Origin of the sequence: Streptomyces atratus, assembly GCF_014648655.1 — a bacterium.
Taxonomy (GTDB): domain Bacteria; phylum Actinomycetota; class Actinomycetes; order Streptomycetales; family Streptomycetaceae; genus Streptomyces; species Streptomyces atratus.
Genome location: NZ_BMRN01000007.1, coordinates 1 through 228,121, shown reverse-complemented (window position 1 = coordinate 228,121; position 228,121 = coordinate 1). Strand labels below are relative to the sequence as shown.

209 protein-coding genes, 1 tRNA gene and 2 pseudogenes (1 of these 212 cut by a window edge) are annotated in these 228,121 nt (G+C 69.8%); 79 read left to right on the top strand and 133 right to left on the bottom strand.

The window, feature by feature from the left end:
• Positions 1-380, bottom strand: the 5' portion of a protein-coding gene (locus IEZ15_RS14940; protein WP_189277184.1) for an antibiotic biosynthesis monooxygenase. It extends 334 nt beyond the left edge of the window; 380 of the gene's 714 nt are visible here — the first part of the coding sequence; the start codon lies at positions 378-380; its stop codon lies off the left edge, out of view.
• A 136-nt stretch (positions 381-516) separates the two neighbouring features.
• Between IEZ15_RS14940 and IEZ15_RS14935 the strand changes: the two genes are divergently transcribed.
• A complete protein-coding gene (locus IEZ15_RS14935) occupies positions 517-1,650 on the top strand; it encodes a lipid II:glycine glycyltransferase FemX (RefSeq protein ID WP_189277182.1) in 1,134 nt (377 codons plus the stop codon).
• 159 nt (positions 1,651-1,809) lie between these two features.
• Positions 1,810-2,253 (top strand): GNAT family N-acetyltransferase, encoded by a 444-nt coding sequence (locus IEZ15_RS14930; RefSeq protein ID WP_189277180.1) that lies wholly within the window; start codon positions 1,810-1,812, stop codon positions 2,251-2,253.
• A gap of 28 nt (positions 2,254-2,281) precedes the next feature.
• Here IEZ15_RS14930 and IEZ15_RS14925 read toward each other — a convergent pair whose 3' ends face one another.
• Entirely contained in the window at positions 2,282-2,974 is a 693-nt protein-coding gene (locus IEZ15_RS14925) for a DUF4232 domain-containing protein (RefSeq protein WP_189277178.1), read from the bottom strand.
• A gap of 146 nt (positions 2,975-3,120) precedes the next feature.
• Here IEZ15_RS14925 and dapA point away from each other — a divergent pair, with 146 nt between their 5' ends.
• The gene (dapA, locus tag IEZ15_RS14920; protein WP_189277176.1) at positions 3,121-4,005 is read left to right on the top strand and encodes a 4-hydroxy-tetrahydrodipicolinate synthase; all 885 of its coding nucleotides are present in this window, start codon (positions 3,121-3,123) and stop codon (positions 4,003-4,005) included.
• Here dapA and dapD read toward each other — a convergent pair.
• Complete coding sequence (gene dapD, locus IEZ15_RS14915) at positions 4,002-4,991, bottom strand: 2,3,4,5-tetrahydropyridine-2,6-dicarboxylate N-succinyltransferase (protein ID WP_114243905.1); 990 nt, start codon at positions 4,989-4,991, stop codon at positions 4,002-4,004. The two genes, dapA and dapD, sit on opposite strands and share 4 nt — an antisense overlap.
• A 9-nt stretch (positions 4,992-5,000) precedes the next feature.
• Positions 5,001-5,441 (bottom strand): hypothetical protein, encoded by a 441-nt coding sequence (locus IEZ15_RS47035; RefSeq protein WP_373302565.1) that lies wholly within the window; start codon positions 5,439-5,441, stop codon positions 5,001-5,003.
• 105 nt (positions 5,442-5,546) lie between these two features.
• Between IEZ15_RS47035 and IEZ15_RS14905 the strand changes: the two genes are divergently transcribed.
• Positions 5,547-6,434, top strand: a complete 888-nt coding sequence (locus IEZ15_RS14905; protein ID WP_189277173.1) for a winged helix-turn-helix transcriptional regulator — start codon at positions 5,547-5,549, stop codon at positions 6,432-6,434.
• A gap of 60 nt (positions 6,435-6,494) precedes the next feature.
• Here the strand turns inward: IEZ15_RS14905 and IEZ15_RS14900 are convergent, their stop codons facing one another.
• Positions 6,495-7,031 (bottom strand): TetR/AcrR family transcriptional regulator, encoded by a 537-nt coding sequence (locus IEZ15_RS14900; RefSeq protein ID WP_189277171.1) that lies wholly within the window; start codon positions 7,029-7,031, stop codon positions 6,495-6,497.
• Positions 7,031-7,351: a DMT family transporter gene (locus IEZ15_RS14895; protein ID WP_093899538.1), complete on the bottom strand. Its 321-nt coding sequence runs from the start codon at positions 7,349-7,351 to the stop codon at positions 7,031-7,033. Before IEZ15_RS14895 ends, IEZ15_RS14900 begins: the two co-directional genes overlap by 1 nt.
• Positions 7,352-7,542: 191 nt before the next feature.
• On the opposite strand from IEZ15_RS14895, the gene IEZ15_RS14890 reads away from it, so the two are divergent.
• Entirely contained in the window at positions 7,543-8,565 is a 1,023-nt protein-coding gene (locus IEZ15_RS14890) for a DUF7847 domain-containing protein (RefSeq protein ID WP_189277169.1), read from the top strand.
• 6 nt (positions 8,566-8,571) lie between these two features.
• Here the strand turns inward: IEZ15_RS14890 and IEZ15_RS14885 are convergent, their stop codons facing one another.
• The 10 genes from IEZ15_RS14885 to IEZ15_RS14840 all read right to left on the bottom strand — a co-directional run bounded on the left by IEZ15_RS14885 (position 8,572) and on the right by IEZ15_RS14840 (position 17,165).
• The gene (locus IEZ15_RS14885; protein WP_189277327.1) at positions 8,572-8,958 is read right to left on the bottom strand and encodes a VOC family protein; all 387 of its coding nucleotides are present in this window, start codon (positions 8,956-8,958) and stop codon (positions 8,572-8,574) included.
• A gap of 42 nt (positions 8,959-9,000) precedes the next feature.
• On the bottom strand, positions 9,001-10,395 hold the full coding sequence (locus IEZ15_RS14880; protein ID WP_189277167.1) for a hypothetical protein: 1,395 nt from the start codon (positions 10,393-10,395) through the stop codon (positions 9,001-9,003).
• Positions 10,396-10,536: 141 nt separating this feature from the next.
• Entirely contained in the window at positions 10,537-10,890 is a 354-nt protein-coding gene (locus tag IEZ15_RS14875) for a metal-sulfur cluster assembly factor (protein ID WP_093899505.1), read from the bottom strand.
• Positions 10,887-11,342 (bottom strand): Fe-S cluster assembly sulfur transfer protein SufU, encoded by a 456-nt coding sequence (gene sufU, locus IEZ15_RS14870; RefSeq protein WP_114243911.1) that lies wholly within the window; start codon positions 11,340-11,342, stop codon positions 10,887-10,889. The genes IEZ15_RS14875 and sufU overlap by 4 nt, the downstream gene beginning before the upstream one ends.
• A gap of 26 nt (positions 11,343-11,368) precedes the next feature.
• Positions 11,369-12,625 (bottom strand): cysteine desulfurase, encoded by a 1,257-nt coding sequence (locus IEZ15_RS14865; protein ID WP_189277165.1) that lies wholly within the window; start codon positions 12,623-12,625, stop codon positions 11,369-11,371.
• Positions 12,622-13,386: a Fe-S cluster assembly ATPase SufC gene (gene sufC, locus IEZ15_RS14860; RefSeq protein WP_189277164.1), complete on the bottom strand. Its 765-nt coding sequence runs from the start codon at positions 13,384-13,386 to the stop codon at positions 12,622-12,624. Before sufC ends, IEZ15_RS14865 begins: the two co-directional genes overlap by 4 nt.
• Positions 13,387-13,393: 7 nt before the next feature.
• Positions 13,394-13,711, bottom strand: coding sequence for a bifunctional 3-phenylpropionate/cinnamic acid dioxygenase ferredoxin subunit (locus tag IEZ15_RS14855; RefSeq protein WP_093899509.1), 318 nt, complete (start codon positions 13,709-13,711; stop codon positions 13,394-13,396).
• Positions 13,711-14,892 (bottom strand): Fe-S cluster assembly protein SufD, encoded by a 1,182-nt coding sequence (gene sufD, locus IEZ15_RS14850; RefSeq protein ID WP_189277162.1) that lies wholly within the window; start codon positions 14,890-14,892, stop codon positions 13,711-13,713. The genes IEZ15_RS14855 and sufD overlap by 1 nt, the downstream gene beginning before the upstream one ends.
• Positions 14,893-14,961: 69 nt before the next feature.
• Positions 14,962-16,383: a Fe-S cluster assembly protein SufB gene (gene sufB / locus IEZ15_RS14845; RefSeq protein WP_114243915.1), complete on the bottom strand. Its 1,422-nt coding sequence runs from the start codon at positions 16,381-16,383 to the stop codon at positions 14,962-14,964.
• Positions 16,380-17,165: a helix-turn-helix transcriptional regulator gene (locus IEZ15_RS14840; protein ID WP_229845898.1), complete on the bottom strand. Its 786-nt coding sequence runs from the start codon at positions 17,163-17,165 to the stop codon at positions 16,380-16,382. The genes sufB and IEZ15_RS14840 overlap by 4 nt, the downstream gene beginning before the upstream one ends.
• Before the next feature lie 100 nt (positions 17,166-17,265).
• Here IEZ15_RS14840 and IEZ15_RS14835 point away from each other — a divergent pair, with 100 nt between their 5' ends.
• From IEZ15_RS14835 to IEZ15_RS14825, 3 genes are all read left to right on the top strand, one after another.
• A complete protein-coding gene (locus tag IEZ15_RS14835; protein ID WP_114243917.1) occupies positions 17,266-18,192 on the top strand; it encodes an ABC transporter ATP-binding protein in 927 nt (308 codons plus the stop codon).
• On the top strand, positions 18,189-18,956 hold the full coding sequence (locus IEZ15_RS14830; protein ID WP_189277160.1) for an ABC transporter permease: 768 nt from the start codon (positions 18,189-18,191) through the stop codon (positions 18,954-18,956). Before IEZ15_RS14835 ends, IEZ15_RS14830 begins: the two co-directional genes overlap by 4 nt.
• Before the next feature lie 76 nt (positions 18,957-19,032).
• On the top strand, positions 19,033-20,046 hold the full coding sequence (locus IEZ15_RS14825; protein ID WP_189277158.1) for a COX15/CtaA family protein: 1,014 nt from the start codon (positions 19,033-19,035) through the stop codon (positions 20,044-20,046).
• A 106-nt stretch (positions 20,047-20,152) separates the two neighbouring features.
• Here the strand turns inward: IEZ15_RS14825 and IEZ15_RS14820 are convergent, their stop codons facing one another.
• A complete protein-coding gene (locus IEZ15_RS14820; RefSeq protein ID WP_189277156.1) occupies positions 20,153-20,509 on the bottom strand; it encodes a hypothetical protein in 357 nt (118 codons plus the stop codon).
• 99 nt (positions 20,510-20,608) lie between these two features.
• The gene (locus IEZ15_RS14815) at positions 20,609-21,562 is read right to left on the bottom strand and encodes a heme o synthase (RefSeq protein WP_189277154.1); all 954 of its coding nucleotides are present in this window, start codon (positions 21,560-21,562) and stop codon (positions 20,609-20,611) included.
• Positions 21,563-22,006: 444 nt separating this feature from the next.
• On the opposite strand from IEZ15_RS14815, the gene tkt reads away from it, so the two are divergent.
• From tkt to IEZ15_RS14785, 6 genes are all read left to right on the top strand, one after another.
• Entirely contained in the window at positions 22,007-24,109 is a 2,103-nt protein-coding gene (tkt, locus tag IEZ15_RS14810; RefSeq protein ID WP_189277152.1) for a transketolase, read from the top strand.
• A gap of 34 nt (positions 24,110-24,143) precedes the next feature.
• The gene (gene tal, locus IEZ15_RS14805; RefSeq protein WP_189277150.1) at positions 24,144-25,262 is read left to right on the top strand and encodes a transaldolase; all 1,119 of its coding nucleotides are present in this window, start codon (positions 24,144-24,146) and stop codon (positions 25,260-25,262) included.
• 5 nt (positions 25,263-25,267) lie between these two features.
• Entirely contained in the window at positions 25,268-26,800 is a 1,533-nt protein-coding gene (zwf, locus tag IEZ15_RS14800) for a glucose-6-phosphate dehydrogenase (protein WP_114243923.1), read from the top strand.
• A complete protein-coding gene (gene opcA, locus IEZ15_RS14795; RefSeq protein WP_189277147.1) occupies positions 26,797-27,810 on the top strand; it encodes a glucose-6-phosphate dehydrogenase assembly protein OpcA in 1,014 nt (337 codons plus the stop codon). Before zwf ends, opcA begins: the two co-directional genes overlap by 4 nt.
• Entirely contained in the window at positions 27,807-28,589 is a 783-nt protein-coding gene (pgl, locus tag IEZ15_RS14790) for a 6-phosphogluconolactonase (protein ID WP_114243925.1), read from the top strand. The genes opcA and pgl overlap by 4 nt, the downstream gene beginning before the upstream one ends.
• A gap of 81 nt (positions 28,590-28,670) precedes the next feature.
• Positions 28,671-29,027: a VOC family protein gene (locus IEZ15_RS14785; protein WP_189277145.1), complete on the top strand. Its 357-nt coding sequence runs from the start codon at positions 28,671-28,673 to the stop codon at positions 29,025-29,027.
• A 9-nt stretch (positions 29,028-29,036) separates the two neighbouring features.
• On the opposite strand, the gene IEZ15_RS14780 is transcribed toward IEZ15_RS14785, so the two are convergent.
• The 14 genes from IEZ15_RS14780 to IEZ15_RS14715 form a co-directional block, all read right to left on the bottom strand.
• Positions 29,037-30,608, bottom strand: coding sequence for a PH domain-containing protein (locus tag IEZ15_RS14780; protein ID WP_189277143.1), 1,572 nt, complete (start codon positions 30,606-30,608; stop codon positions 29,037-29,039).
• On the bottom strand, positions 30,605-31,108 hold the full coding sequence (locus IEZ15_RS14775) for a PH domain-containing protein (RefSeq protein WP_114243927.1): 504 nt from the start codon (positions 31,106-31,108) through the stop codon (positions 30,605-30,607). Before IEZ15_RS14775 ends, IEZ15_RS14780 begins: the two co-directional genes overlap by 4 nt.
• 4 nt (positions 31,109-31,112) lie before the next feature.
• Positions 31,113-32,789: a glucose-6-phosphate isomerase gene (pgi, locus tag IEZ15_RS14770; protein WP_189277140.1), complete on the bottom strand. Its 1,677-nt coding sequence runs from the start codon at positions 32,787-32,789 to the stop codon at positions 31,113-31,115.
• Positions 32,790-32,944: 155 nt separating this feature from the next.
• A complete protein-coding gene (locus tag IEZ15_RS14765; protein WP_072483070.1) occupies positions 32,945-33,280 on the bottom strand; it encodes an RNA polymerase-binding protein RbpA in 336 nt (111 codons plus the stop codon).
• Positions 33,281-33,389: 109 nt separating this feature from the next.
• Positions 33,390-33,626: a preprotein translocase subunit SecG gene (gene secG, locus IEZ15_RS14760; protein ID WP_114243929.1), complete on the bottom strand. Its 237-nt coding sequence runs from the start codon at positions 33,624-33,626 to the stop codon at positions 33,390-33,392.
• Positions 33,627-33,740: 114 nt separating this feature from the next.
• Positions 33,741-34,517 carry a triose-phosphate isomerase gene (gene tpiA / locus IEZ15_RS14755; protein WP_114243930.1) on the bottom strand — a complete coding sequence of 259 codons (777 nt, stop codon included), beginning with the start codon at positions 34,515-34,517 and terminating at the stop codon, positions 33,741-33,743.
• 6 nt (positions 34,518-34,523) lie between these two features.
• The gene (locus tag IEZ15_RS14750; RefSeq protein ID WP_189277138.1) at positions 34,524-35,735 is read right to left on the bottom strand and encodes a phosphoglycerate kinase; all 1,212 of its coding nucleotides are present in this window, start codon (positions 35,733-35,735) and stop codon (positions 34,524-34,526) included.
• Positions 35,736-35,843: 108 nt separating this feature from the next.
• Entirely contained in the window at positions 35,844-36,851 is a 1,008-nt protein-coding gene (gap, locus tag IEZ15_RS14745) for a type I glyceraldehyde-3-phosphate dehydrogenase (protein ID WP_114243932.1), read from the bottom strand.
• 259 nt (positions 36,852-37,110) lie between these two features.
• Positions 37,111-38,100, bottom strand: a complete 990-nt coding sequence (whiA, locus tag IEZ15_RS14740; protein WP_030919772.1) for a DNA-binding protein WhiA — start codon at positions 38,098-38,100, stop codon at positions 37,111-37,113.
• The gene (locus IEZ15_RS14735; RefSeq protein ID WP_114243933.1) at positions 38,091-39,125 is read right to left on the bottom strand and encodes a gluconeogenesis factor YvcK family protein; all 1,035 of its coding nucleotides are present in this window, start codon (positions 39,123-39,125) and stop codon (positions 38,091-38,093) included. The genes whiA and IEZ15_RS14735 overlap by 10 nt, the downstream gene beginning before the upstream one ends.
• Positions 39,122-40,093: an RNase adapter RapZ gene (rapZ, locus tag IEZ15_RS14730; protein WP_093899529.1), complete on the bottom strand. Its 972-nt coding sequence runs from the start codon at positions 40,091-40,093 to the stop codon at positions 39,122-39,124. Before rapZ ends, IEZ15_RS14735 begins: the two co-directional genes overlap by 4 nt.
• Positions 40,090-42,225 carry an excinuclease ABC subunit UvrC gene (uvrC, locus tag IEZ15_RS14725; RefSeq protein ID WP_189277136.1) on the bottom strand — a complete coding sequence of 712 codons (2,136 nt, stop codon included), beginning with the start codon at positions 42,223-42,225 and terminating at the stop codon, positions 40,090-40,092. The genes rapZ and uvrC overlap by 4 nt, the downstream gene beginning before the upstream one ends.
• Before the next feature lie 119 nt (positions 42,226-42,344).
• Positions 42,345-43,229 (bottom strand): hypothetical protein, encoded by an 885-nt coding sequence (locus IEZ15_RS14720; RefSeq protein ID WP_189277134.1) that lies wholly within the window; start codon positions 43,227-43,229, stop codon positions 42,345-42,347.
• A gap of 4 nt (positions 43,230-43,233) precedes the next feature.
• A complete protein-coding gene (locus IEZ15_RS14715; protein WP_189277132.1) occupies positions 43,234-43,872 on the bottom strand; it encodes a papain-like cysteine protease family protein in 639 nt (212 codons plus the stop codon).
• A gap of 231 nt (positions 43,873-44,103) precedes the next feature.
• Here IEZ15_RS14715 and IEZ15_RS14710 point away from each other — a divergent pair, with 231 nt between their 5' ends.
• A complete protein-coding gene (locus IEZ15_RS14710) occupies positions 44,104-45,030 on the top strand; it encodes a hypothetical protein (RefSeq protein WP_189277130.1) in 927 nt (308 codons plus the stop codon).
• Positions 45,031-45,049: 19 nt separating this feature from the next.
• On the opposite strand, the gene IEZ15_RS14705 is transcribed toward IEZ15_RS14710, so the two are convergent.
• Positions 45,050-45,478 carry a Rieske (2Fe-2S) protein gene (locus IEZ15_RS14705; RefSeq protein ID WP_114243938.1) on the bottom strand — a complete coding sequence of 143 codons (429 nt, stop codon included), beginning with the start codon at positions 45,476-45,478 and terminating at the stop codon, positions 45,050-45,052.
• A gap of 422 nt (positions 45,479-45,900) precedes the next feature.
• On the bottom strand, positions 45,901-48,960 hold the full coding sequence (uvrA, locus tag IEZ15_RS14700; protein ID WP_114243939.1) for an excinuclease ABC subunit UvrA: 3,060 nt from the start codon (positions 48,958-48,960) through the stop codon (positions 45,901-45,903).
• A gap of 175 nt (positions 48,961-49,135) precedes the next feature.
• Between uvrA and IEZ15_RS14695 the strand changes: the two genes are divergently transcribed.
• Together IEZ15_RS14695 and IEZ15_RS14690 are read left to right on the top strand one after the other, a co-directional pair.
• Entirely contained in the window at positions 49,136-49,825 is a 690-nt protein-coding gene (locus tag IEZ15_RS14695) for a maleylpyruvate isomerase family mycothiol-dependent enzyme (RefSeq protein WP_189277128.1), read from the top strand.
• Positions 49,826-49,835: 10 nt separating this feature from the next.
• Complete coding sequence (locus IEZ15_RS14690) at positions 49,836-50,492, top strand: MBL fold metallo-hydrolase (RefSeq protein WP_189277126.1); 657 nt, start codon at positions 49,836-49,838, stop codon at positions 50,490-50,492.
• A 123-nt stretch (positions 50,493-50,615) separates the two neighbouring features.
• Here IEZ15_RS14690 and IEZ15_RS14685 read toward each other — a convergent pair whose 3' ends face one another.
• The 5 genes from IEZ15_RS14685 to IEZ15_RS14665 all read right to left on the bottom strand — a co-directional run bounded on the left by IEZ15_RS14685 (position 50,616) and on the right by IEZ15_RS14665 (position 57,751).
• The gene (locus tag IEZ15_RS14685; RefSeq protein WP_114243947.1) at positions 50,616-51,620 is read right to left on the bottom strand and encodes a TerC family protein; all 1,005 of its coding nucleotides are present in this window, start codon (positions 51,618-51,620) and stop codon (positions 50,616-50,618) included.
• Between the two features lie 264 nt (positions 51,621-51,884).
• Positions 51,885-53,837 carry a TerD family protein gene (locus IEZ15_RS14680; protein ID WP_189277124.1) on the bottom strand — a complete coding sequence of 651 codons (1,953 nt, stop codon included), beginning with the start codon at positions 53,835-53,837 and terminating at the stop codon, positions 51,885-51,887.
• A 133-nt stretch (positions 53,838-53,970) separates the two neighbouring features.
• Entirely contained in the window at positions 53,971-54,549 is a 579-nt protein-coding gene (locus IEZ15_RS14675; protein WP_073747806.1) for a TerD family protein, read from the bottom strand.
• 131 nt (positions 54,550-54,680) lie between these two features.
• Entirely contained in the window at positions 54,681-56,801 is a 2,121-nt protein-coding gene (gene uvrB / locus IEZ15_RS14670) for an excinuclease ABC subunit UvrB (protein WP_114243949.1), read from the bottom strand.
• A gap of 62 nt (positions 56,802-56,863) precedes the next feature.
• The gene (locus tag IEZ15_RS14665; RefSeq protein ID WP_189277122.1) at positions 56,864-57,751 is read right to left on the bottom strand and encodes an MHYT domain-containing protein; all 888 of its coding nucleotides are present in this window, start codon (positions 57,749-57,751) and stop codon (positions 56,864-56,866) included.
• A 215-nt stretch (positions 57,752-57,966) separates the two neighbouring features.
• Between IEZ15_RS14665 and IEZ15_RS14660 the strand changes: the two genes are divergently transcribed.
• From IEZ15_RS14660 to IEZ15_RS14650, 3 genes are all read left to right on the top strand, one after another.
• The gene (locus IEZ15_RS14660) at positions 57,967-58,917 is read left to right on the top strand and encodes a glycerophosphodiester phosphodiesterase (RefSeq protein WP_189277120.1); all 951 of its coding nucleotides are present in this window, start codon (positions 57,967-57,969) and stop codon (positions 58,915-58,917) included.
• Positions 58,918-58,976: 59 nt separating this feature from the next.
• A complete protein-coding gene (locus IEZ15_RS14655) occupies positions 58,977-59,519 on the top strand; it encodes a methylated-DNA--[protein]-cysteine S-methyltransferase (RefSeq protein ID WP_189277118.1) in 543 nt (180 codons plus the stop codon).
• A 108-nt stretch (positions 59,520-59,627) separates the two neighbouring features.
• Positions 59,628-60,974 carry an MFS transporter gene (locus IEZ15_RS14650; protein ID WP_189277116.1) on the top strand — a complete coding sequence of 449 codons (1,347 nt, stop codon included), beginning with the start codon at positions 59,628-59,630 and terminating at the stop codon, positions 60,972-60,974.
• A gap of 4 nt (positions 60,975-60,978) precedes the next feature.
• Here IEZ15_RS14650 and IEZ15_RS14645 read toward each other — a convergent pair whose 3' ends face one another.
• Entirely contained in the window at positions 60,979-61,341 is a 363-nt protein-coding gene (locus IEZ15_RS14645; protein WP_093896042.1) for a cupin domain-containing protein, read from the bottom strand.
• Positions 61,342-61,474: 133 nt separating this feature from the next.
• On the opposite strand from IEZ15_RS14645, the gene IEZ15_RS14640 reads away from it, so the two are divergent.
• A complete protein-coding gene (locus IEZ15_RS14640; protein ID WP_189277113.1) occupies positions 61,475-62,512 on the top strand; it encodes a pseudouridine-5'-phosphate glycosidase in 1,038 nt (345 codons plus the stop codon).
• Positions 62,509-63,405 carry a carbohydrate kinase family protein gene (locus tag IEZ15_RS14635; RefSeq protein ID WP_189277111.1) on the top strand — a complete coding sequence of 299 codons (897 nt, stop codon included), beginning with the start codon at positions 62,509-62,511 and terminating at the stop codon, positions 63,403-63,405. The genes IEZ15_RS14640 and IEZ15_RS14635 overlap by 4 nt, the downstream gene beginning before the upstream one ends.
• A gap of 34 nt (positions 63,406-63,439) precedes the next feature.
• Here the strand turns inward: IEZ15_RS14635 and IEZ15_RS47030 are convergent.
• The 3 genes and pseudogenes from IEZ15_RS47030 to IEZ15_RS14625 all read right to left on the bottom strand — a co-directional run.
• Positions 63,440-63,642, bottom strand: a pseudogene (locus IEZ15_RS47030) (uridine kinase); the annotation flags it as partial.
• 246 nt (positions 63,643-63,888) lie between these two features.
• On the bottom strand, positions 63,889-64,386 hold the full coding sequence (locus IEZ15_RS14630) for a cupin domain-containing protein (RefSeq protein WP_114243956.1): 498 nt from the start codon (positions 64,384-64,386) through the stop codon (positions 63,889-63,891).
• Between the two features lie 103 nt (positions 64,387-64,489).
• Positions 64,490-65,158, bottom strand: coding sequence for a winged helix-turn-helix transcriptional regulator (locus IEZ15_RS14625; RefSeq protein ID WP_189277109.1), 669 nt, complete (start codon positions 65,156-65,158; stop codon positions 64,490-64,492).
• Positions 65,159-65,244: 86 nt separating this feature from the next.
• Here IEZ15_RS14625 and IEZ15_RS14620 point away from each other — a divergent pair, with 86 nt between their 5' ends.
• The gene (locus IEZ15_RS14620) at positions 65,245-66,456 is read left to right on the top strand and encodes a pyridoxal phosphate-dependent aminotransferase (protein WP_114243958.1); all 1,212 of its coding nucleotides are present in this window, start codon (positions 65,245-65,247) and stop codon (positions 66,454-66,456) included.
• Positions 66,457-66,469: 13 nt separating this feature from the next.
• Positions 66,470-67,087, top strand: coding sequence for a cysteine peptidase family C39 domain-containing protein (locus tag IEZ15_RS14615; RefSeq protein ID WP_189277108.1), 618 nt, complete (start codon positions 66,470-66,472; stop codon positions 67,085-67,087).
• Positions 67,088-67,523: 436 nt separating this feature from the next.
• On the opposite strand, the gene IEZ15_RS14610 is transcribed toward IEZ15_RS14615, so the two are convergent.
• Positions 67,524-68,255, bottom strand: coding sequence for a DUF7873 family protein (locus IEZ15_RS14610; RefSeq protein WP_114243959.1), 732 nt, complete (start codon positions 68,253-68,255; stop codon positions 67,524-67,526).
• Positions 68,256-68,355: 100 nt separating this feature from the next.
• Complete coding sequence (locus IEZ15_RS14605; protein WP_189277106.1) at positions 68,356-68,766, bottom strand: RidA family protein; 411 nt, start codon at positions 68,764-68,766, stop codon at positions 68,356-68,358.
• Between the two features lie 202 nt (positions 68,767-68,968).
• Here IEZ15_RS14605 and IEZ15_RS14600 point away from each other — a divergent pair, with 202 nt between their 5' ends.
• Positions 68,969-69,481 (top strand): DUF3574 domain-containing protein, encoded by a 513-nt coding sequence (locus IEZ15_RS14600; RefSeq protein ID WP_189277104.1) that lies wholly within the window; start codon positions 68,969-68,971, stop codon positions 69,479-69,481.
• Between the two features lie 33 nt (positions 69,482-69,514).
• On the opposite strand, the gene IEZ15_RS14595 is transcribed toward IEZ15_RS14600, so the two are convergent.
• Positions 69,515-70,063 carry an HXXEE domain-containing protein gene (locus IEZ15_RS14595; protein ID WP_229845891.1) on the bottom strand — a complete coding sequence of 183 codons (549 nt, stop codon included), beginning with the start codon at positions 70,061-70,063 and terminating at the stop codon, positions 69,515-69,517.
• An 81-nt stretch (positions 70,064-70,144) separates the two neighbouring features.
• Here IEZ15_RS14595 and IEZ15_RS14590 point away from each other — a divergent pair, with 81 nt between their 5' ends.
• The gene (locus IEZ15_RS14590) at positions 70,145-70,723 is read left to right on the top strand and encodes a TetR/AcrR family transcriptional regulator (RefSeq protein ID WP_189277102.1); all 579 of its coding nucleotides are present in this window, start codon (positions 70,145-70,147) and stop codon (positions 70,721-70,723) included.
• A gap of 89 nt (positions 70,724-70,812) precedes the next feature.
• Entirely contained in the window at positions 70,813-71,124 is a 312-nt protein-coding gene (locus tag IEZ15_RS14585) for a hypothetical protein (protein ID WP_189277100.1), read from the top strand.
• Positions 71,125-71,144: 20 nt separating this feature from the next.
• Here IEZ15_RS14585 and IEZ15_RS14580 read toward each other — a convergent pair whose 3' ends face one another.
• From IEZ15_RS14580 to IEZ15_RS14570, 3 genes are all read right to left on the bottom strand, one after another.
• Entirely contained in the window at positions 71,145-72,461 is a 1,317-nt protein-coding gene (locus IEZ15_RS14580; protein ID WP_189277098.1) for an SWIM zinc finger family protein, read from the bottom strand.
• Entirely contained in the window at positions 72,458-75,406 is a 2,949-nt protein-coding gene (locus IEZ15_RS14575) for an SCO1167/SCO6262 family helicase (protein WP_189277096.1), read from the bottom strand. The genes IEZ15_RS14580 and IEZ15_RS14575 overlap by 4 nt, the downstream gene beginning before the upstream one ends.
• A gap of 189 nt (positions 75,407-75,595) precedes the next feature.
• Entirely contained in the window at positions 75,596-76,567 is a 972-nt protein-coding gene (locus IEZ15_RS14570; protein WP_189277094.1) for a slipin family protein, read from the bottom strand.
• 259 nt (positions 76,568-76,826) lie between these two features.
• Here IEZ15_RS14570 and IEZ15_RS14565 point away from each other — a divergent pair, with 259 nt between their 5' ends.
• The gene (locus tag IEZ15_RS14565) at positions 76,827-77,174 is read left to right on the top strand and encodes a hypothetical protein (RefSeq protein WP_114248926.1); all 348 of its coding nucleotides are present in this window, start codon (positions 76,827-76,829) and stop codon (positions 77,172-77,174) included.
• On the opposite strand, the gene IEZ15_RS14560 is transcribed toward IEZ15_RS14565, so the two are convergent.
• The 4 genes from IEZ15_RS14560 to IEZ15_RS14545 form a co-directional block, all read right to left on the bottom strand.
• Entirely contained in the window at positions 77,158-77,382 is a 225-nt protein-coding gene (locus IEZ15_RS14560) for a hypothetical protein (RefSeq protein ID WP_189277092.1), read from the bottom strand. The two genes, IEZ15_RS14565 and IEZ15_RS14560, sit on opposite strands and share 17 nt — an antisense overlap.
• A gap of 5 nt (positions 77,383-77,387) precedes the next feature.
• On the bottom strand, positions 77,388-77,843 hold the full coding sequence (locus tag IEZ15_RS14555; RefSeq protein ID WP_189277090.1) for a DoxX family protein: 456 nt from the start codon (positions 77,841-77,843) through the stop codon (positions 77,388-77,390).
• 105 nt (positions 77,844-77,948) lie between these two features.
• The gene (locus tag IEZ15_RS14550; protein ID WP_189277088.1) at positions 77,949-78,644 is read right to left on the bottom strand and encodes a class I SAM-dependent methyltransferase; all 696 of its coding nucleotides are present in this window, start codon (positions 78,642-78,644) and stop codon (positions 77,949-77,951) included.
• 128 nt (positions 78,645-78,772) lie between these two features.
• Positions 78,773-79,891, bottom strand: a complete 1,119-nt coding sequence (locus IEZ15_RS14545) for an ADP-ribosylglycohydrolase family protein (protein ID WP_229845890.1) — start codon at positions 79,889-79,891, stop codon at positions 78,773-78,775.
• An 82-nt stretch (positions 79,892-79,973) separates the two neighbouring features.
• Here IEZ15_RS14545 and IEZ15_RS14540 point away from each other — a divergent pair, with 82 nt between their 5' ends.
• Entirely contained in the window at positions 79,974-80,252 is a 279-nt protein-coding gene (locus IEZ15_RS14540; protein WP_114243967.1) for a DUF6343 family protein, read from the top strand.
• A 69-nt stretch (positions 80,253-80,321) separates the two neighbouring features.
• Here the strand turns inward: IEZ15_RS14540 and IEZ15_RS14535 are convergent, their stop codons facing one another.
• From IEZ15_RS14535 to IEZ15_RS14520, 4 genes and pseudogenes are all read right to left on the bottom strand, one after another.
• Positions 80,322-80,690 (bottom strand): tetratricopeptide repeat protein, encoded by a 369-nt coding sequence (locus IEZ15_RS14535; protein ID WP_114243968.1) that lies wholly within the window; start codon positions 80,688-80,690, stop codon positions 80,322-80,324.
• Positions 80,691-80,758: 68 nt separating this feature from the next.
• The gene (gene coaE / locus IEZ15_RS14530; RefSeq protein ID WP_189277085.1) at positions 80,759-81,361 is read right to left on the bottom strand and encodes a dephospho-CoA kinase; all 603 of its coding nucleotides are present in this window, start codon (positions 81,359-81,361) and stop codon (positions 80,759-80,761) included.
• Between the two features lie 39 nt (positions 81,362-81,400).
• On the bottom strand, positions 81,401-82,339 hold the full coding sequence (locus IEZ15_RS14525) for a PAC2 family protein (protein ID WP_189277082.1): 939 nt from the start codon (positions 82,337-82,339) through the stop codon (positions 81,401-81,403).
• A 99-nt stretch (positions 82,340-82,438) separates the two neighbouring features.
• A pseudogene (locus IEZ15_RS14520) lies at positions 82,439-82,844 on the bottom strand (FAD-dependent oxidoreductase); the annotation flags it as partial.
• A 337-nt stretch (positions 82,845-83,181) separates the two neighbouring features.
• Between IEZ15_RS14520 and IEZ15_RS14515 the strand changes: the two are divergent.
• Positions 83,182-84,144 carry a right-handed parallel beta-helix repeat-containing protein gene (locus IEZ15_RS14515; protein ID WP_189277080.1) on the top strand — a complete coding sequence of 321 codons (963 nt, stop codon included), beginning with the start codon at positions 83,182-83,184 and terminating at the stop codon, positions 84,142-84,144.
• A gap of 93 nt (positions 84,145-84,237) precedes the next feature.
• On the opposite strand, the gene rpsA is transcribed toward IEZ15_RS14515, so the two are convergent.
• Positions 84,238-85,749, bottom strand: a complete 1,512-nt coding sequence (gene rpsA / locus IEZ15_RS14510; protein WP_114243973.1) for a 30S ribosomal protein S1 — start codon at positions 85,747-85,749, stop codon at positions 84,238-84,240.
• Between the two features lie 397 nt (positions 85,750-86,146).
• Here rpsA and IEZ15_RS14505 point away from each other — a divergent pair, with 397 nt between their 5' ends.
• Together IEZ15_RS14505 and hrpB are read left to right on the top strand one after the other, a co-directional pair.
• The gene (locus IEZ15_RS14505; protein ID WP_189277078.1) at positions 86,147-86,971 is read left to right on the top strand and encodes a class I SAM-dependent methyltransferase; all 825 of its coding nucleotides are present in this window, start codon (positions 86,147-86,149) and stop codon (positions 86,969-86,971) included.
• 64 nt (positions 86,972-87,035) lie between these two features.
• The gene (gene hrpB, locus IEZ15_RS14500) at positions 87,036-89,528 is read left to right on the top strand and encodes an ATP-dependent helicase HrpB (protein ID WP_189277076.1); all 2,493 of its coding nucleotides are present in this window, start codon (positions 87,036-87,038) and stop codon (positions 89,526-89,528) included.
• 106 nt (positions 89,529-89,634) lie between these two features.
• On the opposite strand, the gene pgfA is transcribed toward hrpB, so the two are convergent.
• The 3 genes from pgfA to IEZ15_RS14485 form a co-directional block, all read right to left on the bottom strand.
• Positions 89,635-90,645, bottom strand: coding sequence for a cell envelope lipid trafficking protein PgfA (gene pgfA, locus IEZ15_RS14495; protein WP_114243976.1), 1,011 nt, complete (start codon positions 90,643-90,645; stop codon positions 89,635-89,637).
• A gap of 37 nt (positions 90,646-90,682) precedes the next feature.
• A complete protein-coding gene (locus IEZ15_RS14490) occupies positions 90,683-90,823 on the bottom strand; it encodes an SPW_0924 family protein (protein ID WP_189277074.1) in 141 nt (46 codons plus the stop codon).
• Between the two features lie 146 nt (positions 90,824-90,969).
• Positions 90,970-92,634 (bottom strand): lytic transglycosylase domain-containing protein, encoded by a 1,665-nt coding sequence (locus IEZ15_RS14485; RefSeq protein ID WP_189277072.1) that lies wholly within the window; start codon positions 92,632-92,634, stop codon positions 90,970-90,972.
• Between the two features lie 186 nt (positions 92,635-92,820).
• On the opposite strand from IEZ15_RS14485, the gene IEZ15_RS14480 reads away from it, so the two are divergent.
• Positions 92,821-93,660: a DUF4184 family protein gene (locus IEZ15_RS14480; protein WP_189277070.1), complete on the top strand. Its 840-nt coding sequence runs from the start codon at positions 92,821-92,823 to the stop codon at positions 93,658-93,660.
• 53 nt (positions 93,661-93,713) lie between these two features.
• On the opposite strand, the gene polA is transcribed toward IEZ15_RS14480, so the two are convergent.
• On the bottom strand, positions 93,714-96,425 hold the full coding sequence (gene polA / locus IEZ15_RS14475; RefSeq protein ID WP_189277069.1) for a DNA polymerase I: 2,712 nt from the start codon (positions 96,423-96,425) through the stop codon (positions 93,714-93,716).
• A 158-nt stretch (positions 96,426-96,583) separates the two neighbouring features.
• Here polA and IEZ15_RS14470 point away from each other — a divergent pair, with 158 nt between their 5' ends.
• From IEZ15_RS14470 to IEZ15_RS14440, 7 genes are all read left to right on the top strand, one after another.
• Entirely contained in the window at positions 96,584-98,923 is a 2,340-nt protein-coding gene (locus IEZ15_RS14470) for an FdhF/YdeP family oxidoreductase (protein ID WP_229845889.1), read from the top strand.
• A gap of 80 nt (positions 98,924-99,003) precedes the next feature.
• The gene (locus IEZ15_RS14465) at positions 99,004-99,474 is read left to right on the top strand and encodes a PaaI family thioesterase (RefSeq protein ID WP_114243981.1); all 471 of its coding nucleotides are present in this window, start codon (positions 99,004-99,006) and stop codon (positions 99,472-99,474) included.
• A gap of 669 nt (positions 99,475-100,143) precedes the next feature.
• The gene (locus IEZ15_RS14460) at positions 100,144-101,352 is read left to right on the top strand and encodes a branched-chain amino acid ABC transporter substrate-binding protein (protein WP_189277323.1); all 1,209 of its coding nucleotides are present in this window, start codon (positions 100,144-100,146) and stop codon (positions 101,350-101,352) included.
• Between the two features lie 104 nt (positions 101,353-101,456).
• Positions 101,457-102,386: a branched-chain amino acid ABC transporter permease gene (locus tag IEZ15_RS14455; protein ID WP_037699258.1), complete on the top strand. Its 930-nt coding sequence runs from the start codon at positions 101,457-101,459 to the stop codon at positions 102,384-102,386.
• Between the two features lie 5 nt (positions 102,387-102,391).
• Entirely contained in the window at positions 102,392-104,188 is a 1,797-nt protein-coding gene (locus IEZ15_RS14450) for a branched-chain amino acid ABC transporter permease (RefSeq protein ID WP_189277067.1), read from the top strand.
• Positions 104,189-104,193: 5 nt separating this feature from the next.
• A complete protein-coding gene (locus IEZ15_RS14445) occupies positions 104,194-105,090 on the top strand; it encodes an ABC transporter ATP-binding protein (protein ID WP_189277321.1) in 897 nt (298 codons plus the stop codon).
• Positions 105,087-105,803 (top strand): ABC transporter ATP-binding protein, encoded by a 717-nt coding sequence (locus IEZ15_RS14440; RefSeq protein WP_189277064.1) that lies wholly within the window; start codon positions 105,087-105,089, stop codon positions 105,801-105,803. The genes IEZ15_RS14445 and IEZ15_RS14440 overlap by 4 nt, the downstream gene beginning before the upstream one ends.
• A gap of 74 nt (positions 105,804-105,877) precedes the next feature.
• On the opposite strand, the gene IEZ15_RS14435 is transcribed toward IEZ15_RS14440, so the two are convergent.
• Positions 105,878-106,540, bottom strand: coding sequence for an ANTAR domain-containing response regulator (locus IEZ15_RS14435; RefSeq protein WP_189277062.1), 663 nt, complete (start codon positions 106,538-106,540; stop codon positions 105,878-105,880).
• Positions 106,541-106,642: 102 nt separating this feature from the next.
• Here IEZ15_RS14435 and IEZ15_RS14430 point away from each other — a divergent pair.
• Both IEZ15_RS14430 and IEZ15_RS14425 read left to right on the top strand, forming a co-directional pair.
• A tRNA-Leu gene (locus tag IEZ15_RS14430) sits at positions 106,643-106,715 on the top strand.
• Between the two features lie 111 nt (positions 106,716-106,826).
• Positions 106,827-107,606, top strand: a complete 780-nt coding sequence (locus tag IEZ15_RS14425; protein ID WP_189277060.1) for a helix-turn-helix domain-containing protein — start codon at positions 106,827-106,829, stop codon at positions 107,604-107,606.
• A gap of 8 nt (positions 107,607-107,614) precedes the next feature.
• Here the strand turns inward: IEZ15_RS14425 and pyk are convergent, their stop codons facing one another.
• Both pyk and IEZ15_RS14415 read right to left on the bottom strand, forming a co-directional pair.
• Entirely contained in the window at positions 107,615-109,048 is a 1,434-nt protein-coding gene (gene pyk / locus IEZ15_RS14420; RefSeq protein ID WP_189277058.1) for a pyruvate kinase, read from the bottom strand.
• A 125-nt stretch (positions 109,049-109,173) separates the two neighbouring features.
• Entirely contained in the window at positions 109,174-109,878 is a 705-nt protein-coding gene (locus IEZ15_RS14415) for an SIMPL domain-containing protein (protein WP_189277056.1), read from the bottom strand.
• 167 nt (positions 109,879-110,045) lie between these two features.
• Here IEZ15_RS14415 and IEZ15_RS14410 point away from each other — a divergent pair, with 167 nt between their 5' ends.
• Entirely contained in the window at positions 110,046-111,857 is a 1,812-nt protein-coding gene (locus IEZ15_RS14410) for a bifunctional metallophosphatase/5'-nucleotidase (RefSeq protein ID WP_189277053.1), read from the top strand.
• A gap of 94 nt (positions 111,858-111,951) precedes the next feature.
• On the opposite strand, the gene IEZ15_RS14405 is transcribed toward IEZ15_RS14410, so the two are convergent.
• The 5 genes from IEZ15_RS14405 to pepN form a co-directional block, all read right to left on the bottom strand.
• A complete protein-coding gene (locus tag IEZ15_RS14405) occupies positions 111,952-113,370 on the bottom strand; it encodes a lysine N(6)-hydroxylase/L-ornithine N(5)-oxygenase family protein (RefSeq protein WP_189277051.1) in 1,419 nt (472 codons plus the stop codon).
• Positions 113,367-114,764 carry a pyridoxal phosphate-dependent decarboxylase family protein gene (locus IEZ15_RS14400; RefSeq protein ID WP_189277049.1) on the bottom strand — a complete coding sequence of 466 codons (1,398 nt, stop codon included), beginning with the start codon at positions 114,762-114,764 and terminating at the stop codon, positions 113,367-113,369. Before IEZ15_RS14400 ends, IEZ15_RS14405 begins: the two co-directional genes overlap by 4 nt.
• Positions 114,765-114,970: 206 nt before the next feature.
• Positions 114,971-117,163, bottom strand: coding sequence for a hypothetical protein (locus IEZ15_RS14395; RefSeq protein WP_189277047.1), 2,193 nt, complete (start codon positions 117,161-117,163; stop codon positions 114,971-114,973).
• Between the two features lie 190 nt (positions 117,164-117,353).
• Positions 117,354-117,989 carry a DUF3800 domain-containing protein gene (locus IEZ15_RS14390; RefSeq protein ID WP_189277045.1) on the bottom strand — a complete coding sequence of 212 codons (636 nt, stop codon included), beginning with the start codon at positions 117,987-117,989 and terminating at the stop codon, positions 117,354-117,356.
• 382 nt (positions 117,990-118,371) lie between these two features.
• Positions 118,372-120,876, bottom strand: a complete 2,505-nt coding sequence (gene pepN, locus IEZ15_RS14385; protein WP_189277042.1) for an aminopeptidase N — start codon at positions 120,874-120,876, stop codon at positions 118,372-118,374.
• A 152-nt stretch (positions 120,877-121,028) separates the two neighbouring features.
• Here pepN and IEZ15_RS14380 point away from each other — a divergent pair, with 152 nt between their 5' ends.
• The 5 genes from IEZ15_RS14380 (at position 121,029) to IEZ15_RS14360 (ending at position 124,877) form a co-directional block, all read left to right on the top strand.
• Positions 121,029-121,565: a MarR family winged helix-turn-helix transcriptional regulator gene (locus tag IEZ15_RS14380; RefSeq protein WP_189277040.1), complete on the top strand. Its 537-nt coding sequence runs from the start codon at positions 121,029-121,031 to the stop codon at positions 121,563-121,565.
• Between the two features lie 99 nt (positions 121,566-121,664).
• The gene (locus IEZ15_RS14375) at positions 121,665-122,405 is read left to right on the top strand and encodes a PP2C family protein-serine/threonine phosphatase (protein WP_189277038.1); all 741 of its coding nucleotides are present in this window, start codon (positions 121,665-121,667) and stop codon (positions 122,403-122,405) included.
• 176 nt (positions 122,406-122,581) lie between these two features.
• Positions 122,582-123,418: an alpha/beta fold hydrolase gene (locus IEZ15_RS14370; RefSeq protein ID WP_189277036.1), complete on the top strand. Its 837-nt coding sequence runs from the start codon at positions 122,582-122,584 to the stop codon at positions 123,416-123,418.
• On the top strand, positions 123,411-123,965 hold the full coding sequence (locus IEZ15_RS14365; RefSeq protein ID WP_189277034.1) for a TetR/AcrR family transcriptional regulator: 555 nt from the start codon (positions 123,411-123,413) through the stop codon (positions 123,963-123,965). The genes IEZ15_RS14370 and IEZ15_RS14365 overlap by 8 nt, the downstream gene beginning before the upstream one ends.
• Positions 123,966-124,061: 96 nt before the next feature.
• Positions 124,062-124,877 carry a hypothetical protein gene (locus IEZ15_RS14360; protein WP_189277032.1) on the top strand — a complete coding sequence of 272 codons (816 nt, stop codon included), beginning with the start codon at positions 124,062-124,064 and terminating at the stop codon, positions 124,875-124,877.
• 116 nt (positions 124,878-124,993) lie between these two features.
• On the opposite strand, the gene IEZ15_RS14355 is transcribed toward IEZ15_RS14360, so the two are convergent.
• Both IEZ15_RS14355 and IEZ15_RS14350 read right to left on the bottom strand, forming a co-directional pair.
• Positions 124,994-125,332 (bottom strand): chorismate mutase, encoded by a 339-nt coding sequence (locus IEZ15_RS14355; RefSeq protein WP_114243997.1) that lies wholly within the window; start codon positions 125,330-125,332, stop codon positions 124,994-124,996.
• 65 nt (positions 125,333-125,397) lie between these two features.
• Complete coding sequence (locus IEZ15_RS14350) at positions 125,398-126,291, bottom strand: helix-turn-helix domain-containing protein (RefSeq protein ID WP_189277030.1); 894 nt, start codon at positions 126,289-126,291, stop codon at positions 125,398-125,400.
• 230 nt (positions 126,292-126,521) lie between these two features.
• Between IEZ15_RS14350 and IEZ15_RS14345 the strand changes: the two genes are divergently transcribed.
• Complete coding sequence (locus IEZ15_RS14345) at positions 126,522-128,336, top strand: glycoside hydrolase family 35 protein (RefSeq protein ID WP_114243999.1); 1,815 nt, start codon at positions 126,522-126,524, stop codon at positions 128,334-128,336.
• A 22-nt stretch (positions 128,337-128,358) separates the two neighbouring features.
• On the opposite strand, the gene IEZ15_RS14340 is transcribed toward IEZ15_RS14345, so the two are convergent.
• Positions 128,359-129,135 carry a S1 family peptidase gene (locus tag IEZ15_RS14340; protein WP_189277029.1) on the bottom strand — a complete coding sequence of 259 codons (777 nt, stop codon included), beginning with the start codon at positions 129,133-129,135 and terminating at the stop codon, positions 128,359-128,361.
• Between the two features lie 237 nt (positions 129,136-129,372).
• Here IEZ15_RS14340 and IEZ15_RS14335 point away from each other — a divergent pair, with 237 nt between their 5' ends.
• On the top strand, positions 129,373-130,311 hold the full coding sequence (locus tag IEZ15_RS14335) for a hypothetical protein (RefSeq protein ID WP_189277027.1): 939 nt from the start codon (positions 129,373-129,375) through the stop codon (positions 130,309-130,311).
• A 93-nt stretch (positions 130,312-130,404) separates the two neighbouring features.
• On the opposite strand, the gene IEZ15_RS14330 is transcribed toward IEZ15_RS14335, so the two are convergent.
• Positions 130,405-131,394 (bottom strand): SDR family oxidoreductase, encoded by a 990-nt coding sequence (locus IEZ15_RS14330; protein ID WP_189277025.1) that lies wholly within the window; start codon positions 131,392-131,394, stop codon positions 130,405-130,407.
• Between the two features lie 86 nt (positions 131,395-131,480).
• On the opposite strand from IEZ15_RS14330, the gene IEZ15_RS14325 reads away from it, so the two are divergent.
• The 4 genes from IEZ15_RS14325 to IEZ15_RS14310 are packed head-to-tail and all read left to right on the top strand — an operon-like array spanning position 131,481 to position 134,921.
• Positions 131,481-132,224: an enoyl-CoA hydratase family protein gene (locus tag IEZ15_RS14325; RefSeq protein WP_189277023.1), complete on the top strand. Its 744-nt coding sequence runs from the start codon at positions 131,481-131,483 to the stop codon at positions 132,222-132,224.
• 23 nt (positions 132,225-132,247) lie between these two features.
• Positions 132,248-133,120 carry a CoA transferase subunit A gene (locus tag IEZ15_RS14320; protein ID WP_114248930.1) on the top strand — a complete coding sequence of 291 codons (873 nt, stop codon included), beginning with the start codon at positions 132,248-132,250 and terminating at the stop codon, positions 133,118-133,120.
• Positions 133,117-133,857, top strand: a complete 741-nt coding sequence (locus IEZ15_RS14315; RefSeq protein WP_189277020.1) for a CoA-transferase subunit beta — start codon at positions 133,117-133,119, stop codon at positions 133,855-133,857. The genes IEZ15_RS14320 and IEZ15_RS14315 overlap by 4 nt, the downstream gene beginning before the upstream one ends.
• The gene (locus tag IEZ15_RS14310) at positions 133,857-134,921 is read left to right on the top strand and encodes an NAD(P)H-dependent flavin oxidoreductase (protein WP_189277019.1); all 1,065 of its coding nucleotides are present in this window, start codon (positions 133,857-133,859) and stop codon (positions 134,919-134,921) included. The genes IEZ15_RS14315 and IEZ15_RS14310 overlap by 1 nt, the downstream gene beginning before the upstream one ends.
• Before the next feature lie 174 nt (positions 134,922-135,095).
• Here IEZ15_RS14310 and IEZ15_RS14305 read toward each other — a convergent pair whose 3' ends face one another.
• The 5 genes from IEZ15_RS14305 to IEZ15_RS14285 form a co-directional block, all read right to left on the bottom strand.
• Positions 135,096-136,769 carry a DEAD/DEAH box helicase gene (locus IEZ15_RS14305; protein WP_114244006.1) on the bottom strand — a complete coding sequence of 558 codons (1,674 nt, stop codon included), beginning with the start codon at positions 136,767-136,769 and terminating at the stop codon, positions 135,096-135,098.
• Positions 136,770-136,946: 177 nt separating this feature from the next.
• Positions 136,947-137,150 carry a cold-shock protein gene (locus IEZ15_RS14300; RefSeq protein ID WP_003969786.1) on the bottom strand — a complete coding sequence of 68 codons (204 nt, stop codon included), beginning with the start codon at positions 137,148-137,150 and terminating at the stop codon, positions 136,947-136,949.
• Positions 137,151-137,498: 348 nt separating this feature from the next.
• Positions 137,499-138,656: an acetyl-CoA C-acetyltransferase gene (locus IEZ15_RS14295; protein ID WP_189277017.1), complete on the bottom strand. Its 1,158-nt coding sequence runs from the start codon at positions 138,654-138,656 to the stop codon at positions 137,499-137,501.
• Positions 138,657-138,687: 31 nt separating this feature from the next.
• Positions 138,688-139,299 (bottom strand): TetR/AcrR family transcriptional regulator, encoded by a 612-nt coding sequence (locus IEZ15_RS14290; protein ID WP_114244008.1) that lies wholly within the window; start codon positions 139,297-139,299, stop codon positions 138,688-138,690.
• Between the two features lie 30 nt (positions 139,300-139,329).
• Positions 139,330-140,112 carry an SDR family oxidoreductase gene (locus tag IEZ15_RS14285; RefSeq protein WP_189277015.1) on the bottom strand — a complete coding sequence of 261 codons (783 nt, stop codon included), beginning with the start codon at positions 140,110-140,112 and terminating at the stop codon, positions 139,330-139,332.
• Between the two features lie 93 nt (positions 140,113-140,205).
• Here IEZ15_RS14285 and IEZ15_RS14280 point away from each other — a divergent pair, with 93 nt between their 5' ends.
• Genes IEZ15_RS14280 through IEZ15_RS14270 form a run of 3 tightly spaced genes read left to right on the top strand, consistent with a single transcriptional unit; the run spans position 140,206 to position 143,269 of the window.
• Positions 140,206-141,087, top strand: a complete 882-nt coding sequence (locus tag IEZ15_RS14280; RefSeq protein WP_189277013.1) for an enoyl-CoA hydratase — start codon at positions 140,206-140,208, stop codon at positions 141,085-141,087.
• Positions 141,087-142,232 carry an acyl-CoA dehydrogenase family protein gene (locus IEZ15_RS14275; protein WP_189277318.1) on the top strand — a complete coding sequence of 382 codons (1,146 nt, stop codon included), beginning with the start codon at positions 141,087-141,089 and terminating at the stop codon, positions 142,230-142,232. Before IEZ15_RS14280 ends, IEZ15_RS14275 begins: the two co-directional genes overlap by 1 nt.
• A complete protein-coding gene (locus tag IEZ15_RS14270) occupies positions 142,232-143,269 on the top strand; it encodes an acyl-CoA dehydrogenase family protein (RefSeq protein ID WP_189277011.1) in 1,038 nt (345 codons plus the stop codon). The genes IEZ15_RS14275 and IEZ15_RS14270 overlap by 1 nt, the downstream gene beginning before the upstream one ends.
• Here IEZ15_RS14270 and IEZ15_RS14265 read toward each other — a convergent pair.
• The 3 genes from IEZ15_RS14265 to IEZ15_RS14255 all read right to left on the bottom strand — a co-directional run bounded on the left by IEZ15_RS14265 (position 143,249) and on the right by IEZ15_RS14255 (position 145,162).
• Entirely contained in the window at positions 143,249-143,755 is a 507-nt protein-coding gene (locus IEZ15_RS14265; RefSeq protein ID WP_189277009.1) for a pyridoxamine 5'-phosphate oxidase family protein, read from the bottom strand. The genes IEZ15_RS14270 and IEZ15_RS14265 overlap by 21 nt on opposite strands.
• A gap of 103 nt (positions 143,756-143,858) precedes the next feature.
• On the bottom strand, positions 143,859-144,422 hold the full coding sequence (locus tag IEZ15_RS14260) for a HutD/Ves family protein (RefSeq protein WP_189277007.1): 564 nt from the start codon (positions 144,420-144,422) through the stop codon (positions 143,859-143,861).
• Positions 144,419-145,162 carry a vWA domain-containing protein gene (locus IEZ15_RS14255; protein ID WP_189277005.1) on the bottom strand — a complete coding sequence of 248 codons (744 nt, stop codon included), beginning with the start codon at positions 145,160-145,162 and terminating at the stop codon, positions 144,419-144,421. The genes IEZ15_RS14260 and IEZ15_RS14255 overlap by 4 nt, the downstream gene beginning before the upstream one ends.
• A 138-nt stretch (positions 145,163-145,300) precedes the next feature.
• Between IEZ15_RS14255 and IEZ15_RS14250 the strand changes: the two genes are divergently transcribed.
• Positions 145,301-146,224 carry a rhomboid family intramembrane serine protease gene (locus IEZ15_RS14250; protein ID WP_189277003.1) on the top strand — a complete coding sequence of 308 codons (924 nt, stop codon included), beginning with the start codon at positions 145,301-145,303 and terminating at the stop codon, positions 146,222-146,224.
• A 117-nt stretch (positions 146,225-146,341) separates the two neighbouring features.
• On the opposite strand, the gene IEZ15_RS14245 is transcribed toward IEZ15_RS14250, so the two are convergent.
• From IEZ15_RS14245 to IEZ15_RS14235, 3 genes are all read right to left on the bottom strand, one after another.
• Positions 146,342-147,820 (bottom strand): glutamate synthase subunit beta, encoded by a 1,479-nt coding sequence (locus tag IEZ15_RS14245; RefSeq protein ID WP_189277001.1) that lies wholly within the window; start codon positions 147,818-147,820, stop codon positions 146,342-146,344.
• Complete coding sequence (gene gltB, locus IEZ15_RS14240; RefSeq protein WP_114244018.1) at positions 147,813-152,399, bottom strand: glutamate synthase large subunit; 4,587 nt, start codon at positions 152,397-152,399, stop codon at positions 147,813-147,815. Before gltB ends, IEZ15_RS14245 begins: the two co-directional genes overlap by 8 nt.
• Before the next feature lie 444 nt (positions 152,400-152,843).
• Positions 152,844-153,578: a VIT1/CCC1 transporter family protein gene (locus tag IEZ15_RS14235; RefSeq protein WP_114244019.1), complete on the bottom strand. Its 735-nt coding sequence runs from the start codon at positions 153,576-153,578 to the stop codon at positions 152,844-152,846.
• 264 nt (positions 153,579-153,842) lie between these two features.
• Here IEZ15_RS14235 and IEZ15_RS14230 point away from each other — a divergent pair, with 264 nt between their 5' ends.
• The 7 genes from IEZ15_RS14230 to IEZ15_RS14200 are packed head-to-tail and all read left to right on the top strand — an operon-like array spanning position 153,843 to position 161,707.
• Positions 153,843-155,039, top strand: a complete 1,197-nt coding sequence (locus tag IEZ15_RS14230; protein WP_373302564.1) for an ADP-ribosylglycohydrolase family protein — start codon at positions 153,843-153,845, stop codon at positions 155,037-155,039.
• Positions 155,039-156,313, top strand: a complete 1,275-nt coding sequence (locus IEZ15_RS14225; protein ID WP_229845888.1) for an ADP-ribosylglycohydrolase family protein — start codon at positions 155,039-155,041, stop codon at positions 156,311-156,313. Before IEZ15_RS14230 ends, IEZ15_RS14225 begins: the two co-directional genes overlap by 1 nt.
• On the top strand, positions 156,258-157,445 hold the full coding sequence (locus IEZ15_RS14220; RefSeq protein WP_189276999.1) for an ADP-ribosylglycohydrolase family protein: 1,188 nt from the start codon (positions 156,258-156,260) through the stop codon (positions 157,443-157,445). Before IEZ15_RS14225 ends, IEZ15_RS14220 begins: the two co-directional genes overlap by 56 nt.
• The gene (locus tag IEZ15_RS14215) at positions 157,442-158,815 is read left to right on the top strand and encodes an ADP-ribosylglycohydrolase family protein (protein ID WP_189276997.1); all 1,374 of its coding nucleotides are present in this window, start codon (positions 157,442-157,444) and stop codon (positions 158,813-158,815) included. Before IEZ15_RS14220 ends, IEZ15_RS14215 begins: the two co-directional genes overlap by 4 nt.
• On the top strand, positions 158,812-159,696 hold the full coding sequence (gene rbsK, locus IEZ15_RS14210) for a ribokinase (RefSeq protein WP_189276995.1): 885 nt from the start codon (positions 158,812-158,814) through the stop codon (positions 159,694-159,696). Before IEZ15_RS14215 ends, rbsK begins: the two co-directional genes overlap by 4 nt.
• Positions 159,693-160,892 (top strand): CaiB/BaiF CoA transferase family protein, encoded by a 1,200-nt coding sequence (locus IEZ15_RS14205; protein WP_114244023.1) that lies wholly within the window; start codon positions 159,693-159,695, stop codon positions 160,890-160,892. The genes rbsK and IEZ15_RS14205 overlap by 4 nt, the downstream gene beginning before the upstream one ends.
• Positions 160,889-161,707, top strand: a complete 819-nt coding sequence (locus IEZ15_RS14200) for an HpcH/HpaI aldolase/citrate lyase family protein (protein WP_189276993.1) — start codon at positions 160,889-160,891, stop codon at positions 161,705-161,707. Before IEZ15_RS14205 ends, IEZ15_RS14200 begins: the two co-directional genes overlap by 4 nt.
• Before the next feature lie 291 nt (positions 161,708-161,998).
• Here IEZ15_RS14200 and lgt read toward each other — a convergent pair whose 3' ends face one another.
• The 11 genes from lgt to hisI form a co-directional block, all read right to left on the bottom strand.
• On the bottom strand, positions 161,999-162,985 hold the full coding sequence (gene lgt / locus IEZ15_RS14195; RefSeq protein ID WP_189276991.1) for a prolipoprotein diacylglyceryl transferase: 987 nt from the start codon (positions 162,983-162,985) through the stop codon (positions 161,999-162,001).
• Positions 162,986-163,084: 99 nt separating this feature from the next.
• Positions 163,085-163,921 carry a DsbA family protein gene (locus IEZ15_RS14190; protein ID WP_189276990.1) on the bottom strand — a complete coding sequence of 279 codons (837 nt, stop codon included), beginning with the start codon at positions 163,919-163,921 and terminating at the stop codon, positions 163,085-163,087.
• A gap of 75 nt (positions 163,922-163,996) precedes the next feature.
• A complete protein-coding gene (gene trpA, locus IEZ15_RS14185) occupies positions 163,997-164,809 on the bottom strand; it encodes a tryptophan synthase subunit alpha (protein ID WP_189276989.1) in 813 nt (270 codons plus the stop codon).
• Complete coding sequence (gene trpB, locus IEZ15_RS14180; protein WP_189276988.1) at positions 164,806-166,086, bottom strand: tryptophan synthase subunit beta; 1,281 nt, start codon at positions 166,084-166,086, stop codon at positions 164,806-164,808. Before trpB ends, trpA begins: the two co-directional genes overlap by 4 nt.
• Positions 166,087-166,223: 137 nt before the next feature.
• Entirely contained in the window at positions 166,224-166,439 is a 216-nt protein-coding gene (gene trpM / locus IEZ15_RS14175; protein ID WP_373302390.1) for a tryptophan biosynthesis modulator TrpM, read from the bottom strand.
• Between the two features lie 8 nt (positions 166,440-166,447).
• Complete coding sequence (gene trpC / locus IEZ15_RS14170) at positions 166,448-167,257, bottom strand: indole-3-glycerol phosphate synthase TrpC (protein ID WP_093894906.1); 810 nt, start codon at positions 167,255-167,257, stop codon at positions 166,448-166,450.
• Positions 167,258-167,372: 115 nt separating this feature from the next.
• On the bottom strand, positions 167,373-167,822 hold the full coding sequence (locus IEZ15_RS14165) for a DUF2752 domain-containing protein (RefSeq protein WP_229845887.1): 450 nt from the start codon (positions 167,820-167,822) through the stop codon (positions 167,373-167,375).
• A gap of 168 nt (positions 167,823-167,990) precedes the next feature.
• On the bottom strand, positions 167,991-168,239 hold the full coding sequence (locus IEZ15_RS14160; RefSeq protein WP_114244030.1) for an HGxxPAAW family protein: 249 nt from the start codon (positions 168,237-168,239) through the stop codon (positions 167,991-167,993).
• Between the two features lie 127 nt (positions 168,240-168,366).
• Positions 168,367-169,026, bottom strand: coding sequence for a TIGR02234 family membrane protein (locus tag IEZ15_RS14155; protein WP_189276986.1), 660 nt, complete (start codon positions 169,024-169,026; stop codon positions 168,367-168,369).
• A 14-nt stretch (positions 169,027-169,040) separates the two neighbouring features.
• Complete coding sequence (locus tag IEZ15_RS14150) at positions 169,041-170,534, bottom strand: anthranilate synthase component I (protein WP_114244032.1); 1,494 nt, start codon at positions 170,532-170,534, stop codon at positions 169,041-169,043.
• Between the two features lie 11 nt (positions 170,535-170,545).
• Complete coding sequence (hisI, locus tag IEZ15_RS14145) at positions 170,546-170,929, bottom strand: phosphoribosyl-AMP cyclohydrolase (protein WP_093894911.1); 384 nt, start codon at positions 170,927-170,929, stop codon at positions 170,546-170,548.
• A gap of 84 nt (positions 170,930-171,013) precedes the next feature.
• Here hisI and IEZ15_RS14140 point away from each other — a divergent pair, with 84 nt between their 5' ends.
• The gene (locus IEZ15_RS14140) at positions 171,014-171,646 is read left to right on the top strand and encodes a TIGR03085 family metal-binding protein (RefSeq protein WP_114244033.1); all 633 of its coding nucleotides are present in this window, start codon (positions 171,014-171,016) and stop codon (positions 171,644-171,646) included.
• 16 nt (positions 171,647-171,662) lie between these two features.
• Here the strand turns inward: IEZ15_RS14140 and IEZ15_RS14135 are convergent, their stop codons facing one another.
• The 10 genes from IEZ15_RS14135 to hisD form a co-directional block, all read right to left on the bottom strand.
• Positions 171,663-172,907 carry an MFS transporter gene (locus IEZ15_RS14135; RefSeq protein ID WP_189276985.1) on the bottom strand — a complete coding sequence of 415 codons (1,245 nt, stop codon included), beginning with the start codon at positions 172,905-172,907 and terminating at the stop codon, positions 171,663-171,665.
• Between the two features lie 26 nt (positions 172,908-172,933).
• The gene (locus IEZ15_RS14130) at positions 172,934-173,521 is read right to left on the bottom strand and encodes an ArsR/SmtB family transcription factor (protein WP_114244035.1); all 588 of its coding nucleotides are present in this window, start codon (positions 173,519-173,521) and stop codon (positions 172,934-172,936) included.
• Positions 173,522-173,693: 172 nt separating this feature from the next.
• Complete coding sequence (gene hisF, locus IEZ15_RS14125) at positions 173,694-174,449, bottom strand: imidazole glycerol phosphate synthase subunit HisF (RefSeq protein ID WP_114244036.1); 756 nt, start codon at positions 174,447-174,449, stop codon at positions 173,694-173,696.
• On the bottom strand, positions 174,446-174,844 hold the full coding sequence (locus IEZ15_RS14120; RefSeq protein ID WP_114244037.1) for a RidA family protein: 399 nt from the start codon (positions 174,842-174,844) through the stop codon (positions 174,446-174,448). Before IEZ15_RS14120 ends, hisF begins: the two co-directional genes overlap by 4 nt.
• Positions 174,841-175,566: a bifunctional 1-(5-phosphoribosyl)-5-((5-phosphoribosylamino)methylideneamino)imidazole-4-carboxamide isomerase/phosphoribosylanthranilate isomerase PriA gene (priA, locus tag IEZ15_RS14115; protein ID WP_189276984.1), complete on the bottom strand. Its 726-nt coding sequence runs from the start codon at positions 175,564-175,566 to the stop codon at positions 174,841-174,843. Before priA ends, IEZ15_RS14120 begins: the two co-directional genes overlap by 4 nt.
• Positions 175,566-176,207, bottom strand: a complete 642-nt coding sequence (gene hisH / locus IEZ15_RS14110) for an imidazole glycerol phosphate synthase subunit HisH (RefSeq protein WP_189276982.1) — start codon at positions 176,205-176,207, stop codon at positions 175,566-175,568. Before hisH ends, priA begins: the two co-directional genes overlap by 1 nt.
• 10 nt (positions 176,208-176,217) lie before the next feature.
• Positions 176,218-176,385: a CG2302 family histidine operon protein gene (locus IEZ15_RS14105; protein WP_164493121.1), complete on the bottom strand. Its 168-nt coding sequence runs from the start codon at positions 176,383-176,385 to the stop codon at positions 176,218-176,220.
• Positions 176,382-176,984, bottom strand: a complete 603-nt coding sequence (gene hisB / locus IEZ15_RS14100; protein WP_114244039.1) for an imidazoleglycerol-phosphate dehydratase HisB — start codon at positions 176,982-176,984, stop codon at positions 176,382-176,384. Before hisB ends, IEZ15_RS14105 begins: the two co-directional genes overlap by 4 nt.
• Positions 176,981-178,108 (bottom strand): histidinol-phosphate transaminase, encoded by a 1,128-nt coding sequence (locus tag IEZ15_RS14095; RefSeq protein WP_189276980.1) that lies wholly within the window; start codon positions 178,106-178,108, stop codon positions 176,981-176,983. Before IEZ15_RS14095 ends, hisB begins: the two co-directional genes overlap by 4 nt.
• Entirely contained in the window at positions 178,105-179,427 is a 1,323-nt protein-coding gene (hisD, locus tag IEZ15_RS14090) for a histidinol dehydrogenase (protein ID WP_189276978.1), read from the bottom strand. Before hisD ends, IEZ15_RS14095 begins: the two co-directional genes overlap by 4 nt.
• Before the next feature lie 139 nt (positions 179,428-179,566).
• Between hisD and IEZ15_RS14085 the strand changes: the two genes are divergently transcribed.
• From IEZ15_RS14085 to ybaK, 4 genes are all read left to right on the top strand, one after another.
• Entirely contained in the window at positions 179,567-181,168 is a 1,602-nt protein-coding gene (locus IEZ15_RS14085; protein ID WP_189276976.1) for an oxidoreductase, read from the top strand.
• Between the two features lie 268 nt (positions 181,169-181,436).
• Positions 181,437-182,474, top strand: coding sequence for a hypothetical protein (locus IEZ15_RS14080; protein WP_189276974.1), 1,038 nt, complete (start codon positions 181,437-181,439; stop codon positions 182,472-182,474).
• 5 nt (positions 182,475-182,479) lie between these two features.
• On the top strand, positions 182,480-183,223 hold the full coding sequence (locus IEZ15_RS14075; RefSeq protein ID WP_189276972.1) for an LON peptidase substrate-binding domain-containing protein: 744 nt from the start codon (positions 182,480-182,482) through the stop codon (positions 183,221-183,223).
• A 32-nt stretch (positions 183,224-183,255) separates the two neighbouring features.
• Positions 183,256-183,759 (top strand): Cys-tRNA(Pro) deacylase, encoded by a 504-nt coding sequence (gene ybaK, locus IEZ15_RS14070; RefSeq protein WP_114244045.1) that lies wholly within the window; start codon positions 183,256-183,258, stop codon positions 183,757-183,759.
• Positions 183,760-183,933: 174 nt separating this feature from the next.
• On the opposite strand, the gene IEZ15_RS14065 is transcribed toward ybaK, so the two are convergent.
• The 4 genes from IEZ15_RS14065 to IEZ15_RS14050 form a co-directional block, all read right to left on the bottom strand.
• A complete protein-coding gene (locus tag IEZ15_RS14065) occupies positions 183,934-184,671 on the bottom strand; it encodes an ABC transporter permease (protein WP_189276970.1) in 738 nt (245 codons plus the stop codon).
• A 34-nt stretch (positions 184,672-184,705) separates the two neighbouring features.
• Entirely contained in the window at positions 184,706-185,593 is an 888-nt protein-coding gene (locus IEZ15_RS14060; protein WP_189276968.1) for an ABC transporter permease, read from the bottom strand.
• Between the two features lie 28 nt (positions 185,594-185,621).
• A complete protein-coding gene (locus tag IEZ15_RS14055; protein ID WP_114248935.1) occupies positions 185,622-186,596 on the bottom strand; it encodes an ABC transporter ATP-binding protein in 975 nt (324 codons plus the stop codon).
• A gap of 154 nt (positions 186,597-186,750) precedes the next feature.
• Positions 186,751-188,022: an NYN domain-containing protein gene (locus IEZ15_RS14050; RefSeq protein ID WP_114244047.1), complete on the bottom strand. Its 1,272-nt coding sequence runs from the start codon at positions 188,020-188,022 to the stop codon at positions 186,751-186,753.
• Between the two features lie 224 nt (positions 188,023-188,246).
• Between IEZ15_RS14050 and IEZ15_RS14045 the strand changes: the two genes are divergently transcribed.
• Positions 188,247-188,426 carry a hypothetical protein gene (locus tag IEZ15_RS14045; RefSeq protein ID WP_189276966.1) on the top strand — a complete coding sequence of 60 codons (180 nt, stop codon included), beginning with the start codon at positions 188,247-188,249 and terminating at the stop codon, positions 188,424-188,426.
• 97 nt (positions 188,427-188,523) lie between these two features.
• On the opposite strand, the gene dnaE is transcribed toward IEZ15_RS14045, so the two are convergent.
• Positions 188,524-192,066 (bottom strand): DNA polymerase III subunit alpha, encoded by a 3,543-nt coding sequence (gene dnaE / locus IEZ15_RS14040; RefSeq protein ID WP_114244049.1) that lies wholly within the window; start codon positions 192,064-192,066, stop codon positions 188,524-188,526.
• Positions 192,067-192,456: 390 nt separating this feature from the next.
• Between dnaE and IEZ15_RS14035 the strand changes: the two genes are divergently transcribed.
• The 5 genes from IEZ15_RS14035 to IEZ15_RS14015 all read left to right on the top strand — a co-directional run bounded on the left by IEZ15_RS14035 (position 192,457) and on the right by IEZ15_RS14015 (position 198,497).
• A complete protein-coding gene (locus tag IEZ15_RS14035) occupies positions 192,457-193,785 on the top strand; it encodes a DUF2252 domain-containing protein (RefSeq protein WP_114244050.1) in 1,329 nt (442 codons plus the stop codon).
• Positions 193,786-193,850: 65 nt separating this feature from the next.
• Positions 193,851-194,573: a hypothetical protein gene (locus IEZ15_RS14030; RefSeq protein ID WP_189276964.1), complete on the top strand. Its 723-nt coding sequence runs from the start codon at positions 193,851-193,853 to the stop codon at positions 194,571-194,573.
• A gap of 49 nt (positions 194,574-194,622) precedes the next feature.
• Positions 194,623-195,444, top strand: a complete 822-nt coding sequence (locus tag IEZ15_RS14025; RefSeq protein WP_189276962.1) for a thioredoxin domain-containing protein — start codon at positions 194,623-194,625, stop codon at positions 195,442-195,444.
• A 92-nt stretch (positions 195,445-195,536) separates the two neighbouring features.
• Positions 195,537-197,198, top strand: a complete 1,662-nt coding sequence (locus tag IEZ15_RS14020; protein WP_189276960.1) for an alkaline phosphatase D family protein — start codon at positions 195,537-195,539, stop codon at positions 197,196-197,198.
• Between the two features lie 285 nt (positions 197,199-197,483).
• A complete protein-coding gene (locus IEZ15_RS14015; RefSeq protein WP_229845886.1) occupies positions 197,484-198,497 on the top strand; it encodes a zinc metalloprotease in 1,014 nt (337 codons plus the stop codon).
• 50 nt (positions 198,498-198,547) lie between these two features.
• Here IEZ15_RS14015 and IEZ15_RS14010 read toward each other — a convergent pair whose 3' ends face one another.
• On the bottom strand, positions 198,548-199,117 hold the full coding sequence (locus IEZ15_RS14010; RefSeq protein WP_114248937.1) for a dienelactone hydrolase family protein: 570 nt from the start codon (positions 199,115-199,117) through the stop codon (positions 198,548-198,550).
• A gap of 46 nt (positions 199,118-199,163) precedes the next feature.
• On the opposite strand from IEZ15_RS14010, the gene IEZ15_RS14005 reads away from it, so the two are divergent.
• Positions 199,164-200,288: a mechanosensitive ion channel family protein gene (locus IEZ15_RS14005; RefSeq protein WP_114244054.1), complete on the top strand. Its 1,125-nt coding sequence runs from the start codon at positions 199,164-199,166 to the stop codon at positions 200,286-200,288.
• Between the two features lie 17 nt (positions 200,289-200,305).
• On the opposite strand, the gene IEZ15_RS14000 is transcribed toward IEZ15_RS14005, so the two are convergent.
• Entirely contained in the window at positions 200,306-201,892 is a 1,587-nt protein-coding gene (locus IEZ15_RS14000; protein ID WP_114244055.1) for a Na+/H+ antiporter, read from the bottom strand.
• On the opposite strand from IEZ15_RS14000, the gene IEZ15_RS13995 reads away from it, so the two are divergent.
• The gene (locus IEZ15_RS13995; protein WP_189276956.1) at positions 201,884-202,855 is read left to right on the top strand and encodes a glycoside hydrolase family 95-like protein; all 972 of its coding nucleotides are present in this window, start codon (positions 201,884-201,886) and stop codon (positions 202,853-202,855) included. The genes IEZ15_RS14000 and IEZ15_RS13995 overlap by 9 nt on opposite strands.
• Positions 202,856-202,922: 67 nt before the next feature.
• Here IEZ15_RS13995 and IEZ15_RS13990 read toward each other — a convergent pair whose 3' ends face one another.
• Genes IEZ15_RS13990 through IEZ15_RS13975 form a run of 4 tightly spaced genes read right to left on the bottom strand, consistent with a single transcriptional unit; the run spans position 202,923 to position 205,828 of the window.
• A complete protein-coding gene (locus IEZ15_RS13990; protein ID WP_189276954.1) occupies positions 202,923-203,399 on the bottom strand; it encodes a GNAT family N-acetyltransferase in 477 nt (158 codons plus the stop codon).
• Entirely contained in the window at positions 203,396-204,337 is a 942-nt protein-coding gene (locus tag IEZ15_RS13985; RefSeq protein ID WP_189276952.1) for an RluA family pseudouridine synthase, read from the bottom strand. Before IEZ15_RS13985 ends, IEZ15_RS13990 begins: the two co-directional genes overlap by 4 nt.
• 23 nt (positions 204,338-204,360) lie before the next feature.
• On the bottom strand, positions 204,361-204,951 hold the full coding sequence (lspA, locus tag IEZ15_RS13980; RefSeq protein ID WP_114244059.1) for a signal peptidase II: 591 nt from the start codon (positions 204,949-204,951) through the stop codon (positions 204,361-204,363).
• Between the two features lie 58 nt (positions 204,952-205,009).
• Positions 205,010-205,828: a TraR/DksA family transcriptional regulator gene (locus tag IEZ15_RS13975; protein ID WP_114244060.1), complete on the bottom strand. Its 819-nt coding sequence runs from the start codon at positions 205,826-205,828 to the stop codon at positions 205,010-205,012.
• Positions 205,829-206,369: 541 nt separating this feature from the next.
• Here IEZ15_RS13975 and ileS point away from each other — a divergent pair.
• On the top strand, positions 206,370-209,519 hold the full coding sequence (ileS, locus tag IEZ15_RS13970; RefSeq protein ID WP_189276949.1) for an isoleucine--tRNA ligase: 3,150 nt from the start codon (positions 206,370-206,372) through the stop codon (positions 209,517-209,519).
• Between the two features lie 299 nt (positions 209,520-209,818).
• Here the strand turns inward: ileS and IEZ15_RS13965 are convergent, their stop codons facing one another.
• The 16 genes from IEZ15_RS13965 to rsmH form a co-directional block, all read right to left on the bottom strand.
• Positions 209,819-210,979: a DivIVA domain-containing protein gene (locus IEZ15_RS13965; RefSeq protein ID WP_189276947.1), complete on the bottom strand. Its 1,161-nt coding sequence runs from the start codon at positions 210,977-210,979 to the stop codon at positions 209,819-209,821.
• 49 nt (positions 210,980-211,028) lie between these two features.
• Entirely contained in the window at positions 211,029-211,313 is a 285-nt protein-coding gene (locus IEZ15_RS13960) for a YggT family protein (RefSeq protein WP_072483208.1), read from the bottom strand.
• A gap of 70 nt (positions 211,314-211,383) precedes the next feature.
• Entirely contained in the window at positions 211,384-212,001 is a 618-nt protein-coding gene (locus tag IEZ15_RS13955) for a cell division protein SepF (protein ID WP_114244064.1), read from the bottom strand.
• A gap of 126 nt (positions 212,002-212,127) precedes the next feature.
• Positions 212,128-212,847, bottom strand: a complete 720-nt coding sequence (locus IEZ15_RS13950; RefSeq protein ID WP_189276945.1) for a YggS family pyridoxal phosphate-dependent enzyme — start codon at positions 212,845-212,847, stop codon at positions 212,128-212,130.
• Between the two features lie 6 nt (positions 212,848-212,853).
• Positions 212,854-213,603: a peptidoglycan editing factor PgeF gene (pgeF, locus tag IEZ15_RS13945; RefSeq protein ID WP_189276943.1), complete on the bottom strand. Its 750-nt coding sequence runs from the start codon at positions 213,601-213,603 to the stop codon at positions 212,854-212,856.
• The gene (gene ftsZ / locus IEZ15_RS13940; RefSeq protein WP_189276941.1) at positions 213,600-214,814 is read right to left on the bottom strand and encodes a cell division protein FtsZ; all 1,215 of its coding nucleotides are present in this window, start codon (positions 214,812-214,814) and stop codon (positions 213,600-213,602) included. The genes pgeF and ftsZ overlap by 4 nt, the downstream gene beginning before the upstream one ends.
• A gap of 277 nt (positions 214,815-215,091) precedes the next feature.
• Complete coding sequence (locus IEZ15_RS13935; protein ID WP_189276939.1) at positions 215,092-215,886, bottom strand: cell division protein FtsQ/DivIB; 795 nt, start codon at positions 215,884-215,886, stop codon at positions 215,092-215,094.
• Between the two features lie 51 nt (positions 215,887-215,937).
• Complete coding sequence (gene murG, locus IEZ15_RS13930; RefSeq protein ID WP_093894948.1) at positions 215,938-217,032, bottom strand: undecaprenyldiphospho-muramoylpentapeptide beta-N-acetylglucosaminyltransferase; 1,095 nt, start codon at positions 217,030-217,032, stop codon at positions 215,938-215,940.
• 6 nt (positions 217,033-217,038) lie between these two features.
• Positions 217,039-218,481 (bottom strand): putative lipid II flippase FtsW, encoded by a 1,443-nt coding sequence (gene ftsW / locus IEZ15_RS13925; protein ID WP_189276937.1) that lies wholly within the window; start codon positions 218,479-218,481, stop codon positions 217,039-217,041.
• 111 nt (positions 218,482-218,592) lie between these two features.
• Positions 218,593-220,017 carry a UDP-N-acetylmuramoyl-L-alanine--D-glutamate ligase gene (gene murD / locus IEZ15_RS13920; protein ID WP_189277310.1) on the bottom strand — a complete coding sequence of 475 codons (1,425 nt, stop codon included), beginning with the start codon at positions 220,015-220,017 and terminating at the stop codon, positions 218,593-218,595.
• The gene (gene mraY / locus IEZ15_RS13915) at positions 220,014-221,084 is read right to left on the bottom strand and encodes a phospho-N-acetylmuramoyl-pentapeptide-transferase (RefSeq protein ID WP_114244071.1); all 1,071 of its coding nucleotides are present in this window, start codon (positions 221,082-221,084) and stop codon (positions 220,014-220,016) included. Before mraY ends, murD begins: the two co-directional genes overlap by 4 nt.
• On the bottom strand, positions 221,081-222,487 hold the full coding sequence (locus IEZ15_RS13910; RefSeq protein WP_189276935.1) for a UDP-N-acetylmuramoyl-tripeptide--D-alanyl-D-alanine ligase: 1,407 nt from the start codon (positions 222,485-222,487) through the stop codon (positions 221,081-221,083). The genes mraY and IEZ15_RS13910 overlap by 4 nt, the downstream gene beginning before the upstream one ends.
• A 4-nt stretch (positions 222,488-222,491) precedes the next feature.
• Complete coding sequence (locus IEZ15_RS13905; RefSeq protein ID WP_189276933.1) at positions 222,492-224,219, bottom strand: UDP-N-acetylmuramoyl-L-alanyl-D-glutamate--2,6-diaminopimelate ligase; 1,728 nt, start codon at positions 224,217-224,219, stop codon at positions 222,492-222,494.
• Positions 224,220-224,237: 18 nt separating this feature from the next.
• Positions 224,238-226,220, bottom strand: a complete 1,983-nt coding sequence (locus tag IEZ15_RS13900; RefSeq protein ID WP_189276931.1) for a peptidoglycan D,D-transpeptidase FtsI family protein — start codon at positions 226,218-226,220, stop codon at positions 224,238-224,240.
• Positions 226,221-226,224: 4 nt separating this feature from the next.
• Positions 226,225-226,809 (bottom strand): cell division protein FtsL, encoded by a 585-nt coding sequence (ftsL, locus tag IEZ15_RS13895; protein WP_114248939.1) that lies wholly within the window; start codon positions 226,807-226,809, stop codon positions 226,225-226,227.
• Between the two features lie 49 nt (positions 226,810-226,858).
• Entirely contained in the window at positions 226,859-227,824 is a 966-nt protein-coding gene (gene rsmH / locus IEZ15_RS13890) for a 16S rRNA (cytosine(1402)-N(4))-methyltransferase RsmH (RefSeq protein ID WP_114244075.1), read from the bottom strand.
• Positions 227,825-228,121 lie beyond the last annotated feature (297 nt).

The following is a 228,121-nucleotide window of genomic DNA, read 5'->3' as shown; positions in this document are numbered from 1 at the left end:
CACCCCGGCTCCCGCCCGTCCCCCTCCCTCGGCAGCGCGGAGCGGTACGGCTCGAGGGTGTGCAGCCCGAGCCGCCGGATGCCCGGCACAGCGGCGTCGATGTCCGCGTTGCGTTCGTCCCGGCCGTGCCGGAAGAAGTCCTGATACGCCTGCTCCCCACTCCACTGGGTGTAGTGGAACAGCGTTTTCCCGTCCTCACCGACATGGACGGTGTACGAGAGCAGACCCGGATGCGGCCACTCACGGCTGTCCCACGCCGTACGAATGGCCTCGACCGTCTCCCGCTGCCGCTCGGGGGTGCCGACATCCCAGGTGCTCGCCTTGACGAGTCCGACGTCGTTACGGGCAAGATCGGGACGGGATTCGAATTGCACACTCATGACGGGTCCTCCTGAATGGTGCACCCATGCGGTGCGCCGCTGCCGACCACACTGGTACGTCAAGTGCGCTTGAGGTCAACAACACTCCCCCGTTGACGCCGTCAGGCCATCGCCAGGACAACGAACGGAGAACCGCATGAAGCTGCGTCTCAAGGCGATCACCCGCGAGGAGCATCTGGCGTTCGTCGCGAGCCGGCCCGCCGTGAGCCATATGCAGGTTCCGTCGTGGGGCGATGTGAAGCCCGACTGGCGCGCGGAGAGCATCGGCTGGTTCGACCGGGACGGCACCGGCCCGGAACGGATCGTCGGATCCGGGCTCGTCCTCTACCGGCCGATCCCCCGGGTGCGGCGCTATCTGGCCTATCTGCCGGAGGGCCCCGTCATCGACTGGCACGACGCCGCTCTGAGCCGGTGGCTGGATCCGATGCTGGCGCACCTGAAGGAGCAGCGTGCGTTCTCGGTGCGCATGGGCCCACCGGTGGTCGCCCGGCGCTGGGACGCCGGGACCATCAAGGACGCCATCGCCGACCCGGCCACCGGACGGCTGCGCGACGTGGAGGCGGATGTGAACGAGCCGCAGGCCGCCCAGGTCGTGGAGCAGCTGCGCCGACTGGGCTGGCAGCAGAGCGAGGAGGGCGGCGAGGACGGTTTCAGCGCCGGACAGCCCCGGTACGTCTTCCAGGTGCCGTTCGCCGGGCAGTCGCTGGAGGAGATCCGGAGCAATCTGAACCAGCAGTGGCGGCGCAACATCAAGAAGGCGGAGAAGGCGGGTGTCAAGGTCGTCGAGGGCGGCTACGAGGACCTTCCGGCCTTCTACGATTTGTACCGCGAGACGGCCGAGCGCGACCGCTTCATCCCCCGCCCGCTCGTCTACTTCCAGCGCATGTGGACCGCGCTGCGGACCGAGGACCCCGACCGGATGCGGCTCTATCTCGCCCATCACGACGGCGAAACGCTCGCCGCGGCGACGATGCTGACCGTCGGGAACCACGTCTGGTACTCCTACGGCGCCTCGACCGGCCGCAAGCGCGAGGTCCAGCCGAACAACGCCATCCAGTGGCGCATGATGAGCGACGCGCACGAGAGGGGCGCGGCCGTCTACGACCTGCGCGGCATCACCGACACCCTGGACGAGAGCAACCATCTCCTGGGCCTGCTGCGCTTCAAGGTCGGCACCGGCGGCCGGGCAGCCGAGTACATCGGCGAGTGGGACCACCCGATCAACAAGATGCTCCACAAGGCCTTCGCCCTCTACATGGCGCGCCGCTGACCCCGCCGGCTCCAGGGAACGTCGACGGCATCCCGTTCCTGGACGGGACGGAGCCGGCGGCGCGGGCCCCCTGGGTCACGCACACCGTGCCGGCCGGCTGCGCGGCCGCACCGGTGCCCGGGCACTGAGCGCTCCGGCGCCCGTGCCAGACTCCGCGGCGTGATCCTTCGCACCGCCACCCGTGCCGACCTGCCTGCAGTTCTTGCCCTCCTCGAAGACGAGGAGCGGGTCGTCGACCCGGCCTCGGTCGTGGTCGACGACGCGTACGAGAAGGCCTTCGCCGCCATCGAGAGCGACCCGCGCAACGAGATGCTCGTGCTGGTCGACGGCGACACCGTCCTGGGCTGCCTGCAGGTGACCTACATACCGGGGCTCGGCAAGCACGGCGAGGAGCGAGCGCTGATCGAGGCGGTACGGATCAGGGCCGACCGTCGGGGCGGCGGACTGGGCCGGGAGCTGATGAAGCAGGCCGTCGACCGGGCCCGGCTGCGCGGGTGCGGGCTGATGCAGCTGACCAGCAACAAACGGCGCACAAACGCGCACCGGTTCTACGAGTCGCTGGGCTTCGCCCGCAGCCACGAAGGCTTCAAGCTCGCTCTCTGATTTCCTTTTCGATTCCCTTTTCGCCGGGCTACCGGGACGGTTCGGTCCGCCAGGCGGTCATGTTCAGCTCGTCGAGCAGCCGTACGTCGCTTCCCTCCAGCGGGAAGGTGCGCGCTTCCAGGCCGGGGGCCGGTGCGATCTCCAGCGCGTCGCCCTCGATGAGGTCGCCCCCGGTCGGGGTGGAGACCCAGGCGAGGAGCGACCGCATCGTCTCTCCCGGCTTCAGCATGACCTCCTTCGGGCCCGGGTCGCTCCCCATGTAGGAGGAGCCCGGATTCACCGGTACCGGCAGCGGGTCACCGGCGTCGTCCAGGGCCCGGACGGACGGATACCCGTCGACGCGGTACGGCTTGCTGCCGCAGTTGGCGAGGGTGAGGCCGACGGCGCGGTGGCCCAGCGCGGCCTCGACCTCGCCCATGTCGACGACGACTCCGGAGGACGGGCAGCCGGCGCCCGTGGTGGGCGTGGGGGCGGGCCCCTGCGCCGACGGAGGCGGCGGCCGGTCGGGGAGCGCGGCGGAGATGCTGGGAAACGGTGACGGCAGCTTGTCGGCGTGCACCCCGTACGAGGCGCTCGGGGTGGGCTCCGGCTCGCCCTCGCCCGCCGGCACGAGAAACCCGGCGCATCCCGAGAGTGACAGGCCCAGCGCCCCGGCCATGAGCACGGCCGCCGTCGGCCGCCGTCTCCCGGCCCTCGCCCGTTTCGGTTCCCGCACGCTCATGACCCCGCCCCCGTGTCGGTCTGCCGCATAGGCGTTCGATCATGCCAGAGCACGGAGCCCCCTCCCGCAATTGTTGAGCATTTCTTCCTCTTCACCCCAAGAAGAACTAAGTGGACCTTCATGGTTCGGCCACCGACACTTCGGGGATGACAGCACCTGCAGCCCCCTTCGGCCGCGCGCTCTGCGCGATGATCACGCCGTTCACCGCTTCCGGCGCGTTGGACCAGGACGCCGCCCGGAAGCATGCCGCCTCGCTGGTCGCCGACGGCTGCGACGGTCTGGTGCTCAGCGGCACCACCGGCGAGTCCCCGACCACCACCGACGCCGAGAAGACCGCACTGCTGCGGGCGGTCAGGGCGTCGGTCGGCGACGGCGTGCCGATCGTCGCCGGGGTCGGCAGCTCGGACACCCGGCACACCGTGGCCCTCGCCCAACAGGCCGAACAGGCGGGCGCGGACGGCCTGTTGGTGGTGACGCCGTACTACAGCCGACCGCCGCAGGCCGCCGTCGAGGCGCACTTTCGCCGCGTCGCCGACGCGACCGGCCTTCCGTTGATGCTGTACGACATCCCCGGCCGCACCGGCACGCGCATCGAGCCGGAGACCCTGCTGAGGCTCGCGGAGCACCCGCGCATCGTGGCCGTGAAGGACTGCGCGTACGACCTGCTCGGCTCCACGAAGGTGATCGGCGCGACCTCGCTGGCGTACTACTCGGGCTGCGAGGAGCTGAATCTGCCGTTGTACGCGGTGGGCGCGGCGGGCTATGTCAGCACGGTCGCCAATGTCGTGCCCCGGCAGCTGAGGGCGGTCCTGGACGCCTTCGACGCCGGGGACACCGCGGAGGCCGCCCGGCTCAACCGGCTGACCGTACCGCTCGCCGAGCTGATGATGGCGTCCGGACTGCCCGGCACGGTCACGGCGAAGGCGCTGCTCGACGCCGGACCGGTCCGGGAACCGCTGCAGCCCGCCGGGCGCGAGGCGGCCGACGGGCTGCGGAGGGCGTACGAGGAACTCCTCGCCGCCACGAGCTAGTTGTGGCTGTGCAGGATGTCGTTGAGGCCGCCCCAGACCGCGTTGTTCGGGCGGGCCTCGACGGCACCGGTGACCGAGTTGCGGCGGAAGAGGATGTTCGAGGCGCCGGAGAGCTCACGGGCCTTGACGATCTGGCCGTCCGGCAGCGTGATGCGGCTGCCGGCCGTGATGTAGAGCCCTGCCTCGACGACGCACTCGTCGCCGAGCGCGATCCCGACACCGGCCTCGGCGCCGATCAGGCAGCGCTCGCCGATGACGATGCGCTCCTTGCCGCCGCCGGAGAGGGTGCCCATGGTGGAGGCGCCGCCGCCGATGTCGGAGCCGTTGCCGACGACGACACCGGCGGAGATCCGGCCCTCGACCATCGACGTGCCGAGGGTGCCCGCGTTGAAGTTGACGAAGCCCTCGTGCATGACGGTGGTACCGGAGGCGAGGTGCGCGCCGAGCCTGACCCGGTCGGCGTCGGCGATCCGGACGCCCTTCGGCGCGACGTAGTCCGTCATCCGGGGGAACTTGTCGACCGAGGTGACCTGGAGGTGCAGGCCCTCGGCGCGGGCGTTCAGCCGCACCTTCTCCACGTCGTCGACGGCGACCGGGCCGAGCGAGGTCCAGGCGACGTTGGTGAGGAGGCCGAAGAGGCCGTCCAGGTTCTGACCGTGCGGCTGGACGAGGCGGTGCGAGAGGAGATGCAGGCGCAGGTACGCGTCGTGCGCGTCGAGCGGCTTGTCGTCGAGCGAGGCGATGACCGTACGTACGGCGACGATCTCGACACCGCGGCGGGCGTCCACGCCGATGGCCTTGGCGGCGCCCTCGCCGAGGAGGCTGACGGCCTGGTCGGGGGTGAGCCGTTCGGTTCCGGCCGGGCCGGGCTCGGCGGTGAGCTCGGGGGCGGGGAACCAGGTGTCGAGAACGGAACCGTCGCCGGCGATGGTGGCGAGGCCAGCGGCGACGGCGCCGGTGGTGCGAGCAGGAGTCGTGTCGGTCATGACACGAACCTAACCGGCGAGGCGCCGCCGGAGCCAACCGGTCTCGCCGGATGGTCGCGCGCGGTCCCCGGGAGCGCACGACCACCCGGTCAGCCGGGCTGCGCCTGCCGTTCGGGTGCCGGTGCGGGAGCTTCCTCGCGCACCGGCCCGCGCAGCCGCCGCACCGCCGGCACCGCCACCCCCCGCACCACCCGCCAGTACCGCGCAGGCCGGCCAGAGCAGTCCCGGCGCGGCAGCGCAGAGGGCGCCGCCGATCGGCGGCGCCGGCACCTGGCCGATGCCGCCGACACCAGCGATCACTCCGGCTTGCGGGCCGGTCAGTCCGCGCGGGCCGGTCAGATAGATGAAGAGATAGACGAAAGTGAAGCTGACGACTCCGTTGAGAAAGGAACCGAAGGCCAGCAGCCGTACCGTGCGCGGTACGTCCCGCACGATCCCGGAGAACCTCATCCGCAGCGCCCTCCCAAGTGAGTCTCTCTTGGGAACGGACTATGGCATCATGCTTTCCTACAGGTCAATCAGGTAAGACAGGCCGGGAGACCGACGGAGGAGCCCATGCCCCAGCGCACCAGCCTGGCCGGCGCCGACTGCGCGATCGCCCAGGCGCTCGATGTCGTCGGCGACTGGTGGACCCTGCTGATCGTGCGGGACACGGCGCGCGGGGTGCACCGCTTCGACGCGCTCCAGGAGGAGCTGGGCGTGTCCCGCAAGGTGCTGACCGAGCGGCTGCGACTGCTGGTCGACGCGGGAGTGCTGTCCCGGGAGCCGTACCAGGACCGGCCACCCCGGTACGAGTACCGGCTCACCCGGCGTGGACGCGCACTGCTGCCCGTACTGATCGCGCTCCAGGACTGGGGCGACACCTGGGTGATGGGAGACGGGGAGATGATGGCAACGGCCACGGAGGCGTCGAAGGAGGCGGCCCGGGTGCAGGCCCTGGTGGGCACACGCCTGCCCGAGCTGCAACTGCTGGACTACGACGGCGTGTTGCGCGACCCGGTCGCCGACACCCCGTACACCGTCCTGTACTGCTTCCCCAGCGCCTACGCCCGCCGGGACGCCTATCCGCCGGGCTGGTCCGAGATCCCGGGTGCGAGCGGCTGCACCCTCGAATCCTGCACGTACCGCGACCAGTTGGCCGAGTTCACGGCGGCGGGTGCGACCGTGCACGGGGTGTCCACCCAACGCCCGGACGAGCAGCGGGCGTTCGCGGACGCGGAGCGGCTGCGTTTTCCGCTGCTGTCCGACGCGGAGCTGGAGCTGACGGCGGCGCTGCGACTGCCGACATTCCGTGCGGCGGGGACCAGCCGGCTGAAGCGGCTGACGCTGGTGGTGGACGGGTACCGGACGATCCGCGAGGCGTTGTACCCGATCACGGACATCGAGGCGAGCGTGCGGGCGGCGCTGACCGCGATCCGAAGGGCAGGTCCGGCCGGCGAGTGAGGGGCACTTGCGGCCGGAGCGGCCCGGAAACCGAAGCCGTCGGGCTTGAGGCCGGAGCCATCAGCCGGCGACGCGCCCCAGCATCTCCCGCGCGTACGCCTCGTCGTACTCCCCGCCGGTGAGCAGCACCTGCAGACAGATCCCGTCCATGAGCGCGATCAGCGCCCTCGCCGTGGCCGGATCGGTCCGCCGGGACAGCAACTCGGCCGTGCCGTCCGTCCATTCGGCGGCGACGGGCCGCAACGCGGGTCTGCGGAGGGCTGCGAGGTACAGCTCGTACTCCAGCTCCGCCCGCCCGCGCCCACCGGAGAAGTACTCCCCCAGCAGCCCGGCCAGTTCCCCGGCGAGGTCGGCGGCCGGGTCGGTCAGGGCCTCGCACTCCCGCATGACCTCGGCGAAGTTCTCGTTCGACCGGCGCAGGGCCGCGATCAACAGCTCGTCCAGCGACGCGAAGTGATACGTCGTCGAGCCGAGCGGCACATCGGCCTCGGCCGCGACGGAGCGGTGGCTGAGCCCCGCGATGCCCTTGGCGCCGACCACCCGGATCGCGGCATCGATGATGCGTCCGCGCCGCTCGGGGTCGTAACGGCGTGTCATCAGTGGGCCCCTCCCAGATTCAGCACCACCACTCCGGCGATGACCAGCGCTATGCCCGCCAGCTTGACCGGATTGCCGGACTCCCCCATGAAGAGGATGCCGATGGCGGCGACCGCGGCGGTCCCGATCCCGGCCCAGATGGCATAGGCGGTGCCCATCGACAGCGTCTTCAACGTCTGGGCGAGCAGCGTGAAGGCTATGAGATAGCCCGCGACGGTGATGAGGGAGGGCCAGAGCCGGGTGAAGCCCTCGCTGTATTTCATGGCCGTCGTGCCGGCCACTTCCGCCGCGATCGCCGCGGCGAGCAGTCCATATCCCATGTGTACGAGTGTACGCATCGCTGTTCGCACCACAGTACGGCAGCTTTGCGCCATCCGGGACGCTACGGTGTCCCGACCGGCACACAGGACGACAACACAACGGAGCAGCAGTGGCGCAGGATGCAGGGTGGGGCGGCGGTCCGCCGTACGGCGGAGCACCGTACGGAGGGCCACCGGGATGGGGTGGCTGGATGCCGCCGCCGAAGCCCGGGGTGATACCGCTGGCACCTCTGAAGCTCGGGGACATACTCGGCGGCGCCTTCAGCACGATGGGGCGTTACTGGAAGCAGCTGTTCGGCATCGGTGTGGCCGTGTACGGCGGGGCGCTGGTGGTCGTGGGGGCGGCGGCCCTGATCGCGTACTCCGCCGTCAGTGACCATCTGCGGCGGCTCATCTCGCTCAGCGCCGAGGAGGATCCGTCGTCGACCGACCTCACACCGGTACTGATCGCCCTCGGCGCCGTCTGGCTGGTCGCCATGGTCTCACTCATGATCAGCACAGCCATGATGTACGCCGCCGTTCCCGCGGTCCTGCAGGAGGCCGTACTGGGCAGGCCGACGACCTTCTCCGTCATCTGGCGCCGGGCCTGGGCCCGCGTGCCGGCGTTGATCGGAACGGTGATCCTGACGGCTCTGATCGCGATGATCCCGGTGGTGCTGGCGGTGATCGGCTTCCTCGCCCTCATGATCGGCGCGATCACACTGGCGGACGGGGCCGGCACCGCGGTGTGGACCTCGCTCGGCTTCCTGGGCGCCCTGGCCACCGCGCCCGTGGCGGCCTGGCTCTGGGTGAAATTCAGCCTGGCCCCTTCGGCCGTGGTCTTCGAGGGGCAGCGCCCTGTGGCGGCACTGCGCCGCTCGTCGCAGCTGGTGCGCGGCGACTGGTGGCGGATCTTCGGGATCAGCCTGCTGGCCTTCGCCATGGCGGCGGCTGCGAACTACATCATCCAGATCCCGTTCTCGTTCCTCGGCATGTTCTCCGGGGTGATCGGGGGCGCGACCCTGGACGACGACCCGAACCCCGCGTCGATCGTCTTCGCGATGAGCGGCTATGTGGTGATCCTCCTGCTGGGACAGCTGATCGGTCAGCTCGTCTCGGCGACGTTCCCGCAGCTGGTGACCGGGCTCCTCTACGTCGACCGGCGCATGCGTACGGAGAACCTGGGCCCGGTCCTCGCCGGGGCGGCGGCCGTACCGCCGCAGTACGGCCCCTAGGGCCGCTCAGTCGATGAGCGAGTTCTTCGGGGTGAGCACACAGAACTCGTTCCCCTCGGGGTCCGCCGGCAGCACCCGGCTCACATCCGCGCGCTGCCCGATGTCGACCCGCCGTGCCCCGAGCCCGATGATGCGCTCGACCTCGACGGCCTGGTCATCGGGGGCGAGGTCGATGTGCAGCCGGTTCTTGACCGTCTTCTTCTCCGGCACGGGGACGAAGGTGATACCGGGAACCGCGGACTTGTCGGCGCCGATGACGATTTCGTCGTCGGCCTCGAAGAGCACCTCCCAGTCGAGCACTTGGCACCAGAAGCGGGCGAGCGACGGAAGATCGTGGGCGTCGACGACGATGCCGTAAAAGGAAACGGCCGTGCCCGCCGGTCTGCCCGGCAGGCACGGCCGTTCACCACTCGAATCGCGAAGCCGCCCGTCGCGTCAGCCGCCGACGGTGAACCAGACCGCCCGGGACTTCTTCCACTCGGCGCGGTCGAGGTCCTTCGCCTCCGTGCCGTCCCCGTACAGATCGGCCGATCCGGCGTCCGTGATCAGCTGTGCCCGGGCGCCCGGAACCGTCAGGTCCGGAACGTCGACGACGGCCTCCCAGCCGCCCGGGTCGACGGTCGGCAGATCGGCCCGCTTGACCGGCGCGTGCGCGGCGACACCGTCCCATGTGTAGAGGGCGTACGGGTCGGAGTTGTCGTCGGCCGCCCAGGAACCTGCCACGATCAGATACTGATCGGCGGCGTTCTTGCGGATGTCCCGGATGCTGAGCCCGCCGAGGTCCAGCTCGATCGGCGTACCGATGACCGCCTTCGCCCCGCTGCCGGCCACCCTGTCGAAGTTGGTGACAGGCACGATCAGGGCCTTGCCCCCTTCCTTCGGCGGCACGAGAGGCGCCCGGAAGCCGAGGTACGCGGTGGTCGTCGAGCCGGGCGCGAACTCCAGGCCCTCGATGTTGAACCCGTCGATCTGCTTGGGCGCTTCACCGTCCGCCGTACCCGCGGCGAAGCCGTACCGGTTGCCGTTCGCCCTGTCCCAGGCGACGAGGTCGTCACGGAGCTTGCTGTACGAACCGCCCACCGTCAGCCGGGTGGCGGCCCCCGACCCGGTCACCGTCGTGGTGAAGACGGTGTTGCGGTCGGACTTGTACTCACCGTCCTTGTTGTTGCCGAGCGAACCGGTCCAGTAGATGGTGTTCCCGACCCGGGCCGCACCCTCGATGTCGATCTCCTTGTCCGCCCCGAGCGCCGAGCCGACGTCCCAGCTCCTCACGGGCGCACCGGATGCCGAACGGCTGTACAGCCGCAGCGTGTTGGACTCGTCATCGGCCACGACCGCGTACCCGCCGCCGACGTCGACGGCGGCCGAGGCGTCCGAGGACCCGGTGAGGTAGCGCGTTTCTGCGGAGTTCCGCACGGCGGCGGACGCTGCGTAGTGCAGCGTCTTGGTGGCGGTCTTGCCGCCGAGCCCGGTGACCTTGATCGTGAGGTCCGTGTAGCCGCGCGCGTGCGCGGCGACCGCGAGCTGCCGGGTGGCACCGGTCCCCGTCACGGTCACATCACCGGTTCCGGCGACGGACGGCTTGGAGCTGGCGGAAGCCGCCACACCGAGCGCGGTGACATCGGCACCGCTCTGCGCGACGGTGACGGTGACCACGGGGTCGCCGGTCGAACCGACGGCTCCGGAGAGGTAGGAGACCGAGAGCCCGATCGTCGGCGTTCCATAACTCGCGGCGTGTGCGGGGGTGTTGACCCCCAGAGCGGCCAGCACGAGAACACCGCACGCGGCGGCGGCCGCCCGGCGGTTCTGGAGCGAAAGCTGATGCAGCACAGCGTGCCTCTCGTCGGCGTGATGTCGAGGAGTAGGTTGCGGTTCCCGCGCCAACGGCGGTGACACATCAGGCGTACAGCAGACGAACAACGCCGAACGGCCCCCGGCAGAAGCCAGGGGCCGTTCGGCGGTGCAAATGGCTCAGACGTTGAAGCCGAGCGCGCGCAGCTGCTCGCGCCCGTCGTCCGTGATCTTGTCCGGGCCCCACGGCGGCATCCAGACCCAGTTGATCCGCAGCTCGCTGACGATGCCGTCGGTCGCGGACTTCGCCTGGTCCTCGATCACATCGGTCAGCGGGCAGGCCGCGGACGTCAGGGTCATGTCGAGGGTGGCGATGTTGGCGTCATCGATGTGGATGCCGTAGATCAGGCCCAGGTTGACGACGTCGATGCCCAGCTCGGGGTCGACGACGTCGTACAGGGCCTCGCGGACCTCCTCCTCGGAGGCCGGCTTGGTCGTCAGGCCCTCGTCGGGTGTCACCGTGTTCTCGCTCATGCCGTCTTCCCTTCGGACAGCGCTTTCGCCGTCGCGTCCTTCCACGCCATCCAGCTCAGTAGCGCGCACTTGACCCGGGCCGGGTACTTCGAGACACCGGCGAACGCGACCGCGTCCTCCAGTACCTCCTCCATCGCGTCGTCCGGCTCCAGCTGGCCCTTCGACTGCATCAGTTCCAGGAAGGTCTCCTGGATCTTCTGCGCCTCGCCCAGCTCCTTGCCGACCAACAGGTCGTTCAGCACGGATGCGCTGGCCTGGCTGATGGAGCAGCCCTGACCCTCGTACGACACATCGGTGATGGTCTCGCCGTCGTACTTCACCCGGAGAGTGATCTCGTCGCCGCACGTCGGGTTGACGTGGTGCACCTCGGCGTCGCCGTCCCGCAGGCCGCGCCCGTGGGGGTGCTTGTAGTGGTCCAGGATCACTTCCTGGTACATGGAATCAAGCTTCACCAGTCAACCCTCAGCCGCTGTGCCTATTAACCGAAAAAGTTCCGTACGTGTTCCAGACCGTCCACCAGGGCGTCGACCTCGGAGGGCGTGGAGTACAGATAGAAAGACGCTCGCGTCGTCGCAGGAATTCCGAACCGCAGGCAGACCGGCCGTGCGCAGTGGTGTCCGACCCGGACCGCGATGCCCTGCTCGTCGAGTACCTGGCCCACGTCGTGGGGGTGGATGTCGCCGAGCGTGAAGGAGATCGTGGCGCCGCGGTCCTCGGCCGTCGCAGGACCGATGATCCTGAGGTCCGGGACCTCCAGGAGCCGCTTCACCGCGTACTCGGTGATCGCGTGCTCGTGCTGGTAGATCTTCTCCATGCCGATCGCCGAGAGGTAGTCCACGGCCGCGCCGAGGCCGACGGCCTGGGCGATCGGGGGCGTACCGGCCTCGAACTTGTGCGGCGCGGGGGCGTACGTCGACGAGTGCATCGACACGGTCTCGATCATCTCGCCGCCACCGAGGAACGGCGGCAGGTCCTCCAGGAGCTCCTGCCGTCCCCAGAGCACGCCGATGCCGGTCGGGCCGACCATCTTGTGACCGGTGAAGGCCACGAAGTCCGCCTGGAGCGCCTGCACGTCGAGCACCATGTGCGGGGCGGCCTGCGAGGCATCGATGCAGACCAGCGCGCCGACCTGCTGGGCACGGCGGATGATCTTCTCGACCGGGTTGATCGTGCCCATGATGTTCGAGACCAGGGTGAAGGTGACGATCTTCGTCTTCTCCGTGATGATCTCGTCGATGTTGGACAGGTCGAGGCGGCCGTCGTCGGTGATGCCGAACCACTTCAGCTTCGCGCCGGTGCGCTGCGACAGCAGCTGCCACGGCACGATGTTGGAGTGGTGCTCCATCTCCGTGGTGACGATCTCGGTGTCGTGGTCCACCCGGTAGGGCTCATCGGCCCAGCCGAGCATGTTGGCCACGAGGTTGAGCGACTCGGAGGCGTTCTTGGTGAAGATCACCTCGTTGCGGCTGGGCGCGTTGATGAACGCGGCGATCTTGTCACGGGCGCCCTCGTACAGCGCCGTGGCCTCCTCCGCGACCGTGTACACACCGCGGTGCACATTGGCGTTGTGCCGCTCGTAGTACTCGTTGAGGGCGTCAAGCACCTGGCGCGGCTTCTGCGAGGTCGCCGCACTGTCCAGGTAAACGATCTTCTTCCCGTCGTGGACCGTACGATCCAGCAGGGGGAAGTCCTTGCGGATCGCCTCGGTGTCGAGCAGGCCCGGCAGCTGTGTCACGCGGAAGCGCCACCCTTCACATATGCCTCGTAGCCCTCGTTCTCCAGCTTGTCGGCGAGCTCGGCGCCGCCGGACTCGGCGATGCGGCCGTTGGCGAAAACGTGCACGAAGTCGGGCTTGATGTAGCGGAGGATCCGCGTGTAGTGCGTGATCAGCAGGGTGCCGACCTCGCCGGACTCGCGGACCCGGTTGACACCCTCGGAGACGATGCGCAGGGCGTCGACGTCCAGACCGGAGTCGGTCTCGTCGAGGATCGCGACCTTCGGCTTGAGGAGCTCCAGCTGAAGGATCTCGTGGCGCTTCTTCTCACCGCCGGAGAAGCCCTCGTTGACGTTGCGCTCGGCGAACGCCGGGTCCATCTGGAGCTGGGACATCGTCTCCTTGACCTCCTTCACCCAGGTACGCAGCTTGGGCGCCTCGCCGCGGACGGCGGTGGCGGAGGTACGCAGGAAGTTGGAGACCGAGACACCGGGGATCTCGACCGGGTACTGCATCGCGAGGAACAGACCGGCGCGGGCGCGCTCGTCGACGGTCATCTCCAGGACGTCCTCGCCGTCCAGAGTCACCGAACCACGGGTGATCGTGTACTTGGGGTGACCCGCGAGGGAGTACGCGAGGGTGGACTTGCCGGACCCGTTGGGGCCCATGATGGCGTGGGTCTCGCCCTGCTTCACGGTCAGGTCGACGCCCTTGAGGATCTCCTTCGTGGCGTTGTCGGCCTCGACGGAGACGTGCAGGTCGCGGATTTCAAGCGTTGCCATGGGTGACTCAGGACTCCTGGGTGACGGAGACGAGCACATCGTCCCCTTCGATCTTGACGGGGTATACGGGGACGGGGCGCGTCGCGGGAAGGCCGGACGGCTTGCCGGTACGGAGGTCGAAGCTGGAGCCGTGCAGCCAGCACTCGATCATGCAGTCCTCGACCTCGCCCTCGGACAGTGAGACGTTCGCGTGCGAGCAGATGTCGTTGATCGCGAACACCTCGCCCTCGGTACGGACGACGGACACCGGGATGCCGTCGAGCTCCACCCGCTTCGGGGTGTCGTCCTCCAGCTCACTCAGCGCACAGGCTTTGACGAAGGCCATCAGACGGAAGCCTTCAGCTCGGTCTCGATCTTGTCGAGCAGCCGCGCCTCGACGTCCGGCAGACCGATCTGCTGGACGAGCTCGGCGAAGAAGCCGCGCACGACGAGCCGACGGGCCTCCTCGGCCGGGATGCCGCGGGACATCAGGTAGAAGAGCTGCTCGTCGTCGAAGCGGCCGGTCGCGGAGGCGTGACCGGCGCCGACGATCTCGCCGGTCTCGATCTCCAGGTTCGGCACCGAGTCGACCCGCGCGCCGTCCGTGAGGACGAGGTTGCGGTTCATCTCGTAGGTGTCGGTGCCCTCGGCCCTGGCCTGGATGAGCACGTCACCGATCCACACCGCGTGTGCGCCGTCGCCCTGGAGCGCGCCCTTGTAGGCGGCGTTGGACTTGCAGTGCGGGGTGTTGTGGTTGACCAGGAGGCGGTGCTCCTGGTGCTGGCCCTTGTCGGTGAAGTACAGGCCGAAGAGCTCGGCCTCGCCGCCGGTGCCCGCGTAGCTGACGCGCGGGTGGAGACGGACGAGGTCACCGCCGAAGGTGACCACGATCGACTTGAACGAGGCGTCCCGGCCGACCAGCGCATTGTGCTGGCCGACGTGGACGGCGGTCTCGTCCCAGTCCTGCACGGAGACGACGGTGAGCTTCGCGCCGTCACCGAGGACGTAGTCCACGTTGGCGGCGAGCACCGCGTCACCGGTGTGGTCGATGACGACGACGGCCTCGGCGAAGGCACCCAGCTCGACGAGCTGGTGGCCGTAGGCCACGCCGCCCTCGCCGTGCACCGCGATGCGGATCGGCTCGGCGAGCACGGCCTCCTTGGCGACCGTGACGACGGACGCCTGCTCGAAGGACGTGTACGCCTGGGCGGCGACGCGGTCCACCGGGGTGCCGGCCTTCCCGAGCCGGGCGTCGTCGCGGCCGACGGTCTCGACCGTGACACCCTCGGGGGCCTCGATCGCGACCTTCACACCGCCACCGGTGGCAACGGCCGTGCCGTCATGCAGCCCGCGCAGCCGCTCCAGCGGCGTGAACCGCCACTCCTCCTCACGGCCGTGCGGGACCGGGAAGTCCGCTACGTCGAAGGACGGGGGCGCGCTCATGCGCGTGGCGACGGTCGACTCGGCGGCCACCGCGATGGACCCGGTGGTGGTGGACCCCGCCGGAATGTTCTGAGCCTCAGCCATGGCTGTCGTAGTGCTCGCTTTCTCTGTCAAAAGTCGGGGGATTCGGTCGTCAGGGTGTGCTGGGCCCTGTTAGCCGACCGAGCCCTCCATCTGCAGCTCGATCAGCCGGTTGAGCTCGAGGGCGTACTCCATCGGCAGCTCCTTCGCGATCGGCTCGACGAAGCCGCGCACGATCATCGCCATCGCCTCGAACTCCGTCAGACCGCGGCTCATCAGGTAGAAGAGCTGGTCCTCGGAGACCTTGGAAACGGTCGCCTCGTGCCCCATCGACACGTCGTCCTCGCGGACGTCGACGTACGGGTAGGTGTCGGAGCGCGAGATCGTGTCGACCAGCAGCGCGTCACAGAGGACGTTGGACTTCGCACCCGGCGCGCCCTCGCCGATCTCGATCAGACCGCGGTAGGAGGTACGGCCGCCGCCTCGCGCCACCGACTTGGAGACGATGTTGGAGGAGGTGTTCGGCGCCATGTGGACCATCTTGGCGCCGGCGTCCTGGTGCTGTCCTTCGCCCGCGAAGGCGATGGACAGGGTCTCGCCCTTGGCGTGCTCGCCCATCAGGTAGACGGCCGGGTACTTCATGGTGACCTTGGAGCCGATGTTGCCGTCGACCCACTCCATGGTCGCGCCCTCGTAGGCCACAGCGCGCTTGGTGACCAGGTTGTAGACGTTGTTCGACCAGTTCTGGATCGTCGTGTAGCGGCAGCGGCCGCCCTTCTTCACGATGATTTCGACGACCGCGGAGTGCAGCGAGTCGGAGGAGTAGATCGGCGCGGTGCAGCCCTCGACGTAGTGGACGTAGGCGTCCTCGTCGACGATGATCAGCGTCCGCTCGAACTGGCCCATGTTCTCCGTGTTGATACGGAAGTAGGCCTGCAGCGGGATGTCGACGTGGACACCCTTGGGCACGTAGATGAACGAGCCACCGGACCACACGGCCGAGTTCAGCGAGGCGAACTTGTTGTCGCCGACCGGGATGACGGTGCCGAAGTACTCCTTGAAGAGCTCCGGGTGCTCCTTCAGCGCGGTGTCGGTATCGAGGAAGATGACGCCCTGCTCCTCCAGGTCCTCACGGATCTGGTGGTAGACGACCTCGGACTCGTACTGCGCGGCGACACCGGCGACCAGTCGCTGCTTCTCCGCCTCCGGGATGCCGAGCTTGTCGTAGGTGTTCTTGATGTCCTCGGGCAGGTCCTCCCAGGACTCCGCCTGCTTCTCCGTGGACCGCACGAAGTACTTGATGTTGTCGAAGTCGATGCCCGAAAGGTCGGAGCCCCAGTTCGGCATGGGCTTCTTGTCGAACAGCCTGAGGCCCTTGAGGCGCAGCTTCAGCATCCACTCGGGCTCGTTCTTCTTCGCCGAGATGTCGCGGACGACATCCTCGGAGAGTCCGCGCTTGGCTGCGGCGCCTGCCGCGTCGGAGTCGGCCCAGCCGAATTCGTACGTACCCAGACCCTCGAGCTCAGGGTGGGCAGTCTCCGTAGGGAGCGTCATGCGGGGTTCCTCCCGGCCGTGCTTGCAGATGCTGAATTGGTGGTCTGTGGTGCTGAGTGGCCGCTGCGCGGAATGTACGTCGTACACACACCGTCGCCGTGGGCGATGGTGGCCAGACGCTGCACATGCGTCCCGAGGAGGCTGGAGAAGAACTCCGTCTCCGCCTCGCACAGCTGCGGATACTGCTCGGCGACATGAGCGACCGGGCAGTGGTGCTGGCACAGCTGCTCGCCCCGCTGCGGGCCGGGCGCGCTACGCGCCGTAGCAGCGTACCCGTCGGCGGACAAGGCCTTGGCCAGCGCCTCGGTGCGCGCCTCGGGATCCGCGGCCTCGATCGCCGTGCGGTACGCCTCGGACTGGGCCGCGATCCTGGCCCGGGCGAAAGCGACGACCGCTTCGTCGCCCGAGGTCTCGGCGATCCAGCGCAGCGCGTCCGCGGCGAGCTTGTCGTAGGACTGGTCGAAGGCGTCCCGCCCGCAGTCGGTGAGGGCGAACGCCTTGGCCGGGCGGCCACGGGTCCGCGCCCCGTACACCCGCTGTTCGCGGGCTTCGACGACGCCGTCGGAGACGAGTGCGTCGAGATGGCGGCGGACCGCGGCCTGGGTGAGGCCCAGGCGCTTCGCCAGCTCGGCAACGGTGGACGGGCCATGGTCCAGGATGGAGCGCGCGACCCGGTTGCGCGTCGAGCGCTCGCCGGTCGCGAGTTCCTCCTGCGGTGATTCCCGCTTGGCCTCGCCGTATTTCACAACGCCATTGTTGCGTAATTCATCGGGCCCTGACAACCACGGTCCGAAACGACCTGCGGTGCCGTTCATCACTTAGGGTTACCTAATTCGGCCCCGGGAGACGGGCCTTTCCCGCCCCTGCCTAGACTTACCGGCCATGAAGAGCGAGTCCGTCGTACAGGTCAGGAACCTGGTGAAGCGGTACGGCCCCAAGACCGCTGTGGACGGCCTCGACCTGTGTGTACGCACCGGCACGGTCACCGCCGTCCTCGGTCCCAACGGCGCCGGCAAGACCACCACCATAGAAACCTGCGAGGGCTACCGCCGTCCGGATGACGGGACGGTACGGGTCCTCGGCCTCGACCCGGTCACCGAGGCCGCGAAGCTCCGCCCCCGGGTCGGTGTGATGCTCCAGTCGGGCGGCGTCTACTCCGGCGCACGTGCCGACGAGATGCTCCGCCACATGGCGAAACTCCACGCCGATCCGCTGAATGTCGACGCTCTGATGGAACGCCTCGGCCTCGGCAGCTGCGGCCGTACGACCTACCGCCGGCTCTCCGGCGGCCAGCAGCAGCGGCTCGCCCTGGCGATGGCCGTCGTCGGCCGCCCCGAACTGGTCTTCCTGGACGAGCCGACCGCCGGCCTGGACCCGCAGGCCCGCCGCTCCACCTGGGATCTCGTACGGGAGCTGCGGGCCGACGGCGTGTCGGTCGTCCTCACCACGCACTTCATGGACGAGGCCGAGGAGCTCGCCGACGACGTCGCCGTCATCGACGCGGGCAAGGTCATCGCCCAGGGCAGCCCCGAGGCGCTCTGCCGCGGCGGCGCCGAGAACACCCTGCGCTTCACCGGCCGCCCCGGTCTCGACCTCGGCTCCCTCCTGAAGGCACTGCCCGACGGCACGGAAGCGGCCGAGCTCACTTCCGGCACGTACCGCATCAGCGGCGACGTCGACCCGCAGCTGCTGGCCACCGTCACCTCCTGGTGCGCGCAGCACGGAGTGATGCCGTCCGGCATCTCCGTGGAGCGTCACACCCTGGAGGACGTCTTCCTGGAACTGACCGGCAAGGAGCTGCGCGCATGAGCGCCGGTACGTACACCCCGCAGGCGGGCGCCGCCCCGCTGTCCCGCATGATCACCGCGCAGACCGCGCTGGAGACGCGGATGCTGCTGCGCAACGGCGAGCAGCTGCTGCTGACCGTGATCATCCCGACGCTGCTGCTGGTGCTGTTCAGCGCAGTCGACATCGTGGACACGGGGGCGGGCAGGTCCGTCGACTTCCTGACGCCGGGCATTCTCGCGCTCGCCGTGATGTCCACGGCCTTCACGGGCCAGGCCATCGCCACCGGTTTCGAGCGGCGGTACGGGGTGCTCAAGCGGCTCGGTGCCTCGCCGCTGCCCCGCTGGGCGCTGATGACCGCCAAGACGCTTGCGGTACTGGTCACCGAGGTGCTGCAGGTGGTCCTGCTCACGGTGATCGCGTTCGCGTTCGGCTGGTCGCCGCACGGCAACCCCTTCGCCGTCCTGATGCTGCTCGTGCTCGGCACCGCGGCCTTCTCCGGGCTCGGGCTGCTGATGGCCGGGACGCTGAAGGCGGAGGCGACCCTCGCAGCGGCCAATCTGGTCTTTCTGCTGCTGCTGGTCGGCGGCGGAGTGATCGTGCCGCTGGACAAGTTCCCGGACGCGGTGCAGTCGGTGCTGGGGCTGCTGCCGATCGCGGCGCTGTCGGACGGACTGCGGGATGTGCTCCAGCACGGCGCGTCGATGCCGTGGAGCGACCTCGGCATCCTCGCGGTGTGGGCGGTGCTCGGGCTGGGCGCGGCGGCGAAGTTCTTCCGCTGGGAGTGAGCCGGCGGACGCGCTCCGTCGACGTTTCGGGGTAACTCGTCCCCCTCGTGAAAGCTTGCACAAGCCGCCGCCTACGATGGTGCGCGTGCCCAAGCTGACCCGAGCCGAAGTCGCTCAAGCCGCGCGGAACCCGCTCCTCTACATCGCCGAGCGATGGACTCCGTCCCCCCGCACGGTCCGCCGTGCGGCCATGTCGGCCGTCGTCATGGCCGTGCTCATCGTCGTGACCGGCGGCGCGGTACGGCTGACCGGCTCCGGCCTCGGCTGCCCGACCTGGCCCAAGTGCACCGACGAGAGCCTGACGACGACGAGCGCGATGGGCTTCCACGGCGCCATCGAGTTCGGCAACCGGATGCTGACGTACGTCCTTTGCGCGGCGGTCGGGTGGGCGATCATCGCCGCCCGGTCCGCGAAGCCCTGGCGGCGCAGCCTCACCCGGCTCGGCTGGGCGCAGTTCTGGGTGGTCATGGGCAACGCGGTGCTCGGCGGCATCGTGGTGCTGGTCGGCCTCAACCCGTACACCGTAGCCGCACACTTCCTGCTCTCCACGGCGCTGCTCACCGTCGCGATGGTGACCTGGCAGCGGGTCCGTGAGGGCGACGCGGCGCCCCGTCCACTGGTGGGCAAGGCGGTGTCCCAGCTGACCTGGCTCCTCGTGGTCGTGGCGGGGCTGCTGATCGCGGTCGGCACGGTCGTCACGGGCGCCGGACGGCACGCGGGTGACTCCAGCGACGTCCACCGCATTCCGATCGACTGGAAGATGATCACGCAGCTGCACGCCGATCTGGCCTGGGCCGTGGTGGCGCTGACCGTCGCTCTCTGGTTCGTGCTGAAGGCCGTGGACGCGCCGGTCGGTCCGCTCCACCGCGCCCGTGATCTCTTCCTGGTGCTGCTGGGGCAGGGCGTGATCGGTTACGTCCAGTACTTCACGGACACCCCGGAGATCCTCGTCGGCCTGCACATGCTCGGCTCGTGCCTGGTGTGGATCGCGGTCGTGCGGGTGCTGCTGTCGCTGCGTGAGCGCCCGGTGGCCGTCGCCGCAGTACCCGGCCCTGCCGCCGAGCAGCCGGAGCCCGCTGCGGCGGGCTGAGCGCGGGACAGCCCCGGGCGCCCGATGGCCGCCCTCATACGTCGATCGCCGGACGGGCCTGCATTCACAGGCCCGTCCGGCGATCGACGTATGAGGGTCCGTTCGGTCAGGCCTTGTTGGAGGGGCCGCCCAGCTGAATGCCGGCCATCCGCGTCCACTCGTACGGGCCGGTGTGGACCTTCGCGGCGAACTCCCCGTCGAAGGACTCGTGCATCGTGATCCCGGCCTTCCGAGTGGCGCTCTCGGCGATCGCGTACGACGGTGCGACCAGATCGCCCCAGCCGCCGTCCTCGCCCACGAGAACGATGCGAGTGCCCATCTGCCCGATGTAGGCGAGCTGCCCCTCAGCACCGCCGTGCGCCTTGGAGAAGGCGCCGATCTGCTTGGCGAGCTTCGCCGCCCTGCGCTCCGCGCGGGCCGCCTGCTTGCCGCTCTCCACCTGGGTCTCTGCCGTCTCTGCCATGCTCAGGATGCTACCGATGGGTAGATCGACTGGCGACGGGCGGGGCACGTGGCATGGACCACGTACCCCGCCCGTCGGCAGGAATCGATGAAGCCGGAACTACCTCAGGAAGGGGTCGATCGCGACGGCGACGAACAGCAGCGACACATAGGTGATCGACCAGTGGAACAGTCGCATTTCCTTGAGCTTGGCGCCGGACACCCCGGCCTTCGCCCGGTTCTGCAGGCCGTGCGCCTCCCAGAGCCAGAACCCGCCGGTCAGCAGCGCCACGGCCGTGTAGAACCAGCCGGTGTAGCCGAGCGGGGTCAGCAGCAGCGACACCGCCACCATCACCCAGCTGTAGATGACGATCTGGCGGGCCACCACGCGATTGGACGCGATGACCGGGAGCATCGGTACGCCGACACGGGCGTAGTCGTCCTTGACCTTCATCGACAGCGGCCAGTAGTGCGGCGGCGTCCAGAAGAAGATGACGGCGAAGAGGATGACCGCAGCCCAGGACATCGAGTTGGTCACGGCGGACCAGCCGATGAGGACCGGCATGCAGCCCGCGATGCCGCCCCAGACGATGTTCTGCGAGGTGCGCCGCTTCAGCAGCATCGTGTAGACGACGACGTAGAACAGCAGCGCACCGAGTGCGAGCGCGGCCGACAGCCAGTTGACGAGCAGTCCGAACCAGAGCGTGGAGATCACCGCGAGGGCGAGCCCGAAGGCCAGGCACTCGCGCGGGCTCACCATGCCGGTGACCAGCGGACGCTGCGACGTACGGTCCATCAACGCGTCGATGTCGCGGTCGATGTACATGTTCAGTGCATTGGCACCGCCCGCGGAGAGATATCCCCCGATGGTGGTGGTGAGGACGAGCCACAGATCGGGTACACCCTGAGCGGCCAGGAACATCACCGGAACAGTGGTGATCAGCAACAACTCGATGATCCGAGGCTTGGTCAACGCCACGAATGCCTTGACACGGGCCCCGAACGGGCGATGGCCCCCTGGGCTGGGAGTCAAGGCGACCCCTGCGGGTCGGGACTCGACGGCCGTCACGCACACCCCTGACAGAGAAATCCCAGCAAGCTCCGGGCGTGAAGGCCCAGTAAAGACTTGCGCGAACCAGACCACTGTAGACGTTGGGGACAGGCCGCCCTTCGCTGGGGTGGGTCGTGTTGAAGTGGCGCAGAAGTAAGGGGACACGCTCATCGGAGTGGCATATGAGGGGCCTCGCCCACCGGGGCGCCGCGTAGGTAGGGGGACACGCTCGTCGGAGGGCCCGGACGCAGCCGGACGCGCTCATCGGAGGGCCCAGAAGTGGGGGCGCGCGCTCATCGGAGTAGCGCATAAGTGAGCCGTGGCGCTCATACGGGAGGCGAACTCCGCGGGCCGCCTGCACCCTGGAAAGCAGCCGGAAAATGCTCGTTCCGACGGGGGTAGGCTCGACAACGCCCGGTGCGGTCACAGTCACCGGTTTACAACAGTGGAGAGGAGCCCTGACTCAGGGTGAGCACCAAGCCGACCACCACAGACCTCCAGTGGACCGAATTGGACCAGCGGGCCGTGGACACTGTCCGCGTCCTTGCCGCCGACGCCGTACAGAAGGTCGGAAACGGCCACCCGGGCACGGCGATGAGCCTGGCTCCCGCCGCGTACACCCTCTTCCAGAAGGTGATGCGGCACGACCCCGCCGACGCGGAGTGGACCGGTCGCGACCGGTTCGTGCTCTCCGCGGGTCACAGCAGCCTGACCCTCTACATCCAGCTCTACCTGGCCGGCTACGGCCTGGAGCTCGATGACCTCAAGGCTTTCCGTACCTGGGGCTCGAAGACCCCCGGTCACCCGGAGTACGGCCACACCACCGGCGTCGAGACGACCACGGGCCCGCTGGGCCAGGGCGTCGCCAACGCGGTGGGCATGGCCATGGCCGCCCGCTACGAGCGCGGCCTGTTCGACCCGGAGGCGGCCCCCGGTACCTCTCCGTTCGACCACATGGTCTGGGTCATCGCCGGCGACGGCTGCCTCCAGGAGGGCATCTCCGCGGAGGCGTCCTCGCTGGCCGGGCACCAGAAGCTCGGCAACCTGGTCCTGCTGTGGGACGACAACCACATCTCCATCGAGGGCGACACGGAGACCGCGGTCTCCGAGGACACCCTGAAGCGGTACGAGGCGTACGGCTGGCACGTCCAGCGCGTCGACCAGCTGCCCAGCGGTGACCTGGACCCGGCGGGTCTGTACAAGGCGCTGCAGGCCGCCAAGGCCGAGACCGGGCGCCCGTCGTTCATCGCGGCCCGCTCGATCATCGCCTGGCCCGCCCCGAACGCCCAGAACACCGAGGCCTCGCACGGATCCGCGCTGGGTGACGAAGAGGTCGCCGCGACGAAGAAGGTCCTCGGCTTCGACCCGGAGAAGTCCTTCGAGGTCTCCGACGAGGTCATCTCCCACACCCGTGAGGCGCTGGACCGCGGCCGCGAGGCCAAGGCCGAGTGGGAGAAGGCGTTCGCCGCCTGGCGCACCGCCAGCCCGGAGCGCGCCGCCGAGTTCGACCGGATCTCCGCGGGCGAGCTGCCCACGGGCTGGGAGGACAAGCTTCCGGTCTTCGAGCCGGGCAAGAGCGTCGCCACCCGTGCCGCCTCCGGCAAGGTGCTCCAGCAGCTCGGCGAGGTCGTCCCCGAGCTCTGGGGCGGCTCCGCCGACCTCGCGGGCTCGAACAACACCACGATCGACAAGACGTCGTCGTTCCTCCCGACGGGCAACCCGCTGCCCGGCGCGGACCCGTACGGCCGCACGATCCACTTCGGTATCCGCGAGCACGCCATGGCCGCGGCCATGAACGGCATCGCACTGCACGGCAACACCCGCATCTACGGCGGCACCTTCCTGGTCTTCTCCGACTACATGCGCAACGCCGTGCGACTGTCCGCACTGATGCACCTGCCGGTGACGTACGTGTGGACGCACGACTCGATCGGTCTCGGCGAGGACGGCCCGACCCACCAGCCGGTGGAGCACCTGGCCTCGCTGCGCGCCATCCCGGGGCTGAACATCGTCCGCCCGGCCGACGCCAACGAGACCGCCATCGCCTGGCGCGAGATCCTGCGCCGCTACACGAAGGTGTTCGGCAAGGGTGCCCCGCACGGTCTGGCGCTGACCCGCCAGGGCGTGCCGACGTACGAGGCGAACGAGGACGCGGCCAAGGGCGGATACGTGCTCTTCGAGGCCGAAGGGCCCGAAGGGCAGAACACGCCGCCCCAGGTCCTCCTGATCGGTACGGGCTCCGAGGTGCACCTCGCCGTCGAGGCGCGCGAGGAGCTGCAGGCCGCCGGTATCCCGACCCGTGTGGTCTCGATGCCGTCGGTCGAGTGGTTCGAGGAGCAGGACCAGGCTTACAAGGACGATGTTCTTCCGCCGTCCGTGAAGGCCCGGGTCGCGGTCGAGGCCGGTATCGGTCTGACCTGGCACCGGTACGTCGGAGACGCCGGCCGGATCGTCTCGCTGGAGCACTTCGGCGCCTCGGCCGACGCCAAGGTCCTCTTCCGCGAGTTCGGCTTCACGGGCGAGCACGTCGCCGCCGCCGCGCGGGAATCTCTCGCCGCCGCCGCACGCTGACGCCCTTATACGACTAGTAGGAGATGCAATTCTCATGACAGACGCACTCAAGCGCCTCTCCGACGAGGGCGTGGCGATCTGGCTCGATGACCTGTCGCGCAAGCGGATCACCTCGGGCAACCTTGCCGAGCTGATCGACCAGCAGCACATCGTGGGCGTCACCACCAACCCGTCGATCTTCCAGAAGGCGATCTCGCACGGCGACGGTTACGAGCAGCAGCTCACCGACCTGGCCACCCGCAAGGTCACCGTCGACGAGGCCATCCGCATGATCACGACGGCCGACGTACGGGACGCCGCGGACATCCTGCGTCCTGTCTTCGACGCCACGGACGGCCAGGACGGCCGGGTCTCCATCGAGGTCGACCCGCGCCTGGCCCACCACACCGATGCCACGGTCGCCGAGGCCAAGCAGTTGGCCTGGCTGGTGGACCGGCCCAACACGCTCATCAAGATCCCGGCGACGAAGGCCGGTCTCCCGGCGATCACCGAGGTCATCGGCAAGGGCATCAGCGTCAATGTCACGCTGATCTTCTCGCTGGAGCGCTACCGCGAGGTCATGGACGCCTACCTGGCGGGCCTGGAGAAGGCGAAGGCCGCGGGCCTGGACCTCTCCAAGATCTACTCGGTGGCCTCGTTCTTCGTGTCCCGGGTGGACTCCGAGATCGACAAGCGGCTCGACGCGGTCGGCACCCCGGAGGCCAAGGCGCTCAAGGGCAAGGCGGCTCTCGCCAACGCCCGGCTCGCCTACCAGGCGTTCGAGGAGGTCTTCTCGTCGGACCGCTGGGCCGCCCTGGACAAGGCGCAGGCCAACAAGCAGCGTCCGCTGTGGGCCTCGACCGGTGTCAAGGACCCCGCGTACAAGGACACCCTTTACGTCGACGACCTGGTCGCCCCCGGCACGGTGAACACCATGCCCGAGGCCACCCTGGACGCCACGGCGGACCACGGGCAGATCACGGGCAACACCATCGCCGGCACCTACGAGCAGGCACGTGCCGAGCTCGACGCCGTCGCGAAGCTCGGGATCTCCTACGACGATGTCGTCCAGCTTCTAGAGGACGAGGGCGTCGAGAAGTTCGAGGCGTCCTGGATCGACCTGCTCAACTCGACCGAGGCGGAGCTCAAGCGCCTCGCCCCTTCGGAGGGCTGACCACCTTGTCTGGTGTTCCCGGAGCCAACCCGCTTCGTGACCCCCAGGACCGACGGCTCCCGCGCATCGCGGGACCGTCGGGCCTGGTGATCTTTGGCGTCACGGGCGATTTGTCCCGTAAAAAGCTGATGCCCGCCGTCTACGACCTGGCCAATCGCGGCCTGCTGCCGCCGGGCTTCTCACTCATCGGCTTCGCGCGCCGCGAGTGGCACGACGAGGACTTCGCACAGGAGGTCCACGACGCCGTCAAGCAACACGCGCGTACGCCGTTCCGCGAAGAGGTCTGGCAGCAGCTCATCCAGGGGATGCGCTTCGTCCAGGGCAACTTCGACGACGACGAGGCCTTCGAGACGCTGAAGGCCACGATCCAGGAACTCGACAAAGCACAGGGCACGGGAGGCAACTTCGCCTTCTACCTGTCCGTGCCGCCGAAGTTCTTCCCCAAGGTCGTCCAGCAGCTCAAGAAGCACGGGCTCGCCGACCAGAAAGAGGGCTCCTGGCGGCGTGCCGTCATCGAGAAGCCCTTCGGCCACGACCTGAAGAGTGCGCAGGAGCTCAACCAGATCGTGCACGACGTCTTCCCGCCCAACGAGGTCTTCCGGATCGACCACTACCTGGGCAAGGAGACGGTCCAGAACATCCTGGCGCTGCGGTTCGCCAACACGATGTTCGAGCCGATCTGGAACCGGAGTTACGTCGACCACGTCCAGATCACGATGGCCGAGGACATCGGCATCGGCGGCCGGGCCGGCTACTACGACGGCATCGGCGCCGCCCGTGACGTCATCCAGAACCACCTGCTCCAGTTGCTGGCGCTGACCGCGATGGAGGAGCCCGGCTCCTTCCACCCGAAGGCCCTGGTCGCCGAGAAGCTCAAGGTGCTCACGGCGGTGGAGCTGCCGGAGGACCTGGGCAAGCACACGGTGCGCGGCCAGTACGTGCACGCATGGCAGGGCGGCGAGGAGGTCCTCGGCTACCTCCAGGAGGACGGTATCGACCCCAAGTCAAAGACCGACACCTACGCCGCGATCAAGCTGACGATCAACAACCGCCGCTGGGCGGACGTGCCGTTCTACCTCCGTACCGGAAAGCGGCTCGGCCGCCGGGTCACGGAGATCGCGGTCGTCTTCAAGCGCGCCCCGTATCTGCCGTTCGAGTCCGGCGCGACGGAGGAGCTGGGCGGCAACGCCCTGGTCATCCGGGTCCAGCCGGACGAAGGCGTCACCGTGCGATTCGGCTCCAAGGTGCCGGGCACCTCGATGGAGGTCCGGGACGTCACGATGGACTTCGCTTACGGCGAGTCGTTCACGGAGTCCAGCCCTGAGGCGTACGAGCGGCTCATCCTCGATGTGCTGCTCGGCGACGCCAACCTCTTCCCGCGGCACCAGGAGGTCGAACTCTCCTGGAACATCCTCGACCCGATCGAGCAGTACTGGGACAAGCACGGCAAGCCCGCGCAGTACCAGGCGGGCACCTGGGGCCCGGCCGAGGCGGACGAGATGCTTGCACGAGACGGACGGAGCTGGCGCCGGCCATGAAGATCGATCTCACGGAAACCACTTCCAGCAAGATCAACCAGGCGCTGGTGTCGGCCCGCCGTGCCATCGGCACCCCGGCCATCGGCATGGTGCTGACCCTGGTCATCGTCACCGACGAGGAGAACGCGTACGACGCGCTCAAGTCGGCCGGCGACGCCTCGCGCGAACACCCCTCGCGGATCATCGCGGTGATCAAGCGGGTCAGCCGCTCGCCGCGCAGCCGCCGGGACGCCCGGCTCGACGCCGAGGTGCGGGTCGGCTCCGACGCGGGCACCGGCGAGACCGTCGTCCTGCGTCTCCACGGCGAGCTGGCCAACCACGCCCAGTCGGTGGTCCTGCCGCTGCTGCTGCCGGACGCCCCGGTCGTGGTCTGGTGGCCCGAGGGCGCTCCCGAGGATCCGGCGAAGGACCCGCTGGGCGCGCTCGCCCAGCGCCGGATCACGGATGCGTACTCGGCGGAGAATCCGGGTGACGAACTCGCGGTGCGCGCCCGGTCGTACTCCCCGGGCGACACCGATCTGTCCTGGACCCGCATCACGCCGTGGCGCTCGATGCTGGCGGCCGCGCTCGACCAGCAGCAGGTCGAGGTCGTCTCGGCGACGGTCGAGGGCGAGTCGGAGAACCCGAGCTGCGAGCTGCTCGCCATGTGGCTGGCGGACCGGCTCAAGGTTCCGGTGGAGCGCACCCAGTCCGGCGGCCCCGGTCTGACGGCCGTGCGGATGCAGACCAGGAACGGCGTCATCGTCCTGGACCGCCCGGACGGTTCGCTGGCCACGCTCTCGATGCAGGGCCAGCCGGACCGTGCGGTGGCGCTCAAGCGGCGGGACACCGCCGAGCTCCTCGCCGAGGAGCTGCGGCGCCTGGACCCGGACAACACCTACGAGGCGACGGTGAAGTTCGGCGTGGAGAAGCTCGGCGGACCTGCGGAGCCGAAGCCGGCCGAGCCCGCCCCCGCTGCCGCCCCTGCCGCTGCGAAGAAGACCGCGGCCAAGAAGGCGGCGGCGAAGTGAGTGCCCCTCAGCTTGTCGTGCACCGCGACAAGGAGCTGATGGCGCAGGCCGCCGCGGCCCGGCTGATCACGAAGATCGTGGACGCCCAGGCCGCGCGCGGTCACGCCTCGGTGGTCCTCACCGGCGGGCGCAACGGCAACGGCCTGCTGGCCGCACTCGCCGACGCGCCCGCCAGGGACGCGATCGACTGGTCGCGGCTCGACCTGTGGTGGGGCGACGAGCGGTTCCTGCCGGAGGGTGATCCGGAGCGCAATGTCACGCAGGCCTTCGAGGCCCTGCTGGCCTCGGTGCCGCTGACCCCGTCCCGGGTGCACGCGATGCCCGCTTCGGACGGCCCCTGCGGCAACGACGCCGACGCGGCAGCGGCCACGTACGCCGGTGAACTGGCCGCGGCGGCCGGTCCGGAGGACCACGGTCCGGTGCCGACGTTCGATGTGTTGATGCTGGGCGTCGGCCCGGACACGCATGTCGCGTCGCTCTTCCCGGAGCTGCCCGCGGTGCGGGAGACCGAGCGCACCGTCGTCGGTGTGCACGGCGCTCCCAAGCCGCCGCCCACCCGCATCTCGCTCACGCTGCCCGCGATCCGGGCGGCGCGTGAGGTGTGGCTGCTCGCCGCGGGCGAGGACAAGGCGGAGGCCGCGGAGATCGCGCTCTCGGGCGCCGGGGAGATCCAGGCCCCGGCAGCCGGTGCGTACGGACGCAGCCGCACTCTGTGGCTGCTGGACGCGGCGGCGGCCTCGCGGCTGCCGCGCGCGCTGTATCCGCCGGCTTCTCCCTGAGCGGTCGTCAGTACCGTTGTACGCAGGCCCGGTTCGCTCTTCGGAGCGGCCGGGCCTGCGGCGTGAACGGCTCGGCCCAGGATGCGTATCGGAACCGTGGCGATGGGTGCGTCGGACGTACGGCGCGCGGCGGCCTGCTGGGAGGCGGCGCTCGGCCATGTGGAGCGCGAGCCCTGGCAGGACGACTGGGTGGTGCTGGTCCCGGCCGATGGACACGGCGTCGGGCTGTCCCTGGGGCGGAGCGATACGCCGGTGCAGGAGGTCCCCCGGGTCCATCTCGACCTGTGCACCGAGGAGCGGGACACCCAGGTGGACCGGCTGGTCGCACTCGGCGCGGCGCGGGTCGACCGGGAGCTGTACCCGGACGACCCGGATTCCGTGGTGCTCGCCGACACCGAGGACAACAGGTTCTGCGTCATCGACACGACACACGGCTGACCGTCGCGGTCACCGGGCCGGCGGGGTGCGCTCCAGGAAGGGCTCCAGCAGGCCGGGGACGGCCTCGGACGCGAAGTCGAGGCCCTCGCTCGCATCCGCGTCGTACGCCGTGTACGCGCCTGCTCCGGCGGCCGTCGTCGCGGTGAGGCTCAGCACCCCGGACCGCCGCTGGAAGTACGTCTGCCTGACCGTCCAGCCGATGACACCGGCCCGTTCCAGCGCGGCGGTCGAGCGCCGGACCGTGCCGGACCGGACCACCAGGTAGTCGCCGCTGATGGCGTGCCCCAGGCCGCGGTACGCGTCCCGGGCGAGGAACACCCCAACGGGCAGCCCCACGACGGCGCAGGCGAACGCGATCCAGAACAGGACGGGTGTCAGCAGCACACCCAGGAGGGCCAGGACGAGTACGGGCGCGGTGACGGCCCAGAACGCCCGGCGCAGCCGGCGACCGCGGGCCGCGAGGGGGTGCCCGGTCAGCGGAGCGCCGGTCGGGGACGTGGTCTCGCGCAGGACGTCGGCGGCGACCTTGTCGGCGACGGGCCGGGGTGCGGCGGGCAGCAGGGTGTTGTGGTCGCCGTGCTGCTCCTCGTCGTCCTTGGCCAGTCCGGTGGTGATCGCGTCGACCCGGGCTGCGCCGCACAGCCGGATGCCGAGCGGTTCGACGAGGTCGACGCCGCGCAGCCGCCGCTCCTCGATGGAGACGGACCGGGAGGTCAGCAGGCCGCGCCGGATGCGCAGCGTGCCGCCGGGTTCGCGCTCCAGCCGGTAGCTCCACCACATCTCGACCCACAGGCCGAGCGCGCCGACGACACCGGCGACCACTGCGGCGGCGGCGAGGATCACGATCATGGCGAGCAGTGAGGTGTCCCGGAACCGGTCGCCGATCCAGTCGATCACCTGCCCCTGGGCCCCGAACCAGTCGCTGACCTGCATCACCGCACCGGCCGCCGCACCGCCGAGCGCGGGGGCGACGAAGGAGACCGGTGCGTAGCGGATCCAGCGCGGGTCGAGGGCGGCGAGCTCGCCCTCGCGATGAGTGCCCGGGGTGTCGCCGGCTGCACGTTCCAACAGCTCGAGGCGGAGCCGTTCGCCCTCGGACCTGGGGACCGGGTCGAGCTCCAGGGTGGATTCGTTGCCGGAGTGCTCGCCGGTGCCGATGCGGACGCTGACCAGGCCGAGGACCCGTTGCAGCAGATGGGCGGTGAGGTCGACGCTGCGGATGCGTGTCCGGGCCAGTGAGCGCTTCTTGACCAGCAGCAGCCCGGTGTGGAGCTCGACCCGCTCGGCGCCGATGCGGTAGCGGGTGCGGCGCCACCGTACGTAGTCGCCGGCCGCGGCGCAGCCGATCAGCACGATCGCACCGGCCAGCACCCAGGCGACCGCGTGCCCGAACCCGAACCGTCCGGAGAGGCCGAGCGTGGTGGGCACGGCCGCACCGGCCGCCACCCCGGCCGTGACGAGTGCGTTGACGAGGACCGTACGCCGGTCCAGCCGCCGCCAGTCGGCAGCGGTGGCCGCCTCGGGGCCGGTGACGCCGCCCTCGCCCTCGGCGTCCGGGGCAACGGCCGCCTCCGAGCTCATGTGGCGTCCCCGGGGGTTTCCTGGGTGATCCGGGTCAGCCGCTCGGCCAGCTCGGCCGCCAGTTCGTGTCCCAGTCCCTCGATCCGCACCGCGCCCTTGGACGATGCCGTGGTCACGGTGACCGTCGCGAGCCGGTAGAGCTGTTCGAGCGGGCCGCGCACGGTGTCCACGGTCTGGATCCGGGACATCGGCGCGATCCGCCACTCCTGCCGGATGACGCCGGTTCTGACGTACACCGCTTCGTCGGTGACCTCCCAGCGATGGGTGCGGAACCACCAGAGGGGGAAGAGGACGGCGCATCCGATGCCGAGGACGGCGAGGATCGCGGCGGGCAGCAGCAGCCAGAACCGGGCGGGTTCGATGAACGCGCCCAGCACGGCCAGCACGACCACCGGCACCGCGGTCAGCAGCAGCCACTGCGCCCGCCACCAGCCGACGGCCCTCGGGTCCAGTGTGTTGTTCGGCGGCCTCAGCCGCACCGTCCGCTCCCCCGTGGTCATCGGCTCAGCGCCCCCTGCGGGCGCGGTACGCCTGGACGAGCGCGGCGGTCGAGCTGTCCAGCTGCTCGCCCCCCTCCGCCGCGGCAGCGGCCGATGTCGACGTCCCGGTCAGCACCGGCTCGATCTTCTTGGCGAGGACCTTGCCGAGTTCGACGCCCCACTGGTCGAAGGAGTCGATGTTCCAGATGGCTCCCTGGACGAAGACCTTGTGCTCGTACAGCGCGATCAGCTGGCCGAGGACGGACGGCGTCAGCCTGTCGGCCAGGATCGTCGTCGTGGGGTGGTTGCCCTTGAAGGTCTTGTGCGGAACCAGCTCCTTGGCGACGCCCTCGGCGCGGACCTCGTCCGGCGTCTTGCCGAAGGCCAGCGCCTGGGTCTGGGCGAAGAAGTTGGCCATCAGCAGATCGTGCTGGGCGACCAGACCGGGCAGCAGGTCGGCGACCGGCTCGGCGAAGCCGATGAAGTCGGCCGGGATGACCTTGGTGCCCTGGTGGATCAGCTGGTAATAGGCATGCTGCCCATTGGTGCCGGGGGTGCCCCAGACGACCGGTCCGGTCTGCCAGTCGACCGGATTGCCGTCCCGGTCCACGGACTTGCCGTTGGACTCCATGTCCAGCTGCTGCAAGTACGCGGTGAACTTGGACAGATAGTGGCTGTAGGGCAGTACGGCATGCGACTGCGCGTCGAAGAAAGCGCCGTACCAGACACCCAACAGGCCCAGCAGCAGGGGGACGTTGTCCTCGGCGGGGGCGGTGCGGAAGTGCTCGTCGACGAGGTGGAAGCCGTCGAGCATCTCGCGGAACCGGTCCGGGCCGATGGCGATCATCAGCGAGAGTCCGATGGCGGAGTCGTACGAGTAACGGCCGCCGACCCAGTCCCAGAACTCGAACATGTTGGCGGTGTCGATGCCGAAGTCCGCGACCTTCTCGGCGTTCGTGGACAGCGCCACGAAGTGCTTGGCGACGGCGTCCTGATCGGCCTTCAGACCGGTCAGCAGCCAGTTGCGGGCCGAGGTGGCGTTGGTGATGGTCTCGATCGTGGTGAAGGTCTTCGACGCGATGACGAAGAGCGTCTCGGCCGGGTCGAGATCGCGCACGGCCTCGTGGAGGTCGGCGCCGTCGACGTTCGACACGAAGCGGACGGTGAGCGAGCGGTCCGTGAAGGAGCGCAGCACCTCGTACGCCATGGCGGGGCCGAGGTCGGAGCCGCCGATGCCGATGTTGACGATGTTCTTGATGCGCTTGCCGGTGTGACCGGTCCACTCCCCCGACCTGATGCGGTCGGAGAAGGCCGCCATCTTGTCGAGTACGGCGTGCACGGCGGGCACCACGTTCTCGCCGTCGACCTCGATCACCGCATCGCGCGGGGCACGCAGCGCGGTGTGCAGGACGGCGCGGTCCTCGGTGGTGTTGATCTTCTCGCCGCGGAACATCGCGTCCCGCAGCTCGGCCACGCCGGTGGCCGCGGCGAGCTCGCGCAGCAGCCGGAGCGTCTCGTCGGTGACCAGGTGCTTGGAGTAGTCGACATACAGATCGCCGACCCGGAGGGTGTATCCGGTGCCGCGCTCCGGGTCGTCCGCGAAGAGCTGCCGCAGATGTGTCGCCCCGAGCTGCTCGCGGTGCTTGCCCAGAGCGGTCCACTCGGGCGTCTGGTTGAGCCTGGTTCGGCTTGGTGTATTCATCCCGGATATCAGCCCACTTCTTCTCGTGCCTGCAGATGCCCCGCTGCCCTTCCAACTTAATTGATCAGAGGGGTTGACGAGGCAATGGCGGGCTGCGGCACGGCAAAGGCAGTCCGGCCGGACACCCCGTGAGGTGTCCGGCCGGTGAACAACAACTAGATCTCACCCCGGAGTTTTGCCAGGGCCTCGGCGAGGATGGCCTCGCCGTCCGCATCGCTGCGCCGCTCACGTACGTACGCGAGGTGCGTCTTGTACGGTTCGGTGCGCGGCGGGTCCGGCGGGCTGTCCCGGTCCTGGCCGGCCGGGAAACCACAGCGCGGGCAGTCCCAAGTCTCCGGTACCTGCGCGTCACTGGCGAAGCTCGGCTGCGTCTCGTGCCCGTTCGAGCACCAGAAGGAGATGCGGAGGCGCGGCGCGGACTCGCCCCGCTCGGCCTCCCCCATCGGCCCCGCTCCGACCCGGCTTCCCCGGATCGCGTTGCCACTTGCCACGGTCGTAACTCCCTGCGTGATGGTGCTCGAAGATGCCCCAGTCTACGTAAGGCCCAACGCGCGTCCAGTGAAAGGAGTTACACCCTCACCGGGAATCGCGTACGACGGGTCAGTTGTCCAGCTTGATCAGCAGACCAAGCACAACAATGCACGCGAACCAGGCCAGACCGATGAACACGGTGATCCGGTCGAGGTTCCGCTCGGCGACCGAGGAGCCGCCCACGGACGACTGCATACCGCCACCGAACATGTCGGAGAGGCCGCCGCCCTTGCCCTTGTGCATCAGCACCAGCAGCATCAGCAGCAGGCTGAAGACGATCAGGGCGATCTCGAACGCCAAAATCACGGCTGGTCCCTACTTTCCGGAATTCTCTGGACTGCATGTGCGAACAGCGGGGGCCGGGAGGCTATACCCTCCTCGGCCCCCGCAAGGGTACGACGGATCCGCGCTACCGCATACTCACTGGTCGCGGAAGCGGACGATCTTGACGAACTCGTCGGTGTCCAGTGCGGCCCCGCCGATCAGCGCGCCGTCCACATCGGGCTTCGCCATGATCTCGGCGACGTTCCCGGACTTCACCGAGCCGCCGTACTGGATACGGACCGTGTCGGCCAGTTCCTGCGAGTACAGCTCGGCGAGGCGGCTGCGGATCGCCCCGCAGACCTCCTGGGCGTCGTCGGAGCCGCAGACCTTGCCGGTCCCGATGGCCCAGACCGGCTCGTACGCGATCACGATCGACTCGGCCAGCTCGGCGGGGATGTCCTTGAGACCACCGTCGACCTGCGCGAGCGTGTGCGCGACGTGGTTGCCCGCCTCACGGACCTCCAGCTCCTCGCCGACACAGAGGATCGGGGTCAGGCCGTGCTTGAAAGCGGCCTTCACCTTGGTGTTGCAGATCTCGTCGGTCTCGCCGTGGTACTGGCGGCGCTCGCTGTGGCCGACGGCGACATAGGTGCACTTCAGCTTGGCGAGCATCGGGCCGGAGATCTCCCCGGTGTATGCGCCGGAGTCGTGCGCCGAGATGTCCTGCGCGCCGTACTTGATCTTCAGCTTGTCGCCGTCCACCAGGGTCTGCACGGAACGCAGGTCGGTGAAGGGCGGCAGGACTGCGACCTCGACGGCGTCGTAGTCCTTGTCGGCCAGGGCGAAAGCGAGCTTCTGGACGTGTGCGATGGCCTCGAGGTGGTTGAGGTTCATCTTCCAGTTGCCCGCCATCAGCGGGGTACGGGTGCTCATGAAAAGTCAGTCCTCCAGTGCGGCGAGGCCGGGAAGCGTCTTGCCCTCGAGGTATTCGAGGCTGGCGCCGCCACCGGTCGAGATGTGTCCGAATGCGTTCTCGTCGAAGCCCAGGATGCGGACGGCCGCGGCGGAGTCGCCACCGCCGACGACACTGAAGCCCTCGGAGTCGACGAGGGCCTGGGCGACGGCCCGGGTGCCCTCGGCGTAATCAGGGTGCTCGAAGACGCCCATCGGGCCGTTCCAGAAGACGGTGACGGCGTCGGCGAGCTTCGAGGCGTACAGCTTGTTGGTCTCGGGGCCGTTGTCCAGGCCCATGAAACCGGCCGGGATGGCGTCCGCGGGCACGGTGCGGTGCTCGGTCGGAGCCTTGGCCTTGAGGTCCGGGAACTGCTCGCAGACCACGACGTCGACGGGGAGCACGAACTCCACGCCCTTGTCCTCGGCGCGCTTGAGGTATTCCAGCACCGCCGGGATCTGGTCCTCCTGGAGGAGGGAGCTGCCGACCTCGTGGCCCTGGGCCTTGAGGAAGGTGTACGCCATGCCGCCGCCGATGAGGATGCGGTCGGCGCGCTCCAGCAGGTGGTCGATGACGCCGAGCTTGTCGGAGACCTTGGAGCCGCCGAGCACGACGGCGTACGGGCGCTCGACGTTCTCGGTGAGCTTCTTCAGGACGCCGACCTCTGTGGCGATCAGGTCGCCCGCAGCGTGCGGCAGCCGGGCCGGGAGGTCGAAGACCGAGGCGTGCTTGCGGTGGACAGCCCCGAAGCCGTCGCCCACGTACACATCGGCGAGTTCGGCGAGCTGGTCGGCGAACGCGCCGCGCTCGGCGTCGTCCTTCGACGTCTCACCGGGGTTGAAGCGGAGGTTCTCGATGACGGCGACCCGGCCGTCGGTGAGCGCGGCGACCGTGGCACGGGCGGACTCGCCGACCGTGTCGGTCGCGAAGGCGACGTCGGCGCCGATCAGCTCGCCGAGCCGGGCGGCGGCGGGGGCCAGGGAGAAGGCCGTGTCCGGGGCGCCCTTGGGGCGGCCCAGGTGCGAGGCGACGATGACCCGCGCACCGGCTGCGGCGAGCTTCTCCACGGTCGGCTGAACGGCGCGGATGCGGCCGTCGTCGGTGATGGTGGTGCCGCTCAGCGGCACGTTGAGGTCGGCGCGGACGAATACGCGCTTGCCGGTGACCCCTTCGGCGAGAAGTTCGTCGATGGTCTTCATGTTGCTGGACTCCTTGGAGGACGAGGAAGCATGCAACGGGGCTCGGACGGCGCCGCGTTGCGCCGTCCGAGCCCCGTGCTCACATCGAGGTGCCTGCCGATTCGACGGTCAGAGCTGGCTGCCGACGAACACGGTCAGGTCGACGAGGCGGTTGGAGTAGCCCCACTCGTTGTCGTACCAGCCGATGACCTTGACCTGCGAGCCCTCTGCCATGGTCAGCAGGGAGTCGAAGGTGCAGGAGGCCGGGTCCGAGACGATGTCCGAGGACACGATCGGGTCCTCGGTGTAGAACAGCTTGCCCTTGAGCGGGCCTTCCTCGGCGGCCTTCTGGAAGGCGGCGTTGACCTCGTCGCGGGTGACCTCGCGCTCCAGCGTGATGACCAGGTCGGTGACCGAACCGGTCGGAACGGGGACACGCATGGCCATGCCGTCGAGCTTGCCCTTGAGCTGCGGGAGCACGAGAGCGGTTGCCTTGGCGGCACCGGTCGTGGTCGGGATGATGTTCTCCGCGGCGGCGCGGGCGCGACGCAGGTCGGAGTGCGGGAAGTCCAGGATGCGCTGGTCGTTCGTGTACGCGTGGACCGTCGTCATGAGGCCCTTGACGATGCCGAAGTTCTCGTCCAGCACCTTGGCCATCGGCGCGACACAGTTGGTGGTGCAGGAGGCGTTGGAGATGACGTGGTGGTTGGCCGCGTCGTACTTCTCCTCGTTGACACCCATCACGATGGTGATGTCCTCGTTCTTGGCCGGGGCCGAGATGAGGACCTTCTTGGCGCCACCCGCGATGTGCTTCTCGGCGTCGGCCTTCTTGGTGAAGATGCCGGTCGACTCGATGACGATGTCGACGCCCAGCTCACCCCAGGGGATGTCGGCCGGGTTGCGCTCGGAGAGCACCTTGATGGTGTGGCCATCGACGGTGATGCTGTCGGCGGTGTGGCTGACCTCGGCCTTGAGACGGCCCAGGATCGTGTCGTACTTCAGAAGGTGTGCCGTGGTCGCGGTGTCACCCAGGTCGTTGACAGCCACGATCTCGATGTCCGCACCTTGCTCCAGCAGCGCGCGGAAGTAGTTACGACCGATGCGGCCAAAGCCGTTGATGCCTACGCGGATCGTCACGAACCGATCTCCTCGTTAGGTACGCGGGGTTTACACCCCGGCGAGTTGTATGAGATGTCCCCGACCGCCTCCGACCCTACCTCTCCGACGGCCCCGGGGTGACATCGAGCGGGGCCGCAAGAACCGCCGAGGCCCGTACTCCTCGGTTGGAGTACGGGCCTTTGAATACTCGGCCGTACTTGCAGTGATGTTTACGGAACGTCAACATTCCTGGGAATGCCGCATGTTCTGTATTCGGCCGACTTCATGGCCTCGCGGGTCAGCCCACCAGGCCGTCGGCGAGCTCCTCGCTGAGGGTGGATTCCGTGCCCGGGATACCCAGATCCTGGGCCCGCTTGTCGGCCATCGCCAGCAGCCGTCGGATCCGGCCGGCGACCGCGTCCTTGGTCAGCGGCGGGTCGGCGAGCGCGCCCAGCTCCTCCAGGGATGCCTGCTTGTGCTCCATGCGCAGCCGTCCGGCCGCCGCGAGGTGCTCGGGCACCTCCTCGCCCAGGATCTCCAACGCGCGCCCCACCCTGGCGCCCGCGGCGACCGCGGCCCGCGCGGAACGGCGCAGGTTGGCGTCGTCGAAGTTGGCGAGCCGGTTGGCGGTGGCGCGGACCTCGCGGCGCATCCGCCGTTCCTCCCAGGCCAGCACCGACTCATGGGCGCCGAGCCGGGTGAGCAGGGCGCCGATCGCGTCGCCGTCACGGACGACGACCCGGTCCACCCCGCGCACCTCGCGGGCCTTCGCCGCGATGGAGAGCCTGCGGGCCGCGCCGACCAGCGCGAGCGCCGCCTCCGGGCCCGGGCAGGTCACCTCCAGCGAGGAGGAGCGGCCCGGCTCGGTGAGCGAGCCATGTGCCAGGAAGGCCCCGCGCCAGGCGGCCTCGGCATCGCAGGTGGCCCCCGAGACCACCTGCGGGGGCAGGCCGCGGATGGGACGGCCGCGGCCGTCCACCAAGCCGGTCTGGCGGGCCAGCTGATCGCCACCCGCCACCACCCGTACGACATAGCGGGAGCCGCGCCGCAGCCCGCCGGGAGCCATCACGATCAGTTCCGAGCTGTGCCCGAAGATCTCGAGAATGTCCCGCTTCAGCCGGCGCGCCGCCATTGCGGTGTCCAGCTCCGCCTCGATCACAATCCGGCCGCTCACCAGGTGCAGCCCACCCGCGAACCGAAGAATCGCCGAGACTTCTGCCTTCCTGCAGCAGGTCCGGGTCACGGGAAGCCGAGAGATTTCGTCCTTCACCGCCGGCGTCATCGCCATGGGCCGATCCTTCCATGCATCCGAAAAATACGGTCGTACGCGGCGGCCAACAGCTCCGGATCATGGATCGGAACGCCGTCGGGTGAGGCCACCGGCGCCAGCTCGACCGCGGCGCCGAGCCGCTTGGCGGCGTCGGCGAGGGACTCACGATCGGGCACGGCGGCTTCGTCGGCCAGCACCACGTCCATGGCGAGTTTAGGGGCGTGTCGTCCCAAAACCTCCAAATGACGCTGCGGAGAGAAGCCATCAGTTTCGCCGGGTTGCGGTGCGAGGTTGAGCGAGAGGACCTTGCGGGCCTTGGTCTCGATGAGCGCGTCGAGCAGTTCCGGGACGAGCAGATGCGGGATCACGGAGGAGAACCAGGACCCCGGGCCGAGCACCACCCAGTCCGCGTCGAGGACCGCCGCGACGGCCTCGGGAACGGCCGGCGGGTCGTTCGGGACGAGGTGGACGGACTGCACCTCGCCCGGGGTGAGCGCCACGGTGGCCTGGCCGCGCACCGTGTCCACGTCGTCCGGGCGGGCCGGATCGTGTCCCCGTACGAGCGCCTGGAGCTCCAGCGGCACGGCGGACATGGGCAGTACCCGGCCGTGCGCCCCGAGGAGCTTGCCGACCAGGTCCAGGGCCTGGACATGGTCACCGAGCTGCTCCCACAGGGCGACGATCAGCAGATTGCCTACCGCGTGCTCGTGCAGATCGCCCTTGGACTGGAAGCGGTGCTGGATGACCTGGGCCCAGGTCTGGCCCCAGTCGTCGTCACCGCACAGGGCGGCGAGCGCCTTGCGCAGGTCGCCGGGCGGCAGGACGCCGAGCTCCTCGCGGAGCCGGCCGCTGGAGCCGCCGTCGTCGGCGACGGTGACCACGGCCGTGAGATCGCCGGTGATCCGGCGGAGCGCCGCGAGCGACGCGGACAGGCCCATGCCGCCGCCGAGGGCGACGACCTTGGGCTGTGCGCCGCGCTTGCGGCCGGAGATCGCAGAGGTGGCTCTGCGCAGCCGCCGCAGGCGCAGATTACGGCTGGTCACTCGCGCCCCATGTCCCGGTGGACGAGGACGGTCTCGATGCCTTCGGTCGCGAGCCTGGCCGCGAGCTTCTCGGACATGGCGACCGAGCGGTGCTTGCCGCCCGTGCAGCCGACGGCGATCGTCACATAGCGCTTGCCCTCGCGGCGGTACCCGGCGGCGATGAGCTGGAGCAGCTCCGTGTACTGGTTGAGGAATTCCTTGGCGCCCGGTTGGTCGAAGACGTAGGCGGAGACCTCTTCGTTGAGCCCGGTGAACGGGCGCAGCTCGGGGACCCAGTGCGGGTTGGGCAGGAAGCGGCAGTCGACCACCAGGTCGGCGTCGACCGGCAGGCCGTACTTGAAGCCGAACGACATCACCGTGGCGCGCAGCTCCGGCTCCTCGTCGCCGGCGAACTGGGCATCCATCTTGGCGCGCAGTTCGTGCACATTGAGGCTGGAGGTGTCGATCACCAGGTCGGCGTCGCCGCGCAGCTCACGCAGCAGGTCGCGCTCGGCGGCGATGCCGTCGACGATCCGGCCGTCGCCCTGGAGGGGGTGCGGGCGGCGGACCGACTCGAAGCGCCGGACCAGTGCGTCGTCGGAGGACTCCAGGAAGACGATGCGCCGGGTGACGTGCTTTGCCTCCAGGTCCGCGAGGGACTCGCGGAGGTTGTCGAAGAAGCGGCGGCCCCGCACGTCGACGACGACGGCGATCCGGGCCACATTGCCCTGCGAGCGCGCGCCGAGCTCGACCATGGTGGGGATCAGTGCGGGCGGCAGGTTGTCGACGACGAACCAGCCGAGGTCCTCCAGACACTTGGCCGCGGTGCTGCGCCCGGCGCCCGACATCCCCGAGATGATCACCAGCTCGGGGATGGCCGCATTCCCGTCACCCGTCTCGATCGTGGTGCCCGTACTCACGTGTCCTGCTCCGTCTGCTCGGTCGGTGCTGTTGTGCTCGACTTCGTGTTCGTGTTCGTGCTCAGTCATGTCGTGCTGCCCCCGTCGTCATCTTCAATGATCTCTCCTGTCGCCGTGTTCACGGCGGGCGTGGCCGGGGCAGCCGAGGCCAGGGCGACAGCCACCGATTCCGCAGTCCTGCGGCCTATCCCCGGAACCTCGCAGATCTCGTCGATTGTCGCCTGCTTCAGCTTCTTCACGGAGCCGAAATGCTTGATCAACGCCTGTTTCCGGGTCTCGCCGAGGCCGGCGACGGCATCCAGGGGGCTGGAACGGATGCGCTTGGCCCGCTTGGCGCGCTGATACGTGATCGCGAAGCGGTGCGCCTCGTCACGGACACGCTGGAGGAGATAGAGGCCCTCGCTGGAGCGGGGCAGGACGACGGGGTCGTCGTCCTCGGGCAGCCAGACCTCTTCGAGGCGCTTGGCGAGGCCGCAGACGGCGATGTCGTCGATCCCGAGCTCGTCGAGGGCGCGCTTGGCGGCGGCGACCTGCGGCTGGCCGCCGTCGACCACGACGAGCTGCGGCGGATAGGCGAACCGCTTGGGACGGCCGTCGTCCTCGCGGGGCTCGGTGTCCGGATCGGGGGCGGTGTCCGGATCGGGGGCGGTGTCCGGATCGGGGGCGGTGTCCGGGACGGGAGTGGTGCCTGCGTCGGGGATGGTGTCCAAACCGGCCGGGCCGGTCAGGGCTGCCGGGGCGGTTTGCGGGGCCGGGACGGGTCCGGTTGGCGCGGGGGTCTCCTCCCACTCCCCCGTCCGCTCCTTCTCCTGGAGATACCGCTTGAAGCGGCGGCCGATCACCTCATGCATCGAGCGGACGTCGTCCTGGCCCTCGAAGCCCTTGATCTGGAAGCGGCGGTACTCGCTCTTGCGGGCAAGACCGTCCTCGAAGACGACCATGGAGGCGACCACGTCGTCGCCCTGGAGATGCGAGATGTCGAAGCACTCGATGCGCAACGGAGCCGTGTCGAGGCCGAGCGCCCCGGCGATCTCCTCCAGGGCGCGGGAGCGGGTCGTCAGGTCGGAGGCGCGCTTGGTCTTGTGCAGCCCCAGGGCCTGCTGGGCGTTGCGCTGGACCGTCGCCATCAGGTCCTTCTTGTCGCCGCGCTGCGGGATCCGCAGGCTGACGTGGGAGCCCCTGCGGTCGGCGAGCCACTGGGCGACCGCGTCGGGGTCCTCGGGGAGGGCCGGGACGAGGACCTCCTTGGGGACGGAATCGCCCGCCTCCTCGCCGTACAGCTGCTGCAGGGCGTGCTCGACCAGGCCCGAGGTGTCGACGTTCTCGACCTTGTCGGTGACCCAGCCGCGCTGGCCGCGCACCCGGCCGCCGCGCACATGGAAGATCTGGACGGCGGCTTCGAGCTCGTCCTCGGCGACCGCGATCAGGTCGGCGTCGGTCGCGTCGGCGAGGACGACGGCGCTCTTCTCCATGGCCCGCTTGAGGGCCTCCACATCGTCGCGGAGCCGGGCCGCCCGCTCGTACTCCATCTCTTCGGCCGCCGCCATCATGTCCTTCTCCAGGCGGCGGATATACGTGCCGGTGCGGCCGGCCATGAAGTCGCAGAAGTCGCCCGCCAGTTCGCGGTGTTCCTCAGGGGTGACCCGGCCGACGCAGGGAGCCGAGCACTTGCCGATGTAGCCGAGGAGGCACGGGCGGCCGGTCCTGGCGGCGTTCTTGAAGACTCCGGCGGAGCACGTACGCACCGGAAAGACCCGAAGCATCAGGTCGACCGTCTCGCGGATCGCCCAGGCGTGCCCGTACGGACCGAAGTAGCGCACGCCCTTCTTCTTGGCTCCGCGCATGACCTGGACGCGCGGGAATTCCTCGTTGAGCGTGACCGCGAGATACGGATAGCTCTTGTCGTCGCGGTACTTGACGTTGAACCGGGGGTCGAACTCCTTGATCCAGGAGTACTCCAGCTGGAGCGCCTCGACCTCCGTGGAGACGACGGTCCACTCCACCGAGGCGGCCGTGGTGACCATCGTGCGCGTACGCGGGTGGAGCGCGGCCAGGTCCTGAAAGTAATTGGCCAGGCGCTGGCGCAGGTTCTTGGCCTTTCCGACGTAGATCACCCGGCGGTGTTCGTCGCGGAATTTGTAGACCCCCGGGGAGTCGGGGATCTGTCCCGGCTTGGGGCGGTAGCTGGAGGGGTCTGCCATGCGTCCCACCCTACTTGCGGGCAGTGACAGTGCGGCCTGCTCGGCAGTGGTGCCGTGCTCCGGGGCGCGGGTTGAGGGAGCGCCCCCCGGAGCACGGGGTCAGCGGGTGCCGTTGCCGGTCACGGGGTTTCCCGGTGGTGGCGGTTGCGCAGTGCCGTGATGCCGCCGAGGGCGAGCACGGCGAGGGCACCCGCTCCGGCGGCGGCCGACGTGGCGGTCGGGGCCGTGCCGGAAGCCGTGCTCGCGACAGCCACCCGGTGGGTTGCGTCGGCGCTTTCCCGGGGGCCGGAAGCGGTGGCGGACGGTGCGTAGCCCCCCGCCTTGCCGGAGCGGTCGTAACCGGAGCCGGGGAGCTTGTCGCCGTAGGCCTCCCGTACCCGGGCGCGGTAGGCGGCGAGTGTGGTGCCGTGGGCGCCGACCGCGCGGACCGCGTCCTGGTCCAGCGGGAGCACCTCGGCCCCCCTCTGGACGTACCAGGCGTCGATCTGCGGCTCGCGGAAGACCGTCCCGCCGGGGAGCTTGTGGGCGCCGGCGGCGGCGTACCGCGTCTCGTCGTCGCCGGTGGCGATGTTCACCACCTGCCGGCCGCCGTCCTTCCCTTCCTTCGGAAGGGTCCACAAGGACGCCTTCTGGCCGTCCGAGGAGACGGCCGTGGTGGCGAGGTAGTCCAGTCTGGCGACGGGCGCTCCCGGTTTCCCGGCGACGAAGTCCGGATCGAGGGTGCGTACGGGGACTGCGGCGCCCTCGATGCGCGGCGCGGCCGCCGACCTTGCGATCTTGCCTTCGCGGGCGAAGAACCGGGACAGGGTGTCCAGGGTCGCGGGGTCGGTGGCCGCTCGACGGGCGGCGGCCAAGGCGGCCGGATCGGCTGCGGGGCCGGTGGCGGCGGCCGCCTGCGGGGTCGTGACGGTGAGCAGGGCGGCGCCTGCAAGAACGCCCGTGGCGGCCAGGGCGGCAGCTGCGGACCATGCGGTGCGTGCGGTGCGTGCGGTCTTGGAGATCATTGCGTCACGCTCCGATCCGGTACAGCGAGTGGGTCCAGGAGAACTCGTTGTTGCTCACGTACCAGGCGTGCGAGGCCCAGTTGTAACGGTTGCTGGAGGGCCATGGATCGCCCCAGTAGACCCAGCTGTTCGCGTCGTCGTACCCGTACAGGACATGCATGTGGCCACCGCCGGCCGACCACTGGATGCGGGTCTCCACGGGGCGTCCTGCGGCGATCTCGGCCTGGACGGTGGAGTGGCGCAGCCAGCCGGTGACGTACGAACCGGGGTTGATGCCGGCCCGGTCGAGACCGTCCTGGACATTGCCGAGCGTGGCCTGCGAGTTGGGGCACTCGTAGCCCTGGGAGCGGCCGAAGGCGGCGTTGCAGAACTGGTTCTGCGAGTAGTTGCGGCCGAACCAGGTGGCGATGGTGTTGCCGGCTGCCGCCCAGCACCAGTTGGTCTTCTGCTGGGCCTGCATGGTGATGTTCAGGCGCTGGGTGGCGGCGATGCCGCCGTCTGCGGCAGCGGTGCCCTGTACTGCCGAGGCAGTCGTGGTGGGGGTCTGCGCTGCTGAGGCGGTCGTCGTCGGTACGGCAAGCAGTACGGCGGCAAGGACGGCCGTGATCGGGAGTCGTCCCGGTCGAACACTTCGGTTGCGCATTGCGTTCCTCCCAATGCAGGGGGTGTGTGATCACAGGAGCGCGTCCGGACGCTTTTCGAGGAGCATCAACCGTTGTCGGGGACGGGTCAACACGCTTCAATGCGGGGGAACATCGCGGTGTGAACGGCATGGCGGATATGTGAACGGATCTCCCCCGGCCACCTGCGGCACCGCCCCCGCCGATGCGGTCTCCCCACCCCGCGTCGTGAACGTTCACCTGGAGGACCTCCCATGCAGCACACCGAGGCCGAGCTGGCGCAGGTGCTGCACACCGGCCCGTTCCATCTGGCACTGCGCACCGCACTCTCGGTGCGCGGGCTGCCGCTCCAGCGGGTGCAGCACCATCTCGCACACCGCGGGGTCAAGGTCGGTGTGACCAGCCTGAGTTACTGGCAGCAGGGGGTCAGGCGCCCGCAGCGCACCGAGTCCCTGCGGGCTGTGAAGGCATTGGAGGAGGTGCTGGAGCTGCCGGGGAACTCGCTGCTCCGCCTGCTGGAGACCGGGAACGGCCGTGTGGACGCCGACCGTCCGGCCGCGCGCTCGTACCGTTCCCTGATGGAGGCGTCCGGCGCGGTGGAGCGGTTGCTCGCCACGATGGGGTCACCGATGGACGGCGGGCTGCACACCGTGGGGCATCACGAGCGGATACGGATCGGGCCCGGCCGGGAACTGCGGCAACGGGAGTCGCAGCATGTGGTGCGCGCGCACCGGGACGACATCGACCGCTATCTCGCCGTCTACCGGGGTGATCCGGGCTGCGATCCGGCGCGGGTGGAGGTGGCGGCCCGGGAGAACTGCCGGACGGGGCGGGTCCGCTGGGACCGGGAGACGGGAGTGCTCGTCGCGGAGCTGCTCTTCGACACCCGGCTGAGGGCGGGAGACACGTACCTCTTCGGCTACGGCTTCGACGACGCCACGGGAGGGCCGTGCGGCGAGTACGTGCGCGGCTTCAGCTTCGGCGGCGGACAGTACGTGCTGCAGGTGGGCTTCGACGAGGCAGCGCTGCCGGTACGGTGCCGGAGCTTCACCCAGGTCTCGGCGGGGGCGCCACGCGGCGCCCGTGCGGATCTCACGCTCACCGGCCGGCACCGGACCGTTCACCTGGTGGAGCAGGGGGTACGGCCCGGCCTGGTCGGCATCGACTGGGACTGGGAGTGAGTCCGTCCCCGGCAGCGCGTCAGGCGTCGGGGCCCGCGACGAGCTTTCCGCCCTCGATCCGGACCGGGACCGAGGACAGCGGCGCGGTCGCCGGGCCTTGCATCGCCTTACCGGTCGTCGTATCGAAGCGGCTGCCGTGGCAGGGGCAGTTCCCCACGTTGTCCTCGACCTTGTCCAGCAGGCAGCCCGCGTGGGTGCACTGGGCGCTGAACGCCTTGTACTGGCCCTTGGCCGGGCACGTGACGATGACCCGCTGGTCGCGGTAGAGCTTGGATCCGCCGACCGGAACCTCTTCCGCCGCGCCGAGCTGGACGGGGGCGGTCGGCGTCGGCGTCTCGGCATGACCGAGCTTCGATTCGGTCGAGCAGGCGGCCACTCCAAGCCCGGCAGCGCCGGCGAGAGCGGCACCCTTCAGCACGGTACGGCGGGCGGCGGGCTGGCCGGGCATGCGGTCTCCACTGGTCAGGGGGGCAGGATGCAGAGGGGTTACCGGGGGCGGCTGAGGCACCGGGAGCACCAGGGGTACCCGCGGGCATCAGCGCCATCGGTGACAGAACCGACGATACCGGCGGAGATCAGGGGGTCGGTGGCCGGGCCACCCAAGTCCGGTTGTCCCTGGTCAGAGGGCCAGGGGCGATGGGACGGGAGGAACGGGGGCGTATGGGCAGAGGCGCGCGGGCGGACCGGGCCGCTCCTGGGACGAGCGGGCGGACCGGGGTACCTGGGGACGTGCGGGGGTGGGAGCGGCGCAGGCCTCACCGAGTTCCGGTGGGCGTGCAGCCGTACCGGGGCCTGCGGCAAGGGGCGCACCGTACCGACAGAAGCGGCGGCCTCCGATTTCCGGGGGTCGCCGCTTCTGTAGCGGTGTCGTCAGGCCTTGCGCGCGCGGGTCGCCTGCTTCGCCGCGGGCTTCTTCGCCTCAGCCGTCTTGGCGGTCTTGGCGGTAGCGGACTTGGCGGCCTGGCCCGCGCTCGTCCTGGCCGTGGCCGTCTTCCTGACCGGGGCCGACTTCGCAGCGACCGTCTTCTTCGTGGTCACCTTCCGCACGGGCTGACGTGCCGCGGGCACCGAGGCTTCGCTCACCCGGTCCGGGTCCAGGATGCCCTGGAGGAACTTGCCGGTGTGGCTGGCCGGAACCCCGGCGACCTGCTCCGGGGTTCCCTCGGCGACGACCAGACCACCCCCGTTGCCCCCTTCGGGGCCCATGTCGATGACCCAGTCCGCGGTCTTGACCACATCGAGGTTGTGCTCGATGACGATCACCGAGTTGCCCTTGTCGACCAGCCCGGAGAGCACCTTGATGAGCTTGCTGATGTCCTCGAAGTGCAGACCCGTGGTCGGCTCGTCCAGGACGTAGACCGTGCGGCCGGTGGAGCGCTTCTGCAGCTCGCTCGCGAGCTTCACACGCTGTGCCTCGCCGCCGGAGAGCGTCGGCGCGGACTGGCCGAGCCTGACGTATCCGAGGCCTACCTCGTGGAGCGTGCGGAGGTGACGGGCGATCGTCGGGACGGCCTCGAAGAACTCCAGGCCCTCCTCGATCGGCATGTCCAGCACCTCGGCGATGGACTTGCCCTTGTAGTGGACCTCCAGGGTCTCCCGGTTGTAGCGCGCTCCGTGGCAGACCTCGCACGGGACGTACACATCCGGCAGGAAGTTCATCTCGATCTTGATGGTGCCGTCGCCGGAGCAGTTCTCGCAGCGGCCGCCCTTGACGTTGAAGGAGAAGCGACCCGGCAGATAGCCGCGCACCTTCGCCTCCATCGTCTCCGCGAACAGCTTGCGGACATGGTCGAAGACGCCGGTGTACGTGGCCGGGTTGGACCGGGGCGTACGGCCGATGGGCGACTGGTCGACGTGCACCACCTTGTCGACCTGGTCGTCCCCGTCGACCCGGGTGTGGCGGCCGGGCACCGACTTGGCGCCGTTCAGCTCGCGTGCCAGGTGGGTGTAGAGGATGTCGTTGACCAGCGTCGACTTTCCGGAGCCCGAGACACCCGTGACGGCCGTGAGCACGCCGAGCGGGAAGGAGACGTCGATGTCCTGGAGGTTGTTCTCCCGGGCACCGTGCACCGTGAGCCTGCGTGACGGGTCGACGGGGCGCCGGATGTCGGGCATCGCGATCGACTTCCTGCCGGTCAGATACTGACCGGTGATCGACTCACCGTTGCCCAGCAGTTCCTTGAGCGATCCGGAGTGGACCACCTTGCCGCCGTGCTCACCGGCGCCGGGGCCGATGTCGACGACCCAGTCGGCGACCTTGATGGTGTCCTCGTCGTGCTCGACGACGATGAGCGTGTTGCCCATGTCACGGAGCCGGACCAGGGTCTCGATCAGCCGGTGGTTGTCCCGCTGGTGCAGACCGATGGACGGCTCGTCCAGCACGTAGAGCACGCCGACGAGTCCGGAGCCGATCTGGGTGGCGAGCCGGATGCGCTGGGCCTCGCCGCCGGACAGAGTGCCTGCCGCGCGGTTCAGCGAGAGGTAGTCGAGGCCGACGTCGACCAGGAACCTCAGCCGCTCGTTGACCTCCTTCAGCACCCGTTCGGCGATCTTCTTGTCGCGGGCGTTCAGCTTCATCCGGCCGAGGAATTCGGCGCACTCGCTGATCGACATCGCGGAGACCTCGGCAATGGACTTCTCCATCACCGTGACCGCGAGGACGATCGGCTTGAGCCTGGTGCCCTCACAGGTCGGGCAGGGCACCTCGCGCATGTAGCCCTCGAAGCGCTCCCGGCTGGAGTCGCTCTCGGCCTCGGAGTGCCGCCGCTTGACGAACTGCACCGCACCCTCGAAGGCGGGGGTGGTGTAGGCGCGCTCGCGACCGTAGCGGTTGCGGTAGCGGACCTCGGTCTGGATCTTGTGGCCGTGGAGCAGGGCCTTCTTGGCGCGCTGCGGCAGCCCGGCCCACGGGATGTCCGTACGGAATCCGAGGGCTGTGGCGAGCGCGCCGATCAGCCGCCCGAAGTACTCCTTGGTGTGGCCGTGCGACCAGGGGTGGATCGCGCCCTCGTCGAGCGATTTCTCCTCGTCGGGGACGATCAGCTCGGGGTCGACCTCCATCCGCGTGCCGATTCCCGTGCAGTCGGGGCAGGCGCCGAAGGGCGAGTTGAAGGAGAAGGAGCGCGGCTCCAGCTCCTCGAAAGAGAGGTCGTCGTACGGGCAGTAGAGGTGCTCGGAGTACATCCGCTCACGCTCGGGGTCGTCCTCGGGGAGGTCGACGAAGTCGAGCACGACCATGCCGCCGGAGAGCCCGAGCGCGGTCTCGACCGAGTCGGTCAGCCGGCGCTTGGCGCTGTCCTTCACCGTGAGGCGGTCGATGACCACCTCGATGGTGTGCTTCTCCTGCTTCTTCAGCTTGGGCGGCTCGGAGAGCTGGATGGTCTCGCCGTCGACCCGGGCCCTGCTGTAGCCCTTGGTCTGCAGATCGGCGAAGAGGTCGACGAACTCGCCCTTGCGCTCACGCACCAGCGGCGAGAGCACCTGGAAACGGCTGCCCTCGGGAAGACCGAGCACCTTGTCGACGATGGCCTGCGGCGACTGGCGCGAGATGGGGCGGCCGCACTCGGGGCAGTGCGGCTTGCCGATCCGGGCGAAGAGCAGCCGGAGGTAGTCGTAGACCTCCGTGATGGTGCCGACCGTCGAGCGCGGATTGCGCGAGGTCGACTTCTGATCGATGGAGACGGCGGGCGAGAGGCCCTCGATGAAGTCGACGTCCGGCTTGTCCATCTGGCCGAGGAACTGGCGGGCGTACGAGGAGAGGGACTCCACGTAGCGTCGCTGTCCCTCGGCGAAAATCGTGTCGAACGCGAGAGACGACTTGCCCGACCCGGAAAGCCCGGTGAAGACGATGAGGGAGTCGCGGGGGAGGTCGAGCGAGACGTTCTTGAGGTTGTGCTCGCGAGCGCCACGGACGATGAGACGGTCGGCCACGCCGGTCCGCACCTTTCTGGAGAGAAGTGGGGGAACTGAGCCCCTGTCCCAGGGTATGGGGGGCGCCACAGCGATGTACGAAGCTTTCGACTCCGAGCGTATAGCACGCGCATTCGATTTACGGACGGCCACGGACTCCTTCACCCGAATGAGTGGCGAGGCTAGGCTCAGCCTCATGATTGATCATGCGCACGACCTGGGCGCCGTACGTGAAGCGACCGACCGGCTGCTCAGCGCCACCGGAAAATTGGACGGCGCCGCACTTGCCGAGCCGTCGCGATTGCCGGGCTGGAGCCGCGGCCATGTCGTTGCGCACCTCTCTCGTAACGCCGACGCGCTCGTAAATGTTCTCCAGGGCCGGCCGATGTACGCAGACAGCGAAACCCGCGACCGCGACATCGAGCGGGACGCACCCCGGCCGAAGGCCGAGCAGCTGGCCGACCTGGCCGAGAGCGCGGCCCGCTTCATGGACGCCGCCTCGGCCCCGGCCGACTGGTCCCGCACGGTCACGCTGCGCAACGGCGTGACCGACTCGGCCTCCCGGATCCCCTTCCGCCGCCGCGTCGAGGTCGAGCTGCACCATGTCGACCTGGGTATCGGCTACGAGCTGGAGGATCTCCCGGACGAGTTCGTCACCCGGGAGATCGACTTCCTCGCCGAGCGGTTCGGCGGGCACCCCGATGTCGTGTCCACGGGTGTGGCCGACGACAAGGGCCGGACCTGGACGACGGGCGGCGGCGCGGAAGGCGGTCCAGTCACGGTCCGCAGTACGGCCGCCGAGCTGCTCGGCTGGCTCTGCGGACGCCGTGACGGCTCGGCGCTGACCGTCGAAGGCGGCCCCCTTCCCGCACTGCCCCCGCTATAGGCTGAGACGTATGACGTACAGCGGAACGGTCAAGGTCGGCGGGCGTGCGGATGTACACGAGTTGACGGATCTGATGATCTCCAAGGTCGCCGTCGGCCCGATGAACAACAACGCCTATCTGCTGCGCTGCCGGGCCACCGGCGAGCAGCTCCTGATCGACGCGGCCAACGAGGCCGGGACCCTGCTGCGGCTGATCGGTGACGACGGCATCGCCTCCGTCGTCACCACCCATCGGCACGGCGACCACTGGCAGGCGCTCGGCGAGGTGGTGGCGGCCACCGGCGCGCGTACGTATGCCGGGCGGTACGACGCCGAGGGCATCCCGGTCCCGACCGATGTCCTGGTCGACGACAACGGCACGATCCTGGTGGGCCGGGTCGCCCTGACCGCACGTCACCTCGTCGGTCACACCCCGGGCTCCATCGCGCTGGTCTACGACGACCCGCACGGCGCCCCGCATCTGTTCACCGGGGACTGCCTCTTCCCGGGCGGGGTCGGCAATACGCACAAGGATCCCGAGGCCTTCGCGAGCCTGCTCCACGATGTGGAGACCAAGCTCTTCGACCAGTTGCCCGACGAGACCTGGGTCTATCCGGGCCACGGTCACGACACCACGCTCGGCGACGAGCGTCCGCAGCTGCCGCAGTGGCGCGCCCGCGGCTGGTGACGGCAGCCGCGGGGGCGCTCTCCACCCGTACAGACACCGGCCGGGGCGGGCAACGGACAGTTGCTCGCCCCGGCCGGTGCCGGTTCCTGCCCGGCCGGACGACCGCCGGGCCGTCCGCCGCGGTCAGGCGTCGATGCTGGAACCCTTTTCCGCGGCCTTGTCCGCCTCCGCGGCCGTCTCGGCCTGCTCCTGCTTCTTGTTGGCGATGAGACTGGTGATCGTGGTGATCACCAGCACGCCGCAGATGACGCCGAGCGAGACCGGGATGGAGATCTCGGGGACGTGCACTCCGGACTCGTGCAGTGCGTGCAGCACCAGCTTCACGCCGATGAAGCCGAGGATGACCGAGAGGCCGTAGCTGAGGTGGACCAGCTTCTTCAGCAGCCCGCCGATCAGGAAGTACAGCTGCCGCAGCCCCATCAGAGCGAAGGCGTTGGCGGTGAAGACGATGTACGGGTCCTGGGTCAGGCCGAAGATCGCGGGGATGGAGTCCAGGGCGAACAGCACATCGGTGGTGCCGATGGCGAGCATGACGACCATCAGCGGCGTCAGGACGCGCTTGCCGTTGTTGCGGATGAAGAGCTTGGTGCCGTGGTACCGGTCAGCGACCCCGAAGCGGCGCTCGATCGTCTTGAGGAGTCGGTTCTCCTCGAACTCCTCCTCTTCCTCGTCGGCCCGCGCCTCCTGGATGAGCTTCCAGGCGGTGTAGATCAGGAACGCGCCGAAGATGTAGAAGACCCACGAGAAGTTGGCGATGACGGCGGCACCGGCAGCGATGAAGACCGCTCGCAGCACCAGCGCGATCAACACGCCGACGAGCAGCACCCGTTGCTGGAGGTGGGAGGGGACCGAGAACTTCGCCATGATCAGGACGAAGACGAAGAGGTTGTCGACACTGAGCGACTTCTCGGTGATGAAGCCGGCGAAGAACTCGCCCGACGCCTGGCTCTCACCGAAGACCAGCAGGCCGAGTCCGAAGAGCGCGGCCAGCGCGATCCAGATGATCGTCCAGATCCCGGCTTCCTTGGTCGTCACATCATGGGGTTTGCGCCCGATGAAGAAGTCGACGGCAATAAGGGCTGACAGACCAAGAATGGTCAGCACCCAGAGGGTCCATGAAACGTCCACTGCGCCTCCGGCAGTTCGCTACGGCTACTGATCAGCGTCGTCGCTGCCGGAGGTCTCTTCCACCCGGGCGCACGGGCTGCGCACCACGGGCCGGCGCCCCGGGACCGGTCACAGTCCGTACTGACGGGCACGCCGCGTATGGGAGTACTCCCCTCCGCCCAAAGAACAGTACAGGGAGCACCAAGGAAAGGTAAAGGGAAGGGTAAAGATCTTTCAAAAGAGCAGGTCAGGGGCGCTGATACGGAGTCGCTTCCGCTCCAGGGCTCAGGGGCGCCGGGGGTGTCGGGCCGCGGCCACCCTGGCGAGCACCTGCTCAAGGACCCGGCTGCCGGGCGGCATTCCCAGCGGCTCGTACGTCCAGGCGTGGCCCACCCAGGGATCGGCCAGGTGGTCGTCGGCGACCGGCGTGATCCGGAGCAGCGAGCGCCACAGCGGGTCGAGCACCGGCCCGTACGCGCCGGCGTCCTCGCGGTCCGCGACCATCAGCAGATGGACGCCGACCGAGGGCCCCTCGTCTGCGAGGTAGCGCAGCTGGGTGACCGCCCGGTCGTCGAAGCCGTGCGGGAAGTCGTTGACGATCAGCAGCTGTTCACCCGTGTCGAGGTCCGGCGGAAGCGAATCGGCGGCGCCGGCCCGGATCGCCATCTGCACCAGGTCGACGCGCCGGGTGAGCTGCGCAAGGACCGAGGCCACTCCCCCGGCTCCGGCGGCGGGCGGCCCGGCGAGGGCCCCGGATTCGACCAGGGGGGCAAGCGCTCCGGCCGCCGAGCCCGCGGGGTCGATGACATGGACGGAGAACTCGTCGGCCGGGTAGACGGCCAGCAGCCGGGCCGCGTGCGCGACCGCGTTCTCCATGGCCAGGCGGCGCAGTTGGGCGGTGTCCATCAGGGCTGCGGCCTCGGAGGCCGTACGGCCGCTGTCGACCCAGATCCCTCGTTCCAGAGGGAGCCGGACCAGTAGCGGGATCCGCAGGTCGGGACTCTCGGGCAGATGGAGGTCGCCGATGCGCAGCGCCATGGGGGTCTCCATCGGGACGCGATAGGCGTGCCAGACGGGGTTGTCCCATCCCGCGTACGCGGCGGGGAGCGCGGGTTCCACGACGGCGGACTCGGCGGCGAGCTGGGCGAGGTCGCGATCGAGGACCTCGCGAGCCCGGGCGGTCAGCTCGTCGCGCTTGGCACGGGCCTGTTCGCGGGCCCGGTCGCCGGCGCCGCCGATCCGGTTGCGCGGGTCGGACAAGGACCGGTCGAGCTCCTGGTCCATGCGGGACTCTGCGAAGTCGACGGCGCTGCGGTACGCGGCGGTGGTGCGGGCCAGGTCCTCGAACATGCCCCATATCTGGTTGTAGAGGCGCTCCTCCATGGACCAGCCGGTCGCATCCCCGGCGACGGGCCGGGCGGCGTGGCCCGGCTCGGCGGGCGGGGCGGCGGGAGGGGGCGGCGGGGGTGCAGATGCCTGACGGCGCGGGTGCGCGTAGTTGATGGGGCCGCCCGTCGTGGCCGCGGACGGCGGGGTGATGGGCTCGGCGAGCGGCTCGGGGGGCTGGGTGGCCGTCGGCGGTGCGACGGGATGCCTGCGGCCGTCCGAGGGCGGTACGGGGCCCGTGCCGTGACCGACCCGGTCACTGTCCGGGGTGCGCGGCGGGGGCGGTGCGACCGAGCGGGCCATCGCGCGGGCGACGGCGTCCTGGATCGAGTGGGCCAGCTCGGCCGCCTGCGTCAGGCCCTGGTCGGCGAGCATGGCGGCGAGGCCGCCCGCGTAGCCCTGACCGACGGCGCGGACCTTCCAGGCACCCTGGCGGCGGTAGAGCTCCAGGGCGGTGACGGCGGACTCGGTGTCCAGGCCGGTGAGGGTGAAGGTGGCGATCTCGCTGCCTTCGAGCCCGGTCACGGCGACGAACGGCGAGGCGACCGCGCCGAACCGGACCGGTCCGCCGACGCCCGTGGGCAGGGCCAGCAGCACGGTGACCCGGTGCACCGAGGCCGGCAGGGCGTCGAGGTCCACGGCGAGCCGGTGTTCGGCGGCGGCCTGTCCGGACACCTCGAGCCCGGGCAGCTGCGGCGATCCCGGATGGGCGACCCACTCGGTGCCGTGCACGGTGCCGTCCTCGTCGCCGAGCGTGGCACCGGCCACGACGGGCGTGCCGGCCGATACCCGGATCTCCAGACGGGTCTGGGGCAAGGTGTGGTTCTGCCCCCGGACCAGCTCGGCCGTCATTGCCCTGTCCCCTCGATGAGTTGCTGCCGCGTGGTGCGGTGTCGTGCGGTGCGGCGCGATGTGGTGCAGCTCCCGGCGGCCGATGCCTCCGGGAGCTGCGCGTACCGATGTCGGCCGGCTGGTCCGGCCGTGCCTACAGGTGCGGCAGGATCGCCGGCATCAGGTCCTGGAAGGTGCGGCCGTTGGCCGGGTTGCCGAGGGCGGTCATCTGCCACCCGTTCCCCGAACGGTGCACCTTCGCCATGATCTGGGCCGTGTACTGCCCGCCGCCGTCCAGCGTGTAGCGGGCGAGCTCCTGGCCGTTGGTCTCGTCGACGATGCGACAGAAGGCGTTCTGCACCTCCTGGAACGTCTGGCCGGTGAAGGAGTTCACCGTGAAGACGATCTGGTCGATGTGGACCGGCACCCGCTGCAGATCGACGAGGATCGCCTCGTCGTCGCCGCCCGAACCGGCGCCGCCGACCAGGTTGTCCCCGGTGTGCTTGACCGAGCCGTCGTCACTGACGAGGTGACGGAAGAAGACCACATCGACCGGCTGCTTGTCGGCGAACAGCACCGCCGAAGCGTCGAGGTCGATCTCCCTCGTACGTGAACCGAACAGACCGCGGCGCGGAGCCGCCTGCCAGCCGAGCCCCATCCGTACCGCGGTCAGGGTCCCCCCGTCGCTCTTCTGCAGGCTGATGGCCTGACCCTTGGTCATATTGACCGTCACGCGCTGTCCCCTCTCCGCTTGCCCCGCAACCGTCCGTGCGCGGTTTTCCAGCACCCTACGCAGTCACGCCGCACGCGTGGTCACTTGGGGCGTTTTTGTGTCGGTCCTGCAACACACCAGGTGCGACGCGGTCAGGCGAGGCCCGCCTCCCGCATCTGACGCAACTCCTTCTTCAACTCACCGACCTCGTCACGCAGTCGGGCCGCCACTTCGAACTGCAGGTCAGCGGCGGCTGCCCGCATCCGGTCGGTCATCTCCTCGATGATTCCGGCGAGTTCGGTGGCGGGCCGGTCGGTGACCACCGCGCCATTACCCCCGGCCTTCTTGGAGCCTGCCGTCTTGACGCCCAGCGTGGGAACGGGAGCCTTGGCACCCTTCGTCTGGCGATAGCCGGTGCCGAGCAGCTGCTCGGTGTCGACCTCCTCGCGGGCGATCGTCGCAACGATGTCGTTGATCTTCTTGCGCAGCGGCTGCGGGTCGAGGCCGCGCTCGGTGTTGTAGGCGATCTGCTTCTCGCGACGGCGATTGGTCTCGTCGATGGCCTGCGCCATAGCCGGGGTGATCTTGTCCGCGTACATATGGACCTGTCCCGACACGTTACGGGCGGCGCGCCCGATGGTCTGGATCAGGGACGTCCCCGAGCGCAGGAAGCCCTGCTTGTCCGCGTCGAGGATGGCGACCAGCGACACCTCGGGCAGGTCGAGGCCCTCGCGCAGGAGGTTGATGCCGACCAGTACGTCGTACTCACCGGAGCGCAGCTCGCGCAGCAGCTCGATGCGGCGCAGGGTGTCGACGTCGCTGTGCAGATAGCGGACCTGGATGCCGAGCTCCAGGAAGTAGTCGGTGAGGTCCTCGGCCATCTTCTTGGTGAGGGTGGTGACCAGGACGCGCTCGTCCTTCTCGGCGCGCGTGCGGATCTCGTGCACCAGGTCGTCGATCTGGCCCTCGGTGGGCTTGACGACGACCTCCGGGTCGACGAGGCCGGTGGGGCGGATGATCTGCTCCACGAAGCCGTCGCCCCTGGAGAGCTCGTACTTCCCGGGTGTGGCGGAGAGGTAGACCGTCTGGTTGATCCGGCGCAGGAACTCCTCCCACTTCAGCGGGCGGTTGTCGAGCGCGGAGGGGAGCCGGAATCCGTGGTCGACGAGGGTCCGCTTGCGGGAGGCGTCGCCCTCGTACATGGCGCCGATCTGCGGCACGGTGACATGCGACTCGTCGAGGACGAGGAGGAAGTCCTCGGGGAAGTAGTCGAGGAGGGTGTTGGGGGCGGTGCCGGGTGAGCGGCCGTCGAAGTGCATCGAGTAGTTCTCGACGCCGGAGCAGGTGCCGATCTGCCGGAGCATCTCGATGTCGTACGTGGTGCGCATCCGCAGCCGCTGGGCCTCCAGCATCTTGCCCTGCTTCTCCAGCTCGGCGAGGCGCTGTTCCAGCTCCTGCTCGATTCCGTTGACCGCCTTCTCCATGCGCTCGGGACCTGCGACGTAGTGGCTGGCCGGGAAGACGTGGAGGGACCGGTCCTCGCTGATGACCTCGCCGGTGAGGGGGTGGAGGGTGGAGAGCGCCTCGATCTCGTCGCCGAACATCTCGATCCGGACGGCGAGCTCCTCGTAGACCGGGAAGATCTCGATGGTGTCGCCGCGGACGCGGAAGGTGCCGCGGGTGAACGCCAGGTCGTTGCGGCTGTACTGGATCTCGACGAAGCGGCGCAGCAGCTGGTCGCGGTCGATCTCGTCGCCGACCTTGAGCTGGACCATCCGGTCCACGTACTCCTGGGGCGTACCGAGGCCGTAGATGCAGGAGACGGAGGCCACCACGACGACATCGCGCCGGGTGAGCAGCGAATTCGTCGCGGAGTGGCGCAGTCGCTCGACCTCCTCGTTGATCGAGGAGTCCTTCTCGATGTAGGTGTCCGACTGCGGGACGTACGCCTCGGGCTGGTAGTAGTCGTAGTACGAGACGAAGTACTCGACGGCGTTGTTGGGCAGCAGCTCGCGGAACTCGTTCGCCAGCTGGGCCGCGAGCGTTTTGTTCGGCGCCATCACGAGGGTGGGGCGCTGCAGTTTCTCGATCATCCAGGCGGTGGTCGCCGACTTGCCGGTGCCGGTCGCGCCGAGCAGGACGACATCCTTCTCATCCGCACGGATGCGCCGCTCCAGCTCGGCGATGGCCGCGGGCTGGTCGCCGCTGGGCTGGTAGGGACTGACGACCTCGAAAGGCGCCACCGAACGTTCGATCTTCGAAACGGGCCGCATGCAACCACCGTACGACCCACCGCTGACAACCGGGCCGGGTCAGCCGCAGTGCCGGGGCGAGGTCACCATTCTCCCGGCGGCGCGGGATCGCGCGGCCGGGAGTGGAACGACGCCGGGTCGGCATGTGTTCCGAACCGCGGGATCTGCCGCTCGGCCGGGATTCCGGGAGGCCGTCCGGCCCCGTTCATGGCCCTGGGATCGTCCCAGTCGGGGGTGCCCATCACCATCAGAGGGTCGAACATCACGACCACCGCGGCAAGGATCAGGAAGCAGCCGGGGCCGATCATCAGTGGCAGGAGGGAGGCGGCCCGCCCGTCGGCCGAAGCCGGGTCGGCGAGGGCGCCGGGGTGCAGATGGACGCTCAGCCCGGCCATGCCCGTGTAGTGCATGCCGCTCACCGCGACGCCCATCACGACGCTGGCACCGAGACTCGGCAGAAAGCCGTGGATGGAGACGGCCGCCCAGAGTGCGGTCGTGGCGGCCACCACGGCTATGACGACGGAGAGGGCCACGGTGAAGGTTTCGTACTCGAACTGTCCCTCAAGACGCATTCCGGCCATGCCCAGGTAGTGCATGGTGGCCACGCCCAGCCCGGTGATGGTGCCGCCCGTCACCATTGCCATACGGGTGGCGCCCCGGTACCCGACGATGAAGATGCCGATGGCGACCATGCCGATCGCGACGGCGAGGCTGGCGAAGGTGATCGGCTTGTCGTAGCTGATGGGCACCCCCTCGACGGAGAAGCCGATCATCGCGATGAAGTGCATCGTCCAGATGCCGGAGCCTATGGAGGTCGCACCGAGGGCCAGCCAGCCGGCCTTGAAGGAACGCTCGGTGCGCAGCGAACGGGTCGTACATCGCAGCCCGAGGGCCGCACCGAGACAGGCCATGAGGAAGGCCGCGACGGGTGTCACCGCTCCGTAGCTGAAACCGTCGATCGTGCCCTGCATGCTCGTACGCCCTTCGCGGAAGCCCAGGTTCGGGGGTGACCCCAAGACTCGAGGCCCGGCAGACAAACAGAAGAGCTGCATTTTATCGACATGGAAATCGGCCCGTGACCCGGTCTCAAGAGCGGCGTTCACGTTGTGGCCATCCTTCGCCTGTCCCTCGTTGGGGGGCGGCTGTCACTCTCGGCCCGTCCGTAACTCTGACGCAAGGAGTACACGTGTACGCACGCACCGCAACCGCCGCCGTCGCTGCCGCCGCCCTCGTGGGTGCCGGCGCGTTGCTGATGTCGACCGCCGATACGCAGACCACGGGCAGGGGCACGGCCACGGCCGGGCACACGGGCACGGGCACGAGCATCCGGACCGTGAGCGCCCGGACCGCGGAGGCGAAGCCGGTCGCCCCGGTCGTCTTCGCCCACCGGGGCGCTTCGGCCTATGCGCCGGAGAACACCCTGGCCGCCGTCGACAAGGCCGACGCCCTCGGCTTCGACTGGGTGGAGAACGATGTCCAGTTCACCAAGGACGGTGTGCTGGTGGTCGTGCACGACACCGACCTGAAGCGGACCACCGACGTCGAGGAGGTTTTCCCGGACCGTGCCCCGTGGGCGGTCAAGGACTTCACGGCCGCCGAGATCGCCCGGCTGGACGCAGGCAGCTGGTTCGGTCCGCAGTTCGCCGGAACCCGGGTGCCCACCCTCAAGCAGTACCTGGACCGGATCGAGCGAAACCACCAGAAGCTGCTGCTGGAGATCAAGAGCCCGGAAATCTACCCGGGCATCGAGAAGGAGACCCTGCGGGTGCTGAGCCAGCAGGGGTGGCTCGACCGCAAGCACGTCAAGAACAGGCTCGTCATCCAGAGCTTCGGCGCGGACAGCGTGAAGAAGGTGCACCAGCAGCGCCCGGACGTCACGACCGGCTTCCTCGGCACCCCCGCAGTGGCCGATCTGCCCTCGTACGCAACGTTCACCGACCAGATCAACCCCTCGTACACGTCGATCTCCGCCGACTACGTGAAGGCGGTGCATGCGCTGAAGGGCGCACACGACAAGAAGCTCCGGGTCAACACCTGGACGGTCAACGACGCGGCGACCGCGGCGAAGGTGGCTGGCTTCGGCGTCGACGGGATCATCACCAACACTCCCGATGTGGTGCGCGGGGCCACGGGCTGACAGCTCGGGCGCCCCGTCGCCGCGGCCCGTTGTCAGTGGCCGGTCGTACGGTGGTTCCCATGAACAGCAACGGGGTCGTCGAGTGGGCCGTCGTCGAGAGCGACATCGGCCCGCTGCTGCTTGCCGTGACGGACACGGGGCTGGTGAGCGTGATCTTCCACGCCCGTCCCGAGGTGCGGGAGAAGGCGGTCGGGCAGTTGCGGTCGCGACTCGGTGCGGAGCCGGTGGAGAGCCCCGGCTCCGCACGGCTCGCCGAGCCGATACGCCAGCTCGCGGCGTATTTCGCGGGCTCGTTGCGGGAGTTCTCGCTCGATGTGGACTGGTCGCTGACCTCCGGCTTCAACCGCCAGGTGCTCCGCGAGCTGGCGGCCGGGGTGCCGTACGGGGCGGTCGTCGGATATGGGGACCTCGCCGAGCGCGTGGGGCAGCCGGGGGCGGCTCAGGCGGTCGGGGCCGCCATGGGGTCCAATCCGCTGCCGGTGGTGGTGCCGTGCCATCGGGTGGTGGAGAGCGACGGCGGACTCGGCGGGTTCGGCGGCGGCCTCGAAACCAAGCGGAAGCTGCTGGCTCTGGAGGGCGTGCTGCCCCAGCCGCTGTTCTGAGTCCGTCGTGGAGACCGACTCCCCGCACCGGGGCACCGGGTCCGTGCGCGGTCCGTGCCCTGACGGAACCCGGTTTCGTACCTGCGTACGGGCTGGCACACTGCGCCAGTGACCAACACCCTCGATGCACCTGACACCCCCGCCGGCCGGGTGACGGCGGCCGAGCTGCCCGGATTGCGGCGCAGAACGTCCGCAGTGCTCATAGCCAGCCAGATTCTCGGCGGCCTCGGCGTTCCCATCGGTATCGCCCTGGCCCCAGTCCTGGCCACGGAGGTGAGCGGCTCCGACGCGCTGTCCGGTCTGGCCCCGACCGCGTCGGTGACGGGTACCGCGCTGCTCTCGCTGCCGCTGGCCGCGCTGATGACCTCGCGCGGGCGGCGCCCCGGTCTCGTCCTGGCGTATCTGATCGGCGCGCTCGGCGCGGGGCTCGTGGTGCTGGCCACCGTCGTGGAGAGCTTCCCGCTGCTGCTGCTCGGCATGGCCGGGTTCGGTGCCGGTTCCTCGGCCAATCTGCAGGCCCGGTTCGCCGCCGCGGATCTGGTCGAGCCCGACCGGCGCGGCCGGGCGATCTCCACTGTCATCTGGGCCACGACGATCGGTTCGGTTCTGGGGCCGAACATCGCGGCCCCGGTGGGGCAGGTCTTCCGCGGCACCGCGATATCGGAGAAGGCGGGCCCGTTCTTCTTCGCGGCCGGCATCTTCCTGCTGGCCGCCGTGGTGGTGGGGGTGCTGCTGCGGCCGGATCCGCTGCTCACCGCGCGGGCGCTGGCGCCGCAGGACAACGAGTCCCCCGCAGGCCGTTCGCTGCGTGCCGGTGTCGCAGCGGTCCGGGCGTCCCCGATGGCGCGGCTGGCGCTGGTGACGGTGACCGTCTCGCACACTGCGATGGTCTCGATCATGGTGATGACCCCGGTCGATCTGGGCCATCACGGCGCCGGACTCCAGCTGATCGGGCTGGTCATCAGCGGCCACATCGCGGGTATGTACGCGTTCTCCCCGGTGATGGGCTGGCTGGCGGACCGGTTCGGCCGGCTCGCCGTGATCGGTCTGGCGGTCGGGCTGCTCTCCTGCGCCGCACTACTGGCCGGCACCGCGGGCCCCAGCCATGGTCAGACGGCGGCAGGCCTGTTCCTGCTCGGGCTCGGCTGGTCGGCCGGGCTGGTCGCCGGTTCGGCGCTGCTCACCGACTCCGTACCGCAGCCCGCCCGCGCCGCCGTGCAGGGTCTGTCGGACCTGACCATGAACACGGCGGCGGGCATCGGCGGTGCGATCGCCGGAGTGATCGTCGCCCGGGCCGGCTACGGCTGGCTGAACGCGGTCGGAGCATGTCTGCTGCTGCCGATGGCGGCGCTGGCACTGCGCCGGGCGCTCGCCCGGCCGGCCGCGCCCGTTGAGCCCGCCTCACCCGACGCAGTCGGCACATCTGCACCCACGGCACCCGCCTCGGACCTCTGAGGTTTCAGAGGCTGATGTGGTAGGCCTTGCGCAACGTCTCGTGCACGGTCCACGTCGTTCGGTCGCCCTCGCGCAGCACGCAGGCGTCACCCGGCCCGACCTCCAGCGTCGCCCCGCCCTCGACCGCCACGGTCGCGCGCCCGCTGACGACCACGAACAGCTCGTTGGCCTCCGTGTCGGTGACCACGCCCGGCGTGATCTGCCAGATCCCGCGCAGCTGCTTGCCGTCGGGCGATTCCCAGAGCACCTTGCCGGTCACTGCGGGCTCGCCCGAGACGATCTGTGCGGGGTCGAGCGGTTCCGGTTCGAGCTCGGCGTCCGGAATGTGTACGGCGAACGAGGCGGGAGTTTGATCAAGTGTGGTCATGGCCGGTCACCCTAGCGACCGCTTCGGGGCGACTCGACACCAGGACCGGGAGAACATGCGGAGGGGACGGGTGATTCGGCCGGTGTCCCGGCCGCACGTTTGAGGTCGGTGCGCCCGCGACAGGGATGTGGACATGTCACTGAATGCGTCGCACAGCGCACACTCCTACACCCCCGCCTTCTCCACCGAGGTACAGGCGGCCCTCGCCACGCACCACCCCGTCGTGGCTCTGGAGTCGACGATCATCGCCCACGGTCTGCCACGCCCCCGCAATCTGCAGGTCGCCGAGGAACTCGAAGGGCTCGTACGTTCCGCGGGCGCCGTGCCCGCCACGATCGCCGTACTGGACGGACGGGCCCACATCGGTCTGGACAAGGCCCAGTTGGAGCGGGTCGCCGCGGACCCGGCGATGCGGAAGCTGGGGCACCGGGACCTCGCGCCGGCCCTGGCGACGGGCGCGAGCGGGGCGACGACCGTGTCCGCGACGGCGTTCCTGGCCGCACACGCGGGCCTGCGCGTCTTCGCGACCGGCGGCCTCGGCGGCGTACACCGGGAGTGGACCCGGACCCAGGACGAGTCCGCGGACCTCCGGCTCCTCGCGCGGACCGGCATCACCGTGGTGTGCGCGGGGGTGAAGTCGATCCTGGACGTCCCCGCCACGCTGCAGCGCCTGGAGACGCTCGGCGTCGGAGTGCTCGGTTACGGCACCGACCGCTTCCCGGGCTTCTACCTGAACAGCTCGGGCGAACCGGTCGACTGGACGGTGCGGACGCCCGAGGAGGTCGCGGAGGTGATGCGGGCCCAGGACGCGCTCGGCGGTCCCGGGGCCGCGCTGATCGTCGCCAACCCCGTATCCGTGGAGGACCAGTTGGATCCCGCACTCCACGACCGCGTGCTGGCCGAGGCCCTTGCCGCATGCCAGGAGCGCGGCATCGTGGGCCAGGCCGTCACTCCGTTCCTACTGGACCGGCTGATGCGGGGAACCGGGGGCGCTTCGCTGGAGGCCAATCTGGCGGCCGTACGCGGAAACGTATCGCTTGCCGCGCGGATCTCCGGCGCATGGGCCGCCGCCGCACAGGAGACAGCAACGCACCGGAGCGCACCGGACACAGCAGCGCACCCGAACGCGCAGGACACGACAGCGCACCGGAACCCGGCGGTCGGCCGATGACCGACGGCGGCCTTCTCGTCGTCGGTGACGTGGTCACGGATGTCGTGGCCCGGCACGGAACGGCGCTGATCCACGGCACGGACACCTCGGCCCGGATCCGCACCGTCCCCGGCGGCGCGGGCGCCAACGTCGCCTGCTGGGCGGCGCGTTCGGGATGCCGCGACGTACGGCTGCTGGCCCGGGTCGGCGCCGACAGCGCGGCCTGGCACCGGGACGCGCTGCAGCGAGCAGGGGTACGTTGCCTGCTGGCCGTGGACGACGACGTACCGACCGCCACCGTCGTCGCCCTCGTCGATTCCGCCGCCGAGCGCACCTTCCTCACCGACAGCGGTGCCGTGCTGCGCCTCTCGCCCGACGACTGGTCACCGTCGATGCTCGACGGCATCGCCCATCTCCATCTCTCCGGGTACCTTCTCTTCGCCGCGACGAGCCGGGCGACGGCCCTGCTCGCTCTGCGGGAGGCCCGGCGACGGCAGATCCCGGTGAGCGTCGACCCGGCTTCGGCCGGCTTTCTCGCCGAGCTGGGCGTCGACCGGTTCCTGACAGCCGTGGAGGGCACGGATCTGCTGCTGCCCAATGCGGACGAGGCCCGGCTGCTCACCGGACTTCCCGAACCGGCGGACGCCGCAGCCAAGTTGAGCCTTCAGGTACCCCGGGTGATCACCACGCTCGGCGAGGGCGGAGCTCTGCTGGCCGTCGCGGGCGCGGTGACCCGGCACATCCCGGCGGTCCAGGTACGGGGTGCCGTGGACTCGACGGGCGCAGGCGATGCGTTCACCGGCGGCTTTCTCGCGGCGCACCTGTCAGGAGCGGACGACGCCTCGGCCGTGGAAGCAGGCTGCCGGTCGGCGGCGGAAGCGGTCACCACCGTGGGGGGCCGCCCCGGTCCATGACACACCGGGCTCGCCGGATCGACCCCGCCCGCTACCCCTCGGTGGACACCACCAGCACCGCACGCCCCGGACCCGCAGCGCCTGTGCGACTCGCCCGGTCAAATCCCCGGTACGGGCCGCCGGCGCACCGTCGACGGCCACCTTCGGCCAGGGGCCGGCGTCCGCCGCCTTCAGACCGCCGGCATGCACGGCGAGGGCTCCGGCCAGCCGCTCCCAGGTGATCGCTTCAAATCGCACGCATCCGTCATCACCCCCGGCATCGTGCGTCGGCGTCGGCCGTCCCGCCGGCGAGGTTCGTCCTCGCCGATCCCCGCCAGGTGGTTCTCGGCCAGGCGCACCACGCGGTCGGCGAGCAAACGCAATCCCGGTTCGATCCGCCGCCGCACAGACAGACGCCCACCGGCTGACCGCCGGTCGATGCCAATGGCGGCCGTGACGCTCTCCGGCCGACGGCCCCTCCCGGCGGCGGGCGAGCGTCGTTCGCTACTTCTTCGCGTCGCAGTCCACCGCGTCGGCGTCGTCGGAGAGCGCACTGCCCTCCGGCAGCAGATAGGTCACCCAGAGCACGACGGGTTCGGTCCCGAGGTTACGTCCGATGTGGCGGTGAGCGGATCCGGACGGTTCGATGAAGGACGAGCCGGCGGGCGTCACCTCGACCGAGCAGTCGTCCAGAGTGCGTGTCAGCGTCCCGGACTTGACGACGGCGATCAGCTGACCGCTATGGGTGTGCCAGCCGGTGGAGCCGCCCGGCTCGACGGTGATGGTCCGGAAGGTCACATCGGTGCGGCCGTTCGGGGTCTTCACCTTCAGCTTTCCCACCGATGTGCCCTTCGCGACCACCGTGCCGCTCACACCGCTGCCGGGTGTGGCGACGGCCGCCGACGGCACGAAGCCGAGCGCGGCCACGCAGCCGCCCACGACCAGGGCCTTGGCAAGTCGCCCCTGCCGTACCCGGCTCCCCTGCTGTCTGCCGACCTTCACGTGCGACTCCTCTGCCTCGGCGTCCTGGACATCCCTAACCGGACATCCCGAACGCCCCCACGCTACCCCCGAGTTGAGCCGCGGAATCCTCCCGGATTGGCGGTCACTCGCCGCGGAGTTCGGCGGCGAGCGGCCCGTCGCCCGATACCTCGATACGTTTGCCCTTGACGGCCTCGGCGAACGTCAGCTCACCCCGCCCGAGCGCCAGACAGACCTCGACGTCGAGCGCGATGCGGGCATCGACCCGGGCCGCGGGGCCATCCCCGTACACAGCCGCACCGGCCGTCACACCACCGGCACGGACATGGAACTCGCCCTCGTCCAGGTGGACTTCGACGACTCCCGCATGTGTCAGCCCGTCCAGCGAGCGCAGCAGCGGAAGTGCGAACCAGTGTGCCCGTACCGCATCGGTGGGCCGCCGCTCGGCGAGCGCGGGCGCACCCCACTCGGCGAGCGCGGCAAGTACGGGCAGCAGCCCGTGGCCACGCTCCGTCAGTTCGTACACCGAGGCCGCGGCGGGCGGCGGAAGTCGGCGGCGGGTGACCAGGCCGCTCTGTTCCATGTCCTTGAGCCGGGAGGCGAGGACGTCCGTGCTGACGCCCGGCAGGTCGGCGTGGAGGTCGGTGTAGCGGCGGGGGCCCGCCAGCAGTTCACGGACGATCAGCAGGGTCCACCGGTCGCCCACTGAATCGAGGGAGCGTGCGGTGGCGCAGAACTGGTCGTAACTCCGGCGGCGAGCCGAGCGTGTTGCGGACTGTTGCTGACGTGGCATGCGACGCAGTCTAGACATGTTGTTGGACTTTCCAAGCCCAAGCTTGGTAAAACCAAGTATCGCAATCAGGTCGGGGAGGCCACCGCATGGAATTCCGGCAGTCCAGCAAGCTCGACGAGGTCTGTTACGAGATCCGGGGGCCGGTCATCGAGCACGCCAACGCGTTGGAGGAGGCGGGTCACAGCGTGCTCCGCCTCAACACGGGCAATCCCGCGCTCTTCGGTTTCGAGGCGCCGGAGGAGATCGTCCAGGACATGATCCGGATGCTTCCGCAGGCCCACGGCTACAGCGATTCGCGCGGCATCCTGTCCGCCCGCCGGGCGGTGGTGCAGCGCTACCAGGCCATGGGTCTGACGGATGTCGGGGTCGACGACATCTTCCTCGGCAACGGCGTCTCCGAACTGATCTCCATGGCCGTCCAGGCATTGCTGGAGGACGGTGACGAGGTGCTGATCCCATCCCCCGACTATCCGCTGTGGACCGCGGTGGTGACCCTCGCGGGCGGCAAGGCCGTGCACTACACCTGCGACGAGGCCTCGGACTGGAACCCGGACCTCGCGGACATGGCGTCAAAGATCACCGACCGGACCAAGGCCGTCGTGATCATCAACCCGAACAACCCGACCGGCGCCGTCTATCCGCGCGAGGTCCTCGAAGGCATCCTCGATCTGGCGCGCAGGCACGGCCTGATGGTCCTCGCCGACGAGATCTACGACCAGATCCTCTACGACGACGCCGAGCACCACAGCGTGGCGGTCCTCGCCCCCGACCTGGTCTGCCTCACCTTCAGCGGTCTGTCGAAGACGTACCGGGTGGCGGGGTTCCGCTCCGGCTGGATGGTGGTCTCCGGCCCGCAGCAGCACGCCCGCAACTATCTGGAGGGGCTGACCACTCTCGCCTCGATGCGCCTGTGCCCCAACGCGCCCGCGCAGTACGCCATCCAGGCGGCACTCGGCGGCCGGCAGTCCATCCGGGAACTGGTCGCGCCCGGCGGCAGGCTGTACGAGCAGCGCAACCGGGCCTGGGAGAAGCTGAACGAGATTCCCGGTGTGTCGTGCGTGAAGCCGAAGGGCGCGCTGTACGCGTTCCCGCGCATCGACCCGAAGGTGCATCGAATCGTCGACGACGAGAAGTTCGTCCTGGATCTGCTGCTGCGGGAGAAGATCCAGGTCGTGCAGGGCACCGGCTTCAACTGGCCGCGGCCCGACCACTTCCGGATCCTGACACTCCCGTACGCTGACGATCTCGACGCGGCGATCAGCCGCATCGGCCGCTTCCTGACCGGATACCGCCAGTGATCGGATGCCCCCGATGACCTGCCCCGCCTGCCGCGTTCCCGTCCTCACCCAGTTCGCCTCGTTCGAGCTTGTCGGCCCGATCGTGGAGGGCGGACTCGATCCGGCCGCCGACCCTGCCTGGGCGGAGTCGGGCGCGGCATCACCGGCCGAGTATGCGCGCTGGGCAGGTCATCTGTGCGGTATGACCTGCCTGCGCATGGCGCTCGGCGCCGGGGCCCCGTCCCTGTTCGCGCTGCGCGACGGTGCGTTCAAGTACGGCGCGTACACGGAGGATGCGGAGGGGGTGATCCGGGGCCTGATCTACGCCCCCTTCGCAGAGTACGTACAGCAGGCACACGGCCTCGACGCCACGGTCCACCGCCATCTCTCGTCGCAGGAGATCCTCGGCCTGCTCGACGGCGGCCGGACGGTCATGGCCTCGGTGCACTACGGCATCCGCCATCCGCAGCGCCCGGCTCCGGGGCGGGGCGGGCATCTGGTGCTGCTGACGTCCCGTACGGCCGACGGCACCGGCGTCCACTTCCACAACCCGTCCGGCACGACGGCCACAACGCGTGCCGCGGAGCTTCCGCTGCCCGCCTTCGAGCGCTTCTTCGCGGGGCGCGGGGTGTCACTGCCCGCGGGCGTGTGACGGGACGTCCCGGGAAACGGGAGCGGGCCCGGGGGCGTAGCCGGCCCCCGAGCCCTGAAGATGCCACCCATTCGGCACGCCGACACTTTTAAGGACCCGTGTCAGGTTTATGTCGTCGCGTCCTGCCTTTAGACGACCGCAGATCGAAGCTCTGCGGGCCGGAGTCGAACCGGCATCTCGACGCCCATGGGCATGGGCCCGATTGATTCGGCGATCGGTGGCGAATGCTGAGTCTGGAGCAAGAGTCTGAGATTGATCGCGGTCTGCCTCTGCCGATTGGGCTACCCCGGCCCGTCCGTGTGCGGGGAACGCACCGAATGCCGGGAGGAGGGCTCGAACCTCCACTGGAACCGCGTCGTCACGACAAGCTTCAGTTTCAGCTTGCGCTCCTCGCGCACCCCGGCCGAAATGAGTCGGCCGGGGAATCCATGGTCGGTCACCCGAAGAGGTAACCGAATATCGCATCACCCACCCGCTGGTCGGTGACGTCCACGCCGTTGGCCTCCTCGCGGGCGAACTTCACGGCCTGCTGGAGCTTCTCCACCCGGTCCAGCAGTTCGTTGACCCGTCGCGCGGGAAGGGCTCCGGAGAACTTCACGGTCGTCCAGTACCCGATCGGAATGTCCTCGTAGTACACCTCGACCTGAGCCGGGTGCTTATCGGTGGCCTCCGCCTTCACATGGTTGCGGGGCACCTTCTTCGTACGAAGAGTCCTCACCGGCTCGGTCTTCCAGGAATCCGTCGACGGGTCCTGTGTCCAGGCCTCGGAGGCGTCGAGCACCGGCAGCTTGCGAACAAAGGTGTTGATGTCCGTCAACTGCTTCTCCAGGAAGAGCAGATACGACACCGGCACCTCGCTCACGAGTACCCGTCCGTCGACCTTCACATCCGCGCGGGCCGAACAGTTCGCCCAGTCCTTCGTGGCGGTCACATCGAAGAGCCGGGTCAGGGTCGTCGCGGTCTCCCGCAGCACGTCCTCGGCCTTGATCTGCACCAGGGTCGACTCGGGCGGCAACTGCTCGCCCTCCTCGTCCTTCGGCTGATACGTCCGGGAGATCCCGGCCAGCAGACCGGTCTTCTGAAGGCCGTGGTGCGCCGCCGTCAGGTCCTGGTGAGCCTTGGACTTGACGCCCTTCTCCACTGCGATGATCTGATTGAGTTTCGCCACATCGAGGAAGCTAGCAGCGTCGGGTCGCGCGGAACCAGAGGTTTTCGCGGTGCCGGCCGTTTCAACCGGCCCCGGGGATCCGGGCGCACGGGGCACGCGTTCAGCCGGGCAGTGCCGCGGTGAGGTCGACCTCGATCAGCTGCCCGGGGAAGCCGAGCCGAGCGACGCCGTGCAGCGTGCTCGCGGTGGTGAACGCAGGCCCGATGACCGAGGCGGTGAGCCGACGCCAGGCGGCTCCCAGGTCCGTGACGTCGTCAATGACCACGTAGATGACCGACCGGACGACCCGGGAGGGCTCGGCGCCCACGGCCGCCAGGGCAAGGACGGCATTGGCCGCCACCTGATCGATCTGGGCATAGAGGTCACCCGGACCCACCAGCGCGCCGCAGCGGTCGAGCGGACGCTGCCCGGCCAGGAACGCGGTCCGGCCCGCCTCCACCACAGTGATGTGGTGACAGCCGGGCGTGGGGTGCAGCTGGTCCGGATTGATCCGGCTGATCTCCGAAGTCATGCGGATGAGTCTGACGGCCCGGGCCACGGGGCGCAGCGGGGTTTCGGCGGGCCCACGTGCCGACCCGTACGGGTGGTTTCCGGCGGATGCCCATGTCCTGCCGCCGTCCGGCGGGGGCCGCTTGCCACAGTGAGCCGCGCGCATTCGCGCCGCAGGCTCACACAGACTCCGCCCTCGCAGGCTCCGAACGAAGGTCCCCGCCGTGCCTCGCTTCCCTCATCTCACCAGAACGAAGGGTCTCACCGGCCCGAAGCAGCACACCGCGCTCACCTCGGCCGCCGCCCTGGCCGTACTGGCTGTGGGCACGCCCGTCGCATACGCCACACTCGGCGACGATGCCCCCTCCGCCTCGAGGTCGGCGACATCGGCCGGCGCCGCGCGCGGGAAGGCCTACATCGAGACCCGGTTGTTCTTCGGCACCGAACGTCCCGACGGCGGACCGGATGTGACCGACCGCCAGTTCCTGGAGTTCATCGACGAGGAGGTCACGCCCCGCTTCCCGAACGGGCTGACCATCCAGGACGGCCGGGGGCAGTGGCGGGATTCCCACGGGGTGATCGAACGGGAGCGCAGTTACGAACTGACCCTGCTCTACCCGGCGTCCGAGGCACGCGTACGCGACGTCCAGATCGAGCGGATCCGGAACGCCTACGAGAAGGCGTTCGCCCAGGACTCGGTGGCCCGGATCGAGGAGCACACGACCGCCGACTTCTGACACCGACCATCGCCCCGGCGCGCCGCTCCCCGATCACGTTGCCGTGCGGGCCCCGTGCCCGTGCGGCCGATTGAGCCGGCGCGCCAGCCCGTGCACTCCCGCGACGGCCACCGGGAGGAGCGCCAGCGTCGCTGCCGCTGTGCCGGCGCCGCCGCTCTCGATGCCGGCCGCCTTCAGCCGGCGCACGGCCCAGAGCGAGTACGGGATGACAACGGCCGGCGCCGTGGCGACCCCCGGTGTGTAGCCGCGGTACGCCAGCGACTGCGCCATGTGGACGGCGCCGTGCAACCCGAATCCGACCAGTACGGTCCGGAAGAACGGGCTGCGGCCACCCGTGCGCGCCCCGTCCGCCGACGCTGCCGCCACCATCCCACCCATGAGGCCGATGGCGACATTGACATCCCGCTGCGAGAGTTCCATCCGCGCCCAGACCCGCTCGGGCACTTTCGGGAATCGTTCCTGGAGCCGCGGTCGGGCGGACCGAGCCCAGCCGGCCATGGTGGCCAGCTCCTCCAGGTCGTTGGCCATCCAGGCGGCGAACAGCCCCCAGGTCACCGACTTGGAAACCGTTGCCTCCGCCATACCTGGCCCCCATACGTCGCAGTACGATGACCGCACCATATAACACAACGCAACGTTGCGTTGCTTTTCCCTGGAGCACTCATGCCCGATCCGACCGTGAACCGCCGCCCGGGCAAGGGCCCTCGTGCCGCCGAAGCGATCTTCGACACCACGCTGCGCCATCTCGCGGAACGCGGCTACACCCGTCTCACCATCGAGGCCGTCGCCCAGGACTCCGGGGTCAACAAGACGACGATCTACCGCTGGTGGCCCTCGAAACCGGCGCTGTTGCGGGCGGCCATGCTCCATGCCCGGGTCCTCGACATCGACATCCCCGATACGGGCAGCCTCCGCGGTGATCTGATCGCCCTCACCGAACAGATCACCGGCCTGCTCACCGACGGGCGTACGGAACCGGTCGCCCGCGCCATGACCTCGGGTACCGGCCTGCCGGACGACGAACTCGCCGCCCTCACCCGCGACTTCTTCGCCGATCGGTTCTCCCGCGAGCAGCCGGTCTTCACCCGTGCCACCACCCGTGGTGAACTTCCCGAGAGCGCCGACCCGATGCTGCTGATGGACCTGATCGCGGGAGCGGTCTGGATGCGGGTACTGCTCCGCCGCGAACCGGTGCCGCCGGACTTCGCCCGCGATGTCGTCGATGCCGTGTTGCCTCGCTGACGGCGCCGGGAGCGGTCGCGGCCCGGTCGGGTACTGTGCCGCGGCCGGGTACGGGACCGTACACACGCACCGAACGGGGAATGATCCACATGGGCACGCCAGTACGCCACTTCACAGCGACGACGCCGGACGGTCAGGCGTTCACGGTCGACATCGAGCGTGACTTCCGGTACGACCCGTACCGCGACTTCGTGGTCTGTGCGCACTGCGACTGGTCTCCTTCGCTGCTGACGACGGAGAGGATCACCGACATGGCCTGGGAGCATCTGGCGTCGGTGCACGGCGCCGACCGGGGCCGGACCGACCAGGAGAACGAGGGGTTCCGCAAGGCACGGCTGATCGTTCTGCCGATCATCGCCGTCTTCCTGATCGGTCTCTTCGTCTATCTGCAGAGCTACTGAGACCCGGACCGGCCGGGGTTTCAGCCCCCGCTGAGTTCCGTGAGTGTGCTCACCGGGTCGGAGTCCGGGGTGGCGCGGGGCCACCAGTCGTCCTCGCCCGGCTCGGATTCGTAGCCGTACCAACGGCCGTCGTGGCCGAAGCGGAGCTGGAGTGTCCCGCTGGGGTGCGTGAGGTGGTTGCGCCAGGGGTGGAAGCGGGGGAAGTCGGCGGCGGCGAGCGCGGGGCGGGCGCGGTCGAAGGGGCCGGCCGGGGGATCCCAGGGCGTTTCGAGGACGGCCAGTCCTTCGGCGCCGCCCTGGCGCCAGGCCGCGACGGCTCGGGCCAGGTCGGTGGGGGTGCGGCCGGTGGCGTACGCCAGTTCGCGGTAGAGGGCGCGGGTGGTTGCGGTGAGTCCCGCGGTGGGGCGGGACGCGGCCAGCCGTACCGCGTCCTGCCAGGAGGTGAGGCCGGCGAGCGGGTCGAGGCCGGTGGTGAGGAGCGTGTGCGCACGGGCCGCCGCATCCGTGGCGAGGTGGTCGAGGGCGAGCGGGTCGCGGGCGCCGGGCAGGCTCGGGTACGAGGGCGGCTGCCCGGGGTGCGGCAGGACCGGGAGCGGGGCCGGGAGCGGCGGGAGGTAGCGGTCGGCGAGGGCTTCTCGGGCCGGTACGGACGGGGTGGCAGGGGCCGTGGGGCGTTCCCTGGCGGAGTGTGCGGCGTTGCGGAGGCCCAGTTCTTCGAGGAGTTCGCGCTCGCCCCGGCCGCGCAGCAGCAGCAGGACGAACGGGTCGGCGTCCAGGAGACGCGCCATCTGGTAGCACAGGGCGGCCACATGTTTGCAGGGCCAGCCGTGGTCGGGGCAGGAGCAGCCGGGGTCGAGATCGCCCGCGGCGGGCAGCAGTCCGACACCGGCCTCGGCCGCCGTGTCGACCAGCGAGTGCGGCATCTCCTTGGTGAGCAGCGCGGCAAGGTGACCGGGGCGGGCGGCGACCGCGTCCAGGAACATGTCCCAGTCGGCGTCGGTGAGCGATCGCAGACGCAGCTCGGCGCGGTAGGGGCGGGGGCGGCTGCCGTGAACGTAGGCGACGACCCGTCCGGGGGTGACGGTGATCGCTGCGACCTTGCCGCTGTCGGCGTACGTGCGGCCGCGGGAGAGCCGTCCCTCGTCCATCGACAGGGACTCCAGGGCGGCCACCCAGGCGCGGCCCCACCAGCTGTCCGCGAAGGGTTCGTCGCCGCCGGACGGGCGGGGCGGCACGGCCTCGAAGGTGCGCCGCAGATCGTCGGGGCCGGGGCGCGAGCGTGCGACGGGACGGGGCTCGGGGCGGGCGTACGCATGGGGCTGGTGACGGGGGCTCATGACGGCCTCCGGAGCGAGACGAGATCGGCCAGGTCACGATCGCTGAGCTCGGTCAGCGCGGTCTCACCGGCACCGAGGACCGCGTCGGCCAGGACTTGCTTGGACCGCAGCAGCTCGGCGATCCGGTCCTCGACCGTGCCTTCCGCGATCAGCCGGTGGACCTGCACGGGTTGCGTCTGGCCGATGCGGTACGCCCGGTCCGTGGCCTGTTCCTCGACGGCCGGGTTCCACCAGCGGTCGTAGTGGATGACGTGGGCGGCCCTGGTGAGATTCAGTCCGGTGCCCGCCGCCTTGAGGGAGAGCAGGAAGACCGGGACCTCGCCGGACTGGAAGCGGTCCACCATCCGTTCCCGCTCGGCCACCGGCGTACCGCCGTGCAGGAGTTGAGAAGGGACGGCGCGCGAGGCGAGGTGGGCGGAGAGGAGCCGGGCCATCGTCACGTACTGGGTGAAGATGAGGACGGAGCCGTCCTCGGCGAGGATCGTGTCGAGGAGCTCGTCGAGCAGGGCGAGCTTTCCCGAACGGCCGACGAGGCGGGTCGGTTCTTCCTTCAGATACTGCGCGGGGTGGTTGCAGATCTGCTTGAGCGAGGCCAGCAGCTTCATGATCAGACCGCGGCGGGCAATGCCTTCCGAGGCTTCGATGAACGCCATCGTCTCGCGGACCGCCGCCTCGTAGAGCGTGGCCTGCTCGCGGGTGAGGAAGACGGGGTGGTCGGTCTCCGTCTTGGGCGGCAGCTCGGGGGCGATGCCCGGGTCCGACTTCTTCCGGCGCAGGAGAAAGGGCCGGACCAGCCGGGAAAGCCGCTCGACCGCTTCGTCGTTGGCGAGCCCGGCAGCCGTCCCGGTGTTCTCGACGATACGGGCGTGCCGGGCCCGGAACGCCTTGAGGGGGCCCAGCAGTCCGGGGGTGGTCCAGTCGAGCAGGGCCCACAGCTCGGAGAGGTTGTTCTCCACGGGGGTGCCGGTGAGGGCGACTCTGGCCGGGGCCGGGATGGTGCGCAGCGCCTTCGCAGTGGAGGAGTGCGGGTTCTTCACGTGCTGGGCCTCGTCGGCGACGATCAGTCCCCAGCTGTGGCCGGCGAGTTGCGCCGCGCTCGAACGCATCGTGCCGTATGTGGTCAGGACGAAGCCGCCGTCGGGTTCGGCGAGTGTGCGGTCGGTGCCGTGGAAGCGGCGCACGGGGACGCCGGGGGCGAAGCGGTTGATCTCCCGGTGCCAGTTACCCAGGAGGGAGGCGGGGCAGATCACCAGGGTGGGCGCGTGGTGGGCGCGGTGCAGATGGAGGGCGATGAGAGTGATCGTCTTGCCCAGGCCCATGTCGTCGGCGAGGCAGCCGCCGAGGCCGAGTGAGGTCATCCGGTCCAGCCAGGCGAGGCCGCGCAGTTGGTAGTCGCGGAGCGTGGCGTCCAGACCGGGCGGCGGGGCGATGGTGGTGTCGTCGGCGGTGATGCGGGTACGGAGTGCGGCCAGCGCTCCGACGGGCACCGCTTCGACCTGTTCTCCGTCGACCTCGGCGCTGCCGGTCAGGGCGACGGCAAGGGCGTCGACCGGATCGAGCAGGCCGAGCTCCCGCTTGCGCGCCTTGCGTACGAGCGCCGGGTCGACGACGACCCACTGGTCCCGCAGGCGCACCACCGGCCGGTGGGCTTCCGCGAGAACGTCCATCTCCGCCTCGGTGAGCAGCTCGTCGCCCAGCGACAACTGCCAGTTGAAGGCGAAGAGCTGCTCGGCGTCGAAGAACGAGGTGCCGTCGGTGGCCGAGCCGGGAGCGGGTCGTACGACGGCGGCGGCAGTGAGGGAACGGACGAGCTCCCTGGGCCAGTGGACGCTCACCCCGGCCGCCGCCAGCCGCGCTCCGGCGTCGCTCAGCAGCTCGTACAGCTCGTCCTCTCCGAGTGCGAGCACATCGGGCACCGGCTGGTCCAGCAACCGCTCCAGCGGTGCCCAGACGCGGGCGGCGCGGCGCAGTGCGAGCACGGCGTCGATCCTGGCCCGCGGGCCGAACGGCTCCCCCACCCCGCCGTGCCACAGTGCGGCGGCGTCGACCACATAGGTCGGGTCGGCCAGGCTGTGCACCTGGGTGATGGCCGCGGCGGCGTGCCGCGCGGCGCCGGGACGGGCATCCGCGGCCGTACCGGAGGCCCCGTTGCCGTCGGGGGCTTCGCTGTCGTCGGGGCTGTCGTACGTATCGGCCGTGTCGAAGAGTTCGTACGCCGACAGGTCGAGACGCAGCGATACCCGTACACCCGCATCGAGACCGGCCGCGACCTCGACGGCCCAGTCGCGGGCTCCTGGCAGATGCTGGGCCTCACGGGCTGCAAAGGCCGCACCCATCGCGTACGCCGCGGCGGGTGTCCGGGGCAGGGCATCGGCAACCGCATCGAGGAACGCCCCGAGCAGCCACTCCGGGTCGGGGACTTGAAGCGGTGTGCGGTCCGGGAGCGGCACCGCGTGCCCCTCGACCGGCATGGCGGCTGCGATCGCCCGGAGATGAGCGATGTCCTCGGCGTCGCGCGGTCCGGCCCGCCAGGCGTCGTGGTCGTCGCCCGTCAGGCCGGGGAGCAGCCTGCCGCGCGCCACCAGGTTGAGCGCCTGGAGTGCGGCGGCACCCCAGCAGCGGGTGGCGGGGTGGGCGGACTGCTGGTGCCGGGCGCGGGCCAGCAGCGGCAGGGCGTCGGTCACGGGCAGCAGGACGGCGGGCACCGTATGCCGGCGGACACCGTCCTGTTTTCCATGCCGACGGACGACGGTGATCTCTACAGCGGTCGGACCGGGTGTCCAATCCACGGAGTCCGCGGAGTCACCCGACTCCGGGAGGGGACCGCCGTCGGGATCCCAGAAGGCGACGCGCCCGTCCCTCGGCAGCGATGCGGGCAGGAAGACAGCGGCACAGCTCAGGAGGCGGGCAGCGGACGCGTCAAGCTGATGTCGTGCCGTGGCCATCGGTCCCCTCCCGTCCCGCCCTGATCCTCTTGATCGTCTTGATCCTTATGACTCCTGCGAGTCTAGGCGGGGGGTCTGACAACCGGTCGCGCACCTGCATTCCAGCAGGTCAGATGCAATGCAGGCCTTAATACGGCCTTGTCGGCAGGCCAACTCGACCGGCCCAGGGCAGGGGGAGGCGCCGCCGGCTCAGTGCCTGGCGAGCGGCTTCGGACGAGGGGGCCGCGCGGGCGCCGTGGCCGCAGAAACAGCGGGCGCGGAAGCGGGAGGGGGCGCGGGCGCTGCGGACGGCTGCGGCTGTGCCTGCGCGGGGCGCTGTGCCTGCGCGGGGCGCTGCGGCGGCGCGGGGCGCTGCGGCGGCCGCACGGCCTGCTGCGGCTGCGTCACCTGCTTCTGCGCGGGCTGCTGCGCCCGCTCCAGGAAGCGGAGCAGCTCCACCGGGAACGGGAGCACCAGCGTGGAGTTCTTCTCGGCCGCGACCGCAACCACCGTCTGCAGCAGGCGCAGTTGGAGCGCGGCCGGCTGGGAGGACATCTCCTTCGCCGCCTCGGCGAGTTTCTTCGAAGCCTGAAGCTCGGCGTCCGCGTTGATGACGCGGGCTCGCCGCTCACGGTCGGCCTCGGCCTGACGGGCCATGGAGCGTTTCATCGTCTCCGGCAGCGACACGTCCTTGATCTCCACCCGGTCGATCTGCACACCCCACCCGACCGCCGGGCTGTCGATCATCAGCTCAAGGCCCTGATTCAGCTTCTCGCGGTTGGACAGCAGATCATCCAGATCGCTCTTGCCGATGATCGACCGCAGTGAGGTCTGTGCCATCTGCGACACCGCGAACCGGTAGTCCTCCACCTGGATCACGGCACTCGCCGCATCGACCACCTTGAAGTAGATGACCGCGTCCACCCGTACCGTGACGTTGTCCCGGGTGATTCCGTCCTGCGCGGGCACCGGCATCGTCACGATCTGCATATTGACCTTGCGCAGCCGCTCGACGCCGGGGATCACCATGGTGAATCCGGGCCCTCGCACATCGTTACGGAGCCTGCCGAGCCTCAGTACGACGCCCCGCTCGTACTGCTTGACGACCTTGGCCGCCGCCGCCAAGTACAGCGCACCCGCCGAGGCCGCCCCCACCATTGCGATTACGAGCTCCTGGACCATGACGGCCCCCTGAACGCCGGAAACAACTGAAACACGAAAATAAATCGCTGTTACCACGGTATGCCCAATATCAACCGATATGAACATTGTTTCGAGGCCCACCCGGTACGACTGTCGCCCGGCCGGCCGCGCACCGGATGCCGGGCCACCGGGGAGCAGGCAAGGTGACCAGCGTCAGCACGTTCTCCGTGGCGCATGCGGTGCTGTGGCGTACGCCGTGCTGACGGATGAGCCGGACGAGACAGACGAGGACCCGCCCATGCCCGTGATCGATCACCGGCGCCGCCGTCTCGGCATCGCAGCCGGCACCGCGCTCCTGACCCTCACCGTCGCAGGCTGTTCCGGCCTCGGCCGGACCGCGGTCGGGCCGATCACCTACACGACCGAGCGGGACGCCGTGATCATGGTGAACAGCCCTTCGGTGAAAGGCTGCCACCTGCTCGCTCCCGCTGGCGCCAAGGAAGTGAGCAATGGCACCCTGATCGACATCATTCTGTACCGCACTCCCGACTGCACCGGTCCGGGTACGACCTACCTCGCGACCACGCTCAGCGACGTCAACGGGGCCGGTGCCCTGCCGTGGCGCAGTTTCAGCACGGTCCACTGACCGGCCGCACGCAGAGCGGAAAGCCGCTGGAGGTTGTCCGCCGACGCTCGCTGCCGAAGTTGATGGAGCCGATCTCGACGGCCTGAATCACCGGGCCGCCGATGCCGGGCGTCCCGCTGATCGTGTTGCGCACCTCGCCCGCGCGCCCGCCCTCGCCCGCGGATGCCGCTCGGCGCCGGGCGGCCGACGTGGACGAGAGCCGCGCCATGGCCGCTATGCACGCCTGCGAACGAGCGCGACCAGATCCGCCGTGCGGCCCCGTCGCTCCCGGGCGATCAGGACGAGCAGCACGATGAGCAGTGCCGGCATGATCGCGTTCATCCGGTCGAGCAGCGTCAGTTGGACGATGGAGGCGCCCGCCATCAGTCCGCAGAAGGCCATGGCCGCCACTCCTGCCAGGACCGGGATCAACAGGGCAATGGCCCCCGCCATCTCCAGCCCTCCGATGGTGTACATCGCGGCCTGGTTCCAGCCCATCCGGTCGAAGGACTCGATCGCCGTCTCATGGGCGATCAGCTTGGCGAACGCGCTGAACCCGAAGAACAGGGCAAGAACGACGCGTGCGGCGGTCAGTGCGACGGCCCCGCGGCTGCGACCCCCGGGGCGAGTGTCGGCAGAGGTGGCAAGGGCGGCAGCGGGGGTGCTCCGGACCGGTGTGTACTCGGACATCTGGGTCTCCTCGGGAAGGCTTCGGGTGGCGTTGCCCACGAAGAGGTAGACCCGTCCGCGGTCCGGAACTCATCGCTTCCCGGACCGCGGATCTGCTCCGAGGAGCTACTTCGGCAGGGCCCGCACCCAGATCCCGTCATCCGTGAGATACCGGTCGACGGTCAGACCCGCCGCCTCCAGGTACCCCTCGAACTTCTCCTTCGACAGCTCCCGCGACAGGAATGTCTGGGTCCACCGCGCATCGTCGAAGAGGTACTCGGCATGTACCGAGTCCACCCCGTCCCCCACGGGCTCGGCCGAGACGATCCGTACGGTGTAGCCGCCCGGATCGACCCGCTCCCGCGGCAGGTTGGTGTGGTAGTCGGCGCCCTCGCGCTGGATGAGTACGGCCCCGCCGTCCTTGACGTGGTTCCGGCAGGTACGCAGCATCCCGTCACGCACCCGGTGCTCGCTCGTGTGCACCAGGAACGACGCGAGCATCACCACGTCGAACGTCTCGTCACCGAGGTCCAGCGACTCGATGGGGCTCTGTACGGTGCGGGCGCCGCGGATGTGCTCCAGCATCTGTGCCGACTCGTCCACGGCGGTGACGTCGAAGCCTCGCTCGATCAGCGGATGGGTCACCCGGCCCGCCCCGCAGCCCAGTTCCAGAATCCTTGCCCCGGCGGGTACGGCCGCCGTGATCACCTCGGGTTCATCGCCGACGGACAGCCGTCTGTACAGTTCGACCGCACAGCCGTCCGGCGTGATCGCGCCGGGGCCCGTCCCTGAATATCCCTCACGCACCAGTCGTCCGCTCATGTACAGCCGAACGAACGGCCGCTGACGGTCGTTCCTGCATGCGGTCTTCCCGTCACACCGAACGACAGGCGACCAGCGCGGCGGTGACGCACTGACAGGTCGTCGGCGCGCAAGGTACGGGCCGGCCGTCAGTACACCGGGTAGCGGTCGGCCGGCCACACGACCGCGTGCTCGAACTCCACGCACAGATCGTCGGCCACCTCGGTGATCATCGCTCGCCCTTCGGTCGCCACCAGCCAGGACGGCGGAAGGTGTACGTCCCCGTGGCGCGCGCCGAGCAGATTGCCGCAGACCGCACCTGTGGAGTCGCTGTCGCCCGAGTGGTTGACCGAGAGCAGCAGCGACTGGGCCACCTGATCGGCGCCCGGCAGCACGAGGGCGCAGTACACGGCGATGGCAAGGGCCTCCTCGGCGACCCAGCCCGCGCCGAGCTTCTCCACCTTCTCGGCGGTCGGCTCGCCCTCGGCGGCCAGGTCGACGGCCGCGCGCAGCGCCGCCGTCGTCTCCTCGTGCCCCGGGTGGCAGCCCAGCAGCTCCATGGCCCGCAGCACCGCACCCGCCATCGAGTCGCCCTCCAGAAGATGGGCGACGATCGCGGCGAACGCCCCGGCCGCGTACGCACCGGTCGGGTGGCCGTGGGTGATCTGCGCGCACCAGTAGGCGAGCCGGAAGCCCACTTGGGCGTCCTCGCCCACCAGTCCGAAGGGGGCGGACCGCATCACGGTGCCGCACCCCTTGGACCCGGTGTTGACGGGACCGGGCTCACCGAGCCGCCCCGTCGGTTCGGGGACATGGCCGGTCGCGAGCCCCGTCAGACAGGCGTTGCCGGGGGCCCGGCGCGCGTACAGCCAGGGCTGCTGCCTGAGCCGGCCGGTCCGTACCGGGTTGTCGCCGCCGCGGGCCGGCGGAGCAGGGTGGTTCTGGGTGTCCAGCCAGCGCAGATAGGCGTTCCGCACGATCCCGATCTCGGCGCCGCCGATGCCCTTCGACATCGCCCGGGAATGGGCCCTGATCAGTCCTTCGGCCGTGAACAGGGTCATCTGCGTATCGTCCGTGACACGTCCGACGACCCCGTCCTCGTCCGGGAGAAGCCCTTGCACACCGTGTTCACCGTGCGCGCGGCGGATACCGGCGAGCGAAAGGAACTCCACCGGATTCCCCAGGGCGTCCCCGATCGCCCCGCCCAGCAGACAGCCCCGGACCCTCGCCCTGCGGCCGGTACGGTCCCCCCACGATGTGCCGTTCACGCACGATCCCCTCAATCCGATCCGACGTCGACATGCCCCAAAGCACCGTCGCGGGTCCATCCTGGTAGGAGAGGCGATCGCCATGCGTACCGGTAATGAACCGACGACTGCACGCAGTCCTCTGCGGCTGCGGCTCTGCCTGAGTCTATGGGGGCTGGCCTGGGCCGTCTTCGGCCTGGCTGCGTTCACGCTGACCGACCGCCCGGGCTGGGCCGCGGCCTGCGGTCTGCTGCTCCTGCTGGTCCTCGTGGACATCGCGGTGATCATCCACCACATCCACCAGGGCCCGCACTACCAGCCGGGCCGCAATATCCCGCCGTACGAACCCGACCACGGCGGACGCGGCAGGTACGGGCACTGACGCGGACGCGCCGGGCCGGGACGAGCCGCCGTGCACGCCGGGTGGGCGTCAGCCCTCCGTGCGGAGCGGTCAACTCTCCGTACGGAAGCGGGCCGCCTTCAGATACTCCGGGTTCGGGTCGAGTGCCGCGGCAAGCCGGAAGTGGCGGGCGGCCCGGTCGGAGCGGCCGGAGCGCTCGAAGGTGCGGGCGAGCGCGAAGTGGGCGAAGGCGTTGTCCGGTTCGCGCTCCAGGACGAGTTCGAATTCGAGCTCGGCAGGGCGCAGTTGGGCGGCGGCGAAGAAGGCGCGGGCCCGCAGCAGCCGAGCGGCGGTGCTCTCCGGATGGGACGCGATCACCGAGTCCAGGAGCTTGACCGCGCCCCGGGGGTCGTGCGCCGCCAACAGGTGTTCGGCCGCGCGGAAGTCGATGACGTTGGTCTCCGGAGTTCTCTCGGGCACGATCGCATCATTCCCTTCGCTACCGGGTTCTCAACGCCCGGCCGCTGTCCGGTATTCCGATACGGAAATCAGCCGGCCACGGCCCGCTGGGTCAGCTCCGACCAGACCTTGCGGACCTGCGGCTCCAGTTCCTCCAGCGGTCCGTCGTTGTCGACGATCAGATCGGCCACGGCACGCCGCTGCTCCCGGGTCGCCTGCGCGGCCATGCGGGCGCGGGCCTCGGACTCGGTCATGCCGCGCAGCCGTACGAGCCGGTCGAGCTGGGTCTCGGGACTGGCGTCCACGACGACGACCAGGTCGTAGAGCGGGGCGAGGCCGTTCTCCGTGAGGAGGGGGACGTCATGGACGACGACCGAGTCGGGGCCCGCGGCCCGCTCCAGCTCGGCGGAACGGGCACCTACCAGCGGGTGGACGATGGCGTTGAGGGTGGCGAGCCGGTCGGCGTCGGAGAAGACGATCGAGCCGAGCTTCGGCCGGTCCAGGGTTCCTTCGGCGGTGAGGATGCCGGCACCGAACGCGTCGATGACGGCCGCGAGACCGGGAGTCCCCGGCTCGACGACCTCCCGGGCGATCCGGTCCGCGTCGATCAGCACCGCTCCGTATCCGACGAGCAGCCGTGACACTTCACTCTTGCCGGCGCCGATCCCACCGGTCAGGCCCACTTTCAGCATGCCGGGCAGCCTAGTACGAGGGGTGACGGGCGCGGCCGGTCAGGCGTCCCCCTCGCGCTCCGCGAGGAATCGCTCGAATTCGAGACCGATCTCGTCGGCGGACGGCAGGTCGACCGGCTCGGCGACCAGGTTGCCCCGGGTCTCGGAGCCCGCGACCGCGTCGTACTGGTGCTCAAGGCCCTCCACGAGCGAGACGAGCTCCTCGTCGCCCTGGCCGATCTGCCGGTCGATCTCCGTCTGGGTGCGGTGGGCCTCCGTGCGCAGCGCATGGGCGACGGTCGGCAGGACCAGGCCGGTCGCGGCCGTGATCGACTCCAGGGCGGTGAGCGCCGCGTCCGGGTAGGCGGAGCGGGCGACGTAGTGCGGCACATGGGCGGCGACACCGAGGACGTCGTGTCCGGCCTCCATCAGCCGGTACTCCACCAGTGCCTCGGCGGAGCCGGGCACCTGCGCCTCTTCGAAAGGATTGCGATGGCCGGGCATGAGGTCCGTGCGGTTGCCATGCGCGGTGAGGCCGACGGGACGGGTGTGCGGGACGCCCATCGGGATGCCGTGGAAGTTCACCGCGAGGCGGACACCGAGGCGTTCGACGATCTGCTCGACGGCGGCGGCGAAGCGCTCCCACTCCACGTCCGGCTCGGGCCCTGAAAGCAGCAGGAAGGGTGCTCCGGTGGCGTCCTGGACGACCCGTACGTCAAGCGTCGGGGTCTCGTAGGCCGCCCAGCGGTCGCGCCGGAAGGTCAGCAGCGGGCGCCGTGCGCGGTAGTCGACGAGCCTGTCGTGGTCGAAGCTGGCAACGACCTGGTGCGGCAGCGTTTCGAGCAGGCCGTCGACGATCTGCTCACCGGTCTCACCCGCGTCGATGTATCCGTCGAAGTGATAGAGCATGACCAGGCCGGCCGACTCCTGGGCGAGCGCCATGTCGACGACGGCCAGTCCCTTCGGCACCCATTCGTACAAACTCTGCGGATCAGGCACGGTTACCGCTCCTCCTCGTGTTCTTGGAGAAGAACGCCCGGCGGGGTACGGGCATTCCCGGACCGTGCCCCTTCACCCGGCGTTTCATGCCGGAACTTACGCGAGAACGCGGGTGTGCAGCGCCGTCACCGCGTCGAGTTCGCGACAGTGGTCGAGGGTGACCATCCACTGCGGGATCCGGGCGGGTCCCGCGTTCATGTACTGCCCGTCACTGGAGTGTGCGGTCTGCTGGTTGCCGTAGGTGTCGATGGTGGAATCGCCCCCGCGCACGGTGAAGTTGCGGCCGCCCGTACGGCTCCGGGCCTCCAGGACCGTACAGTCGTAGCCCGCCTTGCCCAGTTCGTACGCGGTGGTGAGTCCGGCGATTCCGCCGCCGACGATCACGGCCTCGGCCGCAGCCTTCCCCTTCGGCGTGAAGTCACCTTCGCCGGGTGTGTGAAAGGCAGGTTCACGGCTTGCCGCCCGGGTGGGGGGCGAGGCCGAGGGCCCCCATGGTCGCGAACATCGCGCCCGCGCCACCCGTGATCCCTGCGTTGCACAGAAACGTGCGGCGGCTCGCGCCCGGCACCACAGGCGAGTTGCGCGAAGTGCGTGTCATGCCCCGGCTCCCCTTCGGATCTCGAGGTTGCCGCGATCCCGGCAAGGGTGTGTTACGGGCCGTCAGTTACTCGTGCATCCCGCACGTTTCCCTCTGTTCGCCCCGCTCGACGCCGCCACGAACAATGGTCCAGACCTTGACATGGCCACACCTCACCCTTACCGTCACTGGGCAGCATGTTCAGAGACTCGCCCCACGTTCATGTACGAGAACTCTCGAACTCCTTTGACGGGAAGGCACCCCCATGCGTACCCGCACGCTGCTCCCCGCCCTGCTGGCCACCGCGCTCGCCACCGGCGGCCTCGCCCTCACCTCCGCCACCACCGCGGACGCGGCGACGGTCATCGATGTGAGCACCGCCGCCCAGCTCAAGTCCGCCCTCACCGCCGCGGTCCCCGGCGACACGATCCACCTGGCCGACGGCACCTACACCGGCAACTTCAAGGCGACCGCCCCCGGCACCGCCTCCGCCCGGATCACCCTCACCGGCTCCGCCAAGGCAGTCCTCACGGCCGGCGGCGGCTACGGACTCCATCTCAACGGCGCCTCCTACTGGACCGTCCAGGGCATCACCGTCACCGGCGGCCAGAAGGGCATCATGACCGACACCGCCACCGGGGTCGTGATCGATTCGGTGACCGTGCACGATCTGGACATGGAGGGCGTCCACTTCCGCAAGTCCAGCAAGAACGGCGTCATCAAGAACTCGCGGATCTACGACACCGGGCACGACGGCCGCGGCATGGGCGAGGGCGTCTACGTCGGCACGGCGGGCGATCTCTCCGACAGGAGCGACCAGGTCCAGATCCTGAACAACACGATCGGACCGGGGGTCGGCGGCGAGAACGTCGACATCAAGGAGGGCACCACCGGGGCACAGATCATCGGCAACACCTTCGACGGCAGCGGGCTGACCGGCGCCAACTACGACGACTCCTGGGTCGATGTGAAGGGCAACGACGTCCTGGTCGAGGGCAACAAGGGCTCCCGTACGACCAACAACGGCTACGAGACCCACACCCAGCAGAGCGGTTGGGGCTGCGGCACCGTTTTCCGCAACAACACCTCGGACCTGACCGGCTCCACGGGCGACAAGCAGATCGCGTTCAACGTGACCAACTACAGCGCGAGCTGTCCGACCGCCGTCCACAGCAGCAACACGGTGACCGGCGGCAAGGGCCTGACCAACATCACCGTCACTCCGTAACCGCGCCGCGGATACGAGTGAGGCCCGCTCCCCGAAGGGAGCGGGCCTCACTTTCAGCTACTGCAGCCGATCACCGGCCGGAGGGGCAGAGCGTCAGCTCTGGCCGCCCGCCAGCTTCTCGCGCAGGGCAGCCAGGGCCTCGTCCGACGCCAGGGCGCCGGAGTTGTCCGCGGACTCCGAGGAGTACGAGCCGCCACCGCTGCCGCCGGAGGCAGCCGGGGCGCCACCGGCCGGGGCAGCAGCGCCCTCGGCAGCAGCGGCCTCGTCGGCCTCGCGGGACTTGATGACCTGGGCCTGGTGCTGCTCGAAGCGCGCCTGCGCCTCGGCGTACTGCGTCTCCCACACCTCGCGCTGAGCCTCGAAGCCCTCGAGCCAGTCGTTGGTCTCGGGGTCGAAGCCCTCGGGGTAGATGTAGTTGCCCTGGTCGTCGTAGGACGCGGCCATGCCGTACAGGGTCGGGTCGAACTCGACCGAGGCCGGGTCGGCACCGAAGGCCTCGTTGGCCTGCTTCAGCGAGAGGCTGATGCGACGACGCTCGAGGTCGATGTCGATGACCTTGACGAAGATCTCGTCGTTGACCTGGACGACCTGCTCCGGGATCTCCACGTGGCGCTCGGCCAGCTCGGAGATGTGGACCAGACCCTCGATGCCCTCGTCGACGCGCACGAACGCACCGAACGGAACGAGCTTGGTGACCTTACCGGGAACGACCTGCCCGATCTGGTGCGTACGGGCGAACTGCTGCCACGGGTCTTCCTGCGTCGCCTTGAGCGACAGCGAGACGCGCTCGCGGTCCATGTCGACGTCGAGGACCTCGACGGTGACTTCCTGGCCGACCTCGACAACCTCGGAGGGGTGGTCGATGTGCTTCCAGGAGAGCTCGGAGACGTGCACGAGACCGTCGACGCCACCGAGGTCCACGAACGCACCGAAGTTGACGATCGAGGAGACGACGCCGGAGCGGACCTGGCCCTTCTGCAGGGTCGTGAGGAAGGTCTGACGGACCTCGCTCTGGGTCTGCTCGAGCCAGGCACGGCGGGACAGGACCACGTTGTTGCGGTTCTTGTCCAGCTCGATGATCTTCGCCTCGAGCTCCTTGCCCACGTAGGGCTGAAGGTCGCGGACACGACGCATCTCGACGAGCGACGCCGGGAGGAAGCCGCGGAGGCCGATGTCGAGGATGAGACCACCCTTGACGACCTCGATGACGGTACCGGTGACGATGCCGTCTTCTTCCTTGATCTTCTCGATGGTGCCCCAGGCACGCTCGTACTGAGCACGCTTCTTCGAGAGGATCAGGCGGCCTTCCTTGTCCTCCTTCTGGAGAACCAGGGCCTCGATCTCGTCGCCAACCTTGACGACCTCGTTCGGGTCGACGTCGTGCTTGATCGAGAGCTCGCGGCTCGGGATGACGCCTTCGGTCTTGTAACCGATGTCGAGGAGAACCTCGTCCCGGTCAACCTTGACGATGACACCGTCAACGATGTCGCCGTCGTTGAAGTACTTGATCGTCTCGTCGATCGCCGCGAGGAACGCGTCCGCGTCGCCGATGTCGTTGACCGCAACCTGCGGAGTGGTGGCGGTGGTCTCGGTGCTGCTCGTCATGTGGGAAAGGGCTCCGGTACGGACAGTGAGTCGTAGGTACTGCTACGCCGGGAGCCCGTATCGCCTCTGCAGAAGCCGGACAGCCCGGGAAGCACCGAACCCGCTGGGCGGGAGACGCCTCGTGAACCGAGGGGACATACAACAGACGCGAGCGCGGCCTGCTAGGTCTGAGGCGCGCAGGCCCGCAGCGCAACTTGTAGCATACGGGGGCAGTCGGGCACGGTCAATGCGCGAAGGCGCACACCGGGGGCACAACGCCCCAAATCCGGCACAATTCGTGTTCTCCGAGGCCACATCGGCCCCGGGAGATAATCGTGGGTACGGAGCCGTACTCACGGGTGCCCCTGGGGGCATACCGCGTGCGGCGGGGTGAAGGCAAACTACAACGACGGACACGATGAGCCAAGAGATCTACGCGGCCGAACCCGAAGCGACTCGCCGCGGCGCTTCGGAGGCCGAGAGCAGCCGGGCAAGTCGCGGCTGGTGGGACCGGAACGCCGACGAGTACCAGAGCGACCACGGCGCCTTCCTCGGCGACGACCGTTTCGTCTGGGGTCCGGAGGGGCTCGACGAGGCCGAGGCCGGTCTGCTCGGCCCCGCCGAGTCACTGAGGGGCCTCGACATCCTGGAGATCGGTGCGGGCGCGGCGCAGTGCTCGCGCTGGCTGGCCGCCAAGGGCGCCCGTCCGGTGGCCCTGGACCTCTCGCACCGGCAGCTGCAGCACGCGCTGCGGATCGGCGGCAGCGATGTGCCGGCGGTCCGGCTGGTGGAGGCGGACGCCGGGGTGCTGCCGTTCCGGGACGGCTCCTTCGACCTGGCGTGCTCCGCCTACGGCGCGGTGCCGTTCGTCGCCGATCCCGTGCAGGTGTTCCGCGAGGTGCACCGGGTGCTGCGCCCCGGGGGCCGCTGGGTCTTCTCGGTGACGCATCCGGTCCGCTGGGCGTTCCCGGACGAGCCGGGTCCCGAGGGGCTCTCCGTCACGGCCTCGTACTTCGACCGCACTCCCTATGTCGAGCAGGACGAGCAGGGCAATGCCGTGTACGTCGAGCACCACCGGACGCTGGGCGACCGGGTGCGGGACGTGGTGGCCGGCGGATTCCGGCTGGTCGATCTCGTCGAACCGGAGTGGCCCGCCTGGAACAACCAGGAGTGGGGCGGCTGGTCCCCGCTGCGTGGCAACCTGATCCCGGGGACGGCGATCTTCGTCTGCGTGCGGGACTGATACGGAGGCCCTGGGACCGGTCTCGGGGTACGGGAGCCCCGGTGCCTCGTACGAGACTGGGAGCGTGATCCGTACCGACGCCCTGGACCAGTTGCCCGTACGCACCGCTGTGCCCGCCCTGGAGCGGGCCCTCGACCACCGCGGCGTCGCGGTGCTGTGCGCACCGCCCGGCACCGGCAAGACGACCCTCGTACCGCTGGTCCTGGCCGGTCTGACCGGGGGTGGCCCGGTGCGCAGGGTGGTGGTCGCCGAGCCGCGGCGCATCGCGGCGCGGGCGGCGGCACGCCGGATGGCGTGGCTCATCGGTGAGCAGGCCGGCGGGCGGGTGGGCTTCACGGTCCGCGGGGAGCGGGTGGTGGGGCCCCGCACCGTGGTGGAGGTGGTGACCACCGGGGTGCTGCTCCAGCGGCTGCAGCGCGACCAGGAGCTGGCCGGGGTCGATGCGGTGATCATCGACGAGTGCCATGAGCGGCATCTGGACGCGGACACGGTCGCCGCGTTCCTTCTCGATGTGCGGGAGGCGATCCGGCCCAATCTGCGGCTGGTCGCCGCGTCCGCGACGACGGACGCGGAGGGCTGGGCACGGCTGCTGGGGGATGCTCCGGTGGTGGAGGCGCAGGGCGTTTCGCATCCGGTGGAGGTGGTCTGGGCCCCGCCCGCCGGGCCGGTGCGGCCGCCGCACGGGATGCGGGTCGATCCGGCGTTGCTGACGCATGTCGCCTCGACGGTGCGCCGGGCGCTCGCCGAACGGGAGGGCGATGTGCTTTGTTTCCTGCCCGGTGTCGGCGAGATCGGACGGGTCGCGGCGCAGCTGGCGGGGGTGGCCGCCGAGGTGCTCCAGGTACACGGGCGGGCTCCGGCGGCGGTGCAGGACGCTGTGCTGGCCGGGTCGTCCGGCAGTCGGCGGGTGGTGCTGGCGACCTCGGTGGCGGAGTCGTCCCTGACGGTGCCCGGGGTGCGGGTCGTGGTCGACTCGGGGCTGGCCAGGGAGCCGCGTACGGATCACGCCCGGGGGCTGAGCGCGCTGACGACGGTACGGGCGTCGCAGGCGGCGGGGAGGCAGCGGGCCGGCCGGGCCGGGCGTGAGGCGCCGGGGGCGGTGTACCGGTGCTGGGAGCAGGCGGAGGACGGGCGGCTGGCGCGGTTTCCGTCCCCGGAGATCAAGATCGCGGATCTGGCGGCGTTCGCGTTGCAGGCAGCGTGCTGGGGCGATCCGGACGCGTCGGGGCTGGCGCTGCTCGATCCGCCGCCCGCGGGTGCGATGGGCGCGGCACGCGAGGTGCTGACGGCGGTCGGTGCGGTGGACGCCGACGGGCGGGTGACCGACCGGGGCGTACGGATGTCCCGGCTCGGCCTGCATCCGCGGCTGGCGCGGGCCCTGCTGGACGGCGCTGCCGAGGTCGGCGGCCGCCGGGCGGCCGAGGTGGTGGCGCTGCTGAGCGAGGAGCCGCCGCGCGCATACGGGGATGATCTGGCGGCCGCGCTGCGTACCGCCCGGCGGGGCGGGGACGGCTATGCGGCGCGTTGGCGGCAGGAGGTCCGGCGGCTGTCCTCGTCGGTCAAGGACGTGGGTGGGGCTTGTGGTCCGGACGATGGAGCCGTCGGTCTGGTGGCCGCGCTGGCGTTCCCGGAGCGGGTGGCGCGGGCCCGGGGCGAGGGGACGTTCCTGATGGTGTCGGGTACGGGCGCGGAGCTGTCGGACGAGTCGGGGCTGCGCAGCGCGCCGTGGCTGGCGGTCGCGGTCGCCGACCGGCCCGCGCACGCGGCGTCCGCGCGGGTGCGGCTCGCCGCCGTCATCGACGAGGACACGGCGCGGACGGCCGCCGGGCATCTGCGGTTCGCGGGCGAGGAGGTCCGCTGGGCCGGTGGCGATGTGGTGGCCCGCAGGGTGGAGCGGCTGGGTGCCGTCGAGCTGTCGGTGCGCCCGCTGAAGGAGCCGGCGCCCGAGTTGGTGCGCGAGGCGCTGATCGAGGGTCTGCGGCGCGAAGGGCTCGGGCTGCTGCGCCGGACGCGTGAGACCGAACAGCTGCGGGATCGGCTCGCCTTTCTGCACCGGACGTTGGGTGCGCCCTGGCCGGATGTGTCGGACGGTGCGCTGCTGGACCGTACCGAGGAGTGGATGGAGCCCGAGTTGTCGCGGGCGCGGCGGCGCTCCGATCTCGCGCGGATCGACGCGGGGCAGGCGTTGCGGCGGCTGCTGCCGTGGGCGACCGGTGAGGCGGCCCGGCTGGACGAGCTGGCGCCGGAGCGGATCGAGGTGCCGAGCGGCTCCCGTATCAGGGTGGAGTACGGCGGGGCGCAGCCCGTACTCGCGGTGAAGCTCCAGGAGCTGTTCGGCCTGCAGGAGACCCCGAGGGTGGCCGGGGTGCCGGTGCTGGTCCACCTCCTCTCCCCCGCCGGCCGTCCCGCAGCCGTCACCGCGGATCTGGCGTCGTTCTGGCGGGACGGCTACCGGGCCGTGCGTGCGGAGTTGCGCGGCCGGTATCCGAAGCATCCGTGGCCACAGGACCCCACGACGGTGGAGGCGACCCGGTTCACGAAGAGGGCCCGGCGGTAGGCAGCGCGGGTGAAGGAGCGTTGGTGATCGACGACAACGCCGCGAGGTGCGTGCCCCGAGCCCCGCGACGCCGCGAAGCCTATTGCCGGGCCCTCTGGGGCGCGGCTCAGGCGGGAGTGGGTTCCGGGTCCGGGGCGGTTGCCGGTGCCCCGTCGGGCAGTTCGCCGTCCGGGCGCCGGGAGCGCGCCTCCAGCCACAGGGCGAGCGCGAGCAGGCCGGCGCCGAGGACGACGAAGCCCCAGGGCAGGTACGAGGTGAGCAGCAGGACCAGCAGGCGCTGGGACTTGACCAGGTCGACGATCGATTCGACGTAGTCCGGGCGCATCTTCACGTGCCCGGCGAACACGGTCATGGTGTCCTGCGGCATCCCCATCTTCTTGGCGTTGCGCAGCTCCTCCTTGTGGATCTCCTCGCCGTTGACCGGCGCTCCGGTGACCGGGTCGATCCAGAACATCCGCTTGGTGGTGTACCAGCGGGTCATGCCCGTCTTCGCGATCTGTTCCGTGGTGACGCCCTGGATCGGCATCTTCTTCGGCATCGGGACCTTGGTCCACGGGATGGTCTGCTCGAAGTAGTAGACGTCCATGCCGTGGAAGGTGCGGTTGCCCTTGTAGTGGATGGGCGAGCTGGTGCGGGTCTGGGCGTCGAAGTACTCGTAGTCGCGCTTCTCGGTGAGGAAGGGCCACTTGAACTCGATGCCCTCGCGCCGGACCGGGTCACCGTCGACGGATTCGCCGGTGGCGTGGACGGGGGCCTGGCTGTGGGCGTCGAAGATGTAGCGCTCGGGGATCTGGGAGACCATCTTGCCGTCCGGGCCGGCCACGAAGCTGAGGGCGTCCCAGACGACGACGTCGCGTCCGGCGCTGCGCTCGATCTTCTCGGACTCCTCGACGTTGCCCTTGAGGGTCTGCACGATGGTGACCTTGGGGACCGTCTTCACCTTCATGTTGTCGTTGTAGTCGAGGAGGGTGGCGGGCTTCGCCTCCAGCACCGTCTCCTGGTACTGGCTGGGCGGGATCTTCGCCAGCCTCGGGAAGGCGTACCAGCGCAGCAGTGGCGACATGGCGGCGAAGAAGACGGCGAAGGCCAGGAGTACGAGGCTGGCTCTGCGGCGCATGGTGGTGCCCTCCCTCAGCTTCTGTTGCTTCTTCCGGTTACTGGTTCTTGGGGCCCGGGACGGTGGTCAGCAGGGGTTTGGGCGAGGTCTCTCCGGGCGGGGCGCCGATCGTGGTGATGGTGAAGACGAGCGCGAGGGCTGCGGCCAGCCCGATGGCGGCGGCGACGAGGGCACGCATGCCGGTCCTCCCGGAGAGCACGGATCTGATGGGTCGTCAGGGTTGGGGCACCGTAGCAATGCGGGCGCGAGATGAGAACACGTGGAACAGCCCCTCTGCCGGGTGGTGGCGGAGGGGCTGTCGTGAGTGACGTGCGGCCGGGCGGGTCAGGCAGCGGGGGTTTCCGGGGCCTCGACCTTGAGCTCGATGACGACCGTGGCGCCGCCCTGGGTGGTGAGGCGCAGCTTGTACGTGCCGGCGGTGTCGTCGGCGTAGATCTTCGGGAGCTTCAGGATGCCGTCGGCGTCGGTCCTGAGGTCCGTGAGGGTACGGACCGTCTTGCCGTCCGCGTCCTTGAAGTACGGGCCCTTGTCGTTCTCCACCGGCTCCGCGGCGTTGGTGATCATGGTCGCGGTGACGGCGACACCGGTGGCGACCGCGCCCTTGTAGGTGGCCTTGACCTCGACGGTGTCGGTGAACTCGGCGCCGGGCGCGGCGGTCAGTGCCGTGTCGTCGGTCCTGGCGATCGCGTCGGCCTGTCGGGCGGTGACGGTCGCGGTGTAGGTGACGGCGGGCAGCGAGCGGCCGGTGGCGACGGCCCGCACCGTGAACTGCCCCGTCTTCTCGCCCGCCTGCAGCACCGGAGCGGTGACCGTGCCGTCGGCTCCGGTGAGGAGAGTGACCGTCTTCTTCCCGCCGGCGAAGGTGGCGTCCGTGTCACCGGCGATGGTGAAGGTCACGGACGCCTTGGCGAGCGAACCGCCGAGCTTGTTCGTGGCCCGCACCTTGATCCGCTCGGCGAACGCGCCGCCCGCAGTCGCGGTGAGCGCGCCGGTGCCGGCGTTCTCCACACGTGCGACGGTCTGGGACGGCGGGGGCGTGGGCGGGGTGGGCTTCGGACTGGTCGGAGTGGAGCCGCCCGGCTTCGGCGGCTTCGGCTTCGAGCTCGGAGGCGGGGTCGGGGACGGCGAGGCGCCGGGGGTGCTGGGGTCCGGGCTCGGGTCCGTACCACCGCCGAGGCCGGGCGGGACCACGCCGGTGCCGTCGGGGATCTCGTGGGTGCCGCGCTTGTAGTAGTCGAACCAGGAGCGGACCGTACGGAGGTAGGCGTCCGAGTGGTTGTAGCTCAGGACCGCCCGGTCGAGATCCGTGGCGATGGACAGATCGCGGGAGCCGGCGCAGAGATAACGTCCGGCGGCGAGCGCCGCGTCATAGATGTTGTTGGGGTCCTTGCGGCCGTCTCCGTTGCCGTCCTGGCCCCAGGTCGCCCAGGTGGACGGGATGAACTGCATCGGGCCGACGGCACGGTCGTGCGTCGCGTCCCCGTCGTACGCCCCGTTGTCGGTGTCCTTGATCATGGCGAAACCCCGGCCGTCGAGGACCGGGCCGAGGATCGGGGAGAACGTGGTGCCGTTCGCGTCGACCCTGCCACCGCGGGCCTGGCCGGACTCGACCTTGCCGATCGCGGCGAGCAGCTGCCACGGCAGCCGACATGCGGCGTCGCTGCCGGCAACGGTCTGTTCGGCCTTCTTGTACGCGGCCAGGATCGAAGCCGGTATGCCGGATTCCGCACTGCCGGTGACGGGCAGATCGGTGGCGGTTCCCGGCTTGTTGGGCGTGTTCAGCGGCGGCAGGTCCGTGTAGTACGGCGAGTTGCCGGTGGCCGCGGTGTCATCGGGCGAAGGTGTCGTTCCGGTGGACTGCTGATCGCCACTCCCGGTGGCCAGCGTTGCGCCAGGGCCCCCTGAGGCGGAGAGCGCCGCCACGGCGACTGCGGCCACAGCTGTCGTGGTCGCCCCCTTGCGAAGCCGGCGACCGAATTGCGCTGCCATACCTCTGGCCCCTCCCCTTCGACGGCTGTCCGCGCTCCCCAGCGCCAGGACTCAGGCGACCCTACGGCAACTTGTGCCGCCGGAACACCGTGCACTGACCGGTTCTTACCTGTTTTTCACATTCCGGACAGCAAGTTGTACGGCAGTCGTCGGGCAGGCTACGGCGCCTCACGCATACTTGCCGCCATGCCGTTCACACTCAGTCATGCCGCGGCCGTGCTGCCGGGGATGCGGCGTAACGGAACGGCGCGCGGGCCGCTCCTCGCCTCTGCCCTCGTCGCGGGTTCGTTCGCCCCCGACATGACGTACTACGCGGACACCGCGATCCCGGGCGCCATGGAATTCGGGCAGTTCACCCACTCGGTGTGGGGCGTGTTGACGGTCGATGTGCTGATCACCGCGGCCGTGGTGGCGCTGTGGCTGCTGCTGCGCGAACCGTCGGTGGCGCTGTTGCCGAGGGCCTGGCAGGGACGGGTGCATGCGTTCGTGCGAGGGCAGCGGTGCGGATCCGGCCGAGGGGCGTGGGATGTCCGGGACGGTGGGTGGTTCGTACTGTCGGCGGTCATCGGGTCCGCCACTCATGTCGTCTGGGACGCCTTCACCCATCACGACCGGTGGGGTGTGCGGTTGGTGCCGGTGCTCGACCGCAGCGTCGGCGGGCTTCCCGTGTTCCAGCTGGTGCAGTACGGCAGTTCGGCAGTGGCACTGGCCGTGCTCGCCTGGTTCACGGCTTCGGGGCTGCGGCGGACCGGGGCGCGCCCGGTCCCGCCGTCCGTGCCGGTGCTGGGCCGTCGGGGGCGGTGGTCGGCGGGGGTGCTGCTGAGCGTCTGCCTCCTGCTCGGCGTCGTGCACCGGTGCGCGCGCTGGTATGCGTACTTCGGGCACATCGACACCCCGCTGGACATCATCCCGACCGCCTGCTTCGGCGCCGGGGCGGGACTGGCGGTGGGCCTGGTGCTGTACGGGGCATGGATGCGGCTGCGGCGGTCGCGCGCTTGCGTACCCTCGGTCGCCGGACGGGCCTGATTCCTCCGGGGGGTGTCTGAACAAACCCCCGGGGCCCGTCCGGCGCCGCCGCGTCAGTGCGCTGCGGACTCCCAGTCCGTACCGACACCCACCGATACATCCAGCGGGGCGCGCAACTGCACGGCCGTGGACATCTCGTGGCGGAGGATCTCCTCCACCTGTGCCCGCTCGCCCTCGGCGATCTCCAGGACGATTTCGTCGTGGACCTGGAGCAGCATCCGGGACTTCAGCTTCGCCTCGGTCAGCGCCCGGTCGACCTGGAGCATGGCGACCTTGACGATGTCCGCGGCCGTGCCCTGAATCGGCGCGTTGAGCGCCATGCGCTCGGCCATCTCGCGGCGCTGGCGGTTGTCGCTGTTGAGGTCGGGGAGGTAGCGGCGACGGCCGAAGACCGTCTCCGTGTAGCCGGTGGCCCTGGCCTCCTCCACCACGCGGTGCAGATAGTCACGCACTCCGCCGAACCGCTCGAAGTAGGTGTCCATCAGGCCGCGCGCCTCGCCCGCCTCGATGTTCAGCTGCTGGGAGAGGCCGAACGCGGAGAGCCCGTACGCGAGTCCGTAACTCATGGCCTTGATCTTGCGGCGCATCTCCGGGTCGACGGCCGACTTGTCGACGCCGAAGACCTGCGAGGCGACCGTCGTGTGCAGGTCCTCGCCGGAAGTGAACGCCTCGATCAGGCCCGCGTCCTCGGAGAGGTGGGCCATCACGCGCAGTTCGATCTGGCTGTAGTCGGCCGTCATCAGCGTTTCGAAGCCCTCGCCGACGACGAAGCCCCGGCGGATGGCCCGGCCCTCGTCCGTACGGACCGGGATGTTCTGCAGGTTGGGGTCGGTGGAGGAGAGCCGGCCGGTCGCCGCCACCGTCTGGTTGAACGTGGTGTGGATACGGCCGTCCGCCGCGATCGTCTTGATCAGGCCCTCGACGGTGACCCGCAACTTCGCCTGCTCGCGGTGGCGCAGCATGATGACCGGCAGCTCGTGCTCGGTCTGTGCGGCAAGCCAGGCCAGGGCGTCGGCGTCCGTCGTGTACCCGGTCTTCGTCTTCTTCGTCCTGGGCAGGCCCAGCTCGCCGAAGAGGACTTCCTGGAGCTGCTTGGGCGAACCGAGGTTGAACTCGCGGCCGACCGCGGCGTGCGCCTCCTTCACCGCCTGCTGCACCGCACCGGCGAACTGCTGCTCCATGCCTTCCAGATGGGCCCGGTCGGCGGCGATGCCGTGCCGCTCCAGACGGGCCAGCAGAGCGGACGTCGGCAGCTCCATGCCGTGCAGCAGCTCGGTCGCGCCGACCTCTGCCAGCCGGGTGGTGAACGCATCGCCCAGATCCAGGACCGCGCGGGCCTGCGTCATCAGGGCGTCGGCCTCGGCCCGGTCGTCCGCGCCGAAGGCCAGCTGGCCGTCGGACGCCGCCGCGGGGGCCAGCTCCCGGCCCAGATACTCCACCGCCAGCGCGTCCAGCGCGAAGGAGCGGCGGCCGGGCTTGACCAGATAGGCGGCCAGCGCGGTGTCCATCGTGACACCGTCGACCTGCCAGCCGTGCTCGGGGAAGACCCGCATGGCGCTCTTCGCGTTGTGCATGACCTTCGGCCGCCGCGCGTCGGCGATCCACGCGGCGAACGCCTGCTCGTCGCCCTCGTCGAGCTCTGCGGGGTCGAACCAGGCCGCCGCCCCGTCGGCCGCGGCGAGCGCGATCTCGGTGACCGTGCCGCTGCCCACCGCCCAGGTGTCGACGGTCGCGACGCCGAGTGGCTGCCCGCCGTGCTCGGCGAGCCAGGGCGCCAGCTCGCCCGCGCCCAGCACCGCGCCGTCCAGTTCGATGCCCGCGGCGGGCGCCGGCGTCTCGTCCTCGGCCGCGCCCGGGTCGACGGCCAGCAGCCGCTCGCGCAGGCTCGGATTACGGATCTCCAGGACGTCCAGCACGCCCGTCACCGCGGTGCGGTCGTACGGTGCGCGCTCCAGGTCCTGCGGGGTCTTCGGCAGCTCCACGTCGCGGACCATCTCGGTCAGCCTGCGATTGAGCCGTACCGCGTCCAGGTGGTCCCGGAAATTCTGCCCGGCCTTGCCCTTGACCTCCTCGGCGCGCTCCACCAGCTCGTCGAACGAACCGAACTGGTTGATCCACTTCGCGGCGGTCTTCTCACCTACACCGGGGATGCCCGGAAGGTTGTCCGACGGGTCACCGCGCAGCGCCGCGAAGTCCGGGTACTGCTGCGGCGTGAGCCCGTACTTCTCCTCGACCTTGGCCGGGGTGAAGCGCGTCAGCTCCGAGACGCCCTTCGTCGGGTACAGCACGGTGACGTTGTCCGTGATCAGCTGGAACGAATCCCGGTCACCGGTGACGATCAGCACCTCGAAGCCGGCCGCCTCGGCCTGCGTGGCCAGCGTGGCGATGACATCGTCCGCCTCGAAGCCGTCGACCGCGAAACGGTCGGCGTGCATCGCGTCGAGCAGCTCGCCGATCAGCTCGACCTGGCCCCTGAATTCGTCCGGCGTCTTCGAGCGGTTCGCCTTGTACTCGGGGAACTCCTCCGAGCGCCAGGTCTTGCGGGAGACGTCGAACGCCACCGCGAAATGCGTCGGCGCCTCGTCACGCAGCGTGTTCGCCAGCATCGACGCGAAGCCGTACACCGCGTTCGTCGGCTGCCCCGACCCTGTCGTGAAATTCTCCGCAGGCAGCGCAAAGAACGCCCGGTACGCCAGGGAGTGCCCGTCCATCAGGAGCAGGCGCGGTCGGTTGTCTGCCGTCTTCTTCGATGCCGTCTCAGCCACGCCCCCGATCCTGCCACGGACCACTGACAATCCCGACCGGGCATGGCTCGCCGGACGCTCTGTCGGTGCCTCGTGACAGGATCGGCGGAGGAACACGTACTGCGTCACTGCGTACAGCGCACCGCGCAGGTTCGCAGCTGCTCAAAGGGGAGCACGAAATGGCCACGAAGCCGCCCACAGGTGACCCGGTCCAGGATGCGCCGCGGGTCGAGCCGGCGCAGCACGCCGCCGCCGGGCTGCCGGCCGTCGCGCACAGTCTGCTCATCGCCCAGCAGCAGATGGGGGTGCGGCGCACCGCGCAGACCCTCCTCAAGGTCAACCAGAAGAACGGCTTCGACTGCCCCGGCTGCGCCTGGCCCGAGGGCGACAAGCGGCACACGGCGGAGTTCTGCGAGAACGGCGCCAAGGCCGTCGCCGAGGAGGCGACGCTGCGCCGTGTCACCCCCGGCTTCTTCGCCGCGCACCCGGTCGCCGATCTCGCCTCGCGCAGCGGGTACTGGCTGGGCCAGCAGGGGCGGATCACCCAGCCGATGTACCTCCCCGAGGGCGCCGAGCGGTACGAGGCGGTGTCCTGGGAGCGGGCCTTCGGCATCATCGCCGAGGAGCTGGGTGCGCTCGCCTCGCCCGACGAGGCCCTCTTCTACACCTCGGGGCGCACCAGCAACGAAGCGGCGTTCCTGCTCCAGCTGTTCGCCCGCGAGTTCGGCACGAACAACCTCCCCGACTGCTCCAACATGTGCCACGAGTCCTCCGGCTCGGCGCTGACGGAGACCATCGGCATCGGCAAGGGCAGCGTCTCGCTGGAGGACCTCCACCAGGCAGACCTGATCATCGTCGCCGGGCAGAATCCCGGCACGAACCATCCCCGGATGCTCTCCGCCCTGGAGAAGGCCAAGTCCGCGGGCGCGAAGATCATTTCGGTGAATCCGCTGCCCGAGGCCGGCCTGGAACGGTTCAAGAACCCGCAGACCCCGCTCGGCATGGTCAAGGGCGCCGCGCTCAACGATCTCTTCCTCCAGATCCGCATCGGCGGCGACCAGGCCCTCTTCCGGCTCCTCAACAAGATGATCCTCCAGACCGAGGGCGCCGTCGACGCAGCCTTCGTGCGGGACCACACCCATGGTTACGAGGAGTTCGTGGCCGCGGCCCGCGAAGCCGACTGGGAACAGACCCTCGCCGCCACCGGCCTCCACCGCAGCGACATCGAAGCGGCCCTCGCGATGATCCTCGCCTCGAAGCGCACCATCGTGTGCTGGGCCATGGGCCTCACCCAGCACAAGCACTCCGTGCCGACCATCCGCGAAGTCGTCAACTTCCTTCTGCTGCGCGGCAACATCGGCCGTCCCGGCGCCGGAGTCTGCCCCGTCCGCGGCCACTCCAACGTCCAGGGCGACCGCACCATGGGCATCTTCGAACGACCCGCACCCGAATTCCTCGACGCGCTCGACAAGGAATTCTCGATCACCTCACCGCGCCACCACGGCTACGACGTCGTCCGCTCCATCCAGGCTCTGCGCGACGGCGATGCCAAGGTCTTCTTCGCCATGGGCGGCAACTTCGTCGCGGCCACTCCCGACACGGAGGTCACCGAGGCCGCGATGCACCGCGCCCGCCTCACCGTCCATGTCTCCACCAAGCTCAACCGCTCGCACGCCGTGACCGGCACCCGCGCGCTGATCCTGCCGACGCTGGGCCGTACCGACAAGGACGTCCAGGCGAGCGGCAAGCAGTTCGTCACGGTCGAGGACTCCATGAGCATGGTCCACGCCTCGCGCGGCAACCTCACCCCGGCGAGCCCGCATCTGCTGTCCGAGCCCGCCATCGTCGCCCGCCTCGCCCGCGCCGCCCTCGGCCCCGGATCGGCCACCCCCTGGGAGGAGTTCGAGAAGGACTACGCGACGATCCGCGACCGCATCTCCCGCGTCGTCCCCGGCTTCGAGAACTTCAACGCCCGCATCGCACACCCCGGCGGTTTCACCCTCCCGCACGCCCCGCGTGACGAGCGCCGCTTCCCCACCGCGACCGGCAGGGCCAACTTCACCGCCGCACCCGTCGAGTACCCCGAGCTCCCCGAAGGCAGGCTGCTGCTGCAGACCCTGCGCTCGCACGACCAGTACAACACCACGATCTACGGCCTCGACGACCGCTACCGCGGCATCAAGGGCGGCCGCCGCGTCGTCCTGGTCAACCCCGACGACGCCCGCACCCTCGGCCTGACCGACGGCGCGTACACCGACCTCGTCAGCGAATGGAAGGACGGGGTGGAGCGCCGCGCCCCCGGCTTCCGCATCGTGCACTACCCGACTGCCCGGGGCTGCGCCGCCGCCTACTACCCGGAGACCAATGTGCTGGTCCCCCTCGGCTCCACCGCCGACACCAGCAACACCCCCGCCAGCAAGTCCGTCGTCGTGCGCTTCGAGAACATCCAGGGGCAGAACGTCCAGGAGCAGACCGCCGGGCAGACCGCCCGGAGGCAGTCCGCACCCACAACCCACTAAGCGTTCGCTCAGTCGTCTGATAAGAACAATGCACACAGCAATAAAGCTATGAACCACGCAGACGATCGGAGCCGGACCCCATGGGCGAGCACACCGCACCCAAGTTCCCCCAGGAGATCATCGACGAGTACGCCGCACTCGGCGTCGATCTGCCCGCACTCTTCTCCGCCGGCCACCTCGGCGAGCGGATGGGCGTCACGATCGTCGAAGCCTCCGCGGACCGCGTCGTCGGCACCATGCCCGTCGAGGGCAACACCCAGCCGTACGGACTGCTCCACGGCGGCGCCTCCGCCGTCCTCGCCGAGACCCTCGGCTCGGTCGGCTCCATGCTCCACGGCGGCGCCGGCAAACTCGCTGTCGGTGTCGACCTGAACTGCACCCATCACCGAGGGGTACGGAGCGGACTCGTCACGGGCGTCGCCACCCCCGTACACCGCGGCCGCTCCACCGCCACGTACGAGATCGTCATCACCGATGAGGACGACAAGCGGGTCTGCACCGCCCGCCTCACCTGCATGCTCCGCAACGCACCTCAGAACGACGCCGCCTGACCGACCGAAACACATTGCACGACACCCCCGACACCACTGCCCGGCCGGACCTCATTCCGGCCGGGCAGCGCCATTCCCGCCCACAACCCCCCACGCACAAGGCATGGTTGAGCAACCGAACCGGCCAACACCCTTGACGCTACGGCTGGTTGTATGACCAACTCAGCACCCCGACCACACCCGGCGCACACCCCGCGCACACAACACCGCGTCGACCACATCGACCCAGATGTAACGCTGCGTAACAAGTGCGCAATGCGCAAACGTCTCCGCGCAGCCCTCCGAACCCGGCCCCGCAGGCGCCGGGCGGCTCACCATGCCCTCATGACGCCCCCTTGACCCCCCGACGCGCGACAGCAGCAAGATCGCTCAAGCCCCTTAGCAGAGCTGCGCGTTCTCACGATGCGGTCATTTCACCGACCGGTAAAAAGCCGTACATGTCCGCACAGCCACCTCAAGCCTTGCTCAAGGGCATAACAAGACAGTCACATCCTGCGGCGGACCCATCCCGGACCCCCACACCTGCGCCTAGAGTCACCGCCAGTCACCGCGCCGCCGGGCGCGTCTGCAGCACGGCCCTGTACCAACCAGTACGGCCCGGCGAACGACACGGCACCTCAAGCAGAGGAGGCCGCGCCAGGGAAAGGACCTTTCGTGCGACACCGTTCTTTGCTCATCCTCACCACAGTGCTCACCACAGGAGCACTGACACTCACCGCCTGCGGGTCGCGCGACGACAGCAAGAAGAGCAGCAGCGGCGACACCCAGACCGTCGTCATCGGCGTCGACGCGCCCATCACGGGCGACCTGTCCGCCCTCGGCCTCGGCATCAAGAACTCCGCGGAGCTCGCCGTCAAGACGGCCAACAAGGACAAGACCGTCCCCGGCATCAAGTTCGAGGTCAAGCCGCTCGACGACCAGGCACAGCCCTCCGTCGGCCAGCAGAACGCCCAGAAGTTCATCGACGACGACACCGTCCTCGGCGTCGTCGGCCCGCTGAACTCCGGCGTCTCCCAGTCGATGCAGAAGCCGCTCAACGACGCCAGCCTCACCCAGGTCTCCCCCGCCAACACGGGCACCGAACTCACCCAGGGCGAGAACTGGAAGACCGGCGACAAGAAGCGCCCCTACAAGACCTACTTCCGCACCGCCACCACGGACCAGATCCAGGGCGCCTTCGCAGCGAAGTACCTCTTCAACGACGCGAAGATCAAGCAGGTCTACCTCATCGACGACCAGAAGCCGTACGGCGCCGGTCTCGCCGCCTCCTTCAAGGCGACCTTCACCACCCTCGGCGGCAAGATCGTCGGCACCGACCACGTCAACCCCGACGACCGCGACTTCAACGCCGTCGTCACCAAGGTCAAGAAGTCCGGCGCCAAGGCCGTCTACTACGGCGGCGAGTACCCCGCCGGCGCACCCCTGAGCCAGCAGCTCAAGGACAGCGTCCAAATCCCCCTCATGGGCGGCGACGGCATGTACAGCGCCGACTTCATCAAGCTCAACAAGAAGGCCCAGGGCGACATCGCCACCTCCGTCGGCAAGCCCGTCGAGGAGCTCGACTCCGCCAAGAAGTTCATCGCGGACTACAAGACGGCCGGATACAAGGACGCCTACGAGGCCTACGGCGGCGGCACCTACGACGCCACCTGGGCGATCATCGAGGCCGTCAAGCTCGCCGTCGCCGACAACAACGGCAAGCTCCCCGACGACGCCCGCGCCAAGGTCCTCGACGCCATGAGCAAGGTCAAGTTCGACGGCGTCACCGGCCCCGTCTCCTTCGACGAGTACGGCGACACCACCAACACCATGATGACCGCCTACCAGGTCGACGGCGGCAAGTGGACGTCCAAGCTCAGCGAGGTCTACAAGCCCTGACCCGTGCCCTCCCGGACACGCACTGACTGACCCCAGACCGCGCGGGAGCGCTACCAGCGCTCCCGCGCGGTGCCATATCCGAACCACTCCACGGAGGCCCTGCGGTGAACGAACTGCCGCAACAGCTGGCCAATGGACTCATCCTCGGCGCGATGTACGGTCTCATCGCGATCGGCTACACGATGGTCTACGGAATCATCCAGCTCATCAACTTCGCCCACGGCGAGATCTTCATGATCGGAGGCTTCGGAGCTCTCACCGTGTACCTCTGGATGCCGGCCGGCGTCTCCCTCCTCGCAATCATCCCACTCATGATCATCGGCGGCGTCATATGCTCCGTCGCCGTCAGCACGGCCGCCGAACGCTTCGCCTACCGGCCACTGCGGGGCGCCCCCCGACTGGCCCCGCTGATCACCGCGATCGGACTCTCCCTCGCACTCCAGCAGGCCATCTGGAAGTGGTACCCCGACGCCAAGAAGGACCGCTCCTTCCCCCAGTTCAAGGGCGAAGCGATCGACATCTTCGGCGCCCACATCCAGCGCGGTGACCTCTTCGTCCTCATCACGGCACCCATCTGCATGCTCGCCCTCGGGCTCTTCGTCTCCAAGACCCGCTCCGGCCGCGGCATGCAGGCCACCAGCCAGGACCCCGACACCGCAAAGCTCATGGGCATCAACACCGACCGCATCATCGTCATGGCCTTCGCCATCGGTGCCGCGTTCGCCGCCGTCGCCGCCGTCGCCTACGGGCTCAAAAACGGCCAGATCGGCTTCAAAATGGGCTTCATCATGGGCCTCAAGGCCTTCACCGCAGCCGTACTCGGCGGCATCGGCAACATCTACGGCGCCATGCTCGGCGGCGTCGTACTCGGCATCGCCGAATCCCTCGCCACCGGCTACATGAGCAACGTCCCCGGCATGGAACTCTTCGGCGGCGGCGCCTGGAAGGACGTATGGGCCTTCGTCCTCCTCATCATCGTCCTGCTGCTCCGCCCCCAGGGCCTGCTCGGCGAACGCGTCGCGGATCGGGCGTGATACCGATGACCACCAACCACACCACCGCACCCGGGGCCGCCCCCTTCCTCGCGATCCCCGCAGCCGCGGCCCGCATCGGCACCCTCGCAGGCGCCGCCGTCGCACTCGTCGGCACCTTCCTCGCCTGGACCTGGACCAGCGAATTCCCCGGCGACCTCACCGTCACCGGCTACCCCGGCGGCCTCCAGGTCCTCACCCTCATCAGCGCCGCACTCACCCTGCTCTTCGCGCTGTCCGGATACGGCATCCGAGGCCTCGGCTGGCTCACCCCCGGCGGCACCAACAGCCCCGTCCGCCTCCTGGCGCTCGGCACCTTCGGCACCACCGGCTACACCATCGGCGCCATCGCGTACGACCTCGGCGGCGTCGTCAACCTGGAACCCGGCGCCTGGGTCAGCGGCATCGGCGCACTCATCGCCGCCGCCGCCGCACTCGGACTCCCCGGCGACCAGCCACTCCCCAACACCACAGCGGCAGGCGCCTGGCAGCGCTTCCGCAACAGCCTCGGCGCCCCGTCGGCCCCCCGCGCCAAAGCGCTCCCCGACTGGGCCGAGATCCTCATCATCGTCGTGTCGTTCGGCATCGGCCTCCAGATCTTCGCCTACGGCATCGACACCGACTACACCGAACTCTTCATCGGCTTCCTCATCACCGTCGGCTTCGGCTTCACCGCACTCCACCGGGCCGGACTCGTCTCCCGCCTCACCACGCTGACCACGAAGCACCGCAACATCACCCTCGCCGCCGCCCTCGTCGCCGCCGTCTGCTTCCCGTTCACACAGCAGAAGGAGGAATACGCGCTCATCGGCGCCAACATCCTCATCTTCGGCACCGTGGCACTCGGCCTCAACGTCGTCGTCGGCCTCGCCGGCCTCCTCGACCTCGGATACGTCGCCTTCCTCGGCGTCGGCGCCTACGCCGCCGCCCTGGTCTCCGGCTCCACCATGTCGGCCATCGGCGTCGAATTCCCCTTCTGGGCCGCCGTCCTCACCGGCGCCGCCGCCTCGCTCGTCTTCGGCGTACTCATCGGCGCACCCACACTCCGACTACGCGGCGACTACCTCGCCATCGTCACCCTCGGCTTCGGTGAAATCTTCCGCCTCACCGTCAACAACCTCAACGGCAACAGCGGCCCCGACCTCACCAACGGCTCCCAGGGCATCCCGAGCATCCCCGACCTCAACTTCTTCGGATTCGACTTCGGGCTCAAGCACGACATCCTCGGCTTCACCCTCGGCAGGTCCGCCAACTACTACCTGCTGATGCTCGTCTTCACCGCCGTAGTCGTCCTCGTCTTCCGCCGCTCCGGAGAATCCCGCATCGGCCGCGCCTGGGTCGCCATCCGCGAGGACGAGACCGCAGCCACCGCCATGGGCATCAACGCCTTCCGCCTCAAGCTGCTGGCCTTCGCCCTCGGCGCCACCCTCGCCGGCCTCGCCGGAACCGTCCAGGCACACGTCAACTACACCGTGACGCCCGAGCAGTACCAGTTCGCCGGCTCCGTACCACCCAACTCCGCATTCCTCCTCGCCGCCGTCATCCTCGGCGGCATGGGAACCCTCAGCGGACCCCTCGTCGGCGCCGCACTGCTCTACCTCATCCCGGCCAAACTGCAGTTCATGCAGGACTACCAGCTCTTCCTCTTCGGCGTCGCACTCATCCTTTTGATGCGCCTGCGCCCCGAGGGCCTGGTCGCCGACCGCAGGAAGCAGCTCGAATTCCACGAGACCGACCAGCTCGACCTACCGGAGCCACGGCAGTCCGAAGAGACCGACGCCGGCATCGCCAAGGCGGGGGCGTGACCACCATGACCACCACCACGAAGACCGCCACCACCGTCCTCGACGCGAGCGGCGTCACCATGCGCTTCGGCGGCCTCACCGCCGTACGCAACGTCGACCTCACCGTCAACGCGGGCGAGATCGTCGGCCTCATCGGCCCCAACGGCGCCGGCAAGACCACCTTCTTCAACTGCCTCACCGGCCTGTACGTCCCCACCGAGGGCAAGGTCAGCTACAAGGGCACCGTCCTGCCGCCCAAGCCCCACCTCGTCACCCAGGCAGGCATCGCCCGCACCTTCCAGAACATCCGGCTCTTCGCCAACATGACCGTCCTGGAGAACGTCCTCGTCGGACGCCACACCAGGACCAAGGAAGGCCTCTGGTCCGCCCTCCTGCGCCTCCCCGGCTTCACCAAGGCCGAGAACGCCAGCCGCGAACGCGCCATGGAACTCCTGGAGTTCATCGGCCTCGCCGACAAGGCCGACCACCTCGCGCGCAACCTCCCCTACGGAGACCAGCGCAAGCTGGAAATCGCCCGCGCCCTCGCCAGCGACCCCGGACTCCTCCTCCTCGACGAGCCCACCGCCGGCATGAACCCGCAGGAAACCCGCGTCACCGAAGAACTCATCTTCGCCATCCGCGACCAGGGCATCGCCGTTCTCGTCATCGAGCACGACATGCGGTTCATCTTCAACCTCTGCGACCGCGTCGCCGTCCTCGTCCAGGGCGAGAAACTCGTCGAAGGCACCTCCGACGTCGTCCAGAGCGACGAACGCGTCGTCGCCGCCTACCTCGGCACCCCCTTCGAAGGCGCCCCCGGCGCCGAAGAAGTCGCCGAGGTCGAAGCCGCCGAAGCAGGCGCCACCAAGACAGCCGGCAGCAGCGCCGACACCACCAGCACCGAGGAGGAGGACACCCGATGACCGCACTGCTAGAGGTCGAGGACCTCCGCGTCGCCTACGGCAAGATCGAAGCCGTCAAGGGCATCTCCTTCACCGTCGAAGCCGGCCAGGTCGTCACCCTCATCGGCACCAACGGCGCGGGCAAGACCACCACCCTGCGCACCCTCTCCGGACTCCTCAAGCCCGTCGGCGGCAACATCCTCTTCGACGGCAAACCCCTCAACAACATCCCGGCCCACAAGATCGTCTCCCTCGGCCTCGCCCACTCCCCCGAGGGACGACACATCTTCCCCCGGCTGACGATCACCGAGAACCTCCAGCTCGGCGCCTACCTCCGCAACGACAAGGCAGGCATCGAAAAGGACATCCAGCGCGCCTACGACCTCTTCCCCATCCTCGGGGAACGCCGCAAGCAGGCCGCCGGAACCCTCTCGGGCGGCGAACAGCAGATGCTCGCCATGGGCAGGGCCCTGATGTGCCAGCCCAAGCTCCTGATGCTCGACGAACCCTCCATGGGCCTCTCCCCGATCATGATGCAGAAGATCATGGAGACCATCGTCGAACTCAAGGCACAGGGCACCACCATCCTGCTCGTCGAGCAGAACGCCCAGGCCGCGCTCTCCCTCGCCGACCACGGCCACGTCATGGAGGTCGGCAAGATCGTCCTCTCCGGCACCGGCGCGGACCTCCTCCACGACGAGTCCGTCCGCAAGGCCTACCTCGGCGAGGACTGAACCCCGCCCGACCGTACGAGTAAGGCCCGCACCCCGATCGATCCGGGGTGCGGGCCTTACTCGGATACGCGCGCCTACTGGTCGCCGTCCTTCGCCGCCCGCTTCTTCTCCTCGGCATCCTCGATCAACGCCTCGGCAAGCTGCTGCATCGACAGCCGACGGTCCATCGACGTCTTCTGGATCCAACGGAACGCGGCCGGCTCCGACAGACCGTAATCCGTCTGCAGAATGCTCTTCGCGCGGTCCACCAGCTTCCGCGTCTCCAGCCGCTGCGCGAGGTCGGCGACCTCGGTCTCCAGCGCCTTCAGCTCCGCGAACCGCGACACCGCCATCTCGATGGCCGGCACCACGTCGCTCTTGCTGAACGGCTTCACCAGATACGCCATCGCTCCGGCGTCCCGCGCCCGCTCGACGAGATCGCGCTGCGAGAACGCGGTGAGCATCAGGACCGGCGCGATGGACTCCTCGGCGATCTTCTCCGCGGCAGAGATCCCGTCGAGGATCGGCATCTTCACGTCGAGGATGACCAGGTCCGGCCGGTGCTCCCGGGCGAGCTCGACGGCCTTCTGACCGTCGCCCGCCTCGCCGACGACCGCGTAGCCCTCTTCCTCCAGCATCTCTTTGAGGTCGAGACGGATGAGCGCCTCGTCCTCGGCGATGACGACGCGGGTCGTCAGCGGCGGAACGTGCGACTTGTCGTCGTCGGCTGCGGGCTGGGGCGACTCGGGGGCGGTCACTGGGGGCTCCTTGTTCAAGACAGGGGTACTGCTGCCAAGAGCCTACCTAGTTACGGTATGTTTGAGGCACGGAGGTCCTTCGGGTTCCTTCGTTTCGAAGGGGCCCCGGTAGCCCAGCGGTAGAGGCCATGGATTCAAAACCCATACAGCGTCGGTTCGAATCCGACTCGGGGCACTCCTCCTTCGATTCCAAGGTTAAGACGCCTGTTTGCGATCTTCACCCTTGTCGGTGAACGCGCCTTCGATCCTGGCGCACGCCAGCGAAGGTCGCACAAGACTCCATCGTATGGAACAGCACAATCCATCGATACGTGACGAAGCACTCGCCCTCTTGCGGAGTGGCTCCACCAATCGAGCGGTTGCAGAACTCCTCAACGTTCCTCGTGGAACAATCGGCTGGTGGCTGCACCAGGACCGCAAGCACCGCGGCGTGCAATATGAGCAGCCCACCGACTGCCCTGCATGTACGGGTCGGGGCATCGATCGCGTTGCGTACGCGTATCTACTGGGGCTCTACCTCGGCGACGGCCACATCATCTCCAAGCCCAAGCAGCACCACCTGTCGATCTTCTGCGGCGACACATGGCCCGGCCTGATCGGAGAAGCAGAATCGGCAATGCGCAGGGTGATGCCCATGCCACGCACCGGACGCCGCCAGAGAAACGGCTGCGTCGAGGTCAAGTCCTATACGAAGCACTGGACATGCGTATTCCCGCAGCACGGCCCCGGCAGGAAGCACGAGCGCCCCATCACCCTCGAACCCTGGCAGCAGGAGATCGTCGACGCCCACCCCTGGGACTTCATCCGCGGACTCATCCACTCTGACGGCTGCCGGAACATGAACTGGACGACTCGGATGGTCGGTGGCGTGCGAAAGCGGTACGAGTATCCGCGGTACTGGTTCACGAACGTCTCGGACGACATCCGGCAGCTCTACACCGACACCCTTGACAAGCTCGGCATCGAGTGGACGCACTGCACGCGCGCGGGCAAGAAGTACAACATCTCCGTCGCCCGACGGGCGTCCGTCGCTCTCATGGACGCCCACGTCGGGCCGAAGTACTGACGACCGATCTACTTCGGGCTGTCGTCCTCACCGATGTGGTGCACCCGGACCAGGTTCGTCGATCCCGGGACTCCCGGCGGGGAGCCGGCCGTGATGACCACGATGTCGCCCTTCTCGCAGCGGCCGATCTTCAGCAGTTCCTCGTCGACCTGGGCCACCATCGCGTCCGTCGATTCCACGTGCGGGCCGAGGAAGGTCTCGACGCCCCAGGTCAGGTTCAGCTGGGAGCGGGTGGCCGGGTCCGGGGTGAAGGCCAGGAGCGGGATGGGTGAGCGGTAGCGGGAGAGGCGCCTGACCGTGTCGCCGCTCTGGGTGAAGGCGACCAGGAACTTGGCGCCCAGGAAGTCGCCCATCTCGGCCGCCGCGCGGGCCACCGCGCCGCCCTGGGTGCGGGGCTTGTTGCGGTCGTTCAGGGGCGGGAGGCCCTTGGCGAGGATGTCCTCCTCGGCGGCCTCGACGATGCGGGACATCGTGCGGACCGTCTCGATGGGGTACTTGCCCACGCTGGTCTCGCCGGAGAGCATCACCGCGTCCGTGCCGTCGATGACCGCGTTGGCGACGTCGGAGGCTTCGGCGCGGGTGGGGCGGGAGTTGTCGATCATCGAGTCGAGCATCTGGGTGGCGACGATGACCGGCTTGGCGTTGCGCTTGGCGAGTTTGATCGCGCGCTTCTGGACGATCGGCACCTGCTCCAGGGGCATTTCGACGCCGAGGTCGCCGCGGGCGACCATGATGCCGTCGAAGGCGGCGACGATGCCGTCGATGTTCTCGACGGCCTGGGGCTTCTCCACCTTGGCGATGACGGGGAGGCGGCGGCCCTCCTCGTCCATGATGCGGTGGACGTCCTCGATGTCGCGCCCGCTGCGTACGAAGGAGAGGGCGATGACGTCGGCGCCGATGCGCAGGGCCCAGCGGAGGTCTTCGATGTCCTTCTCGGAGAGGGCGGGGACGGAGACGGCGACGCCGGGGAGGTTGAGGCCCTTGTGGTCGGAGACCATGCCGCCCTCGATGACGGTGGTGTGGACGCGGGGGCCGTCGACCTCGGTGACTTCGAGGGTGACTCGGCCGTCGTCGACGAGGATGCGTTCGCCGGTGGTGACGTCGGTGGCGAGGCCGTCGTAGGTGGTGCCGCAGGTGTGGCGGTCGCCTTCCATGGGTTCGACGGTGATGGTGAAGCTGTCGCCGCGTTCAAGGAGTACGGGGCCTTCGCGGAAGCGTCCGAGGCGGATCTTCGGGCCTTGAAGGTCGGCGAGGATGCCGACGCTGTGTCCGCTCTCGTCGGAGGCCTTGCGTACGTGGTGGTACCGCTCTTCGTGTTCGGCGTAGGTGCCGTGGCTGAGGTTGAGGCGGGCGATGTCCATTCCCGCTTCGACCAGTGCCTTGATCTGGTCGTATGTGTCGGTGGCGGGGCCCAGGGTGCAAACGATTTTTGCTCGGCGCATGGTTTGAGCCTAGACCTTACCTACGGGTAGTTATTTGGCCGTGCATGACGACCCAACAACCTTTGGGTGAAGGGTTATTGACAAGTGTTGAATTGTGCGGCGGGGCGCTCGGATGAGCGTTCTCTTTATAGTTTTGGCGGTGACATGGTGAAGCGAGCGTTCACCTGGGCGTAGACCGTCTGGCGTTGTGGTTCGAGGTCGAGGGCCGGGGCGGGTTCGGCGGCTGCTCCGCCGTATGCCGCGCGTCTCCGGACGCCGCCGGGTGCGACGGGCATGGCTATGGCCGGGGCGGCGTTCTCCGCGCCGAGGTCGGCGAGTTCGACCAGGGCGGTGAGGTGGGCGCCGAGGGCGTCGGCGTATTCGCGGGCGCGCTGGACGGCTTCGCGTACGGCCTGGCGGCGGGCGTTCGCGTGGGCGGGTGAGTCAGGGCGCAGGGCCCACCAGGGGCCGTTGACGCGGATCATGTCGAGGTCGGCGACGCGGGTGGTGAATTCGCCCAGTGCGGTGAAGTCGTTGAGGACGGCGGTGACATGGACGCGTCCGTGGTAGGCGCGGATTTTTTCGTCGCGGCCGCGTTGGGTGAGTTCGGGGGTGATGGAGAATGCGCCGGTTTCGAGTTTTTCGACCGCTTGTCCGTAGGACCGTGCGAGTTCGAGGACGTGGTTGTTGCGTCGGGTGAGGTCTTCGAGGGCGGCGCGGCGGTCTTTTCCGCGGGCGCTGACCGTGATGCCGATGTGGGCGGTCTCGGGGTCGACTTCGAGGCGGGCTTCGCCTCGGACGGCGACGCGGGGGTGGTCGGGGGTGCCGTAGGGCGGTGGGGTTTCGGTCATGGGTCCACTCTCGCATCCGGGTACGACAGCGGGTGGTCATCAGATCGAAACCCGCCAGGGGTGTTGCCGGGTGTGGCTCCTGGGTCATTATCTACGCGCGTTGTGCACTGCGAGAACTGAGCTGTACGAGTACTGAGCTGTATGAGAACTGAGATGTGGGAGACGAAATGCCGCTGAACCGTAGGACGTTCCTGGGCACATCGGCGGCCGCCGGTGCCGGTGTGGCGATCGTGGGTGGTTCCGCCGTTCCTGCCGCGGCCCACGGTCATGGCGATGGGCACGGCCACGGGCGTCCGCCGAAGCGGTACTCGTTCACCGTGATGGGCACCACCGATCTGCACGGGAACGTCTTCAACTGGGACTACTTCACCGACAAGGAGTTCGACGACAAGGCCCACAACGACGTCGGTCTGGCGAAGATCTCCACGCTGGTGGACCAGGTGCGCCGGGAGAAGGGCCGTCACAACACCCTGATGATCGATGCGGGTGACACGATCCAGGGCACCCAGTTGTCGTACTACTACGCCAAGGTCGATCCGATCACGGCGAAGCACGGCCCGGTGCATCCGATGGCGCAGGCGATGAATGCGATCGGCTATGACGCCGCGGCGCTCGGCAATCACGAGTTCAACTACGGCATCCCGGTGCTGCGGAAGTTCGAGGAGCAGTGCGACTTCCCGCTGCTGGGTGCGAACGCGCTGGACGCGAAGACGTTGCGGCCGGCGTTCGCCCCGTATGTCATCAAGAGGATGCGTACTCCGCACGGTCGGGATGTGAAGGTCGCGATCCTGGGTCTGACCAACCCTGGCATCGCCATCTGGGACAAGGCGAATGTCAGCGGGAAGATGGTGTTTCCCGGTCTGGAGGAGCAGGCGGCGAAGTTCGTGCCGCGGCTGCGTTCCATGGGTGCGGATGTCGTGATCGTCTCGGCGCACTCGGGCAGCAGCGGTACGTCGTCGTACGGTGATCAGATCCCGTATGTCGAGAACGCGGCGGGTCTGGTGGCCGAGCAGGTTCCGGGTATCGACGCGATCCTGGTCGGGCATGCGCATCTGGAGATCCCCGAGTACTTCGTGGAGAACAAGCAGACCGGCAAGAAGGTGGTGCTCTCGGAGCCATTGAAGTGGGGGCAGCGGCTGACGCTGTTCGACTTCGATCTGGTGTGGGAGAAGGGCCGCTGGGTGGTGGAGAAGGCGGGTTCGCGGGTGTTGAACTCCAACACCGTGGCCGAGGACCCGGAGATCACGAAGCTGCTGATGGACGAGCACGAGAAGGTCGTGGCGTACGTCAATCAGGTCATCGGCACGTCCACGGCGGCGATGACGACGGCGGAGGCGGCCTGGAAGGACGAGCCGATCATCGATCTGATCAATGTCGTCCAGGCGGAGACGGTGAAGGCGGCGCTGGCGGGTGGTGAGTACGCGGCGCTTCCCGTTCTCTCGCAGGCGTCCTGTTTCTCACGTACGGCGCAGATCCCGGCCGGGAATGTGACGATCAAGGATGCGGCGGGTCTGTACCCGTTCGAGAACACCCTTGAGGCGCGGCTGCTGACCGGTGCGCAGATCAAGGACTATCTGGAGTTCTCTGCCCGGTACTACGTGCAGACGGCGGTCGGCGCTCCGGTGGACACGGCGAAGCTGACGAACGCGGACAACACTCCGGACTACAACTACGACGCGGTGTCGGGTCTGACGTACGAGATCGACATTGCGAAGCCGAATGGTTCGCGGATCGTGAATCTGTCGTTCGAGGGGAAGCCGATCGATCCGGCGGCGCAGTTCGTGCTGGCGGTGAACAACTATCGGGCGAGCGGTGGTGGCAATTTCCCGCATGTGCCGGGTGCCAAGCAGTTGTGGGCGAACTCGGAGGAGATCCGTAACACGATCATTGCCTGGGTGCAGGCGAAGGGTTCGGTGGACGGTGCGCAGTTCGCTTCGGTGGACTGGCGTCTGACGCGGGAGGGTACGCCGGTGTTCTAGGCGTTCGCGCCTGGGTGTACTGGTGTGGGTCGGCGGCCGTCCTCTCTTTCCGGAGCGGGCGGCCGCCTTCTGTCTGTGTGTGTGGGGGCGGGTTTCAGTTGCTTTGGGCGAGGGGGATGCGGTCGGGGTCATGGGTGGGGGTGGGCGGGGTCTGGGGGGTGAGGCCGAAGGTGGTGAAGGCGGTGCGTTTCGGGAGGGGGTAGGCGTTGGTGCCGGTGAGGTTGTTGAGGATGGTGGCGCTGCGCCAGGCGGCGAGTCCGAGGTCGGGGGCGCCGACGCCGTGGGTGTGGCGTTCGGCGTTCTGTACGTAGACGTTGCCGGTGACGGTGGGGTCGAGGACGAGGCGGAACCGGTCGTCGATGCGGGGGCGTGCGGAGGTGTCGCGGCGCATGTAGGGGTCGAGGCCGGTGAGGATGCGGTCGAGGGAGCGTTCGCGGTAGCCGGTGGCGAGGATGACGGCGTCGGTGGTGAGGCGGGAGCGGGTGTTCTGCTGGGTGTGTTCGAGGTGGAGTTCGACGCGGGTGTTGGCGACGTGTCCTGCGGCGTGCAGGGAGACTCCGGGGGTGAGGGTGGCGTCGGGCCAGCCGCCGTGGAGGGTGCGGCGGTAGAGCTCGTCGTGGATGGCGGCGATGGTGTCGGCGTCGATGCCTTTGTGGAGCTGCCATTGGTGGGGGACGAGTTCGTCGCGTACGGATTCGGGCAGGGCGTGGAAGTAGCGGCTGTAGTCGGGGGTGAAGTGTTCCAGGCCGAGTTTGGAGTACTCCATGGGTGCGAAGGCTTGGGTGCGGGCGAGCCAGTGGAGCTTTTCTCGGCCTGCGGGGCGGGAGCGCAGGAGGTCGAGGAAGATTTCGGCGCCGGACTGTCCTGATCCGATGACGGTGATGTGTTCGGCGTCGAGGAGTGTTTCGCGGTGGTGGAGGTAGTCGGCGGAGTGGATGACGGGGGCGGATTCGGCTTCGGCGAGGGGTTTGATCGGGTCGGGGATGTAGGGCTCGGTGCCGATTCCGAGGGCGATGTGGCGGGTGTATGCGCGGCCGAGTGCTTCGGCTTCGCCGTCGGTGTCGAGTTGGGTGAAGTCGACTTCGAAGAGGCCGCGTTCGTTGTTCCAGCGGACGGCGTCGACCTGGTGGTTGAAGTGGAGGCCGGGGAGCTGGTCGCTGACCCAGCGGCAGTAGGCGTCGTATTCGGCGCGCTGGATGTGGAAGCGCTCGGCGAAGTAGAAGGGGAAGAGTCGGTCGCGGCTGCGCAGGTAGTTGAGGAAGGTCCAGGGGCTTGCGGGGTCGGCGAGGGTGACGAGGTCGGCTAGGAAGGGGACTTGGAGGCTGGCTCCGTCGATGAGGAGGCCGGGGTGCCAGTGGAAGGCGGGGCGCTGTTCGTAGAAGGTGGCGGTGAGGGGGTGGGGGTTGCCGGGGATGCCGTGGGCGAGAGCGGCGAGGGAGAGGTTGAAGGGGCCGATGCCGATGCCGACGAGGTCGTGTGGCCGGTCGGTCTCGGGGGTGGGCAGGTCGGTCATCGGGGGGTGCTGCCTTCTGTGAGGTCGTGGGCGAGGTGGTTGACGAGGTCGAGGAGTGTGTTGAGGTCGTCGGGGGTGGTGTGGGGGTTGAGGAGGGTGGCTTTGAGCCAGAGGCGGTTGTTTGTGTGGGCGCGGCCGAGTACGGCGTGGCCCCGGATGAGGAGGGTGCGGCGGATGGTGGCGACGGTGTTGTCGTCGGCGTCGGTGGGGCGGAAGAGGACGGTGCTGATGGTGGGGCGGTCGTAGAGGTCGAGGGTGGGGGTTTTGGCGATGAGGTCGGCGAGGTGGTGGGCGGTGGCGACGGTGTGGTCGATGAGGTCGGCGAGTCCGGTGCGGCCGAGGGCCTTGAGGGTGACGGCGATCTTGAGGGCGTCGGGGCGGCGGGTGGTGCGCAGGGAGCGGCCGAGGAGGTCGGGGAGGCCGGCTTCGGTGTCGTCGTCGGCGCTGAGGTAGGAGGCGCGGTGGTGGAGTGCGTCGAGGTGGGTGCGGTCGGGGGTGGCGAGGATGCCTGCGGATGCGGGTTGCCAGCCGAGTTTGTGCAGGTCGAGGGTGACGCTGTGGGCGCGGTCGAGGCCGTGGACCTTGCCTCGGTGGGTGGGGCTGAAGAGGAGGGGTCCGCCGTAGGCGGCGTCGATGTGGAGTTCGGCGCCGTGGGTGGTGCAGAGGTCGGCGATGTCGGCGAGCGGGTCGATCTGGCCGGTGTCGGTGGTGCCTGCGGTGGCGGTGACGAGCAGGGGGCGGTGGAGTTCGGTGAGGGCTTCGTCGAGTGCGGCGAGGTCCATGACGCCTGTGGGGGCGGGGATGACGAGGGGTGCGGGGAGGCCCAGGAGCCAGGCGGCGCGGGTGATGCTGTGGTGGGCGTTGGCGGCGCAGATGGTCTGTACGGGGCCGTTGCGTTCGCGGGCGAGGAGCAGGGCGAGTTGGTTGGCTTCGGTGCCGCCGGTGGTGACGAGTGCGTCGGGTGAGGGCTGGTGGGGGTAGATCTCGGTGGCGAGTGCGGCGGTGATGTCGGCTTCGAGGGCGGAGGCTGCGGGGGCCTGGTCCCAGGAGTCCATGGAGGGGTTGAGGGCACAGGCGGCGAGGTCCGCGGCGGCGGCGAGGGCGAGGGGTGGGGTGTGGAGGTGGGCCGCGCAGAGTGGGTCTGCGGGGTCTGCGGCGCCTTCGGCGAGGGCGCTGACGAGGGTGCGCAGTGCGTCGTGGGGGCCGGTGCCGTGGTCGGGGATGACGGGGTGGGTGGCGGTGCGCATGCGGGGGGTGACGGCGTCGGGTCCGCCTGCGGGGAGGGGGCCGTCGCGGCGGTGGGCGCCGTCGTGCAGTGCGGTGAGGACGGTGTCGATGAGGGGGCGCAGGGCGGCTGGGCCGGTGGTCGAGCCGGCGAGGGGCGGGGTGGGCATGGCTCGGTGTCCTTCTGAGGGTGCGCTCGGCGTGCGGTCACCTCAGCCTGTACGGACTCCTTGTGGTGTGCCTCGGGGGTGTGGAGATCTCAACTCGAAAGTGGGACGGATACGCTGAGAAGGACAGGTCGGCTGTCTGCTGCTGATAGCGAGATCGGGAGGCCCCGGTGGTCCGGGGCCTCCCGATCGGACGACTGCTCGTCGTGTCAGTAGTCCTCTTCTTCCGATTCCTCTTCATCGGTGGGGCGTTGAGCGGGGCGGCGATTGTAGATCAGGCTTTCGAGCGCACGCACGCTCTCGTCCAGGGTTTGCCATTCCTCATATGAGCCGAAGGGATGGAGAGTTGTGGCCCGGGACGCGGGTTCGTCCGCGAGGGTCAGGAGTGCGTTGAGGGTGGTCCTGGCGTCAACGACGGCCTGGACGAGTGCCCTTCTCTGGATGGCGAAGCGTTCACCGAGTGACAGTTCCTCATTCTCGGGCTGCTCGTTGCTTGCTTCTCGTTCTCGCGCTCTGACCGGGTCGGAGGTCAGTACCAGGCGCATCTGTGTGAGTGGCTGGACGGCAACGCCGCCTCGGTCTCTGCGTATTCTGTCAGGCTGTTCGAGGTCGACATCAGGGACGGTGTACATGCCGGACTGGTCGCGGCCGAGTGTCTGTGCGGTGGTGAATGAGTTGGCGCATTCACTATCGGGGTCGAATGCGTTGGCAGCGAAGGCGAGCTGCCACAGTCCTTCTTCGTGCTCAGCGAGTCCGGCGACGACTTGGTTGACGTCGGACCGCCAGGGCACTGTTCTACCGACTGCGGACCCTACGTTGCGTGTGATCATTTTGTCGGCGACCAGGGCGTTGCCGCCGGCCACCGCGAGGGTTTGCTGCGCGTCCCTGTCACCGGCGAGTGCCAAGGGGATGAGGGTGGTGAAGTCGTCGCACGGCACGGGTGACCAGCTGTCCATGACTCGTTTGGTCAGCACGCCGCCGTTGGCCCAGGCGTTGCGGGCCTGCTTGAGGGAGTCCGACTTCGTGCCTCGCCAGGGCAAATCAATGATCGGCCCAAGGATCTCCGCGTACCCGACAGTCTTCATGAGGCGGGTGCCCTTGATGTCCTTGGCATGCCGCTTGACCTGGTCGAAGATTTCCGGTCGGGTCAGGCTATGGGTGAGGTAGACGGCGCGCCACAGTGCCGTGCCCGGAATCCGCTGGTCGTGATAGATCTCGCGCAGGTCTTCGGGGGGCCGGTGCCCCAGTGCCAGGGCGACGATGCCGTCGAGGAGGTTCGGTCCGGCTTTGCCACCCAGGTGTACGCGTCTCAGGGCACGCGATCCGACTTCGACGTTCTGGGCGGCGGATTCCCAGGCTCTGAATTCGACGTGGACGGCGGCGAGGATGGAGCGGATCGCGTCGTCGAAGATTTCTCCGGGGGGCAGTCCCGTGTTTCCGTGGCGTCGTAGGCCGACGGCGATCTGGGCGGGGACCACGAGGGTCTGACCAAGACGCACCGACCGGTCGGCCGGCTGCTGTGGGCCCAGTCCCTTGTAGAACTCTGCGCGCAGTCCGGCCAGCGCTTCCTGCCTGCCGAGTGCCATGCGCTGGCTGAGCGGTTTTTCCGTCGCGCCGCGCCGCTGGGGCTTCTCTGCGAGAAGCAGGCGGGTGGCGGTCTCGGCGATGCGTTCGGGATCCGGGGTTTCCTGATCGGTAAGCAGGGCCCAGGCGCTGGTGAGGCGCGTAATGCCGTCGCGTACGACGAGCACGTCGATGGATTCGGTGCCGTCGGCGAATTCCAGGCGGCCGGGGTGGGCGATGACGGCTCGGGTGATCCGTCGGGACAGGATCGACTGGTCGTACGGATTCGGGTTCGCGCGGCGTGTGGCGGTGAATGTCTGCCGGAGGTGGTCCCGAAGGTGGGTGAGGTCGCGGTAGGTGTAGACGACACAGGCGTGCGGCTCCCCGTCGGGGCCGACATCGCCGTGGACTTCGGGATCACCGATCGGGAGGGCCTCCTGGCCGGTGCGTGGCTGGAGACCAGGGAAGAGTTCGGTGAGCCAGACACGGGTGTGCAGCGAGCGCAGGGTGGCGCCTTCGACGTGCTCCTCAATCAGGGCCGAGGTCTGGCCCTTCTGGGAGCGGAGCTGGGCGGCGGCGGAGGCGGGGGCGACCATGCCCCGGGCAACGGCATGCCAGGAATCCATGTCGATGGCGGTGCCCACGGAGTCGTGGCCCGCTCTGACCAGGGCTGTCCGGTCGGTGACGGAGGACAGCTCGGGAAGGCTTCGCTCGAAGCCGGAGACGGTGAATTCTTCGTCTCCGTAGAAGAAGGTGATGGTCTGCGGGCCCTGGCCCCTGTCATCCAGGCCCGCGCCTTCGTGGTCGGTCGGTTCCTGGAATCCGGTGGGGATATTCATCTGTCTCCTTCATCTGCTTGTGTTGCCCCTCCATGGAGATCAGCTTTTCCTCCAGCTGGCCTCCCGTGGTATATGGCGCTAGACTGCGAGGGCGGTCCGGGTGCCACTGGTATGTGCACCAGGTCTGCTTTCACGGACCCCGGCTGCCAGGCCGGGGTTTCGTCGTTTCGCGGTTCGATTCCACAGCGGCTCAATATCGCAGCGGCGTCTTTGCCTTGGGCAGGTAACGGCTGTACCAGTGCCACATGAAGCGCCGGTTCTCCTGCTGGGCAACGGACTGGAAGGCGGCATATGCGACCAGGTCGGCTGCCTGCAGCCAAAGAGACTCGTGCGCCGGTCGCTGCTGCGCGGGCCGGACGACGCGAGCGGGCTGAACGTCGGTATGGACCTGCCCGTAGAGAGCTTCGGTCCCGTCACCGTCCACGACGAGCGCGGCGTGCTCACCACCGGCGGCAAGCTCCCGGTCGAGCTGCCGCAGAAGCCCCTCGTACGATGCCGCCCTCGCCCTGCGCCAGTCGCCACTCACCGAGGAATGCACAGCGGTGACGGTCACTCCCGAGTGGCTCCCGATCAGGTCAAGGGCGCTCTGCGCCATGCGGTACCGGTCAAGACGGGCGGGGTTGTAACCGCCGGGCCGTCCCCGTCCGGGGATGAAGCGGGTGGCGTGGAGTTCGTAGTCGACAGGGACTCCGTGTTCGGCGAGCCATTCGGCGCGGAGGCCAAACCAGTCACGCTCAAACGCGGCTGCCTGGTGCACCGATGCGCTGACGGCCGCGTACACAGCGAGGCCTTCTCCGGGGATACCGGAGTCGTCGATGTGGATCACACGGTCGACAGGAAAATTCGCGTTGATGGCGGCGCCATCCTCTCGCTCGAATCCGACCTGAACTCAGATGTCTTGCGGCTGCACCGCTTGACCCGGGGTACGGATTCGTGCGATACGCGCTGCGTCGATCCGGAGAAGCACTCGACGGACTCTCGCTCGCCCGTCTCCGCCCATGATTCTGGTCGGAAACGTCAGCTCAAGGCTCCTGGCAGGAGCACCCAGCCATATGCCGGGCACCGTGTCACGCTCAGCCGAATGGCTCGTAACGCGTCAAGGTTAACTCGGCATCTTTCACACCGTCAATTCTCATTTTTTTTAACCCTGTTGACCTCCCGCGGCCGGAATCACGCTGCGGGAGGCCCGAGTTGGCGCAACCCGCTGGTCAGCTGCCAGTTCGCACGTTGAGGGCGCGGCGCAGGTCGTCGATCTGGTCGATGAGCTTGCGGCGCAGGGCCGGGATGAGGTCCTTGTTGTTCAGGGCCTGTTCGCCGAGGTGGAGGCTGTCGGCATCGACGGCGTACGCGGGGAAGGCGTAGCGGCCGGCGGCTTCGGCGATGGCGGGGCCGCGGCGGGCGGCGAGCCGGGTCGCCTCGGGGTAGTAGCGGGGCACGTAGTCCCGTACGAGGTCGGCCTGTTCGGGTTGCCAGAAGCCCTGGGCGGTGGCGGTGAAGAGGTAGTTGGAGAGGCTGTCGTCGTTGAACAGGGCGTGCCAGGCGGCGGCCTTGGCCTCGGGGGTGGGGAGGGCGGCCCGGCAGCGGGCGGCGCCTTCCTGTCCGGTGGCGCTGGGGTCCTGTTCGAGTTCGGCGGTGATGGCGGTTTCGTCGGTGGCGCCGAGGACGGCGAGGCGGGTGAGGATGCGCCAGCGCAGCTCGGGGTCGAGTTCGGGTCCGCCGGGCACGGTGCCGTTGGTGAGCCAGTCCTGGATGGTGTCGGGCTGGGTGGCGGCGTCGATGAGGTGGCGTACGGCGACGAGGCGCAGGCCGGGGTTGTGGCCGTCCTCGGTGCGGCGGATGAGGTCGCGGCACAGGGCGGTGAGGGTGGCGAGGGCAGCGGGGCGGTTCTCGGGGGCGAGGTAGCGGCCGGCGATCTGGGTGTCGGCGAAGGCGAGTACGCCCTGGGCGAGGGCGAGGTCGGTCTCGTGCGGGAGGTGTGCGCGGGCCGCTTCGAGGTAGGTGGTGGGGGCGAGTTCGCCGTCGCGGACCATGTCGCGGGCGGTGTTCCAGATGACGGCGCGGGTCAGCGCGTCGGGGATGCCGGACAGGTCGCGTACGACGGTGTCCCAGGACTTGGCGTCGAGGCGGACCTTGGCGTAGCTGAGGTCGCCGTCGTTGAGGACGACGAGGGCGGGGCGTCGGCCGGACAGTGCCTTGACCGTGTCGTTCTGGGGGACGTCGATCTCGAACCGGTCGCGCAGGACGAGGCGGTCGGGGCCGGGGTGGGCGTCCGGGGCGTGGTCGTATGCGCCGACGGCGATGCGGTGGGGGCGGGTGCCGTCGTGGTCGACGGTGAGGGACCACATGCCGTCGGACTCCTCGACCCGGGGGGTGAGGGTGTCGACTCCGGTGGTGCGCAGCCAGGCGTCGGCCCAGGCGTGGACGTCGCGGTCGGTGGCCGATGCGAGGTTGTCGATGAAGTCGGCGAGGGTGGCGTTGGCGAACTTGTGGCGGGCGAAGTGGGTGTTGATGCCGGCCAGGAAGTCCTTCTCGCCGAGCCAGGCGACGAGTTGGCGCAGGGCGGATGCGCCCTTGGCGTAGGAGATGCCGTCGAAGTTGAGCATCGCGGACGCGGTGTCGGGGACGGCGGCCGGGTCGGGGGCGACGGGGTGGGTGGAGGGGCGCTGGTCGGCGTCGTATCCCCAGCCCTTGCGGGCGACGCCGAAGTCGACCCAGGTGTCCGTGAATCGGGTGGCCTCGGCGAGGGTCTGGTAGCCCATGTACTCGGCGAAGGACTCGTTGAGCCAGATGTCGTCCCACCAGGCGAGGGTGACGAGGTCGCCGAACCACATGTGGGCCATCTCGTGGGCGATGACCATGCCGCGGGTCTGGCGCTCGGTGTCGGTGACGGCGGAGCGGTAGATGAACTCGTCGCGGAAGGTGACGAGTCCGGGGTTCTCCATGGCGCCCGCGTTGAACTCGGGGACGAATGCCTGGTCGTAGGAGTCGAAGGGGTAGGGCTCGTCGAACTTCTCGTGGAAGCGGTCGAAGCAGGCGCGGGTGATGTCGAGGATCTCGTCGGCGTCCGAGTCGAGGTACGGGGCCAGTGAGCGGCGGCAGTGGATGCCGAAGGGCAGTCCGGCGTGTTCGGTGGTCACGGAGTGCCAGGGGCCTGCGGCGACGGCGACGAGGTAGGTGGAGATCAGCGGGGTGGCGGCCAGGGTCCACCGGCCGTCGCCCCGGTGCTCGGCGATGCCGTTGCCGAGGACGGTCCAGCCTTCGGGGGCGGTGACGGTGAGCTCGAAGACGGATTTGAGGTCGGGCTGGTCGAACGCGGCGAAGACGCGCTGGACGTCCTCCATGAACAGTTGGGTGTAGACGTAAGTTTCGCTGTCGGTCGGGTCGGTGAAGCGGTGCATGCCTTCGCCGGTGCGGGAGTAGCGCATGGCGGCGTCGATGCGGAGTTCGTGTGCGCCGGCGGTGAGTGCGGTGAGCGGGAAGCGGTTCTCGGTGAGGTCGGCGGGGTCCAGGGGCTGTCCGTCGAGGCTGATCGAGTGCAGGGTGGCCGGCTTGAGCTCGACGAACGTGTCTCCGGCCGCGGCTGCGGTGAACTGGATGACGGTGCGGGAGTCGAAGGTCTCCTCCCCTCCGGTCAGATCGAGGTCGATCGTGTACCGGTGTACGTCGAGGAACTGGGCTCGGGTCTGCGCTTCGTCGCGCGTCAGTACGGACATGCACCCATGCTGCCGTACGGCCCGGGCGGGGCGCAGGCGGGTTCTCCCAAGGCGATCGAGGGCTCGGCGGGAAGGCTGGGCGGAAAGGATCGGTGGGTCTTTCAGGGCTAAGATTCTTACCCCTTGTGTTCTTGTACGGAGGAGTGCCCGGAATGGCGAAGAACGCGGCTTCCGCTTCCGCGAAGCGGCAGGACGCGGTGGCGTCGATCGTCGAGGACTGGCGGCGGGAGCGACCGGATCTGGATACGGCTCCGCTGGAGGTTTTCGGCCGGCTGCACCGGGCGTTTTTGCGGTACAGCGCGGCGATCTCCCGGCCGGTGGAACGCGAGGGCCTGTCGATGGCCGGGTTCGATGTGCTGACGGCGCTGCGCAGGGCAGGGGCGCCGTTCCGTCGTACGGCGGGTGAGCTGGCCGATTCCGGTTTGATCAGTTCGGCGGGGGTCACGCTGCGGATCGACCGTCTGGAGAAGGACGGGTTGATCCTGCGGGAGCGTGATGCTCAGGACCGTCGGGTGGTGCACTCGCGGCTCACGGACGAGGGTCTGTCGACGATCGACAAGTTGTTCGCGGAGCACTTGGACAACGAGCGGCGGATGCTGGCGGGGCTGACTCCCGCGGAGTGCCGGCAGCTGGCCCGGCTGCTGGAGAAGCTGGAACGGTCGGTGCTGGCGGCGCAGGAGGATGCGTAGTCGTCCCTGATCGCCGGACGGGCCCTGTGCGGCGGGACGGTCGCTCCCGATGGGCACTGCTGGGACTGCGGTGCGGCCCAGCCGTCGTTTCGCTCGCGCGTGGAGATCACGACGGACGGCGGTGCGGCAGGGATCAGCGACCGCGGCCGGCACCGCGGCATCAATGCGGACGCGATGGCACTGTCCACGGTCGGCAGTTGGACGGTCGGGGTCGTCTGCGACGGTGTGTCCATGTCGCCACGGTCGGAGCGAGCGGCCCAGGTCGCGGCCGAGGTCGGCGTGACGGTTCTGGCGGCGCGACTGCGGGAAGGTGTTCTGCCGGAGATCGCGCTCGGTGACTCCGCCAGGCGTGCGGCGCGCGCTGTTGTCGGCCTGGCGGCGTCGGCGCATGCCGCACCCGCCTGCACGTATGTCGCCGGTATCGCGGACCCGGAAGGCATCTGGAGTGCCTGGATCGGCGACAGCCGTGCCTACTGGCTGCCGGACGAAGGGCCAGGGATGGCGCTGACCGAGGACGACACGGGCCGGCACGAGGCACTCTCCGCGTGGCTGGGAGCCGACGCCGGTGAACCAGCACCGCGCATCCGGAGCTACCGGCCCTCGGTGCCCGGTCGGCTGCTGCTGTGCACCGATGGACTGTGGCGTCATCTGCCCGATGTCGCCGCACTGCGGGGCGTGCTCCCCCGCCGCCCGACCGCGTCGCCGGCCGGCAGTGACCTGCTGGAGGACACGCGGTCGATGGTCCGGTGCGCCCTTGATGCAGGCGGGCACGACAACATCACCGCGCTGCTCATCCCCGTCGCACCGGCCGCGCCCGCTGCGACCGCGACCGGCCACTAGGCAGTTTCGTTCGGATCACCCCGTGAGTGGGGTTGCCGTCAGCGCAGGAGCGGGGTGTCGGCTCTCCGGATCGGAGTCGGGGTTCCGATCTCCCTGGGTGCCGTCCACGAGGTGTTGACGAACACGGCTAATCACATTAGCTTTATGGCTATAGACATTAGCCCCGGAGGGTGGACATGACCGAGTTCTTGACGATCGGCAGCGGACAGCTCGCGTACGAAGTGACCGGCGAGGGCCCGCTGATCGTGCTGGCCCACGGCATGGGCGACAACAGGGCGGCCTACCGAGATGTGGCCTCCCGGCTCGCGGCGGCCGGACTGCGGGTCGCCGTCATGGACCAGCGCGGCCACGGTGAGTCCAGCACCGGCTGGGCGTCCTACACCCGCACCGACGCAGCGGCCGACATCCTCGCCCTGATCAGGCACCTGGGCGGCCCCGCCGTCGTCGTGGGCCACTCCTTCGCCGGCGGCGCCGCCACCATCGCCGCGGCCCAGGAGCCCGAACTGGTCAGCGCCATCGTCGAGATCAGCCCGTTCACCCGCGCACAGAAGATCAGCCCGAGCGCTCTGATGTCCCACGCCCGCTACCGCAAGGGCATGAGCCTGCTCATGGGCGCCGGCCTGCTGCGCAGCGTCGGACTGTGGAAGCGCTACCTCGACCATGCCTACCCGGGCGTCAAGCCCGCCGGCTACGCCGGCCATGTCGCCACCCTCGACGCCGACCTGCGCAGGCCCGGCCGGATGGCCGTCGTCAGCAAGATGGGCATGTCCGCGCCCACGGACGCCGGTGCCTGTCTCGACGCCATCCAGTGCCCCGCCCTGGTCATCGAGGGCACGCTCGACCCCGACTGGGCCGACCCCAGGGCCGAGGGAGAGGGCATCGTGGCCGACATGCCCGCAGGGCTCGGCCGGCTCGAGATGATCGAGGGAGCCGGCCACTACGCGCACGTCCAGTTCCCGGACGAAGTCGCCACGGCCATCCTGGCCTTCCTCAAGGTCGGCGCGCGTGGCTAGGGCAGCGCTCACCACGGATGCCGTCGTCGATGTCGCGCTGCTGATCATCGACGAAAAAGGCCCCGCCGCCCTGACCTTGTCGGCGGTGGCCGGCCGGGCAGGCGTCGCCACCCCGTCCCTCTACAAGCACGTGCGCAATCTGGCCGAGCTGCGCAGCCTCGTGTCGGCGCGGATCATGAACGAGATCGCGGACCAGGTCGGTGAGGCCGTGCTGGGCCGCTCTGCCGACGAGGCGATCCGCGCGGTCATGATGGCCTGGCGGCACTATGCGCTGCGGCACCCGCACCGCTACTCGGCGCTGATCCAGACGCCCGAGCCACGCACGGTCGAGGCCGGAACACGGCTGATCAACATCTTGCTCGCCACTTTCCGCGCGTATGGAATGGCGGACTCCGCCGCGATCCACGCAGCCCGCTGCCTGCGCGCGGCCGTCCACGGCTTCGCAGTTCTGGAGACCGAGGGCGCGTTCGGGCTCCCGGAGAAGCTGGACGAGAGTTACGACCTGTTGATCCACATGATGATCACAGGCCTGCACGCACCTCGCTGATCAGGCCAAGACGAGAGAGCTCTGACCGAACGCATCACAGAGCCGCATCATCAACGACAACCGGGCTCGGCGGGAGTATCGGGGCAGGTGGACCATATGGGGCAGACAGTGTCCGAAGCGGTGCGCGAGGCGGGGACGGGCGCGGACGTCGCACGGCGGCGGGCCGTGGGGGTCGTGCCATGGGGAGTGGCGGCGGGTGCGGTTGCCTGGTGTATCGCGGGGAGCCGGCGCGCCGCGCACATGGAGAACTACCCCTGGAACGTGTGGACTCCGATCGGTTATGGCGCGGTCAAGGGTGTGTTCCTGGGGCTGCTGGCCGGCTGGTGTGCCGTGTCGAGCCTCCGGATCGGCCGGGCGTCCTACCGGACGGAGGACAGCGGGGCTGCGCGTTTCGCCGGGCTGGTCTTCGGCGGCGGGCTGCTGGGCGGGCTGGTCCCCGGGTCGGTCCGGGACTTCATGGGTGCGCCACAGCCGCGGACCCTGTACTACTTCGACGGGCCGAGGCCCGAATCGGAGTGGTACTGGCGGCCATTGCTGTCCGAATGGCTGACCTACACGGTGCTGCCGGCACTGGGCTGCGCGGTGCTTCTGACGGTGGGTGCTCTGGTGTCCGCCCGGTCCTCGCGCCGCGAAAGCGTCGGCTGGGCGGTGCCCGCCCTGGTGGGAGCGGGACTGCTGCTCCTGCCGCACTACGCGGCCGCCGGGCTGCCCACGCCGGAGGGCAACGGGGACCATGTCAACGAGTCGGCCTCGGCCGGGCTCGTCGTCCTGGCAACGGGACTCGGTCTGCTGGTGAGTGCCTGGGTGGCGTGGTCGAGGCGCAAGCGGCCGGCCGGGCGGTCCGGCCCGTATCCGTCGCACCGGGCGGGCGAACCGCCCTCGGCTCAAGGCGAACCGCCCTCGGCTCAATGAGAGAACGAGAAGTGGAGAGCGATTACCGCCAGTCCCCCACTCCCCCGACCACCGGGAGCGCCCCCGGTGGTGACCGCCTCGGCTGTCGGCCCGCAGGGATCAGCCTCCGGCCCCGTTCACGACCCGGCGCCGGTCTCCCCGTTCGTCGCCGACTCCTCCGCGATCCGTTCATGGTGGCGGATGACCTCCGCCACGATGAAGTTCAGCAGCTTCTCCGCGAAGGCCGGATCCAGATGCGCGCTCTCCGCCAGCTGCCTCAGCCGGGCGATCTGCCGGCTCTCGCGGGCCGGGTCGGCCGGGGGGAGCTGGTGGGCGGCCTTGAGGTGGCCGACCTGCTGAGTGCACTTGAAGCGCTCGGCGAGCATATGGACAACAGCGGCGTCAATGTTGTCGATGCTCTCGCGCAGCCGGTTCAGTTCCGCGCTCACGGACTCGTCGATGTCCCTCGTGGTCATGGTCAGCGAGCTTAGACCGACCGGCAAAGGCGGGGCGGACGCCGCCCTCCATTTGCCGGTCGGTCTCAGAGGGCCGGGCCCAGGGGGGTGATCGTCGGTGGGTGTTCCGGGTCCGGGACCTGGTCGCTCCAGCCGCCCGGGACGCTGCGGCCCTGCTGATCGCGGAACCGGACCGGGGCGGTGCCGACCCGGCGGGCGAAAAGGCGGGAGAAGTACGCCGGGTCGTCGTAGCCGACGCGTCGGGCGACCGCGGCGACCGGCAGGTCGGTGGCGGCGAGGAGCTCCTTGGCGCGGCCGAGCCGGATGCCGAGGAGGTAGTCCTTCGGGCTGCAGCCCGCGCCCCGCCGCACCGCCGTGCGCAGTTCGGCGGGTGTCATTCCGTGCCGGGCCGCGTGCTCGGCGACGGAGAGCGGCTGGAAGGCGTCGCGGGCGAGGGCCTGCAGGACCGGGTCGCCGTCGGGGCTGACATCGGCGCGGGCCCGGCGCAGGGCGACGAGGAGTTCGTGCACGGCGGCGCCGGTCTCGACCTCCAGCAACGGGTTGCCGCGCCGTGCCGCGCGCACCATCCGCCCCACCGCGGCGCGGGGACCCGCCGTGTCGGCGAGCGGGACGAGCGGGCGGTCCGGTTCGATGTAGCCGAGCTCGGTGTACGTGGCGGTGGCGGGGCCGGTGAAGTCGACGAAGCTCTCGTCCCAGCCGGTGCCCGGATCGGCGCCGTAGTGGTGCGGGGTGCCGGGGGTCAGCCAGATCAGGCTGGGTGCGATGACCGGCACCCGGCGGCCGTCGGCTCCGATGAACCAGCCGCTGCCGGAGTTGATGACGACGGCCACGTGGTGGTCCAGGGTGCGCGGGCCGACCGTCGGCAGGGCGCCGTGCTGCAGCCCCACGCCCAGACAGACGAGGCCCAGCCGGTGGTGGAGCGGGCTGGGAGTGAAGAAGCGCATCCAGGTGTGGTACATCGGCCTTCCTTCCTCCCCCTTTTTTCTTCGGTGTTGGTCCGAAACAGTTCGCGTCCGAACAATTGTGTCCAAACAGCAGTGATCTTTGTCCATGGACCGGCCGCACGCCAGGGGGCAAAGGTTGGTTGCAACATTCCTCCCGGGTTCGCCCGCTCCGTGGTGCGTGCCGTCGTGCGACCCCTGGGCGGGGCGGCCCCGTGGGACCGCACGCACAGGAGAGTACGAGCACGATGGCTGACTTCACCGTGGGGGACGACCACTTCCGGCTCGACGGGAAGCCCGTACGGCTGCTGTCGGGGGCCCTGCACTATTTCCGGGTCCACGAGGCGCAGTGGGACCACCGGCTGTCGATGCTGCGCGCCATGGGTCTCAACTGTGTCGAGACATATGTGCCGTGGAATCTCCATGAGCCGCAGCCCGGCCGCTTCCGGGACGTGGCGGCGCTGGGCCGGTTCCTGGACGCGGCGCAGCGGGCCGGGCTGTGGGCGATCGTCCGCCCGGGTCCGTACATCTGTGCCGAGTGGGAGAACGGTGGTCTGCCGGCCTGGGTGACAGGGCGGTTCGGGCGACGGGTACGGACCCGTGACGAGGAGTATCTGGGCGCCGTGGAGCGGTGGTTCACGGCGCTGCTGCCGCAGGTGGTGCAGCGGCAGATCGGACGCGGCGGCCCGGTGATCATGGTTCAGGCGGAGAACGAGTACGGGAGCTACGGCACTGATCGGGTCTATCTGCAGCGGGTGGCCGGGATGCTGCGGGAGCGCGGGGTGACCGTGCCGCTGTTCACCTCCGACGGGCCGGAGGACCACATGCTCACCGGCGGCTCCGTGCCGGGGCTGCTCGCCACGGTGAACTTCGGGTCGGGTGCGCGGGAGGCGTTCGAGGTGCTGCGCCGCCATCAGCCGAAGGGGCCGCTGATGTGCATGGAGTTCTGGTGCGGGTGGTTCGAGCACTGGGGTGCTGCGCCGGCGGTACGGGATCCGGCGGAGGCCGCAAAGGCCCTGCGGGAGATTCTGGAGTGCGGGGCGTCGGTGAATGTCTACATGGCGCACGGGGGGACGAATTTTGCGGGCTGGGCGGGGGCGAACCGCTCGGGTCCGGTGCAGGACCAGGATCTTCAGCCGACGGTGACGTCGTACGACTACGATGCGCCGATCGACGAGTACGGGCGGCCGACGGAGAAGTTCTGGCTGTTCCGGAAGGTCCTGGCGGAGTTTGCGGACGGTCCGCTTCCCCAGCTGCCGCCGGAGCCGGTCGGGCCCCCGGCGCCGGTGCGGGCGGAGCTGACCGAGTGGGCGCCCCTGTCGGTGGCCCTGGAGGTGCTGGGCGACCCGGAACGGGCGGAATCCGGTGTTCCGCCGACGTTCGAGGAACTGGGCGTGGACCGGGGTCTGGTGCGGTACGAGGTCACCGTTCCGGGTTTGCGACGCCCGTACGCGCTGGGTGTGTCCGGGCTCCGGGACCGTGCGGTGGTGTATGTGAACGGCGTCCGGCAAGGTGTGCTGAGCGGCGAGAACGCCACCCTCGACGAGCCGGTGGCCGGGCCCGCGGAGGTCGAGCTGTGGGTGGAGTCGCTGGGCCGGGTCAATTACGGGCCGCGGCTGGGTGAGCCGAAGGGCATCACGGGCGGCGTCCGGCACGAACGGCAGTATCTGCACGGGGTACGGGCGCGGGGACTGCGGCTGGCCGCCTTCGAGGAGCCGGGTGCGGTGGACGCGGTGCCTTTCGGAGGGGTCGCCGAGCGGGGCCGTGCGGGGCTGTACCGGGGTTCGTTCGATTCGGCGGAGTCGGGACTCGCGGGTCTTCCGGATCACGCGGGGCTCGAACTGCCGGGCTGGACGCGCGGGTTCGTGTGGGTGAACGGTTTCTGTCTGGGCCGGTACTGGTCGGCGGGTCCGCAGCGGACACTGTATGTGCCGGGTCCGGTGCTGCGGGAGGGCGCCAACGAGGTGTGGGTGCTGGAGATGGAGGGCGCCGGGGATCCGTGGGTGGAGCTGGGTCCGGGTGTGCCCGTCCGGACGGGCACACCCGGGGGTGCTCAGAGCTGATGCGGTGGGGCCGGCCGGGGCGTCAGAGCGTGGCTGCCGCGGAGGCGATGTTGGCGGCGAACGTCGAGACCTCGCTGTACACACCCGGGTAGCCGGGCTCGGCGCAGCCCTGGCCCCAGCTGACGATGCCCACCTGGATCCAGGCTCCGGCGTTGTCCTTGCGGAACATGGGGCCGCCGGAGTCGCCCTGGCAGGTGTCCACGCCGCCCGTGTCGAGCAGCCCGGCACAGATCTCTTCGCCGGGGACGAGGTCGCTGCCGTATGCGCCCTGGCAGTCGGCGTCGGAGACGAACGGCACGGTGGCCTTCAGCAGATACCGCTGCTGGCTTCCGCCCTCGGTGGCGGCGCCCCAGCCTGCGATGGTGAAGGTGCCGTTGTTGTACGTGGTGTTGGTGGCGATCTTCAGGGTGGGCAGGTCAATGGGCTTGGCGAGCTTGATCAGCGCCCAGTCCTTGCCCATGCCGTTGTAGCCAGGGGCCTGGAGGACCTTGGTGGACTTGACCTTGATCGCGCTGGACGACTGGAGGTCGACGACGCCCGCGGTGGCGGTGATGGAGGTGTTGTTGCCCGAACCGTCCACACAGTGCGCGGCGGTGAGGACGATGTTCTTGGCGTAGAGAGCGCCGCCACAGCCCATCGACAGCCGGACCATGAACGGGAATTCACCCTGGGCGGCGCGGGTTCCGCCGACGACCGGGGTGGGGGCCGCGGACGCTCCGGCGGGCTGGAGGCTGACGGCCGCGAGGACCACCGCGGCTATGACGGAGCATCTCTTCACGGCGCGCAGAAGCTGCTTCAACGGATTGCCTTCTCTCGTGGGGGGTTCTTGTGGGGGGTTGCGCGTGGGTGTACGTGCCCTCGCCCGGGGTTCTGGCCACGGGCAGCACAGCCCCATTGGTCATGCCCCCGACAAAGACATGATTCGGATTATCGGGAAGTGATCACGACCCCCACAAGGTTCACTTTTCGGCCAAGATCACTCACGTCGTTGCGGCTACAGTGGAGACCGGTCGATCGTCGCGAATGGGGGCGGGACGTGACGGACAGCAGCCGGGACAACAGCCAGGACCACGGCCGGGGCGGCGGAAGTCCGGTCGTCCACGGCTTCCCTCATCTCGACACCGTCCGGTCCGCGATCACGGCGCTGTACCGGAGGCTGTCGTACGACGGTGTCCGCGGCTACGCCACGAGCCTCGCCCCCGCCGACGCCGCCTTCTCCGACCAGGACGATCTGTACCTCGGCGCCCAGCGGGTGGCGCGGGCCATGGTCCAGCATCTGCACCTGCCGGACGCCCGCATGATCGTCGGCTTCCGGGCGATGGAACACGCCGCCGGTGTCGAACTCGCCGCGGGGCCCGAGTACTTCATCGAACTCAACGACCGCTTCCGCACCCATCGCAGGGACATCGGCGCCGCGCTCTCGCACGAGGTCATGCATGTGCTGCTGCACCGCCTCGACCTGGAGTTCCCCGGTACGCGCGACAACGAGATCCTCACCGACACCGCGACGACGTATCTGGGCGCGGGCTGGCTGCTGCTGGACGCCTTCCGCGAGGACGCCGTCTCCAGCCAGAAGCTCGGCTATCTCACCCCGGAGGAGTTCGGATACGTCCTCGCCAAGCGGGCGTTCGCCTTCGACGAGGATCCCTCCCCGTGGTTCACGAGTCCGCAGGCCTACACGGCGTACACGAAGGGGCGGGCCCAGGCCCTCCGTGACACCCGGCAGCCGCCCCTCGCGGCGGCCGGCTGGGCGGGCCGGCACCGCTACGCCAAGGACCGGCGGTACGCCCAGGACCATCCGGGTGCGAGGGCGGCCCCGGGCCCCGACGCCCCGTACACCTTCGAGAACGGCCCGCAAGGACTCCGGGTCTCCTTCGCCTGCCCCACCTGCCACCAGCGCATCCGCGTTCCGGTACGCGGCCGGGTACGGGCCCGGTGCGGGTTGTGCCGGACGGTCCTGGACTGCAGCACCTGAAGCAACCGGGACTGCGGGAAGGGGCGGGGGAAAGCCCGCAGCAGGCGCCCGCCCCCGGAACCCCGCACCCCGAACGCCGGAGGGAATGAATGGTCAGCCTCGCCGGCGGCTGGATTTCGCCCCGTACACCGGCTGCGCCGGCTCCGCCTCCGACAGGAGCTTCCGTGCCGCTTCCCCCGCCTCGGCCGGTGCCCACCGCGCCCCCCGGTCCGCGGTGGGACCGGGGCGCCAGCCCTCCATGACCGTGATCCGGCCGGCCTCCGCCTCGAAGACCCGCCCGGTCACCCCGTCGCTCGCGGCCGAGCCGAGCCACACCACCAGCGGGGACACGTTCTCGGGGGCCATCGCGTCGAACTCCCCCTCCCCCGGCGCCGCCATCGTCTGCGCGAACGTCTGCTCGGTCATCCGGGTCCGTGCCGCCGGGGCGATCGCGTTGACCTGGACCCCGTACCGCCCCATCTCGGCGGCCGCGACGAGCGTCAGGCCCACGACGCCCGCCTTCGCAGCGGAGTAATTGCCCTGTCCGACGCTCCCGAGCAGCCCCGCGCCGGAGCTTGTGTTGACCACCCGGGCCACCGGCGCGCGGCCCGCCTTCGCCTCGGCCCGCCAGTGCGCGGCGGCATGCTTCAGTGGCAGGAAGTGGCCCTTCAGATGGACCCGCATCACCGCGTCCCAGTCGTCCTCGTCCAGATTCACCAGCATCCGGTCGCGCAGGAATCCGGCGTTGTTGACCAGCGTGTCCAGCCGCCCGAAGGTCTCCAGCGCGGCAGCGACCAGCGACGCCGCCCCCTCCGTCGTGGCGATGTCGCCCCCGTGGGCGACCGCTTCGCCGCCCGCCGCCACGATCTCGTCGACCACCTGCCGGGCCGGACCGGCCGAGCCCCCGTCCCCGCCCGGACCGACGCCGAGATCGTTGACCACGACCTTTGCCCCCTCGGCGGCGAAGGCGAGCGCGTGGGCGCGGCCGAGCCCGCGCCCGGCACCCGTCACGATCACGACGCGTCCGTCGCACAGCCCACCAACGCTTCCTCCGCCGTCTCCCCCTTCGCTTCCCCTGTCCTGTCCGTCGCTGCTTGCGGTCATCACACATCTCCTTGTTGGCGATGCGGGGGCAGGCTGCTACCTTCCACACCTAACAAATGTTTGGTGGAAAGGTAGCTGATTCGCCCATGGGTGTCTCCACCGCAAGTCCCGGCAAGGGCATCTGCCTCGTCACGGTCGACTACCCGCCAGTCAACGCGCTGCCCGTACAGGGCTGGTACGACCTCGCCGACGCCCTCCGTGCCGCGGGCCGCGATCCCGAGGTCCGCTGTGTCGTGCTGGCCGCCGCCGGGCGTGGATTCAACGCGGGCGTCGACATCAAGGAGATGCAGCGCGACACCGGTCACGCCGCCCTCATCGGCGCCAACCGCGGCTGCTACGAGGCGTTTTCGGCCGTGTACGAGTGCGAGGTCCCGGTCGTCGCCGCGGTGAACGGCTTCTGCCTCGGCGGCGGCATCGGCCTCATCGGCAACGCGGACGCGATCGTGGCGAGCGACGATGCGACATTCGGCCTGCCCGAGCTGGACCGGGGCGCGCTCGGCGCCGCCACCCATCTCGCCCGGCTCGTGCCGCAGCACCTGATGCGCGCGCTGTACTACACCTCACGCACCGCCACCGCCGCGGAACTGCACGCCCACGGCTCGGTCTGGAGAGTTGTACCGCGCGATGAACTCCTGGATACAGCAGTCGAGTTGGCGGGCGAGATCGCCCGTAAGGACGGATATCTGATCCGGCTGGCCAAGGCCGCCATCAACGGCATCGACCCGGTGGACGTACACCGCAGCTACCGCTTCGAGCAGGGCTTCACCTTCGAGGCCAATCTCAGCGGTGTCGCCGACCGCGTCCGCGACACCTTCGGCAAGGAGGCATGACCGTGACCGGAATCGATACCGGCATGAGGACCGACAAGACCATGACAGCGCAGGACGTCGTCTCCCGCCTCAGCAGCGGGATGACGATCGGCATCGGCGGCTGGGGCTCCCGCCGGAAGCCGATGGCACTGGTCCGGGCGCTGCTCCGCTCCGGGATCACCGATCTCACCGTGGTCTCGTACGGCGGCCCCGACGTCGGCCTGCTCGCCGCCGCCGGCAAGATCCGCAAACTGGTCGCCGCCTTCGCCACACTCGACTCGATCCCGCTCGAACCCCACTTCAGGGCGGCCCGCCAGCGCGGCGCGTTCGAGCTGATGGAGGTCGACGAGGCCATGTTCATGTGGGGGCTGCACGCCGCCGCGAACCGGCTGCCGTTCCTCCCCGTCCGCGCCGGTATCGGTTCGGACGTGATGCGGGTCAACCCGGGCCTGCGTACGGTCACTTCGCCGTACGCGGACGGCGAGGAGTTCGTCGCGATGCCCGCCCTGCGGATGGACGCGGCGCTGGTCCACATGAACCGCGCCGACCGGTTCGGCAACGGCCAGTACCTCGGCCCCGACCCGTACTTCGACGACCTGTTCTGCGAGGCCGCCGACAACGCGTACGTCTCCTGCGAACGCCTGGTGGAAACCGCCGAGTTGACCGAGAAGGCGGCCCCGCAGACCCTTCTCGTCAAGCGGCACTCCGTCACCGGCGTCGTCGAGACCCCGAACGGCGCGCACTTCACCTCCTGCGTCCCCGACCACCCGCGCGACGAGGCGTTCCAGAAGGCGTACGCGACCGCGGCCGCCGACCCCGACGCCTGGGCGGCCTTCAGTGACCGCTTCCTGCCCGCACAGGGCGACGAGAAGAGCTATCAGTCGGCCGTCCAGACCTGGCACGAGGAGCAGAAGTGAGCAACCGGAGCGTGACCCGGGCCGAGTACTGCGTGATCGCCTGCGCCGATGCCTGGCGCGGCAACGGGGAGGTGCTCGCCAGCCCGATGGGACTCGTCCCGTCCGTCGGCGCCCGGCTCGCCGGACGAACCTTCTCGCCCGATCTCCTGCTCACCGACGGCGAGGCGCTGATCGTCGGCCCGGACGGCACGACGGAGGGCTGGCTGCCGTACCGCCAACACCTCACCATGGTCACGGGCGGCAGGCGTCACGTGATGATGGGGGCGAGCCAGATCGACCGGTTCGGCAACCAGAACATCTCCTGCATCGGCGACTGGGAACAGCCCACCCGCCAGCTCCTCGGCGTACGCGGCGCGCCCGTCAACACCCTGAACAACCCGGTCAGTTACTGGGTGCCCAAGCACTCCACCCGGGTCTTCGTCGAGCGCGTCGACATGATCTGCGGGGTCGGTCACGACAGTGCCGCGGCGGCCGGTCCGTCGGCGACCCGCTACCACCGCATCCCGCGCGTCGTCACCGATCTCGGCGTCCTCGACTTCGCGACCCCGGACCGTTCGATGCGCCTCGCCTCACTGCACCCCGGCGTCACCGCCGACGAGGTCCGCGAGGCCACCGGCTTCGCGCTCACGATCGAGGACGACGTCCCGTACACCCGGGAGCCGACCGCCGAGGAGCTGGGCCTGATCCGCGAGGTCATCGACCCGAAGGGCACCCGGAACCGCGAGGTCAGGGTCTGATGCGGACCGCACTCACCGATCTCGTCGGCGTCCGCCACCCCGTGGTCCAGACCGGCATGGGCTGGGTCGCGGGCCCCCGCCTGGTCTCCGCCACGGCCCGCGCGGGCGCGCTCGGCATCCTGGCCTCCGCGACGATGACCGCGGAGCAGCTGCGGACAGCGGTACGGGAGGTCAAGTCCCGCACGGACGAGCCGTTCGGCGTCAATCTGCGCGCAGACGCCGGTGATGCGCGCGAGCGGGTACGGATCATCGTCGACGAGGGCGTGAAGGTGGCGTCCTTCGCGCTGGCCCCTTCGAAGGATCTCATCGCCGAGCTGAAGGACTCAGGCGTGGTCGTGATCCCGTCGATAGGTGCCCGGCGCCATGCCGAGAAGGTCGCGGCGTGGGGCGCGGACGCGGTGATCGTGCAGGGCGGCGAGGGCGGCGGCCACACCGGTGATGTGGCAACCACCGTGCTGCTGCCCCAGGTTGCCGACGCGGTGGACATCCCGGTGATCGCGGCGGGCGGCTTCCACGACGGCCGGGGCCTGGTCGCTGCGCTGGCGTACGGGGCGGCGGGCATCGCGATGGGTACGCGGTTCCTGCTGACGTCGGACTCGACCGTGCCGGACGCGGTGAAGGCCTGCTATTTGGCGGCGGGCGTCAAGGACGTAACGGTCACCACGGCGGTGGACGGGCTCCCGCACCGGATGCTGCGTACGGAGATGGTCGCCGCGCTGGAGAACGCGGGCCGGATCCGGGCGTTGGCCCAGGCGGTGCGCCGGGCGGCGGGATTCAGGCGGATCTCCAAAATCGGCTGGTCCCGGATGGTGCGCGACGGTCTCGCGATGAAGCACGGCAAGGACCTGTCCTGGAGCCAGGTCCTGCTGGCCGCCAACACCCCGATGCTCCTGAAGGCGTCCATGGTCGACGGCCGCACGGATCTGGGCGTGATGGCATCGGGCCAGGTGGCGGGCCTGATCGAGGATCTGCCCAGCTGCGCGGAGCTGGTGGAGCGGGTGATGGAGGAGGCCTACACGGCGCTGGGCGCGGTGTCGGGCGCCATGAGCCCGTCCGGTGATTGAGGAGCAGGGTGTGGCGCAGTGCAAGCCCGGGTCCGTCCGGTTGCCGTCCCGTCCTCCATCTCACCCATGGTCCGAAGGGCATGGGAGAGACCCGCTCGACGGGCTCGAAATCGCCAGCGATCGAGGACGGAGCGGTGACCGGACACATCCGGTCACCGCATGTCATCCGTACCGCTACGCGGCCCTGCGGCCACGCCCCGCCGCCGCACCACGTCCGGCCCCGGCCGCGGAACGCCCGGACCCGGCGCCGCGCGCCTCGCCACGGCCACCAGCGGCACCGGAACCAGCGCCACGAGCCGAGCCGCCCGCACCGCCGCCACGGGCGGAGGAACCCCCCGCGCCCCGGCCTTCACCGGCACCGCCCTGCCCGGCACCACCGCGCCGGCCCCGGCCGCGGCTGCCCGAGCGGAAGCCCGCGCCACCGGCCGCGGCCCCGCCCGACCGCGTGCGCGGCTTCGGCGGGGTCGGCTGGGGGACCTCGATGACGATCGCGACGCCGGACGGCTCACGGGCCCCGGTGATCCGGGTGAGTTCCTCGTCGCTGGACTTGATCCGGGTGGTCCGCGGAGCGATGCCCGCATCGGCCATCAGCCGGGTCATCTCCCGCTTCTCCTCGGGCAGTACCAGGGTGACGACGCTGCCGGACTCCCCGGCACGCGCCGTGCGCCCGCCACGGTGGAGATAGTCCTTGTGATCGGTCGGCGGGTCCACGTTCACGACCAGGTCCAGGTCGTCGACATGAATGCCGCGCGCCGCCACATTCGTCGCGACGAGTGCGGTGACCTGGCCGTTCTTGAACTGGTCCAGCGTCCGGTTGCGCTGCGGCTGCGAACGCCCGCCGTGCAGGGCGGCAGCCCGTACACCGCTGGCGAGCAGCCGCTTGGCGAAGCGGTCGGCGGCACGCTTGGTGTCCACGAACATGATCACCCGGCCGTCGCGGGCGGCGATCCTGGTGGCGACGGCCTTTTTGTCGGTCTCGTCGGCCACGTGCAGCACATGGTGCTCCATGGTGGTGACCGCGCCCGCGGACGGGTCGACCGAGTGCACGACCGGGTCGGTCAGGAACATCTTGACCAGCCGGTCGATGTTCTTGTCCAGGGTCGCGGAGAAGAGCATCCGCTGACCGTCCGGCTCGACCTGCTTGAGCAGCGCGACGACCTGCGGCATGAAGCCCATGTCCGCCATCTGGTCGGCCTCGTCGAGGACGGTGATGGCGACCTGGTCGAGGCGGCAGTCGCCGCGCTCGATGAGGTCCTTCAGCCGTCCGGGCGTGGCGACGAGCACCTCGGCGCCGCGGCGCAGCGTGCCGGACTGCTTGCTGATCGACATGCCACCGACGACGGTGGCCAGGCGCAGGTTCACGGACGTCGCGTACGGCGTCAGCGCGTCGGTGACCTGCTGGGCGAGCTCACGGGTCGGGACGAGGACCAGTGCGAGCGGGGCGCGCGGCTCCGCGCGCCGTCCGCCGGTGCGGGCCAGCAGCGCGAGGCCGAAGGCGAGGGTCTTGCCGGACCCGGTGCGGCCGCGGCCGAGGATGTCGCGGCCGGCGAGCGAGTTCGGCAGGGTGGCGCCCTGGATCGGGAACGGATCGGTGACGCCCTGCGCGGCAAGGGTTTTCAGCAGGGCTGCGGGCATGTCCAGCTCGGCGAACGCCTCGACGGCGGGCAGTGCGGGGGTCATGGTTTCGGGCAGGGCGAATTCGCCCTGCGGCGGCGTGGCCCTGCGACGGGGCGACGCCTTGCCGGATCCCTTGCCGGAACCCTTAGCGGTTGCCTTTGCCGGGGCCGTGCCGCGCCCCCTCGACGGGCGGTTGCGGGCGGGTCGGTCCTGGCGTTCGGAGCGGGTCATACGGAATTGCCCTCCTGGGGGATTCCTGAGGATTCCTAGGGATTCCTGGGAACTGCGTGGGACTGCTGGGGAGTACTGCGGGACAGCGGATGCTTCTTCGTCATGTCCCGGGACAGCACAAGCCGGGACCCGCACCTTCACGGTGCGGGCCCCGGCTGCGAGGTACGCGTCCGGCAATTAGGCCGGGACGATGTTCTCCGCCTGCGGGCCCTTCTGGCCCTGCGTGACGTCGAAGGAGACCTTCTGGCCCTCCTGGAGCTCACGGAAGCCCGAGGTGGCGATGTTGGAGTAGTGGGCGAAGACGTCGGCGCCGCCGCCGTCCTGCTCGATGAAGCCGAAGCCCTTTTCCGAGTTGAACCACTTCACGGTTCCAGTAGCCATGTCAATCTCCTAAAAGAGGTGCAGTGCCGGAAATCCGCACTTTACGAATTCCAAGTCGCCGCATTGAGCCCCATCCGGAGAAAGCCGGAAAACAATAATGCGCCTGAGGAAGCATTCCCGTCAGGCGCACATAAAGTTCATGGGTACCAAAACTGCAACTCGGCAACCGTAGCACGTTCTGCCGACCGGCGGTGGAACACGCCGCGCCGCCGGCCGGCGGATTTTTGCCCGGGCCCTTGGGGTAACTGGCCCGGAGCGAGCTCGGAACTCTGCCGAAACTTGTTCCCGGGCCCTGTCGGAGCGGTTCGGTGACCTGGTCAGTGGGCCGGCCAGGGGCCGTGGCGGGGGTCAGAGCCGTTCGATGATCGTCACGTTCGCCTGGCCGCCGCCCTCGCACATGGTCTGCAGCCCGTAGCGGCCGCCGGTGCGCTCCAGCTCGTGCAGCAGCGTCGTCATCAATTTTGTACCGGTTGCGCCGAGCGGGTGGCCAAGGGCGATCGCGCCGCCGTTGACGTTGACCTTGTCCGGGTCGGCTCCGGTTTCTTTCAGCCAGGCCAGGACGACCGGGGCGAATGCCTCGTTGATCTCGACCAGGTCGATGTCGTCGATGGTCATTCCGCTCTTTTTGAGCGCGTGCGCGGTGGCCGGGATCGGCGCCGAAAGCATGCGGATCGGGTCCTCGCCGCGCACCGACAGGTGGTGGATGCGGGCGCGCGGGGTGAGACCGTGCTCGGCCACGGCACGCTCGGAGGCGATGAGCATGGCGGCGGCCCCGTCGGAGACCTGCGAGGAGCAGGCGGCGGTGATCGTGCCGCCCTCCAGGACCGGCTTGAGGCCCGCCATCTTCTCCAGGGTGGTGTCGCGACGCGGCCCCTCGTCGATGGTGACGTCGCCGTAGGCGACGATCTCGCGCACGAAGCGGCCCTCGTCGATGGCGCGGATCGCACGCCGGTGGGAGCGGAGGGCGAACTCCTCCATGTCGCGGCGGCTGATGCCCCACTTCTCGGCGATCAGCTGGGCGCCGTGGAACTGGTTGACCGGTGCGTCGCCGTACCGGGCACGCCAGCCCTCGCTGCCCGCGTACGGGCCTCCCGTCAGGCCGAGGGGCTCGGCGGCCTGACGGGAGGCGAAGGCGATCGGGATCTGCGTCATGTTCTGCGTGCCGCCCGCGACGACGAGGTCCTGGGTGCCGGAGAGGACGCCCTGGGCGGCGAAGTGCACGGCCTGCTGGGAGGAGCCGCACTGGCGGTCGACAGTGACGCCGGGGACCTCCTCGGGCAGTCCGGCCGCCAGCCAGCAGGTGCGGGCGATGTCACCGGCCTGCGGTCCGACGGTGTCGAGGCAGCCGAAGACCACGTCCTCGACGGCCGCCGGGTCGATTCCGGTCCGCTCGACGAGGGCCTTGATGACATGGGCGCCGAGGTCGGCGGGGTGGACCGAGCCGAGTCCTCCCTTGCGCCGGCCGACCGGAGTGCGTACCGCTTCGACGATGTATGCCTCGGCCATGACTTCTGCTCCTCGGTGAGCTCGGGTGGGGTCAGGTGTCGAGGGCGATGCCGTCCAGAACCATCGAGAGGTACTGGCGGGCGATCTCCTCGGGGCTGTGCTGTCCGCCCGGCCGGTACCAGGACGCCGCGACCCAGACGGTGTCGCGGACGAAGCGGTAGGTGAGGCGGATGTCGAGGTCGGCGCGGAAGGTCTTGTCGGCGACGCCGCGTTCCAGCGTGCCGAGCCAGGCCTTCTCGAACTTCTGCTGGGAGTCGGCGAGGTACTGGAAGCGCGGCTGGGTGGCCAGGTGCCTGGACTCCTTCTGGTAGATCGCGACGGCGGCGCGGTGCCGGTCGATCTCCCGGAAGGACTCGGTGACGAGGGCCTCGATGGTCTCCCGGGGACCGAGTCCGGCGGCCAGCACCGCGTCGTACCCGTCCCAGAGTTCGGTGAGGAAGGTCGAGAGGATCTCGTCGATCATCGATTCCTTGGAATCGAAGTGGTAGTAGAGGCTGCCCGCGAGCATCCCGGCCGCGTCCGCGATCTTGCGGACGGTGGTGGCGTTGTAACCCTGCGCGGCGAACACCTCGGCGGCGGTGGCGAGCAGTTCGCGGCGACGCTCGGGCGAGGGGGTCACCTGGGGCTTCTTCTTGGTAGGCACCCGCCCATTCTCCGCCCGGCCGTCCTCCCGTCAGGCATGCCGGTTGCTGACGGAGACGACTTCGCCCGTCATGTATGAGGAGTAGCCGCTGGCGAGGAAGACGATGACGTTGGCGATCTCCCACGGCTCGGCATAGCGGCCGAATGCCTCCTTCTCGGTCAGTTCGTCGAGGAGTTCGGCGGAGGTGACCTTCACCAGGTGCGGGTGCATGGCGAGGCTGGGGGCGACGGCGTTGACGCGTACGCCGTACTCGGCGGCCTCGATCGCGGCGCACCGGGTGAGCGCCATGACGCCCGCCTTGGCGGCGGCGTAGTGGGCCTGGCCGCTCTGGGCGCGCCAGCCGACGACAGAGGCGTTGTTGACGACGATGCCGCCGCGGCCCGCCGCCTTGAGCGAGCGCAGGGCGGCCCGGGTGCAGCGGAAGGTGCCGTTCAGGGTGACGTCGAGGACCTTGGTCCACTGTTCGTCGGTCATCTCGGTGAGTTCGGCGGTGCCGCCGAGGCCGGCGTTGTTGACGACGATGTCGAGGCCGCCGTGGGTCTGTTCGGCGAGCGCGAAGAGTGCCTGGACCTGGGTCTCGTCGGTGACGTCGCAGGGCAGTGACGCGACTTGGTCCGCGCCGAACTCCTCGGCGAACGCCTGCTCGGTCTCCTTCAGCCGGCGCGCGTGCGCGTCGCCGATGACGACGCGGGCGCCCTCCTCAAGGAATTTACGGGCGGTGGCGCCGCCGATTCCGGCGCCCGCGGCTGCGGTGACGACGGCGCCGCGGCCGGCCAGCAGGCCGTGTCCGGGTACGTACTGCGGTGCGCTCACGCCCGCGCCTCCTCGGTCTCGGCCCGCGGATCCTCGACGGTCCTCGTGCTCGTACGTTAACCTACCAAACACTTGTTAGGGAAGGATGAGCCGATGCTCGATGCCCACGACACATCCGCCGGTGACGCCGGTGACCTCCCGTCCGGTCCCGTGCTGTACGAGCGCCGGGGCCCGGTCGCGTACGTGACGCTGAACCGCCCGCGCTACCGCAACGCCCAGAACTCGGCGATGACCTACGCCCTGGACGCCGCGTTCTACCGGGCCGCCGAGGACTCCGAGGTCAAGGTGGTCGTGCTGGCGGGCGCCGGTGAGCACTTCTCGGCGGGCCATGACATCGGCACGCCCGGGCGCGATGCGCATCTCTCCTTCGAGCGCAGGGCCGGCCTGTGGTGGGACCACACCGACAAGACCGGCGCGGAGAGCCGCTTCGCCCGTGAGTCGGAGGTCTATCTCGGCATGTGCAGGCGCTGGCGCGAGCTGCCGAAGCCGGTTGTCGCCTCCGTCCAGGGCGCGTGTGTGGCCGGCGGGCTGATGCTCGCCTGGATCTGCGATCTGATCGTGGCGAGCGAGGACGCCTTCTTCGCCGATCCGGTGGTGCGGATGGGTATCCCCGGTGTCGAGTACTTCGCACACCCCTGGGTGATGCCGCCCCGGATCGCGAAGGAGTTCCTGTTCACCGGCGACCGGATGAGCGCCCGCCGGGCGTACGAGGTCGGCATGGTGAACAAGGTGGTGGAGCGCGGCGAACTCGCCGGGCTCACCCATGAATTGGCGTTGCGGATCGCCGGGATGCCGCGTCTGGGGCTGGCCCTCACCAAGCGTGCGGTCAACCAGGCCGAGGACCTTCAGGGGCTGCACACCGGTATGGACTCGGTCTTCGGGCTGCACCATCTCGCCCATGCGCACAACGCGGAGACGGCGGCGGACCCGCTCGGCGGCATGGACATCGCCTCGATGAAGAAGGCGGGTGCGTGATGGATCTGTCGTACACGGCCGAGGAGGAGGCGTTCCGGGCCGAGGCGCGGCAGTGGCTGCGGGCCAACGTACCCGCCGAGCCGCTGCCGTCCCTGGAGACCGCCGAGGGCTTCGCCGCACACCGGGAGTGGGAGGCACGGCTGTACGCGGACCGCTGGTCGGTCGTCTCCTGGCCGGCCGAGTACGGCGGCCGGGGCGTCGACATCTTCCGGTGGCTGGCATTCGAGGAGGAGTACTACGCGGCGGGCGGCCCCGGCCGGGTCTCGCAGAACGGCATCAGCCTTCTCGCCCCGACGCTCTTCGACCACGCCACGGACGAGCAACGGGCCCGGGTCCTGCCGTCGATGGCGAGCGGGGAGGTGATCTGGGCGCAGGCCTGGTCCGAGCCGGAGTCGGGCTCGGACTTGGCGTCACTGCGCTCGCGGGCGGTGCGCACGGACGGCGGCTGGCTGCTCTCGGGGCAGAAGACCTGGTCTTCGCGGGCCGCGTTCGCGGACCGGGCGTTCGGCATCTTCCGTACGGATTCCGAGGCCGCGAAGCCGCACCACGGGCTGACGTATCTGATGTTCGACCTGTCGGCGCCCGGGGTTTCGGTCCGGCCGATCGGGCGGCTCGACGGCAAGCCCGCCTTCGCCGAGCTGTTCCTGGACGGGGTGTTCGTACCGGACGAGGACATCATCGGGGAGCCCGGACAGGGCTGGCGTATCGCCATGTCGACAACGGGCAACGAGCGCGGGCTGACGCTCCGCTCCCCCGGCCGCTTCCTGGCCGTCGCGGACCGGCTGGCCGGGCTGTGGCGCACTCACGGCGACCCGTCCGACACGGCGCTGCGGGACCGGGTGGCGGACGCGGTGATCGGGGCGCGCGCGTATCAGCTCTTCACCTGCGCCAACGCCTCACGCTTCGCGGCGGGGGCGGACATCGGCGCGGAGTCCAGCCTGAACAAGGTGTTCTGGTCCGAGTACGACATCGCTCTGCACGAGAGCGCGCTCGATCTGCTGGGCCCGGACGCGGAGCTGGCTGAGTCCGAGTGGGCCGAGGGGTACGTCTTCTCCCTCGCGGGCCCCATCTACGCCGGTACGAACGAGATCCAGCGCGACATCATCGCCGAGCGGCTGCTCGGCCTGCCGAAGGGACGGCGCTGATGCGTTTCCTCCTCGACGACGAGCAGCGGGAGTTCGCCCGCTCGCTGGACGCGATGCTGACCGCCTCGGACACCCCTGCGGTGGTACGCGCCTGGGCTGCCGGGAACCACGGACCGGGCAGGGGCCTGTGGGCGCGGCTGGCACAGGCGGGGGTGTTCGCCCTGGCGATACCGGAGGCGTACGAGGGCGTCGGACCGCTGCCTGTCGAACTCGCGGTCGCATTCACCGAGTTGGGGCGACATGCGGTGCCGGGGCCGGTTGTGGAGACGGTTGCGGCCGGGGTGCTGCTGGGGGGTGTGGGCGGCGCTGCGGCCAAGGAGTGGCTGCCGCGGCTGGCGTCCGGTGCGGCATCGGCGACGCTCCGGATGGACGGGTACGGGCCGTATGCGCTGGACGCGGATGCCGTGGACGCCGTGTTCACTGTGACCGGCGACGAGCTTCGGCTCGCACCCGGGCCCGGTGCGCTCAGTGTGTCGTGCGACCCGGCCCGGCGGCTGTGGCGCCCCGGGCCGGGCGGGGAGCTGCTCGCATCCGGGCCCCGGGTGGCGCGGGCCGCGGGGCGGGCCGCTCGGTGGGCGGCGTTCGCCACGGCCGCGCAGGCGCTCGGCACGGGCGAGGCGCTGCTGCGGGCCACGGTCGCGTATGTGAAGCAGCGCACCCAGTTCGGTACGGCGATCGGCTCCTTCCAGGCGGTCAAGCACCGGCTCTCGGACACGTTGATCGGGCTGGAGTTCGCCCGCCCGCTGCTGTACGGGGCGGCGCTCGCGCTCGCCGGGGAGGCGCCGGACGCCGGTGCCGAGGTGGCGGCGGCCAAGGTGACGGCGGGCGAGGCGGGGTACGCGGCGGCGCGGGCGGCACTGCAGTTGCACGGTGCGGTGGGGTACACGCAGGAGCTGGACCTGTCGCTGTGGCTGCGCAAGGCCCGGCCGCTGCGGGACGCGTGGGGGACGCCGGGGGCCTGCCGGGCGCGGGTGCTCGCCGACGGGCCGGCCGTGTCTGCCGCCCGGCCCCCTGTGTCAGAGGATTTCGCTCAGTGAGCCGTCGTCGTTGCCCCTTCGGAAGGTGCGCAGCGGGTGACCGGGGCGCCATACCTGGATGACCAGGGTGTCGCCGCCCTCGAGACCGGTGCGTACCACCTCGGTGAGCTCCACCCGGAAGAGATGGAAAGGTTCCGGCGGCTTCACCTCCTCGATGAAGCGGGCCAGCACGGCGGGGTCGGTCACCTCCGCCGCGCGGCCGGAGAGCCGGACGTCCCCGTCGGCCATCTCGGCGTCCGGTCCCGGATTGGCCTGCACCGCGAACCGCGGATCGCGCTGCAGGTCCAGCGCCTTGCGCGAGTTCGGCATCATGCCGAGGAACGGCTCACCCAGCCGGAAATCCACTTCGAGGCCGGTCACGCGCGGCGATCCGTCCTTGCGCAGGGTCGCCAGGACGTGGTGCTTGTACTGCTGGAAGCGGGTCCGGACGGTGTCGGCGAAGGCCGGCTCCGCCGACTGGAACTCTTCCCAGGAACTCGATGTCATGCGTCCATGGAACCCTGGAATCCCGACATCTTCTGTCCGCTTTTCCCGGCCGTACCCGATCGGCCGCACAACGTCCGGGCTCCCTCCATCCGCCGGGTGCCCGTCATCCGTCCGACAGGGTGACCACCAGCGCCCACCCCTGCGTCCGCAGCACCCCCGGCGATTCCCCTTGCGCCAACAACGCGTCGTAGCGGTCGAGTTCGATGTCCTGGCCGTCGACCACCGCACCGTCCTCCAGCGCGACCGCCAGAACCGCCCCGCCCTCGGGCACCGACAGCCGGACGGTGCCGCGCACCACCGCGACCTCCGCGCTCGTACGCTCCCTGCGGTACATCACATTGAAGTTCACGACCGGGCCGCCGAGCAGCCGGCCCTCCGTCTCCAGGTCACCGGGGAAGTCGTGCGGCCAGTACTGCTCGTCGACGATGTGGTGCTCGCCGCCCACCATGAGGTCCATCCCGGCGCCCTCGACCACGGTCAGCGTGCGGTCGACCCCGGGGAACGAGGAGAACGGCCCGTCCCGGGACACATCGGCGAGGCTGACCCGCCAGTCGAAGGCGTCCAGCGGCGCACCCTCAGGGTACGCCGCGATCTCCCGGGTGACTCCCCCGCCGTTCTTCCAGGGCGTGGCCGTGCGGTCGGCCGCCCGCAGCACCCGGGCGGTCATTCGACGATCCTCTGCGCCCGGGCGGCGGCCAGCCACCGCGGGAATTCGGCGACCAGCCGGTCGTACAGTTCGGCGTCCGGGACCTTGCGCGGGTCGGGTCCGGCGTGGAAGAAGCCGGCGTTGTCTATGGGGCGCTTGGCGGGTACGGCCAGTTCGTCGAGCTTGTGCAGGAAGTCGAACTGCGTACTCCGCTTGTTGCCGAAGCCGATGAACTGCCAGAACAGTGGCAGTTTCGCCGCCTTGCACAAATAGCGTTCCGCCGCGTGCTTGCTGATCGGGCCGCCGTCCGTCTGGAAGACGACGAGCGCGGGGGCGGTCGAGCCGCTGTCGATGTAGTGGTCGATGACGGCGTCCATGGCCAGGTGGTAGCTGGTCTTCCCCATGTGCCCCAGGCCTGCCACGATCGCGTCGACCCGGCCGCGGTGGTTGTCCAGGGTGATGTCGGTGACGGCGTCGACATCGGTGGAGAAGAAGACGACCGGTACGCGGCCGTCGTCGTCCAGATGTGCCGAAAGTCCCAGCACCCGGTCGGCCAGGGCCTGGACGCTGCCGTCCTTGTAGTACTCCTTCATGGAGCCGGAGTAGTCGAGCACCAGGTAGACCGCCGCGCGCTCCCCGCTCATGCCGTGCTTCGTCAGCGGGGCGGAGGCGCTCTTGTAGAGGCTGACCAGCGCGGGTGCTGTCTCCTCGATCTTGCGGAGGCTGATGGCCGGACGTGTTGCGGCGGACGGGTCGGCCATACGGATTCTCCGGTCCTCGACATGTCGGAACCCTGAGCGTAAGGCACCCGGATATACCCGGGTCGGCGGTGTTCGCTATCTTGATCGCCGCCGTCCCCACCGGCCGCTCGTGTCCGCCCACCCGTGAAGGAGCCTGCCGTGGAGGCCGCGATCACCACTTGTTATCGCCATCCGTCGTACGAGACGTATGTGAGCTGCACCCGCTGTGAACGGTTCATCTGCCCCGACTGCATGCGTGAGGCCGCTGTCGGTCACCACTGCGTGGAGTGCGTGAAGGAGGGGCAGCGTTCGGTCCGGCAGGCGCGCACGGTGTTCGGCGGTGCCGTGTCGAGGACCGCGGTGCCGCTCGTCACGTACGTGCTGATGGGCCTGAACATCCTGGCGTATCTGGGTGAGTTGGTCCGTCCGGGGATCGTCGACCGGTTCGCGATGCTCGGCGCGGGGGTGAACGGCCCGGACGGAGGCCGGTACGTCTACGAAGCCGGGGGCTTCCCCGGCTTCGATGTGATCGGTGTGGTGGACGGCGAGTGGTACCGGCTGCTGACCGGGGCCTTCCTGCATCTCCCGCCGGACGGGTCGTCCTTCGGCTCGCTGCCGTTCGGGGTACTGCACATCCTCTTCAACATGTACGCGCTGTGGAATCTGGGCCGGGTCGTCGAGGAGCAGCTGGGCCGGGCCCGCTACCTCGCGCTGTATCTGCTGTCCGCGCTGGGCGGTTCGGTCCTGGTGTATCTGATCGCGCCGTTCGACGACACGGTGGGTGCCTCGGGTGCGATCTTCGGTCTCGGCGCGGCGTTCTACGTCATCAACCGGCGCCTGGGACGCGACATGCAGGCGGTGAACCGGTTCATGGCCGGGTTCCTGATCTGGATGCTGATCTCGGCCGGATTCACCTCATGGCAGGGCCACTTGGGCGGGCTGCTGACGGGTGGCATCGTCACGGTCGCGTACGCGTACGCCCCGGCGAAGCAGCGTACGACGATCCAGGCCGCCGCGGGTGTGGTACTGCTCGCCGTACTGGTGCTGCTGGTGGTGCTCAAGACGTCCGCGCTGACGGGCTGAGAGCCTGCGCCCGTCCCCGGAACGCGCCACGGCGCCTGCCGAATCGTCCGGTCGGGGACGGGCAGGCGCCGCGTTCAGTTCCGTACGCCGTTGTACGGGACGTCTTGTGTGCCGTGATCAGACCATCAGGGAACGGTCCGTCGGGCGGATCGGGGCCGGCAGTGCGCTGGCCCCGGTCAGGAAACGGTCCACGCCACGCGCCGCGGAGCGGCCCTCGGCGATGGCCCACACGATGAGGGACTGGCCGCGGCCCGCGTCACCGGCGACGAACACACCGTCGACGTTGGTGGCGAAGTCCGCGTCGCGCGCGACGTTGCCACGTCCGTCGAGCTCCAGGCCGAACTGCTGGACCAGACCGTTGGTCTGGTCGGTGCCGGTGAAGCCCATGGCGAGCGTGACCAGCTGCGCCGGGATCCGCCGCTCGGTGCCGGGCTTCTGCTCCAGCTTACCGTCCTTGAACTCCACCTCGACGAGGTGCAGGGCCTGGACGTTGCCGACGGTCTGTCCCTCTTCGGGGGCGGAGCCCTCGAAGTGGGTGGTGGAGACGGAGTAGACCCGCTCGCCGCCCTCCTCGTGCGCGGAGGTGACCTTGTAGAGCATCGGGAAGGTCGGCCAGGGCTGGTCGGCGTTCCGGTCCTCGCCCGGCCGCGGCATGATCTCCAGCTGGGTGACGGAGAGCGCGCCCTGGCGGTGGGCGGTGCCGACGCAGTCGGCGCCGGTGTCGCCGCCGCCGATGACGACGACATGCTTGCCCTCGGCGGTGATCGGGGAGACCGTCAGATCGCCCTCCTGCACCTTGTTGGCGAGCGGCAGGTACTCCATGGCGAAGTGCACGCCGTTCAGCTCACGGCCCGGGACGGGCAGATCTCGGGAGACGGTGGCACCGGCGGCGATGACGACCGCGTCGTACCGGCGGCGGAGCTTGGCGGCGTCGATGTCCTTGCCGATCTCCACCTCCGTACGGAACTTGGTGCCTTCCGCGCGCATCTGCTCGATGCGGCGGTTGATGTGCGACTTCTCCATCTTGAACTCGGGGATGCCGTACCGGAGAAGACCTCCGATGCGGTCCGCGCGCTCGAAGACGGCGACCGTGTGCCCGGCCCGGGTCAGCTGCTGGGCCGCGGCGAGACCCGCCGGGCCCGAGCCGATGACGGCGACGGTCTTGCCGGAGAGCCGCTCGGGCGGCTGCGGGGTGACGTCGCCGCTGTCCCACGCCTTGTCGATGATGGAGACTTCGACGTTCTTGATGGTGACGGCCGGCTGGTTGATGCCGAGCACACACGCCGACTCGCACGGGGCCGGGCAGAGCCGCCCGGTGAACTCCGGGAAGTTGTTCGTGGCGTGCAGGCGTTCGGACGCCGCAGTCCAGTCCTCACGGTAGGCGTAGTCGTTCCACTCGGGGATGAGGTTTCCGAGCGGGCAGCCGTTGTGGCAGAACGGGATGCCGCAGTCCATGCAGCGGCCGGCCTGCTTGCTGATGATCGGGAGCAGCGAGCCCGGAACGTAGACCTCGTTCCAGTCCTTGACGCGCTCTCCCACGGGGCGGGTCTTGGCGACCTCGCGCCCGGTGGTCAGGAAGCCCTTGGGGTCAGCCATTGGTCGCCGCCTCCATCATCTTCTCGGTGGTCTCCTGTTCGGAGAGACCGGCGAGCTCAGCGGCGTCCTTGGCGGCGAGCACTGCCTTGTAGGTGGACGGGATGATCTTGCTGAAGCGGGAGACACCGCCGTCGGCGCCGTCCCACTCGGCAAGCAGCTTCTCGGCGACCGTGGAGCCGGTCTCCTCCTGGTGGCGGCGCACCACATCGTGCAGCCACTGCTTGTCGGTGTCGGAGAGTTCCTCGATCGCACCGAGGTTGCCGACGTTGACGTTGTCGCGGTCCAGATCGATGACGTACGCGACACCGCCCGACATACCTGCGGCGAAGTTGCGTCCGGTCTCGCCGAGCACGACGGCGTGACCGCCGGTCATGTACTCGCAGCCGTGGTCGCCCACGCCTTCCGAGACGACCGTCGCGCCGGAGTTGCGGACGCAGAACCGCTCGCCGGTCCGGCCGCGGAGGAACAGCTCGCCGCCGGTGGCACCGTAGGCGATGGTGTTGCCCGCGATGGTGGAGTACTCGGCGAGGTGGTCGGCGCCACGGTCCGGGCGGACGATGACGCGGCCGCCGGAGAGGCCCTTGCCGACGTAGTCGTTGGCGTCGCCCTCCAGGCGCAGCGTCACACCGCTCGGCAGGAACGCGCCGAACGACTGGCCGGCGGAGCCGGTGAAGGTGACGTCGATGGTGTCCTGCGGCAGACCGGCGCCGCCGAACTTCTTCGTCACCTCGTGGCCGAGCATGGTGCCGACGGTCCGGTTGATGTTCCGGATCGCGATCTGGGCCCGGACCGGCTGGGCGGCCTCGGCGCTCTGGGCGTTCAGGGCGTCGGCGGCGAGCTTGATCAGCTCGTTGTCGAGGGCCTTGGCGAGACCGTGGTCCTGCTCGACCAGCTGGTGCCGGACGGCACCTTCGGGCAGCTCGGGAACGTAGAACAGCGGCTCCAGGTCGAGGCCCTGCGCCTTCCAGTGCGTGATCGCACGGTCGGTGTCGAGCAGCTCGGCGTGGCCGACGGCCTCTTCGATCGTACGGAAGCCCAGCTCGGCGAGGAGCTCACGGACTTCCTCAGCGATGAACTCGAAGAAGTTGACGACGTACTCGGCCTTGCCTGCGAACCGACTCCGCAGGACCGGGTTCTGGGTGGCGATGCCGACCGGGCAGGTGTCCAGGTGGCAGACGCGCATCATGACGCAGCCGGAGACGACGAGCGGCGCGGTCGCGAAACCGAACTCCTCGGCGCCCAGCAGTGCGGCGATGACGACGTCGCGGCCGGTCTTCAGCTGTCCGTCGGTCTGCACGACGATGCGGTCGCGCAGGCCGTTGAGCAGCAGGGTCTGCTGAGTCTCGGCGAGGCCGAGCTCCCAGGGGCCGCCCGCGTGCTTCAGCGAGGTGAGCGGGGAGGCACCCGTTCCGCCGTCGTGACCGGAGATCAGGACGACGTCCGCGTGCGCCTTGGAGACACCCGCGGCGACCGTGCCGACGCCGACCTCGGAGACCAGCTTCACGTGGATGCGGGCCGCCGGGTTGGCGTTCTTGAGGTCGTGGATCAGCTGAGCCAGGTCCTCGATGGAGTAGATGTCGTGGTGCGGCGGCGGGGAGATCAGACCGACACCCGGGGTGGAGTGCCGGGTCTTGGCGACCCACGGGTAGACCTTGTGGCCGGGCAGCTGGCCGCCCTCGCCGGGCTTGGCACCCTGCGCCATCTTGATCTGGATGTCGTCCGCGTTGACCAGGTACTCGCTGGTCACACCGAAGCGGCCGGAGGCGACCTGCTTGATGGACGAGCGGCGCGCCGGGTCGTACAGCCGGTCGGCGTCCTCGCCGCCCTCACCGGTGTTGGACTTGCCGCCCAGCTGGTTCATGGCGATGGCGAGGGTCTCGTGCGCCTCACGGGAGATCGAGCCGTACGACATGGCGCCGGTGGAGAACCGCTTGACGATGTCGCAGACGGACTCGACCTCGTCGATCGAGATCGCCTCGCGGTCGCTCTTGCCGTTCTCATTGGTCTTCAGGGCGAACAGACCACGCAGCGTCATCAGACGCTCGGACTGCTCGTTCACCCGGTCCGTGTACTTCTTGAAGATGTCGTACCGCTTGTTGCGCGTGGCGTGCTGGAGGCGGAAGACCGTCTCCGGGTCGAACAGGTGCGGCTCGCCCTCGCGGCGCCACTGGTACTCGCCGCCGATCTCCAGCGCGCGGTGCGAGGCGGAGATACCGGAGGCGGGGTAGCCCTTGGCGTGCCGGGTGGCGACCTCCTTGGCGACGACGTCGAGTCCGGCGCCGCCGATCTTGGTCGCGGTGCCGTTGAAGTACTTCGCGACGAAGTCCTCGTCCAGGCCGACGGCCTCGAAGACCTGGGCACCGCGGTAGGAGGCGACGGTCGAGATGCCCATCTTGGACATGACCTTCAGGACGCCCTTGCCGAGCGCGTAGATCAGGTTCCGGATGGCCTTCTCGGGCTCGATGCCCTCGATGAACGTACCGGCGCGGACCAGGTCCTCGACGGACTCCATCGCCAGGTACGGGTTGACCGCGGCGGCGCCGTAGCCGATCAGCAGCGCGACGTGGTGGACCTCGCGGACGTCCCCGGCCTCGACCAGCAGACCCACCTGGGTGCGCTGCTTGGTACGGATGAGGTGGTGGTGGACGGCCGAGGTGAGCAGCAGCGACGGGATCGGTGCGTGCTCGGCGTCGGAGTGCCGGTCGGACAGGACGATCAGGCGGGCGCCGTCCTCTATGGCGGCGTCGACCTCGGTACAGATCCGCTCTATCCGCGCCGCGAGGGCATCGCCGCCACCGCCGACCCGGTAGAGACCGGAGAGCGTGGCGGCCTTCATGCCCGGCATGTCGCCGTCGGCATTGATGTGTATCAGCTTGGCCAGCTCGTCGTTGTCGATCACCGGGAACGGCAGCGTGACGCTGCGGCACGACGCGGCGGTCGGCTCCAGCAGGTTGCCCTGCGGGCCGAGCGTGGAGCGCAGCGAGGTGACGAGCTCCTCGCGGATGGCGTCCAGCGGCGGGTTGGTGACCTGCGCGAACAGCTGGGTGAAGTAGTCGAAGAGCAGCCGCGGACGCTCGGAGAGGGCGGCGATCGGCGAGTCCGTACCCATGGAGCCGAGCGGCTCGCCGGCGGTGCGGGCCATCGGCGCGAGGATGACGCGGAGCTCTTCCTCGGTGTAGCCGAAGGTCTGCTGGCGGCGGGTGACGGAGGCGTGCGTGTGCACGATGTGCTCGCGCTCGGGGAGGTCCTCCAGCTCGATCTCGCCGGCCTCCAGCCACTCCTGGTACGGCTGCTCGGCGGCGAGGCCGGCCTTGATCTCGTCGTCCTCGATGATGCGGCCCTCGGCCGTGTCGACGAGGAACATCCTGCCGGGCTGGAGGCGGCCCTTGCGGACGACCTTCGCGGGGTCGATGTCCAGGACGCCGACCTCGGAGGAGAGCACGACGAGGCCGTCGTCGGTGACCCAGTAGCGGCCGGGGCGCAGACCGTTGCGGTCCAGGACCGCACCGACCTGGGTGCCGTCGGTGAAGGTGACGCAGGCCGGGCCGTCCCAGGGCTCCATCATCGTGGAGTGGTACTGGTAGAAGGCGCGGCGGGACGGGTCCATGGAGTCGTGGTTCTCCCACGCCTCGGGGACCATCATCAGCACCGAGTGCGGCAGCGAGCGGCCGCCGAGGTGGAGCAGCTCCAGGACCTCGTCGAAGGAGGCGGAGTCGGAGGCGTCCGGGGTGCAGACGGGGAAGATCCGGTCCAGCTGCGCAGCCCCGAAGAGGCTGGAGGCGAGCTGGGACTCGCGGGCCTTCATCCAGTTGCGGTTGCCCTTGACCGTGTTGATCTCGCCGTTGTGGGCGACGAAGCGGTACGGGTGGGCGAGCGGCCAGCTCGGGAAGGTGTTCGTGGAGAAGCGCGAGTGGACCAGTGCGACGGCGGTGGCGAAGCGGCGGTCGGAGAGGTCCGGGAAGAACGGCTCCAGCTGCCCTGTGGTGAGCATGCCCTTGTAGACGATCGTGCGGGCGGACAGCGAGGGGAAGTACACCCCGGCCTCCCGCTCGGCGCGCTTGCGCAGTACGAAGGCCTTGCGGTCGAGCGCGATGCCGGTGCTCTCGCCGTCCGCGACGAAGAGTTGGCGGAACTCGGGCATGGTGGCGCGGGCGCCGTTGCCGAGGATGTCCGGGGTGACCGGGACCTCGCGCCAGCCGAGGACCTTGAGGCCCTCCTCGGCGGAGATCTTCTCCAGCTTCCGCACGGCCTCGGTGGAGTCGTCCGCGGGCAGGAAGGCGATTCCGACGGCGTAGGCACCGGCCTCGGGGAGGTCGAAGGCGACCTCGTCGCGGAGGAAGGCGTCGGGGACCTGGAGGAGGATTCCGGCGCCGTCGCCGGAGTCGGGCTCGGATCCGGTGGCACCGCGGTGTTCGAGGTTGCGCAGTACGGTCAGCGCCTGCTCGACCAGCTCATGGCTGGCCACACCGGTCAGAGTGGCCACGAACCCGACGCCACAGGCGTCGTGCTCGTTACGGGGGTCGTACATCCCCTGCTGGGCGGGGCGACCGTCCATGGGCGACCAGGCGTCGGTACGCATCGGCTCTCCCGTCGTCGTCGTGGCATATGCAGTGCCGAGGGACGACGTTGGCCCTCTGCGAAATTTCGTGCGGGTTACATGATGGGCGGCTTCTCAAGAAGCGGATAGCCCGTTCCAACATGCGGACACCGTGTGAGGCGGTGAGGGTGGGTCGCAGTCGGAGGATCGGCGCCCAGGGGGACCGCAGAGAGCAGGCGTCGTTGCCTGCGGTGTCTACGGCTCATGCCCAGCGGCAAAGGAAACGAAACCGCCAGGTAACGGCTAATTATGTGCAGCCTTGTATAGAGACTCATTTTACGCCGGGTGAAGCCATCAGCCCAGAGGCGGATGCCAAGACGTACATCACACGGATGGCGGACGCGTTACGGAAATAGGCCCGTCCGGCATCTGGAGGACAGAGCCTTCAGCCGGACGGGCCCGATGTCATGCTCTCGCCCAGGAGCCCTAGCTTCCGACGGCCACACCGAACAGCGTGCCCAGACCGTAGGTGATCGCCGCCGCGGCCCCGCCCAGCACCAGCTGACGCAGCCCGCTGTACAGCCAGCTGCGCGCCGTCACCCTGGCCACCACCGCGCCGCAGGCGAACAGCCCGACCAGCGCGAGCAGCACGGCCGGCCACAGCGCACTCGCACCGAGCAGGTACGGCAGCACGGGCAGCAGGGCCCCCAGCGCGAACGCGCCGAACGACGACACGGCGGCGACGAGCGGCGAGGGCAGATCGCCCGGGTCGATGCCGAGCTCCTCGCGGGCGTGGATCTCCAGGGCCTGCTCCGGGTCGCGCGACAGCTGCCGTGCGACCTCGCGGGCGAGCTCGGGCTCGACGCCACGGGACTCGTAGAGCTCGGCGAGCTCCCGTTCCTCGTCCTTGGGATGCTTACGCAACTCGCGCCGCTCGACGTCGAGTTCGGCCTCGACGAGCTCGCGCTGCGAGGCGACGGAGGTGTATTCGCCGGCCGCCATGGAGAACGCACCGGCGGCCAGGCCCGCCAGACCGGTGATCACAATCGTCTGCTGGGAGACGGCACCGCCCGCGACGCCGGTCATCAGCGCAAGGTTGGAGACCAGCCCGTCCATGGCACCGAACACCGCCGGGCGCAGCCAGCCGCCGTTCACATCGCGGTGGCTGTGGTTGTCGCGGTGCGCCTCGTGCAGTACGGCGTCGGTCTCGATGATGGACACAGCTCTCCCCTTCTCCGGCAGCGGGTTTCACGCGCTCCGCCCCCGCTCAACACCATCGAAAGTACGCACGAAAAAGGTCCCCCGCCAGCAAGGCAGGCCGTACTTACCTGCCCCTGTGACCAGGTAAGTACGGCCTGGCTTACCGCCTCTGAGCCGTCATCCGACTGGCCCTTTTGTTGCGATTATCGGCCTCTGTCGGGGCTCCGCGTGGCACAGATCGAGCAGGTACGAGAACTGGCTCGGTGTGAGCGAAGGGTCGACGCGGTGGAGTTGATTGCAGGAAATCCGGCAGAGCCGCGGACGGGCGGTACGGAGGCGGCGGGGCGGGGCGGCACGGGCCGGGGCGAGGTGTCGCGGGGAGACCTGGGCGACCGGGCCCGGGGCTCCCTGCTCGGTCTCGCGGTCGGTGACGCGCTGGGCGCACCGGCGGAGAATCTGCGGCCGTCCGAGATCCGTCGTCGCTGGGGCCGGATCGAGGGCTTCGTCAGCGACGACCCCGCGGGTACGGACGACACGGAGTACGCGATCTTCTCCGGGCTGCTGCTCGCCCGGCACGGTTCCGCGCTGACCGTCACCCATGTGGAGCGGGCCTGGCATCTGTGGATCGCCGACCTGGACGAGGGGCCGTTCCGCGGCGCCGGGTTCAGTGAGCGGGGCACCCTGGAGAATCTGCGCCGGGGCCTCGCCGCCCCGATCTCCGCCCAGCACCGGCATGCCTGGAGCGACGGCCTGGCGATGCGGGCGGCGCCGTTCGGCGTCTTCGCTGCGGGCCGGCCGGACGAGGCGGCGCGGCTGGTCGCGGTGGACGGGCGGGTCAGCCATGACGGGGAAGGCATCTACGGCGGCCAGGCGGTGGCGGCCGGGGTGGCCGCTGCGATGGTGGGTGCCGGGGTCGCGTCGGTGATCGCCGCCGCGCTGTCCGTCGTTCCCATGGACTCCTGGACAGCACGCTCGCTGCGACGCGCGGTGGCGGCCGCACAGCGCACGTACCCCGACCGGCTGACCAGGGAACGCGCGGTGCGCTCCGCGGTCGTCGTCGGCGGCTATCCGTGGACGGACCTGGCGCCCGAGGCGGTCGGTCTGGCCTTCGGCGCGTTCGCGGCGGCGCGCGGCGACTTCCGTACGGCGGTGCTGACCGCGGTCAACATGGGCCGCGACGCGGACACGACGGCCGCGGTGGCGGGGGCCCTGGCCGGCGCCCTGCACGGGGCGTCCGCGATTCCGCGGCACTGGGGGGAGGCGATCGGCCCGGTCCGGGGCAGCTGCCTGCCGTCGATGCGGGGCTACCACGTCCTGGACATCGCGGAGTTGCTCACCCCGGACGACGCGGACGAGGTGTACAAGGGCGCGCGGGACGACGCCGGTGCGCCGGAGGGCGACCCGGCGCGGGACACCGGCACCGGCGCATTGCCCGGGCGGCCGCCCGCCTCCCCCATCACGGGCGGAACGGTGGTGGAGTGATGACCACCGCACGCGGCACCCAGCAGGACCCCCACCGGGACGCCCCGCACGACGCCTCCCGTATCCCCACCCGTCCCGCCCCCGGGCACAGGGCCCGGATCGAGGGGCTGTTGCTCGGGCTCGCCTCCGGGGACGCCGCCGGGTGGCCGGCCGCGCGGCACCGGGCGGCCAGGATGCCCGAGTGGACCCGGCGCCTCACCCGGGAGCTCGACACCTTCGCCGAGCAGAACGCCACGACCACGCTGCCCGTACCCATCGCGCTCAACCAGCCGCCCGAACCCCTGCGCCTCGGGCCCTCCGACGACGCCGAATGGGCGGCGTTCGCCGCCGGGACCGTGCTCACCTCGGCGGCCGGTCCGCTGCACGGACTGTCCCCCGAACGCCGGATGCGGGCCGCCATCGACGTCGCCTGGAACGCTCTGGCGGCCGAGGTCGCCGCGGCTGCCGCCCGTGCCCCCGAGGTCGAGTCCGCGGTGCTCCCCCTGCGCGCCCGGATCTCGGTGCGGGCCGGGCTCGGCAATCTCGCCGCCGGATTGCGCCCGCCCGCCACCGGGCACGACAATCCGCACTACTTCGACGACGCGGCCTGCGTACGGGCCGCCGTGCTCGCCGTCGTCCACCCTGCGGACCCCGCCGCAGCCGCCGACCTCGCCGAGTTCGACGCCCGCTACACCCAGGACGGCGACGGTGTGCACGGTGCCCGCGCGATGGCGGCCGCGATCGCCGGGGCCCTGGGCGGTGCGGACGTGGACACCGCGGTGAACGCCGCGCTCGCCCAGCTCCCCGACGGCACGGAGATCGCCCGCAACGCCGCCCACGCCGTCCGGATCGCCCGCGACTTCGTCGGCGAGGCAGCCGGCGCGTTCGCCCTCGTACCGGTGCTGGAGCATCAGATCGTGGACCACGTCTACAGCTACGGGATCGCCGCCGCAGAGACCGTCCCGGTCGCCCTCGCCCTGGCCACCGCGGCCCGCGGCCAGATCGCCCAGGCCATTCCCGCGGCGGCATGCCTGTCGCGGGTGGCCGACTCGGCACCCGCACTGGCCGGCGCCCTGACCGGCGCGCTCGGCGGGATCGGCGCCCTCCCGGGCGGCTGGCGCGAGGCCTGCCGCACCCTGGCGGGGTGCGCGCTGCCCCGACTCGCGGGGACCGATCTCGTCGAACTCGCCGGGCTGCTGGCAGACACGGAACCGAAGCCCACGGGTGGACAATTCGGACATGACATCCACGACGCCCATGCGGTCCGAGGCGAAGACCACGGCACTCACACTTGATGAACGGATCACGGGAGCGCTCGTCGGCGCCGCGGTCGGCGACGCGCTCGGCGGTCCGGTCGAGGGCCGGCCCCCCGAGCAGATCGTGGCACGCCACGGCGGGCGGATCAGCGGCATCGTCGGCCCGTGGGACGGCGACGACTGGCGTACCGCCCGCCCCATCGCCCCCTACCACAAGGGCGACGGACACGTCACCGACGACACCTTGATGACCCATGCGCTGGTACGGGTGTACGGCGCCGTGCGCGACCATCTCGACGCGTACGCGGTCGCCGACCATCTCGTGCCGGAGCTGATCTCCACCCCCCGCTGGATCCCCGAGCTGGAGGCCGACGCGCTGCCGCTCCAGCGGATCTTCCTCGCCGAGAAGTGGATCGTCGCGCGGCTGCACTACGGGCATGTCGATCCGCGCGAGGCGGGCTCCGGAAACATCGTCAACTGCGGTGCGGCGATGTACATGGCACCGGTCGGGCTGGTCAACGCCACCCACCCGCAGGCCGCGTACGCCGAGGCGCTGGATGTCGCCGGTGCCCATCAGTCCTCGTACGGCAGGGAGGCGGCCGGAGTCTTCGCGGCGGCCGTCGCCGCCGCCTGCGCCCCGGACGCGACGCCCGCCACCGTCGTCGACACCTGTCTGTCGCTCGCCAAGGACGGGACGCGTGCCGCCATCGAGGCGGTGTGCGAAGTGGCTGTACGGCACCACGACTTCGAGTCGGCGCTGACCCCGCTGCGTACCGCCGTCACCCCCTTCGACACCGTCGGCCCCGACTACCGCGCCCCGTCCCTCGGCGCCCGCCGGCCGTCCCGGCTGCACTCCATCGAGGAGCTCCCGATCGCGCTCGGCATGCTGCTGGTCGCCGACGGCGACTACCGGCACGCCGTCCTCGGCTCGGTCAACTACGGCCGGGACTGCGACTCGATCGCCACGATGAGCGGCGCGATCGCGGGTGCGCTCCACGGGGAGCGGGCGATCCCCGCCACCTGGGTGACAACAGTCGCTGAGGCCAGCCGGCTCGATCTGCACGCCCCCGCGCGGACCCTGGCCGACGTCTCCCGCGACGTGTTCGTACGGGACACGGCCCGGCGCCGCGCGCACGAGTCGGCGTTCGCCGCGCTGGTGGGTACACCATGAAGGTACGGGTGACGTGGGTGCAGCCCGAGGACCTGGTCGGACACGAGCTGCGCCAGGCGGCCGAGGACGGACGGGACGCGCGGGCCATCGCGCGCCGGTGGTACGAGGCGGGCGGCGCCCCCGCCCCGGAGCGCGCGGGCGCGTCGACCCCTGCGGCACCCGAGCTGCGCGCGCTCGCCGAACGGCTGCTCGACGAACTCGCGCTGCTGGAATCACCGTTGGAGGCCGAGGAGCCGACGGAGCTGACCGCGATCCGGGCCGCCTGCCCGGACTGGCCGGCCCCCCGCACGGACCCGCCGCCGGTGAGTCAGGACCGCCTGCACGCCGCCTGGCTGGGCCGGGCCGCCGGCTGTCTGCTCGGCAAACCCGTCGAGAAACTGCCGCTCGCCGGCATCCGCGCACTGGCGCGCGCCACCGGCAACTGGCCACTGGCCACCTGGTTCACCGCCAAGGGACTGCCCGCCGAACTGGCCGCCACCTACCCCTGGAACCGACGCTCCGCACACACCTCCCTGGCCGAGAACATCGACGGCATGCCGGAGGACGACGACCTCAACCACCCTCTTCTCACTGTCCTGTTGCTCCAGCGGTACGGCCCATCGTTCACCACCTGCGATCTCGCCCGGCTCTGGCTCGACGAACTCCCGGCCGGCCGGACGTTCACCGCCGAGCGGGTCGCGTACCGCAACCTGCTCGACGGGATCGAGCCCCCGCACACGGCCAGGTATCGCAACCCGTTCCGGGAGTGGATCGGTGCCCTGATCCGGGCCGATGTGCACGGCTGGACGCATCCGGGCGACCCGTCGGCCGCGGCGGAGCAGGCACACCGGGACGCCGTCCTCACCCACACCGCCAACGGGGTGTACGGGGCGATGTTCACCGCCGCGGCGCTCGCCGAGGCGGCCGGCGGTGAGAGCGATGTGCACGGCGCTCTGGCCGCCGGGCTGCGTGTGGTCCCGGCGCGTTCACGGTTCGCGCACGCGGTGCGTTTCGGCGTCGGGGCGGCCCGCGGCGAGAACGGCTTCGACGCGGTGGCCGACCGGCTGCACGCCGAGTACGGCGACTACCACTGGGTCCATGTGCTGCCCAATGCCGCACTGCTCGCCGCCGCACTCACGCACGCCGACGGCGACTTCTCCGACTCCATCTGCCGTGCCGTGTCGGGTGGTTGGGATACCGACTCGAACGGCGCGACTGCCGGTTCGCTCGCCGGTCTGCTGGCCGGGAGCCCCAACGCGCTGCCAGACCGCTGGACCACCCCACTGAAGAACCGCCTCGCCACGTCCGTCCCCGGTTTCGACTCCATCGGCTTCGACGCACTCGCCGGACAGACCCACCGGCTCACCCACAAGGAGGCACTCCGCCCATGACCGGCATCGCGGTGCTCGGCAGCACCAATATGAACCTTGTCGCATACGTCGCACGGGCTCCGGAGCGCGGAGAGACCGTCACCGGGCGGGAGCTGCGCACCATCCCCGGCGGCAAGGGCGCCAACCAGGCCGTCGCCGCCGCCCGTGCGGGCGGCGAGGTGATGATGATCGGCGCGGTCGGCGACGACGAGTACGGCACCCTGCTGCGGTCCAACCTGGAGCACGCCGGCGTCGACACCGATCTGCTGCACACCGCAAAAGGCCCCAGCGGCACCGCGCACATCGTCGTCGACGACATGGGCTCCAACTCCATCGTGGTGATCCCCGGCGCCAACGGCACTGTCACTGCTCTCGGCCCCGGTGAATCGGCCGCCATCGCCGGAGCCGATCTGCTGCTCCTCCAGTTGGAGCTGCCGCTGCCCGCCGTGATGGAGGGCGCGCGAGTGGCCCATACCCAGGGCGTACGGACCATCCTCACCCCGTCCCCCGTACAGCCTCTGCCTTCCGAACTCCTCGACTGCATCGATCTGCTGATCCCCAACGAGCACGAGGCGGCCGAGCTCACCGGCTCCGCGGATCCCCATGCGGCAGCGCAGATCCTGCTCAGCCAGGTCCCGGCGGTCGTCGTCACACTCGGCTCGAAGGGCTGCCTCTACGCGGCCCGGGGCGGCGAACCCATCCTCTTCCCCGCCCCCGAGGTCACCGCCGTCGACACCACCGGGGCCGGGGACACCTTCGTCGGCACGCTCGCCGTGGCGCTCGGCGAGCGACGGCCCGTACCGGAGTCGATGGCCTGGGCGTCGTCCGCCGCCGCGCTCTGCGTACAGAGGCCGGGCGCCTCGACCTCCATGCCGTACCGCAGCGAGATCGACGCCGCATGAACGCGACTGCGCAGGCACCTCTGACCGGGCTGCGGGTCATCGACCTCGCCACGCTCTTCGCAGGCCCCCTCTCCGCCACCATGCTCGGCGACTTCGGCGCCGAGGTGATCAAGGTCGAGCATCCGCGCAAGCCCGATCCGTCGCGCGGGCACGGCCCCACGAAGGACGGTGTCGGTCTGTGGTGGAAGCTTCTCGGCCGCAACAAGCGCAATCTGACGCTCGATCTGTCCAGCCCCGGCGGGCGCGACATCCTGCTCCGGCTGGCCGCCGGGACCGATGTGATCATCGAGAACTTCCGGCCCGGGACGCTGGAGCGCTGGGGCCTCGGCTGGGCGGAGCTGCACTCCGTCAACCCGCGGCTGGTGCTGGCCAGGGTCACCGGCTTCGGCCAGTTCGGCCCGTACGCGCACCGCCCCGGTTTCGGCACACTGGCCGAGGCGATGAGCGGATTCGCCGCGATCACCGGGGAACCGGACGGGCCGCCCACGCTGCCGCCGTTCGGGCTCGCCGACTCGATCGCGGCGCTGGCCACCGCGTACGCCGTGATGGCCGCACTCGCCGGACGCGACAGGAGCGGGGAGGGGCAGATCGTCGACATGGCGATCATCGAGCCGATCCTGACGGTGCTCGGCCCGCAGCCGGTCTGGTACGACCAGCTCGGCTACGTCCAACCGCGTACCGGCAATCGCTCCCGGAACAACGCCCCGCGCAATACGTACCGCACATCGGACGGCCACTGGGTGGCCGTCTCCACCTCCGCGCAGTCGATCGCCGAACGCGTCATGCGTCTGGTCGGCCGGGCCGAGCTGATCGACGAACCCTGGTTCGGCTCCGGCACCACCCGCGCCGAGCACTCCGACGAGCTCGACGAGGCGGTCGGCAACTGGATCGCCCGGCACACCCGTGAGGACGCTGTCTCCGCGTTCGAGAAGGCGGAGGCGGCGATCGCGCCCATCCACGACATCCGGGACGTGATGGAGGACCCGCAGTACCGGGCCCTGGACTCCATCACCGAGGTCGACGACCCGGAGCTGGGGCCACTGCGGATGCAGAACGTCCTGTTCCGTCTCTCCGGGACACCGGGCGCGATCCGCTGGGCGGGCCGGCCGCACGGTGCGGACACCGACGAGATTCTCACCGGGCTGGGCCTGTCGGGCGCGGAGATCGCCGCGCTGCGGGCGGAGCACGTCCTGTGACGGCGACGGTCCCCCTCACCTTGCTGTACGTCCCCGGGGACCGGCCCGAGGTGGTACGCAAAGCGCGCGACTCGGGAGCGGATGCGGTGATCGTCGATCTGGAGGACGCGGTCGCGCCGGACCGTAAGGAGTACGCACGGTCCGCCACCGCCGAGCTCCTGTCCGAGGCGGTCGAGGAGACGGCAGTGCCGATCCATGTCCGGGTCCACACCGAGGCGGACGTCCTCGCCCTGGCCGGGCTGCCGGGACTCGCCGAACTCCGGCTGCCGAAGATCACGCATGCGGCGTCCGTCCATCACATCGCGGCTGTGGCACCGGGGGTCGCGCTCTGTCCGCTGCTGGAATCGGCGCTCGGCATCGAGCACGCGTACACGGTCGCCGCCTCCCATCCCCAGGTCCGCTCCATCGCCCTGGGCGAGGCGGACCTCCGGGCCGATCTGGGGGTACGGGAGGACGCCGGGCTCGACTGGTCGCGCAGCCGGCTCGTGGTCGCCGCCCGTGCGGCCGGGCTCGCACCGCCCACCCAGTCGGTGTTCCCGGACGTTCGGGACCTGGACGGCCTTCGGGCGTCCTGCGCGCGTGGCCGGGCGCTGGGTTTCCTGGGCCGGGCGGCGATCCATCCCCGCCAGCTCCCGGTCATCGAGCGGGCGTTCCGCCCGACGGCACAGGAGGTCGAGGCGGCGAAGGAGATCGTGGCAGCGGCCGTGACGGACGAGGGCGCGCTGGCTCTCCCCGACGGCCGGTTCGTCGACGCGGCGGTAGTGGCATCGGCCCGCCGCACGCTGGCGCTGGCACAGCGGCCGGGTGACGGGTGAGGTGCTGGACGGATTCCGGCGCGGGCCGGCCGCCCGACGGTTCCGTCCTCGATCACCGGACGGGCCTGATTTTGCCCACCCGGCGTTCGAGTACGGGCGCGGGTCCGGTCCATCCGTCCGGCGACCGAGAACACCGACGGCGCCAGGCCGAAAAGAATCAAGCCCGTCGAGGGGCCCCTCCCCTGCCCTTGAGGCTATGGGGATCGAGGACGCGCTCTCGGCCGCAGGCCGGCATAAAGCGTGGGGCCCCGAACCAGACGGTTCAGGGCCCCACCTGCAAGCGCACACGGCTCAGCCGTTCTTCGCCGCCTCCGCGGTGCCGTTCTTCTCCGGCGCCTCCGCGGCACTGTCCTCGGCGTGCCCGGTGTCACCGTCCGTGTCCGGGGCGGCGTCGGACACGGCGTCGCGGTCCGCGTCGCCGGCGCCGTCCGCGTCACCCGCGACGTCACCGCCTTCGGCGTCCACCGCGTCCGGTTCCACGATCTCCTCGCGCCCCGGCCGTACCTTCGCCGAGATCACGATGTACGCCACTGCCAGCACGAACACGATGCCCGCGGTCCACACATTGAGCCGTACGCCCAGGATGTGGTGGGCCTCGTCGACCCGCATGTACTCGATCCAGCCCCGCCCCGCGCAGTACGCGGCGACGTACAGCGCGAACGCCCGGCCGTGCCCGAGCCTGAAGCGCCGGTCCGCCCAGATCACCAGCAGGGCGACGCCGATGCACCACAGCGACTCGTACAGGAACGTCGGGTGGTACGTACCGGCGACCCGGTTGGGGCCCTCGCTGATCTTCAGCGCCCACGGCACATCGGTCGGCTTGCCGTAGAGCTCCTGGTTGAACCAGTTGCCCCAGCGGCCGCAGGCCTGGGCCAGGGCGATACCGGGGGCGAGCGCGTCGGCCCAGGCCGGCAGCGGGATCCCTCGGCGGCGGCAGCCGATCCAGGCACCGACGGCGCCGAGCGCGATCGCACCCCAGATACCGAGGCCGCCCTGCCAGATCTTGAAGGCGTCGACCCAGTTCTCACCGTCGCTGAAGTACAGCTGGTAGTCGGTGATGACGTGGTAGAGCCGGCCGCCGACAAGGCCGAAGGGCACGGCCCAGACGGCGATGTCGGCAACAGTGCCGGCTCTGCCGCCCCGGGCGATCCAGCGCTTGTTGCCGAACCAGACGGCGACGAAGACACCGATGATGATGCAGAACGCGTAGCCGCGGAGCGGGATCGGGCCGAGATCGATCACGCCGGTCGACGGACTGGGAATGTAGGCAAGGTCCATGGCAGGGTCGACGCTACCTTGCCGGGTGGGGCGTACGGCAACTCACCCGACAACTTCTGGGTAACGGGCAGGTCATCTGTTCCCCCTGTCGGACACCGCTCAGGATCCCGACGGTGCCGGGGTGGCCGTACCCGGCTTCTTGCCCTTGTTGACCTTGTTGGCCTCGGCGACCCACTTCTTCAGGTTGGCCGAGGTGATCGGTTCGCTCCCCTTCTTCGGGAAGATCGGCTCGCCGTTGAGCAACGCGGTCGGCGTGCCCTCGAATGCGCCCTTCAGGAACGCCGTGTTGGACTTCCGGACCCAGCTGTCGTGCTTGCCGTCCTCCACACAGCTACGGAAGGCCGCGGTGTCGAGTCCCGGGACCTTCCCGGCGAGCTTGATCAGCTTGGCGTTGTCGGCGAAGGCGTCGACGGACTCCTGCGGCTGGTTGCGGTAGAGGATGTCGTGGTAGGCGGAGAACTTGCCGACGTCCTGTGCGCAGGCCGCGGCGTTGGCCGCCCGCAGCGAGCCGCTGCCGCCGAGATTGCCGTCGATGATCGTGGCGAGGCGGTACTCGACCTTGATCTGTCCGGTGCTCTCCAACTGGTGGATGGTGTCCCGGAACGCGTTCTCGAACTGGGCGCAGACCGGGCAGCGGAAGTCTTCCCAGATGGTGAGTGTGGACGGGGCGTCGTCCGCGCCGACCTGGATGGCCAGGCTGTCCTTGCCGGTCGCACCGGACGGCGCGACGGCGGGGCCCGCCGTCTTGCTCTTGCTGCCGTTGTCGCCCGTGTTCGCGGCGATCACGCCGACGACGGCGGCCAGCGCCAGCACACCCACCAGGCCGGCGCCGACGATCAGCGTGCGCCTGCGGCGCTCGCGCGCCTTCTGGCGCTCCCGCTGCTGGACGAGCCGGTCTCGCGCGGCCCTTTTTCCCTGTTCGTTCTTCTCGCTCACACCCGCAGCAACGACCCGGGGAGGCACGTGCGTGCCTCCCCGGGTCCAGGTCCACCCATTTGGATTACACCTGTTTCAGCGCTTTCGAACGCCTTCGGCGAGTTCGCCCGCCAGGGAGCGGACCGCGGCCAGGCCCGCCTCCTCGTCGGGGGCGTCGAGCATGCCCTTGACGAAGGCCGAGCCGACGATCACCCCGTCGGCGAAGCCCGCGACCTCGGCGGCCTGTCGGGCGTTGGAGACGCCGAGTCCGACGCAGACCGGGAGGGACGTGGTGGCGCGGGTGCGCGCGACCAGGTCCTGGGCCTGCTCGCCGACGGACTCGCGGGTGCCTGTGACACCCATCAGCGAGGCCGCGTACACGAAGCCGGAGCCGACCGCGGTGATGGTGGCGAGGCGCTCGTCCTTGCTGCTCGGCGCGACGACGAAGACGGTCGCGAGACCGTGCTTGTCAGCGTGTTCGCGCCACAGTTCGGACTCCTGGACCGGCAGGTCGGGCAGGATGCACCCGGCGCCGCCCGCCTCGGCGAGCTCGGCCGTGAAGCGCTCGACGCCGTACCGGTCGATCGGGTTCCAGTACGTCATGACGAGGATCGGGACACCGGTCGCCTCGTGCGCCTCGCGGACCGTGCGCATCACGTCAGCGATCTTCACACCGCCGCGCAGGGCGATGTCGTCGGCGGTCTGGATGACCGGGCCGTCGAGCACCGGGTCGCTGTGCGGCAGCCCCACCTCGACGATGTCCGCACCGCCCGCCACGACCGCCTTCACGGCGGCGATCGCGCCGTCGACGGTCGGGAAGCCGGCCGGGAGGTACGCGATGAGCGCGGCCCTGTTCTCCGCCTTCGCCTGTGCGAGGGACGAACTCAACAACTCCACATTGCCGCTCACTTGGTGACCTCCTCTTCCCCGTCGGCCACGTCGGCCTCGACGACCCCGTCGGTCGCGTCGTACAGCCCGAAGTAGCGGGCTGCCGTGTCCATGTCCTTGTCGCCGCGGCCGGACAGATTGACCACGAGCAGTCCGTCCTTGCCGAGCTCCTTCCCGACCTCCAGGGCTCCGGCCAGCGCGTGGGCGCTCTCGATGGCCGGGATGATTCCTTCGGTACGGGAGAGGAGGCGCAGCGACTGCATGGCGGCGTCGTCGGTGACCGCGCGGTACTCCCCGCGGCCGATGTCCTTGAGGTACGCGTGCTCCGGGCCGATGCCCGGGTAGTCGAGGCCGGCCGAGATGGAGTACGGCTCGGTGATCTGGCCCTCGTCGTCCTGGAGGACGTAACTGCGCGAGCCGTGCAGGATGCCGGGCTCGCCCGCGGTCAGGGTCGCCGCGTGCTCGCCGGTCTCCACGCCGTGTCCGGCGGGCTCGCAGCCGATCAGCCGGACGTGCGCGTCCGGGATGAAGGCATGGAAGAGCCCGATGGCGTTGGAGCCGCCGCCGACACAGGCGATGGCGGCGTCCGGCAGCCGGCCGGTCCGCTCCAGGATCTGGCGGCGGGCCTCGACACCGATGACGCGGTGGAAGTCGCGGACCATGGCGGGGAAGGGGTGCGGTCCGGCGACGGTGCCGAAGAGGTAGTGCGTGTGGTCCACATTGGCGACCCAGTCGCGGAACGCCTCGTTGATGGCGTCCTTCAGGGTCCTGGAGCCGGACCTCACGGCGATGACCTCGGCGCCGAGCATCCGCATCCGCGCCACGTTCAGCGCCTGCCGCTCGGTGTCGATCTCACCCATGTAGATGGTGCATTCGAGGCCGAAGAGCGCGCAGGCGGTCGCGGTGGCGACGCCGTGCTGGCCGGCGCCGGTCTCGGCGATGACGCGGGTCTTGCCCATGCGCTTGGTGAGCAGCGCCTGCCCCAGCACATTGTTGATCTTGTGCGAGCCGGTGTGGTTCAGGTCCTCGCGCTTGAGGAAGATCCGGGCGCCGCCCGCGTGCTCGGCGAAGCGCGGGACCTCGGTCAGCGCGCTGGGGCGGCCGGTGTAGTTGACCATGAGCTCGTTGAGCTCGGCGGCGAAGGCCGGGTCGTGCTTGGCCTTGTCGTACTCGACGGCGACCTCGTCCACGGCGGCGACGAGCGCCTCCGGGATGAACTTGCCGCCGAACGCACCGAAATACCCCTCGGCGCTGGGGATCAGACCCTCCGGGTCCGGAATGAAGAAGTCAGATGACATCCGACGTGCTCCTCGACATCGCAATGGGTGGATTCACCGTATGCGCCGTGAGCGGAGCGCCACCGCGACCGGCGATCGGTCGGGCGGTGCGGTCGTACGTACGACGGGAGTGGTGCGGGTACGTCGGCCGGGGCTCGCTACAGCGCGGTCCCCGTGCGCCATCGCATGCCGTTGACCTGGCCGGGCTCGTCGCCGATCACGTACCGCACCCGCCGGCCGTGCACCCGGCGCGCGGGGGCGCGGCAGCCGCGGGGGCGGCAGCCGCGCGCCAGCGGCGCGTGCGGGACCCGGGCCGTGGCTCCGGTGGGGCGCAGACCCCGCCGGCGACGCGACGCGGGACGTTCGGCGGACACGGGTCGGGTCAGCTCCGTCCGTGCCGAAGGGCGGGGTGGGCGCCGGCGGCGACCAGGTCGGCGACGGCGGCCCGCGGGTCGCGGCCGGTGACCAGGGATTCGCCCACGAGCACCGCGTCGGCGCCCGCGTTGGCGTACGCGATCAGGTCGTGCGGGCCGCGGACGCCGGACTCGGCGACCTTGACGATGTGGTTCGGGATCTCGGGGGCGACGCGCTCGAAGGTGGAGCGGTCGACCTTGAGGTCCTTCAGGTTGCGCGCGTTGACACCGATGATCTTCGCTCCGGCGTCCACGGCTCGTTCCGCCTCCTCCTCGTCGTGCGCCTCGACCAGCGGCGTCAGGCCGATGGACTCGGCGCGCTCGATCAGGGAGACGAGGGCCTCCTGGTCGAGGGCGGCGACGATCAGCAGGGCGAGGTCGGCGCCGTAGGCGCGGGCCTCCCAGAGCTGGTACGAGGTGACGATGAAGTCCTTGCGCAGGATCGGGATGTCGACCTTGGCACGAACGGCTTCCAGGTCGGCGAGCGAACCGCCGAAGCGGCGCTCCTCGGTGAGGACCGAGATGACGGACGCGCCGCCCGCCTCGTAGTCCGCGGCAAGTGCGGCCGGGTCGGCGATCGCGGCAAGTGCCCCCTTGGAGGGGCTTGAGCGCTTGACCTCGCAGATGACGGTCACGCCCTCGCCGCGCAGGGCGGCGACTCCGTCCTTGGCCGCTGGAGCGCGCGCCGCGCGTTCCTTCAGCTCGTCGAGGCTGACACGCGCCTGCCGCTCTGCGAGGTCGGCGCGTACGCCATCGATGATCTCGTCGAGCACACTCACGCGAGCGGCCCCCTTCCAGGACGGTGATGAGGGAACAGGATCAGCCATGTCAATGCTATCCGCAGGAGGCCGAAGGGCCCGAATCCAGTCGCCGAATGTCCCATTACCTGGGCATTCAGGGCGCCAGCGCGGAGCCGAACGGCAGATTCCGGACGATCGAGAAAATCAGCAGCACGGCCCCGGTCCCCCACCAGACGACAGGCTTCGCGGCGATGCTCATGGGCCTGCCCCGGGAGGCGCGGGCCATCCAGACCACCCAGAGGACGGCGAAGATCCCGTAGCCGACGACGGCGAGCGCGTTGGAGCCGAGGGCAGCGGCGATGTCGCCGTGCGCGACGGCGTGGGCACTGCGCAGCCCGCCGCAGCCCGGGCAGTACAGGCCGGTGAACCGGAGCAGCGGGCAGACCGGGTAGTGGCCCGGCTGATTGGGGTCGACGGCACCGACGTAGCCGAACGCCCCGATGACGGCGGCCATGACTCCCACCGGGGTGGCGAGCCGCCGGAAACGCGAGACGGGGACGGGGGCCGGAGGGAAGACCGGCGGGGACGGCTGCGGGTCGGACATCGGCGGATGTCCGGACATCGGCGGGTGGCAGGGGGCGGGCCGGGAGCCCGGCGCCGACGGTGCGGCTGGAGTAGGCGATGCGTCCACCCGGTGATTGTCCCCCGCTGATGCGGAAAGGCGCAGCCCGGGCCGGGCTGCGCCTCGCATTCGTACGGGTGGTGCGTGCGGTCAGGAGATCTGGGCCTGCGCGGCGCGAGCCCTGGCCTGGGCCATCTCCTCCGACTCCTTCGGCATGCCGAGGCCGGCGGCCTTCATCGCGAGGCCGACGATCCCGCCGAGGAAGATGACGGCGATACTGGCCCAGAAGCCGATCGGGTTGGCCGCGACCATGAAGACGCCTCCGGCGCAGAAGCCGAAGAAGGAGATGATGACACCGGTCCAGGCGGCCGGGGTGTGTCCGTGGCTGCTGCCCGCCATGAGTTGCTCCTTGTTGGTGATGCGCTGTTGGTATCGCTGTACGCAAAGCTGGTGCCGCTGTTGGTGCCGCTATGCAGAAAGCTCAGCTTCATTGTCCCGTACGTGCGGGTACGACGTGAGCTGGGGGTCATGCCTCGCGCGTCAGGTCCTCGCCGCGGTCCATGGCCTTCCACAGGTCCTCGGGCCGGTCCGGGTCCGGGGCGGTGCGGGCGGCCTTGCGGGGGCGGGGGGTGCCGTCCCGTTCGTACCGTCCCGACATGGTGGGCCAGAGCTTCCCGTACCGCAGGGCGAGCAGCCCGGCGAGCAGGATCAGCAGGCCGCCGGCCGCGGTCACGTAGGGCCACGCGGTGTGGCTGAGCGCCTCGATGGTCGCCGAGGAGTCGCCGGTGGTCTGCGCGGCCTTCTCGTCGAGCGCCGAGCTGTCGAAGGCGCCCAGGTAGGCGCTCAGTCCGGCACCGAGGCCGCTGAGGGCAAGGAGCCCGGCGACGATCAGCCGTGCGCCGCTGCGGACGGCGAAGACGGCGACGAGGGCGGCCAGGCCGACTACGGCGAGGGCCGCCGGAAGACCGGTGACCTCCTGACCGTCGGCGCTCAGCGGCAGGGAGCCGCCACCGACGGCCGCCCGGCCCTCGGCCCACGTCTGGCCGGAGGCGAGCAGGACGACGGTGGCGCCGGCCGCCCCGAGGAGCAGGCCGACGGCCAGGCTGCGGCGGCTCCCCGCGGCGTCGGACGCGGTGGCGGCTACGGCACGGGGCTGGGGTACGGGGACAGCACTCACGTACTCCACTATCCCTTACCGCCTCATGCCCCGCGGAGCCGGTTGGCCGTATGCACCGCGCGGAGCACCGCGGCGGCCTTGTTGCGGCACTCGGTGTCCTCGGCGACCGGGTCGGAGTCGGCGACGACACCTGCTCCGGCCTGGACGTACGCCGTGCCGTCGCGGAGCAGGGCGGTCCGGATCGCGATGGCGGTGTCGGAGTCCCCGGCGAAGTCGAGGTAGCCGACGCAGCCTCCGTACAGTCCGCGGCGGGTCGGTTCGAGCTCCTCGATGATCTGCATCGCGCGGGGCTTGGGAGCGCCGGAGAGGGTGCCTGCGGGAAAGCACGCGGTGAGGACGTCGAAGGCGGTGCGGCCCTCGGCGACGCGGCCGGTGACGGTGGAGACGATGTGCATCACGTGCGAGTACCGCTCGATGGACATGAAGTCGACGACCTCGACGCTGCCGGGTTCGCAGACCCGCCCCAGGTCGTTGCGGCCGAGGTCGACGAGCATCAGGTGCTCGGCGCGTTCCTTCGGGTCGGCGAGGAGTTCGTCGGCGAGCGCCTGGTCCTCCTGCGGGGTGGCGCCGCGGTGCCTGGTACCGGCGATCGGGTGGACCATGGCGCGTCCGTCCTCGACCTTGACGAGGGCTTCCGGGCTGGAGCCCGCGACGTCGAAGCCGTCGAAGCGGAAGAGGTACATGTACGGCGACGGGTTGGTGGCGCGCAGCACCCGGTAGACGTCCAACGCGCTTGCTGTGCACGGGGTTTCGAAGCGCTGGGAGGGGACGACCTGGAAGGCCTCGCCGGCCCTGATGCGTTCCTTCACGTCCTCGACGGCGTCCTGGTACGCCTTGCCGCCCCACAGCGCGGTGTACGGGGGGAGCTCGGACGGCGGAAGGGCGGCGGGGGCGTTCTCGACGGGGCGCGAGAGGTCCTGCTCCATGGCGTCGAGACGGGCGACGGCGTCCGCGTACGCCTCGTCGACGCCGGTCGCGAGGTCGTTGTGGTTGATCGCGTTGGCGATCAGCAGGACGCTGCCGTCCCAGTGGTCGAGTACGGCCAGGTCCGAGGTGAGCAGCATGGTCAGCTCGGGAACGTGGAGGTCGTCCTCGCCGCTGTCGCCGATCTTCTCCAGGCGGCGCACGACGTCGTAACCCAGGTAGCCGACCATGCCGCCGGTGAACGGGGGCAGCCCGTCGTCGACGACCAGGTCGTGGGGGGTGTGCAGGGTCTCGATGGTGGCGCGCAGGGCCTGCAGCGGGTCGCCGTCGACGGGGACGCCGACGGGCGGGGTGCCCAGCCAGTGGGCCTGTCCGTCGCGTGCGGTGAGGGTGGCGGCGCTGCGTACCCCGATGAAGGAGTAGCGCGACCAGGTGCGCCCGTTCTCCGCGGATTCGAGGAGGAAGGTGCCGGTGCGCTCGCCCGCGAGTTTGCGGTAGAGCCCGACCGGGGTGTCGCCGTCCGCGAGGAGCCGGCGGCTGACGGGGATGACGCGCCGGTCGACGGCCAGCTTGCGGAAGGTATCGAGATCCATGACGGCTGACCCTACTGAGCGAGCGGGAGGACGTCTGCGTCGAAGCAGGTGCGGTCGCCGGTGTGGCAGGCGGCACCCGTCTGGTCGACCTTGACGAGGACGGTGTCGGCGTCGCAGTCGAGGGCGACGGACTTGACCTGCTGGATGTGGCCCGAGGTGTCGCCCTTGACCCAGTACTCCTGACGGCTGCGGGACCAGTAGGTGCAGCGGCCGGTGGTGAGGGTGCGGTGCAGGGCCTCGTCGTCCATCCAGCCGAGCATCAGCACCTCACCGGTGTCGTACTGCTGGGCGATCGCCGGGACGAGGCCGTCGGCACCGCGCTTGAGGCGGGCGGCGATGGCCGGGTCGAGGTTGCCGGACGGCGGCGGAGTGCTGGGCGTGGGCGCACTGGTCATGCGCCCATTGTGCCGTGGCCGCGGGAGCGGTTCTGTGCAGCGTCCACTGGGCGGACCGCGTGCGGCGGTCGTACGCTGGCGAGCATGTCGACCCATGCAAAGCGTGAACGACTTCTGCTCGCCGACCTGTTGGAGGCGGCGGGACCGGAAGCCCCGACCCTGTGCCACGGCTGGACGACCCGGGACCTGGCCGCCCATGTGGTGGTCCGCGAGCGCCGGCCGGACGCGGCGGGCGGGGTGGTGCTGGGCGTGCTGAAGAACCGCCTCGAACGGGTGCAGGCGGAGTACGCGGCGAAGCCGTACGAGGAGCTGATCCAGCTGATCCGTACCGGACCACCCCGGATGTCCCCGTTCGGCCTGAAGCAGATCGACGAGGCCGCCAACACCGTCGAGTTCTACGTCCACGCCGAGGATGTGCGCCGGGCCCAGCCGGACTGGTCGCGGCGGGAGCTGGACCCGGTCTTCGCCGATGTGCTCTGGTCGCGCGCCGAGAAGACGGCCCGGCTGCTGGGCCGCAAATCCCCGGTGGGGCTGGTGCTGCGCCGCCCGGACGGCCAGACGGCGGTGGCGCACAAGGGCACCCCGGTGGTGACGGTCACCGGCGAGCCGGGCGAGTTGCTGCTCTTCGCGTTCGGCCGGCAGGACGCGGCGACGGTGGAACTCGAGGGCGACAAGGATGCGATGGCCCGGCTGCACACGGCGGAGCTGGGGATGTAGGGCGTACAGGGACGGGTCAGCGCGGGAGTTCGGCGCGGCGCAGCCGGGTGAAGGCCAGACCGGCCGCCGCCCCCGCCGCGCACACCGCGGCGCTGGCGACGAACACCGGGCCCGTCCCCCAGGCGGCAACGGCGGCTCCCGTGACCGGGTAGCTGAGCGGTGCGATCGCATGGGTGAAGAGCGTCGAGACCGAGGTGACCCGGCCCAGGTAGGCGGGGTCGGCAGCGGTCTGGATCAGGGCGCCGCACAAGGAGCCGCCGAGGCCGGCGAAGAGCCCGATACAGACGGCAACGGTGACGGCGAGGCCGACCGAGGGGGCGTAGGCCAAGACCCCGATGGCCACCGCACCCGCGAGCATGGTCAGGCACATCGCCAGCCCGGCCCGTGGAACCCGGCCGCGCACGGCGAGCAGCAGGGCCGACGCGCCGGCGCCGATGCCGAACGCGGCGACGATCCAGCCCATGCCGGACGCCCCCCAGCCGCGCTCGCGGGCGAGCAGAATCAGTCCGAGGTTGAGCGGCCCGGCGAAGCCCAGTTCGCTGAGGGCGACGGCGAGCATCAGCGGTCCGAGCACGGGGTGGCGGCGGATGTGGCGCAGCCCGTCGGCCAGTTCGCGCCAGGCGTTGCCGGACGGTTCGGCGCTCTCCCGGGCGGGGAGGGGGCTGATCCGCAGGGACAGCAGCAGCGGCAGCGACACGGCGAAGAGCACCCCGGCCGCGGCGAACGCGAGCCTCGGGCCGCCGAAGGCCACCGCGACGCCGCCGAGCGGGGCTCCGACGACATTGGCGGTACGGGAGGCGAGTCCGCGCAGCCCCTGGACGCGGGCCAGCTGTCCGGCGGCGGTGATCCGGGGCGGCAGGGCGCCGACGGCGGGCAGGAAGAGGGCGTCGACCACGCCGAAGACGAGCGCGACGGCGATCAGCATCCACACGGCGGGCGATGTGAGCAGCAGCGCGCCCGCCAGGCCCAGCACGACCAGGCAGCGGGCGGCGTCGCTGCCGATGACGACGCGGCGCGGTCCGATCCGGTCGGCGAGCACTCCCCCGCCGAGCATCAGTAAGGCCCTGGGTATGGAGCCGACGGCGAGGACGAGTCCGGTCTGGGTGGCGCTGCCGGTGCGGGCGGCGGCCCAGGCGAGCGCCATGTAGTAGACGCTGTCGCCGATCATCGACGCGGTGTAGGCACCGAGCCAGCGCAGGACGTTGCCGTCGCGGTGGGCGGGACGTTCGGGAACTTTCGTGGCCGTGGCGGTGACAGTCATGAAGGTCGTCCTCTCGGGGCGCCGGCTCAGATGCGGAACGGGAATCCGTACAGGTGCATGGCGACGTTCTCGCGCCCTTGTGTGTCGCCCGCCTCGTCGCGGGCACGGCCGAGCTCCTCGTACCGGTCGATCACCTCGTGCACCTCACGGCTGAGCGCGGCGAGCTCCTCGGCGGTGAGCCGGGCCAGGTACTCCGAGCCGGAGGCGGCGCTGCGCCACTCCTGTGGCCAGCTCTGGGCCGAATCGATGTAGCGGCGGTACAGCTCGACGTGCTGGTCGAAGGAGAGCCGGCCGACAGCGGCGTGGGTGGCGACCCTCTCGGGTGCGTCGCTGAAGTCCTCCTCGTGGAAGGTCAGCCCCTTCGAGGCGGGCTGCCACCAGCGCTCGCGGCCGTCCTTGCCCTGCTGCTCGGCCTCCTCGATCAGACCGTGGTCGGCGAGCTTGCGCAGGTGGTAACTGACCAGCGAGACCGCCTCGTCGACCTGCTCGGCGAGCTGGGAGGCGGTGGCCTTACGGGCGATGTAGAGCGCCCGGTAGAGCTTCATCCGCAGGGGGTGCCCGAACGCCTTCAGGGTCTCCAGATCCGAGATCCGGCGCGATTCATTGCTTGCCATGTCCCCCACCGTAGACAGGAAGGAAAACTTGCGCAATCTTTATTGCGCAATAAAAGTTGCGGGTTTTGGAGTGCGCTGCCGCGACCGGAGAAGCGACGCGACCACCCTCGAAACGCCGATCGCCGGGTCGGGCCGAAGAACGGCTCCACCCGGCGATCGATGAGTGCTGCGGTCAGCGGACCGGGTGTCCGGCCTCCCTGAGTGCGCCCTTGACCTCGGAGATCCGCAGATCACCGAAGTGGAAGACGGACGCGGCGAGCACCGCGTCGGCGCCCGCCGCGATGGCCGGAGCGAAGTCCGCGAGCCGGCCCGCGCCGCCGGAGGCGATGACGGGGACGGTCACGTGCTCCCGTACCGCCGCGATCATCTCGGTGTCGTAGCCGTCCTTGGTGCCGTCCGCGTCCATCGAGTTGAGCAGGATCTCGCCCGCGCCCAGCTCGGCGGCCCGGTGCGCCCATTCGACGGCGTCCATGCCGGTGCCCCTGCGGCCGCCGTGCGTGGTGACCTCGAAGGTGCCCGCAGGCGTGCGCCGGGCATCCACGGAGAGCACCAGGACCTGGCGGCCGAAGCGCTCGGCAATCTCCCGGATGAGGTCGGGGCGGGCGATCGCCGCGGTGTTGACGCCGACCTTGTCCGCACCGGCCCGCAGCAGCTTGTCGACATCGTCGGCGGTACGGACGCCGCCGCCGACCGTGAGCGGGATGAAGACCTGTTCGGCGGTGCGGCGCACCACGTCGTAGGTGGTCTCCCGGTCACCGCTGGACGCGGTGATGTCCAGGAAGGTCAGCTCGTCGGCGCCCTCGGCGTCGTACAGCTTCGCCATCTCGACGGGGTCACCCGCATCGCGCAGGTTCTGGAAGTTGACGCCCTTGACGACCCGGCCGTTGTCGACGTCCAGGCACGGAATGACGCGTACCGCGAGGGTCATCGCGCACCTGCCCGGTAAGCCTCGACCTCGACCTCGACGACCAGGCTCGGGTCCACGAAACCGGACACGATGATCATCGACGCGGCGGGGCGGACGTCGTCGAAGAGCTCCTTGTGGGCGCGGCCGACCTCGTCCACGTCCCGGGCGTGCGTGAGGTACATCCGGGTGCGGACGACGTCCTCGCGGCCCAGACCGAGCTGCTTCAGGGCGTCGAAGGCGACCTTGAAGGAGGTGACGGTCTGCTCGTACGGGCCACCCGCGGAGATCTGCCCGTTCTCCACCGATGTGCAGCCGGCCACCAGGACGAGGCCGTTCGGCAGCTCGACCGCGCGGGAGTAGCCGAACTTGTCCTCCCAGGGGGCGCCGGAGGAGATGCGGTTGACGGATTCGGTCATCCGGAGACCACCTGCAGTGCTTCTTCGAGGGTGAACGCCTTCGCGTACAGCGCCTTGCCGACGATCGCGCCCTCGACGCCGTCCGGGACGAGCGAGGAGATGGCCCGCAGGTCGTCCAGCGAGGAGACACCGCCGGAGGCGACGACGGGCTTGTCCGTGGCGGCGCAGACGTTCTTCAGGAGGTCCAGGTTGGGGCCCTGGAGCGTACCGTCCTTGGCGATGTCGGTGACGACGTAGCGGGCGCAGCCCTCGGAGTCGAGACGGGCGAGCGTCTCGTAGAGGTCACCGCCGTCGCGGGTCCAGCCGCGGCCGCGCAGTGTCGTGCCGCGGACGTCGAGGCCGACTGCGATCTTGTCACCGTGTTCGGCGATGACCTTGGCGACCCACTGAGGGGTCTCCAGGGCGGCGGTGCCGAGGTTGACCCGGGTGCAGCCGGTGGCGAGGGCAGCGGCGAGCGAGGCGTCGTCGCGGATTCCGCCGGAGAGCTCGACCTTGATGTCCATGGAGCGGGCGACCTCGGCGATCTGCGCCCGGTTGTCACCGGTGCCGAACGCCGCGTCCAGGTCGACCAGATGCAGCCATTCGGCGCCCGCCTGCTGCCAGGCGAGGGCGGCCTGCAGGGGGTCGCCGTAGGAGGTCTCGGAGCCGGACTCGCCGTGGACGAGGCGGACGGCCTGGCCGTCGCGGACGTCGACGGCGGGGAGGAGTTCAAGCTTCGGCATTACAGCGTCTCAATCCAGTTGGTCAGCAGCTGGGCGCCGGCATCGCCGGACTTCTCGGGGTGGAACTGGGTGGCCCACAGGGCGCCGTTCTCCACGGCCGCCACGAACGGCTCGCCGTGGGTGGCCCAGGTGACCCGGGGCGCGCGGATCTTGGCGTTGGTGACCTCCAGGCTCCAGTCGTGCACGGCGTAGGAGTGCACGAAGTAGAACCGGGCCTCGGGGTCGAGACCCGCGAAGAGCTGGGAGTCCTCGGGGGACCGCACGGTGTTCCAGCCCATGTGCGGGACGATCGGGGCCTTCAGCGGGGCGACGGTGCCGGGCCATTCGTCCAGCCCCTCCGTCTCCACACCGTGCTCGATGCCGCGCTCGAAGAGGATCTGCATACCGACACAGATGCCCATGACGGGGCGGCCTCCGGCGAGCCTGCGGCCGATGATCCATTCACCGCGGGCCTTCTTCAGCCCCTCCATGCAGGCGGAGAACGCACCGACGCCGGGCACCAGCAGCCCGTCGGCGTTCATCGCCTTCTCGTAGTCGCGGGTGATCTCGACTTCCGCGCCGACGTGGGCGAGGGCCCGCTCGGCGGACCGGACATTGCCGAAGCCGTAGTCGAAGACGACGACCTTCTTCTTGTCGCTCACAGCTCGTTCCTCAGTCCCAGAGTCCCTGGATCCGCAGAATGCCTGCCACCAGGCACATCACGGAGGCGAGCGAGAGCAGGACGATGACGCCCTTGGGCATGCCCTGCTTCGCGAAGGAGTAGACGCCGCCGGCCAGGAAGAGGCCGACGACGATCAGGATGGTGTTGAGGCCGGTCACAGCGCGCCCTTCGTGGTGGGAAGAATGCCGGCAGCGCGCGGATCGTGCTCACTGGCGTAGCGCAGGGCGCGGGCGAGGGCCTTGAACTGGCACTCCACGATGTGGTGGGCATTGCGCCCGTACGGCACGTGGACGTGCAGGGCGATCTGCGCCTGGGCGACGAAGGACTCCAGTATGTGCCGGGTCATCGTCGTGTCGTACTCGCCGATCATGGGCGCCATGTTCTCGGGCTCGGTGTGCACGAGGTACGGGCGGCCGGACAGGTCGACGGTGACCTGGGCCAGCGACTCGTCCAGCGGGACGGTGCAGTTGCCGAAACGGTAGATGCCGACCTTGTCGCCGAGGGCCTGCCTGAACGCGGCGCCCAGGGCGAGGGCGGTGTCCTCGATGGTGTGGTGCGAGTCGATGTGCAGGTCGCCGTCGGTCTTGACGGTGAGGTCGAAGAGCCCGTGCCGGCCGAGCTGGTCGAGCATGTGGTCGTAGAAGCCGACCCCGGTCGACACCTCGACCTTGCCGGTGCCGTCGAGGTTGATCTCGACGAGTACCGAGGTTTCCTTGGTGGTGCGTTCGACTCTTCCTACGCGGGCCGCGCGAGTCATGCGTCGTGCTCCTTCTTCAGTTCGCGTACCGCATCGAGGAACGCGTCGTTCTCTGCCGGGGTGCCCGCGGAGACCCGCAGCCATCCCGGTACGCCGTTGTCCCGGACCAGGACGCCCCGGTCGAGGATCTGCTGCCAGGCGGTGTGGCTGTCGGCGAAGCGGCCGAACTGGACGAAGTTGGCGTCCGAATCGGTGACGTCGTAGCCGAGAGCGCGCAGCCGGGTGACGATCCGGTCGCGCTCGCTCTTGAGCTGCGCGACGTATCCGAGCAGCGTATCCGTGTGCTCCAGGGCGGCGAGCGCGGTGGCCTGGGTGATGGAGGACAGGTGGTACGGCAGTCGCACCAGCTGGACCGCGTCGACGACGGCCGGGTCGGCGGCGAGGTAGCCGAGGCGCAGTCCGGCGGCGCCGAACGCCTTCGACATCGTGCGCGAGAGCACCATGTTCGGCCGGCCCTCGATCAACGGGAGCAGCGAGGCGTGGTGGCTGAACTCGCCGTACGCCTCGTCGACGACGACCATCGACGGCTTGGCCGCCTGGGCGGCCTCGTACAGCGCGAGTACGGTCTCGGCGTCGACAGCGGTGCCGGTGGGGTTGTTGGGCGAGGTGATGAAGACGACGTCGGGCCGGTGCTCGGCGATGGTCTTCCGGGCGGCCTCGACGTCGATGGTGAAGTCCTCGTTGCGCGGTCCGGAGATCCAGCCGGTGCCGGTGCCGCGGGCGATGAGGGCGTGCATGGAGTACGAGGGCTCGAAACCGATCGCGGTGCGCCCCGGGCCGCCGAAGGTCTGCAGCAACTGCTGGAGCACTTCGTTGGAGCCGTTGGCCGCCCAGACGTTGGCAAGGCCGACCTCGTGCCCGGCGGTGCGGCTGAGGTAGCGGGCCAGCTCCGTACGGAGCTCGACGGCGTCCCGGTCGGGGTAGCGGTTGAGGTCGCGGGCGGCCTCGCGGACGCGCTCGGCGATCCGGTCGACGAGCGCCTCGGGCAGCGGGTACGGGTTCTCGTTGGTGTTCAGCCGCACGGGTACGTCGAGCTGCGGTGCCCCGTACGGGGACTTGCCGCGCAGTTCGTCGCGGATCGGGAGCTCGTCCCAGGCATTGCGGGTGGTGTTGCTGTGCGTCACTGCTGCGGAACCTCCCCGCCGAACCTGGCCTTGAGCGCGGCGCCGTGGGCGGGGAGGTCCTCCGCCTCGGCGAGGGTCACGACATGGTGGGTGACCTCGGCGAGCGCATCGCGCGTGTAGTCGATGATGTGGATGCCGCGCAGGAAGGACTGCACGGAAAGGCCCGAGGAGTGGCAGGCGCAGCCGCCGGTCGGCAGGACGTGGTTGGAGCCCGCGCAGTAGTCGCCGAGCGAGACCGGGGCCCACGGGCCGACGAAGATCGCCCCGGCGTTGCGGACCCGGTCGGCGAGCGCGGCGGCGTCGGCGGTCTGGATCTCCAGGTGCTCGGCAGCGTACGCGTCGACGACCTCGAGGCCGTCCTCCAGGTCGTTGACCAGGACGATCGCGGACTGGCGGCCGGCCAGTGCGGGCTCGATCCGGTCGGTGATGTGCTTCGTCGCGGCGACCTGCGGCTTCAGCTCGGCCTCGGTGGCTGCGGCCAGTTCCTCGGAGTCGGTGACAAGGACCGCGGCGGCCATCGGGTCGTGTTCGGCCTGGCTGATCAGGTCGGCGGCGACGTGCACCGGGTCCGCGGTGGAGTCGGCGAGGATCGCGATCTCGGTGGGGCCCGCCTCGGCGTCGATGCCGATCCGGCCCTTGAGGAGGCGCTTGGCGGCGGCGACATAGATGTTGCCGGGGCCGGTGACGAGGTTCACCGGAAGACATTCGGCCGTTCCGTACGCGAACATCGCGACGGCCTGGGCGCCGCCGGCCGCGTACACCTCGTCGACGCCGAGCAGGGCGCAGGCGGCGAGGATCGTCGGGTGCGGCAGACCGTGGAAGTCCTTCTGCGGCGGGGATGCGACGGCGATGCCCTCGACTCCCGCCTCCTGGGCCGGTACGACGTTCATGACGACGGAGGACGGGTAGACGGAGCGCCCGCCCGGTACGTACAGCCCGACGCGCTCGACCGGCACCCACTTCTCGGTGACGGTGCCGCCGGGGACGACCTGGGTGGTGTGCGTGGTGCGGCGCTGCTCGCGGTGGACGAGGCGGGCGCGGCGGATCGACTCCTCCAGGGCGGCCCGTACGGCGGGGTCGAGCCGCTCCAGCGCCTCGGCGATCGCCGCGGCCGGGACGCGGATCGTGTCGATCCGTACGCCGTCGAATTTCTCCCCCCACTCGATCACTGCCGCCGAGCCACGATGGCGTACGTCCTCGCAGATGGGCCGCACCGTCTCCAGGGCGGCTTCCACGTCGAACTCGGCACGGGGCAGCAGGTCGCGCAGGGCTCCACCCTCGGGGAGGGCGTTGCCGCGCAGATCGATTCGAGAGATCACACCGCAATTCTCTCAGACCGCCTCCGGCGTCCGGTCGCCCGTATCACTGGCTGATACATGTCCCGGCCGTCACTGCTGACCAATAGCGTTCACTTCGTCACACAGAGGGGAAGAACAGCTCCGAGCGGAAGGGGCACCCGTGACCGAACCGCACGACGGCGATTTTCCGGACGGTCTCAGCGCGGCCGAGCTGGGCATGTGGCAGGCGTTCCGGAACGGCAGCACCTACGATCTGCGCGCCCGCGACCCGGCGCGGGACGATCCGTTCGCGCCGCGCACCTGGGGACCGGAGCGCAGTGTGGACGGGCGCGTCGTCGCCCGGCTGCTGCTGTCCGGGCCACCGCCGCGGCCCGGCCGGGTCGCCGCGCTGAAGCTCCGGGGTGTACGGATCACCGGGACGCTGGATCTCGCGGGCGGGCGCGTCGCGCCGTACGTCGAGCTGACCGGCTGCCGCTTCGAGAGCGAGGTGGTGCTGCCCGAATGCCATTTCACGACGTTGCGGATGGTCGGCTGCGCGATGCCGCGGCTGGAGGCGGCCCGGCTGCGCACCGAGGGCGATCTGCATCTGCCGCGCTGCCGCATCAAGCGCGGGATCCGGCTCACCGACGCACAGATCGGCACCGATCTGCTGATCAGCCAGATCGAGATCGGCCCCGACCGGGGCGGGCGGGCCCTGGCCGGTGACGGGCTGGCGGTCGCCCAGGACCTGCAGGCGGAGATGGTCGAGGCGCGCGGCGAGCTGAGCCTGCGCGGGGCGAAGGTCGGCGGTTCGCTGAGTCTGCGTGGCAGCCGGCTGCGGGGCAGGGAGGGGCGGCGCGCGCTGAACGCCCCTCAGCTGACCGTGGAGCGGACGCTGTACATGAGCGAGGCGTGGGTGAGCATCGACACCGGTAACCAGGGCACCACTCCCCCGTACGGCATCGTCATGGCGCCGACCCCGGCGCGCGGTACGCGTTCGCAGATCTTCGAGTGCCGCGGCGGGGTACGCCTGGACGACGGACGGTTCGGCGACGCGGTCGATCTGCACAAGGCGCGGTTCGTACTGGCCAGGCACGAAGAGCTGTCGCTGCGCCGGATCGTCACCCCGGAGCTGCGGTTCAACGCGGAACGGCCGGAGGAGGGCCGGGTCGTGCTGAACGGCGCGAAGGTCGTCACGCTGATCGATGTGTCGACCAGCTGGCCGGGGCCCGGCGGTCTGGCGATGGGCGGTTTCGTGTACGAGAACCTCGTCCCGTACGGGCATTTCCCGCTCTCCCGGCGCCTGGAGTGGGTGGCGGCGGCAACCCCGGAGTACGTACCGGAGCCGTACGAACGCCTCGCCACGGTGCTGCGCAACTGCGGGGAGGACGCGGACGCCCGCGAGGTGCTGCTGGCCAAGCAGCGGCGGCGCCGCGAGACGCTGCCGCCCGCCGCGAAGCTCTGGGGCTTCCTTCAGGACTGGACGGTGGCGTACGGCTACCGGCCGGGGCGGGCCGCGGTGTGGATGGCGGTGCTGTGGGCGGCGGGTGCGCTGGCCTTCTCCCAGCACGTCCCGGCGGCGATCAAACAGGATGAGCATCCGCAGTGGAATCCGGCGCTCTATGCACTCGATCTGCTGGTGCCGGTCATCAATCTCGGCCAGGACGGTTACTGGCGCATGGAGGACGGCTGGCAGTGGGCGGCCGCCGTGCTCGTCCTGCTGGGTTGGATACTGGCCACGACGGTCGCGGCGGGCGCCTCACGGCTGCTGCGCCGGGGCTGACCGGAATCCGGCCACAGCCGGCCGGACGACCGACCGTCCGACCGGCCGAAGCCCTTCTGCGCAGTGGCCGTCGCGGCGGCCGGAGGCCGTGGTCGAACGATCTGCCGAGCCACGGCCGAAGTGTCGGAGACCGACGGCCGGATCAGTGAAAACAAGCCAGATTCCCCGCTTTCCTTTACTTTTTATTGACCCAGCTCGATACAACCCATGTAGTCGGCACCAAAGCTTCACAGCACCCCCCTGGCGCCGTCCCGACCAGCGCTTTTCAATGGTCTGCACCATGTCATTCCTTCGCGCTCTGCTCCGTACCGCGCGCATGATCCGGCACTCCCCCCAGGGGGCCGCCGGACTGCCCGCGGACGACGCGGTGCTGCTCGACGCCCCCGACGAACGGCTCTCCCCGGCGCTTGTCGCCGCCGCCCTCGGGGAGTACGAACCGGCCGCGAAACTCCTCGCCACCACCCGGGACGGCGCCGAGTGGGAGAACCGGGACCGCTACCTCGGCCGGCTCGCCACGTTCGCCCGCAACCGCGACGGATGGCTGACCGACTGGCTCGCCGCCGCACCGCACGACCCGGACGCGCTGCTCGTCAAGGCCGAGCTGGCGGTCCGCCGGGCCTGGGAGTCGCCCGTCCGGGCAGAACAGCTGCGCGAGGTGGGACCGCTGATCACCGCGGCGGCCGAGAGCGACCCCCGCGACCCGGTGCCGTGGCGGCTCGCGCTCGACCATGCGCGTGGCACCCATGCCACGCACACCACGTTCGAGGCGCTGTGGGAGCAGGCGATCCAGCGCTCCTCGCACCACTACGGCTGCCATGTCGCGGCGCTGCGGTACCTCTCCGCCGCCTGGTACGGCTCGCACCGCGAGTGCTTCGACTTCGCCGAGCGGGCCGCCGAGGACTCACTGCCCAGCTCACTGGTGCAGGCGCTGCCGCTGCGGGCCGCTTTCGCCCTGCTGATCGAGGGGCCGGACGTACGGACCACCTCGGTGCAGGAGGAACGGATCGACGCGGCAGCGGATCTGGCGATCACGCTGTCCGCCTCGTTCGCGCCCGGCGATCCCTGGCCCGCCGAGGTCCGCAACCTGCTGGCGTACGTGCTGGTCGCGCGGGGCCGCTGGGGCGAGGCGCTGGAACAGTTCCGGCAGATCGGACTCCATGCGGCGTCGTTCCCGTGGTCGTCGGTCTCCGACGATCCGCTGGGCCGGTTCCTCGACGCGAGGGACGAGGCGCGGCTCCGGGTGGCCTGTGCGACGCCCTTGTCCGGCCGGGCCGACCGAAGTCGGCCCCGCGGCCATTACGCTTGACCGTTGTGACCACCGCTCGCCTGCCTCTGTTCCCGCTGAACGCGGTGCTGTTCCCCGGCCTCGTGCTGCCGCTGAACGTCTTCGAAGAGCGCTATCGCGCCATGATGCGCGAGCTGCTGAAGACCGACGACAACGAACCCCGCCGCTTCGCCGTGGTCGCGATCCGCGACGGCCGCGAGGTCGCCCCGACGGCCGCCGGAATGCCCGAGGCGGTGAGCACCCCCGCCGAGCGCGGTCCCGCGGACGGCTTCGGCCCCGACCCGATCCAGACCTTCCACCGGGTCGGCTGCATCGCCGACGCGGCGAAGATCCGGGAACGGCCGGACGGCAGCTTCGAGGTCCTCGCGACCGGCACCACCCGGGTCAAGCTGCTCTCCGTCGACGCGAGCGGCCCCTACCTGACGGCCGAACTCGAAGACCTGGACGAGAAACCCGGCGAGGAGGCCGGCGCACTCGCCGAGGGCGTCCTGCGGGCCTTCCGCAGCTACCAGAAGCGACTGGCCGGGGCGAGCGAACGCTCCCTGACGACGGGTGCGGACCTGCCCGACGACCCCTCCGTCGTCTCCTACCTGGTCGCGGCGGCGGCCGTATTCGACATCCCGTGCAAGCAGCGGCTGCTCCAGGCACCCGACACCGCGACCCGGCTGCGCGAGGAACTGACGCTGCTGCGCTCCGAGACCGCCGTCATCCGGCATCTGCCGTCCCTGCCCGCGGTGGACCTGACGCGTGCCCCGACCCACCCCAACTGACTGACGACGGACCGACCCGAGGACCCTCCCCCGTGGCGAAGAAGCCGAAGAAGCAGCAGCAGTCCGGCGGCACCCCGGCAACGGTCGCGTTGACCGCGGCCGGCACGGCGTTCACCGTCCACTCCTACGACCACGACCCGGCGTCGGCCTCCTACGGCGAGGAGGCGGCCGAGGCGCTGGGCGTCTCCCCCGACCGGGTCTTCAAGACCCTGGTCGCGGACGTCGACGGCACACTCACCGTGGCGGTCGTCCCGGTGGCCGGCTCCCTGGACCTCAAGGCCCTGGCCTGCGCGGTGGGCGGCAAACGAGCCGCGATGGCCGACCCGACAGCCGCAGAACGCACCACCGGCTACGTGCGGGGCGGCATCTCCCCCCTGGGCCAGCGGAAGCGGCTGCGCACGGTGCTGGACGCGTCGGCACAGTCCCACGGAACAATCTGCGTCTCGGCGGGCCGCCGCGGCCTGGAGGTCGAACTCTCCCCCATGGATCTGGCGTCCCTGACGGGGGCGGTGTTCGCGGAGATCGGCCGGGGGTAGCCGCCCTGGGCACTTTTCGGCCCGGCGCTTGCGGGTGCCGTTCAGCCTGCCCGGCACTGGAGGACGCTTTTCAGCCCGTCCGGCGCTGAAGGACCGGGGTCCGGGGCGGAGCCCCGGTTCGGGAAGGGGCGGGCAGGGGACGAGCCCCGCGCAGCGGCCCACCCCGCACCTCGCCTAAGACTCGGCCGGCGGCACAGGCGGCACACCCCCACCCGCGGGCGACGGCCCCGCCCCCGGTACAGGCCCACCTGCGGCCCACCCCGGAAACACCCCCCACTCCGGCTCCGGATCCCGCGGCCCGAACAACGCCGTCAGCCCGAGATGAACCGCCATCGCCCCCAGCGGCCACGCCAGCAACGCCGCCTTCGCCCGCAGCTGAAGTGGCGCATCGAAGACCACGCCCTTGCCGACCGCTCGCGCGTGCGCGACCACGTCCTGGTCCGGCCCGAGCCACACCCCGAGCCGCCAGGCCAGCAGCGAACCGAGCAGCCCGCCCAGCGCGAGCCCCACCACCGGGGCGATTCCGCCACGCCGCTGGAACAAGAAGACCAGCGCCGCGGAGAGCGCGCCGAAGGCCAGCGCCAGCAGCACGAACGTACCGTCGGCGCCGATCGCCTCCTCGCCCTCGCTGTCGCTGAGGAAGACGGCCGTGCTGTCGGAGATCAGCGGAACCCGCGGCGCCAGCCACAGCCAGAGGAGTCCGAGCCCGATGCCGGCGACGGTCACGAGAACGGTGACCACAGCGGCACGCAGCAGATCCGACCTGAGATTCCGCTCCTCCGGCGACTCCGGCAGAGTGCCGGAGTGGGCAGCACCCGGGCCGCCGGGACGACCGGGCCCACCCCATTTCGGCGGGGTCTGCCAGGGGTCGTTGGACGAGGGCTGGTGAGGCGGCGTCAGAGGTGCGGTCACCTTGCCATCGTGCCAGGCGTCCCTGTGCCGCGCCTCACCGGACCGCTGCCCTGCGGTACGCCCAGGTGGCCGCAGCCAGCGAGAGGACGCCGACGACGGCGCAGACCGCGAGATCCAGTGCGACGACCGCCCAGTCGGGGTGGGCGTCGAAGGACCGGGAGAGCGCCTCGACACCGTATGTGGAGGGCAGCAGATCGCGGGCCCAGCCGATCGGCCCGGGCAGCCGGTCGGCCGGCAGGACGCCGAGCAGCAGCGCCGCCGACATGCCGAGCTGCCCGAGCAGCGTGGCCAGCTCCTGACGGGGCGCGAGCAGCCCCATCGCGGCACCGAGCCCGGAGAGCGCCGCCCCGGAGAGCGGGATGACGGCGACGAGCACCCACAGATGCGTCAGCGGCAGTCCGAACAGCACGCTCCCCGCCACGGCTGTGACGATCGTGCCGGGCACGGTGAAGGAGGCGTACGCCCCGGCCGCACCGAGCACCACCGCGGCGGGCGGCACCGGCAGGGTGGCGTAGTGGTCGAGTCCGCCGCCGGCCCGCAACTGCCCGAAGTACTGGGCGAGCAGGTTGAGTGCGACGAAGGCCACCACGAGGACGCTGGATCCGGCGACGACGGCGCGCGCCTCGAAGCCGCCGTCGACGACCCCGCGCATCAGCACCATGATCCCGACGGACTGGAAGGTCGCGACGAAGAGCAGCGGGATACGGGCGACCCTGGCCCTGGACAGCTGGGCACGGTAGACGGCCGCGAGCGAGGGGAACAACCGGGCCCGTGGCGCGAGCGGCGCGGGAGCTGCCTCTTCCTGACCGTCGCGGCCGGCACGGCCGTCATCGGCGATCCGGACGGATCCGGTCACCGCCTGCGCGGGAACGATGCTCGTCACCTGGCGCTGCTCCTGTTCGCTACCTGCCCGGCCACGCATGCGCATCCGGTCGCCCCGCCCGCGCCGGTCATGACTTCACCAGCCCCTTGGTCGCGTCCCCGCCGAGCGCGAGATAGACATCCTCCAGGCTGGGCGTCGCCAGCGTGAAGTCGTCGAGTGCGGCAAAGGCCGCGCCGCCGGTCACGGCGGCGACCGCCGCCCGCGCCTCGTCGGGACCGAGCCTCAGCACCCAGCGCCGCCCGGATTCCTGGGCCGAGCCGCGCAGCGCGGCCACTTCGGGAACGTCCAGGGGCGCCCGTTCGCGCCACACCAGCTCGACCCGGACCTCGCCGGCGACACGTTCCTTGAGCCCGGTCGGCGTGTCGCAGGCGATGACCTTGCCGCGTTCGATCACGGCGACCCGGTCGAGAACCGTCTCGGCCTCGATGACGTTGTGGGTGACGAGCAGCACCGTCGTGCCGCGTTCGGCCCGGCGCCGGTCGACGGCGGCCCAGACGGCGCGCCTCGCGACGGGGTCCATACCGGTCGTCGGCTCGTCCAGCACCAGCACCGGCCGCTCGCCGACCAGCGCGGCCGCGAAGCAGGCGAGCCGCCGCTGTCCGCCGGAGAGCTTCTTCAGGGGGCGTCCCGCGATCTCGGTGAGGCCGAGTTCGTCGAGCACGTCGTCGCGCTCGGCGCGGGCGTCCCGCACCGCGAGGCCGCGCAGCCGTCCGGTGGTCTCGGCGGCGAGCGAGACGGTCAAGTCGTCCAGGGCGGTGGACTCCTGCCCGAGGTACCCGATCAGCCGGGAGGCCCGCTCGGGATGGCGTACGAGATCGTGGCCCAGCACGGTGACGCTGCCGGAGTCGGGCCTCATCAGCCCGGTGAGCTGCCGCACCAGGGTGGACTTTCCGGCGCCGTTGGGGCCGAGGAGGCCGAAGATCTCGCCGCCCCGCACATCCAGGCTGACCCCGTCGGTGGCGCGCACCTCGGGTGTGGCGGGTGCACCGCGGCGGCCGCGGGCGGCGGGATAGGTCTTGACCAGATCACGCACCGCGCACACGGTCCCGACCGCTGTCTGCGCCTGTGCTGTGCCCGTACTCACGAGGTACGAGAGTACGGGGTCGGATGCCCCGTATTGCGCCCGGGGCCACGCCGGTCGGACGTCGATGCCGCAATCGCGTGCCGGGTTGCCCGCCCGCACGACCGTTGTGCCGTCAGTCGCCGGACGGGCTCGTCCGCTCCACCGCCGGGGCGTGTTCCGCAGCGGCCCGTACATCGATCTCCCGCCAGAATCCGGCCCGGATCGCGTAGCGGTCGTGCTCGTCGATCTGGTCGTCCTTGTGGGCGAGCAGGCCGAACCGTGCCGCGTACCGCAGCAGTTCGCCGTCGATGCGGTGCGGGATGCGCGGATACATGGTCGACAGCTTCTGCAGATGGACGGTCTCCGGCAGCCGCTCCATCCAGCGCCGGGCGAAGACCTGGCCCACCTCGAAGGGGTCGCCGCCCACGGTGGTGATGTCCTCCTCCCGGTCCGCCCAGCGCTGCTCGGCACTGGTGAGCTGGGCCAGCGTCGGGAGGGACGCGGTTTCGGCGGGCTCGCCCAGCGGTCCGCCGCGCTCCATCCAGCCCTTGTCGGAGGACCAGCGCAGTGTGGCGTTGGCGGGCGACGGCTGGGTGGGCTGGGAGCCGGGGCCGCGCAGGCTGCCCGCCAGATCCTTGGGTGTGGGTACGCCCCTTCCCCCGTGGCCGGGCCGGTCGGCGGTGGAGCTCTCCTCGGGCGGCGGCACCTCACCGTTGCCGGCGGCCGCGGCCTGGGCCTCCGATGCCCGCTCGGCGGAGGCCGCAAGGGCCGCCTCGGGCAGCGGTGCGGAGAGGATCGCAGCGATCTCCGGCCGGGGGGCGGGCGGCGGGGCGCAGACGCCGCCGGTCTCCTTGGCCCGTACGGCCTGGGTGATCCAGGCCCGGTCGAGCACCCTTCGTTCGTCGGCCTCGGCGACCAGGTCCTCGGACTGGTTGTAGTCGCCGTCGGCGGCCTGGACGGCCCACAGATGGACGGCGACGCCGTGTTCCTTGGCGGACATCAGGCCGGGCAGCAGATCGCCATCACCGGTCACCAGCACCACGTCGGAGCAGGCCCGGTTCCTGGCCAGTTCGGTGAGCTCGGCGTGCATCGCGGCGTCGACGCCCTTCTGCGCCCAGCGCCCGTCGCTGCGGGTGAGAGCACCGAGCCGGACGGTCACCCGGGGCATCACACGAAGTCTGCGGTGCTCGGGCTGCGGTACGCGGTCGGGGGCGCCGTCGAACCAGTAGATCCGCAGCAGCGGCTGCCGCGTATCGGCCTCTGCCAGCTCGCGCAGGCCCCGGATGAGGGCCGCGTGGTCGACGGTGATGCGGGAACGGGCGGGCTCCCCGGCCAGCAGACTCGCGGCTGCACCCAGCAGGTAGCCGGCGTCCACCAGGACGACGCAACGGTCCACGCGTTCCACCCTCTTCCAGAAGTTCGGGTGTGGTCTTTGCCAAGGGTTTCCTTCGAGTCTGCCCGACCGCGCAGGGGTTGACGGCCGGAACTCGATCATCGGCGTGGCGGATCCGGAAAACGGCGCATGATACCCCCTCACTACGCACGGTAATGATCCAACATGCATGCTTTATCCCGCTATGTGAATCTGAACGCGGTCCTGGCCCCGAGAGTCCCCGTAGGAGGAACACCATGGCCAAGAACAAGAACCGCAAGCAGAGCAGCCGGCAGAACCGCGCGTCGGGTCCGGAGCACGGTGCGGAAGAGACCAAGTCGACCGGTTACGACTCGCAGATACAGCCTCAGCCGCAGGCCCAGGGCAGCCCTGCTGATGTTGCCCGTAAGCACCAGCGGCGCTTCGGCCACAACTGACCGGGCGGATCGCCGGTCACGGCCGCAGGCCGGGTGGCCGAGAGGGGCGCTCCCGCTTTCGCGGGGCGCCCCTCTCGTACGTCGGCCGTGAACCGGCTCAGCCGGCCAGGCAGGACGGCCCGAGCAGCACCTTCAGGTCGCCGAAGAGCGCCGGGTCGGGCTTCACCCGGTGCCGGTCGAGCCGGAGCACCGTGGTCTTGCGGGGGCCCTGGAGCTTGATCCGCACCTCGGTGTCGCCCCGGTGGTTGCTGAGGACCTCGCCGAGGCGGCTGACCATCGGCGGGGTGATCTTGACCGTGGGGATGGTCAGGACCACGGGCGCGTTGGTGCCGGCCGACGAGATGTCGGGGACCTGCATCTCCATGGCGACGAGCCGGGGCACGTCCTCCCGCTTGTCGAGACGTCCCTTGACGAAGACGACGGTGTCCTCGACGAGCTGGGTGGAGACCAGTTGGTAGGTGGCGGGGAAGAACATGCACTCGATGGAACCGGCCAGGTCCTCGACGGTGGCGATGGCCCAGGCGTTGCCCTGCTTGGTCATCTTGCGCTGGAGGCCGGAGATGATGCCGCCGACGGTGACGATGGCGCCGTCCGCGTGTTCCCCGCCGGTCAGCTGGGAGATCGAGGAGTCGGCCTTGTCGGACAGCACGTGTTCCAGACCGAAGAGCGGGTGGTCGGAGACGTACAGGCCGAGCATCTCGCGCTCCTGGGCCAGCAGGTAGGACTTCTCCCACTCGATGTCGGAGAACTCCACGTCGAGCCCGAAGCCCGGCTCGTCGCTCTCCTCCTCGCCCATGCCGCCGAAGAGGTCGAACTGGCCCTCGGCCTCCTTGCGCTTGACCTGCACCACGTTGTCGATCATCGGCTCGTGGTGGGCGACCAGGCCCTTGCGGGTGTGGCCCATCTCGTCGAAGGCGCCGGCCTTGATCAGCGATTCGACGGTGCGCTTGTTGCAGACGACTGCCTCGACCTTGTCCAGGAAGTCGGGGAAGCTGCTGTACTTCCCCTTCGCCTTGCGGCACCGGATGATCGAATCGACGACGTTCTGACCCACGTTCCGGACGGCCGTGAGGCCGAAGAGGATCACGTCGTCGCCCTGCGCGGCGAAGTTCGACAGGGACTCGTTCACATTGGGCGGCAGCACCTTGATGCCCATGCGACGGCACTCGTTGAGGTAGACGGCCGACTTGTCCTTGTCGTCCTTGACCGAGGTCAGCAGCGCCGCCATGTACTCGGCGGGGTAGTTCGCCTTGAGGTACGCGGTCCAGTAGGTGACCAGGCCGTACGCGGAGGAGTGCGCCTTGTTGAACGCGTATCCGGCGAACGGGACCAGCACGTCCCACAGGGCCTTGATCGCGGCGTCGGAGAAGCCCTTCTCCTTGGCGCCCGCCTCGAAGAGGACGAAGTTCTTCGCCAGCTCCTCGGGCTTCTTCTTGCCCATCACGCGGCGCAGGATGTCGGCCTCGCCGAGCGAGTAGCCGGCGACGATCTGGGCGGCCTTCTGCACCTGCTCCTGGTACACGATGAGGCCGTAGGTGAGGCCGAGGACCTCCTTGAGGGGCTCCTCCAGCTCCGGGTGGATCGGGGTGATCTCCTGGCGGCCGTTCTTGCGCTCGGCGTAGTTCGTGTGCGAGTTCATGCCCATCGGGCCCGGCCGGTACAGGGCCGAGACGGCGGAAATGTCCTCGAAGTTGTCGGGCTGCATCTGGCGCAGCAGGGAGCGCATCGGACCGCCGTCGAACTGGAACACGCCGAGCGTGTCACCGCGGCAGAGCATCTCGTACGTCTTGGGGTCGTCCAGCGGGAGGCCGAGCAGGTCCAGCTTGACGCCCTTGTTGGACTCCACCATCTTCACGGCGTCGTCCATGATGGTGAGGTTTCGCAGGCCGAGGAAGTCCATCTTCAGCAGGCCGAGCGACTCGCACTGCGGGTAGTCCCACTGCGTGATGGTGACGCCGTCGGTGTGCCGCACCCAGATCGGCGCGTGGTCGACGATCGGCTCGCTGGACATGATGACGCCGGCGGCGTGCACGCCCATCTGCCGGACCAGGCCCTCGACGCCCTTCGCGGTGTCGATGACCTTCTTGACGTCCGGCTCGTTCTCGTACATCCCCCGGATCTCGCCCGCCTCGCTGTAGCGCGGGTGCTTGGGGTCGGTGATGCCGTTGAGGTCGATGCCCTTGCCGAGGACGTCGGCGGGCATGGCCTTGGTGAGCCGGTCGCCCATCGCGTACGGGTAGCCGAGGACCCGGGCGGAGTCCTTGATGGCGTTCTTCGCCTTGATCTTTCCGTACGTGCCGATCATGGCGACCTTGTCGGCGCCGTACTTCTCCGTCACGTACCTGATCACTTCGACGCGCCGACGCTCGTCGAAGTCGATGTCGACGTCGGGCATGGAGACGCGCTCGGGGTTGAGGAACCGCTCGAAGATCAGCCCGTGCTCGATCGGGTCGAGGTCGGTGATGCCCATCGCGTACGCCACGATCGAACCGGCGGCGGAGCCTCGGCCGGGGCCGACCGCGATGCCGTTGTTCTTCGCCCACATGATGAAGTCGGCGACGACCAGGAAGTACCCCGGGAACCCCATCTGGATGATGATGTCCATCTCGTACTCGACCTGCTTCTGCCGGTCCTCGGGGACACCTCCCGGGAAGCGCCGGTTCATGCCGACGCGGACCTCTTCCTGGAACCAGGTGATCTCCGTGTAGCCGTCCGGGATGTCGAACTTCGGCATCAGGTCGCGCTTCTCGAACATGCCGGTGGTGTCGATCTGCTGCGCGACCAGCAGGGTGTTGGCGCAGCCCTCCTGCCAGGCGTCGGAGGAGTCGACGGCGTACATCTCGTCGGTCGTCTTGAGGTAGTAGCCGGTGCCGTCGAAGCGGAAGCGGTCCGGGTCGGAGAGGTTCTTGCCGGTCTGGATGCAGAGGAGGGCGTCGTGCGCGGTGGCCTCGCTGGCGTACGTGTAGTGCGAGTCGTTGGTCACCAGCGGCGGGATGTTCAGCTTCCTGCCGATTTCGAGGAGCCCGTCACGGACCCGGCGCTCGATCTCGATGCCGTGGTCCATCAGCTCCAGGAAGTACTTGCCCTCACCGAAGATGTCCTTGTAGTCGGAGGCGGCCTGGACCGCCTCGTCGAACTGGCCGAGCCGCAGCCGGGTCTGCACCTCGCCCGAGGGGCAGCCGGTGGACGCGATCAGGCCCTCGGACCACTGGGCGATGGTCTCCTTGTCCATGCGCGGCCACTTCTGCAGCCAGCCCTCGGCGTACGCATCCGAGGACAGCTTGAAGAGGTTGTGCAGCCCGGTGCTGTTCGCCGCCCAGATCGTCTTGTGGGTGTAACCACCCGAACCCGAGACGTCGTCGCGCTTCTGGTGCGGCTGGCCCCACTGGATCTTCCGCTTGTGCTTGCGCGATTCCGGAGCGACGTACGCCTCGATCCCGATGATCGGTGTCACGCCCGCCTTCTGCGCCGAGTGGAAGAAGTCGTAGGCACCGTGCAGGTTGCCGTGGTCCGTCATCGCGATGTGCGACATGCCCATTTCATTGCAGGCAGCGAACATGTCCTTGAGCCGCGCGGCACCGTCCAGCAGCGAGTACTGGGTGTGGACGTGAAGGTGCGTAAAGGGCGGCTTCGACGACACGGTTTGTGGCCTCCGGGCGAACAGGGCGGGTGAGGGGGACAGCGTGGAAGTCTACGTCGCGACACCGGTACTCGGCGGCCTGTCACTCCGACCGCGCACCGTCGAAAACAATGAGGTTGCCGAGATCACAGACGCAGCGGCCAGCAGCCTCCACCCTCGCACGTGGGCGTGGCGGCGAGCTGACCACGGCACGAACCCGGCAGCCGGCCAGGTGACTTCCACGCTCCTCGGGAGACCACATTCCAGGCGTCCCACATCGACTGTGCGGCCGCGCGCATTTCCCACCCACCGGGCACTTTCCGGGTCCGGGCACTGATGCGGCGCCTCCGGCGTTCTCAGCAGGAGGGCAGACAGGATGGCCCTGTCATCAACGAAGGAAGCAGGCCGGCAATGCGCAGCACTTTCGAAGTCTCGGACACTGAGCGCGAGGAACAGATCCTTGCGGTCTTCGAGACTGCCTTCGGAGAGCTCCTGGCCGCAGACCCGACAGCCTTCCGGGTCAAGTTCCGCAAGATGGCCGCATCACCGTTCGCGTTCTACAGGGGCACGGCCTGCCTGTATTACGCCGATCTCAGCTCGACGAGGAGCGCGGACCCCTATCTGGACGAGCGAACCAGCAGGGTGTGGGTGCACGGCGATCTGCACGCTGAGAACTTCGGCACGTACATGGATTCCAATGGCCGCCTTGTCTTCAATGTGAACGACTTCGATGAAGCCTTCGTAGCCCCCTTCACCTGGGACCTCAAGCGGTTCGCCGCCTCCGTCGCGCTGATCGGGTACGCGAAGGCGCTGGGTGACGGCCAGATCACCGAGCTGGTCCGTATCTACGCGGCGGCCTACCGTGAGCGGATCCACGCACTGGCGACGGGCGCGAAGAACGACGAGGTACCGCCCTTCACGTTGGACACGGCACAGGGCCCGCTGCTGGACGCGCTGCGCGACGCCCGGTCGCTGACCCGATTCTCGCTGCTGGACTCGATGACGGAGATCCGGGACTTCGAGCGCCGGTTCGCGGCGGGCGGCGGCTCGATCGACCTGGACGCGGCGACGCGCTACAAGGTGCTGGCCGCCTTCGACGGCTATCTGGAGACGCTGCCGGAGTCGAGCCTGACCCGCCCCGACTCGTACCGGGTGAAGGATGTCGTCGGCCGTCGTGGCATCGGTATCGGTTCGGCCGGGCTGCCCTCGTACAACATCCTTCTGGAGGGCAACAGCGACGCCCTGGAGAACGATGTGGTGATCTATCTCAAGCAGGCGCAGACCCCCGCAGTCTCCCGGCACATCACCGACGCGGCCGTGCGCGAGTACTTCCAGCACGAGGGCCACCGCACGGTCATCTCACAGCGCGCCCTGCAGGCACACGCCGACCCGTGGCTCGGCTGGACCGAGCTGGACGGGGCCGGACAGCTGGTCGCCGAGGTGTCTCCGTACGCGGTCGATCTGGACTGGTCCGACATCGACGAGCCGGAGGAGATTGCCGCGGTCGTCGCCGACCTCGGCCGGGCAACGGCGACGATGCACTCCGCGGCGGACGACGAGAGCGGCCACTCGCTGGTGCCGTTCTCCACCGAGCGGGCGATCGACGCGGCGATCGCGGTGGACGAGGAGGGCTTCGCCGACCTGCTGGTGGACTTCGCCCACAGCTACGGCGCCCGGGCCCGCGCCGACCACCAGATCTTTGTGGATCTTTTCCGCAACGGCCGCATCCCGGGGCTGTAGAGCTCCGCACGCAACCGGGCCCCTTCAAGGGTCGCTCACAGGTGCGCATGCGACACTCCTCAACGATGGACATATCCGGGACGCAGCTCAGAGTCGTTCGCGCGGCGCTCTTCACGGCGCTCGTCGTGACGCTCTCCGCTGCGTCCCATGTGCTGCTCTCCCAGGTCTCGCTGCCACTGACCGTCGTCGCCCTGCTGGCCGGCGTGGTCTTCGCCGTGGCGTACGCGCTGGCCGGCCAGGAGCGCGGCTTCGGAGCGATCGCCGGACTGCTGGTCCCGCTGGAACTGGCCGCCGACACCGTGTTCACCACCGGCCAACACCTCTGTTACGGCGCGGCAGGCGGCCCGATCGCGGGGCCGTTGCGCTCGGTCGGCGTCGATGTGCTGTGCGGCGGCGGTGACATCGGTGCCGGCGCGCACCAGGTCGGTGACGTCGGCACGCCGCTCACCTCGGTGACCGGCGGCGGACACACGGCGGCCGCGCTGCTGGCCTCCCCGGGCCCGGCGGTGCCATGGCTGCTGCTCGCCGCCCACGTGACGGTCGGTCTGCTCGCCGCGGCCTGGCTGCGGCGCGGCGAGTCCGCGCTCGTCGGCCTGCTGGGCGCGGTCGCCGCCCTGGCGTTCCGGCCGCTGCTGATCGCGGTCGCCGTGGTGGGTACGGTTCGCCGCTCCGTACGCCGCAGGGTGCGCCCCGCCGGAGGCGGCCCGCACCTGCTCGTACACGCCCGTCTGCTCGTGCACTCCGTGGGACGAAGGGGACCGCCGCGCTCGGCATGCGCCATCGCCTGAGCACGCACATCCCCGACGACACACCCCTCACACCCATGGAGATACGGACATGAGCAAGCGCAACAGCCAGGCCAACAAGTCGGCGGCCCGCGAGCGGCTGCGTGCCGAGCGCGAGCGCCAGGTTAAGAAGGACAAGACCCGTCGGCAGATCATCGTCGGCGTCTCGATCGTCGGCGTCCTGGCCGTCGTGGGTGCCGCCGCCTGGGGCGTCATGCAGCTGAACAAGCCGTCCCACTGGGAGGCGGCCAAGGACGCGAAGAACGTCACGGCGCCCAAGAACACCTCGGGCGACAACGGCACGACCGTCGTCATCGGCAAGTCGACCGCCAAGAAGACCCTGGAGCTGTACGAGGACTCGCGCTGCCCGATCTGCGGCACGCTCGAGCAGGCCGTCGGCGAGACGATGCACAAGGACGTCGACGCCGGAAAGTACAAGATCAAGTACATCGGTGCCACGTTCATCGACGGTGACAACTCCATCAACGGCGTGGGTTCCAAGAACGCACTGAGCGCGCTCGGCGCCGCACTCAATGTCAGCCCGCAGGCCTTCCTCGACTACAAGTCCGCGCTCTACTCCCCGAAGTTCCACCCGGAGGAGACCGACGACAAGTTCAAGGACGACGCGTACCTGATCAAGATCGCCGACACGGTCGAGGCCCTGAAGGGCAACAAGGCGTTCCAGAAGGACGTCAAGGACGGTACGTACGACAGCTGGGCGATGAAGATGTCCGGGGCCTTCGAGAAGAGCGGCGTGAGGGGCACCCCGACGCTGAAGATGGACGGCAAGCCGCTCACCGGCTCGGACGGCAAGAACGCGCCAATGACGGTGGCCGAGTTCAACACCGCGATCACCGCCGCCCTGAAGGGCTAGCGGCAAACTCCCGACAGCGGCTCTCCGACGGGCAGGCGAACTTCCTTCATTCGCCTGCCCGTTCGCTGTACCGGTCAGTAGGGTTCTCCTCCGTGACCAGTCGACACCTTTCTCCGCCGATATCCGGCCCCAGCCGCCGCACGGTCGTCAAGGCCGCTGCCGCCACCGCCGTCGCCGCCCCCGTGCTCGGCGCCGCCACCACCGCGCGTGCCGCGGACGGGCCCGCCTTCCTGCACGGCATCGCCTCCGGCGACCCCCTCCCCGACGGCATACTCCTGTGGACCCGCGTCACCCCGGCCCCCGACGCCGTGCCCGGCTCAGGCCGTGGCGCCGATACGGCGGTGCGCTGGGAGGTCGCCGAGGACAAGGAGTTCACCCGGGTCGTCGCCCGGGGAACGACCGTCGCAACGGCCGCTTCCGACCACACCGTCAAGGCCGATGTGCGAGGTCTGCGCCCGGCCACCACCTACTGGTTCCGCTTCTCGGCGGGCGACGGTACGGGAACCTTCTCGCCGACGGGCCGCACCCGTACCGCGCCGGCGGCCGGAGCTGCCACGCCCGGTGTGCGCTTCGGGGTGGTGTCGTGCGCCAACTGGGAGTCCGGGTTCTTCTCCCCGTACCGGCATCTCGCCGCCCGCGCCGATCTCGACGCGGTGCTGCATCTCGGCGACTACATCTACGAGTACGCGTCCGGCAGTTACCCGGACGCCGAGTACGTCGTACGGCCGCACGAGCCGAAGCACGAGATCCTGACCCTTGCCGACTACCGCACCCGGCACGGCAACTACAAGACGGACTCCGACCTCCAGGCCCTGCACGCCACCCACCCGTTGATCGCGATCTGGGACGACCACGAGTTCGCCAACGACGCCTGGTCGGGCGGGGCCGAGAACCACACGCCGGGCACGGAGGGCTCCTGGGCCGACCGGGCCGCGGGCGCCAAGCAGGCGTACTTCGAGTGGATGCCGGTCCGCGCCTCCACCGAGGGCACCGTCCACCGGCGGCTGCGCTTCGGCAACCTGGCCGATCTGCACCTCCTCGATCTGCGCACCTTCCGCTCCCAGCAGTCCACGATCGGCAACGGCTCGGTCGACGCCCCGGATCGCACGATCACCGGCCGGGCGCAGCTGGACTGGCTGAAGTCGGGCCTGGCCGGCTCGGACGCCACCTGGAAGCTGGTCGGTACGTCGGTGATGATCTCACCGGTCGCGTTCGGTTCCGTACCCGCGCATCTACTGGAGCCGCTGGCCGAGTTGCTGGGGCTGCCCACGGAGGGCCTTGCCGTCAATGTCGACCAGTGGGACGGCTACACGGACGACCGCAAGGAGCTGATCGCGCATCTGCGGGACCGGTCGATCACCAACACGGTCTTCCTGACCGGCGACATCCACATGGCGTGGGCCAATGACGTACCGGTGAAGGCGGCGACGTATCCGCTCTCGGCGTCGGCCGCCACCGAGTTCGTGGTGACGTCGGTGACGTCGGACAATCTCGACGACATCCTGCATGTCGCGCCGCAGACCGTCTCGGTGGTGGCTGCCGCGGCGGTCAAGGCCGCCAACCGCCACGTGAAGTGGGTGGACATGGACTCGCACGGCTACGGCGTCCTCGATGTGACCGCCGAGCGCTCGCAGATGGACTACTACGCGGTCTCCGACAAGACGAAAAGGGACGCGACCTCCGCCTGGACGCGTTCGTACCGGACACTCAGTGGGACGCAGAAGGTCGAGCGGGTGGACCGCCCGGTGCACTGAGGGTCTGTTTTCAGCCACCGCAGTCCATGTTGACGCCGCATTACATCGCTACGGCGGGTGGCGTACCTCCCGACTCCAATGGGGACACACCGCCCGCCGGGGTAACGCGGGACGTTAAGTCCGCGTCTCAAACTCTGGAACGCACAGAATTATTTCTTCCCGTTTCCCCGGTTTGCCCAACGATTGATTGGGCTTGATCGATTCTCCTCAAGATCTGACATGCGCACGTAATCTCCGGGCGGCGGGTGAGGAAATCCCTCCCCCACACATCCGCGAGGAGTCCCTGTGCGCGCTCTTGCCCGTATATCGCCGCGTATACGTAACCGTGCGATCGGCACCGCCGTCCTGGCCGGAACCCTGGCCCTGGCACCGCTCTCCGCGTCCACCGGCTCCGCCGCCGCGAAGACGTCCACCTCCTCGGCATCCGCCGCATCAGTCGCATCCGCCGAGAAGTGCGCGAGCGAGGCGAGCACCTCCGCCACCGCGCGCGAGGCCCGCCCCTCGGGCACCAAGCACGCCGCGGACCCCAACGAACTCACCGCGGCCCAGGCCAAGGCCATGGACACGCAGCTCAAGGAGAGACTCGCGGACCGCCGGGTCAGCGGCTCCACGCTCGCCGCGGGCGCCACCATCCCGGTGTACTTCCACGTGGTGCACTCCGGAACGACCGGCAAGCTCAGCGCGTCCGCCATCAGCAGCCAGATGAGCGTCCTGAACGCCGCCTACGGCGGCCAGGGCAGCGGCAACACCAACTCCGGCTTCCAGTTCTCGCTGGCCGGCACGGACTACACGGACAACAGTTCCTGGTACAACGGCGTCTCGCCGGGCTCCTCCGCCGAGAAGGCCATGAAGTCGACGCTGCGCAAGGGCGGGGCCAACGCGCTCAACATCTACACCGCCAACCTCGGCGGCGGCCTGCTGGGCTGGGCCACCTTCCCCAGCTCCTACAAGTCCAACCCCTCCGACGACGGCGTCGTCATGCTCGACGCCTCTCTGCCCGGCGGCTCCGCCACCAACTACAACGAGGGCGACACCGCCACCCACGAGGTCGGCCACTGGATGGGGCTCTACCACACCTTCCAGGGCGGCTGTAACGGCAACGGCGACTACGTGGCCGACACTGCGGCTGAAGCGAGCCCCGCGTACGCCTGCCCGACCGGGCGCGACACCTGCACCAACAAGACAGGGGTCGACCCGATCCACAACTTCATGGACTACACGTACGACTCCTGCATGTACCAGTTCACCTCGGGCCAGGTGCAGCGGATGAGCGACAGCTGGATCGCCTACCGGGGCTGATCCGCCCGTCCGTCCGAAGGGCCCCGCGACGCGCGGGGCCCTTCACGCGGTCACAGCGTGGCGAGGAAGCCGAGTGCGACCTTCCAGGCCAGCTCGGCCGATGCCGCGTCGTGGTCCGGCAGTTCGGGGTCCGTGAAGAGATGACCCGCGCCCGGATAGCGGTAGACCTCGACATCGGCACCGGTCCGCTGCATCTGCAGATACCAGGAGTTCAGCCAGTCGTGCGTCTCGAACGGGTCCGGGTCCGCGACATGCAGCTGTACGGGCAGCTCGTCCACCGTGGCGTTCTCGGCGATGTCCGAGGTTCCGTGGAACAGCAGCAGACCGCGCGCCTTCTCATCACCGAGCGCCAGGGTCTGCGCGGTGGACGCCCCGAAGGAGAATCCCGCGTACACCAGGCCCCGGTCGGAGTAGGGCGCGGCGGCCAGTACTGCCCTCCTGAGCAACTCGTCCTTGCCCACCTCTTCCTTGAAGGCCATGCCTTCCTCGACGGTTTCGAAGGTGTGCCCCTCGAAGAGATCGGGCACCTGCACCTCGTGCCCGGCGGCGCGCAGCCGGTGGGCGGCCGCGTGCACCGCGGGGCGCAGACCGTACGTCGAGTGGAAAAGCATGATGTTCATGAGGCCAATGGTGCCAGCTACGGTCGGGAGCATGGAGAACGACAGGATGGAGATCGTGCTGCGTCCGCTGATCGTCGTCGGCGGCTCGGTCGTGATCACGCTGCTGGTCGGCTGGCTGGTCGATCTGCTGCTCAGACGGGCCGACCGCCGGCACCACGAGACACCGCTGTGGGGTCTGCTGCGGCGCTGCCGGATTCCGCTGCAGCTGACCCTGTGCACGGCGCTGCTGCGGGGCACGTACACCCACACCCGGCTCGAACTCGTCAGGGACCACGGGGCCGGGATCGGCCAGGTCCTGACTCTGGTGCTGATCGGGACGTCGGCCTGGCTGATGGTGCGGATCGCGGCGGCCGTCGTCGACTCCGTCTACGCCCGGTACGCGGCGAGCACCCGCGATCCGGCACGGGTGCGGCGGGTCCGTACACAGGTGACACTGATCCAGCGGGTGGTCACCGCGATCGTGGCGACCGTCGCCGTCGGCGCGATGCTGCTGACGTTCCCGGCGATGCGGACGTTCGGCACCTCGATGCTGGCCTCGGCCGGTGTGCTCGGCATCGTCGCGGGCATCGCGGCCCAGTCGACGCTCGGCAATCTCTTCGCGGGGTTGCAGATCGCCTTCGGCGACATGGTGCGGATCGGCGACACGGTAGTGGTGGACGGCGAGTGGGGCACGATCGAGGAGATCACGCTGACCTTCCTCGCGGTACGGACCTGGGACGAGCGGCGGATCACGATGCCGGTCTCGTACTTCACCAGCAAACCGTTCGAGAACTGGTCGCGCGGCGGCGCCCAGATGACCGGCTCGGTCTTCTTCCATCTCGACCACTCGGCCCCGGTCGCGGCGATGCGTGACCGGCTGCGGGACATCCTGGGCGAGTGCGCCGCCTGGGACGGCCGCAATTGGTCCCTGGCGGTCACGGACACCACACCGTCGACGATCCAGGTCCGCGCGGTCGTCACCGCGAAGGACGCGGACGACATCTGGACGGTGCGCTGTGCCGTGCGGGAGCAGCTCATCGGCTGGCTGCGCGACCACCATCCGTACGCACTGCCGAGGATCGCGACGGCGCCCGCGACGCTTCCGCCGGGCGACGAGTGGCCCAACTCGCCCCACCCCACGGACGAGAAGCCGACGGGCTGGGACAAGTCCCCCCGCACGGGACGCGGCTGACCGGGCGCGGCGCCTCGTCACCGCAGGCTGCGTACGTCCAGCTGCCGCAGCACCCGGTCGACGACCTCCGGGTCCGTGCCCGCCTCGTTGCGGGCCGAGAGCACCGCGTGGCGGGCGGCCGACATCATTTCGCGCTGGACGCGGTTGATCGCCTTGAAGCGTTCGGCGCGCTTCGCGTACGCCTCGCGGCGCTCGTCGTCGACCATGTCGGGGCTGATCCGCGCCCCCACGTCGTACGCCAGCCGCTGCAGCCGCTCCGCGACCTCGTCCGGGAACTCCTCGACCTCCCGGATCTCCTTGAGCCGCTGCTTCGCGGCCTTCGCGGCGCGGATCGCGAGGTCCTTCTCCAGCGCCTCCTCGGCGTCCGTGTCCGCCCGGACCCGTAGCTTGCGGACCAGCCACGGCAGGGTGAGTCCCTGGACGACAAGCGTGGCCATGATCACGGCGAAGGCGATGAAGACGATCTCGTCACGGCCCGGGAACGGCTTCCCGTCGTCCGTCTTCAGCGGAATCGCGAGCGCCAGCGCGACCGAGGCCACTCCCCGCATCCCGGACCACCACATGACGACGGTCTCCCGCCAGCTGGTGGGGATCTCCTCGCTGACGTCGCGCCGGGTGTGCAGCCGCTTGGCGAGCCAGGTCGCGGGCAGCAGATACAGCAGCCGTACGCCGACGACGACCGCGACGACGGCCAGGCCCCAGCCGAGCATCTGGAGCTCGCGCCCGTCGGCCGTCCCGAAGACGTTGTGCAGTTCGAGGCCGATCAGCCCGAAGGCGATCCCGGTGACGAGGGTGTCGACGATCTCCCAGAAGGTACGGCCGGTGAGCCGCCCGAGGACGTCGTCGGCGTCGGCGGTGTGCTCGGCGAGAAAGAGCGCGGTGGTGAGGACGGCGAGGACACCCGACCCCATCAGCTCCTCCGCGAGGACATAGCTGACGAACGGCACCAGCAGGGTGAGGCCGACCTGGAGCGTGGCATCGCCGAGCAGGCCCATGAGTTTGATGGTGATCCAGCCGAGCGCGACACCCACCGCCACGGCGACGACCGCGGAGAGGATCAGCAGCCCGAACGCCTCCGGCAGCGAGAACGTGCCGCTCACCGCGGCGGCGATCGCCACGTGGTACAGCACGATCGCGGTCACATCGTTGAACAGCCCCTCGCCCTCCAGGATGGAGACGAGTCTGCGGGGCAGCCCGACCGAGCCCGCGACGGCCGTCGCCGCGACCGGGTCGGGCGGGGCGACGAGCGCGCCGAGTGCCACGGCGGCGGCGATGGGCAGTCCGGGGACGATCGCGTTGGCGACCGCGGCGACGGCGGCCGTCGTGATGAAGACCAGCGCCACGGCCAGCAGAAAGATCGGTCGTTTATTGGCGGCGAACTGCCGCCAGGAGGTGCGCTGCACGGAGGCGTAGAGCAGCGGCGGCAGCAGCGCGGGAAGAATGATCTCGGGCGGGATGTCCACATTCGGCACAAAGCTGAGGAACGCCATGCCGACTCCGGCGAGCGTCATCAGCACCGGCGCCGGCAGTCCGAGACGCTCCCCGAGTGGCACCGTCACCACAGCTCCGAGCAACAGCAGCAGGAGCAGTGCCATTTGGTCCACGAGGCGCCTTCCGGAACGCGGCGAGCCGACCTCTTTGGTCGGTCGATCTGGACTTCAAGCCTGCCACGCAAGGCCCGGAATCCAGACAACACCCCCTCGATATATGCCTCTCTGACCGACCATGCGTCGGCGAAGCTGCTGCGCGACAACGATCCGCGGCTGAAGCACTGGCAGGACATCGACCGAAGGCTCACCCCGTACGCCGAGGACCCGGCGGCCGGCGTCGTGATCGGCAAGGCCGTCCCGCTCGCCGACTCGCACCGGCACCACTCGCATCTGCTCTGGCTCTACCCGCTGCGCGAACGGAACTGGGACCGGGCCGGGGACCGCGATGTGATGCAGCGCTCCATGAACCACTGGGTCTCCATGCAGCAGCTGTGGCACGGCTACAGCTACGCCACCGCCTCGTCCATGTACTCGGTGATGGACGAGCCGGAGAAGGCCCTCGACTTCCTGACCTTCTTCACCGATCTGAAGGTGGTCTCGGACTGCCAGATGACCGTCAACACGATGTACCGGGAGGGCAAGAACCTCGCCCTGGAGAGCCCGCTGTCCGCCGCCCAGTCGATGCTCGACATGGTGGTGCAGGGCCACGAGGGGGTGGTGAAGGTCTTCCCGTCCGTCTCGGACCGCTGGGCGGACGCGTCGATCGCGTCACTGCGCACCCAGGGCGCCTTCCTCGTGGACGCGGACCGCTCCGGCGGCGCCACGCACTGGGTACGGGTACACAGCGAGGCGGGCGCCCCGCTGACCCTGGACCACTCCGTCGCGGGCCGGATCGACGTACGGGACGCGCACGGGCGCCCGCTGCACTGGCGGGAGGCCGGACCGGGCCGGATCACGGTCGCCCTGCCGCGCGGTGGCACGGCGGTGGTCACTCCGCACGGCGCGCGCCGCCCCGGGACGGGACCGCGCGATGTGCCGTCGAACGGGACGTGGACACGCTGGGGCCTGCCGGGCTGACCCGGACGTATGCGGGGGTGCCGCTCGCTCCGTGCGGCCCGGGCGGCCCCCGGCACTCGTTCGCTTGCTACAGAGCGCGGCGCATCGCCCGGTGGGCGATCCCGGCGTCCGGGAATTCGGGGCCGTACACCACATACCCGAGCCGCTCGTAGAAGCCGAGCGCATGGGTCTGGGCGTGCAGATCGACGGCGGCCAGACCGAGCTCACGGGCCGCGTCCTCAATGGCCCGGACCAGCGCCGCGCCGACGCCGAGACCGCGCGCCCGCTTGGTCACCGCCAGCCTGCCGAGCGAGCCCACGGTGAGGTCGCCACCGGTCTTGGCGACGGCGGCCGGACCGTGCAGCAGCCGCCCGGTACCGAGCGCGGAGCCGTCCGCCGCGACGGCGATCACATGCACCGCGTCAGCGTCGTAGGCGTCGTACTCGATCTCCTCGGGCACGTTCTGCTCGCCGACGAAGACGTCCTTGCGGACCTGGAAACAGGCGGCGCGGTCCTGCTCCTCGACGACGGTACGGGTGGTGTACGGGGCGGACGTGCCGGTCATTCACTCTCCGCCGCGATCTTGTCCAGGGCCTGCTGGAGGTCGTCCGGGTAGTTGCTGGAGAACTCCACCCAGCTGCCGTCGGACGGGTGCTCGAAGCCGAGCCGGACGGCGTGCAGCCACTGCCTCGTCAGGCCGAGGCGCTTGGCCATCGTCGGGTCGGCGCCGTAGGTGAGGTCACCGACGCAGGGGTGGCGGTGGGCGGACATGTGCACCCGGATCTGGTGGGTGCGGCCCGTCTCCAGCTTGATGTCCAGGAGGCTGGCGGCCCGGTAGGCCTCGATGAGGTCGTAGTGCGTCACAGAGGGCTTGCCCTCGGCCGTGACGGCCCACTTGTAGTCGAGGTTGGGGTGACGCCCGATGGGGGCGTCGATGGTGCCGCTCATCGGGTCCGGGTGGCCCTGTACCAGCGCGTGGTACTTCTTCTCGACGACCCGGTCGCGGAACTGGGCCTTCAGCAGGGTGTAGGCCCGCTCGGACTTGGCGACGACCATCAGGCCGGAGGTGCCGACGTCGAGGCGGTGGACGATGCCCTGGCGCTCGGCGGCGCCGGACGTCGAGATCCGGTACCCGGCCGCGGCGAGACCGCCGATGACGGTCGTGCCGGTCCAGCCGGGGCTCGGGTGGGCGGCGACCCCGACCGGCTTCACGATCACGACGATGTCGTCGTCGTCGTGCACGATCTCCATGCCCTCGACGGGCTCGGCGACGATCTGCACCGGAGCGGGCGCCTGCGGCATCTCCACTTCCAGCCAGGCACCGCCCCGTACCCGCTCGGACTTCCCGACCACCGCGCCGTCCACCTGCACCTTCCCGGCAGCGGCCAGGTCGGCGGCCCGGGTGCGGGAGAAACCGAACATCCGGGAAATGACGGCGTCGACACGCTCGCCTTCCAGACCGTCGGGTACGGGCAGGGTGCGGACCTCGGGATACGTACTCACCTGTCGAGTATGCCTTGCGCCCGCTAGTCCTTGTGCACGGTCCCGTCGGGGTCCAGGCCCTTGAAGGAAAGGATCACGATCAGGATGCCGCCGCAGACGATCGCGGAGTCGGCAAGGTTGAAGACGGCGAAGTGCGCGGGGGCGATGAAGTCCACCACCGCGCCCTCGAAGGCGCCGGGAGCGCGGAAGATGCGGTCGGTGAGATTACCGAGCGCACCGCCGAGCAGCAGGCCGAGCGCGATGGCCCACGGCAGGCTGTAGAGCTTGCGGGCGAGGCGGGCGATCACGACGATGACGGTCGCCGCGATGAAGGTGAAGATGATCGTGAAGGCCTCACCGATGCCGAACGCGGCGCCCGCGTTACGGATCGCGTCGAGCTTCAGCCAGTCGCCGACGATCTCGACCGGCGGGTGGTGTTCCAGCTTCGCGACCACGATCATCTTGCTGATCAGGTCGAGCAGATAGGCGAAGACGGCCACGGCGAAAAGCACCATGATTCTCCGCTTGCCCCTGCTCGGGGCCGTCTCCTCGACCCGGTTCTCGGCCTCGTCCCCTTCGGTCCCCTCAGCATCGGGGATGTCCGGCGTACCGATGATGCGCTCCGCCTCTGCCACGTGAGTCCCTCAACCTAGGTTCCTGACTGAGGACGAGGGTACGACACACAGCCACGGATCAACCGCGGCGCTCCTGCTTCTGTTTGTCCTCGACGCAGAGCGTGGCGCGGGGGAACGCCTGCATCCGCGCCTTGCCGATCGGATTGCCGCAGACCTCGCACAGTCCGTACGTCCCGGCGTCGAGCCGGGCCAGGGCCCGCTCGGTCTGGTCCAGCATCTCCTGGGCGTTGGCGGCGAGCGACATCTCGTGCTCGCGGGTGATGTTCTTGGTGCCGGTGTCCGCCTCGTCGTCACCCGCCCCGTCGCCGGAGTCGCGCATCAGCCCGGCGAGTGCGGCACTCGCGGCCTCCAGCTCACTGCGCAGCCGCATGATCTCGCTGCTCAGCACGGCCCGTGCCTCTTCGACCTCTTCCGGCGTCCAGGGATCCTCACCCGGCCGGACCGCCAGCTCGCCCGGGGCTGTCGTGGCGACTGCCCGGGCCGGGGGCACGGGCGCCGCGCCCTTGCCGGCCGTGCGGGTCCGGGCCGCGCTCTTCTTGGCTACCACCGTGTGGGCTCCCGTCTGCTCGGCGGACTCGGCCGCCACCGTGGCCGCCGCAGCGGCCTTCTTCGAAGCCTTCTTGACCGCGCTCTTCTTCGCAGGTGCCTTCTTGGCCTGTGCCGCGTGCTCGGCGGGCGCCACCCGCTTCCGGGCTGCGGTCTTCTTCGCAGCCGCCTTTTTCACGGCCGCTGCCGTCGGGCCGGTCTCTGCATCCGCCGACTCCGCACCCGCCTGCGAACCGCTCTGCGAACCCGCCTCTCCGCTCGTCCTCCCGGCCGCCGCACCCGTGGATCTCGCTGACGCCGACTTCTTCGCGGCGGTCTTCTTCGCCACCATGGCCGCGGCCCCTTCACATATTGTGATCTTGCACGCGAATCGTGCTGGGACGATAAATCGACCCCAGCCCCGCGGCAACGGGGCACGCCGCCGAATCGCCCCTCCCCGTGTCCGGATACCGACGCGCCTGAATCCGTTGTGCCCAGCTCCCCGCCGGGTTATCCGCCTCCCGGCCCCCCGCCCGGACTCCGTACGTCCGCGTCTGCCCATTCGGGTCACGCCCCGCCCCACGGGTTAAACCGGTCGGCCGTCGCCCGTACGGGCCCGTACACTGGCCTCAGCGAGAGGCGTGGATGGGACGAGTAGCGTCGTACGCAGCCAGGAGCGACCCGGGGACGGTGCGAGCCCGGGGGCGAGCGCGTCGTGAAGATCACCCGGAGCCGTCGGAAGAAAGCCGCAAGGCGAGTAGAACCGGCATCGCGACCCCAATGAGGGGGCCACGGGTGCACACCCGGGGCCAAGGAGGGTGGTACCGCGGGAGTCGATGAGGCTCTCGTCCCTCCGACGGAAGTGGAAAACGCCCGCCGGAGGAAGTCCGCCCATGACATCGCCGCAGTACCGCCAGGTACCCGCCCAGGTCGACCTGCCCGCGCTGGAGCACGCCGTGCTCGATTTCTGGCGCGAGAGCAAGGTCTTCGCCAAGAGCCTCGAACAGTCCGAGGGCCGCCCCGAGTGGGTCTTCTACGAGGGCCCGCCCACCGCCAACGGTATGCCCGGCGCCCACCACATCGAGGCCCGCGTCTTCAAGGACGTCTTCCCCCGCTTCCGCACCATGCAGGGCTACCACGTCGGCCGCAAGGCCGGCTGGGACTGCCACGGACTGCCGGTCGAGCTCGCGGTCGAGAAGGAGCTGGGCTTCAACGGCAAGAAGGACATCGAGGCGTACGGCATCGCCGAGTTCAACGCCAGGTGCCGCGAGTCCGTGACCCGTCACACCGACGCGTTCACCGAGCTCACGACCCGGATGGGCTACTGGGTCGACCTCGACGACGCCTACCGCACGATGGACCCCGAGTACGTCGAGTCGGTGTGGTGGTCCCTGAAGGAGATCTTCAATAAGGGCCTGCTGGTCCAGGACCACCGCGTCGCCCCCTGGTGCCCCCGCTGCGGCACCGGCCTCTCGGACCACGAGCTGGCGCAGGGTTACGAGACCGTGGTCGACCCGTCGGTCTTCGTACGCTTCCCCCTCACCTCCGGCCCGCTGGCCGGCGATGCCTCGCTCCTCGTCTGGACCACCACCCCCTGGACCCTGGTCTCCAACACCGCCGTCGCGGCGCACCCCGACGTCACCTACGTCGTCGCGACCAACGGCGAGGAGAAGCTCGTCGTGGCGCAGCCGCTCGTCGAGAAGGCGCTGGGCGAAGGCTGGGAGACCACTGGCCAGACCTTCACCGGCCGCGAGATGGAGCGCTGGACGTACGAGCGGCCGTTCACCCTCGTCGACTTCCCGGCGGAAGCCCATTACGTGGTCAACGCCGAGTACGTGACGACCGAGGACGGTACGGGTCTGGTCCACCAGTCCCCGGCCTTCGGCGCCGACGACCTCGTCGTCTGCCGCGCCTACGGCCTCCCGGTCGTGAACCCGGTCCGCCCCGACGGCACGTTCGAGGAGAACCTGCCGCTGGTCGGTGGCGTCTTCTTCAAGAAGGCCGACGAGGCGCTCACCGAGGATCTGGCCGCCCGCGGCAAGCTCTTCCGGCACGTCCCTTACGAGCACAGCTACCCGCACTGCTGGCGCTGCCACACCGCGCTGCTCTATTACGCGCAGCCGTCCTGGTACATCCGGACGACCGCCATCAAGAACCGGCTGCTCGAGGAGAACGAGAAGACCAACTGGTTCCCCGACTCGGTCAAGAACGGCCGCTTCGGTGACTGGCTGAACAACAACGTCGACTGGGCGCTGTCCCGTAACCGCTACTGGGGCACCCCGCTGCCGATCTGGCGCTGCGAGGACAGCCACCTCACCTGCGTCGGCTCGCGCGCCGAGCTCAGCGAGCTCACCGGCACCGACCTCTCCGGTCTCGACCCGCACCGCCCGTTCATCGACGAGATCACGTTCACCTGCTCGCACGAGAACTGCCAGCTGGAGGCGTACCGCGTCCCGGAGGTCATCGACGCCTGGTACGACTCGGGCTCGATGCCGTTCGCGCAGTGGGGCTACCCGTACAAGAACAAGGAGATCTTCGAGAGCCGCTACCCGGCGCAGTTCATCTCGGAGGCCATCGACCAGACCCGCGGCTGGTTCTACACGCTGATGGCGGTCGGCACGCTGGTGTTCGACAAGTCGTCCTACGAGAACGTGGTCTGCCTGGGCCACATCCTCGCCGAGGACGGCCGCAAGATGTCCAAGCACCTCGGGAACATCCTTCAGCCGATCCCCCTCATGGATCAGCACGGCGCCGACGCGGTGCGCTGGTTCATGGCGGCGGGCGGCTCCCCGTGGGCGGCGCGCCGCGTCGGCCACAACACGATCCAGGAGGTCGTCCGCAAGACCCTCCTGACGTACTGGAACACGGTCGCCTTCCAGGCCCTGTACGCCCGTACGTCGGGCTGGGCGCCATCCGCGGCCGACCCGGCCCCTGCGGACCGCACGGTCCTGGACCGCTGGCTGCTGAGCGAGCTGAACGCACTGGTGGACCAGGTCACGCAGGCTCTGGAGGGTTACGACACCCAGCGCGCCGGCAAGCTCCTGTCCGCGTTCGTCGACGATCTGTCCAACTGGTACGTACGCCGCTCGCGCCGCCGCTTCTGGCAGGGCGACAAGGCGGCCCTGCGCACCCTGCACGAGGTCATCGAGACGGTGACCCGGCTGATGGCCCCGCTCACCCCGTTCATCACCGAGCGGGTCTGGCAGGACCTGGTGGCTCCGGTCACCCCGGACGCCCCCGAGTCGGTCCACCTGTCCGCCTGGCCGAAGGCGGACCTCGCGGTCATCGACCCGACGCTCTCCACCCAGATGGCGCTGGTTCGCCGCCTGGTCGAGCTGGGCCGGGCCACCCGCGCCGAGTCGGGCGTCAAGACCCGTCAGCCGCTGTCCAGGGCCCTGGTCGCAGCGGCAGGCTTCGAGTCCCTCTCCCCCGAGCTGCACGCCCAGATCACGGAGGAGCTGAACGTCTCCTCGCTGGCCTCCCTCTCCGAAGTCGGCGGTTCACTGGTCGACACCACCGCGAAGGCGAACTTCCGTGCGCTCGGCAAGCGGTTCGGCAAGGGCGTCCAGGCGGTCGCGAAGGCCGTCGCGAACGCCGACGCGGCAGCGCTCTCGCTGGCCCTGCGCGAGGGCACGGCGTCGGTCGAGGTGGACGGCGAGACGGTCACCCTCTCCCCCGACGAGGTGATCATCACCGAGACGCCTCGCGAGGGCTGGTCGGTGGCGTCCGACTCGGGCGCGACGGTCGCCCTGGATCTGGAGATCACCCCGGAACTGCGGCGCGCGGGCCTCGCCCGTGACGCGATCCGCCTCATCCAGGAGGCCCGCAAGAACAGCGGCCTGGACGTCGCGGACCGCATCGCCGTCCGCTGGACGTCCACCTCCCCCGCCACGGTGGAAGCCCTGACCGAGCACGCGGCCCTGATCGCGGACGAGGTCCTGGCCCTGGACTACGCCCAGGGCGAGGCGAACACGGCATACGGCACCCCGTTCGAGGACGAGGGCCTGTCTCTGACGTTCCGCCTCCGCAAGACGGAGCAGTAGCCCAAGTACATCGGAGGCCCGCCCGGAACAGATGTTCCGGGCGGGCCTCCGGCGTTCTCCCCCCACCGCCCCTTCCCGTAACCGGGGGGCTTGATTGCGCCGGGTGCGGCGTGGGATTCGGCCTCGTCGGCGTTTGAGGCACGGAGGCTGGGGTGGAACCCCGGTTCAGGAAGGGGCGGGTCGGGGAACAGGTCCGCCCCAGGCCCCCCACCCACGGCAAAAGGGCCGGGCCCCGGGGAAATCCCCGGGGCCCGGCCCTCAGCCTGCCGACGGCTACGCGCTCACCGCGCGCACCCGGCTCAGTTGTCGTCCTCGTCGATCAGGAACCCGCGCATCGGCGAAGGAGCCTGCTGCATCGGCTGCGGCGCCTGCGGCCGCACCGGCGCCATCGGCTGGGTCATCGCCGGCGACATCTGCTGCTGGCCGCCGTACGAGGGCCCACCGCCCATGGACGGGTTGCCGCCCATCTGCTGGTTGCCGTGACCGCCGTGGGTGCCGCCCATGGTGTGGCTCATGGCACCCGCACCGGCCGGAGCCAGCGAGGGCGACGGCGGCAGCGAAGCGGTCGCCGGGGTCCGCGGCGGCGCCAGCGAGTCGTCGGCCTGGGTCTCCAGCTGACGCAGCTGGCTCTCCAGGTAGGACTTCAGCCGGGTCCGGTACTCGCGCTCGAAGCCACGCAGGTCCTCGACCTTGCGCTCCAGCGTCGCGCGGGCCGACTCCAGCGAGCCCATCGCCACGCGGTGCTTCTCCTGCGCGTCCCGCTCCAGCGCGTCCGCCTTGGCACGCGCGTCCCGCTCCAGGCCCTCGGCACGGCTGCGCGCCTCGCCGACGATCTTGTTGGCCTCGGAACGGGCCTCCGCGATCGCCTGGTCGGCGGTCTGCTGTGCGAGCGAGAGGACACGGGCGGCGCTGTCGCCACCAGGACCCTGACCGGGCTGCTGCATCTGCGGCGGCTGCTGCATCTGCGGAGGCTGCTGCATCTGCTGCATCTGCTGCTGCGGGGCGTGACCGCCCATGGGGCCGCCCATCGGGCCACCCATGGGACCACCCTGCATCGGACCGGGGCCGTGCGGGCCCTGCGGGCCGGGGCCGTGCTGGCCCTGGGGACCAGGACCGTGACCGCTGGGACCGGCGGGCAGCTGCGGAGCACCACCGGGCAGCTGGGGCGGACCCATCTGCGGGGGCTGCTGCTGGACCGGCGGACCCGATATGGCGGCGGGCACAGGTGCCCCGGGCCGGTCCTGCGGCTCCGGCTTGCGCATCCCCTGCTGCTGGTTCTGCGCGGCGGCACGCGTGGCGGCGGCCAGCTTGGCGCGCAGGTCCTCGTTCTCACGGAGCAGGCGGGTCAGCTCGGACTCGACCTCGTCGAGGAAGGCATCGACCTCGTCCTCGTCATAGCCTTCTCGGAGACGGACGGTCGTGAACTGCTTGTTCCGCACGTCCTCGGGGGTCAGCGGCATCTCTTCTTCACCTCTACGTAGTCGTCGGCAGTCGGCAAGACCGTATCGCTCACAGCCTGATCACGATGCTGATCAAGATGTAGACGATGATCATCAGAACGAAGAAGGACAGGTCGAGTGCCACGCCCCCGAGACGCAGCGGCGGGATGAACCGCCGCAGAAGCTTGAGCGGTGGATCCGTGACAGTGTAGGTGGCCTCGAGTATGACCACCATCGGCTTGCCGGGCTGCCATGAACGTGCGAACTGGAAGACGTAGTCCATGACCAGCCGGAAGATCAGCACGATGAGGAAACACATCAACGCGATATAGACAACCTGCAGTGCGACGCCCATTCCGCGCTTCCCTCTCCCCTGGCTCTCGTAGCTCCGGCCTTACGGCCGGGTCGTTCCCGGTGTCGTGTTCTCAGCTCTGGTTGAAGAATCCGCCCTCAGCAATGCGGGCCTTGTCCTCCGCCGTGACATCGACGTTAGCAGGCGACAACAGGAACACCTTCTGCGTCACGCGCTCAATGCTGCCATGGAGCCCGAAGACGAGTCCTGCAGCAAAGTCGACAAGTCGCTTTGCGTCCGTATCGTCCATCTCCGTGAGATTCATGATCACTGGAGTGCCCTCACGGAAGTGTTCCCCGATGGTACGGGCCTCGTTGTAGGTCCTGGGGTGCAGCGTGGTGATGCGGTAGGGCTCCCGCTCGGACACAACCTTGGGCATGATCACCGGTGCGTTCTTCTCCATGTTCGGGCGTTCAGGTGTGATGGATGCCACGGGGGCGATCCGGGCGGGTCGCTCCCTCTCCGCCGGGATCTGAACCGGCTCCCGCTGCGCGGGAGGCTGCACCACTCGCACCGGTTCGTCCCTTTCCCGGTCCCGCTCCACCTGATGCGCGGGCTGGTGCCGCCGCCGGTCACGCTCGGGCTCCGGCTCGGGTTCGAATTCGTCGTCGGGGTCGAACCCCGGACCGTCGTACCCATCGTCCTCCACGAGGCCGAGGTAGACCGCCATCTTGCGCATCGCGCCGGCCATGCTCTGAGTCCTCCGCTCTGTGGTGGATCGGCATCTGTCACCAAGTGCCCCGCGATCCACTGAGGCCTGCCCGCCAAAGGCGGGAATGACCATATTTTCTGCTGTGGTCCGACCTGCTTGGCGACGTTACCCGAGCCTCGGTCGGACTCCGAGTACCGCCGTACCGACGCGCACATGTGTCGCTCCGGCCGCAACCGCTTCCTCGAGGTCCGCGCTCATCCCTGCAGAGACCATGTTCGCAGCCGGATGGTTCCCGCGCAGGCGGGATGAGAATTCCATCAGCCGGTCGAAGGCGGCGCGTTGCCGTCCCGCGTACGGTCCGGCGAGCGGTGCGACGGTCATCAGACCGCCGAGCCGCAACCCGGGCGCGGATTCGACCGCGGCGGCCAACTCCTCGATCCCGTCCGGCGCGACGCCGCCCCGGTCACCCCGCTCGCCGCTCTCCGCGTCGAGTGCGACCTGGATGAGGCAGCCGAGTTCGCGCCCCTCGCGCACGGCCGCCGCCGAGAGAGCCGTGACCAGTTTGGTCCGATCCACCGACTGCACGACATCGGCATAACTCGCCACAGAGCGAACCTTATTCGTCTGCAGTTGACCGACAAAGTGCCATGTGAGCGACAGATCCATACATTCGGCTGCCTTGGGTGCCGCGTCCTGGTCACGATTCTCTGCGACATGACGCACACCGAGTTCATGCAGAATCCGCACATCGCTCGCGGGGTAGGTCTTGGTGACCACGATCAGGGTCACTTCTTCCCGTTTGCGACCGGCGGCGATACAGGCGGAAGCAATGCGTTCCTCCACCCGTGCCAGATTTTCGGCGAGTTGAGTCTTACGATCCGTCATGCCCTATCAGTCCAACCAGACATATCCGGCGAGCCGCCCGGTGGTGCGGTCGCGGCGGTACGAGAAGTGGTCACCCGATTCGAGGGTGCAGACCGCAGACGCGCGCCGGTCCTGGACCCCGAGGGCTTCGAGCTGGGCGTGGACCCCGGCGGTGACATCCACAGCCGGGGTGCCCCAGCTGGTCTCGGACCATGAGGCCGGGACGCTCTCGGCGACCTCGGCGCGCATCCGGGACGGGACTTCGTAGCACCGTCCGCAGACCGCCGGTCCGGTGCGGGCGATGATCCGGGAGGGCTCGGCGCCGAGCCCGATCATGGCCTCGACCACGGCGGGGACGACTCCGGCGACCAGACCGGGACGGCCTGCATGCGCTGCCGCCGCGATCCCGGCGACCGGGTCGGCGAGCAGTACGGGGGTGCAGTCGGCGGTGAGCACGGCGAGCGGTAGTCCGCGCCGGGTGGTCACCACCGCGTCCACCGCGGGGATCTCCGAAACGTCTCCCCACGGGCCGTCGACGACCGCGACGTCCCGCCCGTGCACCTGGTTCATCCAGACGACCTGCGCCGGGTCCAGACCGAGGGCCCGCGCGGCGCGCTCCCGATTGGCCAGAACGGCGGCGGGGTCGTCTCCGACCGCGCCGCCGAGGTTGAGCTCCTCGTACGGAGCGGCGCTCACCCCGCCCCACCTGTCGGTGAAGGCGAAGTGCGCGCGACCCCCCGAGGGTACTGAAGACACTGCGTGGTGCGGACCTATCACTTCAAGAAGTCCGGAACATCCAGCTCTTCGGCCTGGGAGTCCTGGTAGGGACGGGCCGGCGGAATGTGCGGCGGAGCGACCGGCGGCAGATGGCTCTCGCCGGCCGCCGGAACGGGCTCGGCCTGGACCGGGGGCTCCTCGCGCGGGGGCACGGAGCCCAGTCCGCCGGTCTGGCGCACGGGCTCGGCACTGCGGACCGGAGGGGCCGGCTCCTCACGCTTGGCGGCGTTCGCGCCCAGGACATTCTCGCGACGGGCCGGCGGCTGTCCGCCGTCGAAGCCGGCTGCGATCACGGTGACGCGTACTTCGTCGCCCAGTGCGTCATCGATGACCGCACCGAAGATGATGTTCGCCTCGGGGTGCGCCGCCTCGCTCACCAGCTGGGCCGCCTCGTTGATCTCGAAGAGACCGAGGTCGCTGCCACCGGAGATGGAGAGCAGGACACCGCGGGCGCCGTCGATGGACGCCTCCAGGAGCGGCGAGGAGATCGCCATCTCCGCGGCCGCCACCGCGCGGTCGTCGCCGCGGGCGGAACCGATGCCCATGAGTGCCGATCCGGCCTCGGACATGACCGACTTGACGTCGGCGAAGTCGAGGTTGATCAGACCCGGGGTCGTGATGAGGTCGGTGATGCCCTGGACACCCGAGAGCAGCACCTGGTCGGCCGACTTGAACGCGTCGAGCACGCTGACCTGGCGGTCCGAGATGGACAGCAGTCGGTCGTTGGGAATGACGATGAGGGTGTCGACCTCTTCGCGGAGCTCGGCGATGCCGTCCTCCGCCTGGTTCGCGCGTCGCCGGCCCTCGAAGGTGAACGGGCGGGTGACCACGCCGATCGTCAGGGCGCCGAGCGAGCGCGCGATGTTGGCCACGACGGGTGCGCCGCCGGTGCCGGTGCCGCCGCCCTCTCCGGCGGTGACGAAGACCATGTCGGCCCCCTTGAGGACCTCCTCGATCTCCTCACGGTGGTCCTCTGCCGCCTTACGACCGACGGCCGGGTTGGCCCCGGCGCCGAGGCCGCGGGTGAGTTCGCGGCCGACGTCGAGCTTGACGTCGGCATCGCTCATCAACAGGGCTTGCGCATCAGTGTTGATCGCGATGAACTCGACGCCCTTGAGACCGACCTCGATCATTCGGTTGATGGCATTGACACCACCGCCGCCGACACCGATGACCTTGATGACTGCGAGGTAGTTCTGCGGTGCTGCCACGTCGAAGGCCTCTCGCCTCGAGTTACGTGTCGTCGCTCTGCGGTAGTACCGCCGCGACGACGGATGCCGATTGGGACGGTCCGAAATGCCGACCCAAACCCTAACGTTGAAGTTTAGGGTTACCAGTGTGTCTGCTTCATGGACTCTTCCGAACAGGACACTAAGTCGACAAGTGGCGCACGTTCAACGAACACGCCGAACCTCCCGTTTTTCTTTTCACCCTATGTGATCACCCGTAGCGCTGACCAACCAGGGTGCTGGCCAGGCCAAATGCGCGTCAACTGCCAGACACCGCAGGGGCGGTGGGTGCACTCACGTCGAAGTGTCCCGCTTTGGGAGCGATTTTCATGAGAGCGGTGAGGACTCTTGCCTTCGCCGGGCCTTCTTCACCGCTGCCCCAGACCACCCTGCGCCCCCGGGTGAGTTCCAGGAAGATCGAGTCGTACGAGGTGACCCGTACGACCTTGGTTTCCTTGGCCACGCCGGCCGGAAGTTCACCCGCGACCCGGACCGCTTCCTGAACCAGCCGGGCACTGCCGAAGCGGCGCAGACTCGCGGACCGACTGGGCGTCAATTCCAGCAGCGGCACGCGCCCCGGCGATTTGTCCACCGTTGCGAAGCGCACGCCTTTAGCGTCCACTTCAATGAACTTTGCGCCCTTTTTCACCAACAGGACCGGCTGTCGTTCGATCACCTTAAGTCCGATCCCGTGGGGCCATGACCGTACGACATCCACCGAGTCGATACGAGGCAACTTCTGGCGCAACCGGTCGGCGATGGCGTCGGTGTCCACGGAGATCAGCGGGGCCCCGATCGGTACCGCCGCGGCGGCTTCCACCTCGGCCGGTGTCAGTACGTCGACACCGGTGATCCTGACCTGTTCGGCCCGGAGCCAGGAGGAGCCGTAGAGCGCCCAGACGGCTCCGGAGGCGAGCAGCAGCACGAGCACACCGATCACGATCAGCTGTCTGCGGCTGGGCAATCTGCGCCCTTCGGGGCGCTGACGCGGCGGGCGGGCCGGGGAGTCCTCCTGCTGCGCTGCACCGCGCTGGGCGGTCGTCGGTCCGGCCACGCTCGCTCCTTATGCCGGGTCCGGGGGCCACCGCTCCCGGACCCGTCCGCCTCACGCGTTGCGGCGTGCGGCAATCGCCTCGTACACCATGCCGACAAGCAGGTCATCGGCGTCCCGGCGGCCGAACTCGGCGGCGGCGCGGGACATCTCGTACAGCCGGTGCGGATCCGCAAGCACCGGAAGGACGTTGCCCTGCACCCACTCGGGGGTGAGCGCCGCGTCATCCACCAGCAGACCGCCGCCGGCGTTGACCACCGGCTGGGCGTTGAGCCGCTGTTCGCCGTTGCCGATGGGCAGCGGTACGTAGGCGGCGGGGAGCCCGACGGCGGAGAGTTCGGCGACGGTCATCGCGCCCGCGCGGCAGAGCATCATGTCAGCCGCCGCGTACGCGAGATCCATCCGGTCCACGTACGGTACCGGGATGTAGGGCGGCATCCCGGGCATGTTGTCGACGCGCGGCAATTCGTTCTTCGGGCCGACCACGTGCAGGATCTGGATCCCGGAGCGCTGCAGCAGCGGGGCGACCCGCTGGACCACTTCGTTGAGGTGGCGGGCGCCCTGCGAGCCGCCTGAGACCAGCAGCGTCGGCAAATTGGGGTCGAGACCGAAGGCGGCACGTGCCTCGGGGCGGACCCGGGCCCGGTCCAGGGTGGCGATGGTCCGGCGGAGCGGGATGCCGATGTAGCGGGCACCACGCAGCTTGCTGTCGGGGGTGGAGACGGCGACCCCGTGGGCGTACCGCGAGCCGATCTTGTTGGCCAGGCCCGGCCGGGCGTTGGCCTCGTGGACGACGATCGGCACACCGGCCCGCTTGGCGGCGAGATAGCCGGGCAGGGCGACGTAGCCACCGAAGCCGACCACGCAGTCCGCCCTGGTGCGTTCCAGGACCTGCTCGGCGGCCTTGATGGTGCCGCGCAGCCGCCCCGGGACGGTGATCAGTTCCGGGGTGGGCTTGCGCGGCAGCGGCACGGCCGGGATCAGGGCGAGTTCGTACCCCCGCTCGGGTACGAGCCTGGTCTCGAGTCCGCGCTCCGTGCCGAGGGCAGTGATTCCCACGGTCGGGTCCTGCCTGCGCAGGGCGTCCGCGAGGGCAAGCGCGGGCTCGATGTGGCCGGCGGTCCCCCCGCCGGCGAGTACGACATGCACCGAAATTCACCGCTCTCCGGACGGACGCTTCTTGACGCGCCGTCTCATCGTCTTCCATCTCACCCCGGGCCTCCGCATGGCCAGGGCCGCCTTCGCTGCGGGATCCTCTCGCGCGAACGCGATCAGCAGCCCGACGGCGAACATGGTCGGCAGCAGGGCCGATCCTCCGTAGGAGAACAGCGGGAGCGGGACACCGGCGATCGGCAGCAGGCCGAGCACCGCACCAATGTTGATCACGGCCTGCACCGTGATCCAGGTGGTCACACCTCCCGCGGCGTACCTCACGAAGGGGTCCTCCGTGCGTCCGGCCACGCGGATACCCGCATAGCCTAGAGCCGCGAAGAGGGCGAGTACCGACAGCGTCCCCGCCAACCCCAGTTCCTCCCCGGTGATGGCGAAGATGAAGTCGGTGTGCGGTTCGGGCAGTTGGCCCCATTTTTCCACACTTGCACCGAGCCCGGAACCGAACCATCCACCGGACGCCAGAGCATAGATGCCGTGCACGGCCTGCCAGCAGGAGTCCCCCGGGCCGGGTTCGCTGGCGCCGATGCAGGCGAGCCTGGACATCCGGTTCGGGCTGGTCTTGATCAGTACGAAGGCGATCAGTCCGGCGAAGGCGAGCACCCCGGCGAAGAGCCGGGTGGGTGCCCCGGCCAGCCAGAGCAGCCCGAACAGGATCGCCGTGAGAATGATCGCAGTGCCCATGTCGCCACCGAGCATGATCAGCCCGAGGAGCATGAAGGCGACCGGGACGAGCGGAACGAGCATGTGCTTCCACTGCGTGAGCAGCCGTTTGTCCTGTTTACGGGCGAGCAGGTCCGCGCCCCACAGGACCAGGGCGAGCTTCCCGAACTCGCTGGGCTGGAGCTGGAAGGGGCCGCCCAGATAGAGCCAGTTCCGGTTGCCGTTGACCGACATCCCTATCCCCGGCACCTGGACCAGCACCATCAGGAAGACGGTTCCCATGAGCAGCGGATAGGCGAACGCCCGGTGCAGTTTGGCGGGCATCCGGGCAGCGAGCGCCATCAGTCCGGCGCCGATGACGGCGGCGAGGAACTGTTTGCGGAAGAAGTAGGTGCCGGGTTTGTCCAGCTCCAGGGCCTTGATCATCGAGGCGGAGTAGACCATCACCAGGCCGAGCACGGTGATCAGCAGGCCGGCGCCCAGGATCAGGTAGTACGCGGTCAGAGGGCGGTCCCAGGCCCGGCGTGCCTGCTCGTACATCCGCCGCACACCGCCGCGGGGGGACCGGGGGCCGCCGGAACGCCCCTTGGAGCGTGGCGCCGAGGGACGCCGGGAGCCGGTGACCGACCGGACCCGCAGAGCGGGGCCGAGGGCCGCCGGGGAGCCCGCACCCGCGAGCAGGGGCGGGGTGAGCGCCCGGCTGATCGCCGCGGTGGCCCGTGAGCGGTCCCCACGGAGCGCGGCGGAGCTCTCTTCGGCCGGCATTGTCGCTGTCCCCTCCACTGCTCGTGCCCGGGGCTGCTGCCGAGGGCCGGGGCCCGTGGCGCGGCCGCCCGCACCCGGTCGTCCGGGACAGTACGGCGCGGGCCGGGTCCGTCAGTCGCTCTCGGCGAGTGCGCGGACCGCGTCCGCGAACGCCTCGCCCCGCTTGTTGTAATTGACGAACATATCCATCGAGGCGCAGGCCGGGGCCATCAGTACGGTGTCCCCCGGACGGGCGAGCCGTGTCGCCTCGCGAACCGCCTCGGACATCGCCCCAGTGTCGGTCCGGTCGAGGTCGACCACCGGGACCTCGGGGGCGTGTCGCGCGAGGGCTTCGCGGATCAGGGCCCGGTCGCGGCCGATCAGCACGACGCCCCGCAGCCGCCCGGCTGCCCCGGTCACCAGCTCGCCGAAGGCGGCTCCCTTGGCGAGGCCGCCAGCGATCCAGACGATCGGGTCGTAGGCCGCGAGGGAGGCCTCGGCAGCATGGGTGTTGGTGGCCTTGGAGTCGTCGATGTACGCGACCCCGGCGATGTCCGCGACATGCTCGATGCGGTGCGGGTCGGGTCGGAAGGCCCGCAGTCCGTCCCGTACGGCCGCGGGCCCGACACCGAAGGCACGGGCCAGGGCCGCGGCCGCCAGGGCGTTGGCGATGTTGTGCGGGGCCGACGGGTTGACGTCGGTGACCTCGGCGAGCTCCTGGGCCTGCTTCTGCCGGTTGGCCACGAAGGCGCGGTCGACGAGGATGCCGTCGACGACGCCCAGTTGGGACGGGCCCGGTGTGGCCAGAGTGAAGCCGATGGCGCGACAGCCCTCTTCGACGTCGGCCTCGCGGACCAGGTCCTCGGTCGCCCGCTCCTGCGCGTTGTAGACGCAGGCGATGCGGTTGCCCTCGTAGATCCGGCCCTTGTCCGCGGCGTACGCCTCCATGGAACCGTGCCAGTCGAGGTGATCGGGGGCCAGGTTGAGGACGGCCGCGGAGTGGGCGCGCAGCGAGGGCGCCCAGTGCAGCTGGTAGCTGGACAGCTCGACGGCGAGTACGTCGTACTTCTCGTCGCCGAGGACGGCGTCGAGGAGGGAGACGCCGATGTTGCCGACAGCGGCGGTGCGCAGCCCGGCCGCCTCCAGGATCGAGGCGAGCATCCGGACGGTCGTGGTCTTGCCGTTGGTGCCGGTGACCGCGAGCCAGGGTGCTGGTTCCCTGCCGTCCAGACCGCGCAGCCGCCAGGCGAGCTCGACGTCGCCCCAGACCGGGACGCCCGCCTCGGCGGCTGCGGTGAAGAGCGGCTTGTCGGGCTTCCAGCCGGGGGTGGTGACGATGAGCTCGGTGGACTCGGGCAGGGTCGCCCCGTCACCGAGGCGCACGGTGATGCCCTGCGCCTCCAGCTCCGCGGCCTGCGTACGGGAACGCTCGTCGTCCCCGTCGTTGACCACCGTGACGACGGCCCCGAGGCCGTGCAGCACCTTGGCCGCCGGGATCCCGGAGACTCCGAGTCCCGCGACGGTGACGCGCTTGCCCTGCCAGTCCTGGTTGCTCACTTCTCGGCTGCCCATCCCGCGTAGAAGAGACCGAGTCCGACGATCACGCACATGCCCTGGATGATCCAGAAGCGGACCACGACAAGGACTTCGGACCACCCCTTGAGTTCGAAGTGGTGCTGGAGCGGCGCCATCCGGAAGACCCGCTTACCGGTCATCTTGAAGGAGCCGACCTGGATGACCACGGACATGGTGATCATCACGAAGAGGCCGCCGAGGATGGCCATCAGGAACTCCGTGCGGGAGCAGATCGCCAGGCCGGCGAGTGCGCCGCCGAGGGCGAGCGAGCCGGTGTCGCCCATGAAGATCTTGGCGGGTGAGGTGTTCCACCACAGGAAGCCGAAGCAGGCACCCATCAACGCCGAGGCGACGACCGCGAGGTCCAGTGGGTCACGTACCTGGAAACAGGCATTGGGATTGGTCAGGGTGTCCGCGTTGACGCAGGACTCCTGGAACTGCCACAGCCCGATGAAGGTGTACGCGCCGAAGACCATCACCGACGCGCCGGTGGCCAGGCCGTCCAGACCGTCCGTCAGATTCACGCCGTTGGACATGGCGAGGATCATGAACAGCGCCCAGACGACGAACAGCACCGGGCCGATCGACCAGCCGAAGTCCGCGACGAACGACAGCCGGTCGGAGGCCGGGGTGTTGCCCTGCTTGTCCGCGAACTGGAGCGAGAGCACCGCGAAGGCGGTGCCCACGATCAGCTGGCCCGCCATCTTCGCCTTGGCCCGCAGGCCCAGCGAACGCTGCTTGACGATCTTGATGTAGTCGTCGAGGAAGCCCACGAGGCCCATTCCGGCCATCAGGAAGAGCACCAGCACGCCGGAGAATCGCATCTCCTCGCCGGTGATCAGCTTCGCCGCGATGTACGCGATGATCGTCGCCAGGATGAAGGCAATGCCGCCCATGGTGGGCGTGCCCTTCTTGGACCCGTGGGTGCGCGGGCCGTCGTCCCGGATGAACTGCCCGTATCCCTTGCGGGCGAGCAGCTTGATCAGCAGCGGAGTTCCGACCAGGGTCAGGAAGAGCCCGATGGCCCCCGCGAAGAGGATCTGCCTCATCGGCCGGTGACCTCGCCCTCGGACGCGTTCTCCAGCAGTGCCATGGCAACCTGCTCCAGGCCGACCGACCGGGACGCCTTCACCAGCACGACGTCTCCCGGGCGCAGTTCACTGCGCAACAGGTCGACGGCAGCCTGTGCGTCGGACACGTGCACCGACTCCTCACCCCACGAACCCTCGTTGTATGCGCCCAGTTGCAGCCAGGAGGCTTCTCTGCCCCCGACTGCGACGAGCTTGCTGACGTTGAGCCGGACGGCGAGCCGCCCGACCGCGTCGTGCTCGGCGAGCGAGGCGTCGCCGAGCTCGGCCATGGGGCCGAGCACCGCCCACGTACGCCGGCCCTTCCCCATGGCGGCCAGCGCGCGCAGCGCTGCTCTCATGGATTCGGGGTTCGCGTTGTAGGCGTCATTGACGAACGTCACGCCGTCCGGACGCTCGGTGACCTCCATGCGCCAGCGGGAGAGGGTGCCCGCCTCGGAAAGCCCTTCGGCGATCTCGTCTGCGGACAGGCCCAACTCATGGGCGACGGCGGCCGCGGCGAGCGCGTTCGACACGTGGTGCTCACCGTACAGGCGCATGGTCACGTCGCTGCACCCGGTGGGTGTGTGGAGCTTGAAAGTGGGGCGCCCGTCGTCGGTGAGACGGACCTTCTCTCCCCGTACGTCCGCATCCGCGGCTTCACCGAAGAGCAGCACCCGGGCTTTCGTACGGGAGGACATGGCGCGCACGAGCGGGTCGTCGGCGTTGAGTACGGCGAGGCCGTCCTCGGGCAGGGACTCGACCATCTCGCCCTTCGCCTTGGCGATCTGTTCGCGGCCACCGAACTCGCCGATGTGGGCGGTACCTACGTTGAGGACGAGGCCGATCCGGGGCGGGACGAGGCCGGTGAGGTAACAGATGTCACCGATGTAGCGTGCACCCATTTCGAGGACGAGGTGCTGGGTTTCCTCCGTGGCACGCAGTGCGGTGAGCGGCAGGCCGATCTCGTTGTTGAGGTTGCCCTCCGGGTAGACGGTGGGCCCCTTGCGTTCGAGGAGCTGGGCGATGAGGTCCTTGGTGGAGGTCTTGCCGGCGGAGCCGGTGAGGGCGACGACGGTGGTACCGAGGCGGCCGACGACGGCGCGGGCGAGCGCGCCGAGCGCGGCCACGACGTCGTCGACGACGATCGCCGGAACACCGACGGGGCGGGCGGCCAGCACGGCTGCCGCGCCCGCCTCGACGGCGCCCTGCGCGAAGTCGTGGCCGTCGACCCGCTCGCCGGTGAAGGCGACGAACAGGCTGCCTTGCTTCACCTCTCGGGAGTCCATGACGACAGGCCCGCTGACGGTCGCTGCCGGATCCGGTATGTCGTACGACTGCCCGCCGACGATTTCGGCGATCTCGGCGAGGGAAAGGGCGATCACTTGGTCATCCCTGACTGTTGTTCTCGTGGGTGTGGGCGCGGTGGGCGGCGCTGTCGGTGCTGCTCCGCCCCAGGGACCGCTCGATGGCCGCGCGCAGAACCACGCGGTCGTCGAAGGGGCGTACCACGCCATGGATGTCCTGGCCCTGCTCGTGGCCCTTGCCGGCGATCAGCACCGTGTCACCGGACTCGGCGCGGGCGACCACGGCTGCGATGGCGGCGGCCCGGTCGGCGTCGACCAGGACGTCGCCCCGCTCGTGGACGGGCACCTCGGCGGCGCCCGCGAGCATTGCGGCGAGGATTCCGAGGGGGTCCTCGGAACGGGGGTTGTCGGAGGTCAGTACTGCGGTGTCGGCGAGGCGGGCCGCGGCGGCGCCCATCGGGCCGCGCTTGGTGGTGTCGCGGTCGCCGCCGCAGCCGAGGACGATGTGCAGCCTGCCCTCGGTGACCTTCCGCAGGGAGCGCAGCACGGATTCGACGGCGTCGGTCTTGTGCGCGTAGTCGACGACCGCGAGGTACGGCTGTCCGGCGTCGACGCGTTCCAGGCGGCCGGGGACGCCCGGAACGGCGGCGACACCGTCGGCTGCGGTCTGCGGGTCGAGGCCCGCGACGGCGAGCGTGACGATCGCGGCGAGGGTGTTGGCGACGTTGAACGGGCCGGGCAGCGGGGCCCTGGCGGCAATCCGCTCGTCCTTGGGGCCGACGACGGTGAAGGTGGAGCCCAGCGGCCCGACTTCGACGTCCTCGGCGCGCCAGTCGGCGTCCGGGTGGCCCTCGGCGGAGAAGGTGACGACCGGGACGGATGCCTCGGTGACCAGCCTGCGGCCGTACTCGTCGTCGAAGTTGACGACGCCCTGCCGGCTGCGCAGCGGGGTGAAGAGCTGCGCCTTGGCCTGGAAGTAGTCCTCCATTCCGGAGTGGAACTCCATGTGCTCCGGGCTGAGGTTGTTGAAGACCGCGACGTCGAAGACGCAGCCGTCGACCCGGCCGAGCACCAGGGCATGGCTGGAAACCTCCATGGTCACCGAGTCGACGCCGCGTTCGCGCATGACGGCGAACAGCGCCTGCAGGTCGGTGGCTTCGGGGGTGGTGCGCTCGGACTTGATGCGCTCGTCGCCGATCCGTGTCTCCACGGTGCCGATCAGCCCGGTGGCACGCCCGGCTCCCCGGAAGCCGCCCTCGATGAGGTAAGCGGTGGTGGTCTTGCCGGATGTTCCGGTGATGCCGATCTGGAGAAGGTCGGCGCCGGGCCGTCCGTAGATCTCGGCAGCGAGTTCGCCCATCCGGCCGCGCGGGTCCTCGGTGACCAGCACCGGCAGTCCGGTGGTGGCGGCGCGCTCGGCGCCGGCCGGGTCGGTGAGGATCGCCGCCGCGCCGAGGCCGGCAGCCTGGGCCGCGAAGTCGGCGCCGTGGAAGCGAGCGCCCGGCAGGGCCGCGTACACGTCACCGGGGCGGACCGCCCGCGAGTCGTGGGTGATGCCGGTGACCTCGCCGGTTCCCGGCGGTTCGACTGCCAGCCGGGCTGCCAGCTCGCCGAGGGGCGTCGGCCTGAGCCGATCCGGGCGGGGCGCTCCCGGGTAGTTCACAGGGGCGTCCTTCTGGGTGGTTTGGAACTGATCAGCGTGGGGCACGGCGGTGAGCGTACCGGGCCCACCCGGCCTCTCGCGAAGTGAGGGGGCGGGCCGCTGGTGGTTCCCGTTCCGGTTCCCGGGATCGGGGGTGATGGTTGTCACTGGCTGGTTTCCCCGTGTTCACTCGCCGGGTTTGAAGGACACCGGCAGCCGGGCTGGCTTGCTGCCGGACGGTGGGGTCTGGAGGGTCTTGAGTGCGAACTCCATGACCTGCTTGTAGATCGGTCCGCAGATCTGGCCGCCGAAGTAGCTGCCCTTGGTGGGGTTCTGGATCGCGCAGTAGACGGTGATCTGCGGGTTGTCGGCGGGTGCGAAGCCCGCGAAGGACGCGGTGTAGCCGTGGTAGCCGCCGCGTACCGGATCGACTCGGTTGGCCGTACCGGTCTTGCCCGCCACCCGGTAGCCCGGGATCTTGGCCTTCGTCCCGGTGCCTTCCTCGTCACCGACCACCGACTCCAGCATGGCGGCGAGCGACTTGGCGGTCTTCTCGCTGACCACCCGGGCCCGTTCGGGGGCGGCGGCGGCCTTGAAGCGGCCGTCGGGGCCCTTGGTGCCACGTACCAGCGTGGGCGCGACGCGCACCCCGCCGTTGGCGATCGTCGAGTAGATGGAGGCGGCCTGCATGGCGTTGAGCGAGAGGCCCTGGCCGAACGGGATCGTGTACTGCTGCGAGGTCGACCAGTCCTCGGGCTTGGCGAGGATGCCGGGGGTCTCGCCCGGGTAGTCGAGACCGGTCGGCGAGCCGATCCCGAATTTGCGCAGGTAGGAGTAGAGAACCTTGTTGGCCTCGGCCTGGGTCTTGCCGAGTTCGCCGGTGGCCAGGATCGTGCCGATGTTGCTCGACTTGGCGAGTACGCCGTTGAGCGTCAGGTACCAGGTGGGGTGGTCGATGTCGTCCTTGAAGAGCCGGTCGCCGCGGTGCAGCCGGTTGGGGACGGTGACATGGGTGCCGGGGGTGGCAGCCCCCTCCTCCAGCACGGCGGCCATGGACATGACCTTGCTGGTGGAGCCGGGCTCGTACACGTCCTGGAGCGCCGCGTTGCCCAGCGACGCCGCATCGGCCTGCGAGAGGTCGTTGGGATCGAAGCCGGGCGCGTTGGCCATGGCGAGGACCTCGCCGGTCCTGGTGTTCTGCACGATCACATAGCCGCGGTCCGCCTTGGACTTCTTCACCTGGGCGGTGATGGCCTGCTGGGCGGCCCACTGGATGTCGCGGTCGATGGTCAGCTCGACGTCGGACCCGGCGACGGCCGGGACCTCCTTGGTACCCGCGGTGGGCACCCGCCGGCCGCCGGACTGGGCGTACTTGATCTTGCCGTCCTCGCCCGCGAGCTCCGTGTCCAGCTGTGATTCGAGGCCGCCTGCACCCTTGCCGTCGGTGTTGACATAGCCCAGTATCCCGGCGGCGAGCTCTCCGTTCGGGTAGACCCGCTTGGTCGTCGACTCCTGGAAGACCCCGGCCAGCACATTGGCTCCGGCGCCGCCGGCCGCCTTGTCCTTCTCGGCCTTCTCGGCGAAGACGGACTTGAGGTCCTTGATCTGATTCCAGACCTGCGGGGTCTGGCGGCGGGCCAGGACGGTGTAGCGGCCCTTCCTGGACAGCTTCTCGGTCAGCTCGGAGGCGTCGGCGCCCAGGATCGGGGCGAGGAGTGCTGCCGCCTGCCGGGGCGCGTCGGGGGCCTTGCTGATTTCCGGCGTGAACATCGACGGGTCGGCGGTGATGTCGTACGCGTCGACGCTGGTGGCCAGCGCGATACCGCTGCGGTCGGTGATCTCGCCGCGTTCGGCGGAGATCGTGTAGCTGAGGTAGCGGTTCTCCTTGGCCTTGGCCGCATACGCGTTGGCGTCGACGGCCTGGACCTGGAGGAGCCGGACGACGAACGTCAGCATGACGAGCGTCAGGGCGAGACTGACCAGGCGTAGCCGGGGACGCGGGCTGCCGAGGCGGAGGGGGCGCGCGGGCCGGTTGCGGGGTGTGCGGGCGCGCGGGGCCCGGGACGACGGGCGGCGGGCGGCGGGCCGGGGGCGTCCCTTGCCGCCTGCGGCGCTGCGGGGGCGCGCGGGGCCGGGGACCCGGCGGCGCGGCGGTTCCTTGGAAGGCACTGCGTCACCTGCCGGGGCTCGTCGAGGGCTGGTTGGCCGGGGCACCCGGCCCGGCGGGCGGGGCCGTGGAGGTGCTGGGCTTCACGGCGGCGCCCGAAGGGGTGGCCGACATCGAGGTGGAGGGCGAGCCGGCGGCCGGGGCCGAGGCGGCGGACGGTGCGGTCGCGGGGGGCGTCCGGGCGGTTCTGGGCTTCTGCGGCGGCGCTGCGGGGGTCGGCGCGGCGCTGGCCTCGGCGGCTACGCCGCGGACCTTGCCGTCCGGATCGAGAAAGGCGGGGCTGCCACCGGGCACCATGCCCAGCTTGCGGGCGCGCCGCTCCAGAGCGTCCGGCTCGGAGTAGTTGTCGACGTCGCGCTGGAGGGCCTGCTGCTCGTCCGTGAGCTCGGTGGTCCGCTTCTTCAGCTCGCTCAGCCTGAACGATCCTTCGTTGAGGGCCGAGTTGAGGACCAGAAGCGTGATGAGCCCGCCGCCGAGGAGCAGCACGACCAGCAGGACGAAGGGCGTACGGGCCGCGTTGCTCGGCCCGGACGGCATCAGCCGGGCGAGCCGCGCTGCCCGCCCTCTCAACTGCCCGGCCGGTTTGCTCACCACGCCGCCCCGGGTGTCACCGGTGTCCGGGTTCCCGGACGCCGGACGCTCATCGTTCCTCCTCGCGGATCCGCTGGGCACCGCGCAGCCTGGCGGGGGCGGCGCGCCGGTTCTCGGCGACCTCCTCCTCCGTGGGCAGCTCCGCGCCGCGGGTCAGCAGCTTCAGCCGGGGCTGATAGCGCTCGGGCACGACCGGCAGTCCGGGTGGCGCGGTGGTGGCGGCGCCCGCCGCGAAGACCTGCTTGACCAGCCGGTCCTCCAGCGAATGGTACGAGAGGACGGCGATACGGCCGCCGACCGCGAGGCTCTGCACGGCGGCCGGAATGGCCCGCTCCAGGACGGTGAGCTCGCCGTTGACCTCGATGCGCAGCGCCTGGAAGGTGCGCTTGGCAGGGTTGCCGCCGGTGCGCTTGGCGGCCTGCGGCAACGCGTCACGGATCAGCTCGACGAGCCGGGCGCTGTTGCTGAACGGCTCCTTCTCGCGCTCGCGCACGATCGCGGAGACGATCCGCTTGGCCTGCTTCTCCTCGCCGTACGCCCGCAGGATCCGTACCAGTTCGCCCGGCGGATACGTGTTGAGCACCTCGGCCGCGCCGATGCCGGTCGTCTGGTCCATGCGCATGTCGAGCGGGGCGTCCTGGGCGTACGCGAATCCGCGGTCGGCCTCGTCCAGTTGCATGGAGGAGACACCGAGGTCGAAAAGGACGCCCTGGACCTTGGGGATGCCGAGTCTGGCGAGTACCTCGGGCAGTTCGTCGTAGACCGCGTGCACCAGGGTGGCCCGGTCTCCGTACGGGGCGAGCCGCTCGCCGGAGAGCCGCAGCGCCTCCTTGTCACGGTCCAGCGCGATCAGTCGCGCGGAGGGGAAGGCGGAGAGCAGCGCCTCGCTGTGTCCGCCGAGGCCGAGGGTGCAGTCGACCACCACGGGCTGCGGCGGGCCGGGCGTCTCCAGAGCCGGTGCCAACAGGTCCAGGCACCGCTGGAGCATCACCGGGACGTGTCGGGTCTGGCTCATGCGCCCTCTCAGGCTCAGGTCCCGTGTGGCTGCACGTACGGCCTGGTCCCCGCCCGCTCAGAAGGGGAGGTCGGCCGACGCCGGGGAAGGGGCGTCGGTCGGCCGGCGAGCGGGAGAGGGCCGGACCGTACGCACGCCGCACACACGGGGGGAATCTACGGAATGTGCAGGGTGTCGGTAGCTTCCCGTCACTTTAGCTTGATCTTTAAGGCTGCTGCTCGGCCCCGCCGCGTCTAGGCATATCCGTTTTGCGCTGTTTCTTGCCGACTGGGTGGCGGGGTGCGGGTGTGGAGGTGC

Excerpts from the sequence above, each read along its gene's own strand:
- IEZ15_RS14635 (WP_189277111.1), top strand. The coding sequence starts at position 62,509 with ATGACCGACGGCGGCCTTCTCGTCGTCGGTGACGTGGTCACGGATGTC.
- pgfA (WP_114243976.1), bottom strand. The coding sequence starts at position 90,645 with ATGCGCCGCAGAGCCAGCCTCGTACTCCTGGCCTTCGCCGTCTTCTTC.
- IEZ15_RS14330 (WP_189277025.1), bottom strand. The coding sequence starts at position 131,394 with ATGACCGCAAGCAGCGACGGACAGGACAGGGGAAGCGAAGGGGGAGAC.
- IEZ15_RS14895 (WP_093899538.1), bottom strand. The coding sequence starts at position 7,351 with ATGGGATATGGACTGCTCGCCGCGGCGATCGCGGCGGAAGTGGCCGGC.
- IEZ15_RS14585 (WP_189277100.1), top strand. The coding sequence starts at position 70,813 with ATGGGCACGCCAGTACGCCACTTCACAGCGACGACGCCGGACGGTCAG.
- IEZ15_RS14640 (WP_189277113.1), top strand. The coding sequence starts at position 61,475 with ATGTCACTGAATGCGTCGCACAGCGCACACTCCTACACCCCCGCCTTC.
- IEZ15_RS14515 (WP_189277080.1), top strand. The coding sequence starts at position 83,182 with ATGCGTACCCGCACGCTGCTCCCCGCCCTGCTGGCCACCGCGCTCGCC.
- rbsK (WP_189276995.1), top strand. The coding sequence starts at position 158,812 with ATGACCGGCATCGCGGTGCTCGGCAGCACCAATATGAACCTTGTCGCA.
- IEZ15_RS14265 (WP_189277009.1), bottom strand. The coding sequence starts at position 143,755 with ATGACATCGAGTTCCTGGGAAGAGTTCCAGTCGGCGGAGCCGGCCTTC.
- IEZ15_RS14225 (WP_229845888.1), top strand. The coding sequence starts at position 155,039 with ATGACCACCGCACGCGGCACCCAGCAGGACCCCCACCGGGACGCCCCG.
- IEZ15_RS14380 (WP_189277040.1), top strand. The coding sequence starts at position 121,029 with ATGGCGAAGAACGCGGCTTCCGCTTCCGCGAAGCGGCAGGACGCGGTG.
- IEZ15_RS13990 (WP_189276954.1), bottom strand. The coding sequence starts at position 203,399 with ATGACCGGCACGTCCGCCCCGTACACCACCCGTACCGTCGTCGAGGAG.
- IEZ15_RS14005 (WP_114244054.1), top strand. The coding sequence starts at position 199,164 with ATGGAGATCGTGCTGCGTCCGCTGATCGTCGTCGGCGGCTCGGTCGTG.
- IEZ15_RS14445 (WP_189277321.1), top strand. The coding sequence starts at position 104,194 with ATGACCACCACCACGAAGACCGCCACCACCGTCCTCGACGCGAGCGGC.
- gltB (WP_114244018.1), bottom strand. The coding sequence starts at position 152,399 with ATGCGTACCGACGCCTGGTCGCCCATGGACGGTCGCCCCGCCCAGCAG.
- IEZ15_RS14505 (WP_189277078.1), top strand. The coding sequence starts at position 86,147 with ATGAGCCAAGAGATCTACGCGGCCGAACCCGAAGCGACTCGCCGCGGC.
- dapD (WP_114243905.1), bottom strand. The coding sequence starts at position 4,991 with ATGACCGACACGACTCCTGCTCGCACCACCGGCGCCGTCGCCGCTGGC.
- IEZ15_RS14620 (WP_114243958.1), top strand. The coding sequence starts at position 65,245 with ATGGAATTCCGGCAGTCCAGCAAGCTCGACGAGGTCTGTTACGAGATC.
- priA (WP_189276984.1), bottom strand. The coding sequence starts at position 175,566 with ATGCCGAAGCTTGAACTCCTCCCCGCCGTCGACGTCCGCGACGGCCAG.
- IEZ15_RS14775 (WP_114243927.1), bottom strand. The coding sequence starts at position 31,108 with ATGACCACGGGGGAGCGGACGGTGCGGCTGAGGCCGCCGAACAACACA.
- IEZ15_RS14280 (WP_189277013.1), top strand. The coding sequence starts at position 140,206 with ATGCTCGATGCCCACGACACATCCGCCGGTGACGCCGGTGACCTCCCG.
- IEZ15_RS14560 (WP_189277092.1), bottom strand. The coding sequence starts at position 77,382 with ATGGCGCGGCTCTCGTCCACGTCGGCCGCCCGGCGCCGAGCGGCATCC.
- IEZ15_RS14835 (WP_114243917.1), top strand. The coding sequence starts at position 17,266 with ATGAAGAGCGAGTCCGTCGTACAGGTCAGGAACCTGGTGAAGCGGTAC.
- IEZ15_RS14295 (WP_189277017.1), bottom strand. The coding sequence starts at position 138,656 with ATGGCCGAGGCATACATCGTCGAAGCGGTACGCACTCCGGTCGGCCGG.
- IEZ15_RS14205 (WP_114244023.1), top strand. The coding sequence starts at position 159,693 with ATGAACGCGACTGCGCAGGCACCTCTGACCGGGCTGCGGGTCATCGAC.
- IEZ15_RS14360 (WP_189277032.1), top strand. The coding sequence starts at position 124,062 with ATGGGGCAGACAGTGTCCGAAGCGGTGCGCGAGGCGGGGACGGGCGCG.
- IEZ15_RS13955 (WP_114244064.1), bottom strand. The coding sequence starts at position 212,001 with ATGGCCGGCGCGATGCGCAAGATGGCGGTCTACCTCGGCCTCGTGGAG.
- IEZ15_RS13960 (WP_072483208.1), bottom strand. The coding sequence starts at position 211,313 with ATGGGCGTCGCACTGCAGGTTGTCTATATCGCGTTGATGTGTTTCCTC.
- IEZ15_RS14625 (WP_189277109.1), bottom strand. The coding sequence starts at position 65,158 with ATGCCACGTCAGCAACAGTCCGCAACACGCTCGGCTCGCCGCCGGAGT.
- IEZ15_RS14025 (WP_189276962.1), top strand. The coding sequence starts at position 194,623 with ATGAGCAAGCGCAACAGCCAGGCCAACAAGTCGGCGGCCCGCGAGCGG.
- IEZ15_RS14260 (WP_189277007.1), bottom strand. The coding sequence starts at position 144,422 with ATGACCGCCCGGGTGCTGCGGGCGGCCGACCGCACGGCCACGCCCTGG.
- IEZ15_RS14590 (WP_189277102.1), top strand. The coding sequence starts at position 70,145 with ATGCCCGATCCGACCGTGAACCGCCGCCCGGGCAAGGGCCCTCGTGCC.
- IEZ15_RS14350 (WP_189277030.1), bottom strand. The coding sequence starts at position 126,291 with ATGTACCACACCTGGATGCGCTTCTTCACTCCCAGCCCGCTCCACCAC.
- mraY (WP_114244071.1), bottom strand. The coding sequence starts at position 221,084 with ATGAGGCAGATCCTCTTCGCGGGGGCCATCGGGCTCTTCCTGACCCTG.
- IEZ15_RS14320 (WP_114248930.1), top strand. The coding sequence starts at position 132,248 with ATGAGGACCGACAAGACCATGACAGCGCAGGACGTCGTCTCCCGCCTC.
- IEZ15_RS14450 (WP_189277067.1), top strand. The coding sequence starts at position 102,392 with ATGACCACCAACCACACCACCGCACCCGGGGCCGCCCCCTTCCTCGCG.
- sufC (WP_189277164.1), bottom strand. The coding sequence starts at position 13,386 with ATGGCAACGCTTGAAATCCGCGACCTGCACGTCTCCGTCGAGGCCGAC.
- IEZ15_RS14645 (WP_093896042.1), bottom strand. The coding sequence starts at position 61,341 with ATGACCACACTTGATCAAACTCCCGCCTCGTTCGCCGTACACATTCCG.
- IEZ15_RS14400 (WP_189277049.1), bottom strand. The coding sequence starts at position 114,764 with ATGCCCACCCCGCCCCTCGCCGGCTCGACCACCGGCCCAGCCGCCCTG.
- IEZ15_RS14750 (WP_189277138.1), bottom strand. The coding sequence starts at position 35,735 with ATGAAGACCATCGACGAACTTCTCGCCGAAGGGGTCACCGGCAAGCGC.
- IEZ15_RS14405 (WP_189277051.1), bottom strand. The coding sequence starts at position 113,370 with ATGACCGACCTGCCCACCCCCGAGACCGACCGGCCACACGACCTCGTC.
- IEZ15_RS14655 (WP_189277118.1), top strand. The coding sequence starts at position 58,977 with ATGAACAGCAACGGGGTCGTCGAGTGGGCCGTCGTCGAGAGCGACATC.
- IEZ15_RS14220 (WP_189276999.1), top strand. The coding sequence starts at position 156,258 with ATGACATCCACGACGCCCATGCGGTCCGAGGCGAAGACCACGGCACTC.
- hisI (WP_093894911.1), bottom strand. The coding sequence starts at position 170,929 with ATGACCAGTGCGCCCACGCCCAGCACTCCGCCGCCGTCCGGCAACCTC.
- pepN (WP_189277042.1), bottom strand. The coding sequence starts at position 120,876 with ATGTCCGTACTGACGCGCGACGAAGCGCAGACCCGAGCCCAGTTCCTC.
- IEZ15_RS14140 (WP_114244033.1), top strand. The coding sequence starts at position 171,014 with ATGTCGACCCATGCAAAGCGTGAACGACTTCTGCTCGCCGACCTGTTG.
- opcA (WP_189277147.1), top strand. The coding sequence starts at position 26,797 with ATGAAGATCGATCTCACGGAAACCACTTCCAGCAAGATCAACCAGGCG.
- IEZ15_RS14705 (WP_114243938.1), bottom strand. The coding sequence starts at position 45,478 with ATGCCCGGCCAGCCCGCCGCCCGCCGTACCGTGCTGAAGGGTGCCGCT.
- IEZ15_RS14575 (WP_189277096.1), bottom strand. The coding sequence starts at position 75,406 with ATGGCCACGGCACGACATCAGCTTGACGCGTCCGCTGCCCGCCTCCTG.
- IEZ15_RS14785 (WP_189277145.1), top strand. The coding sequence starts at position 28,671 with ATGCGTATCGGAACCGTGGCGATGGGTGCGTCGGACGTACGGCGCGCG.
- pgi (WP_189277140.1), bottom strand. The coding sequence starts at position 32,789 with ATGAATACACCAAGCCGAACCAGGCTCAACCAGACGCCCGAGTGGACC.
- IEZ15_RS14345 (WP_114243999.1), top strand. The coding sequence starts at position 126,522 with ATGGCTGACTTCACCGTGGGGGACGACCACTTCCGGCTCGACGGGAAG.
- IEZ15_RS14540 (WP_114243967.1), top strand. The coding sequence starts at position 79,974 with ATGCGTACCGGTAATGAACCGACGACTGCACGCAGTCCTCTGCGGCTG.
- IEZ15_RS14370 (WP_189277036.1), top strand. The coding sequence starts at position 122,582 with ATGACCGAGTTCTTGACGATCGGCAGCGGACAGCTCGCGTACGAAGTG.
- tpiA (WP_114243930.1), bottom strand. The coding sequence starts at position 34,517 with ATGAGCACCCGTACCCCGCTGATGGCGGGCAACTGGAAGATGAACCTC.
- IEZ15_RS14890 (WP_189277169.1), top strand. The coding sequence starts at position 7,543 with ATGCCGCCGCCGAAGCCCGGGGTGATACCGCTGGCACCTCTGAAGCTC.
- IEZ15_RS14690 (WP_189277126.1), top strand. The coding sequence starts at position 49,836 with ATGACGTACAGCGGAACGGTCAAGGTCGGCGGGCGTGCGGATGTACAC.
- lgt (WP_189276991.1), bottom strand. The coding sequence starts at position 162,985 with ATGGACCTTGCCTACATTCCCAGTCCGTCGACCGGCGTGATCGATCTC.
- IEZ15_RS14580 (WP_189277098.1), bottom strand. The coding sequence starts at position 72,461 with ATGAGCCCCCGTCACCAGCCCCATGCGTACGCCCGCCCCGAGCCCCGT.
- IEZ15_RS14060 (WP_189276968.1), bottom strand. The coding sequence starts at position 185,593 with ATGCGTGGCCGGGCAGGTAGCGAACAGGAGCAGCGCCAGGTGACGAGC.
- IEZ15_RS14710 (WP_189277130.1), top strand. The coding sequence starts at position 44,104 with ATGCAGCACACCGAGGCCGAGCTGGCGCAGGTGCTGCACACCGGCCCG.
- whiA (WP_030919772.1), bottom strand. The coding sequence starts at position 38,100 with ATGGCGATGACGCCGGCGGTGAAGGACGAAATCTCTCGGCTTCCCGTG.
- IEZ15_RS14165 (WP_229845887.1), bottom strand. The coding sequence starts at position 167,822 with ATGTCCGACCCGCAGCCGTCCCCGCCGGTCTTCCCTCCGGCCCCCGTC.
- IEZ15_RS14550 (WP_189277088.1), bottom strand. The coding sequence starts at position 78,644 with ATGAGCGGACGACTGGTGCGTGAGGGATATTCAGGGACGGGCCCCGGC.
- IEZ15_RS14905 (WP_189277173.1), top strand. The coding sequence starts at position 5,547 with ATGCCCCAGCGCACCAGCCTGGCCGGCGCCGACTGCGCGATCGCCCAG.
- pyk (WP_189277058.1), bottom strand. The coding sequence starts at position 109,048 with ATGCGCCGAGCAAAAATCGTTTGCACCCTGGGCCCCGCCACCGACACA.
- IEZ15_RS14555 (WP_189277090.1), bottom strand. The coding sequence starts at position 77,843 with ATGTCCGAGTACACACCGGTCCGGAGCACCCCCGCTGCCGCCCTTGCC.
- IEZ15_RS14720 (WP_189277134.1), bottom strand. The coding sequence starts at position 43,229 with ATGATCTCCAAGACCGCACGCACCGCACGCACCGCATGGTCCGCAGCT.
- IEZ15_RS47035 (WP_373302565.1), bottom strand. The coding sequence starts at position 5,441 with ATGAGGTTCTCCGGGATCGTGCGGGACGTACCGCGCACGGTACGGCTG.
- IEZ15_RS14410 (WP_189277053.1), top strand. The coding sequence starts at position 110,046 with ATGCCGCTGAACCGTAGGACGTTCCTGGGCACATCGGCGGCCGCCGGT.
- IEZ15_RS14465 (WP_114243981.1), top strand. The coding sequence starts at position 99,004 with ATGGGCGAGCACACCGCACCCAAGTTCCCCCAGGAGATCATCGACGAG.
- hisB (WP_114244039.1), bottom strand. The coding sequence starts at position 176,984 with ATGACTCGCGCGGCCCGCGTAGGAAGAGTCGAACGCACCACCAAGGAA.
- IEZ15_RS14470 (WP_229845889.1), top strand. The coding sequence starts at position 96,584 with ATGGCCACGAAGCCGCCCACAGGTGACCCGGTCCAGGATGCGCCGCGG.
- IEZ15_RS14425 (WP_189277060.1), top strand. The coding sequence starts at position 106,827 with ATGGAACAGCACAATCCATCGATACGTGACGAAGCACTCGCCCTCTTG.
- IEZ15_RS14855 (WP_093899509.1), bottom strand. The coding sequence starts at position 13,711 with ATGGCCTTCGTCAAAGCCTGTGCGCTGAGTGAGCTGGAGGACGACACC.
- IEZ15_RS14255 (WP_189277005.1), bottom strand. The coding sequence starts at position 145,162 with ATGGCCGACCCGTCCGCCGCAACACGTCCGGCCATCAGCCTCCGCAAG.
- IEZ15_RS14130 (WP_114244035.1), bottom strand. The coding sequence starts at position 173,521 with ATGGCAAGCAATGAATCGCGCCGGATCTCGGATCTGGAGACCCTGAAG.
- IEZ15_RS14595 (WP_229845891.1), bottom strand. The coding sequence starts at position 70,063 with ATGGCGGAGGCAACGGTTTCCAAGTCGGTGACCTGGGGGCTGTTCGCC.
- trpB (WP_189276988.1), bottom strand. The coding sequence starts at position 166,086 with ATGTCATCTGACTTCTTCATTCCGGACCCGGAGGGTCTGATCCCCAGC.
- IEZ15_RS14355 (WP_114243997.1), bottom strand. The coding sequence starts at position 125,332 with ATGACCACGAGGGACATCGACGAGTCCGTGAGCGCGGAACTGAACCGG.
- IEZ15_RS14820 (WP_189277156.1), bottom strand. The coding sequence starts at position 20,509 with ATGGCAGAGACGGCAGAGACCCAGGTGGAGAGCGGCAAGCAGGCGGCC.
- uvrC (WP_189277136.1), bottom strand. The coding sequence starts at position 42,225 with ATGGCAGACCCCTCCAGCTACCGCCCCAAGCCGGGACAGATCCCCGAC.
- coaE (WP_189277085.1), bottom strand. The coding sequence starts at position 81,361 with ATGCTGAAAGTGGGCCTGACCGGTGGGATCGGCGCCGGCAAGAGTGAA.
- IEZ15_RS14160 (WP_114244030.1), bottom strand. The coding sequence starts at position 168,239 with ATGGCGGGCAGCAGCCACGGACACACCCCGGCCGCCTGGACCGGTGTC.
- IEZ15_RS14440 (WP_189277064.1), top strand. The coding sequence starts at position 105,087 with ATGACCGCACTGCTAGAGGTCGAGGACCTCCGCGTCGCCTACGGCAAG.
- IEZ15_RS13975 (WP_114244060.1), bottom strand. The coding sequence starts at position 205,828 with ATGGTGGCGAAGAAGACCGCCGCGAAGAAGTCGGCGTCAGCGAGATCC.
- IEZ15_RS14830 (WP_189277160.1), top strand. The coding sequence starts at position 18,189 with ATGAGCGCCGGTACGTACACCCCGCAGGCGGGCGCCGCCCCGCTGTCC.
- IEZ15_RS14485 (WP_189277072.1), bottom strand. The coding sequence starts at position 92,634 with ATGGCAGCGCAATTCGGTCGCCGGCTTCGCAAGGGGGCGACCACGACA.
- IEZ15_RS14300 (WP_003969786.1), bottom strand. The coding sequence starts at position 137,150 with ATGGCTACTGGAACCGTGAAGTGGTTCAACTCGGAAAAGGGCTTCGGC.
- IEZ15_RS14030 (WP_189276964.1), top strand. The coding sequence starts at position 193,851 with ATGGACATATCCGGGACGCAGCTCAGAGTCGTTCGCGCGGCGCTCTTC.
- dapA (WP_189277176.1), top strand. The coding sequence starts at position 3,121 with ATGACAGCACCTGCAGCCCCCTTCGGCCGCGCGCTCTGCGCGATGATC.
- IEZ15_RS14010 (WP_114248937.1), bottom strand. The coding sequence starts at position 199,117 with ATGAACATCATGCTTTTCCACTCGACGTACGGTCTGCGCCCCGCGGTG.
- uvrB (WP_114243949.1), bottom strand. The coding sequence starts at position 56,801 with ATGCGGCCCGTTTCGAAGATCGAACGTTCGGTGGCGCCTTTCGAGGTC.
- IEZ15_RS14325 (WP_189277023.1), top strand. The coding sequence starts at position 131,481 with ATGGGTGTCTCCACCGCAAGTCCCGGCAAGGGCATCTGCCTCGTCACG.
- IEZ15_RS14275 (WP_189277318.1), top strand. The coding sequence starts at position 141,087 with ATGGATCTGTCGTACACGGCCGAGGAGGAGGCGTTCCGGGCCGAGGCG.
- IEZ15_RS14080 (WP_189276974.1), top strand. The coding sequence starts at position 181,437 with ATGGTCTGCACCATGTCATTCCTTCGCGCTCTGCTCCGTACCGCGCGC.
- IEZ15_RS14935 (WP_189277182.1), top strand. The coding sequence starts at position 517 with ATGAAGCTGCGTCTCAAGGCGATCACCCGCGAGGAGCATCTGGCGTTC.
- IEZ15_RS14695 (WP_189277128.1), top strand. The coding sequence starts at position 49,136 with ATGATTGATCATGCGCACGACCTGGGCGCCGTACGTGAAGCGACCGAC.
- tal (WP_189277150.1), top strand. The coding sequence starts at position 24,144 with ATGACAGACGCACTCAAGCGCCTCTCCGACGAGGGCGTGGCGATCTGG.
- IEZ15_RS14245 (WP_189277001.1), bottom strand. The coding sequence starts at position 147,820 with ATGGCTGACCCCAAGGGCTTCCTGACCACCGGGCGCGAGGTCGCCAAG.
- IEZ15_RS14825 (WP_189277158.1), top strand. The coding sequence starts at position 19,033 with ATGGTGCGCGTGCCCAAGCTGACCCGAGCCGAAGTCGCTCAAGCCGCG.
- IEZ15_RS14565 (WP_114248926.1), top strand. The coding sequence starts at position 76,827 with ATGCCCGTGATCGATCACCGGCGCCGCCGTCTCGGCATCGCAGCCGGC.
- IEZ15_RS14395 (WP_189277047.1), bottom strand. The coding sequence starts at position 117,163 with ATGAATATCCCCACCGGATTCCAGGAACCGACCGACCACGAAGGCGCG.
- IEZ15_RS14605 (WP_189277106.1), bottom strand. The coding sequence starts at position 68,766 with ATGACTTCGGAGATCAGCCGGATCAATCCGGACCAGCTGCACCCCACG.
- IEZ15_RS14715 (WP_189277132.1), bottom strand. The coding sequence starts at position 43,872 with ATGCGCAACCGAAGTGTTCGACCGGGACGACTCCCGATCACGGCCGTC.
- IEZ15_RS13950 (WP_189276945.1), bottom strand. The coding sequence starts at position 212,847 with ATGACGGATCGTAAGACTCAACTCGCCGAAAATCTGGCACGGGTGGAG.
- rpsA (WP_114243973.1), bottom strand. The coding sequence starts at position 85,749 with ATGACGAGCAGCACCGAGACCACCGCCACCACTCCGCAGGTTGCGGTC.
- sufD (WP_189277162.1), bottom strand. The coding sequence starts at position 14,892 with ATGGCTGAGGCTCAGAACATTCCGGCGGGGTCCACCACCACCGGGTCC.
- IEZ15_RS14215 (WP_189276997.1), top strand. The coding sequence starts at position 157,442 with ATGAAGGTACGGGTGACGTGGGTGCAGCCCGAGGACCTGGTCGGACAC.
- rsmH (WP_114244075.1), bottom strand. The coding sequence starts at position 227,824 with ATGAGCCAGACCCGACACGTCCCGGTGATGCTCCAGCGGTGCCTGGAC.
- rapZ (WP_093899529.1), bottom strand. The coding sequence starts at position 40,093 with ATGACTGAGCACGAACACGAACACGAAGTCGAGCACAACAGCACCGAC.
- IEZ15_RS14680 (WP_189277124.1), bottom strand. The coding sequence starts at position 53,837 with ATGACGGCCGAGCTGGTCCGGGGGCAGAACCACACCTTGCCCCAGACC.
- ileS (WP_189276949.1), top strand. The coding sequence starts at position 206,370 with ATGACATCGCCGCAGTACCGCCAGGTACCCGCCCAGGTCGACCTGCCC.
- sufB (WP_114243915.1), bottom strand. The coding sequence starts at position 16,383 with ATGACGCTCCCTACGGAGACTGCCCACCCTGAGCTCGAGGGTCTGGGT.
- IEZ15_RS14875 (WP_093899505.1), bottom strand. The coding sequence starts at position 10,890 with ATGAGCGAGAACACGGTGACACCCGACGAGGGCCTGACGACCAAGCCG.
- IEZ15_RS14135 (WP_189276985.1), bottom strand. The coding sequence starts at position 172,907 with ATGACTGTCACCGCCACGGCCACGAAAGTTCCCGAACGTCCCGCCCAC.
- IEZ15_RS14305 (WP_114244006.1), bottom strand. The coding sequence starts at position 136,769 with ATGACCCGCTCCGAACGCCAGGACCGACCCGCCCGCAACCGCCCGTCG.
- IEZ15_RS14925 (WP_189277178.1), bottom strand. The coding sequence starts at position 2,974 with ATGAGCGTGCGGGAACCGAAACGGGCGAGGGCCGGGAGACGGCGGCCG.
- IEZ15_RS14270 (WP_189277011.1), top strand. The coding sequence starts at position 142,232 with ATGCGTTTCCTCCTCGACGACGAGCAGCGGGAGTTCGCCCGCTCGCTG.
- IEZ15_RS14615 (WP_189277108.1), top strand. The coding sequence starts at position 66,470 with ATGACCTGCCCCGCCTGCCGCGTTCCCGTCCTCACCCAGTTCGCCTCG.
- IEZ15_RS14490 (WP_189277074.1), bottom strand. The coding sequence starts at position 90,823 with ATGCGTGCCCTCGTCGCCGCCGCCATCGGGCTGGCCGCAGCCCTCGCG.
- IEZ15_RS14780 (WP_189277143.1), bottom strand. The coding sequence starts at position 30,608 with ATGAGCTCGGAGGCGGCCGTTGCCCCGGACGCCGAGGGCGAGGGCGGC.
- IEZ15_RS14150 (WP_114244032.1), bottom strand. The coding sequence starts at position 170,534 with ATGGATCTCGATACCTTCCGCAAGCTGGCCGTCGACCGGCGCGTCATC.
- IEZ15_RS14120 (WP_114244037.1), bottom strand. The coding sequence starts at position 174,844 with ATGACCGAATCCGTCAACCGCATCTCCTCCGGCGCCCCCTGGGAGGAC.
- hisF (WP_114244036.1), bottom strand. The coding sequence starts at position 174,449 with ATGACCCTCGCGGTACGCGTCATTCCGTGCCTGGACGTCGACAACGGC.
- IEZ15_RS13965 (WP_189276947.1), bottom strand. The coding sequence starts at position 210,979 with ATGCCGCTGACCCCCGAGGACGTGCGGAACAAGCAGTTCACGACCGTC.
- IEZ15_RS14900 (WP_189277171.1), bottom strand. The coding sequence starts at position 7,031 with ATGACACGCCGTTACGACCCCGAGCGGCGCGGACGCATCATCGATGCC.
- IEZ15_RS14310 (WP_189277019.1), top strand. The coding sequence starts at position 133,857 with ATGCGGACCGCACTCACCGATCTCGTCGGCGTCCGCCACCCCGTGGTC.
- IEZ15_RS14415 (WP_189277056.1), bottom strand. The coding sequence starts at position 109,878 with ATGACCGAAACCCCACCGCCCTACGGCACCCCCGACCACCCCCGCGTC.
- IEZ15_RS14480 (WP_189277070.1), top strand. The coding sequence starts at position 92,821 with ATGCCGTTCACACTCAGTCATGCCGCGGCCGTGCTGCCGGGGATGCGG.
- IEZ15_RS14665 (WP_189277122.1), bottom strand. The coding sequence starts at position 57,751 with ATGCAGGGCACGATCGACGGTTTCAGCTACGGAGCGGTGACACCCGTC.
- IEZ15_RS14035 (WP_114244050.1), top strand. The coding sequence starts at position 192,457 with ATGCGCAGCACTTTCGAAGTCTCGGACACTGAGCGCGAGGAACAGATC.
- IEZ15_RS14045 (WP_189276966.1), top strand. The coding sequence starts at position 188,247 with ATGGCCAAGAACAAGAACCGCAAGCAGAGCAGCCGGCAGAACCGCGCG.
- ftsW (WP_189276937.1), bottom strand. The coding sequence starts at position 218,481 with ATGCCGGCCGAAGAGAGCTCCGCCGCGCTCCGTGGGGACCGCTCACGG.
- IEZ15_RS14570 (WP_189277094.1), bottom strand. The coding sequence starts at position 76,567 with ATGGTCCAGGAGCTCGTAATCGCAATGGTGGGGGCGGCCTCGGCGGGT.